At 41.0% G+C, this 230,686-nt stretch carries 191 protein-coding genes, 6 tRNA genes, 1 other RNA gene and 1 riboswitch; of the genes, 123 read left to right on the top strand and 75 right to left on the bottom strand.

Going from position 1 to position 230,686, the window contains the following annotated elements:
- Positions 1-6 precede the first annotated feature (6 nt).
- The 10 genes from LA313_RS12320 to LA313_RS12275 form a co-directional block, all read right to left on the bottom strand.
- Positions 7-1,995: a S9 family peptidase gene (locus tag LA313_RS12320; RefSeq protein WP_228915413.1), complete on the bottom strand. Its 1,989-nt coding sequence runs from the start codon at positions 1,993-1,995 to the stop codon at positions 7-9.
- Positions 1,996-2,146: 151 nt separating this feature from the next.
- Positions 2,147-3,331 carry a hypothetical protein gene (locus tag LA313_RS12315; protein WP_228915411.1) on the bottom strand — a complete coding sequence of 395 codons (1,185 nt, stop codon included), beginning with the start codon at positions 3,329-3,331 and terminating at the stop codon, positions 2,147-2,149.
- A gap of 195 nt (positions 3,332-3,526) precedes the next feature.
- Positions 3,527-4,357 carry a universal stress protein gene (locus LA313_RS12310; protein WP_228915409.1) on the bottom strand — a complete coding sequence of 277 codons (831 nt, stop codon included), beginning with the start codon at positions 4,355-4,357 and terminating at the stop codon, positions 3,527-3,529.
- A 177-nt stretch (positions 4,358-4,534) separates the two neighbouring features.
- Entirely contained in the window at positions 4,535-5,599 is a 1,065-nt protein-coding gene (locus LA313_RS12305) for a mechanosensitive ion channel family protein (protein WP_228915407.1), read from the bottom strand.
- Between the two features lie 156 nt (positions 5,600-5,755).
- Positions 5,756-6,442 (bottom strand): DUF2490 domain-containing protein, encoded by a 687-nt coding sequence (locus LA313_RS12300; RefSeq protein WP_228915405.1) that lies wholly within the window; start codon positions 6,440-6,442, stop codon positions 5,756-5,758.
- Between the two features lie 11 nt (positions 6,443-6,453).
- Positions 6,454-7,173, bottom strand: coding sequence for a TVP38/TMEM64 family protein (locus LA313_RS12295; RefSeq protein ID WP_228915403.1), 720 nt, complete (start codon positions 7,171-7,173; stop codon positions 6,454-6,456).
- Positions 7,174-7,252: 79 nt separating this feature from the next.
- Positions 7,253-8,104: an SdiA-regulated domain-containing protein gene (locus LA313_RS12290; protein WP_228915401.1), complete on the bottom strand. Its 852-nt coding sequence runs from the start codon at positions 8,102-8,104 to the stop codon at positions 7,253-7,255.
- 7 nt (positions 8,105-8,111) lie between these two features.
- The gene (locus tag LA313_RS12285; protein WP_228915399.1) at positions 8,112-8,513 is read right to left on the bottom strand and encodes a PepSY-like domain-containing protein; all 402 of its coding nucleotides are present in this window, start codon (positions 8,511-8,513) and stop codon (positions 8,112-8,114) included.
- A gap of 98 nt (positions 8,514-8,611) precedes the next feature.
- Positions 8,612-9,871, bottom strand: coding sequence for a sensor histidine kinase (locus LA313_RS12280; protein WP_228915397.1), 1,260 nt, complete (start codon positions 9,869-9,871; stop codon positions 8,612-8,614).
- Entirely contained in the window at positions 9,868-10,545 is a 678-nt protein-coding gene (locus LA313_RS12275; protein ID WP_228915394.1) for a response regulator transcription factor, read from the bottom strand. Before LA313_RS12275 ends, LA313_RS12280 begins: the two co-directional genes overlap by 4 nt.
- A 112-nt stretch (positions 10,546-10,657) precedes the next feature.
- On the opposite strand from LA313_RS12275, the gene LA313_RS12270 reads away from it, so the two are divergent.
- The 8 genes from LA313_RS12270 (at position 10,658) to LA313_RS12235 (ending at position 15,849) form a co-directional block, all read left to right on the top strand.
- Positions 10,658-11,089 (top strand): PepSY-like domain-containing protein, encoded by a 432-nt coding sequence (locus tag LA313_RS12270; RefSeq protein ID WP_228915392.1) that lies wholly within the window; start codon positions 10,658-10,660, stop codon positions 11,087-11,089.
- 298 nt (positions 11,090-11,387) lie between these two features.
- Entirely contained in the window at positions 11,388-11,657 is a 270-nt protein-coding gene (locus LA313_RS12265; protein WP_228915390.1) for a hypothetical protein, read from the top strand.
- Positions 11,647-12,267 carry a WYL domain-containing protein gene (locus LA313_RS12260; protein WP_228915388.1) on the top strand — a complete coding sequence of 207 codons (621 nt, stop codon included), beginning with the start codon at positions 11,647-11,649 and terminating at the stop codon, positions 12,265-12,267. The genes LA313_RS12265 and LA313_RS12260 overlap by 11 nt, the downstream gene beginning before the upstream one ends.
- 458 nt (positions 12,268-12,725) lie before the next feature.
- Complete coding sequence (locus LA313_RS12255; protein ID WP_228915386.1) at positions 12,726-13,790, top strand: AAA family ATPase; 1,065 nt, start codon at positions 12,726-12,728, stop codon at positions 13,788-13,790.
- A gap of 63 nt (positions 13,791-13,853) precedes the next feature.
- Positions 13,854-14,351, top strand: coding sequence for a 5' nucleotidase, NT5C type (locus LA313_RS12250; RefSeq protein WP_228915385.1), 498 nt, complete (start codon positions 13,854-13,856; stop codon positions 14,349-14,351).
- A 195-nt stretch (positions 14,352-14,546) separates the two neighbouring features.
- The gene (locus LA313_RS12245; RefSeq protein ID WP_333473558.1) at positions 14,547-14,882 is read left to right on the top strand and encodes a nucleotidyltransferase family protein; all 336 of its coding nucleotides are present in this window, start codon (positions 14,547-14,549) and stop codon (positions 14,880-14,882) included.
- Complete coding sequence (locus LA313_RS12240; protein WP_228915375.1) at positions 14,851-15,183, top strand: HepT-like ribonuclease domain-containing protein; 333 nt, start codon at positions 14,851-14,853, stop codon at positions 15,181-15,183. Before LA313_RS12245 ends, LA313_RS12240 begins: the two co-directional genes overlap by 32 nt.
- Before the next feature lie 174 nt (positions 15,184-15,357).
- Complete coding sequence (locus LA313_RS12235; protein WP_228915374.1) at positions 15,358-15,849, top strand: hypothetical protein; 492 nt, start codon at positions 15,358-15,360, stop codon at positions 15,847-15,849.
- 71 nt (positions 15,850-15,920) lie between these two features.
- Here the strand turns inward: LA313_RS12235 and LA313_RS12230 are convergent, their stop codons facing one another.
- Positions 15,921-16,199 (bottom strand): hypothetical protein, encoded by a 279-nt coding sequence (locus LA313_RS12230; RefSeq protein ID WP_228915372.1) that lies wholly within the window; start codon positions 16,197-16,199, stop codon positions 15,921-15,923.
- Between the two features lie 221 nt (positions 16,200-16,420).
- Between LA313_RS12230 and LA313_RS12225 the strand changes: the two genes are divergently transcribed.
- Positions 16,421-17,803, top strand: coding sequence for an NAD-dependent succinate-semialdehyde dehydrogenase (locus LA313_RS12225; RefSeq protein ID WP_228915370.1), 1,383 nt, complete (start codon positions 16,421-16,423; stop codon positions 17,801-17,803).
- Positions 17,804-18,042: 239 nt separating this feature from the next.
- Here the strand turns inward: LA313_RS12225 and LA313_RS12220 are convergent, their stop codons facing one another.
- The gene (locus LA313_RS12220) at positions 18,043-18,708 is read right to left on the bottom strand and encodes a class I SAM-dependent methyltransferase (protein ID WP_228915368.1); all 666 of its coding nucleotides are present in this window, start codon (positions 18,706-18,708) and stop codon (positions 18,043-18,045) included.
- Positions 18,709-19,075: 367 nt separating this feature from the next.
- Entirely contained in the window at positions 19,076-25,519 is a 6,444-nt protein-coding gene (locus LA313_RS12215) for an alpha-2-macroglobulin family protein (RefSeq protein ID WP_228915365.1), read from the bottom strand.
- A 212-nt stretch (positions 25,520-25,731) separates the two neighbouring features.
- Here LA313_RS12215 and LA313_RS12210 point away from each other — a divergent pair, with 212 nt between their 5' ends.
- Entirely contained in the window at positions 25,732-26,484 is a 753-nt protein-coding gene (locus tag LA313_RS12210; protein ID WP_228915363.1) for a LytR/AlgR family response regulator transcription factor, read from the top strand.
- Positions 26,462-29,446, top strand: a complete 2,985-nt coding sequence (locus LA313_RS12205) for a sensor histidine kinase (protein WP_228915361.1) — start codon at positions 26,462-26,464, stop codon at positions 29,444-29,446. The genes LA313_RS12210 and LA313_RS12205 overlap by 23 nt, the downstream gene beginning before the upstream one ends.
- Before the next feature lie 572 nt (positions 29,447-30,018).
- Here LA313_RS12205 and LA313_RS12200 read toward each other — a convergent pair.
- From LA313_RS12200 to LA313_RS12135, 14 genes are all read right to left on the bottom strand, one after another.
- Entirely contained in the window at positions 30,019-30,732 is a 714-nt protein-coding gene (locus LA313_RS12200; RefSeq protein WP_228915359.1) for a uracil-DNA glycosylase family protein, read from the bottom strand.
- A 66-nt stretch (positions 30,733-30,798) separates the two neighbouring features.
- Entirely contained in the window at positions 30,799-31,827 is a 1,029-nt protein-coding gene (locus LA313_RS12195) for a CBASS cGAMP-activated phospholipase (RefSeq protein WP_228915357.1), read from the bottom strand.
- A gap of 8 nt (positions 31,828-31,835) precedes the next feature.
- Entirely contained in the window at positions 31,836-32,273 is a 438-nt protein-coding gene (locus LA313_RS12190; protein WP_228915356.1) for a hypothetical protein, read from the bottom strand.
- Entirely contained in the window at positions 32,260-33,534 is a 1,275-nt protein-coding gene (locus LA313_RS12185; protein ID WP_228915353.1) for a nucleotidyltransferase domain-containing protein, read from the bottom strand. The genes LA313_RS12190 and LA313_RS12185 overlap by 14 nt, the downstream gene beginning before the upstream one ends.
- A gap of 101 nt (positions 33,535-33,635) precedes the next feature.
- A complete protein-coding gene (locus LA313_RS12180; protein ID WP_228915351.1) occupies positions 33,636-36,509 on the bottom strand; it encodes a type I restriction endonuclease subunit R in 2,874 nt (957 codons plus the stop codon).
- A gap of 2 nt (positions 36,510-36,511) precedes the next feature.
- Positions 36,512-37,789, bottom strand: coding sequence for a PDDEXK-like family protein (locus tag LA313_RS12175; protein ID WP_228915349.1), 1,278 nt, complete (start codon positions 37,787-37,789; stop codon positions 36,512-36,514).
- A complete protein-coding gene (locus LA313_RS12170) occupies positions 37,770-38,726 on the bottom strand; it encodes an Abi family protein (protein WP_228915347.1) in 957 nt (318 codons plus the stop codon). Before LA313_RS12170 ends, LA313_RS12175 begins: the two co-directional genes overlap by 20 nt.
- Positions 38,727-38,930: 204 nt before the next feature.
- Positions 38,931-40,115, bottom strand: coding sequence for a restriction endonuclease subunit S (locus LA313_RS12165; protein WP_228915345.1), 1,185 nt, complete (start codon positions 40,113-40,115; stop codon positions 38,931-38,933).
- Position 40,116: 1 nt separating this feature from the next.
- Positions 40,117-41,679 carry a type I restriction-modification system subunit M gene (locus LA313_RS12160; RefSeq protein ID WP_228915343.1) on the bottom strand — a complete coding sequence of 521 codons (1,563 nt, stop codon included), beginning with the start codon at positions 41,677-41,679 and terminating at the stop codon, positions 40,117-40,119.
- 166 nt (positions 41,680-41,845) lie between these two features.
- Positions 41,846-42,052: a hypothetical protein gene (locus LA313_RS12155; RefSeq protein WP_228915341.1), complete on the bottom strand. Its 207-nt coding sequence runs from the start codon at positions 42,050-42,052 to the stop codon at positions 41,846-41,848.
- A 5-nt stretch (positions 42,053-42,057) separates the two neighbouring features.
- A complete protein-coding gene (locus LA313_RS12150) occupies positions 42,058-42,903 on the bottom strand; it encodes a hypothetical protein (RefSeq protein WP_228915339.1) in 846 nt (281 codons plus the stop codon).
- A 98-nt stretch (positions 42,904-43,001) separates the two neighbouring features.
- The gene (locus LA313_RS12145) at positions 43,002-43,598 is read right to left on the bottom strand and encodes a DUF1643 domain-containing protein (protein WP_228915337.1); all 597 of its coding nucleotides are present in this window, start codon (positions 43,596-43,598) and stop codon (positions 43,002-43,004) included.
- Between the two features lie 446 nt (positions 43,599-44,044).
- Positions 44,045-46,021 carry a DUF2779 domain-containing protein gene (locus LA313_RS12140; protein ID WP_228915336.1) on the bottom strand — a complete coding sequence of 659 codons (1,977 nt, stop codon included), beginning with the start codon at positions 46,019-46,021 and terminating at the stop codon, positions 44,045-44,047.
- Between the two features lie 771 nt (positions 46,022-46,792).
- Positions 46,793-47,197 carry a hypothetical protein gene (locus LA313_RS12135; RefSeq protein ID WP_228915334.1) on the bottom strand — a complete coding sequence of 135 codons (405 nt, stop codon included), beginning with the start codon at positions 47,195-47,197 and terminating at the stop codon, positions 46,793-46,795.
- 345 nt (positions 47,198-47,542) lie between these two features.
- Here LA313_RS12135 and LA313_RS12130 point away from each other — a divergent pair, with 345 nt between their 5' ends.
- The 3 genes from LA313_RS12130 to LA313_RS12120 all read left to right on the top strand — a co-directional run bounded on the left by LA313_RS12130 (position 47,543) and on the right by LA313_RS12120 (position 51,863).
- A complete protein-coding gene (locus LA313_RS12130) occupies positions 47,543-48,172 on the top strand; it encodes a thioredoxin family protein (protein WP_228915328.1) in 630 nt (209 codons plus the stop codon).
- Positions 48,173-49,036: 864 nt separating this feature from the next.
- On the top strand, positions 49,037-49,522 hold the full coding sequence (locus tag LA313_RS12125; protein WP_228915326.1) for an SRPBCC family protein: 486 nt from the start codon (positions 49,037-49,039) through the stop codon (positions 49,520-49,522).
- Between the two features lie 634 nt (positions 49,523-50,156).
- A complete protein-coding gene (locus LA313_RS12120) occupies positions 50,157-51,863 on the top strand; it encodes a DUF4960 domain-containing protein (protein ID WP_228915324.1) in 1,707 nt (568 codons plus the stop codon).
- A gap of 162 nt (positions 51,864-52,025) precedes the next feature.
- Here the strand turns inward: LA313_RS12120 and LA313_RS12115 are convergent, their stop codons facing one another.
- Positions 52,026-54,686, bottom strand: coding sequence for a substrate-binding domain-containing protein (locus tag LA313_RS12115; RefSeq protein WP_228915322.1), 2,661 nt, complete (start codon positions 54,684-54,686; stop codon positions 52,026-52,028).
- A gap of 285 nt (positions 54,687-54,971) precedes the next feature.
- On the opposite strand from LA313_RS12115, the gene LA313_RS12110 reads away from it, so the two are divergent.
- From LA313_RS12110 to LA313_RS12085, 6 genes are read left to right on the top strand one after another with little or no spacing between them, the layout of a single operon-like run.
- Entirely contained in the window at positions 54,972-57,989 is a 3,018-nt protein-coding gene (locus LA313_RS12110; RefSeq protein WP_228915320.1) for a SusC/RagA family TonB-linked outer membrane protein, read from the top strand.
- Positions 57,990-58,003: 14 nt separating this feature from the next.
- A complete protein-coding gene (locus tag LA313_RS12105) occupies positions 58,004-59,689 on the top strand; it encodes a RagB/SusD family nutrient uptake outer membrane protein (RefSeq protein ID WP_228915318.1) in 1,686 nt (561 codons plus the stop codon).
- A gap of 2 nt (positions 59,690-59,691) precedes the next feature.
- Positions 59,692-61,230, top strand: coding sequence for a glycoside hydrolase family 32 protein (locus LA313_RS12100; protein WP_228915316.1), 1,539 nt, complete (start codon positions 59,692-59,694; stop codon positions 61,228-61,230).
- Positions 61,231-61,234: 4 nt separating this feature from the next.
- Positions 61,235-63,466 carry a GH32 C-terminal domain-containing protein gene (locus LA313_RS12095; RefSeq protein WP_228915313.1) on the top strand — a complete coding sequence of 744 codons (2,232 nt, stop codon included), beginning with the start codon at positions 61,235-61,237 and terminating at the stop codon, positions 63,464-63,466.
- Positions 63,467-63,473: 7 nt separating this feature from the next.
- On the top strand, positions 63,474-64,829 hold the full coding sequence (locus LA313_RS12090) for a sugar porter family MFS transporter (RefSeq protein ID WP_228915307.1): 1,356 nt from the start codon (positions 63,474-63,476) through the stop codon (positions 64,827-64,829).
- Between the two features lie 12 nt (positions 64,830-64,841).
- Positions 64,842-65,750: a carbohydrate kinase family protein gene (locus LA313_RS12085; protein WP_228915306.1), complete on the top strand. Its 909-nt coding sequence runs from the start codon at positions 64,842-64,844 to the stop codon at positions 65,748-65,750.
- Positions 65,751-65,815: 65 nt separating this feature from the next.
- On the opposite strand, the gene LA313_RS12080 is transcribed toward LA313_RS12085, so the two are convergent.
- The 3 genes from LA313_RS12080 to LA313_RS12070 all read right to left on the bottom strand — a co-directional run bounded on the left by LA313_RS12080 (position 65,816) and on the right by LA313_RS12070 (position 68,720).
- Complete coding sequence (locus LA313_RS12080; RefSeq protein ID WP_228915304.1) at positions 65,816-66,577, bottom strand: DUF481 domain-containing protein; 762 nt, start codon at positions 66,575-66,577, stop codon at positions 65,816-65,818.
- A gap of 67 nt (positions 66,578-66,644) precedes the next feature.
- The gene (locus LA313_RS12075; protein WP_228915302.1) at positions 66,645-68,210 is read right to left on the bottom strand and encodes a serine hydrolase; all 1,566 of its coding nucleotides are present in this window, start codon (positions 68,208-68,210) and stop codon (positions 66,645-66,647) included.
- Positions 68,211-68,315: 105 nt separating this feature from the next.
- The gene (locus LA313_RS12070; protein ID WP_228915300.1) at positions 68,316-68,720 is read right to left on the bottom strand and encodes a LytR/AlgR family response regulator transcription factor; all 405 of its coding nucleotides are present in this window, start codon (positions 68,718-68,720) and stop codon (positions 68,316-68,318) included.
- Positions 68,721-69,156: 436 nt separating this feature from the next.
- Here LA313_RS12070 and LA313_RS12065 point away from each other — a divergent pair, with 436 nt between their 5' ends.
- From LA313_RS12065 to LA313_RS12010, 12 genes are all read left to right on the top strand, one after another.
- Positions 69,157-69,576 carry a tyrosine-protein kinase family protein gene (locus LA313_RS12065; protein ID WP_228915298.1) on the top strand — a complete coding sequence of 140 codons (420 nt, stop codon included), beginning with the start codon at positions 69,157-69,159 and terminating at the stop codon, positions 69,574-69,576.
- Positions 69,577-69,756: 180 nt separating this feature from the next.
- Entirely contained in the window at positions 69,757-69,975 is a 219-nt protein-coding gene (locus tag LA313_RS12060) for a hypothetical protein (RefSeq protein WP_228915297.1), read from the top strand.
- Between the two features lie 420 nt (positions 69,976-70,395).
- Complete coding sequence (locus LA313_RS12055; RefSeq protein ID WP_228915295.1) at positions 70,396-71,328, top strand: CsgG/HfaB family protein; 933 nt, start codon at positions 70,396-70,398, stop codon at positions 71,326-71,328.
- The gene (locus tag LA313_RS12050) at positions 71,325-71,651 is read left to right on the top strand and encodes a hypothetical protein (protein WP_228915294.1); all 327 of its coding nucleotides are present in this window, start codon (positions 71,325-71,327) and stop codon (positions 71,649-71,651) included. Before LA313_RS12055 ends, LA313_RS12050 begins: the two co-directional genes overlap by 4 nt.
- The gene (locus LA313_RS12045) at positions 71,648-71,992 is read left to right on the top strand and encodes a DUF4810 domain-containing protein (RefSeq protein WP_228915293.1); all 345 of its coding nucleotides are present in this window, start codon (positions 71,648-71,650) and stop codon (positions 71,990-71,992) included. Before LA313_RS12050 ends, LA313_RS12045 begins: the two co-directional genes overlap by 4 nt.
- Positions 71,989-72,681, top strand: a complete 693-nt coding sequence (locus LA313_RS12040) for a GNA1162 family protein (RefSeq protein ID WP_228915292.1) — start codon at positions 71,989-71,991, stop codon at positions 72,679-72,681. The genes LA313_RS12045 and LA313_RS12040 overlap by 4 nt, the downstream gene beginning before the upstream one ends.
- Positions 72,682-73,086: 405 nt before the next feature.
- The gene (locus LA313_RS12035) at positions 73,087-73,500 is read left to right on the top strand and encodes a hypothetical protein (protein WP_228915291.1); all 414 of its coding nucleotides are present in this window, start codon (positions 73,087-73,089) and stop codon (positions 73,498-73,500) included.
- Positions 73,501-73,879: 379 nt separating this feature from the next.
- A riboswitch (cobalamin riboswitch) is annotated at positions 73,880-74,008 on the top strand.
- A 111-nt stretch (positions 74,009-74,119) separates the two neighbouring features.
- Complete coding sequence (locus LA313_RS12030) at positions 74,120-75,094, top strand: ribonucleotide-diphosphate reductase subunit beta (protein ID WP_228915290.1); 975 nt, start codon at positions 74,120-74,122, stop codon at positions 75,092-75,094.
- 52 nt (positions 75,095-75,146) lie between these two features.
- The gene (locus tag LA313_RS12025) at positions 75,147-76,838 is read left to right on the top strand and encodes a ribonucleoside-diphosphate reductase subunit alpha (protein WP_228915288.1); all 1,692 of its coding nucleotides are present in this window, start codon (positions 75,147-75,149) and stop codon (positions 76,836-76,838) included.
- 234 nt (positions 76,839-77,072) lie between these two features.
- Entirely contained in the window at positions 77,073-77,441 is a 369-nt protein-coding gene (locus tag LA313_RS12020; RefSeq protein WP_228915286.1) for a helix-turn-helix domain-containing protein, read from the top strand.
- On the top strand, positions 77,441-78,214 hold the full coding sequence (locus LA313_RS12015) for a hypothetical protein (protein ID WP_228915284.1): 774 nt from the start codon (positions 77,441-77,443) through the stop codon (positions 78,212-78,214). The genes LA313_RS12020 and LA313_RS12015 overlap by 1 nt, the downstream gene beginning before the upstream one ends.
- Positions 78,215-78,313: 99 nt before the next feature.
- Positions 78,314-78,505, top strand: a complete 192-nt coding sequence (locus LA313_RS12010; RefSeq protein ID WP_228915282.1) for a hypothetical protein — start codon at positions 78,314-78,316, stop codon at positions 78,503-78,505.
- A gap of 19 nt (positions 78,506-78,524) precedes the next feature.
- On the opposite strand, the gene LA313_RS12005 is transcribed toward LA313_RS12010, so the two are convergent.
- The 4 genes from LA313_RS12005 to LA313_RS11990 form a co-directional block, all read right to left on the bottom strand.
- Entirely contained in the window at positions 78,525-80,069 is a 1,545-nt protein-coding gene (locus tag LA313_RS12005) for a RagB/SusD family nutrient uptake outer membrane protein (protein WP_228915280.1), read from the bottom strand.
- A gap of 17 nt (positions 80,070-80,086) precedes the next feature.
- Complete coding sequence (locus LA313_RS12000; RefSeq protein WP_228915278.1) at positions 80,087-83,479, bottom strand: SusC/RagA family TonB-linked outer membrane protein; 3,393 nt, start codon at positions 83,477-83,479, stop codon at positions 80,087-80,089.
- An 82-nt stretch (positions 83,480-83,561) separates the two neighbouring features.
- Positions 83,562-84,704 carry a FecR family protein gene (locus LA313_RS11995; protein ID WP_228915276.1) on the bottom strand — a complete coding sequence of 381 codons (1,143 nt, stop codon included), beginning with the start codon at positions 84,702-84,704 and terminating at the stop codon, positions 83,562-83,564.
- A 142-nt stretch (positions 84,705-84,846) separates the two neighbouring features.
- The gene (locus LA313_RS11990; RefSeq protein ID WP_228915274.1) at positions 84,847-85,401 is read right to left on the bottom strand and encodes an RNA polymerase sigma factor; all 555 of its coding nucleotides are present in this window, start codon (positions 85,399-85,401) and stop codon (positions 84,847-84,849) included.
- Positions 85,402-85,686: 285 nt separating this feature from the next.
- On the opposite strand from LA313_RS11990, the gene LA313_RS16430 reads away from it, so the two are divergent.
- From LA313_RS16430 to LA313_RS11975, 3 genes are read left to right on the top strand one after another with little or no spacing between them, the layout of a single operon-like run.
- Positions 85,687-87,651: an MGH1-like glycoside hydrolase domain-containing protein gene (locus LA313_RS16430; protein WP_228915272.1), complete on the top strand. Its 1,965-nt coding sequence runs from the start codon at positions 85,687-85,689 to the stop codon at positions 87,649-87,651.
- A 3-nt stretch (positions 87,652-87,654) separates the two neighbouring features.
- Positions 87,655-90,762: an aminotransferase class III-fold pyridoxal phosphate-dependent enzyme gene (locus LA313_RS11980; protein WP_228915259.1), complete on the top strand. Its 3,108-nt coding sequence runs from the start codon at positions 87,655-87,657 to the stop codon at positions 90,760-90,762.
- 26 nt (positions 90,763-90,788) lie between these two features.
- A complete protein-coding gene (locus LA313_RS11975; protein ID WP_228915257.1) occupies positions 90,789-93,917 on the top strand; it encodes a glycoside hydrolase family 2 TIM barrel-domain containing protein in 3,129 nt (1,042 codons plus the stop codon).
- 288 nt (positions 93,918-94,205) lie between these two features.
- On the opposite strand, the gene LA313_RS11970 is transcribed toward LA313_RS11975, so the two are convergent.
- Entirely contained in the window at positions 94,206-94,700 is a 495-nt protein-coding gene (locus LA313_RS11970; RefSeq protein ID WP_228915256.1) for a hypothetical protein, read from the bottom strand.
- A gap of 1,008 nt (positions 94,701-95,708) precedes the next feature.
- Here LA313_RS11970 and LA313_RS11965 point away from each other — a divergent pair.
- The 3 genes from LA313_RS11965 to LA313_RS11955 all read left to right on the top strand — a co-directional run bounded on the left by LA313_RS11965 (position 95,709) and on the right by LA313_RS11955 (position 98,414).
- Positions 95,709-96,260: a hypothetical protein gene (locus tag LA313_RS11965; protein ID WP_228915254.1), complete on the top strand. Its 552-nt coding sequence runs from the start codon at positions 95,709-95,711 to the stop codon at positions 96,258-96,260.
- A 157-nt stretch (positions 96,261-96,417) separates the two neighbouring features.
- The gene (locus tag LA313_RS11960) at positions 96,418-97,722 is read left to right on the top strand and encodes a biosynthetic peptidoglycan transglycosylase (protein ID WP_228915252.1); all 1,305 of its coding nucleotides are present in this window, start codon (positions 96,418-96,420) and stop codon (positions 97,720-97,722) included.
- A gap of 116 nt (positions 97,723-97,838) precedes the next feature.
- Positions 97,839-98,414 (top strand): hypothetical protein, encoded by a 576-nt coding sequence (locus LA313_RS11955; RefSeq protein ID WP_228915250.1) that lies wholly within the window; start codon positions 97,839-97,841, stop codon positions 98,412-98,414.
- Positions 98,415-98,485: 71 nt separating this feature from the next.
- Here the strand turns inward: LA313_RS11955 and LA313_RS11950 are convergent, their stop codons facing one another.
- Positions 98,486-99,745 (bottom strand): site-specific integrase, encoded by a 1,260-nt coding sequence (locus LA313_RS11950; RefSeq protein ID WP_228915243.1) that lies wholly within the window; start codon positions 99,743-99,745, stop codon positions 98,486-98,488.
- 445 nt (positions 99,746-100,190) lie between these two features.
- Here LA313_RS11950 and LA313_RS11945 point away from each other — a divergent pair, with 445 nt between their 5' ends.
- The 6 genes from LA313_RS11945 to LA313_RS11920 all read left to right on the top strand — a co-directional run bounded on the left by LA313_RS11945 (position 100,191) and on the right by LA313_RS11920 (position 105,539).
- On the top strand, positions 100,191-101,450 hold the full coding sequence (locus tag LA313_RS11945; RefSeq protein ID WP_228915241.1) for a tyrosine-type recombinase/integrase: 1,260 nt from the start codon (positions 100,191-100,193) through the stop codon (positions 101,448-101,450).
- Positions 101,451-102,086 carry a hypothetical protein gene (locus LA313_RS11940; protein WP_228915239.1) on the top strand — a complete coding sequence of 212 codons (636 nt, stop codon included), beginning with the start codon at positions 101,451-101,453 and terminating at the stop codon, positions 102,084-102,086.
- A gap of 87 nt (positions 102,087-102,173) precedes the next feature.
- Entirely contained in the window at positions 102,174-102,455 is a 282-nt protein-coding gene (locus LA313_RS11935; RefSeq protein WP_228915237.1) for a helix-turn-helix domain-containing protein, read from the top strand.
- A gap of 95 nt (positions 102,456-102,550) precedes the next feature.
- Positions 102,551-102,988 (top strand): hypothetical protein, encoded by a 438-nt coding sequence (locus tag LA313_RS11930; protein WP_228915235.1) that lies wholly within the window; start codon positions 102,551-102,553, stop codon positions 102,986-102,988.
- On the top strand, positions 102,979-103,695 hold the full coding sequence (locus LA313_RS11925; RefSeq protein ID WP_228915233.1) for a DUF6291 domain-containing protein: 717 nt from the start codon (positions 102,979-102,981) through the stop codon (positions 103,693-103,695). The genes LA313_RS11930 and LA313_RS11925 overlap by 10 nt, the downstream gene beginning before the upstream one ends.
- Entirely contained in the window at positions 103,692-105,539 is a 1,848-nt protein-coding gene (locus LA313_RS11920; RefSeq protein WP_228915227.1) for a toprim domain-containing protein, read from the top strand. The genes LA313_RS11925 and LA313_RS11920 overlap by 4 nt, the downstream gene beginning before the upstream one ends.
- A 358-nt stretch (positions 105,540-105,897) precedes the next feature.
- Here LA313_RS11920 and LA313_RS11915 read toward each other — a convergent pair whose 3' ends face one another.
- From LA313_RS11915 to LA313_RS11865, 11 genes are all read right to left on the bottom strand, one after another.
- Entirely contained in the window at positions 105,898-106,914 is a 1,017-nt protein-coding gene (locus LA313_RS11915) for a sodium:calcium antiporter (protein WP_228915225.1), read from the bottom strand.
- A gap of 13 nt (positions 106,915-106,927) precedes the next feature.
- Positions 106,928-107,665 carry a ZIP family metal transporter gene (locus LA313_RS11910; protein ID WP_228915223.1) on the bottom strand — a complete coding sequence of 246 codons (738 nt, stop codon included), beginning with the start codon at positions 107,663-107,665 and terminating at the stop codon, positions 106,928-106,930.
- Between the two features lie 101 nt (positions 107,666-107,766).
- Positions 107,767-108,558 carry a cation transporter gene (locus LA313_RS11905; RefSeq protein WP_228915222.1) on the bottom strand — a complete coding sequence of 264 codons (792 nt, stop codon included), beginning with the start codon at positions 108,556-108,558 and terminating at the stop codon, positions 107,767-107,769.
- Between the two features lie 28 nt (positions 108,559-108,586).
- Positions 108,587-109,474 carry a cation diffusion facilitator family transporter gene (locus tag LA313_RS11900; RefSeq protein WP_228915221.1) on the bottom strand — a complete coding sequence of 296 codons (888 nt, stop codon included), beginning with the start codon at positions 109,472-109,474 and terminating at the stop codon, positions 108,587-108,589.
- A 29-nt stretch (positions 109,475-109,503) separates the two neighbouring features.
- Positions 109,504-110,679, bottom strand: a complete 1,176-nt coding sequence (locus LA313_RS11895) for an efflux RND transporter periplasmic adaptor subunit (protein ID WP_228915220.1) — start codon at positions 110,677-110,679, stop codon at positions 109,504-109,506.
- 3 nt (positions 110,680-110,682) lie between these two features.
- Positions 110,683-115,029 (bottom strand): CusA/CzcA family heavy metal efflux RND transporter, encoded by a 4,347-nt coding sequence (locus LA313_RS11890; protein ID WP_228915219.1) that lies wholly within the window; start codon positions 115,027-115,029, stop codon positions 110,683-110,685.
- 80 nt (positions 115,030-115,109) lie between these two features.
- Positions 115,110-115,430, bottom strand: coding sequence for a DUF6660 family protein (locus LA313_RS11885; protein ID WP_228915218.1), 321 nt, complete (start codon positions 115,428-115,430; stop codon positions 115,110-115,112).
- 63 nt (positions 115,431-115,493) lie between these two features.
- Positions 115,494-115,706 (bottom strand): GDCCVxC domain-containing (seleno)protein, encoded by a 213-nt coding sequence (locus LA313_RS11880; protein WP_228915217.1) that lies wholly within the window; start codon positions 115,704-115,706, stop codon positions 115,494-115,496.
- 10 nt (positions 115,707-115,716) lie between these two features.
- On the bottom strand, positions 115,717-117,063 hold the full coding sequence (locus LA313_RS11875) for a dihydrolipoyl dehydrogenase family protein (RefSeq protein ID WP_228915826.1): 1,347 nt from the start codon (positions 117,061-117,063) through the stop codon (positions 115,717-115,719).
- Complete coding sequence (gene merTP, locus LA313_RS11870) at positions 117,063-117,656, bottom strand: mercuric transport protein MerTP (RefSeq protein WP_228915215.1); 594 nt, start codon at positions 117,654-117,656, stop codon at positions 117,063-117,065. Before merTP ends, LA313_RS11875 begins: the two co-directional genes overlap by 1 nt.
- The gene (locus LA313_RS11865) at positions 117,653-118,021 is read right to left on the bottom strand and encodes an ArsR/SmtB family transcription factor (RefSeq protein ID WP_228915213.1); all 369 of its coding nucleotides are present in this window, start codon (positions 118,019-118,021) and stop codon (positions 117,653-117,655) included. Before LA313_RS11865 ends, merTP begins: the two co-directional genes overlap by 4 nt.
- A gap of 333 nt (positions 118,022-118,354) precedes the next feature.
- On the opposite strand from LA313_RS11865, the gene LA313_RS11860 reads away from it, so the two are divergent.
- From LA313_RS11860 to hsdR, 3 genes are read left to right on the top strand one after another with little or no spacing between them, the layout of a single operon-like run.
- Positions 118,355-119,812, top strand: a complete 1,458-nt coding sequence (locus LA313_RS11860) for a class I SAM-dependent DNA methyltransferase (RefSeq protein ID WP_228915211.1) — start codon at positions 118,355-118,357, stop codon at positions 119,810-119,812.
- A complete protein-coding gene (locus tag LA313_RS11855; protein ID WP_228915209.1) occupies positions 119,809-120,984 on the top strand; it encodes a restriction endonuclease subunit S in 1,176 nt (391 codons plus the stop codon). The genes LA313_RS11860 and LA313_RS11855 overlap by 4 nt, the downstream gene beginning before the upstream one ends.
- A gap of 14 nt (positions 120,985-120,998) precedes the next feature.
- Positions 120,999-123,386 (top strand): EcoAI/FtnUII family type I restriction enzme subunit R, encoded by a 2,388-nt coding sequence (hsdR, locus tag LA313_RS11850; RefSeq protein WP_228915207.1) that lies wholly within the window; start codon positions 120,999-121,001, stop codon positions 123,384-123,386.
- Between the two features lie 33 nt (positions 123,387-123,419).
- On the opposite strand, the gene LA313_RS11845 is transcribed toward hsdR, so the two are convergent.
- The 4 genes from LA313_RS11845 to ssrA form a co-directional block, all read right to left on the bottom strand.
- A complete protein-coding gene (locus tag LA313_RS11845) occupies positions 123,420-123,644 on the bottom strand; it encodes a hypothetical protein (RefSeq protein WP_228915205.1) in 225 nt (74 codons plus the stop codon).
- A gap of 3 nt (positions 123,645-123,647) precedes the next feature.
- A complete protein-coding gene (locus LA313_RS11840) occupies positions 123,648-124,148 on the bottom strand; it encodes a hypothetical protein (protein ID WP_228915203.1) in 501 nt (166 codons plus the stop codon).
- A complete protein-coding gene (locus LA313_RS11835; RefSeq protein WP_228915201.1) occupies positions 124,148-124,357 on the bottom strand; it encodes a hypothetical protein in 210 nt (69 codons plus the stop codon). Before LA313_RS11835 ends, LA313_RS11840 begins: the two co-directional genes overlap by 1 nt.
- 288 nt (positions 124,358-124,645) lie before the next feature.
- Positions 124,646-125,045: a transfer-messenger RNA gene (gene ssrA, locus LA313_RS11830) on the bottom strand.
- Positions 125,046-125,285: 240 nt separating this feature from the next.
- Here ssrA and LA313_RS11825 point away from each other — a divergent pair.
- On the top strand, positions 125,286-126,503 hold the full coding sequence (locus LA313_RS11825) for an NAD(P)-dependent oxidoreductase (RefSeq protein WP_228915199.1): 1,218 nt from the start codon (positions 125,286-125,288) through the stop codon (positions 126,501-126,503).
- Entirely contained in the window at positions 126,500-127,330 is an 831-nt protein-coding gene (locus tag LA313_RS11820) for an endonuclease/exonuclease/phosphatase family protein (protein WP_228915197.1), read from the top strand. The genes LA313_RS11825 and LA313_RS11820 overlap by 4 nt, the downstream gene beginning before the upstream one ends.
- A gap of 62 nt (positions 127,331-127,392) precedes the next feature.
- Here the strand turns inward: LA313_RS11820 and LA313_RS11815 are convergent, their stop codons facing one another.
- A complete protein-coding gene (locus LA313_RS11815; protein ID WP_228915194.1) occupies positions 127,393-128,820 on the bottom strand; it encodes a mechanosensitive ion channel in 1,428 nt (475 codons plus the stop codon).
- A 308-nt stretch (positions 128,821-129,128) separates the two neighbouring features.
- Here LA313_RS11815 and LA313_RS11810 point away from each other — a divergent pair, with 308 nt between their 5' ends.
- Complete coding sequence (locus tag LA313_RS11810; RefSeq protein ID WP_228915193.1) at positions 129,129-131,687, top strand: adenosylcobalamin-dependent ribonucleoside-diphosphate reductase; 2,559 nt, start codon at positions 129,129-129,131, stop codon at positions 131,685-131,687.
- A 192-nt stretch (positions 131,688-131,879) separates the two neighbouring features.
- On the opposite strand, the gene kdsA is transcribed toward LA313_RS11810, so the two are convergent.
- Together kdsA and LA313_RS11800 are read right to left on the bottom strand one after the other, a co-directional pair.
- Positions 131,880-132,698, bottom strand: coding sequence for a 3-deoxy-8-phosphooctulonate synthase (kdsA, locus tag LA313_RS11805; protein ID WP_228915190.1), 819 nt, complete (start codon positions 132,696-132,698; stop codon positions 131,880-131,882).
- Between the two features lie 60 nt (positions 132,699-132,758).
- Entirely contained in the window at positions 132,759-133,346 is a 588-nt protein-coding gene (locus tag LA313_RS11800; RefSeq protein ID WP_228915188.1) for a nuclear transport factor 2-like protein, read from the bottom strand.
- A 305-nt stretch (positions 133,347-133,651) separates the two neighbouring features.
- On the opposite strand from LA313_RS11800, the gene typA reads away from it, so the two are divergent.
- Positions 133,652-135,451: a translational GTPase TypA gene (gene typA, locus LA313_RS11795; protein WP_228915186.1), complete on the top strand. Its 1,800-nt coding sequence runs from the start codon at positions 133,652-133,654 to the stop codon at positions 135,449-135,451.
- Between the two features lie 136 nt (positions 135,452-135,587).
- Positions 135,588-135,824: a uroporphyrinogen decarboxylase gene (locus LA313_RS11790; protein WP_228915184.1), complete on the top strand. Its 237-nt coding sequence runs from the start codon at positions 135,588-135,590 to the stop codon at positions 135,822-135,824.
- A 137-nt stretch (positions 135,825-135,961) separates the two neighbouring features.
- Here LA313_RS11790 and LA313_RS11785 read toward each other — a convergent pair whose 3' ends face one another.
- Positions 135,962-136,645, bottom strand: coding sequence for a cell division ATP-binding protein FtsE (locus tag LA313_RS11785; protein WP_228915182.1), 684 nt, complete (start codon positions 136,643-136,645; stop codon positions 135,962-135,964).
- A gap of 199 nt (positions 136,646-136,844) precedes the next feature.
- Here LA313_RS11785 and LA313_RS11780 point away from each other — a divergent pair, with 199 nt between their 5' ends.
- From LA313_RS11780 to LA313_RS11765, 4 genes are all read left to right on the top strand, one after another.
- Positions 136,845-139,865: a tetratricopeptide repeat protein gene (locus LA313_RS11780; protein WP_228915180.1), complete on the top strand. Its 3,021-nt coding sequence runs from the start codon at positions 136,845-136,847 to the stop codon at positions 139,863-139,865.
- A 19-nt stretch (positions 139,866-139,884) separates the two neighbouring features.
- On the top strand, positions 139,885-141,615 hold the full coding sequence (locus LA313_RS11775; RefSeq protein ID WP_228915178.1) for a TonB-dependent receptor: 1,731 nt from the start codon (positions 139,885-139,887) through the stop codon (positions 141,613-141,615).
- A gap of 206 nt (positions 141,616-141,821) precedes the next feature.
- Positions 141,822-142,955 (top strand): hypothetical protein, encoded by a 1,134-nt coding sequence (locus LA313_RS11770; protein WP_228915176.1) that lies wholly within the window; start codon positions 141,822-141,824, stop codon positions 142,953-142,955.
- A 76-nt stretch (positions 142,956-143,031) separates the two neighbouring features.
- Positions 143,032-144,663, top strand: a complete 1,632-nt coding sequence (locus LA313_RS11765; RefSeq protein ID WP_228915174.1) for an amidohydrolase — start codon at positions 143,032-143,034, stop codon at positions 144,661-144,663.
- 355 nt (positions 144,664-145,018) lie between these two features.
- Here LA313_RS11765 and LA313_RS11760 read toward each other — a convergent pair whose 3' ends face one another.
- Both LA313_RS11760 and LA313_RS11755 read right to left on the bottom strand, forming a co-directional pair.
- Positions 145,019-145,783: a hypothetical protein gene (locus tag LA313_RS11760; RefSeq protein ID WP_228915172.1), complete on the bottom strand. Its 765-nt coding sequence runs from the start codon at positions 145,781-145,783 to the stop codon at positions 145,019-145,021.
- Position 145,784: 1 nt separating this feature from the next.
- On the bottom strand, positions 145,785-146,516 hold the full coding sequence (locus LA313_RS11755; protein ID WP_228915171.1) for a class I SAM-dependent methyltransferase: 732 nt from the start codon (positions 146,514-146,516) through the stop codon (positions 145,785-145,787).
- Positions 146,517-146,542: 26 nt separating this feature from the next.
- Between LA313_RS11755 and LA313_RS11750 the strand changes: the two genes are divergently transcribed.
- Positions 146,543-147,037 carry a YkgJ family cysteine cluster protein gene (locus tag LA313_RS11750; RefSeq protein WP_228915170.1) on the top strand — a complete coding sequence of 165 codons (495 nt, stop codon included), beginning with the start codon at positions 146,543-146,545 and terminating at the stop codon, positions 147,035-147,037.
- 143 nt (positions 147,038-147,180) lie between these two features.
- Positions 147,181-147,552: a four helix bundle protein gene (locus LA313_RS11745; RefSeq protein WP_228915169.1), complete on the top strand. Its 372-nt coding sequence runs from the start codon at positions 147,181-147,183 to the stop codon at positions 147,550-147,552.
- 52 nt (positions 147,553-147,604) lie between these two features.
- On the opposite strand, the gene LA313_RS11740 is transcribed toward LA313_RS11745, so the two are convergent.
- A complete protein-coding gene (locus tag LA313_RS11740) occupies positions 147,605-148,837 on the bottom strand; it encodes an exo-beta-N-acetylmuramidase NamZ family protein (protein ID WP_228915168.1) in 1,233 nt (410 codons plus the stop codon).
- Positions 148,838-148,845: 8 nt separating this feature from the next.
- Here LA313_RS11740 and LA313_RS11735 point away from each other — a divergent pair, with 8 nt between their 5' ends.
- Together LA313_RS11735 and LA313_RS11730 are read left to right on the top strand one after the other, a co-directional pair.
- A complete protein-coding gene (locus LA313_RS11735; protein ID WP_228915167.1) occupies positions 148,846-150,081 on the top strand; it encodes an ABC transporter permease in 1,236 nt (411 codons plus the stop codon).
- 92 nt (positions 150,082-150,173) lie between these two features.
- Positions 150,174-151,154 carry a PLP-dependent cysteine synthase family protein gene (locus LA313_RS11730; protein ID WP_228915160.1) on the top strand — a complete coding sequence of 327 codons (981 nt, stop codon included), beginning with the start codon at positions 150,174-150,176 and terminating at the stop codon, positions 151,152-151,154.
- A gap of 69 nt (positions 151,155-151,223) precedes the next feature.
- Here the strand turns inward: LA313_RS11730 and LA313_RS11725 are convergent, their stop codons facing one another.
- Both LA313_RS11725 and LA313_RS11720 read right to left on the bottom strand, forming a co-directional pair.
- Entirely contained in the window at positions 151,224-151,595 is a 372-nt protein-coding gene (locus tag LA313_RS11725; protein WP_228915157.1) for a hypothetical protein, read from the bottom strand.
- On the bottom strand, positions 151,592-151,768 hold the full coding sequence (locus LA313_RS11720) for a hypothetical protein (protein WP_228915153.1): 177 nt from the start codon (positions 151,766-151,768) through the stop codon (positions 151,592-151,594). Before LA313_RS11720 ends, LA313_RS11725 begins: the two co-directional genes overlap by 4 nt.
- 230 nt (positions 151,769-151,998) lie before the next feature.
- Here LA313_RS11720 and LA313_RS11715 point away from each other — a divergent pair, with 230 nt between their 5' ends.
- The 29 genes from LA313_RS11715 (at position 151,999) to LA313_RS11580 (ending at position 177,995) form a co-directional block, all read left to right on the top strand.
- Positions 151,999-152,700, top strand: a complete 702-nt coding sequence (locus tag LA313_RS11715; RefSeq protein WP_228915151.1) for an SGNH/GDSL hydrolase family protein — start codon at positions 151,999-152,001, stop codon at positions 152,698-152,700.
- Positions 152,701-152,778: 78 nt separating this feature from the next.
- Complete coding sequence (locus LA313_RS11710; protein WP_228915149.1) at positions 152,779-154,068, top strand: DUF2851 family protein; 1,290 nt, start codon at positions 152,779-152,781, stop codon at positions 154,066-154,068.
- A 12-nt stretch (positions 154,069-154,080) separates the two neighbouring features.
- Positions 154,081-154,311 (top strand): PspC domain-containing protein, encoded by a 231-nt coding sequence (locus LA313_RS11705; protein WP_228915147.1) that lies wholly within the window; start codon positions 154,081-154,083, stop codon positions 154,309-154,311.
- Between the two features lie 135 nt (positions 154,312-154,446).
- Complete coding sequence (locus LA313_RS11700) at positions 154,447-156,534, top strand: amino acid carrier protein (RefSeq protein ID WP_228915145.1); 2,088 nt, start codon at positions 154,447-154,449, stop codon at positions 156,532-156,534.
- A gap of 15 nt (positions 156,535-156,549) precedes the next feature.
- Positions 156,550-157,428: a ComEA family DNA-binding protein gene (locus LA313_RS11695; RefSeq protein ID WP_228915143.1), complete on the top strand. Its 879-nt coding sequence runs from the start codon at positions 156,550-156,552 to the stop codon at positions 157,426-157,428.
- Positions 157,429-157,485: 57 nt separating this feature from the next.
- Entirely contained in the window at positions 157,486-158,655 is a 1,170-nt protein-coding gene (locus LA313_RS11690) for an acyl-CoA dehydrogenase family protein (protein ID WP_228915141.1), read from the top strand.
- Between the two features lie 189 nt (positions 158,656-158,844).
- Positions 158,845-159,039 (top strand): 30S ribosomal protein S21, encoded by a 195-nt coding sequence (gene rpsU, locus LA313_RS11685; RefSeq protein WP_228915138.1) that lies wholly within the window; start codon positions 158,845-158,847, stop codon positions 159,037-159,039.
- An 88-nt stretch (positions 159,040-159,127) separates the two neighbouring features.
- Positions 159,128-160,033 (top strand): tyrosine-type recombinase/integrase, encoded by a 906-nt coding sequence (locus LA313_RS11680; protein ID WP_228915136.1) that lies wholly within the window; start codon positions 159,128-159,130, stop codon positions 160,031-160,033.
- A gap of 26 nt (positions 160,034-160,059) precedes the next feature.
- Positions 160,060-160,365 carry a ribosome hibernation-promoting factor, HPF/YfiA family gene (gene hpf, locus LA313_RS11675; RefSeq protein WP_228915134.1) on the top strand — a complete coding sequence of 102 codons (306 nt, stop codon included), beginning with the start codon at positions 160,060-160,062 and terminating at the stop codon, positions 160,363-160,365.
- A 97-nt stretch (positions 160,366-160,462) separates the two neighbouring features.
- Positions 160,463-160,536 (top strand) — tRNA-Thr (locus LA313_RS11670).
- Between the two features lie 266 nt (positions 160,537-160,802).
- Positions 160,803-160,884 (top strand) — tRNA-Tyr (locus tag LA313_RS11665).
- Positions 160,885-160,958: 74 nt separating this feature from the next.
- Positions 160,959-161,031: transfer RNA gene (locus LA313_RS11660), tRNA-Gly, on the top strand.
- Between the two features lie 341 nt (positions 161,032-161,372).
- Positions 161,373-161,444: transfer RNA gene (locus LA313_RS11655), tRNA-Thr, on the top strand.
- 58 nt (positions 161,445-161,502) lie between these two features.
- On the top strand, positions 161,503-162,690 hold the full coding sequence (tuf, locus tag LA313_RS11650) for an elongation factor Tu (RefSeq protein ID WP_228915132.1): 1,188 nt from the start codon (positions 161,503-161,505) through the stop codon (positions 162,688-162,690).
- 59 nt (positions 162,691-162,749) lie between these two features.
- Positions 162,750-162,822: transfer RNA gene (locus tag LA313_RS11645), tRNA-Trp, on the top strand.
- Between the two features lie 139 nt (positions 162,823-162,961).
- Positions 162,962-163,159: a preprotein translocase subunit SecE gene (secE, locus tag LA313_RS11640; protein WP_168025835.1), complete on the top strand. Its 198-nt coding sequence runs from the start codon at positions 162,962-162,964 to the stop codon at positions 163,157-163,159.
- Positions 163,160-163,170: 11 nt separating this feature from the next.
- Positions 163,171-163,722, top strand: a complete 552-nt coding sequence (nusG, locus tag LA313_RS11635; protein ID WP_029035716.1) for a transcription termination/antitermination protein NusG — start codon at positions 163,171-163,173, stop codon at positions 163,720-163,722.
- Positions 163,723-163,799: 77 nt separating this feature from the next.
- Positions 163,800-164,237 (top strand): 50S ribosomal protein L11, encoded by a 438-nt coding sequence (gene rplK / locus LA313_RS11630; RefSeq protein WP_228915130.1) that lies wholly within the window; start codon positions 163,800-163,802, stop codon positions 164,235-164,237.
- Positions 164,238-164,255: 18 nt separating this feature from the next.
- A complete protein-coding gene (gene rplA / locus LA313_RS11625) occupies positions 164,256-164,954 on the top strand; it encodes a 50S ribosomal protein L1 (protein WP_228915128.1) in 699 nt (232 codons plus the stop codon).
- Between the two features lie 12 nt (positions 164,955-164,966).
- Positions 164,967-165,488, top strand: a complete 522-nt coding sequence (gene rplJ, locus LA313_RS11620; RefSeq protein ID WP_228915126.1) for a 50S ribosomal protein L10 — start codon at positions 164,967-164,969, stop codon at positions 165,486-165,488.
- A gap of 57 nt (positions 165,489-165,545) precedes the next feature.
- Positions 165,546-165,923: a 50S ribosomal protein L7/L12 gene (gene rplL, locus LA313_RS11615; RefSeq protein ID WP_228915124.1), complete on the top strand. Its 378-nt coding sequence runs from the start codon at positions 165,546-165,548 to the stop codon at positions 165,921-165,923.
- A 131-nt stretch (positions 165,924-166,054) separates the two neighbouring features.
- Positions 166,055-169,867 (top strand): DNA-directed RNA polymerase subunit beta, encoded by a 3,813-nt coding sequence (gene rpoB / locus LA313_RS11610; protein ID WP_228915122.1) that lies wholly within the window; start codon positions 166,055-166,057, stop codon positions 169,865-169,867.
- A 64-nt stretch (positions 169,868-169,931) separates the two neighbouring features.
- Positions 169,932-174,233: a DNA-directed RNA polymerase subunit beta' gene (gene rpoC / locus LA313_RS11605; protein WP_228915120.1), complete on the top strand. Its 4,302-nt coding sequence runs from the start codon at positions 169,932-169,934 to the stop codon at positions 174,231-174,233.
- A gap of 102 nt (positions 174,234-174,335) precedes the next feature.
- Positions 174,336-174,662, top strand: coding sequence for a DUF3467 domain-containing protein (locus LA313_RS11600; RefSeq protein ID WP_228915117.1), 327 nt, complete (start codon positions 174,336-174,338; stop codon positions 174,660-174,662).
- Positions 174,663-174,750: 88 nt separating this feature from the next.
- Positions 174,751-174,894 (top strand): PLDc N-terminal domain-containing protein, encoded by a 144-nt coding sequence (locus LA313_RS16460; protein ID WP_408641375.1) that lies wholly within the window; start codon positions 174,751-174,753, stop codon positions 174,892-174,894.
- A gap of 371 nt (positions 174,895-175,265) precedes the next feature.
- A complete protein-coding gene (locus tag LA313_RS11595; protein WP_228915116.1) occupies positions 175,266-175,934 on the top strand; it encodes a hypothetical protein in 669 nt (222 codons plus the stop codon).
- A gap of 200 nt (positions 175,935-176,134) precedes the next feature.
- Positions 176,135-176,455 (top strand): Mpo1-like protein, encoded by a 321-nt coding sequence (locus LA313_RS11590; protein WP_228915114.1) that lies wholly within the window; start codon positions 176,135-176,137, stop codon positions 176,453-176,455.
- Between the two features lie 3 nt (positions 176,456-176,458).
- The gene (locus LA313_RS11585) at positions 176,459-177,199 is read left to right on the top strand and encodes a carboxypeptidase-like regulatory domain-containing protein (protein WP_228915112.1); all 741 of its coding nucleotides are present in this window, start codon (positions 176,459-176,461) and stop codon (positions 177,197-177,199) included.
- 13 nt (positions 177,200-177,212) lie between these two features.
- Complete coding sequence (locus tag LA313_RS11580; RefSeq protein WP_228915111.1) at positions 177,213-177,995, top strand: carboxypeptidase-like regulatory domain-containing protein; 783 nt, start codon at positions 177,213-177,215, stop codon at positions 177,993-177,995.
- A 105-nt stretch (positions 177,996-178,100) separates the two neighbouring features.
- Here LA313_RS11580 and LA313_RS11575 read toward each other — a convergent pair whose 3' ends face one another.
- Positions 178,101-179,687 (bottom strand): peptide chain release factor 3, encoded by a 1,587-nt coding sequence (locus tag LA313_RS11575; protein WP_228915825.1) that lies wholly within the window; start codon positions 179,685-179,687, stop codon positions 178,101-178,103.
- A 139-nt stretch (positions 179,688-179,826) separates the two neighbouring features.
- Between LA313_RS11575 and idi the strand changes: the two genes are divergently transcribed.
- From idi to LA313_RS11555, 4 genes are all read left to right on the top strand, one after another.
- Entirely contained in the window at positions 179,827-180,342 is a 516-nt protein-coding gene (gene idi / locus LA313_RS11570; protein ID WP_228915107.1) for an isopentenyl-diphosphate Delta-isomerase, read from the top strand.
- Complete coding sequence (locus LA313_RS11565; protein ID WP_228915105.1) at positions 180,342-180,752, top strand: 6-pyruvoyl trahydropterin synthase family protein; 411 nt, start codon at positions 180,342-180,344, stop codon at positions 180,750-180,752. Before idi ends, LA313_RS11565 begins: the two co-directional genes overlap by 1 nt.
- A 70-nt stretch (positions 180,753-180,822) precedes the next feature.
- Positions 180,823-181,089, top strand: a complete 267-nt coding sequence (locus tag LA313_RS11560) for a hypothetical protein (RefSeq protein WP_228915103.1) — start codon at positions 180,823-180,825, stop codon at positions 181,087-181,089.
- A 13-nt stretch (positions 181,090-181,102) separates the two neighbouring features.
- A tRNA-Thr gene (locus LA313_RS11555) sits at positions 181,103-181,176 on the top strand.
- Between the two features lie 195 nt (positions 181,177-181,371).
- Here LA313_RS11555 and mqo read toward each other — a convergent pair.
- The 4 genes from mqo to LA313_RS11535 all read right to left on the bottom strand — a co-directional run bounded on the left by mqo (position 181,372) and on the right by LA313_RS11535 (position 185,937).
- A complete protein-coding gene (gene mqo / locus LA313_RS11550) occupies positions 181,372-182,877 on the bottom strand; it encodes a malate dehydrogenase (quinone) (protein ID WP_228915101.1) in 1,506 nt (501 codons plus the stop codon).
- A gap of 133 nt (positions 182,878-183,010) precedes the next feature.
- Positions 183,011-183,745, bottom strand: a complete 735-nt coding sequence (locus LA313_RS11545) for a DUF4369 domain-containing protein (RefSeq protein ID WP_228915099.1) — start codon at positions 183,743-183,745, stop codon at positions 183,011-183,013.
- Positions 183,746-183,797: 52 nt separating this feature from the next.
- Positions 183,798-185,063: a DUF819 family protein gene (locus LA313_RS11540; protein ID WP_228915097.1), complete on the bottom strand. Its 1,266-nt coding sequence runs from the start codon at positions 185,061-185,063 to the stop codon at positions 183,798-183,800.
- A 55-nt stretch (positions 185,064-185,118) separates the two neighbouring features.
- A complete protein-coding gene (locus tag LA313_RS11535; protein WP_228915091.1) occupies positions 185,119-185,937 on the bottom strand; it encodes a Cof-type HAD-IIB family hydrolase in 819 nt (272 codons plus the stop codon).
- A gap of 336 nt (positions 185,938-186,273) precedes the next feature.
- Here LA313_RS11535 and LA313_RS11530 point away from each other — a divergent pair, with 336 nt between their 5' ends.
- Both LA313_RS11530 and LA313_RS11525 read left to right on the top strand, forming a co-directional pair.
- Positions 186,274-187,053, top strand: a complete 780-nt coding sequence (locus tag LA313_RS11530) for a S1/P1 nuclease (protein WP_228915089.1) — start codon at positions 186,274-186,276, stop codon at positions 187,051-187,053.
- A gap of 190 nt (positions 187,054-187,243) precedes the next feature.
- Entirely contained in the window at positions 187,244-189,451 is a 2,208-nt protein-coding gene (locus LA313_RS11525) for an ATP-binding response regulator (protein ID WP_228915088.1), read from the top strand.
- A gap of 143 nt (positions 189,452-189,594) precedes the next feature.
- Here the strand turns inward: LA313_RS11525 and htpG are convergent, their stop codons facing one another.
- Positions 189,595-191,481: a molecular chaperone HtpG gene (gene htpG / locus LA313_RS11520; protein WP_228915087.1), complete on the bottom strand. Its 1,887-nt coding sequence runs from the start codon at positions 191,479-191,481 to the stop codon at positions 189,595-189,597.
- 221 nt (positions 191,482-191,702) lie between these two features.
- Between htpG and LA313_RS11515 the strand changes: the two genes are divergently transcribed.
- From LA313_RS11515 to LA313_RS11505, 3 genes are all read left to right on the top strand, one after another.
- Complete coding sequence (locus LA313_RS11515; protein WP_228915086.1) at positions 191,703-192,374, top strand: TetR/AcrR family transcriptional regulator; 672 nt, start codon at positions 191,703-191,705, stop codon at positions 192,372-192,374.
- 82 nt (positions 192,375-192,456) lie between these two features.
- Positions 192,457-193,764, top strand: a complete 1,308-nt coding sequence (locus LA313_RS11510; RefSeq protein WP_228915085.1) for an ABC1 kinase family protein — start codon at positions 192,457-192,459, stop codon at positions 193,762-193,764.
- Positions 193,765-193,944: 180 nt separating this feature from the next.
- Positions 193,945-194,469, top strand: coding sequence for an EF-hand domain-containing protein (locus tag LA313_RS11505; protein WP_228915083.1), 525 nt, complete (start codon positions 193,945-193,947; stop codon positions 194,467-194,469).
- Positions 194,470-194,534: 65 nt separating this feature from the next.
- Here the strand turns inward: LA313_RS11505 and LA313_RS11500 are convergent, their stop codons facing one another.
- Positions 194,535-197,000: a S9 family peptidase gene (locus LA313_RS11500; RefSeq protein WP_228915081.1), complete on the bottom strand. Its 2,466-nt coding sequence runs from the start codon at positions 196,998-197,000 to the stop codon at positions 194,535-194,537.
- Between the two features lie 126 nt (positions 197,001-197,126).
- Between LA313_RS11500 and LA313_RS11495 the strand changes: the two genes are divergently transcribed.
- Positions 197,127-198,137 (top strand): 3-oxoacyl-ACP synthase III family protein, encoded by a 1,011-nt coding sequence (locus LA313_RS11495; protein WP_228915079.1) that lies wholly within the window; start codon positions 197,127-197,129, stop codon positions 198,135-198,137.
- Between the two features lie 124 nt (positions 198,138-198,261).
- Here LA313_RS11495 and LA313_RS11490 read toward each other — a convergent pair whose 3' ends face one another.
- Complete coding sequence (locus tag LA313_RS11490) at positions 198,262-200,628, bottom strand: TonB-dependent receptor domain-containing protein (RefSeq protein ID WP_228915078.1); 2,367 nt, start codon at positions 200,626-200,628, stop codon at positions 198,262-198,264.
- 348 nt (positions 200,629-200,976) lie between these two features.
- Here LA313_RS11490 and LA313_RS11485 point away from each other — a divergent pair, with 348 nt between their 5' ends.
- Positions 200,977-201,339, top strand: a complete 363-nt coding sequence (locus LA313_RS11485; protein ID WP_228915076.1) for a CoA-binding protein — start codon at positions 200,977-200,979, stop codon at positions 201,337-201,339.
- Here LA313_RS11485 and LA313_RS11480 read toward each other — a convergent pair.
- On the bottom strand, positions 201,316-202,755 hold the full coding sequence (locus LA313_RS11480; RefSeq protein ID WP_228915074.1) for a sodium:solute symporter: 1,440 nt from the start codon (positions 202,753-202,755) through the stop codon (positions 201,316-201,318). The genes LA313_RS11485 and LA313_RS11480 overlap by 24 nt on opposite strands.
- Before the next feature lie 106 nt (positions 202,756-202,861).
- Between LA313_RS11480 and recR the strand changes: the two genes are divergently transcribed.
- The 12 genes from recR to LA313_RS11420 all read left to right on the top strand — a co-directional run bounded on the left by recR (position 202,862) and on the right by LA313_RS11420 (position 212,054).
- Positions 202,862-203,479 carry a recombination mediator RecR gene (recR, locus tag LA313_RS11475; RefSeq protein ID WP_228915072.1) on the top strand — a complete coding sequence of 206 codons (618 nt, stop codon included), beginning with the start codon at positions 202,862-202,864 and terminating at the stop codon, positions 203,477-203,479.
- A gap of 211 nt (positions 203,480-203,690) precedes the next feature.
- The gene (locus LA313_RS11470; RefSeq protein WP_228915070.1) at positions 203,691-205,022 is read left to right on the top strand and encodes a dihydrolipoamide acetyltransferase family protein; all 1,332 of its coding nucleotides are present in this window, start codon (positions 203,691-203,693) and stop codon (positions 205,020-205,022) included.
- A gap of 113 nt (positions 205,023-205,135) precedes the next feature.
- Positions 205,136-205,915: a 3'-5' exonuclease gene (locus tag LA313_RS11465; RefSeq protein ID WP_228915068.1), complete on the top strand. Its 780-nt coding sequence runs from the start codon at positions 205,136-205,138 to the stop codon at positions 205,913-205,915.
- Positions 205,916-205,927: 12 nt separating this feature from the next.
- Positions 205,928-206,542: a fumarylacetoacetate hydrolase family protein gene (locus tag LA313_RS11460; RefSeq protein ID WP_228915066.1), complete on the top strand. Its 615-nt coding sequence runs from the start codon at positions 205,928-205,930 to the stop codon at positions 206,540-206,542.
- Positions 206,542-206,880, top strand: a complete 339-nt coding sequence (locus tag LA313_RS11455; protein ID WP_228915064.1) for an Hpt domain-containing protein — start codon at positions 206,542-206,544, stop codon at positions 206,878-206,880. Before LA313_RS11460 ends, LA313_RS11455 begins: the two co-directional genes overlap by 1 nt.
- Positions 206,880-208,130: a competence/damage-inducible protein A gene (locus LA313_RS11450; protein WP_228915062.1), complete on the top strand. Its 1,251-nt coding sequence runs from the start codon at positions 206,880-206,882 to the stop codon at positions 208,128-208,130. The genes LA313_RS11455 and LA313_RS11450 overlap by 1 nt, the downstream gene beginning before the upstream one ends.
- Positions 208,131-208,384: 254 nt before the next feature.
- Complete coding sequence (gene rpmB, locus LA313_RS11445; protein ID WP_029034961.1) at positions 208,385-208,624, top strand: 50S ribosomal protein L28; 240 nt, start codon at positions 208,385-208,387, stop codon at positions 208,622-208,624.
- 24 nt (positions 208,625-208,648) lie between these two features.
- Entirely contained in the window at positions 208,649-208,831 is a 183-nt protein-coding gene (rpmG, locus tag LA313_RS11440; protein WP_029034962.1) for a 50S ribosomal protein L33, read from the top strand.
- 9 nt (positions 208,832-208,840) lie between these two features.
- Entirely contained in the window at positions 208,841-208,993 is a 153-nt protein-coding gene (locus tag LA313_RS11435) for a DUF4295 domain-containing protein (RefSeq protein ID WP_228915060.1), read from the top strand.
- Between the two features lie 133 nt (positions 208,994-209,126).
- Entirely contained in the window at positions 209,127-210,080 is a 954-nt protein-coding gene (gene ftsY / locus LA313_RS11430; RefSeq protein ID WP_228915058.1) for a signal recognition particle-docking protein FtsY, read from the top strand.
- Positions 210,081-210,103: 23 nt separating this feature from the next.
- Entirely contained in the window at positions 210,104-211,774 is a 1,671-nt protein-coding gene (locus LA313_RS11425; RefSeq protein ID WP_228915056.1) for an amidase family protein, read from the top strand.
- Position 211,775: 1 nt separating this feature from the next.
- The gene (locus LA313_RS11420; protein WP_228915054.1) at positions 211,776-212,054 is read left to right on the top strand and encodes a hypothetical protein; all 279 of its coding nucleotides are present in this window, start codon (positions 211,776-211,778) and stop codon (positions 212,052-212,054) included.
- A gap of 124 nt (positions 212,055-212,178) precedes the next feature.
- On the opposite strand, the gene LA313_RS11415 is transcribed toward LA313_RS11420, so the two are convergent.
- Positions 212,179-213,657, bottom strand: coding sequence for a helix-turn-helix domain-containing protein (locus tag LA313_RS11415; protein WP_228915052.1), 1,479 nt, complete (start codon positions 213,655-213,657; stop codon positions 212,179-212,181).
- Positions 213,658-213,775: 118 nt separating this feature from the next.
- On the opposite strand from LA313_RS11415, the gene aceB reads away from it, so the two are divergent.
- The 5 genes from aceB to rimO all read left to right on the top strand — a co-directional run bounded on the left by aceB (position 213,776) and on the right by rimO (position 220,881).
- Positions 213,776-215,374, top strand: a complete 1,599-nt coding sequence (gene aceB / locus LA313_RS11410; RefSeq protein WP_228915051.1) for a malate synthase A — start codon at positions 213,776-213,778, stop codon at positions 215,372-215,374.
- A gap of 75 nt (positions 215,375-215,449) precedes the next feature.
- Positions 215,450-217,075 carry an isocitrate lyase gene (locus tag LA313_RS11405; protein WP_228915050.1) on the top strand — a complete coding sequence of 542 codons (1,626 nt, stop codon included), beginning with the start codon at positions 215,450-215,452 and terminating at the stop codon, positions 217,073-217,075.
- A 79-nt stretch (positions 217,076-217,154) separates the two neighbouring features.
- On the top strand, positions 217,155-218,327 hold the full coding sequence (locus LA313_RS11400; RefSeq protein WP_228915049.1) for a pyridoxal-phosphate-dependent aminotransferase family protein: 1,173 nt from the start codon (positions 217,155-217,157) through the stop codon (positions 218,325-218,327).
- 46 nt (positions 218,328-218,373) lie between these two features.
- Positions 218,374-219,234 (top strand): aminotransferase class IV, encoded by an 861-nt coding sequence (locus LA313_RS11395; RefSeq protein ID WP_228915048.1) that lies wholly within the window; start codon positions 218,374-218,376, stop codon positions 219,232-219,234.
- 300 nt (positions 219,235-219,534) lie between these two features.
- Positions 219,535-220,881, top strand: a complete 1,347-nt coding sequence (rimO, locus tag LA313_RS11390; protein WP_228915047.1) for a 30S ribosomal protein S12 methylthiotransferase RimO — start codon at positions 219,535-219,537, stop codon at positions 220,879-220,881.
- Between the two features lie 231 nt (positions 220,882-221,112).
- On the opposite strand, the gene LA313_RS11385 is transcribed toward rimO, so the two are convergent.
- The 4 genes from LA313_RS11385 to LA313_RS11370 all read right to left on the bottom strand — a co-directional run bounded on the left by LA313_RS11385 (position 221,113) and on the right by LA313_RS11370 (position 224,868).
- Entirely contained in the window at positions 221,113-222,171 is a 1,059-nt protein-coding gene (locus tag LA313_RS11385) for a class I fructose-bisphosphate aldolase (protein WP_228915045.1), read from the bottom strand.
- 98 nt (positions 222,172-222,269) lie between these two features.
- Positions 222,270-222,944 carry a TIGR02117 family protein gene (locus tag LA313_RS11380; RefSeq protein WP_228915044.1) on the bottom strand — a complete coding sequence of 225 codons (675 nt, stop codon included), beginning with the start codon at positions 222,942-222,944 and terminating at the stop codon, positions 222,270-222,272.
- Positions 222,945-222,947: 3 nt separating this feature from the next.
- On the bottom strand, positions 222,948-224,192 hold the full coding sequence (locus LA313_RS11375; protein ID WP_228915043.1) for a cysteine desulfurase-like protein: 1,245 nt from the start codon (positions 224,190-224,192) through the stop codon (positions 222,948-222,950).
- Entirely contained in the window at positions 224,179-224,868 is a 690-nt protein-coding gene (locus LA313_RS11370; protein ID WP_228915042.1) for a TVP38/TMEM64 family protein, read from the bottom strand. Before LA313_RS11370 ends, LA313_RS11375 begins: the two co-directional genes overlap by 14 nt.
- A gap of 274 nt (positions 224,869-225,142) precedes the next feature.
- On the opposite strand from LA313_RS11370, the gene LA313_RS11365 reads away from it, so the two are divergent.
- Genes LA313_RS11365 through phoU form a run of 6 tightly spaced genes read left to right on the top strand, consistent with a single transcriptional unit; the run spans position 225,143 to position 230,560 of the window.
- Positions 225,143-226,342, top strand: coding sequence for a porin (locus LA313_RS11365; RefSeq protein ID WP_228915041.1), 1,200 nt, complete (start codon positions 225,143-225,145; stop codon positions 226,340-226,342).
- Positions 226,343-226,354: 12 nt separating this feature from the next.
- Positions 226,355-227,296 (top strand): PstS family phosphate ABC transporter substrate-binding protein, encoded by a 942-nt coding sequence (locus LA313_RS11360; protein ID WP_228915039.1) that lies wholly within the window; start codon positions 226,355-226,357, stop codon positions 227,294-227,296.
- A gap of 20 nt (positions 227,297-227,316) precedes the next feature.
- Entirely contained in the window at positions 227,317-228,222 is a 906-nt protein-coding gene (pstC, locus tag LA313_RS11355; protein WP_228915037.1) for a phosphate ABC transporter permease subunit PstC, read from the top strand.
- Positions 228,215-229,069: a phosphate ABC transporter permease PstA gene (pstA, locus tag LA313_RS11350; protein WP_228915035.1), complete on the top strand. Its 855-nt coding sequence runs from the start codon at positions 228,215-228,217 to the stop codon at positions 229,067-229,069. The genes pstC and pstA overlap by 8 nt, the downstream gene beginning before the upstream one ends.
- A 1-nt stretch (position 229,070) precedes the next feature.
- On the top strand, positions 229,071-229,865 hold the full coding sequence (gene pstB, locus LA313_RS11345) for a phosphate ABC transporter ATP-binding protein PstB (RefSeq protein WP_228915033.1): 795 nt from the start codon (positions 229,071-229,073) through the stop codon (positions 229,863-229,865).
- Between the two features lie 11 nt (positions 229,866-229,876).
- Positions 229,877-230,560: a phosphate signaling complex protein PhoU gene (phoU, locus tag LA313_RS11340; protein WP_228915031.1), complete on the top strand. Its 684-nt coding sequence runs from the start codon at positions 229,877-229,879 to the stop codon at positions 230,558-230,560.
- Positions 230,561-230,686: the final 126 nt, after the last annotated feature.

Below are 230,686 nucleotides of genomic sequence, written 5' to 3'. Positions count from 1 at the left end.
TAACTTTTATTTTGTCCCTGGGCTAACTTCTACCTTTGGTATTTCCTGGTTTCCCTCTTTTAAATATGTGTTGAACCACCGCATCATTCGAAGGCTGTAATCATATCGTGCAGTTGATTTTCTGTTCCCATGGCCTTCACCGGGATATAAAACCAGTCTCACCGGAGTTTCTGTTCTGGTTTTAATATGACGGTAAAGTTCATATGACTGACCCGGATCAACTCGAGTGTCTTCCTTTCCGTGAAGGATCAAAAGAGGAGTTTTGGCTTGATCTGCATAGAAAATAGGACTTCGCTCCAGGAAAAACTGGTAATCATCCCAAATTCTTTTTCGGCTGTGCACAAGAAACATTTCTTCAGGAATATCACTTGTTCCCCATTTTGAAAGGTTGTTACTTATCCCCACAGACATTACTCCTGCAGCAAATCTTTCGGTATGGCGGGTAGCCATCCATGCGGTAGCATATCCCCCATAAGATCCACCGGTCACTCCCACGCGGTCTCTGTCCACATTTTTATTTTCTATAAGGTAATCTACCCCGTCAATGATATCATCAAATTCTTTTCCGCCTGGATCTCCCTGGCTGGACTTGGCAAACTCGGCTCCGCGACCGGTACTTCCACGGTAATTAGGGTAGAATACAGCGTAACCTTCCCCGGCACCCATTTGACCGGGCATGCTGTAATTGGTAAGCCAACCATTGTCGTAATGCGCTTCGGGTCCGCCGTGAACGACAGTGATCAAAGGAGTTTTTTCCTCACCGGAAACAGGGTGAATAAGAATCCCCTCGATTTCCATTCCGTCGGCAGCTTTGTAGGTGATCACTTCCTGCTTTCCTAATTTTTCCTGTTCCAGCCATGGATTGGAATTGGTAACGCGATTAGCGTTCGCACCTTTTGCGTCTAAAGTGAATAATTCTCCCGGATGCCGGGCAGTACTACCTACCAGGGCCATTGATCCATTCTTGGCCATTGATAAACCTGCAATACTCAGATTATCATCTCTGAACATTTGGTTCATTTTTCCGTTACGGCCTATAGTTCCAATGCTGCTGTAAACTCCTTCACTGGCTAAATAGGTGAGGGTATTATTGTCTTTCCACGCCAAGTCTTCAAATTTACCTTTAAAGGTAGGATTAAGATTAGAGGGTGTTCCTCCCGTTGCATCAACTATAAAAATTCTTCCATCTATTGGATCATGTTGGTCTTCTCCGGCAATGAAAGCAATCTTCTTACTGTCCGGGCTCCATTTAAGTATCCCAAGCTTGGCCTTATGATCCACCTGGGCAGAAACATTTTGAGAAGCAGCATCAAGGATATATATCTTTTGTCCCGTATAAAAGTCGTCAACCAAAGAGGATGGTGCTGCACTTACCGCCATCTTTTGCCCGTCTGGACTCCACCAGGCGCCGGTAACATGTCCATCTACAGTCAATGACGCAGGAGAAGGACTGGAAAGATCTATTGTATAAAGCGTAGATTCGCGTAGTCCTTCTTCATAAACTTCCGGTTGATATGGAAGCTGGGAGTCGCGGCTTTCCTTTGGCTCATGAGATACAAACAGTAATTTGCTTCCCTGTGGATGCCAGTCATAGTGAGTAATGGAATTATTGAACTCGTAAATTTTTTGAGCTTCACCACCATTTAAACCTATTTCATAGAGGGAAGAGAACTTATCCCCGTCTTTCTTTGCAGTAAAGCTGATGCTGTTGTGTCGGGGCCTGAATTTTACATTGGAAACGCTGTAGCCGGTGATAAAAGGCATGGTTCTATTACTCTTCTTATCGTACAGATAAAGATGAACATCGGCGGGTGCATTTTTTTCCTGGGGCGCCATGGGTTTAAGATGCTGGTAAACGATCTTTTCCCCATCGGGCGAAATGGAAGTGTTGATGACATATTCTATTCTTGCAACATCCTGAGGGGTAAGCACATTTTGCTGTGCAAACACGGCGTTGCAAATAAGAAACATGAGAAATGTTAGGGATCTTTTCATTGCTGTTATTGAATTATAGTTAAACCTGATTTTCGCACCTTAAGATACGGGAAAATGAGCATTTGCCCAAGTCTACTTTTTCAGCCTTACCACCTGGTACTACACTTAAGAAAAAGGCTGTTTTCCCATTCCTTCTGAAAGAATGAAAACATCAGGTTGTACTTCTTTTAATGAAGCGTTGCTTCCAGATAAAGTATCTTAAGATAATGTAAACGGGAGCGGCAATAAAACCAAGAGCTATCCCGAAGATAAAAAACAGAAAGGTGAGAATTTTTATAAAGATCTTTGTGAGGAAAGATTTACCCTTAGGGATATATCGCCGGTAAGGTGTGAAAAGATATACATTGGCGAGTACGGCACTTACTACAAATCCAACTATAGGAATAAACCCCAGGAGAAAAGATACTCCGGCGAGTTTATAGAATTTTATGTCCTGGTAATTAATATATTCCTTTGGGGTGGGAGAATCGAATAAAGTGGAACCGCAGAGATCGCACTGCTGAAATAAATCTGTGTTTTTCAACTTGTTCCCACAGTCAGGACATTTGCGGTGAGAGGCAAGGTGGAGCCGGTGTTTTTCAAGACTAGATACCAATTCCTTTTTACGCTGCCCAAAAACACCTATTTGGTGTACCTCCGGTTGCGGAGCTTTGCAGTTATAGCATTTTACAGCGAAGGGGAGGTTCATTTTTCCGCAGTTGGGACAGGCGAGTTTTTGCTGTTCCAGTTTCCGTTCTGTTCTTTTCTTCAGAAGAATAAAAAAGCCTATAGCCGCTGCATAAACTGCAACCATTATCAAGCCGAGCCAGATGAGTAGCAGAAATCCGAAGACGACCAGGCTGTCCTCCAGCCAACTGCTTATTTTACTAATGTAAAAATTGTCATCCTCATCTACGTCTTCTAAAAAGCTGATAAAATCCCGCCTTAGTCCTGCCAGCCAATGCACCACGAGAGTTCCAAAAAGCAAGAGGATCCAAAGGGGATCAAAGGCTGCCCATTGAACTTCTCCAAGCACTTCTACAGAGGCTTCGTCAAGTAAATTAAGATTGATGATAAAAAATATGAGCGGCTTGAGGTAGGTTTCTGCATCTTTTAAAAAATTTCTTATCTCGGTACTTTTATCGCCCACGATCTCTAATAAACTTAAGCCTCCCAAAGTGTATAAAACCCAATCCTTTGTAATAAAAGAATCTGTTGCAGGGGAAACGATTTCCCCCATTCCCGGAAAATATTGTGGATACCTTAAAAAAAGTGCTGCAAGAAAGGCGGGGAGGAAGGTTCTCATTGAGAACAGGGGAATCATACCTAAAATGCTGACAATTTGAACGAAAGTCATGTAAATGGGTTTAGGGAAGAAAAGATAAAAAAAATTGGGCAGGAAAAGGAGAAGCAGTTAAAAGCCTGCTAATAGCAATAGAACATTCATCCTGAAATCTTCCCGTAACTTAGGTGTCAAAAAGGGTATTTTTGAAGTTCTTTTTGGCGGGCGTTAAGGCACGCCGGGTACCGGAGGGGAAGACAGCATCTTACTTTAAAGATCGGCATTTATATTCATAAGAGGCAGGTCGAGGTGATTTAGGATCTTTTCGGTAATGTTCCTTCTAAAAACAGGGTTCAGGCCACTGCGGCCATGGGTGATGACGCTAACCAGGTCACACTCGTAAGAGTTCACATAAGCATCTATTCCCCGCTCTTCATTATAGGCGTTTATAATAACCGGCTTAATCTGCATTTTAGAATAAGGGGCAGTGAAAGGCTCTAATTTTTTATGGATCCCGGTGGTTTCTTCAAAGAAATATGGAGTATTTACATAAAGGATCTGTACAGCGGCCCCAAGTTTTTTTGCCAAATCCATGATCCTGTTGAAGCTTTCACGGGACTTCTCCAAAAAGTCGGAAACGATTACCCATTTTTGAGGCACATTGGGGTTAGCACCCAATTTCACGGCAATAACAGGAACCGGGGATTTGTGGAGCACCCTCAGGGTATTCGTGCCGGCTGTTTTATTCCTGCCTTTCTCGCCGTGGGTGCCAATCAACACCAGGCAATAATTTTTCTCGTTGATATACCCATAGATTTCTTCCATCCCTGCATCATAGACTAAAGAAGTATGGGCTTCAACCTCCATATCGTGAGCCTTTCTTTCCAGGCTGAACAGTTTATCTTTAGCGTCCCCAATGGCGGCTTTGGTTTCGGGATAAAGATTCTCCTTCTCGAGAGGAAGCTTTCTCCATTCGACCGGGGTTGAAACCAGGTGCAAAAAAGTTATCCCGGTTTTAAGTTTTCCGGCGATCGCTAAACCAATATCTGAAGCAAGATTTGCGGTTTCAGAAAAATCTGTGAGTACAAGAACATTTTTCATAGCCAGAAGTTTTACTTAAAAATATGTAATTATTGGCTATGCGGAAATGACTTTTGTCATTCTTGGTAGTTTATTGATAATAAGATATTTGAAAGTAGAATTCATCTGAATTACTACCTGGTTTCAGCGCTTTTAAAAGCTGAAGAAATTGAATTCGGATGGATCATAAATGAACCTTTACTGATTTGAATTAGGGAAAATTACCTTTTCAGGATGTTTTTTCAGTTCTTTCATGATGTGCGTAAACAACAAGGATTTGGTGGGACCTGAATTTTTTGGCTCAACCAGAAATCTGACAGTTACTTCGATCCAGGTATTGTTGTTAGCTGTGAATATTACTGAAGGTTTCTCTTTAATTTCCAGCTCCTGGATCATAGAATCGGCAAGAATGGTTTTAAGTCTTTTTACCCTTCTCATCATTGCTTCTCCCAGTTGCTTTTCGGCAATCTCTGTTACTAAAAGGGAGATGAAATCAAAATCACTGTCATAGGAAACATAAAATTTTACTTCGTTCCATATAAAAGGAAAAAGCGGCCAGGAATAATTAACTACATATTCACTGAAGATACGGGAATTGGCATATTTGATAATTCTTCCGCTGGGATGATCCCCCGATAAATAGTCCCCGCGAAACTCCCACAAAGTGGTGTCGAAATATCCCACATTCATCACATCGCCGTAAACAGTTCCTATTTTTATCCTGTCCCCAACTTCATAGGGCTTCCGAAGAAGAAGATAAACCCACCCGAAAAGGCTGGTGAGGGGGTTTTGAAGTGCCAAACCCAGAATTAACGAGATAACCCCAAAGGAGACCAGGGTCGCATACCAATTTGAAAACATCAGGGAAATGACAATAAGAACAATAAGAAAGAAACTGACAAAGTTGATGAGGCTTCTAAAATTATACGCGCTGGCCTTGTCATCTATTTTTCTTTTTAAGATCTTCCGCAGAAGACTGTTCAAAAAGAGTACAGTCGTGATCAATACCGAGCCTAATATGAGTTTTTTGGCTATTGGGAGATAAGCTTCAGAAACTGGCAGGTTGCCCGATTCCAGCAAGAAATATAGGAGACCAGCTACTACAATGATAAGGGCAGTGTAACCCACAAGAAGAAGGATTTCTCTTCTTGCACTGGGAAAGGTTTTCTTTGAGGTATCGGTCTCTAAAAGGGCTTTTTTTACATTCTCTTCTTCAAGGATCTTTTTTATTTCTTCCTCTTCCGTTCTTTTGTCGGCATTCATTTGTAATCTTCTTTTTAGACCGTTAATAATTGTGCTACGGTTAAATTAAAGAAAATATTGTTGCAAGTTCTTTAAGGAAGGTTAAACCACGGGAAGATTTGGCTCCAACCCGGCAGGTTGTTCCTTAACTGGAATGGCCGCTATGACTACAATGATCTATAACGAAAGAGACACTCCCGTCATAATAAAAAATTCATGGGCGAGGTCAACAGCATAATTTTCCATCCTGTATTCGAAGGAAAAACCAAGTTCAAGATCCTTAAAAGTACTGTTTTCAACACCCAGCGAAAATCTTTGCTCAGCTTCAGGTTTTTGATGGGCAGAAACGGCATATAAAGCTTCTGTGGATATACCCAGGGAAAAAGCTTCGCTCATGGCAAAGGAAGATGCCAATTCATATCTTAGTCGGTGAGTCAAATGTTCTCTAAACCTTTGTTCCAGCCGAAACCTGTGCGAAAGGGGCAGATAAGAATTGACGGGATCGATCTTTACCTGTTCCATAATTCGGAATTCATCTACTTCAGAAGAGTCAAAAAGTTCTTTAAAACGATACCTCAGTCCAAGACTTAATACGAGTGACTTGCGCTCCCGGTAATTGGTGAAGTGGTTAAATTCCAGATGTTCATTGCGGGAACCGGAAACTTTTCGTCCTTCCAGTCTCTCCTGTAGTAACCCCCTGTATCCTGCACTAATATCCATGGACCACCCGGTATTTACAGGCAGAGAAACTTCGAATTCGTGATCGTAAAAGTAAGATTGTGGATTTTGAGAAAAAGCCTGGTTTATACTCATCATGCTGAGGAGCATTAGAAATATAATTTTCTGCCTGAAAAAAGATGCCATAAGTCCCTGATTTAAGCTGTGCTGTTTGATGTTCTTTTTCTTTTGTCCCAATATACATAGAGCCCAAACAAGATGAGGCTTACAATTGATCCCCATAACAACCCGGTTTTAAGGCCATCTGTACTTTCTCCTATCACTGCAATAAAAAGTGTGAGGGGGGCAATACCTGCTAAGGTGGCGGCAACAAATTTCCAATAACCCATTTTAAGGATGCCGGCTACAAAGCTAATGGCGTCGTTTGAAAGAAATGGATTTAGCCGGGTGACAATAACTGCCCAAAATCCATAGTCATCAATAAAATCTCCAATTTTCTTTTCGTTTTTGTGACCTATGAGTTTTTCTACGATCAAAGGTCCAAAATACCTTCCGATAAAGTAACCTACAGAAGAGGCCGAAAATACAGCCACAAGAATTATAATACTTCCAAAGACTGGTCCGTATGCCAGTACCGAAACTACCATGAGTGCAATTGTGGGAATGACAAGAAGGAACATTTGCAGGATCATGGCCAGAACAAGTACCACGGGACCAAACCATCCAAAGTTTCCAACCCAGGCTTCAATTCTTTCGTTATCATCGCTAGTGAGGACATTCCAGGCTTCCGTGAGAAAATCCTGAACCCCCGGAATAAAAAAATAGGCGAGCACCAGGGAGACAACAATTAACGCTGAAATGTAAAGAGGGAGCTTACTTTGCTTTACCGAAGCTGTTTCAATAGAATTATTTTCCATTCTAATTTATGATTTTACTATCTGAATAAGAAAATGCTACAGTTTCTACCTGCAGGATTTTTTTCTGATTAATTTTTGTTTATTTCCTGTTGAGAGAGACTCTAAGAATATTGGCGGGACCTTCTTCCGCTTCATTGGAAATGAATAGATCTCCTTCAGAATTAAAGGTCAATCCCTCGGGGTTTGCAAAATCTTTGGAACTAAAAATGTACAATTCCTTTAGCGTTCCACCTTTTTCGACAATTAAAAGTTTAGGCCTGGTGCCGTCAAGAATGTATAGCTCACCACTATGTGGGTGGATATTTAATTCTCCCGGCGAAAATTTATTCTTTAGTTTTCCATCTACCCGGTCAAAAAGAGGATCGGAAAGACTGACTTTAAACTCGGGCTTTTCACCTGAATCTTTTTTGTTGAGGTCAAAAGCATAGATCTCTTTTTCGTGTTGAGAATTTTTACGCTCTTTTACAGCCAGCAGGAGCCGATTATTTACGGGGTCGGCACAAAGACCTTCGAAGTTGATCCCGGGCAGGGCATTAGCTTTAGTAACTTTCTTGGTGACCTGCGGGTTTGTGCTCTCAAAATCTATTACTTCGAAAATAACTCCGTCGCTCCGCAGAACATATGCATCATCTTCTATTACGGCTATTCCTTCATAATCTCCGCCATCGCCGAATTCTATTTCATTCTCTATTTTGGAAGTTTGGAGATTAAAAATGTAAATTATCCCATCCTCATCCTGGATACAGGCAATGCGATCTTTTCCAAGCCATGCAATCCCCGATACTTCATCAAGAACATCGGGTAAATCCCATTTTTGAAGGATCTCATAATTCAGGTTTTTGTCTAAATTTTCTGAAGGCTTTTCTTTAAAGGAGAAAAAGGTCAGCACCCCCACGATTAAAACTACTATTCCAAAAATGATCTTTTTCATAACTTTTTTATTTCCAGTAAATCAATGTGGTGTCGGTTTTTCCTGCTTCATTCAGAACCACCTTTTCATTTGAAAAAAACCGACTGACTTCTGCCTGGTAGTAAGTTTCTTTCCCTGTTCTCACTACCTCAGGATCTTTAATGTTTTTTTCGCCATATTTCTGCTGAAGCGTCTCCTGTACTGCAGGAGGCAGGGCAGACCAGGGTATTTCCCACTTTCTCTTCAGTATGCCTCCGGAAGAATCAAAAAGGGCTTTTTGGTCATTATCTCCAATTTCAAATTCTACTTCATAGGTTTCTCCAACCTGGTTGAATTCAGCATCGGTGGCTTTAGGATATTCGGCCCAGAATTCATTCAGCACAACAGAGGGTACTTCTGCATAGGGATAATCATCGTCGTCGCAGGACAACAACAAGCTGCTTAGTAGAATTAATAAGAGATGTCCACACTTCACTTTATTTTCTTTCCTGCTAAAATGGGAAAGGAAACTGGAAAGATTTGGGAACTTTAAAAGTCTATTGTGAAGATGTGGGTTTGATCGTGAAAAGTATAGGTGAGGTCCAGGTCCATTTTTATGGCAATGGCTTTAGAAATTGCGAGGCCAAGACCTGTAGAATCTGCTTTTTCGGCTCCTTTAAACCTGCTGAAGATCTTATTTTTTTCGAGGGCGGCCTTTCCGGGATTTTCAAATTTTATTGACTTTGAGGAAATGATCAGCTTGACAACAGTGCCCGAAGGGGTGTGAAAAATGGCATTTTTGAGCAGGTTTGAAATAAGCATGCCGGCGAGATCTTTACTTCCGTGATTTTCCATGTTGTGTTCTTCAGTAAGAACTATTTTCACCTCCCGATGGGCCGCAAAATCCTGAAATTCTGCAATGATCTGTTTGACAAGGCTATTCCAGTTGATCTTTTCTTCTTCTGCAAATTGCCTGTTCTCGATCCTTGAGAGCAATAACAGGGACCTGTTAAGCCGGGTAAGTCTTTCCAGGCTTTGAAGAACCGTTCCCAGTTCTTTCATTTGTTCCTGTGATAATTCGGCATTTTCGGCCATTAGCTCCAGCTTATTGATGCTTATGGCCAGGGGAGTTTGCAACTCATGCGACGCATTTTCTATGAATTCTTTCTGACTATTGTAGCTTTCAACAGATTTCTTCAGCAGGCTGTCTACCCGCTCATTCAGAAGCCGGAACTCATCTATTTTTGTTTCCTCATATTTGATCGCCCGGTCTCTTTCAATACTGAAGTTTTCCAGGCGTCGAAGGAGTTTATAGAAAGGTTGCCAGGTCTTTTTCTGAAAGTAACTGTTAAGCAAAACAATAGTCAGGATCAAGCCAATGTAGAGCCACAGGAGGGAAAAGAACAATTCCTTGCGAAGATCATCCTCTTCCACCATAGAGGTTATTACCTTTATTTTGTAAAAGGAGCCGTCCTGCTGGAAAACACTTTCTATAAGGCGTATCGGCTCGTATTCATCTTCGTTTTCCATGTACATGAGCGAGTCGCGATAAGCATCTGTAAAGTCACGGCCTATTTGAGGAGTTGTGGGGGAAATGATATAATTTCCATCCTCAAAAGCGCTTTTTTCAAGCACCGATGGATCCTGCCTGGCCTTTCTAATCACCAGCATCTTCTGGTTGTCCAGGCCGTCATCCATACTGTCATAGATCTCATCCAGGATCTCGAAATAAAAGATGAGCGCCCAGAGTGCCAGCAAAAAAAACAGGATCACAGCAAAATAGGTAGTAGTATAATTGAGGAGTTTCATGGAACGAGGAGCTTATAACCTATTCCATAGACAGCTTTTATTTCCGGTTCTGCCCCGGTATCGGAAAGTTTTTTTCTCAGGTTTTTGATCTGGGAATATATAAAGTCAAAATTATCTGTCTGGTCAATATAATCTCCCCACACATGTTCTGCCAGCGCAGATTTACTCACCAAACGGTTTTGATTGGTGCACAGGTAAAAAAGCACATCAAATTCTTTACGGTTTAGCTCAAGGTCCTTATCATTTACGGTGACTGTATGGCTATCGATGTTTATTTTCACGTTGGCTACCTCCAGTAAATTGTTCCCTTCAAATTTTCGTCTGCGAAGAACGGCTTTTACCCGGGCATTTAGCTCGGCCATGTGGAATGGCTTGGGGAGATAATCATCGGCGCCAAGTTCCAGGCCTTCGACCTTATCATCTATCGAATCTTTAGCCGAAACGATAATGACCGAATCGCTGTAGCCTTTCTCTTTTAGGGTTTTTAGAATTTCAAGTCCGTTACCGTCTGGAAGTGTTATGTCCAGCAGGATACAGTCATAATCATAAACTCCAATTTTGGAAATAGCTTCTTTATATGTAGCTACAGGTTCCACCAGGAAGTTTTCCTTTTCCAGGGTGGTCTGCATATTTTGCCTCATATCTTTCTCGTCTTCAATAATCAGGATCTTCATGATTCGAAAGTAGAATTGAATTTGGGAAACATTTAGGATTCCTGCTGAGATCTATTCCTAATTTCTTCCAGTTTTGGCGCCTTACTTCGCATAGAATTTAAAATAACAAGTTATGAAAAAAGAAATTGTATCAGCATTTATTGCATTGTTCTCTATGGGTATGTTTGCACAGACAAGTACCGGAAACTTACCGGGAACAGCCCAGAATTTTATTAAGCAACACTTCTCTTCAGTCTCTGTAGCAGGAGTAGAGGAGAACAGCAACTGGAAGATCTGGGAAGATGAGAAATACGAAGTAAAGTTAGCGAATGGAATTGAGCTGGATTTTGATGAGAATGGAAATATCATTGAGATCGACAGCCAAAATAGAGAGGCGCTGCCTATGACTGTTTTACCTGCAAAAGTAGCTTCTTATTTACAGGCCAACCATGCAGACGCACAGGTGATTGGATGGGAGAAACAAGATAAGGAACAGGAAGTGGAACTTGCAAGTGGTATTGAAGTAGAATTTGATGCACAGGGGAATTTTAGAAAATTAGACTAAAATCCACCGGAATATTTCAAATAAGAGGCTGCCAAAAGGCGGCCTCTTTTCGTTATACCATATTTCAATCTTATCTGAAGATCATTTTGAGCCCATTCAGAGCTAGTCGAGAATTTACTTTTCAGCTAAATTGGAAGCCAAACCCTGTATGAACTATTCTTAGGTCATGATTTCGAGGCATGTAGGTTTCTGAATCGCCGGTTTAAAATTTCAGGAAAAATAATAATTCTTTCAGCGGCGTCACGAACTGTCGCGCCTGCTCTGTATATTTGGATTACTAACCATTACCATCTCATTCATGTCTCTTCCACGACACCGCGCAATCATTACCAAACTACGCAGAAGCCCAATGGGTTTTGAGGAGTTGCAGGATTATCTTCAGTTTCAGAGTGAGATCTCGGGCGATGATCTTTACTGTTCCCGGAGAACCTTTCAAAGGGATATTAAGAAGATTGATACCATGTATGGGATCGAGATCGAATACAACAGCTCCACCGGGAAATATGAGATCACCTATGACGCCAATGAAGAGCACAATGAACGGCTTATGGAGGCTTATGAGATCTAACGCCCTTAATATTTCTCACAATTTTTCTCGGCATGTGATCGTGGAGAAGCGAAAGCCTTTGGGGGCCGAAAACCTCCATGGACTGCTGCATGCCATTAAGAACAGCTATAGTATTTCCTTTCTGTATGAGAAATATTCAGGTGGAGACCTTAGGAGGCGGGTAGTAAATCCTGTGGCTTTAAAGGAGTCTCAACATCGCTGGTATTTACTGGCAGAAGACCCAAAAGGCGGAATCGTGAAGTCTTTTGGACTCGATCGTCTCTCAGGTCTGGAGATCTCCAACAAAAAATTTGAACCTGTAGCATACGAGGCCGAAAAAGAATACAGGCATAGTTTCGGGATCATCAACGGAGTGGAGAGCCGGCCTGAAAAGATCGTTCTCTCCTTTACTCCCCGGGAAGGAAAATATATCCAGTCCCTTCCCCTGCATCACAGTCAGAAGGAAATTCTAAAAACCGATAAGGAATGGCAATTTGAATATTATCTCCTGCCCACTCACGATTTCATTATGGAAGTGCTTTCCTATGGTGCCGATGTAAAAGTGCTGGAACCTGAGAGCTTTCGGAATAAGGTTTTAAAACAGTTACAGGCCGCACTGGACAGGTATTAAAAAGAGGCTTTGCCATTCCCGATTCGTCGGAGTAGGGGCTGACGAAGCGGGAGGTGTAGCCTCTTAATTTAACCTGAGTATTTATAGACTTTCGACCAACCGGTTGGGAAAGTGAAACTTTTGGGTGGGAATGACTATGAAAATATTGTCACCTATTAACCCTGATCACTGAACGCCATTTTTTGGCGCATCCATTGGCTAAGTTTGTTCTTAAATTAGAAGATCATGGTACTTAATAAGCAAAATAACCCGTCAGATGTTTTTAGCTGAAGGTTTTCTAAGACAGAGACCATCAGGGAGCTATCAGAATTTTTCAGTATTTCCACGTAACTGAGTTTAACTGAAGATAAGGTGCTGTGGTTTTATATCTCTGCGGAAGATGAAGTGTCAAAAATGCCATTTTTGGAGCAGCTTGCTTCCGAAGAAACATTAGAAGCTAAAAAACAAAAAAGCAAAAAATGAATTTTAAGAATAACATAGAACCTTCATTTGTTCCCGGCTTCCACCTCAATTCTCTTTTTGACCGCTGGGGCTGCTTCAATGTTGATATTCTTTATATGGGATATTTTAATGCCGTGGCAAGTCAGCAGAAATTTGCAGACCTGGATCTGGAAAAATTTTATAGCGAATTTGCGAAGGTGTTTGAAGATAAGATCCTGGGCTACCATGTGAAGAAAGACTCTTCAGAAGAGGAGTGGAAGAGCGATTTCATTTATGTTTTAAAAAATGAGCTCATGGTATCTAAGGAAGGGGAGGAAGTCACTGTTTTCTTCAGCAAAGAGCATTGTAAATTGCTTCAGGAAGTCATAGACTTTACTACAGACAAAAGGAAAAAGGAGGAAGACAAAGCCCATATAAATCTCATCATCATGAAGCCTCATGGGCTTGATAACAGGAAAATTGATTTTGCAAAGCCCGAACTCCATCTTAAAAAGATCTACAATGATGGCTTTGAGGTTTTCCACGCGAAAATGCTCAACATCCTTCAGGAGCAAAACAGGAGCGGACTTCATTTACTGTACGGCAAACCGGGCACGGGGAAAAGTACCTATATAAGATATCTGTGTGGGCAAATAAAAAAAGATATTATATTCCTGCCGGGGCAGATGGCGCAGAATCTTGACAATATAGCCATGACACGCTATCTTATGGATAATGCGAACTGCATTTTAGTGATCGAAGATGCCGAGGAATTGATCGTTTCCCGTGACCAGCAGCGCAATTCCAACCTGGCCATGATCCTCAACATTACCGATGGGATCTTAGGAGAATCATTAGGCATCCAGATCATCGCTACTTTTAATACCGATGTGAAAAATATTGATCCTGCACTAAAGCGAAAAGGTCGTTTGCGATCGGCCTTTGAGTTCAAAGCCCTGTCCCCCGAAAAAGCGAATGTTTTGCTAAGGGAGCAGCATACAGGTTATGCTACAGAGGAAGAGATGACCCTGGCCGAGATCTACAACATTAGTGAAGAAGAGCAGTATAAGAATCCCGAACATAAGGCGGTGGGGTTCAGGTAATGTAAATTGGATATGCTTATAGAATATTTTATATTGAAATGAATCCTGAAGTCCGGTGAAAAAATGAAACATAAAAAAATACTTTACCTCGATATGGATGGCGTAGTGGCCGACTTTGAAAAAGCGATTGGAGCTCTCACTCCTGAAATTAAGAATTTTAAAGACTATCACGACCAGGAGGAACTTTCCAGGAGGATCGATGATACCTGTTATGCAAATCCCGATATCTACCACGATCTTCCTCCAATAGAGGGAGCTTTGGAAGCGGTGGAGGAGCTGGCCGGTCATTTTGATATTTTCTTTTTATCCACCGCCATGTGGAGCCTGCCCGAATCTTTTACCGGAAAAAGGATCTGGATAGAGGAACATTTTGGAGATCTGGGGAAAAAGCGACTGATTCTTAGTCACAGAAAAGACCTGCTGAAAGGGGATTTTCTTGTTGATGACCGCACGCACAATGGCGCAGGCGAATTCGAGGGGGAGCACATTCATTTTGGCACCGGCAGATTTCCGGATTGGGAAGTCACAAAGAAATATCTAATGGAACAGGCAGGGGAGTGATTACGTAACAATTATTATTTTCAGCGCGGACCCGGTATTGCCGGTAAAATTTGATTTGCACCTCTTGCTCAAATTTGAGTGCTCAACCTCTTCATGTGTAATTTAACTCTCTTGTTTATTAGTAAGTTGGCAAAAAGCCGACTTTAGCTAGACAAAGAGAAATTCCGGTCATGAAGAAATTGATTATATTAGCTTATGACAATAAAGGATAGCATACAAGCTAAAATGGTTGACTTTACCACATTATGTAAATTGTATAATGTGAAGAATCTTTATGCCTTTGGATCTGCTACCACAGAAAGATTCGACGAAACCTCCAGTGACATAGATCTACTTATCGAAATAGAAGAAAATGATCCTTTAGAAAGAGGAGAAAAACTTTTAGCAATTTGGGATAAATTAGAAGAATTTTTTCAAAGAAAAGTTGATCTATTGACCGACTCTTCTCTTAAAAATCCTGTGCTCAGGAAAAATATTGAGGCTACAAAAATTCTAATCTATGACGGAAAAAGGCAAGAAGTATCTCTCTGACATACTAATGGCTATTGACTTAATAGAAAATTTTATAGCTGACACACCAGATTTCATCTCCTACGAGGCAGACTTAAAAACACAAAGCGCCATAGAGAGGCAATTGGCCATAATTGGTGAAGCTTTAAACAAATTAAAACAATCAGAATCTGATCTGTCTATCCGGCACGATAAACAGATTATTGGGATTAGAAACCGACTTGTTCACGCATATGACAGTATTGATAATGCTATTGTGTGGGTAATTGTAAAAAGGCGTTTACAAGAGCTCAAACTCGAAATAAAGCAATTATCATTTTAACTGAACATGGCCAGGTGCCAACAATATATCCTAAAAAACGCCCAAACCTGTGCCAAATCGAAACTCTGTCCTCGCCAGCTCCTGTTTTTATATGAGACGTTAAGCTTACCCCAATTGAAATGATTTTACTCTGAATAGTAACTAAATTTCAGGTGGAATCTTAAGTTTATTAAAATGTACCGGTGCATTTTATACTTCTTTTTTTGCAGCATTAGCTGTTATAGCCAGTTCTATACGGGAGTTGCCATAGATCCTAATAAAGCTTTTGGGATCATTGATAATCCAAGGACCGAAGAAGATCACCGCGGGCTTCATTTCGATATCGAAGCGGGATTAATTGAAAATGAGTTTGCATTTTACGTCCTCTTCGGAAAATTTCAGCAGGCAAATTACCAAAAACTGGCATTCGGAACCGACTACTTTTTTCTAAAGGATGACAGGATCGAAATGGGAGTAGGAATCAGTGTTTCCAACATCTGGAAAAAACAGGGGGATAATTCAGAAACCAAAACCTATTTTGGCTGGCTTGGACGCCTTACCGGGATCTTCTGGATCAATCCAAAACTTGGACTGGTGGGACATTTTCAATATCAGAGTCGACCCGACCTGGAAGTAACAGGTATTGTGGAAGGAAAAATTGGCCTGAGGTATTTTTTTAGAAACTGATCTTTTCCTCTGTTCCTTTTCTCTTAAACTCCTTGCAGCTGCAGGCTAAAGCTTTAAAGAAGTTTTGAGTATCAATCCCGCATTTGGTTAATCATAAATTCGGGTTCCATCCATTCCGAATAAGAACCATCGGCATGAACTTTCCTGAATTTGCAGTAATGTCCGTCAAAACTGTACTCATAAAGCACTGTTCCTTTGCTCTTCAAAACTCCTTCCTGGGGCGTTTTTTTAATTTTCACCTTCCAGCTTTGGCGGGTGCCGGGCATGTTGAACAACAGGTATTCGGGGTAGGTCCCGGTCCTCTCGAATTCTCGCATGCCGCCCTGTACGTGTGTGACGTCTAATGTCATTAATCTATTTTAATTTAACCCGTCCTCCTTTAGTGTGGCCAGAAAAGATCGGGAAATTTTCAGGTTTTTCCAATGCCGGTACAGCCGGGAAAAAGCAGTTCGGTAGAAGAGGGTTTAAAAATGTCATTTTTGGAAGGGCTTATTGTCATTACCTTTAACAAGGCATTATTACACTTCCAGGCCTATTCTATTTATCTTTAATCGAGTAAAATAGAAGAATTATGTCTGAAGAAAAAATGCTGAAAACAGTCAATCCCGCGACGGGTAAGTCAATAAAGGAGTATAAAATGATGACAACAGATGAGATGAATTCTGCTGTCACTTCATGCCACGAAGCATTCCTGGAATGGAAGAATAAGCCGGCTGAGGAAAGGGCCAAAATCATTTCAAATATTGGTAAAAAACTGGATGATCATAAGCAGGAGCTTGCCGAACTCATGACTCAGGAAATGGGAAAACTTGTAAAACAGGGTATTCAGGAGGTGGAACTCTGTTCCGGTATTTGTGATTATACTGCAGAAAATGGTCCTCTAAGCCTCCAGGATGAAGAGCGGGATTTGCCTGAAGGTGGAAAAGGTTACATTACTTATTCTCCTCTTGGAGTGATCTACGGAATCCAGCCCTGGAATTTCCCTGCATATCAGGTAGTCCGTTATTCCATTGCAAGTTTAATGGCCGGTAACGGGATACTTTTAAAACATTCTGAAGGAGTGACCGGAAGCGCCCTTCTTCTTGAAAAGATCTACCTGGAAGCAGGTTTGCCGGAAAATCTATTTAAAGTTTTATTGATCTCCCATGACCAAAGTGATGCTGTTATTGAACATAAGCTGGTACGTGGTGTAACTCTCACAGGAAGTCCGGCTGCCGGAAGGATCATCGGGAAAAAGGCCGGAGAAAATCTTAAAAAATCAGTACTGGAACTTGGAAGTAATGATGCCTATCTTGTGCTGGAGGATGCCGATCTGGAATTAGCCGTAAAAACCTGTGTTATGGGGAGGATCTATAATAATGGGGAAACCTGCGTGGCCGCAAAAAGATTTATTGTAGTAGAAAAGGTGTATGACCAATTCAAAAAAGCCTTTGTAGAGCAAATGTCCCAGGTTAAAGCAGGGGACCCTTCAAAGGATGAAAGTGATATTGGTCCCATGGCCCGCAAAGATCTGCGGGAGGAATTACATGAACAGGTGGAAGAAAGTGTGAAGAAAGGGGCTAAAGTATTGTGTGGAGGAAAAATTCCCGATGGCGATGGTTTCTTTTATCCGGCAACTGTGCTGGATAACCTTGAGCCGGGAATGCCTGCCTATGACGATGAGTTATTTGGTCCCGTAGCCTCTTTAATAAAAGCTAAAGATGCCGATGATGCCATGCGTATAGCCAATAGCAGTAGATTTGGTCTTGGTGGCGGAATCTTTTCTAAAGATGAAGAGAAGGCAAGAGAACTTGCCAAATATCACTTTGATACGGGAATGGTGTTTATTAACTCCTTTGGGCTTGCTAAACCCAGTATGCCGTTTGGAGGTGTAAAAGATTCAGGATTCGGGCGGGAACATGGAGGTTTTGGGCTACATGAGTTCGTGAATGTGAAAGCGATTATGTTGGCATAATAATAATCAGTGTTGTCCGGGGAAAGAGCCAGGATCGCTTCGCTGCAAGAACCAGGAGCCAAGACTAATATATAAGTAACTGATCCTTAGTGGTGGCTGATGAAAATAACAATAAACCTAAGTACTTCTAAAAACCGGAATTTAAAAGTTCCGGTTTTTTATGGCTGTAAATTATAAAGTCAATAAAGTTTTGAAAAACCTGGTATGGTTTATCAGGGACCAAATAACCTACGCTGGTTTTATTTTACTTCATACAGAGTAGTAACTAAAACTCCTTCAAAACCGGGAGATCGAACTGATAATAACTGTTTCTCTTTCCTGGCTTTAAAATTAAATGGTGGTGCGGAAAGCCTTACGCCACTTTGTTTTTTCAGCCTGATTCCCTGTCCCGAGATAATATCTTTGTTGGGTTCAAAATCTTCTTCCGGGAGATGCTCGGTTAAAATAACATATTTAAAAGCATATAGTTTTTCTAACACACTTTTAATTTCCGCATTCGATAAATGCTGCAAAACCTGTCTTAGCACTGCGCAATCCCCCGAAGGCAATTCATCTTTTGCGATATCCAAAACCCGGAATTCCAGATGCTCTGCCCTGAATTCGGTTTGATTATGTGCGATAAGCTCCGGAACTATGTCCAGGGCGATATACTTCCCGGTGTACTTTACCAGTTCTTTACCAATATTAAAATCCCCGCAACCCAGATCGCAGACTACCGGCGGAGCTGCAAAACCTTTTAAAAAAGCGGATACTACAGCTATGTATGGATCCACAGTTTCAGGATGATGGGAGCCTAAACCGGAGTAGAATTCAGATTCACCAGCACCCCATAAATTGTTTTCATAGATCTGCACCATGGCGTCTTTGGTGGGCCAGGGCTTCTTTATTTTTTTATTTTTTGACATTAAAAAGATAAAATGGGTTTGTACTGCAGGAGAGAGTTACGAGGATTAGAAGGTAAAGCGGCAATGGCCTTCTTTTGGGTTTCAGATTTTTCATGAGATGTTAAACATTTTTACCGTGCTGAAAGTTGAGGGTTTTCTACCGGTTTCAGTCTCCTGCTTTTAATTTTTCTTACTACATAAACATTTTCAATATTATCAACCTTCTATTACCAAAGGGGTACGCACAGGAATCTTTACTGTTGCTGAAATTCGAATTTGTAATGCGACTAATATTCTTTAAAACCGGGCCCTTATAGGGAATTGCACTAAGGCTTTTTATGTCATAATTCTGATCAAAACATTTTTCGAGATCTTTAATTTCATCAACCTATTCTATTTTTACCCTGACCCCTTTTGTGTGGCCGGAAAATTCCGGGGCATACATGCTTTCAATCGTGGTGATACCATTTGAAAATTTCCCTGCATTGTTTGCCCTCACCGTATATTCCAGGACATAGGTTCCTTTGCGCAGAAGATCAAAAAAGAAATGGGTGGCAGCGTCACGGGTGCTTTCGTAGTAGGCGGTGCCATCCTGATATTTGTATTCACTCAGCACATTAGTGGGTTCAAAACCACTGGCGCGCATGTCTTTTAAATGAATGAATTCCATATCGGCAGTGCTGCGCACTACGAGCCTTACCGTCACCAGGTCTCCCAGCTGCAGCATGGTTTCGGGAGTGATCTGTTGTAAGGTGTTGCCGTTTTCCCCGGCAACATTAAGATAGAGTTCCTTTTCGATATTCAGCGGACTAGTACCGTGATCTTTTATTTTATCCAGGTCTTCAAAATATTGCCAGTAAGCGCCCCCGTATCCTGCGGTGGAATTATTGTTTTCTACAGTGATCGTGCTAAAATCCTTTGTGATCTCATTGGCCTTCCAAACCAGTTTTCGATATCCGGTGCCGGCTTCTTTTTCGGTTGCTGAAAGTTTTTCCTTTGTAACAGGTTCTCCTCCAATTTTAAGCAGGGTTTGGTCATCTGTCTGCAGCCAGTCATTCCCTTGCATCAGCAGGGCATAAGTGGCCTCCGTAGTGGCTTTAGTGGTGGGCCAGTGATTGGTTCGCTTGTTCTGCAAAAGCCAGATCTTTAACTCTTCCACTATTTCTTCCTCTCCAAGTTCGCTGAAGCCTTCAATAAGCAGCGCCTGAGTCTCTACCGGCGCACGATACCAGTACCAGCCAGAAACATTTTCTTTCCAGTACATTCCGTAATCTTCAGATTTTACTGCTCTTTCCTGCAGCGATTTTGCGATTTTTTCGGCAAATTCGGTCTCCCCGGTTCGTGAAAAGATGAGTATCAATAAACCTTTGTTGTATAGATCTTTGTCCAACCAGGTTTCCTTATTGGCTGCAATGGCTTTTGTCATCAACTCTTTGATCTCTTCGGAAGGCGGAAATTCTTTCAGGTAATAGCTGCGGGTGTATAGATAATGCAACAGGTAATGGCTGTGGTAAAATTGTTCCTGCTTATAACTGTCCTTAAGTTGAACCAGGATTTCCCTGTCAAGGTAATCGATCGCCTTTTCTGTCATTTCTGAATCTTGAAGTTCAATCCCTAGACGGTCCAGATGGCCAAGGCCTGCCACAATATGCCGTGTGATGAAAGGACTGGCCCTGCCACCGGAAAACCAGGGCCAGGCACCCGAAGATTGTTGCATCTGTTCCAGTCTTAATAACATTTCCTCCTGTTCCTTTTGCAATCTTTCGGGCTCAAAAAGTTGGGCGAGCAGTTGCTTTTGAGCGCTTTCTGAAGCTGCATCTCTAATCCACGGCGTTTCCGCAAGAATAAGGTCCTTCAATTCTTCCTTTTTTTCAAGGTCGCTCACCAGCGAAGAATCTTTTTGCCAGGCTTCAAAAACCTGCCTGATCTTTGGCTGGGAATTCATGATCTTTCCGGCAACCGAATTGGCATAGAGGCGGGCAAAGGTCTGTTCGGAGCACTCATGTTCGAACTCGATGAGGTATGGCAGACTCTGGAGGGCATACCAGGCGGGATTCGAACTGTATTCTAAAGTGTATTTGTGATGCTCCAAAGTTTCTGATTCATTCTCCTGAAAATTCTTAAAAATGTAAGTTTCTGTTTCCCCGGCTCTCACGAAGAATGGAAGGCTTTCTTTTACCAGCATTCTGTTGGAAAGCACCGGGAGGAAATTCTCTTCTCCATCTGAGAAATCCCCTGCTTTTGCAACAATGCGATAAGTTACTGCCTGTATTCCTTCCGGAATAGTGAGATCCCACGAAACATTGGTATTTCCTGATGCAGCAATATTAAAGTTCTTCAGCTTGTTAAGATTCGCCAGCAGGCTGTCGATAGGTTTCATGGTAAGGGCATCGTACAGTTCCAGCATTGCGGTTCCCGTCATTGCTTCCGGAGAAAGATTGGAAATTTTAGCTTTGAATACTATGGTATCGGTTTCCCGAAGAAAACGTGGAGGATTCGGAATCACACTGAGTTCCTTTTGGGTGCGGACCGTATTCTCGTAGCTGCCGGTGGTCCAGTTAGCAGTGTGAGCAAGCAAACGGAATTTCCACTGGGTAAGGGCTTCGGGCGAAGTAAAACTGAATTCCAGTTTGCCGTCTTTCCCCAACTGCAGGTGCGGATAGAAAAAAGCGGTCTCATCCAGATCTTTTCGGACAGTAATATTTTGCAGTTCCTGCATGCCTTTTTTGGTACTGATGATAACGGCTCCATTCGCGGCCCGGGCGCCGTAAATTGCCATGGCCTCTTCGGCCTTCAATACTTTTATGGAAAGTATCTCGTCTGTAGGCGCCTCGTAATCTGTCACGATTTTACCGTCCACGATGTACAGCATTTCGGGATCACCCGAAATGGAAGAAGCACCTCTTATCTTGATCGTATTACTGGAAGTTACATTGACTCCTGCTGCCTTTGCCTGCAGGGACATGGCAACTTCGGCCTCTTCAGCCACTTCTGCTTCCTCGTCGTTTGCATAAGCTACCACAACTTCTTCCAGCATAGCAGAATCGGCCGTCAGCGTCACATAGATCTCCCTATCTTTATTGATAAGTACTCTTTCCAGAAGAAACCCGACGTAAGAGAAAACCAGCTGGTCTCCCTTTTGGGTGTCTAAGGCAAACTGCCCGTCAAAATCTGTAGTGGTGCCGGTAGTGGTGCCGTCGATAACTACATTGACCCCCGGCAGGGGTAAACCTGCTTCGTCTGTGACTTTTCCCCGGGTGTTGCCAACCAGGTCCCCGGAGGCTTTGTCTTTATTTTTATTTCTTAAATAGTTCCTGTATTGGTAAGAGTCAGGATTGGACATCATAAACCCGAAAAGGTGGAGCCGGTCGAATTTTCTTGGCTGCGGACGGTACCTCCAGGGCGAAGGGAACCTGTTGTAGAGCATAGAGGTCTCCTCAATATTGGGTAATCTGTACGATGGGTAGGATTGGTAGGTATTGGAAAATTGAGTCGCGGTTTGCCATTTTTGAGTGGTGAACTGGTCCAGGGACATGTCGTACATGGAAGCCAGCACTTCAGCTTCCGGTGCCTCATGAGCGGCATTTTCGATCTTAAAACTCCAGGTTTCTTCTATGCCGGGTTGCAATTTGCTGCGGAAAGTTTGTGTGCTGATCTTTAAAAAATCCTCAGTTTTTGGCAACCGAACCCGCTGAGTTTCATTAAAAGCAGAATTGTTCTTTACGCCCGTGATCTGTACCTCCAGCTCTTCGGAAGTTATCTCCTTAAGCGGAATTTCCAGGAATTTATTTCCGTTGAGCCGAATGTATTCTGTATAAACCGGCCGGTCCTCGTTATAGACGCCTATGTGCAATTGCAGATCGTCATAACCGGTTTGCAGGAGCAGCTTTAATAGTTTCTCTTTTTCGAGATCTTTGGTGATCACAGCAGCAGTAAAGCGTTGGTTGTCGGGAAGAATTCTGTCTGCGGGATCGTTCACCTCAAAGGTCCTTTTACTCGTGGCTAGATTGCCGCTACTTTCGGCTTCTACCATGGCGAGGTATTTCCCTGTTTTCCAGGCGGCCGGTATTAAGATTTCAGGTTCATAGCTGCCGTCGGATTCAAAATTTGCTTCAAAGACCAATTTTGCCCTGGGCCAATCTATAGGTTCGGGAATATATTCATAGGGTTCTTCAGGAAAAAGTTCTTTAAACTCCTCTTCAGGAATCGTCTGAATTTCGGGCGCCGGCCACAACCTGTCGCGTAGCAACCTGTCCGGGCCGCGCAGCTTATAGATCTTCAGCGAGCCGGAAACCGGCACCGGATGATCATTAAGATTGGTTGCCAGGATCTTTGGTTGCAGGCTATCGCCTCTGCGGATACTTTCAGCAAGATCCAGCTTCAGCAATAAATTCTTTTTCCCGATCTTCAGGCTGGTCGTGCCTGTACGGGCTTCTCCGGAAACATCGGTGAATGTTGCCTCAATGCTGTACTCGTAGATGAGTTCCGGCTTTTGTTGATCGCCCAATGCTATTTCCGCAGGGAAAGCAAGGGTGAAATTACCTTTATTATCAGTGTTAATGGTGTCAGATTTAATGGTGACGACGTCGCCACGATCATAATACCACCAGCGGTAGACCACCTCCCGCCGGTTCACTGTATAGGCTACCCGCACATTGCTCACGGGAGCACCCATAAAAGCGCGGGCATTTCCTTTAATACTAACGCTGTCCCCAAAGCTGAAGCTACGGTTTATAGTATCAAAAGCCACTTCAAAAGTGGGGCGCTTATACTCCTCGACACTAAAATAATGCTCGTTATACATATAAGTGTCCCCGTCCAGGATCTCCTCCCAAAAAGGGGTTTCTGCTTCGGTGTCTTCTTCGGTATGAATGCTGAACTTACCGGTGATACCAGATTGGGGTAATAAAAACTCCCCATTAAAAGAACCGAATTTGTTGGTCTTTAACCTCAAGGTTGCGACCTCTTCAGAATTCGGGTCTTCTACATATACTTCTACAAATTCATTGGGGACAGTTTTGGTCTTTCCGTCTTTATGGCTCAGTAAGATTCCCTTAAAATGTACTTTTTGACCGGGGCGGTAAATGGCACGATCCAGGTACAGCAGGGTCTTGGCCATGAGAGGACGTTCTTCCTGGTTCCCCCCTCTGTAGTAACCTTCCCAAAAACGGGAAATTAAGGTGTCTCCCGCTTTGGATGCCTGCAGGTAGTCGAGGTCCATACGGTTAAAGCTATTTTTTATTAAAACCTCCCCGTTTTCACCGGTGATCTTTTCCCTCACAATTTTTTCTTTAGCCACCCAGTCAAGGTGCACTTCTTCTTCGGGAAGGCCGGTAGTACGATCCAGGGCCCGGTATATATTTATAGTTTTAAATGCGGTTTGGGAAAGGGTAAGATTCGTGACCCTCAAAAAGCCGAAACTAAAACCTTTTTTTCCGAAGCTGTTCTGCCCCGAAATGGTCAGCATATAAGTCCCTGCTTCCAGTGGGGGAATTAGCGCCTCGGTGGAGTGGGAGTTAAAATCTTCTGCCCGGGGCAGGAGGAGGGATTTACTCAAAACGGCAGTGCGTTTTTCCATCATCACCTGTATATCATCAACCATGTTATACCATCTGTCCTGTACGGGAAAATCGGCCGGTATTTTAAATAATTTCATTTGTACCGAATCAATGCTTTTATAGGAAAGTCGCATCCTGCCGGTATTCCCGGGCACCAGGTAATCGGGGATCTGAACATCGAGATCAACCGATTTAATAGCACTGATCAGCGAAAACGCCTTCTGTTCCATTTCTGTACCGGGAAATTCCTTAATGATCTTTTCGCCCAGTTCCACTGCTTTTTTATTGAAGTCGGGATGCAAAATATTACCCTCTTCCCCGGTTAATTTCGCACGTTCAAAATAGGCAAGGGCGCGTGTATACAGTAGCAGGGCTGTAGCCGGAGTGTTTTCATACTGTTGCGAAAGCCTGTCCAGGGCCTGCATGTATTTTTCCCATTTTTGGGTGTGTGAGTTTACATAATCCAGCCGTTGGAGCTGTGCATATACCAGCGCGGTGGGATCCTTGTCTTCGGAATGCAGGTCTTCAAGATCTTGCATGATCTTCAGCACATATACTTCGGAAGTTTGCTGTGCCTCCTTCGGAAATTTCAGCTGCAGGAACTGCGCGGTAGATCCCAATAATTCTGAAGCGTCAAAAAGGTATTCCGCAGCCGGATTTACATCCGGGAAATTTGAAGAATCGGTAAAAAAATCCAAAGCCCTGTGGGCCAGAAGATCGTAGAGGGAAGGCTTATATTTTCTGTTGAGCGGTTCCTGCTGCAGTAATTCGGCAATTTTTTCCACCGGGGTGTTGATGAGTTGCTGTCTGTTTTGCAGAGAGGCTTCATAACTGCTCCTAATGCTGTCCTGCAATGTTGCTTCGCTCCAGGTGGCGAGATCCAGGGCGTCAGGATTATCCACCTCCTTCCGTCTTTTGATCCTCCAGCGGTGCTGCCGGAAGTACTGCTGCAGGAATTCGGCCTTGTAGCTCATTAGCACATTCCGGTAGGGTCGGGGCAGCCGGGATAGGGTTTGATTGAGATCCTTCAGAATGAATTGATCTGAATTTTCGTGGTTGACCTGGTGAAATTTGTACTGAAAGATCTTTGCTTTGATAAGCTGTTCAAAATCCTTCTTTTTCATGGCAGTTTTGAGAATACCTGAAACCACTTCATTAGCCGACTCTATTCGACCCTGCAGCTCCAGGGAATCTACTGTTTTCCATTGTTGGGAATTCTGTGAAAAGGAGAGGGTAGTGCACAGAAAAGCAACCGCTAAAAATAATTTTTTCATACGGGGGATTTGATGCTGCGCCGGTAGGGAAGACGTAGTAGATGATGAAGATACTAATTTTTAAAAAACCAGGAAGATTTGCATATAGGTTCTAAAAAGTTGATTCTATGAAATAATTTTCAGAAACCAAAAACCAAAAACCAAAAACTAATCCCCAATTAACCAATCTCTATTTCACCAACTATATTCCTATTTAATTGTATAATTGTCTTATGATAAAAGCAGTAATTATTGATGATGAGATCAATGCCCAGGAGCTACTGGAGAAAACCCTTAACAGGTACTTTCCAAACAGGTTCAATATTGTAGGGAAATGCAATTCGGTGGATTCCGGGGTGCTTGCCATCAGGGAACATCAGCCCGAACTGGTTTTTTTAGATATTCAAATGCCAGAGAAAAATGGGTTTGAATTGTTCAAATATTTTGAGACCATAAATTTCGAAGTCATCTTTACCACTGCCTATAATCAATTTGCCATTAAAGCAATTAAGCGAAGTGCACTGGATTATTTATTGAAGCCCATAAACCATCTGGATCTATCTGAAGCTGTAAAAAAGTTTGAGCGCAGGAACCAGGGGAGCTTCGCCCAAAAGAAATTGTCTTTATTGCTTGAGAACCTGAATGTAAATGATCAAAATGTAAGCAAGATCGCTTTTCCCACGCTGGAAGGATTTGAACTCATTCATGCAAACCAGATCTTATATTGCAAAGCTGAAAGTAATTACTGCTGCATTAAAAAAATTGACGGCTGCAGTAAAACAGCCACCAAGACCTTAAAATATGTGGAAGAAATACTGCCGGACACATCTTTTATAAGGATACATAAGACCTACGTCATAAACCTGAATTATGTGGTGAGGTACCATAAGGCAAATAAGGAAGTGGAGTTGACCAATGGAGAAAAACTTCCTGTTTCACATAGAAAAGAAGAAGAATTTATCAATGCCATCCTGCAAAATCACTAAACCTTTACTTCTCCTGTTTTTGTGGGTCAACATTGCGTTTTCCCAAAACTTTCCCGGTAAAAATTATACTGCAGCCAACGAATTGCCTAACAATGCCGTGAGGTCTTTGTTGGTTGACAGCAATAATATTCTGTGGATTGGTACTGAGAACGGAGTGGTGAAAAAGGAGAATGATATTTTCACCTATTTTTTTGAAGAGGACGGCCTGGCATTAAACAGCTGTTGGGCCATTGCAGAAGACAGGAATAAAAAATTGTGGTTTGGAAGCTACGGGGAAGGGGTGAGCATCTATGACGGCTTCAAATTCAGGGTAGTTTCAGAAGAAGACGGCTTGGTTCACAATGAAATCACCACCCTCTTTCCCCATGGGAAACATATGTACGTGGGAACCAGTGACGGTGTTTCAATAATAGACATTAATACTTTTAATGTACTTCCCTTAGATACCCCTCCCGTTGACGAGCTGTTTAGGATCACTGGTTTCTTCGAGCATGAAAAGCAAATCTACGTTGCCACCTATAACTCCGGGTTATATAAAATTCAGACTAAGAATAATAGAACCAATCTGCTGAAGGTAAATGATCACACTTTCATTTATTCGGTATTTGTTGATAAAGACAGCATTTACAGCAGTAACAAAGAATTCTTTACCAAAAGCAGTGTGGCTGAATATGTGAGCGAAAAGGATCGTGAATTCAATGAAAAACTCGGGTTTTCAATTTTGTGGGATCATGTGAAGACCCGCGACGACAGGATCTTTGCCGCAGGCTGGGGAATATATGATGCCAATGGAGGGATCTATGAAATAGTCAATGATGAATTGATCTCAAAGGCTTCAGAATTTAATGTTTTAAGCAATAAAGTTATTTCCCTGGCTTATGATGCAAGGTTTGAAAAATTATACATAGGAACTAAAGATGCCGGACTTTATGAGATCAATTTGAATCCTCAAATAAAGATCAATTCGATCCACGGGAAAAACATTCTTGGATTTGCCGAAACCGAAAACACCTCTGCAGTATTACTGAACGACGCGCTCATTTTAAAAAATTCCGGGAATGAACTTAGCATTACTTTAAGCCGGCTTAAAAAATGGCAGGAGGAATATGTCTTAAATACCAAAATACCCTTACCAAAACATCGGGATCACTTTTATGAACTGGATTATACCACCAAGGCGGAGGACATCAGTTTTAATGACCTTAAGGTATTTCAGAATATTTACTGGTTAAACACTAATGTTGGAATATTTGCAATAAATGATTCCGGGGAATTGCGGCGCTATTTACCGGTGCATTCCGAAGAGATCAATTTTACGGAAGCCGGTAATCTTCTTGAAACAAATCCTTATGGCGGCGTAAGACTTTACAATGATCTGGACGCTTTTAAATACACCTATTTTACACCCGAAGATCCCAAAACGCCAACCATGGTGGTCAATAGTTTGCAACAGGGGAATAAAACCTATTTTCTTTCTGTTTTCTCAGGACTTTATGTGTGGGAAAACAATGGGTTTAAGTCTTATCTGGATACTGGGATCTGGAAAGAAAAAAAATTAAAACACATTACCCCTTTAGAAAATAATATTGCTGTTTCCAATGAGTTTGGGGATGTATTTATAGTCAATGATGAAGCTGAATTTAAAGTTCTTAAGAAGATCCCACGGGCAAAAATCCAGGGGAACTCCATTTCTTTTCTGAAGCAATACCGTGGGAATTTAATCATTGGGACAGAAAAGGGGTTGACGCTTTATAAGAACGACCGCTTTATATTCCTGGATGAAGAACAAGGACTAAAACAGCCGTTATTGAGTGCCGATGTAGACCACCACAAATTATCTATTGGCAGCGAAAATGGGTTTTATAGTATAGATCTCGAGGTGGTAAGTAATTCCGAAGCATTGGTAGATGAAGTAAAACTGAAAGAAGTTTTTATCAATAACGATAAAACTCCTTCGGAAGAATTTATCAATAAGGAGGAATTGGAGTTGCCGCACAATGAGAATACCCTCTTGCTTAAATTAAGCACCAACGCACATCCTTATCCGCATAAATTGACTTATCAATACAGGTTGAACAAAGATGACAGGTGGAGTCTTCCTTCCCCTAAACCTGAAATATTCCTGCCTTTTTTACCTGCAAAAAATTATGATGTCGCGGTAAAAGTGCTTGATAAAAGTACAGGTTTAAGTCATACCCAGTCGCTTTTACACCTGGCCATACTTCCGCCATTCTGGAAAACCTGGTGGTTTGGATTAGCGGTCACGAGCCTGATATTTATATTGGTTTACAGTGTTTATAGGCTACAAATAAGGCAAACCCGGAATTTTGAGGTACAAAAAGGATTGATCCAGAAGCGCTTTGAAGAAACCAAAATGGAAGCTTTACTGGCGCAAATGAATCCGCATTTTATTTTTAATGCCATGAATTCCATTCAAAACTATATCATGGACAGGGATATAGACAATGCCAGTAGTTTTTTAAACGACTTCGCAAAATTAATAAGGCTAAACCTGGATCACTGTACCAAACCGAGAATTCTGTTGATCGAAGAAATTGAGTATCTGCAATCCTACATTCGGGTGGAAAATACGAGGTTCAATAACCGGATCAAGGTGATATTTGATGTAGATCCTTTAGTTGATGTTTACGATGTAGAAATTCCCACGATGCTATTACAGACCTTTGTGGAAAACGTTTTTGTTCATGCTTTTCCGCCGGGGATCACAGATCCGACGTTAAAAATTTCCTTTAAGCGCCTTTCTGAAAACCTCTTACAGTGCAAAATTGAAGATAACGGAATTGGTTATGCTACTAACCGGGCTAATAAACTGCACAAATCAAAGGGGATCACCCTGGTGAAAGAGCGTTTATCCCTGCTTGGCTATGATGTCGAAAAAGCAGTGCAGGTGAATTGCCAAAGAGATAAAGGTACTACCGTCACGCTCAGACTGCAGGTTTGACGTTCCCTGTTTCCCGTTCCCCGTTTCCCGTTCCCTGTTTTCCGTTTTCCGTTTTCCGTTGCCCCAAATCCTGAATCCCGGATAAAGGAATCAAAATTGAACGATAACTTTTAAAATCCGCACGTTTACTAAATCGGTACCTCCTGCACCTAAATAACATCTAAATTTGCGGAAAATTAATGATGTTACAGTTGTAACTGTCTATTTAGAAATTGCTCCCGGTTAAAACATTTATGTAGGGTAACGTGTTTTTCTGGGGGCATTTTTTAATGTATAAGGTTTATTGTCTATGGATTAATGTTCAATTCCCGAACGGGGGATTTCCGAATCTACGGATCATTAATTAACCATTTCCCGATTAACCATTCGACTTTTTGACCATCAAGATTTTTATCAGTTAAAGCTAAAAGGTATATTCCGGGGTAATTTCCATCTTCTAAGAAGCGGTTTCCAGTTCTTATTTAAAATTTCGTGAATTTTCTCTTTCATAAATTATTCGTCCTCTCACTTGGAATTTTTGCATTGTCTAAACTTGCGAATAGGTGATTTTTAATTGCATTTTTAGAAACTGATTATTTAAATACAGCAACACGATCTTCTTCTAAGACTTCTTTTAACTTTTTCACAAAGTACTCCCGGTTTTCATTTGAAATATTTCTGTTATAGCCTAATATGTGGGAATGATTAGGTTGGTCAAAGAAATAACCAAAACCTTTGTCATTCCAGACTTTCTTCTCATAACATTCCTCAACAATAAAGTCAAACACAGTTTTACCTTCCAGTATAATTACTTTAGGTTTTAAAATATTAATTAGCTGGATTGAAAACTCAGCACTTTTGTTGAAATATTCTTTGTTAAGATTTACATTCTGAAGTACTCTTTCAAGGTCCTGAATATTATCTGTGGCCAAATGATAAAAATTCGTTTTCACTGCTTTCCTGGAAAAAACCTTCATTATTTTAGCATCCTTCCACCCCGCCAGTTCAAAGAATTTAATTGTTTTTTCTGCTAAATGGTATCGGTTAGGATAATCCTCCTGGTAAGCATCATCATATTTGTCAAGATAGGAAATACGATCCTTAGCAAAGACGTTTCTATCCCTTTGTCCATTTCCTCTTCCCGGATTTATACCAATAAACAGTATTTCCGGATTTTTAATTAACTTCCCATCAATGACTTCAAAGCCGTAGTACAAATCTTTTTGATTGGATTTCTCATCGAGAATTCTGCTTAGAGCGGCATTATATTTCTCTACCTCTTGTTTCCACTGGAGTATGTCTTTCATGATGTTTTTTATGATATGATTCAATTATTATTGAGGCCAAAAAGTTTTTTGCCTAAAAAGTGAATTTTAATTAAATTCCAGCTCTAGGAGATTATATATTTCTTTTTTATTCTCCTGGTATACCTGTTTAGCTCGACTCTCTAATATTTTGAGCTTTAGAGGATCGGTCTCATCCATTTTAATATTTTCTGAAATTTTTTCAAACATTGTATTAAGTCTTAAATAATCGAAATTGTCGGGTTCTTCTTTATCTATACCGTTCTTTAAAAGGCTTATCAAATTTTCTACTTGCTGTGCCTGCCCTTGCATAAAAAGCTCAATTATTCTTTTTTTTGTATTTATGGCCCAGTATAATATTCCAAATCCCCTCTTTCTCTTTTCTTCTAAAAAAGTACTGTGACCTGTACCAATTGATAATAAAGATATTTCCTCAAGGTTCTTTTTGAAAGCTTTTTGTGCTTCAATTAGTGCTATTAAAGATGGATTATTCGCCCATACTCCCCCATCAACCTTGTATTCAAAGGCAACTTCGATGCTCTTAGAATCAATATAAGTTCCGCCAGAATATGGATCAAAAAATGTAGGAGCAGCAGAAGTGGCAAGAGCAGCCTTAAAAACAGGTAAATTTGGATCTCTCGTAAATCTTTTGTGATATTGACTTTTTAGAACAGAGGGGCTTCCATTATTAAGGTTATAAGTGGTTATCCCGATAGGAACCATACAATCTTTTAACAATGGTGCTTCGCCATTATTTTTTTTAGAATATATTTCTTTGACTAGCTTTTCTAAATTTTCTCGTTTATGTGTAGAGCTAAAAAAAGACCAGAACAGATTTTTACCCAATCCGAATATTTGTTTAGCGTGATGGATATACAGGTTTTTTATTTCTTCAGCGGGAATTCCTAAGGATAAGGCCAACCCTAATATGCCTCCAGTTGAAGTTCCAAAAATCAGATTTACGTTCTGATAAATTTGCCAGTTACTGACGCCTTTAGCTTTTAAGTCTTTTTCGATTTCAGCTAGTATAGTAGCCGAAAAGAGCCCTCTTATCCCTCCTCCGTCTAAACTTAGGACTTTAAATTTCTTATTTTGCATGTTTAGATCTATTCTTTTTTGTTAGATCCTGGATGAATACCACCTCCTTTCCAGCTTCCAGTTATTAACCATATTTCGTAGTGATAAAGCCAGTCTATAGTCCATGGTAGGATAGTGCTTGCAATGGATTTTGTTTCGTTCCACTCTTTGGCTTTAGGATAATATAAACAAAGCCTCTGTTTATCATGATCGTAAACATGTTCTAAACGATCTTCTCCTTTGGGTAATGGAAGCTTAGGAGGGTCAAGTACAAATATTTTTGGATCTTCTCCTTTTTTATAAGATACCTTGACAAGGTATTCATCTCCAATAGGCGACGATTTAAGCTTCCCTTTCCAAATGATTTGATTTATGCCAATTCTCTGAATCTCTCCAAAATTATAGTCTCTTTTTAGCGAAATATACTGCTGCATTGGAGTAAGTTTTGGCGCTTTAATCTTTGCCATAAAACGTGTGCTTCGGAAGTTTTGACTCAGTCGATTTCCCAAGTGTAGCTGATCCTATAAGACCATTTTCCCTGTCTATGAAATTTTTTCCTGATTCAGTCAAATTTTTTCTGTTGCTTCCTATGTCAGAAAAAGTTTTCTGTACAGGTTGAGATCCGAAAGCTTTTTCTAATGACTCAGAGAGTGACCTTCTATTAAAAGAAGTTTTTAAAACATGAAAGTCAGCTTCTAGAGCATCTAACCAGTCGTAAAAGAATTTCTCTCTTTTGGAGCCCGGAAGAGCCCATCGATCAGCAAAATTTTCCCTACTATTTACAGGATTCGCCACCCACTTTTCTTTTTCTCCGGTATGAGGGTTATAATCTAAAATTTGGTTTCTGATCTCTGATATAACACTAACTAAAGCGTCATAGACATTATTCTCTCCTTTATAAGCTTTTCCAGCCAAAGTCGTAATAATACAGGAAATTGGCTTTTCTTTTTTATCAGCTTCATTATAGTCCTTGAACATAATGTCTCTGTGTCTTTTCAATAACTGTACTACCCTTTGTAAGGGCAATCTCTCTTTCTGAAATTTCGGAGTAGGATTCACTTGCTCATTCAAGGAATACATCCTTTTTCTCTCTCCGATAATATTGTTTGCCTTCTCAAAGAACCATTTAGCGTAGCCAAAAGGATTACTTTGTAGCCACTCTCTAGGTTCGGTAGACTGATGATATTCAGGCAATCTCTCATTATCTGTAATACTCAACATTAAATTCTCATCTTTCTGCTCCATTAGGTTAGAAAATACTTTTTCTAAAATTACAGAATGGCCTTGAGTATTTACCGCAGGTAGAATATCCATGTGATATCGTTCATTCTTAGAACCATTCTCACGGTATTTCAGTGTCCAACACCTACGACCTTCTTCATCCAAAAGAGACTCATACGTCTTATGTCTGGTTAACTGATCTCCAACAATGTCCTTAATATTTTTTTGGGTCCAACTGGATTTTTTTCCATTCAGTTCGCAAACAATGTCTAAATCAATATCTCCGTCTGGGTCAACTGTCTGGATTATGGTGCCTATAAGAAAGGATCCCTGTGGACTTACTACAGGCTTATAAGGCCTTAGTTCAGAGTCTTCAGAAGTTAACCAGTTCCCAACTGCTTTATAGCTGTCAACTGCAGCATTATGTTGGCTTTCAGTGATACTGAGATTTTCTCCCAGCTTGTCTAAAATCTCTTCTGTTTCGTTTTTTCGGTATAGATCAATCATAGTTAAAGTTTGACATGGCCACTAAAAATTAATTTAAAGTGTTTTTTGTTTTTACTATTTTTCAATTTTATTTTTGCTTTCAACCACATTATTTCTGTTTCCTATGCCCCAACCCCTCTCACAAACACCTCCACAAACTCCTTCATCTTGTTTATAATCCTGTCGCCGATTTCCCGGGCTTTCAAAATGCTGGGGCGGTTGTCCAGGCATTTGAAAACTTCGTCTCGAAGGGGTTCATGTTCGTTATAGATGTAGGCGTCAATTAAGGACTTGAATTGATCCTTATCCAGGTGTTCTTCTTCGCATAGATTTCCTAAAGCTAATACGCGCTGATCGCTCCAGTACTGGTCAAATTCATCTGGAATGGAGTCTATATCTTTTATTTTGGGGAGGTTTTCTTCTATGAATTTTTCGATGAGTTCCCGTTTGCTGCGGAGTTCCACGTCTCCGGCAAGCAGATCCAGAATTTGCTTTTTCTGCTGGGCGGCAGATTGTCCTTTGGCTTGTTTTAATCCGGCGAGCAATTTCAGGATGTAAGCCACATTCACTTCGTCGCGGTGGATCAGTTCCAGCTCAAAATCCACATCATCTAAAATAGAAGCTTTCTGTCTTTGATGATCGCCTTTTGCCTTCTCATAAAGATCGAGGTATTTGCTTTTGTAATCTTCAAAGGTCTGTTCATCCATCGGCACGTCCTCCCAGCTGAAATCAGCAAAGGAGGTCAACACATTCTTTGCACGGATCAACGCCCGGAAAGCCTGCACGAATTGCAGCTCCTCTTCTTCAGAAGGTAAATTGTCTACACTTTTTATCGTTGGTGCGATTTTCAGCAGTTCAATAAAGGCTTCCGAAAATTTCTCGCTCACCTTCTCGTAATCGGGGAGCAGGATCTCTTCCTTTGCATCTTTATTGGAGAAAAGCGCGATGGCTTCGTCGGTAGCTTTTTTAAGATTGCGGAAGGCCAGAATTTCTCCCTGGGATTTCTTCTCGTCCAGGATTCTGTTGGTTCTTGAAAATGCCTGAATTAGTCCGTGATGCCGCAGGTTCTTGTCAACGTATAAAGTGTTCAGCTTTTTTGCATCAAAACCGGTGAGGAACATATTTACCACCAGGATAATATCCAACCGGTCTTCATCTTTAAAACTTACCTTCTCCCGATTCTTGTACCGCTTGCTTAGATCCTTGAAGTAGTTCTCAAAATCTTTGCTGTCCCGGGTGGAGAAGGCGGTGTTGTACATCGCGTTGTAATCTTCTATAAATTCGTCCAGCTTCTCCCGGGTATGGCTGGTTCTGTACACCACCATGGGTTCCGCTGCCATTGCTTCGGTTTCGGGTAGCAGTCCCTCTGCTTCTTCATCTTCTTCATTGGCGCCGTAAGTGAAGATGGTCGCAATTCTAAGATCGTGTTCGCCGGCTTCTTTTTTCTTTTTAAATAGTTCGTAGTACTTGATCAGGTTTGGAATACTGCTAATGGCAAAAATGGAGGAGTAGTCCCGGTTCTTGGTTTTAGTATCGTGATATTTAATGATGTAATCCACGATCTTCTCCATTCGTTTTTCACTGTCAAGTACTTCACGAGTGTCAATATCTTCAACTTCTATATCCACAAAGGTGTTGCTCTTGCGCTTGTACCTGCCAATATATTCTATGCTGAATTTCAGGACATTTTGATCCCGAATGGCATCGGTAATAACATACTTGTGCAGACAAGTGCCAAAAAGGTCTTTTGTGGTCCTCTTTCCCAGATCATTCTTTGCTGCATTATCTGCAAAAATCGGCGTGCCGGTAAAGCCGAATAACTGCAGGTTATTGAAGAAGCTCGTGATCTTTTTATGTGTATCTCCAAACTGGCTGCGGTGACATTCGTCAAAAATGAACACCATTCGTTTATCCTGCAGGTGTTCCATGCGGGACTGATAGCGGCCGGGAGAAATCGCATTATTCAGTTTCTGAATAGTGGTGAGGATGAGTTTCGTATTATCAGCAAACTGCGTGACCAATGAATTTGTGTTATCTGTCACATCAACAGAATCTTTTTTGAAGCTGTTGAATTCCTTCATGGTCTGGTAATCCAAATCCTTCCTGTCTACCACAAAAACCACTTTATGCACCTGCGGCAGATCCATGAGGATCTGACTGGCTTTAAAAGAAGTAAGGGTTTTCCCTGAACCTGTGGTGTGCCAGATGTGTCCATTATCCCTGCTGGTTTTTACCTGCTCAATAATGGCTTCGGAAGCATAGAACTGATACGGCCGAAGCACCATGAGAACCTTATGCGTTTCATTATGCACAATGTATCTGGAGAGCATTTTTCCCAGGTGAGCGGTATCTAAGAAGGTCTTTGTAAAAGCTGATAATTCCTTGATGTTCCTGTTCTGCTCATCTGCCCAAAAGAAGGTTTGTTTGAAGGTGAGCGTTTGCAGCGGATTATTTGAAAAGTACTTGGTGTCCACTCCATTACTTATCACGAACAGCTGGACAAAATTAAAAAGCCCGTAGTTGTTCCAGTAAGAGTGACGTTTGTAGCGATTGATCTGCTTAAAAGCCTCTCTTAATTCGAGTCCGCGCCTCTTCAGCTCGATCTGAACGAGCGGCAATCCGTTGACCAGAAGGGTAACGTCATAGCGATTTTTATAGGTTCCCTGTTGGGTGATCTGGTTAGTTACCTGGAACAGATTCTTCGTCCAGTTTTCGGAGTCAAAGAACCGAACCCAGAAGGATTCATCACTGTCCCGGGTGAGCTGATATCTCCCGCGCATGATCTTTGCTTTTTCAAAGACATTGCCTTTCGCGAGGTGATTAAGGATGCTGCCAAATTCCTTTTCTGAAAAGCTGGTGTCATTAAAAGCCTCCAGCTGACATTTGAGATTCGCCAATACAGAAGCCTCAGAGTTTACATTAACTCTGTCATAACCCTGGCTTTGCAGTTGCTTTACCAGGTTGTTTTCTAATACGGCTTCAGATTGGTAGCTCATAGTTATTCAGCAGTTTGAAGTTTTTTATGATTCTCTTTTAACACAGAAGCAGACACTTTTTCAGCATAATCTATAATGAAGTTCCTGCTTTGGTTAGCCACCAAATCCACTAATTCTTTATATTCACTGCTTTCCGGTTTTGAAAGTTTTTGAAGAGAAAAAACATCTCGTAATTTGATTCTATTTTCATCATTTGTTAGTAACGGTTGGGTGTGTTTCCACCACCTACTCAGCCTTTTATTATCCGGAATGTGATCTATGATTTTAGAATCGTGTTTATTAAATAATCCTACAAAAAGATATCCATTCCCGTGTCCTTTCCCACTGAAGGGTTCTATTCCAAATCTTAATCCTGAATCTCTCCATTCCTTTCTAAATATCCAAAGCTTGGAATATTTGTTCCCTATTGCCTGTTTACCATACTCAATTTCAAAACCTGATAATTCTTGCCTAAGCCGTTCTTCTACATCTTTCCTGAATTTGGCCTGAAAATCTTCAATCATTGTCTCATATTTCCTGGCAATATATCGGGATTCCTCTAGGTAAGTAGCCATTAAGTTCTGTAATTCCTTTTCCTGTTCCATATGCAGTGTGTTGGTCAATTTTTTAATTAGTAGGATATATTGATTAATAGCTTCCCTAACGCTGGTAAGATTTGGAACCTCTCTAAGACACAACTCCAGCCACTCTACTATATGTTTCCGATAGCTGATATTGAAGAAATGTTCTCCGGATTCTAATTCCCCTTTACTGTCCTGGTGAGGATCTCCACCTTTTAAGGTCAAGTAGAAAACTTTGTTGCTTTCAGAATTGTAATTGCTGTAGCGCTCAATCTGCGCTTTTTGATCGAGTGCATATATTTTATTCTCAATACATATGCAGTCATTACCATTTCTAATCAGAATGTCCAGCCTGCCACCCTCTTTGTTTTTGTCATTACGTTTGCCGATGCTGTATTCTGTAATGACACAGGTATTTGTGGTATTGATATATTTCGCGGTTAAGTCTTCAACTGCATTTTCTCCCGGCAACTCTTTTCCCACCACCTGAAGAAATAAATTTAAAAATTTGTTCTCCTGTTTATGGCTGCCTTTCGGATCTAATAATTCAGCTAAAAAGGCAGAATGAGTTTTGTTTTCTCTTGATTCAATTCCCAATACCGAAAACAGGTTGAAATGCTCCCCCTTCGCAACTGTAATTTTCTCGTGGTGATCAACAATCCTTTTCGTATTCTGAAGTAGGTGCTTCAACTTCTGTTTTTTAATCGTGGGCTGGCTCATTACCTTCTTTTAAATTAATTTTATTATCGACAGATTTGGACCAAAGTGGCTCTTGCTGCCAGCTCGGCTTCATGCCAAGAGCGTTTGGATCAACATTCGGATATTTTACAAACAACTCTTCGAGCTTTTCAGAAAAGTGATTTCCCGGCTGCACCAAATTCAGCATATACTTCATTAGACATAGATGGATATATAGGAATTGAAACTGACCCTGAGACGGAACATTAACAATCCAACTATTAGGTGGATTAGGCAACAATTTTGGTTTTCCGGGTAAGTTCCTATTCCATAATCTTGAATGATGAGCACAGAAATTTCTGATCTGTGAAATACTTTGGAGCCAGCTTGGAAGGTAAGTATGATTTACAGCCCCGTATTCCTTTGCAATAACATCTTTGGATTTGACCGTGTTTTTTAAATTTCCGTAGAGCTTTGATAAAGCTCCAAAGCTCGTTTGCTCCAGAGATTTCCAGGCAGGAGGAAACCGCAGGTCATCCTTGTGCTTCTTAATATGGGACTTTATAGTTATGTCTTTTGTACGACTTATTTCTTCTTCCAGGTTTGCCAGAGTCTTCACCAACGCCCTGCTGTCCTGGAACAATTCAAAGTTCTGAAACCACCAGGCATTGAATTCGTGAGAAAGATGATAGATCATTTTGGTGCGGAGGCTGATTTCCAATTTTTCTATGACATCAAATAGAAGAATTCTGAGTTCCCGGTCAAAATTGTACAGAGCGATCACATCTGCAAATTTGCTGTTGGGTTTAAAGGTATGCTCCACTTTGTCCTCCTGCATCACGTACCAGTATTCCCCAAGCCTGTAATAGCTAATGTGGGAAAGGTAATGCTCAGCTTCATCTTCAGGAGTAATAATTAAGCCTCTGGATTTAAGCCGCGAAATTTGCTCCTGTATGGTAAATGCCTTTTTCTCGAACATAAAATTTTTATCAACTAAAAAACCCCACACGGCAGCACCATGTAGGGTTTAAATATTATTCCTTAAAAGCAAAAGACACACCCTGGGACGCTGTTCTAATGGGTAGCGTGGTGTGTACTGTTATGGCAAATATACAACACTTGTTGTTATTTTTGTTGTCAATATTCACTTTTTTGCTCATCATCTTATTAATTTCTCTCAGAATTACACAAACATCTGCTGTAAAAGCCCTTTTTTGAAGGTCTTTGTTTTCTCAATTTGCTGCGAAACAGCTTCTGTTTTTTTGTCAATGGCAGATAAAAAATCTGCTATTTTTTGTTGTTCTCTAAGTGAAGGAATTCGAAGTTTTACCTTCAACAAATCCTTAGTGTAAATTGCAGCAACGCTAGTTGTACCTGTTGCAAATCTCTTTAAAGCTTTAATTCCCTCATATGAATTCATTCTATAATTCATGAAGAAGTTATTTTCAAATTTGAGATACATTAAATTGGAATTATAATAAGCGATAGGTAATTCATTTTGCCAGATGGAAACCTTACCTACGAGTTCTAATGTATTCCTAGTATTGAAAAGTAAATCGCCATATTTTAGTTTGTCTTTTTCATCTAATTTTTCCTCTACCGGAATGTATTCAACCTTACTCAAGTTAATTTTCCCTCTGCCCAAATTTCCCATTTTAATCAAGGGATAAGCTGTGACATTATCTGTGTTAGTATAATTGCCTCCCAAGCGGTAATTGATTAAAAGAGTTTTTAAAGATTTCTCTTCCCACTCCGGAAAATCCTTACCATCCTCATCTTTAAACCTGATCTCCTGCGAAAACAACTTCTGCATCACCCCTTTTTTATAGGTCTCTAAAAGGGTTTTTTTGCGGGTGAGCTGCTGGATCTTTTTATCTACTGCAGAGAGGAAGGAGGCGATTTTTTGTTGTTCTGGGAGAGAGGGTATTTTCAGCTTCAACCGTTCCAATTTCGATACAGCTAAACCGGGTTGAGCTGAGGATTCGGACAGACGGTTGAGATCGAAATAATCTAATTTTTGTGCTAACCATTCGGTGTCGTTTTCTTTGTCAGCTTGTACTGCAATGGCATGTTCGGAAATGAAGTTTTTCCCATGCACTTTATTAATGTTTCCACATAAAGCTCCCTGTCTGCCAATTAACAAAAACAAACCCTCATGACTAAATGTATTAGTATATCCTCGGAGCCCATTCCCTCCATAGACAGGGTAAGGACCTTCTTCAAAAATGTTTTTAGACGTAATATTCGTACCACTCTTAAAGTTCGAACAGATTTTTCCAAGGCGGACTTCTCGCCATTTTTCTTGAAACTCCTGAAATCTCAGTTCTGGAATAAACCTTTTCTTCTTTTCTATGACTTCTTCACTCATCTTAAAAAGGTTGTTCAATACCTAACTGGTTACAGAAATTGGATATTTCATCATCTGTTGCTCTCATATCCTGTTCCAGAGCTTTTAACTCTGAAGCAACGGCTTTAATATCTACCGGTTCTTCCTCTTCAAAAGTGTCTACATAGCGTGGAATGTTGAGGTTATAATCATTTTCCTTAACCTCTGCCAGGGAAGCTACATAGCTGTATTTATCTTCGGTTTTGCGCTCCCTGTAGGTGTCAACGATCTTCTCCACATCCTCTTCCCGCAAATAATTCTGGGTTTTTATTTTCTCGTAATGTTCGCTGCTGTCAATGAACAAAACGTCTTTAAGGTGCTCCCGGTTCTTTTTCAGAACAAGGATACAGGTGGGAATACCTGTTCCGTAGAAAATATTTGCAGGTAACCCGATCACCGCATCCAGGTAATTTTTGTCCTTGATGAGGTATTTTCTAATATGACCTTCGGCCGCACCTCTAAATAGCACTCCGTGTGGCAGCACACAAGCCATGGTTCCGGTATCAGACAGCTGGTGCACCATATGCTGCACAAAAGCAAAATCGGCTTTAGTTTTTGGCGCAAGCTTTCCGTAGGCAGCAAATCGGTCGTCACTCATAAACAACGGACTCGCACTCCATTTTGCAGAGAAAGGAGGATTGGCTACAATAGCTTCAAAGCGTTCATCAAAATGATTGGGAGACGGGTTCTCAAGCGTATCTTCATTATAAATGTCGAAGCGCTTGTAATGCACGTCGTGCATGATCATATTCATCCTGCACAGGTTGTACGTGGTAGGATTGCTCTCCTGTCCGTAAAAAGCCCCGACTTCTGCCTCTTTTGAGACACGAAGCAGCAAAGAACCCGAGCCGCAGGTGGGATCATAAACATTTTTAACCTGGTCTTTCCCAAGCGTCACCAGTTTTGCCAGTACTTTACTTACCTGTTGAGGGGTATAAAATTCTCCGGCTTTCTTCCCGGCACCCGAGGCAAATTTTCCAATCAAGTATTCGTAAGCATCGCCTAAAACGTCATTCTCTGTATTCTCCAGGTCAAAATCCACCTGGTCCAGGTGCGTGAGCACCTTTACAATCAGTTCGTTTTTGGCTTCTTCAGTTTTCCCGAGTTTACTGCTGGTAAGATCCAGGTCCTCAAAAAGGTTCCCGAAATCTTCTTCACTTTCACTCCCCATAGTGCTTTGCTCGATATTCCGCAGCACCTTATCAAGGTCGGCAAGAATGAATTTGCTTTTCCCGTTGCCATTCCCACGTCGGGCTAGTTCGCTGAAGAGTTCAGAAGGTTTTAGGAAGTAACCGAGGTGCATTAAAGCATCCTCCTTGACAGCCTCTAAATAGAGATCCTCCTGAGGATGGCCATCGAGTTCCCTGAAGCTAAGATTGTCGGGCTTGAGGATCTTATCGGCATGCAGCTCCATTTTACGACTCAGGTACTTGTAAAAGATAAAGCCTAATATATAATCCCGGAATTCATCGGCTCCCATTTTTCCCCTCAGGGTGTTGGCAATGTTCCAGAGCTGATTTTCCAGTTGTTGTTTTGATTGGGTCATAAATAATATTGCTTACGCAGTTCTACCGGCAGTGAAATATTTGTAGCCGGAGAACGCATTTGTGTAGGGGTAGTAAATCTAAATATTTTCTTAAAGAAAAGGAAGCAGGAATCGGATATTCATGAAAAAAGAAGGAGAAAGTTTCGACTTTCTCCTTCAGTAGTTCTTAAGAGGTATGGCATACCCTGCTACAATGGTAACATCCGTTCGCTGTTGGATAGGTATCCTTCGCTTTTTGAACTGCACTGCGACATCCGAAATGATAACCAAGATCCTTTTGATTATGATAGACCGGCAATTTGAGGCAGGTGTTCTCGTGGACTTCATGATCCCCGTTAGAATCGGCGGTAGTATTAACGATGTATTTTTTCATCAAGGTTAGTGTTTGCGGGAATCATTTTTCCCTTTGGAATATTCGACAAAGAATTTATCTGGTGCGGTTTCTTTGAAAAATTTACTTTTTACCGCACTTTTCTCGCCGCAGAATTCTTCAAATTCATTTACAGTGAATTCTTTTTCAGGATAATTGGAAATTTCAGAAACATAAAATTTGTTTTCAAATTCCCTTAACTGAGAATTTTGTCCCACTGTATAGGCGATTCTGTTACTAAATTCCAGCGGAGAATTTGCTGCCGAATACCTTACGGTTTCAATTTGTCTCTTTTTAGGATATAAATACAGATCGCAATTTCTTAGAACAGCCTCATTTATGGTGTATTCCATAACAAATTTTGAAGTTCCCGGTGGAATTACAACAATTTCCGCATCCTGGTAAGACACAGATTTACCTGAGGAAGATTTAGTGCCGACTGTTCCGCTATTAGCTACCTGATTCGTTTGTAGAAGATTGAGGAAATTGAATCCTGTTACTGAAGCTCCTGAATATGAACCCTTAGATGCAGAAACTTCTGAGCTATTTGTATAGGTTACTACCCTGTCCAAATAATAATCATGAGCAACCTGGTTTAAAATAAAATAGCTTCTGTTAAGATGAAGAAAAATGGGCTCTTCTGTTTTGTTGTGGAATTGGAAACCGACATTTCCACCTTCACCCCAGAGGTTATAGAGAACCCGGGCATTTTCATCTTCGTAGACGAGAGAATTATCTTTTTTAGTTAAATCTCCTGAATGTTCTGCCTTATATACCTGGTAGAAATTGGTTGATGCGCATGAGGTTAAAAAACTTACTGATAGAATAGCAAAGATGGCCTTGGTAATTTTCATTGAGATATTGGTTAATTGTTAATTAAATGTGAAATTATGACTTTAAATACAAAGAGCCTTACGGTTTCCCGTAATGGAGGATTTAAGTCAGCCATTTTTCAATCGAATTTAAGCCCGTTGATCTTTATCTCCGGCTCCAGCTTGATATTCCTCACGTAGTGCCTAAAATCGAATTTTAGAAGCTCAATTTCTTCCAGCCGCCCTACATGACAATTCACAGACTGCGGCGAAGGATGCCGCGGATTGGCTTTTCCCGTGCGACCTATGCTAAAGTAGTTGAGGTCGTGAAGCAGCAGATTCCTATAGAGATAACCGGCAGCCTGTTTCAGGTACGGCCGGTTCAAATTGTCAACTCCGTCGCCCCATGCCAGCCATGCATCTTTTATTTTGAATTGATCTCTGTCCAGCAGGTGTTTTATAAGGTGGAGGTTATACCAGAAGATCTCGGTTTCTTCTTTCAGTTCAAGGTCTGCAGGATTTGGTTTGCGCTTTGGATACAAATTAACCAGCAGCCAGCCGTCGTAGCCATTGTTGCCGGCAATCCTGTCAATATTCCTCATGGTAGGATCGGAATTTTCAGCATCGGCCCTACTGGGATTCAGCCCCACCACAAGCAGGTTGTTTTTGCCCTTTTTGGCCAGGAGGTAGCGGAGGTCGGGGTGGTTCTCGGGGTGACAGATCATTTGTTTCTGCATGTTTAGGCTTTTATTTGCTTAAAGGTAAAACAAGGCTGCGACAAAAGCCGTCGCGGAGCTTAATCACCTCCTTTAAAATTAAAAGCGCTATTAGTTGATGGCATTGAATTTACTTATTTATCAACAGGAGATGCAACAGGTAATATTTGAAACTTCTGTTCTTTTTACTCATTGTTTTCTATTTTCTTTTGGAATTCGTGAATCTTCGATTTCCATTGATGAAAAAGAACCAAAAAATCCAGGCTTATGAAAATCGATCTAAATTTTTCATTCGAGATCTAAATTTTCTGAACTCGCGAGAATAGTTAGTTTTAGAAAGAATAATTCGTTTCGCTCAAACAGCAGAAAATTTTACGCCCTCTCATTTCAAATTTTACGATCAATTTTCGATAGGCCGGAGGGAATTCGGGAATTGGTCATTTTCGAGGATACAGTTTAATTAGTTTCTATTTTAGATTTTTGATCTGCTCCTTAAAAAACTCCACGATCATCACCATGGCCAAAGTGTCCAGTTCGCAGTACTTCAGCAGGGAATTCTTTAACTCCAGGCGCTCTTCAAGGGGCATATCGGTGTACTGCAATTTCCCATAGGCGGTAAGGGCCGCGCCACCATCGGCTATAGATTCCATTTCAGAAACCGTGGCGTCCAGCTCTTCCTCGCTCCAGTCCTCGAACAAAGCAGGTAACATCTTGTACGGACTCAGCGGTTGCCCGTCTTTGAACTGCAGCCAGTGATGTGAGGGATCGAAATTTTTAGAGCTGATCCCGTTATCACTTAGCGGACGGGAATATTTTTCCTGTAGAAAAGGGGAGGAGTTGAGCACCGCGGGCAGAACAGCTTTAATGGAATTTGAGCCTTTGGTGTGCGGATCGTAATAATACTGCTTAACCAGGTCCCACAGGTCTATCATATCACGATCGCCCTTCCATTTTTCGGCGCTGCCACCGGTGGAATGGGTGATGCTTTTGATGAAATCCTGCAGCTCTTTTTTGTCCGGTTCTGTTGATTCTTCCAGCTGCACGTAAATGGCATTCAGAATAGTATTCTCGTGCGGGGCATACCTGAAGATGCTGCCGTTGTTCTTTGACAGCGCTTTTTGCAGCTCCCTTACAAATTCAAAGTTTGGGAATTTTCCCGGTTCGAAATTGATGTATTCAGTTTCGTGTTCCACTTTTCCGGTTTCATCCATGGTGTGATGGGAGAACTGAAAGGTCACCTGTTCGTATGGATGCAGGCCTTTATTAAAAGGCAGGGCCGCTGCGCTGGTCTCAAAGTCGATGAAATTCAGCGGATATTTCCAGGTGGACATTTCGGCTGCCAATTCTTCCCGCAGGATCAAAGCCTGCTTATCTCCATTTACTGCTTTTTCTATCTGCACCCATTGTCGTTCTGAAGCGGAGATCTTTCCGGCTTCGGGTTTGATGTTGAGATCGGTCTCTTCCAGATCTTCCAGCAGGATCTTGCCCTCCTCAAAAAGTTTATTTCCGGCCCTGAAATTCCATACCTCGTAAATATTGGGTTTTGAAAAATGAGTTTCGGTCCAGTCGTAGGCGTTGGTCCAGCATTCTTTATAGCCCGATCTTTTACCATCGGCTTCCTGTTCTTCCGTAGCCCTGAATTCGCAGGCCTTGCAAGAAGAGAAGGAGGGAGGAAAGGCATAAAATTCATCTTTCTCATAAGAGGAAGCGAATTTGGAAATACATTCTGCAAATTTTAGATCTTCATAGATCCTGTACCTGCCGCTTTCGATACCGGCGATCTCGTCATCCACTTTTATTTTTCCCAGCACACTATTACCGATCTGTTCCAGGGAATCGATTTTTTTGACGATGCCGGTCCGGTTATTAGAATTTTTTGTCACCCTAAAAAGCTGATTGAGTCCGTCGATCTCCGCAGCTTTGGATTTGTCGGCCATCATCAGCCACGAACTGATCTTCCATTCCGGCCGACACTTCTGCATCACATATTTCTGAAAGGCCACATCGAAAAGATAAGGTTTCCACCCGCTGTTCATGCCGCCTCTCTTGCCTATAAAAAGATTTTCATCTTCAGGATCAAAGGACTTCGCCTTGACTTCAATGAGCTGCACCTTGTTTCCCTGCTTTACCAGGATATCGGTGCGAATGAAAAGGTTTTCAAATCTAAAAGCTGCTTCAAAGATCACCACATTCTCCCGTTTCAGCAGCTTGTTCGTTTCATTGACGAGCCAGGTGTAATCACCGTCATTGCCTTCTATTAAAATCCCCTCCGGATATTCCAGCCTTGCCAGTTCCTCTACCTGGAAGCCACCCTGCGCCAAAGCTTCCAAAAAAGCATCTTCTTTTTTAGCATTGGCATATTCCTCTTTGCGGGTATAGTAGAGTTTGTTTGGACATTCCAGTGCCAGTTTAAAGCGGGATTTGGTGAGGAGACGTGGTTGCATGGTGGTGTTTTTTTGCTTTGTATTGCAAGATAAGAGGAAGAGGCGACAAATAGTGTCGCTTTGGAATGTTTAAGGTTTAAGGAATAAGGTTTAATTGAGGAAACCGGGCATTTATGCAGTGTGCAGTGCGCAGAGATAAGTAGGCAGTAAGCGTTTAGTGCTTAATGTTTAGTAATCAGTTCAACCGGTAAAATGTCTTGGTTCCTGGCTCTTTTATGATTGGCGGCAGGAGGTGTACTTCTACCTTCGTACTTCTAATTTCGTACTTTATTACACTTCGACTATTCCTTCCTGCGGTCGGGCTCAGTGTGACAGTGGGGATCTAACTTCGTAATTCTAAAATCGTAATTCTTTTATAATTTCGTTATCTCCCTTCGGTCGTTAATAATTCGCCTTGTTTCATGATTGCTCATTTTTTTGCTTGTCCAAAAAAACGAACCAAAAAAAGGACACTTTTTTGATAGGTGTTTCCAATTTTGCTCAGGCAAAATTAGAACCGTGCTCCCACGGCTAAATTTTCTCCAAGGCTTCAAAAATTTTTAACGCCGTGGGAGCACTACACTTACAAAAAAGACACTAAACAATGAAGAAATGAAAAATTAAAGGTTCTTTGCCTAAGCTAGAGTATTTCTTCCAGGGTCTCGCAAAGTCATGTTTACAGAAAGGAAGCATTTCTTAGTGCTAGTTGGTTCCCAAGGCATAACTCTGAACTCATAACTCATCACTAAATTTCTAACTTCGTACATCCAAAATCGTATTTCTCTCACAACCTTACCTCGTGTTTTGCTTTCTCACCTTCAGGAAAACATAGCCAAAAAACAGTCCGAATAACAGGTCATTAAGTCCGTAAATGCTGAAAAATAATCCGGCAAAAGTATCCTGCTCATACAAGTTGCTGAGGGAGTTTGAAAAAAGCCATTTTAACCATACGATGACGTAGAGCAATTTTTCGATTACAAAAACAGCAAGTAACCAGGGTACAGAAGCATAGGAGTGACGCACGGAAATATAGGCCAGTCCCCACAGTATTATGGAAATGAGGCCAAAATATCCCATAACCTCGGGCTGTGCTGCCATTAATTCTTCATTGGTGAAGAACTTTGAGAAGATAAGCACCCCCAGAATATTACTGAGTCCCGCAAAGAGAAAGACGCGGGAAATGGTTTTCGATTTCATATGGAGGTTTTATTGGATTCTGTATGAAGGTAGTTATAATCTTAAAATGAAATTCAGATAGCGGTAGGTGCTTTTAAATTATGCAGTGCGCAGAGATAAGTAGGCAGTAATTGTTTAGTGCTCAGTGTTCAGTGTTCAGTAAGCAGTTTAACCCAAATAGTCTTGCTTCCTGGTTATTGGTTCTTGGCTGGATGTGATAAGAAATTTTGACAAATCACTCCACCCCAATTAACCAGTGATCCAATCCCTAATTAACCATTCCCTAATTAACCATTACCAAACCTGAGTAGGATCATATCTTCCCTTAAAAGAGAACAATATTTTTGCATTTTAAAATTTATCCTTATGATAGAAAAACTGGCTCAAGGTCTGGAAGGCTCGATGACCTACACAGAATATATGGACCTCATGAATAAGCTGGTGCTTACCGAAAGCACTACAGGAGAAATTGATCAGGACCGGGTTGAGTTTACTGCTCTGAACTATAAACGTTCCCTGCGGCTGAATAAAACCATTCAGCTTTCGGAAATCGAAACCTCTCTTTTTAAAGGTGTTGGAATTAAACAGATCTGGCTGCTCATTACGGAATCCTGGTGTGGAGACGCGGCCCAAACGCTGCCGGTGCTCAACAAACTTGCAGAGGCTTCAGAAAATATTGAACTCAGGGTTGTTTTGAGAGATGAGTACCCGGAACTAATGGACCATTTCCTTACCAATGGCACCCGCTCCATTCCAAAGCTCATTATAATGAATCCCCACCTGGAGGTGATGGCCACCTGGGGGCCACGAACGGCTGCAGCTACTAAATTGGTGACCGACTATAAAGAGAAATTCGGCAAGATCGACGCCCAGTTTAAAACCCTGCTGCAAATTTGGTACAATAAGGACAAAGGAAAGAATATCATCAACGAACTTGGAGTAGTAGTACAACAGCTGGAAAAGCAGGAAAGGATTTTGGCTGAGGACCGGGTTTAAGTTAAGCTCTTGACTCTTTTGTGATTGACAGAAGAAGGTGTACTTCTAGCCTCGTATTTCTAATTCCGTACTTCACACCACTTCGATCTTTCCTCCCTGCAGTCGGGCTCAGTGTGACACTGGGATCTAACTTCGTACTTCTAATCTCGTACTTCAAAAGAGATTCTTCTGTTCTTTTTCCTGTGCATTCCTCTCCCTGCGGTCGTCGGATGCAGGCAAAGAACCAATCCCTAAACGTCGGGACTAGGCTTACGAAACCTGGCCTAAATTTTTCGTTTGCTGCCTAAATATTAGGAACTCGCGAGAAATTAAATTTAAAAAAGAATAAGTCGTTTCGCTCAAACAGCCTAAAATTTTGCGGCAGTTTCACTTCAAATTATACGGCAAACTTTCGGTAGGCCGGAGGGAATCCGTTTTCATTTTTCGAATTTAAGGCAGGTGCTCTAACTTCGTACTTCTAATTTCGTACTTTATTACACTTCGACTTTTCCTCCCTGCAGTCGGGCTCGGTGTGACACAGGGATAGGCTGTCAGGCTCAGCCGCCGGGAGGCGAGTAGTCGAAGCCGTTTTTTAAAGAGAATTTTTGTTGACGAGCACTTCGACTTTTCCTCCCTGCGGTCGGGCTCAGTGTGACAATGGGATCTAACTTCGTGCTTCTAATCTCGTACTTCAAAAGAGATTCTTCGCTTCGCTGCACTACGCTCTTAATGACAGGGCTTTTTTTATAGGCAGTGCGCAGGGGTTAGTTGGCAGTAAGTGTTTAGTGTTCAGTAATCAGTTCAACCGGCAAAAAATCTTGATTCCTGGCTCTTGGCTCTTTTTTAAAAACCGTATTTTTAAGAGACGAAACAATATTTAATGTTATGCCGGTAATAAGGTTGAAAACATATATAAAAGCTGAGCAGAAAATTGTATTTGATCTCTCCAGGAGCATTGACTTTCAATCGGAGATCAATAGATCGTCAGATGAAAGAGCAGTTGCAGGCAGGACCAGCGGATTAATTGGCCTGAATGAAACTGTTACCTGGAAGGGGAAACACCTTGGGGTAGTGCAAAGTCTCACTACCAGAGTTACAGAATTCGACAGACCCAATTTTTTTGCAGATGAAATGGTGAAAGGTGCGTTTAAAAGTTTTAGGCATGAACATTATTTCTCTACTTCGAATGGAGGAACAATTATGAAAGATGTGTTTAAATTCCAGGCTCCGCTAGGCATTTTAGGTGAATTGGCAAATAAATTATTCCTCAGAAGCTATATGACCAGGTTTTTAAAGGGGCGGAATAAGGTTCTTAAAGATTATGCAGAAAGTGGCAAATGGCGGGAAGTTTTAAAGGAAAGTGACTGGTGATCAGAAAACAGTATGCAGTGCGCGGGGGGTGGGTAGGCAGTGCGGAATAATGTTAAAGGCTAGTGGTTGATGAATGAACATTAAATCAAAATTAATTTATTTTTCTATTAGCAGGTTCTGTTCTTTTCAGCTCCCTTTAGGGTTGGGGAAAAATGAAAAAGAACAGTGGAATAAATAAATAAAAAATGCAGTGCGCAGGGGGTGGGTAGGCAGTAAGTTTTTAGTGATTAGTGATCGGTAATTAGTTCAACCGGCAAAAAGTCTTGGTTCTTGATTCTTGGCTCTTGGCTCTTGACTCTTGACTCTTGACTCTTGATTCTTGATTCTTGGCTCTTCTAAAAGACAAACAGAACTTCACAAGTTTACTTCTACCTTCGTACTTCTAAAATCTTACTTCGTTTTAGAATTGCTCGGAATTGTTCAAAATATACTTCATAAAATGTTTTAATTATTTCATGATTAAACAGAATAGACAAAATCCGAAACTTAATTTTTGAGGGTAAATATCTGTAATTCAGAAGTTATTTCTGTAAAAGCGTGTAAAAACTATTTTCTCTACCGCTTTTGAACAATTTTACCCCCTTCAAAAGTGGCCAGAACAGGTAATTTTAAAGCAAATTCAAAACAATAAATCATGATCAAAAAATTAAACATGAAAGTCATTGCTGTGTTGGCAATGTTCAGTTTCATAATTGTCGGCATCGTTTCCTGTGAAACAGATGATTTTGCAGAGGTTCCTGCAACCCCTTATATCTCGCAATTTGCTATTACTTCACCTATTAATGCCACTGCTTCTATTGATGAGGAAGCGAAAACGATTGAAGTAACCGTGCCACAGGATACAGACCTTAGTAATGTTGTTGTGGATTTCACTACTTCTGAAGGTGCTACTGTGGATCCAGAGCCGGGTTCAACTGTAGATTTTTCTGCAGGACATGTCAACTTCCATGTATCTAAAGGATTTAAAACAGTGAATTATGAGGTAAACGTTTACAAAGCGGGTGTGCCGAAACTTTCGGCCTTCAGGATCATCGAACCTGTGCAGGAAGTCGGTACTGTGAACCAAACTCTTAAGAAAGCTTCAGCTAAAGTGCCTATAGGAACAGACCTTTCTGCTCTTACTGTCGAATTTGATACCAACGAAGGTGCGACTGTGAGCCCGGAATCTGGTTCAATTATCGACTTTTCCAATGGCCCGGTAGCAGTGACCGTGAGCTATTTTGGAGCCACAACTACCTATGAGGTAAGCGTACAGGAAAGAGCTGAGCCTACCATTAACAGCTTTAGCATTACTTCTCCTGTGGAAGCAAATGGTAGCATTGACCAGGAAAATAAAAGAGTCACTGTCTCTGTCCCTGGAGGAACCGATCTAAGCGCTGTTGAAGTAAATCTAGCTTTGCCTAACGGTGCCACTGTTACTCCAACTGCCAATGGGGTGGTAGATTTCAGCAATGGTCCTGTTACCTTCACTGTTACACTTAACAATAATTCTGTAGATTATGTGGTTACAGTCACAGAGCCTCAAATAATCGCATTTTTGGGAAGTGCAGCGAGTATATCAGCCCTTTCTGAAGCTGATACTAAAGCAGCTGCCGAATTTTTAAGATCTTATTACGGAGAAAATTTCATTTACCTTGAGAATGGAAACTTCACCGCCGAAGATCTTGAGCCGGTACAGGTAGTTGTTTATTACTATGACAATACCGGAAGTTTTGACAACCCCGATGGCAGCCTTACTGCAGCTTCTATTACCGCGCTTACCAATTATGTTAAGAACGGGGGAAATATGTTCCTTGGCGGTTTTGGAACCAGGATCATAGATGATCTTGGCCGTATTCCTTACGAACCGGGTATTGCAGGGAATGGTGCAGGGGGACCAAACCCAGACAACTGGGGTATGAACACAACCACCGGCTTACCTACAGATGTTATGAGTCATCCTGCCATGCAGGGGCTTAGTTTAACCGACGAGATAGTGCCGGGGGAATCCATTGGTCATAACTTCGTGCCTTTTATCAATCCCGGGTACAAGGAAGATCATAATTCTATGTGGGACCTTGGAGCTGTTCCCGAGCTTACCGAGCCTCATGCGAGCGTTGCCCGTGGAGCAGAATTTGAGGAGTTGACCACCTCAAGGATCCTGGGAACCTGGCAGCATGTAACCGATCTTTGCTGTATAGCCGCCATTGAATTCCTGCCAACTGCAACTTACGAAGGTAGAATTATAGCTATTGGTATCGCAGCTTATGAGTGGGAAATGAACGATGGAAGGACTAATGAATTCCAGGCCAACGTGGAGAATTTTACTACCAACAGCATTAATTATATGATGAACAACTAATTGGAATAGTCACCCGATAGTATTGGGCTGTCTAAAAAGCTTATAAACCGTCATTCTGAATTTATTTCAGAATTTTTGAACTAATTATCAGGTTTCATTAGAACCTGAAACAGGTTGAGGTAGACGTAAAAAAGCATTTTAGACAGCCTTTTTATTTTTGAACTACTGGAACTTTTTTCGGTATTCTGAAGGATAGATCTTGAATTCTTTTAAAAAACATTTGGTAAAGTATTTTACATCAGAAAATCCGGAGAGATAAGCGACTTCAGAAATGGTATTGTCCGATTTCAGGATGACCTGCGAAGCGTATTCCAGTTTAATTTTCCGCAGGTAATTAACAGGGGATAATCCCGTTACATCCTTTACCTTACGATAAAATTTTGAGCGGGACATTCCCACCTTTTTAACCACCTCATCGATCTTAAAATCCTGATTGGTAATATTTTCATACACAATTTCTTTAATTTCATTCAGGAAGGCAGAATCCTTGTCTCCCGTACTTTCCAAAGCATCAATAGGGACTTTTCCTTGTGAGGCCGATCGTTTTTCCAGTAGATTTCGCACTCTTGCCTTAAGGGTTTCAGGATTAAAAGGTTTGGTGATATAATCATCTGCCCCAATCTTATATCCACGAATGATCGATTCATCACTACTCACCGCCGAGAGAAGGATCAAAGGAATTCCCATAGTAACGGGATTAGAAAAGACCTTTTGAGAGAATTCTATCCCATCCATATTTGGCATTAGCAAATCACTAATGATGAGGTCGGGATTGTGATAACAGGCTTTCTCATAACCGTCAAGCCCATCCACTGCTTCTATGACTTTATACTCTCCGCGTAGGATGTCTTTTATCCTTTCCCTAATCTGCTGAGTATCTTCGACCACCAGGATCTTTTGCTTTAAGTTCCCGGCATTTTCTATTGTTTCTGAAACGTCGATCGTCTTAACGGATTTTTGCCTTAGGGGAATGGTGATAGTGAAGACAGAGCCTTCGCCTTCTACACTCTCTACTTCGATATTTCCCTCATGCATAAGAATAAGGTTCATACTGAAGTCGAGTCCTATGCCCGAAGAATCTTCGGAGAAATCTGAAATAGAAGAATGCTCAAAACGCTCAAAAATCTTACTTTTTTCATTTTCAGGAATTCCAATCCCGGTATCTGTAACTTTGATCTTCACCAGGTCTTCCTCTTTAAAAAGCTCAATTTTCACTTTTCCTTTTTCGGTATATTTTATGGCGTTGTGTACGATGTTGGTGAGGATCTTATCCATAATATCACGATCAAATTCGCAATGTATGTGGGGGGTATTTACCTCGAGGGATAATCCCTTACTTTCGGCTGTAGGTCGCAGGTTTTCGGCTATTTCATTAATCAGATGCGAAATATTTCCATACTCAAAACTCACGGGATAGTCGGGATTTTCAACTTTTTGGAAGTGAAGTAACTGGTTAAGGGTCTTCGTAAGTTTCGTTACGTTATTTCTTAGGTGGTGTACTGTGGAATCTGTGGAATTAAGTTTGTCGATATCCAGTTTGAGTACAGTAAGCAAAGTTTTAAACTCATGGGATATATTGGTGAAGAAATTCGTTTTCACCTCTGTTAACTCCTCCATCTTCCTTACTGCTGTCAACAAATGATCCCTCTGTTGTCTTATATACTGGTTCTGGTTATCAATAACCTGTTGTTTTTCAAGCAGAAGTTTGTTTGCCCTGTTTTTGTGGTAAAAGAAGTAAAATATCACCCCCGATATGAGCAACAGTAATAAGATAAGGACCAGGGAAAGAGATATTACATTGGTTTGTTTTTCAATATTCAGGTTTAGATCGTCATTCCTTTCAATAAGATTACGAAGTTTTTCCTTTTGTTCCTGGAGGCGTATGCCTTCGTAAAAAAGAGTTTCGGCGTTGCGGGAATCTATAGGCAAAGTATTAAGGTAATTGTATTTATCCACTTTGTTTCCTGCCAGGGCATTAAGTGCAGTTCTCACCGCCAGGTCACCTCCTGTAGGATAGGAAATTGTGCCGTCTATTTGCTTTTCGAGGATCATGGGAACTCCTCCATTGGTAGTAATAAGCCCATCCACTCCCAGGATGAGCGGATTTTTGGAATATTTTCTCGTGACCAGATAAGCCGCATGGGCCATTTCATCATTATGGGCAAAAATAAGATCGTAATCTATATTTGAAGATTTGAAGAGGCTGTCTAACTTGCGGTAGGCAGTTTGCTTATGCCAGTCGGCTTTAAGAATATCTACAACATGTGTAGAGTTGTTATTTATGTTTTGGTTAAACCCATTGAGCCTTTGTTCAGCAGGGGAGGACCCTGGCAATCCTGTTACCTGTAGGATTTTGGCGGTATCAATACCTCTTTGCTCCAGCTTGTTAAGTGCCATTGTTCCTGCCGAAATTCCCACCTCAAAATTATTACCCCCAATAAAAGCAGTAAAGTCATTGGAATTGATGTTCCTGTCAACTACTATAACCGGAATTCCTTTTTTATAGGTACGGGAGACAACATCTGTTAGGGGTGCAGCCTCGTTAGGGGAGACAATAAGTACATCGACATCCTGTGCGATGAGTTCCTCAATTTGTTCTACCTGTTTTTGATTGTTTCCGTTGGCAGAGCGATAGAGGACATTGATATTTTTGTCATCCAGTAAATTGGCTTCGGTAAAAACTTCCGAATTCATTACCTGCCGCCACGCATCATCAGATAGACATTGGGAAAAGCCTATGGTGATCTCCTCTTTTTCTGAAGTAGAACATCCTGAGAAAATGAAGCCAAAAAAGAGAAAAATTATGTATTTGATTATTTGCATGAAGGTATTTTTACAAATCTTAATAAAGATATAATATAACCGGTCGCTAAATGTCAAGTTTTAAAGGGAGTACCAATTGGTCACCCCAAAAATACCAAAACAACCCCCGCATAAACAAGCAGCTAGTCTTAAATTGCTCCTGCTTTTGAGACTATTTGCTCATCAAAACAAAACGTTAAACCGACTGCAAAGATCACTCTGATTTTTATGTTCAGAAAACGTTTGAGAAAAAACAAATGACGAATAAATATCAATAAGCCAAAGAGAATAACTTAAATATCTTTTATGAAATTCAAAGCATTTATACTGTGTTTCTTTTTACCTTTTATTTCCTGGGCACAGCAGATGGAGGTAAGTGGTACTGTGATCTCGGCCGAAGATAATATGCCTCTTCCCGGGGTGAATATTTTTGTCCAGGGCACAAGCAAGGGTACCGTAACAGATTTTGACGGGAATTATAGCCTGGAAAATGTAGAACCCGGTGCAACCCTGGTCTTTAGTTATATTGGATTTGAGACAAGGGAAGAGCCGGTTGGAGGACGTTCCCGGATCGATGTTTCCCTCACGGCCGACACCGAAATGTTGAGTGAGGTGGTCATCACCGGTTATCAGCAAATACAACGAGAGAATTATACCGGTGCGGTTAGCGTGGTGGAAATGGATGAGGTGGCAAAACAATCCAACACGAACATTCTTCAGGCGCTTGAAGGAAGGGTGTCTGGTCTTAGAGTCGCTACAGATGGTTCCCCCGGTGGTGGTGCCGGCATCAGGCTGAGAGGAATTACCAATAGTGATACAACTAATGATTCCCCTCTTTTTGTAATTGATGGGGTTCCTACGCAATCTGGGTTGAATACTTTAAATCCAAATGACATTGCCGAGATACAGGTGTTAAAAGACGGGGCTTCGGCTTCCATATACGGAGCCAGGGCTTCGGGGGGTGTAATAGTGATTAGGACCAAGAAAGGAAAGGGGGAACAATTGAATTTCACCTTTAATACCTTTAGCAGTCTCAGTTTTTTGCGAGACGATGTAGATGTACTCGACGCTTTTCAATGGTCCCAGGTGTATTGGCAGGCCCAAAGAAACGATGGGGCAACACCGAGCCATCCTCAATACGGAAACGGATTAGAGCCCGAATTTCCCGATTTCATTGATGAAGATGGACTGGTTCCTGCAGGAAACACAAACTGGCAGAATGAAATTTATCGTACAGGTATTAAACAATATTATGATATAGGTTTATCTAAAGGTTTTGAGGACGGGCAGATCTTTGCCAGTGCTTCCTATACAGATGTTGAGGGTACTATGAAGTACACCAATTACCAGAGGTTGACAGTGAGAATGAACTCAGATTTTACCCTTTTTGACAGGTTGAAAATTTCTGAAAACCTGAGCGTGGTAAACCAAAGAGAGATCAATTCTAATGTTGCGGGTACTGCTATAAGCCAGCATCCATTGATCCCGGTATATGATTCTCAGGGCGATTTTGCGGGTCCGTATGATGGGCTGGGAGATCAAACCAACCCTTTAGCTACTCTATATAGAAACAGAAATAATCAAAACAAAGGCTGGAGGATCTTTGGAAGCGCGATAGCAGAATTAGATCTTTTTGAGGGGCTAAAATTTACTTCCCGATACACTGTAGACTACGGGAATAACTACGGCAGGAACTATGCTCCTGTAATTACCGAAGGTTATTTTGGAGAGGTGGAACAGGAAAGTAGCCTTACCACATATTCAAATTATGGAATCGAGCAGACTTTCAATAATTTCCTTACCTATGAAAACGAGTTCGGGGACCATGGCTTCAATTTACTGGCAGGGATGGAAAGGGTGAAATATGAGAATGAATTTTTTGATGCCCGCCGGGAAGGGTATATTCTTGATGATCCAAACTACACCTATCTTTCTTCAGGCTCGGGAGAGCAATTCAACGCCGGGGGTGGCCTGGAGTGGAGGTTGCAGTCATACTTTGGTAAACTGGATTATGATTACGATGATAAATATCTTCTTTCAGGAACTTTGCGTTATGATGAGTCTTCAAGGTTCCCGGGTAACGAAGGGGATTTTTTTCCGGCAGTTTCTGCAGGATGGAACATTCATAATGAAGATTTCTTTCCCGAAGAAAATACGTTTAGCAGAGCCCGATTACGCGGTAGCTGGGGTGTAACCGGAAATCAGAATTCCGGTTACACTTATCCCTCTTATAACCTTTTTGGATATCGTGTAGATTACTCGCCTTATCCTCTAAGTGGCCAAAATTCCGGCACCCTTGAACAAGGTTTTAACCTGGTGCAACGCGGGATCACAGGGATCACCTGGGAAACCACGACCGACTATAATGCAGGATTTGATCTTGGATTCCTTAATAACCGAATTCTTATTTCTGCAGATTACTTTATCAAGGAAACTGAAAATATTCTACTGTTCCAGAAATTACCCGGAACAGCTAATGTGGAGGCAGGAGATCCTCTTTCCAACGCAGGAACATTTGAAACTAAAGGCTGGGATGCCAGTATTCATTACCAAAATGATGCTTCCACGAAATTTCAGTTTTCCCTCGATGCCCAGTTCTCCGGCTTCGTGAACGAAGTTACCGAAATTGACAATGGGGAATCCTACTTCTTTGACAGTCCTGTAAGGGGCATGCTAAACAATCCATATCGCAAATTCTATGGATATGTAGCCGATGGCCTCTTTAGAACAGAAGAAGAGATTGACAGGCACGCCATTCAACCCGGTGCAGGTTTGGGAAGAATAAGATATGCCGATATAAACGAAGACGGGGTGATCAATGCCCAGGACCGAACCTTTATAGGAGATTTTTATCCGGACTTCGCCTATGGTTTTAATTTTAATGCAGAGTATAAAAACTTTGATCTGGCGATGAACTTCTCGGGGGAATATGGAAAAGATCTTTACAATGGCATTAGAGGGAATGAATTCACCTATGGTACGGGCAACTGGTCTACCGCAGTACTTGACGCCTGGTCCCCGGATAATTTTGATTCTAATATTCCAGCGGTGAACCTCACCAATCCAAATGATGAGTTAAGGGCCTCAAGTTATTTCATTGAAGATGCTTCTTACCTAAAGCTGCAGAGCCTCACGTTTGGATATAATTTAGATGCTAATTACCTGGAAAGGATCAGGATGAAAAGCCTTAGGTTATACCTGCAGGGAGAGAATTTATTCACCATCACCGATTATTCTGGTCTGGACCCGGAACTGGAAGGAGTTAGCGGGGCGATCTATCCTATCCCACGTGTGTTCACTATAGGGTTAAACTTACAATTCTAAAAAAAATGTTCAGTATGAAGTCAATACATAAAATTACCGGCCTCTTTATCTTTTTTGCGGTAGCTACGGCATGTACGAAAGATTATATAGATGTGGAGCCAAAAGGTACTGTAGAGTATGAACAGTTGATCACTCCAGATGGGGTTGAAGGTCTTGTTACGGCAGCTTACTCCGGTCTTGACCTTAGTTTTGCCATCCTTAACAGCAACAATGCTACAGGGGGTACAAATCTTTATGGAAATACTACCTTTTTGCATTCTCCAACCAACTGGGGCTTTGGGGATATTCGCTCTGATGATACTTACAAAGGAGGTGGTGGAACTGCCGATATTATCGAGCTTCACCAAATAGAGACCGGGAATATCACTTCTGAAAATGGCCTTTTAGAAAGGAAATGGATTGCCATGTATGCTGCAATAGGCAGAACCAATGAAGCCCTTTATGCGTTGGATCTTATTTCTGAAGAGGAGTTCCCAGCAAAGCAAACCCGTATGGCAGAGATGCGCCTGTTGAGAGGACACTTCTATTTCGAGATGAAGAAGCTCTTCCGCACTTTCCCTTATATCGATACTTTTATAACAGTAGAGGAATCCTATGAGATCACCAATGACCTTTCTGAAGCCCAGCTTTGGGCAGAGATCGAAGAAGACTTCCTTTTTGCAAAGGAACACCTTCCTCAAAGTCAGCCGCAGGAAGGAAGGGTAGACAAAGATGTAGCTATAGCTTACCTGGCTAAAACATATATTTTCACAGAAGAATGGGAGAAAGTAATGGCCGAAACAGAACTACTAATGGATAGTTATTCTTTACTGGAAAGCTATGAGCAACAATATGCTGTAGAAAATGAACATGGTCCCGGGATGATCTGGGCCATAGAACATTCTATAGATGATAATTCGGCTTTTGGACAGATCAATTGGGGAAATCTTCTAAACGTACCCCGCGGACCTTATGGCGGAGACGGATTTCACCGTCCCAGCCAGAATGTTGTAAATGCCTTTAAGGTAGATGCCAATGGTTTGCCCCTGCTGGACAATTTTAACGATTCTAATGTAAATGAAACCTCCTTTGTAGATCCCCGTTTGGATCATTCTATAGGTCGTCCCGGGATTCCATGGCTGGATATGGGAGAGTATGAAGCCAATTGGGCAAGGGAAGCTAATATTTACGGCCCTTATGCCATTAAAAAGAACCTGCTTTCGGTAAACGATGAGCATGCTACCGACGGTTGGCCCTGGGGAGGCTCAGCGCTAAACTGGCCAATCATTAAATATTCCGATGTGTTATTGTGGAGAGCCGAAGCAGCCATTATGCTTGGAAATCTTGAAACAGGAAGAGAATTGATCAACCAAATTCGCCAAAGAGCTGCCAATTCTAATGTGGTGCTAACTGAGGAGGGAGAACCTGCTGCAAACTACAATATTGGCTTATATGATAATTTTCCAAACCGGGAATACGCGCTGAAAGCTTTACGTATGGAACGCCGCCTGGAGCTTGCCTTTGAAGGTCATAGATTCTTTGATCTTGTAAGATGGGGGATATCTGGTGAAGTTCTTAACGAGTACTTTCAGGAAGAGCAGGATGAAAGAGGTTATTTGTCGGGAGCACAATTTCTTGAACCGAGACATAATTATCTCCCAATTCCGCAGAGACAAATAGACCTTGCAGGAGGAATTTACACACAAGACCCAAATTATTAAGAATGAAGAAGATTAGTTTTATAGGTATTTTAATCAGCTTGTTTTTGGCAGGCTGCGGTGAAAAAAAAGAAGCGACTGAAATGGCGGCCGCAGAACCTGAGCTTATGGACGAACAGTTTAGGCCACAATACCATTTTACCCCAAAGGAAAAATGGATGAATGACCCAAATGGTCTGGTTTATCAAAATGGGAAATACCATTTGTTCTATCAATATTATCCAGATGATATTGTATGGGGGCCAATGCACTGGGGTCACGCCACGAGTGAAGACCTTATAGACTGGGATCACCGGCCCATAGCGCTATATCCTGATAGCCTTGGATATATTTTTTCCGGAAGTGCAGTTATTGATAAAGATAATACTGCCGGGTTTGGGGAGAATGCCATGGTGGCCATCTTTACCTATCACAATCCCAATATGGAAAAAGAAGGCCGTGAGGATTTCCAGTACCAGGGAATCGCCTATAGCCTGGATGAGGGAAAGACCTGGACCAAATATTCAGGAAACCCTGTCCTGCCAAACCTGGGTGTTCGGGATTTCAGAGACCCAAAGGTATTTCATGATCCTATCACAAATAATTGGAAAATGATCATCGCAGCCGGAGATCATCTACAGCTGTTTTCTTCAGATGATCTTAAGAGCTGGGATAAAGTAAGTGATTTTAAAGATCCTGTTGACGAGCCGGTGGGAGTCTGGGAATGCCCCGATCTGTTTCCACTGCAGGTAGATGGAACCGGGGAAGAGAAATGGGTAATGATCATAAGCCATAATCCCGGAGCGCCAAATGGAGGCTCGGGCACCAGATACTTCATTGGAGATTATGATGGAAAGAATTTCACTACAGACCAGACAGAGAACCAATGGTTAGATTACGGAACAGATAACTATGCCGGTGTAACCTTTAATAATACCCCCGATGGGAAAAGAATTTTTATAGGCTGGATGAGCAATTGGGATTATGCTACCCAAACACCCACAGAAACCTGGCGCAGTGCAATGACGCTTCCCAGAGAGCTTGAATTGAAAAAAAATGAAAATGGTTATTTCCTGGCTTCTTTTCCGGTAGAACAGCTTTCAAAAATTAGTGAGCAGGAATTTTCAGAAGCAAGAGTAAACCTTCAGGAAAATTTTACTAAAGAATTTGATTTTTCACAGGCAAAAGTCTCTTTTCAGTTTGAAGGAGCACCCAGCGACTTTGAAATCGAATTTAAGAATGACAGCGGAGAAAAATATTTGATTGGATATGACGCCACTGGAAGCACCATCTACACAGATAGAAGGGAAGCAGGGAAAAATGAGTTCAATGAGAAATTTGACGCCCGCGTGCAGCAAATGGATGTAACGGGGCTTGAAAATGCCATTTTTGACATCTACCTGGATCGTTCTTCGGTTGAACTTTTTATTGACCAGGGAAGGTACTCCATGACAAACCAGATCTTTCCTTCAAAACCACTTTCTCAAATGACCATAAGGTCAAAGGAGGGAAGCATCCTAAAGGATGTGAAAATAAGCAGCATAAAAAGTATTTGGAAAATTTAAGATTATGAAAAAACTAAGATTTATAATTCCGGTTTTTGTGATGGCCTTTATATCGGTGCATTGCAGCAATGATGACCTGGAAGTGCCACGGGATACTTTGAATGAAGGAGGTTTTGAAACTCTGTACAGTTTCGGCTTTAATGAGGAGAGCGGACTTTCCACTTCAGAAGGAGAGACCGGAACAGAATTTACTATTTCTGCTACCGGAAATGAAGTTAACAGGATGCAGGGTGTTGATGGTAATGCTCTGTTTTTTGATGGCTTATCAACTACCGTAAGCGGGGAATTACCTACTATGGAGCTTCCTCAAGGCCTGCTTACAATATCACTCTGGACTGCCGTGAAATCTTATCCTATAGGCACTGCGGGAATGGTCACCTTGATGAGCCAGGGAGGTAATACAGGTGCAGTTGTTGGATTAAATAAATTTGGAAGGGTAGTGGTCCAGCTTTATGTCAATGGAGCTTTGCAAACCACTGTAGCCAGTACTAAATCAATTCCAAGACACCAGTGGAGCCATATTACAGTATCTATAGACACCAAAAGAGGTGTAGTTACTACTTATCTCAATAAAGAAAGGATTGCAGAGAACAATACTGCAACAGGCTTAATAACCTGGCCCGAAGGAAATACCCAGGTTTTCATTGGAAAAAATGCCTTTGGTGAAAAAATGGGGCAGTTTGATATTGACTACTTCAGCGGAGCCCTGGATGAGATCAGGATCATTAAAGGTCGTCCCGGGGTAGCTGATGTATCTACACTATTCTCAGCAGTGAACCCACCTGCAACAGTAGATTTTAATACTGAATTTGAATTTTTAGCCGAAGATACCAACAGGCCCATATATCATCCAATTCCGGATTACGGATGGACCAATGAGCCAAATGGACTGATGTACTATAAAGGAGAGTATCACATGTTTTATCAGAAAAACGATGTATTCCTTGGAATTGCGCAGCAAAACTGGGGCCATATGAAGAGTCAGGATCTTGTGACCTGGGAAGACCTCAACAATGTTTTATGGCCAACTTCCAATCCTTATGACAACTTTGGAGCCTGGGCAGGAGATGCTACGGTAGATGATGATGGGAATCCTGTAATTGTCTATACGGGGGTGAACGGGGTAAAGGCCAGCATTGCCCTGGCAGTGAGTTTTGACGATATGCAAACTTTTGAAAAATTTGAGCAAAACCCTGTTATCGCAGGTCGTCCGTCAGATGTTAATCTGGACTTCAGAGACCCTTTTATTTGGAAAGAGGGTAATACGTGGTATATGATCGTGGGGGCAGGAATTGGAGGAGTTGGTGGAAATACCGTGCTCTACGCCTCAAATGATCTCTACAACTGGGATGACAGCTACCAGGGAGTTTTCTTTCAGGGTCAGATGGCCGAGGGGGAAGGAGAATTCTGGGAAGTTCCTATTGTTCACAAATTTCCAAATGGAAAATATTTGTTCCTGGTGCAAAAAACGCCAGATCACACCAGCCCCGCCCGAACTTTTTACTGGATTGGAGATTTCAATGGACAGGAATTTATTCCCGATCACCAGGAAGCTAAAGATTTTGAAGTGGTTAACGGCTTCCTTTCTCCCACTGTTACTGTAGATGCCCAGGGAAGAACAACAGCTATAGGGATCATTCCCGATGAGGTAAGTCCTGGTTTCCAGCAACAGGCCGGGTGGGCACATCTATTTAGTCTTCCACAGGTTTGGGAACTGAATGCTAATAACAAATTGAAAATAACACCCCATCCAAATGTTTCAGAATACCGTGGGGAAATGAGGGAATACAGCAGTATCTCCCTAACTCCCGAAGAAGGAAATTACCTGAACGAGAGCGGTAGACATTATGAATTAAACGCAACTCTTAACACAGGTTCAGCTGAAAAAGTTGGCTTTGTTTTAGGCCGGTCAGATGATGGTGCCGAGCAGTTGAAAGTCTACTATGACGTTGCAGCCCAGGAATGGGTGATTGATGCTTCTCAATCTTCTTTGGCTGAAGGTGCGAGAAAGGATATTCGACGGGGTTCCTATCCTGTTGCTGCCGGGGAGAACGTTGATGTAAGGATCTTTGTGGATGGATCTGTCCTGGAAGTATTCATCAATGGAGAAGACCACTTCACCGGAAGATTCTTTCCAACCTTGCCTTCGGCTGATGGTATTGAATTATTCGTGGAAGGTGGTAATGCCACTGCCGAAAATGTAAAAATATGGGAGATGCAATCTTCCACAAATTAGATCTTGAATGAATTCATCTAAATTATATTACTGGTCAATTGTTGTTGCGCTTGCCGGATTCCTTTTTGGGTTTGACACCGTAGTTATTTCGGGAGCAGATAAGCAACTACAGGCGCTGTGGGGAACCTCCGATCTTTTTCATGGACTTGTGGTAATGTCCATGGCCCTATGGGGGACAGTATTGGGAGCTATTTTTGGATCTTTCCCAACTAACAAATTCGGAAGAAAACACACACTTATAGGCATAGGGATCCTGTATTTCATCTCGGCTGTGGGTTCTGCATATGCGAATGATCCCTACTTATTCGCATTTTTCAGATTTCTGGGAGGGATAGGGGTTGGAGTCTCTACTATTGCGGCTCCATCCTACGTCTCAGAAATTGCACCGGCGGCTAAAAGAGGTCGTCTGGTTGCGCTCTACCAATTCAATATTGTATTCGGGATCCTAATTGCCTATCTATCAAACTTCCTTTTGAAAGACATGGGAGAACAAGCCTGGAGATGGATGATAGGAGTAGAGGCTTTTCCTGCCTTAATTTATACCATTCTTGTTTTCACAGTACCCGAAAGTCCGCGCTGGTTGATCATTTACCGTAATAAAGCCAAAAAGGCCAAAGAAATACTTGAGTTGATCTATCCTCTTAAAGATGCAGAAACCGAATTAGCCATAATTGTAAGGGATCATGAAAAGGAAAGCCGGCAGAAAAGCAGCATTTTTCAGCCAAAATATTCCTTCCCTCTTATGCTGGCTTTCTTTATCGCCTTTTTTAACCAATTTTCGGGGATCAACGCCTTCCTATACTATGCGCCCCGAATATTTGAAATGTCGGGTCTTGAAGAATCATCGGCTCTACTAAGCAGCGTTGGGATAGGTGTAATAAACCTCATTTTTACTCTTATTGGCGTAGCTCTCATTGATAAAATGGGAAGAAAGAAATTGATGTATATAGGATCCGTAGGTTATATAATTTCCCTGGGACTTGTAACCCTGGCCTTTCAACAAAGTTGGCCGGGAATGTATGTGCCTGTGTTTTTCTTTTTATTCATTGCCTCTCACGCTATTGGACAGGGAGCAGTGATATGGGTGTTTATTTCTGAAATTTTCCCCAACCACCTGCGCGCCAACGGGCAATCATTTGGTTCTTCGGTACACTGGGTGCTGGCTGCATTAATACCCTCATTTATTCCTTTTCTTTTTGATACCATTGGAGCTCCGGTGGTATTTGGAATATTCACTTTTATGATGGTATTGCAGTTATTATGGGTTAAATTTTACATGCCCGAAACTAAAGGACAGGAGCTGGAGTTTCTTTCAGAGAATATTTCAGGTAGTCGAAAAAAAGCAATGGTAGAACAGCATTAGATTTAAAGAAGAATGTCAAAAGTTATAAAAGCCGTTTGTTTTGGAGAGGTGCTCATGGATGTCTTTCCCGATGAGGAGAGAATAGGTGGCGCTCCGTTAAATGTTGCTGCCCGGTTGAGCAGCCTTGGAATAAATACCCAGATGGTAAGTAAAATAGGGACCGATAAAAAAGGGGAGCAAATAATCGCATTTTTGAAAGAGCAGGGAGTGGAGACTTCCAATGTTCTCAGGGATCCTAAATACCCAACCGGGGTGGTGAATGTAAGTCTTTCCAAAAGCGGATCGGCCACCTATGAGATCGCCTACCCGGCCGCCTGGGATAAAATAGAATTAACTCCCAAAAACCTGGAAGCTGCAAAAGAATCTGATCTTTTCATCTTCGGAAGTTTAGTGTGCCGGGATGAGGTAAGCAGAAACAGCCTTTTTGAACTGCTTGAAAAAGCAAAATATAAGGTCCTGGATTTTAATCTAAGGCCTCCGTATTATACCAGAGAACTTTTATGTGACCTCATCAATAAAGCCGATTTCATTAAGTTCAATGATGACGAGCTTTTTGAGATTGCGGAAATCCTTGGATCTTCTTTTCATTCTCTCGAACAAAATCTTATGTATATAGCAGAGAATTCTTCAGCAAAGACTATCTGTGTTACCAAAGGAAGACATGGTGCAGTTCTGTACCGGGATGGAAAATTGGTGTACAACAGCGGATTCAAAATTGAGGTTAAAGACACAGTAGGTGCCGGGGATTCTTTTATGGCCGGACTGCTGGCTAAAATCTTTCAGGGAGAAAATTCGCAGAATGCCCTCGATTTTGCCTGTGCCCTAGGGGCACTGGTAGCAGGGGAGAAAGGAGCCAATCCAAGGTTGGATCCGAAAAAGGTCAAAGAATTTATTTATGCCCCGGGTTTTACCTGGAGGTAATTTTTCTCTTCTTAATGAGAATTTTTAACGGCGCAAAAGCTTTAGAGGACATAGCACCTAAACTTTTATATACTGATCCCTACTCCCAAATTCAGGTTGGAGGTATATTCTTCGGTGTTCAACGGAGTTTTACTGTCAAAGTAGTAGTTGTAAAGAGTAAAGACTTTTAGCCAGGTGGAAAGGGGAATGTCAAGTCTGAATTGTTCCAGGATCCTGTAGTCGCTTATATCTCTATATAGCGGCTGATAGTAAACAGTATTGGCAATGGAAAATTTTTGTGATTTGGCAGTGTATGATAAAGTAAGATAGGTGCTGTTGCGGTGATTATAGTTAGTGGTTCCTGCCTGGTCACTGGATTCCATTTCATACATATAGCTGTTACCGGCATAACCGGTGAATCTTTCCTTATCAATCCATTTTACCCGGAGCCCGGCACCGATCAAATTTCGCTGCTCTACCACCAGAAGTTGGTTGTACTGCCCCTGGAGAAAGGTCTCAAATCTAAATAGCTGACTAAACTTGTAATTGAACCTCCCGTGAAGGAACCACGCATTCTGCAGGTTTTCTTCTCCCGAATCAATAAGCTTATAATTCCCCAGGAAAAAATAGATCTTCCGGAGGTCCTTTGACTTTAGCTGCGTGGTAAGGGCTGCATCTATCTGGTTGACCTGGCTCCCGTCATTGTTGGTGTGATTGAAGGAGAAATCGGCGTTAAGGGTAAACCTTATAGAGTCGGTCTGCATGCGTTTGGATTCAATATTCACCAACTGTGCAGAGAGTACCCCCGGAATCAATAAAGCTGTAGCTAAAAGGAGAATTCTTATCATAGCTGGCAAAAATAAAATTTTTAAATTGACCTGTTCCCGGGCTTTTCGGAGCCTCTTTTTTTGCCGGCTATTTTATCCTGCTAAAATCCAGGTCCTGAAAATCAAAACTAAAGTCGGTCAAAGGAGAGACGGGTTCCATAGTGAAACCGATGGGCCGTCCTTCGCGATCAAGGGAGAAGATTACAAAAGCATCTCCATTCAGGCTGCGATCATCCCATCTCACCACAAATGAATTTCCTTTGTAAAAACTCATTTCCCCATGCAGATCGGGAGAATTTTCGGCTTCAAAACGCAACTTTCCATCCTGCATTTTGATGTGCACCTTTCCAAACCATGGATCCTCGTAAGTTCCGGAATAATTTGAGAGCGCTTCTGCACTCATTTTACTTTTCTTCTGAACTTCAGCAACATTCTTCCAGACTTCGGCCACTACAGAATCTGCTTGCTTTTCATAACGCAACCTGCTTTCATTGTACTGGCTTATCCTGTCTTCTCCTTTAATTCCGAAGTAAGCATCCTTAATGCTGTTGGTGATCGACCTGAAGGCGGCACCAGACTGCTGATTGGTAAGAACAATAATCCCCAGGTCAAGTTCAGGGATCATGGTCACCTGGCTCACGATCCCCAGGAGACCACCGGTGTGGGTGACTTCCAGGTAGCCGTTCACGTCACTTAAAAACCAGCCCAGCCCGTAAGCTTTGAAGTGGGTATTATAATCACCTTTTCCGGTACCCGTGAGGGTTTGTGGTTTCCACATTTCGCGATGTTGCCGCTCGCTGAAGAGTTCCTTTTCCAGGTTTTCGCCATACTTTCCGCCGTTAAGCTGGGCCTGTACCCATTTGCTCATATCTTCTACGGAAGAATACACTCCCGCTGCCGGATTGGCGGCATCGGTAAAGCTGAGGCCTACCGGTACCAGTTTACCGTCTGTAGGCGCATGGCCGTCGATCACATTGGATTTGTCCTCGATCAGGTTATAGTTCACAGCCGAACGATCCATGCCCAGGGGTTCAAAAATGTGTTCTTCAATATAAGTTTCATAATCCTGTCCCGAAACCCTTTCCACAATAACCCCGGCCACGATGTACAGCAGGTTATCGTAATCGTACTGAGAACGAAAAGAGGAAACAGGCTTGAGATAGCGCAGGTTGTAGATAAGTTTATCTTTTTGAGTGGTATTTTGTGATGGCCACACCATAAGGTCCCCGGCACCCAGGCCGAGTCCGCTGCGGTGGGTGAGCAGATCCCGCACTGTAAATTCGCTGGTGACATAAGGATCATATAATTTAAATTCCGGAAGTACTTCAATGACTTTGGTATCCCATTCCAGTTTACCTTCATCAACAAGCATTGCCAGGGCCGCACTGGTCATAGCCTTGGTGTTGGAAGCTACTCCAAAAAGGGTATTTTCGTCCACCTTTCCCCCGTCTTTTAGAGACCGGGTGCCGTAGCCTTCCATATGAATTACCTCCCCATCCTTTAGAACTGCAACAGCAATGCCGGGTACGTCAAAGGTTTTCATGGTCTTTTGAACAAGGCTGTCTATTTGCTTCTGATTAAGACCCTGGGAGAATCCTGAAAATCCGAAGAACAAGAAAGTAATGAGGGAAATTTTGATAAGATACGTTTTCATGAGGTAAAATATTTTGCCTCTAAAGATAACACTTCCAAAGAATTCTCTTACATGAGGGATGAGGCAATAGTCCTCACCTTTGAGCTCTTCGTACCAATATTAGAATTAAAATGTTTTTTTTGATTTATTTAAAGATACCGGTTTAAGGATGCAATAAAAAGCAGGAATGGAATCATAAAAATTCCCTCGAGGAGTTAGGAGTTTTTTAAAGGCTGATGCTTTGTTGCTGCTTATAACCTGATCTCCCGGGGCAGCAGGTTCGGTCTGTAGAAGAAGACGACCTTTAAAATAAGGTTCTGCCCTGGCAACTGCATGAATATTCACGATCAATTGACGGTTCGCCCTGAAGAACTTTTTAAAATCAAGCTTTTCTTCCAGTTGATCGAGGGTATAATCAATGACAAATCTTTGTTTATCAAAGTTCACCAGAAGCACAATTCCTTCTTCGGCCAGAAAAAAGGCAATTTCTTCCTGCTGAATGACCTTTATGCTTTGTCCACTTTTAACCATAAAACGGGACTTTTTTGCGACTGATGGCTTTAATTGGCTGTTTTGTAATAAGTTCCTTAGACTTGGGTATTTAAAAATCTATCATCTGGGTTTTCCTCACAAAGGAACCAGAGTCTAAATCCTTCCAAAGATAAAGGGTCTAAAAAGACATTTTTTAACTTCATTTTTTTGGATCCATTTCTTACCTCAAAAGTATTTTCCAAACATTCCCGGTGAGGGAGTAGTACAGGGATAACAACCTTTATTTTACCTGAAAGAAATATGGTGTCTTGGCAAATTCTATAAATAAAGAGTTTTTTGCGAATTCAGGTAAAAAGGTGCTGTTGTTAGGGGGGATTTACGAAATCCAAAACTTCAGGCTTACAAAGCGAATAGTGACAATCTACTGGGTTTAAGCGACTATTTGCTCAATGATAACCTTTGCTTAAAATTCCTTGTGGGTCCTTCTAATCTTCATAAGGATATAGATGTCCTGACTTCGGGAAGTATTCCTCCAAACCCTTATGAACTTTTAAAGCAGGAAAAAATGGCCACGGTCTTCACTGATTTGGAAGTGAGGTATGATTTTATAGTAGTTGACACAGCACCGGCTATGCCTGTAGCAGATACTTCATTACTAACCAGGTTTGCCGATGCTGTTCTATTTGTTGTAAGATCAGGATTTACGGAGAAAGAACTATTGGAATTTCCTTTGGATTGTTTAAAAGAGGGGAAATTTGATAATATTAGCTTTGTTCTTAACGATCTCAAACCAACACATTTGGGATATGGGTCTAAATATGGTTATGGTTATGCACAAGACAAAAAAAGTTCATGGTTAAAAAGGAGTAGAGATCCCGAACCTGTTTACAATTAAATAAACCCTGAAGATCCTGAAGATTATTTTAAAAGTAAGAATTTAACAAGGACAAAAGATCTAACAAATTGTTATTTAAACATTATAAATTTTCTACTACTTTGATTGAACACATCCTTTTCTAAATATCCTCTCTAAATTTTGGTACAATGATTGATTATTATTCTGAAAATAAATATTATGGGTAGACCTTCTACAAAACCAAAAGACCTTAGGGATGGTTATTATATTGAGGTTAAAAGTAAAACTCAAAAATCTGGTATTAAAATTCGAAGAGATACCAGAAGCCAATTATTGATGGCAATAGATGAATATAAAGAAAATAAAGAGGTCATTGTTTTGGGTAAACAAGAAAATGGCAAAATGAAAGAAATACCAGAACTTAAGGTTAAACCTTAGATTTTTCAATATTAAATTGTTAGAATTTTTTGGTGAATGATGATCTAGTAGTTTTTTATCATTAAAAAAGGTAGTTTTCGCCTTCTTCGTGAAAACCTATTCTGCTCATTTATACTTTTACCGTCCCTAAGGGTCGGGCTCTCTTTAATCAGAAAATCCCGCTAAACAAATGTTTGGTGGGATTTTCTGTTTTAAAACCTAGCGTTTGCACCTAAATAGTTGAATCTTTAGATTTTGTGCTTCGAAGATAAGTTCTAATCGTATAGTATAGTAAATTAAAATATTATCATTTATTTAATACACTTTAACATATTTTTCTTATTCTTGTGTAGCCATTTTGAGATTCTGCCCTACCAGATATATCTCGAATGAGATGATCCGGAATTCCGGTATGAAAATTCTATTCAAAATTATTGTACAATGAGAAAAACTCTAATGAGCTTCGCACTTGGTTGCACCCTCATCGGCTGCACTGTGCAGCAAAAAGTGGTTCAAGTGGAGCCTCAGGTCATGGAATTGCAACAACCTGAGGCGCAGGGATTGAAGCGAAAAGTAGCTATTGCAAGATTTTCTAATGAGACCCAGTACGCCAAAGGGATCTTTTATGACAAGGAAAATGATCCAATTACCAATCAGGCACTGGACATTTTAACTACCAAACTGGCTTCCTCAAATAAATTTATTCTTTTGGAACGGCAGGAGATGGACAAAATAATGGAGGAATACAGGCTCTCTGAAAACCAGGGGCAAAAGGTGGGGGCAGATTACCTCATTATTGGTTCGGTTACAGAGTTCGGGCGTAAAAATGTTGGTGATGTAAATGCTTTTTCCCGAAGCAAAACCCAAACCGTACAGGCAGGGGTAAGCCTACGATTGGTAGATGTCTCTACCGGGCAGATCATCTATTCTGAAGAAGCAAAAGGTGAGGCCGAAACTACCAGCAAAACAGTGATGGGCCTTGGGGAACGTACGGATTTCGATGCGACTCTTAGTGACAAGGCAATTTCAGTGGCAATTTCCAAGCTTGTTGAAAATATTATCAACAACTGTATGGACAGGCCATGGAAATCTTACTTCCTCAATTATGACCAGGATGGGATCTTGATATCTGGAGGTGCCAGTCAGGGGATAAAGGTTAATGATGTTTTTGAAGTCGTTGAAAAAGGTAAAAGAGTAAAGAATCCGCAAACTGGTATGATGGTCGAATTGCCGGGTAAAACTGTCGGGAAGATTAAAATAACCTACATGGGGGGTGAAAATCCGCAGTCCGAATTCTCAATGGTTTCTTTTGTGGAAGGAGCGATTGACAGCAGTAACCTAGATAGCTACTACATTAAAGAAACTGAAATATGAAAAAACTGATCCTTTTATTTGCTGTGCTTACGGCAGTAGGATGTACCGGTGTAAAAACCACTACTGCAGGTTTGGAAAATGAGGCCTTCCTGGTTTTTCTGGGAAATCCAAAAGATTACGAAACGGGTGTAGAGGTAAACATCGATGACAAAACTTCTTTTTCAGCAGAAGTACAAAAAAATCATAGTGACAGACCCAAGGGTAAAGTCTACGCTATTTCAACAGGACCTCATATGGTTTCTGTTATTCACAACGGTGAAATGATCTTTCAAAAAAGAATTTTTATATCCACCCAAGAGACTAAAAAAATAATCCTTCCATGAAAAAATCAATCTTAATATTTATCGTAGTAATCCTGGCTACGTCCTGTAGTGCACCCAAACAATTATATTCCTGGGAAAAGTACGAAGCTGCCAGCTACAATTATATCAAAAACAGTGACGAAGCATCCTTAGCGACTCTGCTTGAGAATTATGAAAAAGTAATCTCAAAACAAAAGGGTACAAGAAATGTTGTTCCCCCCGGTATTCATGCTGATTACGGGTTTATTCTAATGAAAACGGGAAGAGTAGCCGAAGGGAAAGATATGTTGGCTAAGGAAATGGAGCTTTATCCCGAATCTAAAATTTTTATTGACAGAATCTTAAAAATCACCGAGTTATGAAAAAAGCACTGTTTATCTCCTGTTTAATTGTTTTGAGCCTTGCCAGTTGCAGTGCACCAAAAGTGGCCAAATCTGTAGCCTATCCACAAATGTATGAGCAAGAATCACTCACTGTTTTATTGATGCCACCCATCAACAGAACTACTAATGTAGAAGCAAAAGAATATTTCCATACCACATTAAATGTTCCCCTGGCCAATGCAGGATATTATGTTATTCCTCCTTTTCTTTCAATGGAAATTCTGAAGAAGGAAAGTGCCTATGACGCAGAATTGTTTTTAGATTCATCCCTAAAACCTTTTGGGGAAATCTTTGGTGCCGACCTGGCTGTTTTTACTGTTATCAACAAGTGGGATAAGTCTTCAATTGGCGCCACTGTCAAGGTTGAAGTGGAATATATTATTAAATCAACAATGACTAATGAGGTCCTTTATAACAGAAAAGGTGAAGTGATCTATGACGCTTCCGTAAGTACCGGTGCCGGAGGCGTGCTGGGTCTTGTCGCCGATCTGGCAATATCTGCACTCAATACGGCTGCGACCAAGTACGTGGATGTTGCCAAAGCCTGTAATGCATATACTTTTCAAGATCTACCTACCGGGAAGTATAATCCAAAATTCAAGCTTGACGGTGAGGAACTTGCTGGTCCTAAAGAATTTCAGGTTCGTTTAAAGAATCAGGCCTACTAGTTTAACTGAATATATATTTAAAGACAAATCCCGCTCAAACTAACGTTTGTCGGGATTTCCGCTTTTAAGCCGCAGCATGGCTGCGCTTGATTGTGGAGCCGGAGGGAACGACCTAAATTTAATTTTTTCAGAGTTTACGGGGCTTCCTGAAGGCATCATAATATTGGTCACCGTATTGGTCTCTCTTTAACAAAGTTTAACTTTTAGGCATAAAATTAAATGGATTTTACTCAATTTATCGATACTAGAACCAAGTAAAGAAAACCTTTAACTCAGATTTTTTGAGACCGGGTGAACTGATTTACTTTACTATTCAATACCTACGGAAAACTTATTTTGGGTATTATATTTTTCCGGTTTCCCAATAGATATCATCCACCTGTCATAGGCGGCTTTCCTTAACCATTGGACCTGATAGTTTTCCTGGAGACCGGGGGATTCCGCCGCAGAAGTAGCCAGTTTGGAAGCGGTTTCATAATCTTTGCTGTTGTCGTTGTGATGGTAAACAAAAGCAGCATGAAACTTATCAATGGTATGTTACTAATTCCCATTATGGTAAAGTATTATGTGGGAAACTCTACTTTCAACCTTCAGGCTGGACCTCAGGCAAGTATTATACCTGAAGATACGGGAAAGGAAGTTAATTCTTTTGGTCTTGATGCCAGCATTGGTGCTGAATTTGATATTACTGAAAATTTCCAACATCAGGCCCGTTATTCACTAGAAATAACTAATCGAATTGGTGAGGTGGAGGGTATGCCCGAGGACGTAAAATCTAGAGTTAATTCGTTGATTTTTGGTATAGGTTATCAGTTCTAAGTAACTTTAATTTTTCATCTAAAAAAGCGGGCATAACGTCCGCTTTTTAGGATAAGCAATGTTGTAGAATCTGTCAAATTGGATCTTCAATTCCAGAATTTAATTTTGCTTGCAGATGCGATGTTCGCCTAAGCTTTTTGTATGCTTTAAGGCTCTTTTTCCTCCTGACAATTCAGATTCTGTCTATGGATTAAAATGTTAGGAAACATTTATCACCTAATTAAAGCAGCAGGTTAATAACATCTGTGTCTACCCATTTCTTCAAAAGATCTTATGCCGCCAGTGTTCTTTCATCTGTATTTCATTTGTGGAAAAACATGTGGAAAACTATTTAGGGGTTCCGGGAAATTGGCTATTGGAATACCTAATTTTATTCCCGTAAACTTGTAACCGAAAAGTATTACCATTTGGGTAATAAGAGGGGAATCATGTGAGAATCATGAGCTGTTGCGCAACTGTAAGTAATTTTATTACGAGCCAGACCACCTTTCTTTTCTGTTAGACTTTACTTTCGCATAAAAAGTAATTGTCCGCCGAATTTTGTGATCCTTTCTATCACTCGATCCCGTTGGAACTTTCTCCTTTTATGCTTTTGAATTCAACTAAAAACAAAAGTATTATGAGCATTTTTGACAAAAGGATTAATTACAAACCCTTCGAATACCCCGAAATTTTAAGTTTTACTGAGGCTATTAATAAATCCTTCTGGGTTCATTCGGAAGTTGATTTTACTGCCGATGTTCAGGATTTTCATTCGCACCTTTCCCCTAATGAGAAGCAGGTAGTAAAACGTAGTCTACTCGCTATTGCACAAATTGAAGTCGCTGTAAAGTCCTTTTGGGGGGATCTTTATTCCCACCTTCCTAAACCCGAGTTTAACGGACTTGGAAGCACATTTGCCGAGTGTGAATTCCGGCATTCTGAAGCTTATTCCCGATTGCTTGAAGTACTTGGCTATAACAACGAATTCCAGACCTTAATCGAAACCCCGGTTATAAAAAAACGTATTAAATATCTTTCTGAAGCTCTTGCCCATACAAAATCTGATGATAAAAAGAAATATGTGACTTCTCTAATCTTGTTTTCAATTCTTATTGAAAATGTCTCTCTTTTCAGTCAATTTGCAATCATTCTTTCTTTTTCTAGGTTCAATGGGGTGATGAAGAATGTAAGCAACATTATTGCATGGACATCTGTGGATGAGCAGGTACATGCCAACGCAGGAATTTATATTGTTAATAAGATCAAAGAAGAATTTCCAGATTTCTTCGACGAGAGCAGCAGAGAAGAGATTAGGAAGATTGTAAACAATTCAATGAAAGTAGAAGCAGAGATCCTGGACTGGATCTTTCAGGATGGAGAGATCGAAAACCTAAGCAAAAAAGACCTGCTCACCTTCATGAAATTCAGGATAGATGACAGCCTTGAAAAAATTGGAATGGAAAAACTCTACCTGGATGTCACCCGTGGAGTCCAGCCACTGTTGTGGTTTGAAGAGGAAATCTTTGCCAACAGCCTGGATGACTTCTTTGCTAAAAGGCCAGTGGACTACACAAAGCACGATAAAAGTATTACCGCCAACGATTTGTTCTAATAACCCCATTTCTTCAGCTGAATCTAAAAGCTGAAAATAAATTCAACAAACTATGTCCGTACAGCTTCAGAATGAAAAATTGAATTCAGGAACACAAAATGAGAGATTATGGTGGCTAAATGAAGAAAGCCAGCAGATCCTTAATCGGGGTTATCTTCTAAAAGGTGAAACAACAAAATCTGCCATTGAAAGAATAGCCAATGCCGCTGCAAAAAGGTTGTATAAACCCGAAATGGCAGGAGCCTTCATTGAAATGATTGAACGTGGGTGGATGAGCCTTAGTTCTCCAATCTGGGCAAATATGGGGACTGAAAGAGGATTGCCTATTTCCTGCTTTAATATTTATGTCCCCGATAATATAGAGGGGATTACGCACAAATTAGGGGAGGTGATCATGCAAACCAAGATTGGTGGGGGAACTTCGGGATACTTCGGGGAACTCCGCGGGCGCGGCACAGCGGTAACCGATAATGGGAAAAGTAGCGGTGCCACCAGTTTCATGAAACTGTTTGACGCAGCTATGGATACTATTTCCCAGGGTGGGGTGCGAAGGGGAGCCTTTGCTGCTTACCTGGACATTGATCATGCAGATATTAAGGAATTCCTTGAGATCAAAAATATTGGCAGCCCTATACAGAATTTATTTACCGGGGTATGTGTGCCCGACTACTGGATGCAGGAAATGATAGATGGAGATCAGGATAAAAGGGAAATTTGGGCTAAGGTTTTGGAGAGCCGGCAGCAAAAAGGATTACCTTATATTTTCTTTACAGATAACATCAACCGGCACAAGCCGCAGGTCTATAAAGACAAGAATCTTCCCATTCACTCCAGCAATCTATGTTCGGAAATTGCATTACCTTCTTCTAAAGAAGAATCCTTTATTTGCTGTCTTTCCTCTATGAATTTAGAGCTGTATGACGAGTGGAAAGATACCGAAGCCGTAAAACTTGCTATTTATTTTCTGGATGCGGTACTACAGGAATTTATTGTCAAGACTGAAGAGAATTATTACCTGACGCCCGCAAACCGATTTGCAAAACGCCACCGGGCATTGGGACTGGGGGTTATGGGGTGGCATTCTTATCTTCAAAAAATTATGGTTCCATTTGAAGGGCTTCAGGCCAAAGGACTTACGAACAACATCTTCCAAGATATTAGCAATAAAGCACTAAAAGCTTCCAAAGAACTGGCTCAGATTTACGGGGAACCAGAAATGCTTAAAGGTTACGGGCAGCGTAATACTACTTTGATGGCGATAGCCCCAACGACTTCCTCTTCAGCCATTCTGGGACAAACTTCCCCTGGTATTGAACCCTTCAGCAGTAATTACTATAAAGCCGGACTAGCTAAAGGTAATTTTATGCGGAAGAATAAATATTTAAAGAAGCTATTGATCGAAAAAGGCATGGATACCGAGGATACTTGGCGAAATATTATGCTCAATCATGGAAGTGTACAGCAGCTAAATCAACTATCGGCATTAGAAAAAGCTGTTTTTAAAACATTTAAAGAGATTAGTCAGTTGGAAATCATTCAGCAGGCATCGGTCCGGCAAAGATTTATTGATCAGGCGCAAAGTTTAAACCTGAATATTCCATCAAATCTACCGGTAAAAGAGGTGAATCGATTAATAATTGAAGCCTGGAAATTGGAAGTGAAAACCCTATACTACCAGAGAAGTCAAAGCGTTTCCAAGGAGTTTATAACAGAAATGGTAACCTGTTCCAGTTGCGAAGCTTAGAGGCAGTTTAGACACTGTTACTTCCAGCAGTTGCTAATAGTTTTGTGCGTTATTAATTATTAGGTGATAGCTTAAATCAGTTGAATTTTTCCGATTTAATGATTTTTCATAATTCTTGATTTTTTGCTGCTGATTTCTGAAAATGTACTACCTTTTATAGTTAAACTCATGAAAAGAGAACTTTGTTCTTTTTTCTCTCTTATAATTTGGTGAAGTAACCAAAACTTCATCAAAATGTCAGACGAAAAACAATGGAAACCCTCTCAAGGTATCGCACAGCACCTAAAGCAAATTAAACTGGAAATTTCCAACCCTTCTTCTAAAAATGTTCGATCTCCAGAGCCTCATCATCCCTTTGTAGATCGTATGGAATCCGTCGAAGATAAATTAGATGCTCTTCTTAGAGTTTTTCGGGAAAAGGGAATCTATACCACTAAAATGCTCATTTTGGATAATGCAGATTTCATTCAATTGTTCAAGATATCTGCAAGAACAGCTCAAAACTGGAGAGATGAAGGTCTCATTAAATATTCCCAGGTAAAGGGGAAGATATTCTATCGATTGGAGGATGTAGAAAAGCTTCTTAACCGCAGTAGAAAGTAATGACTCTTTCCACCATTCTTCTTGAGCAAAGGCAAGTAAATGTGCCTGTGGAACTCCTAATTGATGCTCAGAAAAAAGGATATCAAAAGAAGCTCCGGCTCTTTCTTCTCCTTAAACTGATGTTTCCTTCCGGAAAAACCAGATTGTCCAGGAATGAGATGGAATTTATTCTCATGGTTGAAAAGATCAAGTCCAGAAAAACCTTCATTTCCTATTTCGACTTTTTGCTGGATAAAAGCTGGATTTACTATAATTCAAGAACCGGATATTTTATCCTAAAATCTCTTGATCGAATAAGAGAAGAAAATGAATGGAAAGGACGTTGGGCAATTCCGGTAAATTTTACGAGCTACCGGAAATTAAAAGCAGTTATAGGGGCAGTCATTTTTGGATTTCTCCATAAGGACTTTCATAGAAAATTGAGGAGGAAGAAAAGCGTACTGGTAAAAGGCGGTACCTATAATTTTCAACCTGGCTCATTGTTGCGAATGTCTCAAACTGCCCCGGTATCTGTCTATGGAGCTGCAATTCTTTTTAATATTTCAGTATCAACAGCCAGTAGATTAAAACAAGCTGCAGAAAAGGAAAAATTACTGGAGGTGAAAAAGAACTTCGGAGACAAAACTTTAAACAAAGAAATGGCTGTAAAATGTCTCAAGTACAATGATATGAACAATGAGGTGGTTTATCACAATGGAGGATACCGACTTCAGTTAATTGACGCTATTTTACCTCTTTTTCTTTTTGTAAGACGGAAAAAATTGAAACCATAAAGAAAAGGTAGGGTGGGAAAAATAAAAATAATTTTTTGCTCTATCGTTTTAACTGTTTTTATAAATTATTCAACTGGTCCCTTATCGTGCCCCACTACTATGTCCAGTACCGAGCCCATTACTATGCCCACTACCTGGCCCACTACCTTTCCAAATTTGGGTACAGCTATTTCTTTTCAGACCTGGAAGAATGATCTCACCTTCCCAGAAGAAAAAATTAGCCTCTTTACGCTTAATAAATTCGTTGTGGAAAAAAATAAAAGCCTGCAACTTCAGGATGCAGGCTTTTAGGACAAAACTTCGGTTATTATCAAATTGCAGTATTAGTCTGTTTTTCTGAAAGGGGAACAGGAAAATAAGCATGCTCATCTGCATTAAAATTAGTTCTGCCTTTTTCGTGCATCTCTGTTTCTAATAAATCCCATCGACGCAGATCGTAAAACCTGGTAGATTCAAGTGTTAGTTCCATAGTGCGTTCATGGATTATTTGCTGAAATATTTCTTCCTGGCCGCTAAGGTTAAGGGCGGGCATATTGCCGTGAACCGAACGAACTTCATTAATTAGTGTCATTGCTTCAGAAGATTTTCCAAGTTCATTTAAAGCTTCTGCCTGCATAAGCAGTACATCTGCATAACGCATTAATACTACGTTTACACCCACATAACCATTATTATACACATAAACCGGCAACCATTTTCTAAAATAAGCACTATTGTCTTTGGCATCGGCGGAACCATATGTTTCTGCTATTAATTGATCCCAGGTACTTCCTTCCATTCTATTAGTTGCGGCATCATTAAAATAAGGATCATCAAAATATAACGTAGCATACAGGCGATTATCGTAAAGGTCATTTTCTGCAATCTTTCCTTCCTGTTTCATCTCCTCTACAAGGGCATAATTGGCTTCAATTCCTCCCCAGCCTCCTATTGCCCAGTCTGCAACAAAGGCATGTAGGCGGGTATAATTATTGGAACTGGCATCGGCGCTTTTAAACTGAAGTTCAAAGATGCTTTCCTGGTTGTTTTCGTTTTCCCCATTAAAGAGGCTTCCAAAGTCTGGTTCCAGGTCGTAAATCCCACTGTCTATCACCTGTTGAAAAGCGGCAGCTGCATTTTCATAATCTCCGGCTTCAGAAGAGCTCTCATCACCAGCCTTGAATAAATAGGCTTTTCCAAGATAACTCAAGGCTGCACCTTTATTCGCATGTCCAAGATTTTCAGCAGAAACTTCGAACGCCAACATTTCCGAAGCAGTTTCAAAATCGCTAAGGATAAGCTCCCAGGTTTCACTACGTGTACTTAAAGGTTTGTTTATATTTTCATTGGTTATGGTTTCTGTACGGGTAATGATTTGCTCATATAAGGTAAGCAGTCTAAAATGATAGTAGGCCCGCAAAAAGGTGGCTTCTCCAATTATCCTCTCTTTTTCAGCTTCAGAAATTTGCTCTGCCGTCATCTTACCAACGTTAGCAATTACCTGGTTAGCAAAATTTATTCCTTTATAATTAGTTTCCCATAGCACGTCCAAAAAGATATGACCATCGGTATAATTAAAATTAAATATTGACATCCAATGGGAGTAGTTAGAGGCATCGGGACCCGGTAAGGCATAATCTGAGCGAAAATAGTCGACTATTGGACGACCTTCCTGCCAGCCGTTCCAAAAATCGCTTCGTGCCTCCAGTTCTGAATATGCGGCTACCAGACCAGACCGGGCATCATCGGCGTTCCTCCAGAAATTCTGCGAGGTTAACTGATCCGGAGATTTTTCATCTAAAAATTCTTCTTCCGAACAGGAGAGTACTGTTAGCACCAATAATGGAAGTATTGTAAATTTTATTAGTTTCTTCATTTTCTAAAATTTTTAAATTAAAATTTAAGCTGAATTCCGCCAATCAAAGATTTGTATTTTGGATAAAGATTGCTGTCTATTCCTCTTGAAAGTATAGCTCCCCCCACCTCAGGATCAAGGCCTGAATAACTGGTAAACGTGAAATAATTTTGTGCAGTCACAAACAATCTTAAGTTATCGATAAATAGGTTTTCAAGTCGGGCTTCGGGTAAGCTATATCCTAATTGAATTGTCTTTACCCGCAAATAATCTCCATCTTCCAAAAATCTTGTTGAAGCACGGTTATTTCGATTTGGATCATTCAATACAGCCCGTGGAATATCGGTATTGGTATTTGTTGGCGTCCAGGCATTAAGACTTTCTGAACGAAAGTTTCTTCCTGTGTCCAGACTTAATAATCTAAAATCATTTCCATTATAGATTTTGTTCCCACCTGCACCCTGGAAGAATACTGTAAAATCAAATCCTGCATAATCTGCAGACAGGTTTAAACTGTACTCATATTTGGGAATTGCAGTTCCCGCATAAATTTCGTCTTGCTCATTGATTACCCCATCGTTGTTTTGATCTACAAAGCGAATATCTCCTGGTGCTGCATTGGGTTGAATTAGATTCCCATTAACACTATGAGCAGCCACATCGGCTTCATTCTGAAAGATACCGTCGGCTACCGGAAGAAAGAAAGCTCCGGGTTCAAAACCTATTTTGGTTTGATTTACAAAATGATCTGAACCAAACAGTAAGCCAACGCCGTAAAGTACCTGGTCTTCATTGCTTAACCTGGTCACCTCGCTATTAATAGTAGTAAAAGTCGCAGCAGCCGAATAATTTACCGCATGATCATTGTTGCGGTACTGCATTTCAAATTCAAAACCTTTATTTTCAAATTCGCCCACATTCACGACAGGATTATTTACCCCGGCCGAAGGTGGTACTTCCCTGATAATTAATAGATCCTCGGTGGTGCTCTTGTAATAATTCACTGAACCGGTTAATCTATTTTGGAGGGAGCGAAAATCCAAACCGAAATTAGAGGAAGTATTAGTTTCCCACTTAAGATCGGGATTCTCCAGATCTCTTGCAATACTTCCAATATAGGAGGTTTGTGGCATTCCAAATACATAACCGCCGTCATAGTAGCTTTTCCCTTGTGAAATAAGAGGGATGTAGTCATAATACCCTAAAGCACTATCATTCCCTGCCTGACCCCAGCTGTATCTCAGTTTTAGGAAATCAAAAATTTCCTGCTCCTGCATAAAAGCTTCATCTGTAATCTTCCAGCCAAGGGCAAAAGATGGAAAATAGCCATACTTATTGTTTTCCCCAAATTTAGAGCTGCCGTCCCGACGAAGGGTTGCCTGTAAGAGATATCTATCCATAAATGAATAATTAAGACGACCAAATTGCGACGCCAACGTATAGGTAGCATTTGTGCCGCTTGCGGAATAGGTCCCGTCGCTAAATGCATCTAAAGTATTAAAGCTTGGGTCAAGGATGATAGCAGGAATTTTATTACCATTCTCATCAGATTTGTAACCTTCTGCCTGTGCATAAGTCCATTTTAGAGGCTCCGCTATTCGCTGATATCCAGCTAGAAGATCAAAATTGTGTTGGGCAAGTTCAAAATTATAATGCAACGTATATTCCTGATTCAACCTTCTGGAGGTGGAGTTGTATTCAGAAATAAAAGCGAATTCCCGCTGCGCAATATCCTGTACATCCCTTACCCTAAACGGCTGGTGGAATTCGTAAGTGTAATCCTGTAAATTTGAGAGCGAATAACCGGCTCTGGCTGTTAATCCGTCAATTACTTCATAAGAAATATTGGCGCTCCCCAGGAAATATTTAAGACGGGTATGGCCATCAATAAAGTTATCTTCTCCAATAGGATTTCTATGATCGGGGATGTCGCCGTTTCTGTACCCAAAACCTGATTCTTTACTCTCATCAAAAACCGGTATAAGCGGAGAAATAAAATAGGTTTCCCTAATAGAGAACTTATTATCTTCTTTATAAGTCTCGTTATAATTAAGACTGGTGCTAAGCTTTAATTTGCCTTTGGTAAGGTTTAGATTTGAAGAAATTCCTTTTTTAGTAAACTGAGATCCTAATAGTACCCCTTCTTCTTCGGCCATGTTGCCGGCGATGCTATAAGTTACATTTTCAGCTCCGCCACTTACCCGCACATTATTATTGAGCAGATAGCCGTCTCTATGAGTCTGATCAATCCAGTCTGTATCGACATTTGGGGGATTCTGCACGTATCCCGGTAGTTCCATTCCTGCATTTTCATACATTTGTCTATGTACCTCTACATATTCTGAAGCATTGAGAAGATTCATCTCTTCCCGGGGAGAATTAAGGCTGTAGGAGGATTCTATATCTACCTGCGGCAGACCCTTTGTTCCTTTTTTGGTGGTGATTATTACCACCCCGTTAGCTGCCCGGGTACCATAAATTGCTCCCGAAGCTGCATCCTTTAAAATTTCTATAGACTCAATATTATTACTGTCAATGAAATAAGGATCGGCCTGCACGCCATCTACAATGTACAATGGCTCATTATTACCAAATGTACCAAAGCCTCTAATTGAAACTTCAGGTGCTGCGCCGGGGCTACCTGAGGAATTAGTCACATTAACTCCCGACACACGCCCCTGCATTCCGTCCAGTGGATTTGTAGAAACCACCTTGTTTAGCTCCTCGCTTTTAACGGTGCTAATGGCTCCGGTCACATCGCTTTTCTTTTGCGTACCATATCCTACTACCACGACCTCATCAAGACCTTCCAGTTCTTCTTTTAAAACTACATTAAGCACTTCTTGATCACCTACTGTGACTTTTTGCGTTGTAAACCCTAAAAACTGGAACACCAGTATATCTTTGGGCCTTACTTCTAAAGAATAGTTCCCATCAAAATCTGTTTGGGTTCCGGTTGTTGTACCTTCCAGGTAAACATTTACTCCCGGCAAGGGCATACCTTTTTCATCTGTCACCGTACCAGACACATTTTGCTGAACTTCCTTCTTGAAAACAGGAGTCCCGTTGGTTTTTTCTTTGAGCAGAATAGCCCGTTTTTCGGTAATTTCATAAGTGTAACCCGTATTGGCCAGACTTTTTTGAAGAAGATCTTTCAGAAAAATTTCACCTTTTTGCACAGTCACTTTGGGAGCTTTTGCAAAAGCATTAGCCGGAAATACAAAGCTGTAATCGGTTTGTTGCTGAATAAGGTCAAAGGTTTCTTCTACAGTCATACTTTGATCCTTTTCAATTGTTATTGTGGCTGCCTGAAAAGAAACATTATTTTCAAGAGCATAACTATTAATACAGAACAGGAGTAAAAATAATTTTAAATAGAACGGAGCTATCCGTTTTTTGCGATCATTCGCATCAAGTAATTTAGTTTTCATAAATTTACATCTTGTTAATTATTCAGATTAATTAATAAAGGGGAATGGAGGTTTAAATTGTCCAGGTCTAAATCCCGTTCCCTTAATTTTTGCCCATAACTTTTATGGAGCTTCCATTTAATTCAAAATTTGCTTTATTAGTGTTTTTAAAGATTTCTAAAAGTTCTTCCAGCTGTTGATTTTTATTTAGCACTCCATTGAATCGCAAGTCCCGCATGGCTGGCTGCTCAAAATTCACCTCCACGTCATACCATCGGCCCACTACCTGCATAATTTCATCTAATGACTCATTATTAAAAACATACTTTCCTTGAGTCCATGATATATACTTCCAAACATTTACATGTTGAACCTCAAAATTTTCGTTAGAAACCAGAGATTGTTGGCCGGGCTTCAATTTTAGCGACCTCCTACCTGAGGAAATTTTTACTGAACCTTCCACAAGAGTAGTAGCCAGGCTTTCTTTATCGGGATAGGCATTGACATTGAATTTAGTGCCCAATACTTCAATTTCCTGCTCCCTGTTTTGCACTATAAACTTTTGCCCATTATTTTGTTTGCTGGAGGTGATTTCGAAATAAGCCTCTCCATATTCAATTCTAACGAACCGACTTTTTAGTCCCTTGAAGCTGGAGGGGAAGGATATTTTAGTATCAGAGTTTAACCAGACTTTAGATCCATCGGCCATTACTACAGAAAATTGGATACCCCTGGGCACTACCACCGTGTTCATTTTTATTTCTTCTGATACATTTTTTTCCTTATCTGAAGCATCAGGCTCTTTAATTATCAAGGATTGGCTGTTGGCGTTGTAATACCCACTTGTTATTGCGGCTCCTTCACTCATTAACTGTTGCCGGCCGGATTCATCTATAAGCAATACTCCTTTTCCCTGCTCTTCAGCAGAAGGAGTACTGGTAACTTCCACTTCTGTAGAAATAAAATCCGCGGTAAAAAAAGGAATGCTGAGCAACACCACCAATATGGCAGCGGCTGCCATGGCCCAGCGATAATTTCTGCGTTTGGTAGCAAATAGTCGTCTGTCCATTTTTTTCCAGGCCTTATTTGTAGAAGGGGTCTGATAATGCTCTTTTTGGAATTCGATCTTAACACGCTGATAATAATCTTGATGTTTTTGAGAAGCCTCAAACCACTCCTGAAATTCTCTTTCTTCGGCAGCGTTAAGCTTATTATCAAGTTTTTTAAGGAGGGTCTGGAATTCCATGAAAAAATTTAGGTATTTAATTATATGACAATAGGAAATCGTTTTCGGGTGACAAAAAACTTATTTATTTGTAAAATAAATTTTGATTTAGAACAAAAAGTCATGAATTCGGCCTATAATAGCCGGTGACAGGTAAAATAATTTAGATCAGGCTAAAGAAGAGAATGAGCAATTCATTCAGTTGGGTAATTTTAAGTCTGGCACGTTTAAGCTGGGTCTTCACGGTATTTACTGAAACATCCATCTCTTCAGCGATCTCGGCATAAGAATAACCTTCTATCACCTTTAAACTGAAGATTTTTCGCATTTTTGGCGGTAAATTTTCCAAAATAATTTCTGCCTTCCGCGTCATTGCTTCCTTCTCCTGTTGCTCTATCAGCTCAATAGAATCTGGAGAACAAAGGGAGGCGCTAATATCTAAAATTGCGTCCCGATCGGTTATTTTAAGGGATTTTAGTTGGTTAAGGCAGCGGTTGCGTACCGTGCTGTAGAGGTATCCCTTAATTGTGGTATGAATATCATAAGAAGCCGCATTTTCCCAAAGGTCGACGAACACCTCCTGGACTAGATCCTCACTTGCCGCTCTATCGTAGAGAAACCTGTAGGCGTACTCCACCAGACCGGAATATAGCAATTCAAAAAGCCGCTGAAAAGCTTTTTGATCCCTATTAATAATGTGACGGATTTCCAGATTCAAAGTTTATTCAGTATAAGAGGCAAAGGTCACAAATATAAAAATTTTGAGTACCTAAAAGTTTTTATCCTACAGTTTGCTAACCTCTTGTTTTGTATATTTTTTTCTCGTAATTTGGCTGCGTCCAAAATCCTTCTGCACAGGAGGAGCTTCTTTTACTTCCATTTTTTTCATTTTGCATAACCTCCCCATAAAGGGGTCTTATCTTTATGCGCTATGAATAATAAATCTTTTACACCCCTTTTCTTATTGGTTATTGGGTTAAGTTTAAATTATGGCTGTAGTTCCGTGAAAAAGGAAAATACTGCAACAGGAGTAACCTACCCGATACTGCCAAAAAACCTCCTCGATTATACCGGTACCCCGGCCTCGGATTTTGATAAGGACCTCCTGATGTTTTCAGATCAAGGAGCGTGGTTTGGTTATTCCATTCCAGAAAATGCAGAGCAACAAGGTTTTTCTGGACCCTTTTTGATGACCCAGGACAATGGCATTTGGAGCAGCCCAGCGATGGTACAGCTGGAATTGCTTCAGGAGGAAGTGCCTGTGAAATTTACCTCCCATAACAGTCTCTCCAGCCTCGGATTTTTAGAATTTAACCAGGCTACGAATGAACTGGAGGTGACTCAGCAACTCTTTTACTCAGATTCCAATACGGCAGCCATAAAAATAGAAATTACCAATACTTCCGGCAGCCCGCAGAAATTCGTACCTGTTTTAAAAGGCCAGCTTTCTCCCGAAAGTCTCAGTTTTGAGCAAAAGGAAAATAATATTCGCATGAATACCAGCGTGAATGATTCCTTTGGAATATTAAATTTTCCTGAAAACAAAAGTGCAAATTCAGAAGTTGCAGAAAACAGTTTCCGACTTTTATACCCACCTGTAGATCTTGCTTCCGGCAGCTCCTTTGAATTTGTTTATACCCAGAGTTTTTTCTTTCCCGCGGAAGAATCCGAAGTCAGTTTGCAGCAAAAACTAAAAGCCGCCGGGGAACTGCAACGTTCCTATTCCGAAGAATTTGAAGGCCGAAATCTTGAAAAACAACAAATCCTGAATAGCCTTTCTTTAAAATTGGAGGAAAACTGGCGGGGCGAGGAGTATCGGGATTTACTTGCGAAATTGATATTGACCCTTCAGAATAACTGGCGTAGTCCCGCCGGAAATCTTAAACATGCAGGACTTTTCCCCAGCTATCACTACAAGTGGTTCCATGGATTTTGGGCCTGGGATAGTTGGAAACATGCTGCCGCACTGGCTGCCTATGATCCGCAATTAGCGAAAGACCAGGTAAAGGCGATGTATGATCATCTCGATGAAAATGGATTTATGCCAGATGTTGTGTATCGGGATAACCTTATTGAGGAAAATAATTACCGGGATACCAAACCTCCGCTTTCGGCATGGGCAGTGTGGAAAATTTACGAGACAGATGCCGATAAGGAGTTCTTAATAGAGCTTTTTCCAAAGCTTGAAAAACAACACCAATGGTGGTATACAGATCGTGACCATGATAAGGACGGCCTGGCAGAATATGGCTCTACCGACGGAACGTTGATTGCTGCCAAATGGGAAAGCGGCATGGATAACGGGGTGCGTTTCGACCGGAGCAAATTGCTAAAAAATGGAGAAAAGGCTTATTCCCTCGATCAGGAAAGTGTGGATCTAAATGCATATCTCTATGCGGAAAAACTATATCTGGCAAAAATAGCTGCTGTATTGGAGCTGGATAATAAAATAGGAGAATATGAAAACTTGGCTGCAGCTTTAAAAACAAAGATCCAAAATCAGTTTTTTGATACAAAAACCGGCTGGTTTTACGACACTAGTCTTGATGGAAACGAGTTTATAAAGGTGAGGGGAAGTGAAGGTTGGATTGCTCTTTTTACTGAAGTTGCTAGCCAAGAACAGGCAGCACATATGAAAGAGACTATGATGGATCCACAACATTTTAACCTAAAAGTACCTTTGCAAACTTTGGATGCCACGCACCCGGCTTTTGAGCCTGATGGGGGCTACTGGAGAGGTCCCAACTGGCTTGACCAGGCCTACTTTGGATTGATGGGTTTAAGGAACTATGGATATGAGACCGAAGCCAACGAATTGGCTTATAAGTTGCTTCACCAGGCCGAAGGGGTGTTGAAATCGGGAAAATCCATTAGAGAGAATTATAATCCGGTCACGGGAGAAGGCCTGGAAGCACAGAATTTTAGCTGGTCGGCAGCACATCTTTTAATGTTACTCACTAACGAATAGACCATGCAGGAACCTTATCATTTCTTACCCCTTGAAGAAGCCCGACAACTGCTCAGGGAGCATTTTGGAATTGAGGGCCAAATGAAAACCTTAGCCGGAGAAGTCGATGCTAACTTCAAAGTAAAAACAAACGAAAATAATTTTCTACTCAAGATCTCCCGCTCCGGCACAGATGAAGAATTTTTGCTTTTTCAGCAAAACATATTAAAGTATTTGGAGCAAAGGGAGATATGTTCTTGCATATATGAAGATGGCCAAAAAGAACAAATTTGGGAGTTCCCTTTAGAAACTCCGGAGCTTTTTCAAGATCTAAAACAACAGGATTTTGTTAGGACCCAAAGAAGCAATGGAGAAAAAATTTACCTGCGTCTCTTAAGTTGGGTAGAGGGAAAGCTATGGAGTGATCTTAGGTATTATGACGAAAAATTGTTATACAGTCTTGGGAGTGCGGCCGGAGCGTTAACAGCTTCTTTAGCAGAATTTCGTGATGTATACGCCCAAAGAACTTATGCCTGGGATATCAATAATGCGGGTTGGACACAGGAATATCAGCACTACTTCAAGGGCAGGAAAAAAGAGCAGATAAAAAAATTCCATCGGGGGTTTAAAAATATAGCTTCCCAATTAAAAAGCTGCAGGCATTCTGTGGTACATAACGACTCAAACGATAATAACATTATTGTTACCCCCTTTGACCAAGGATACCGGGTCAAATCTATTATTGATTTTGGAGATGCTGTATATACCGCGACTATTAACGATCTGGCGGTTTGTATTACCTATGCGGTAATGGATCAAACAAATCCTTTGGAAGCTGCAATCCCCATAGTAAAAGGTTATCACCGGCAATTTCCACTGGAGGAAAAAGAGTTGGAGCTGCTGTACTGGCTGGTGGGTGCAAGACTGATTATTAGCCTTACCCAATCGGCACTTAATCGTGAAAAAGAGCCGGAAAATGATTATCTCATTATTAGTGAGAAGCCAGCTTTACTTTTGCTGGAACAGTGGGATCAGATCTCACCGGAAACGGCAACTGCTTTTTTTAGAAAAGCTTGTGGCTATGAGGCTCACCGGAATTATTCGGCATTTAAGGCTTTTGCACAAAATAACCGGGTGAAATTTTCAAGCCTGTTCAAAACACAATTACCTGTTGAAGAAATAAGGTTGGACCTTTCTTCGGCGACTATTCCAAACCTTGCCGACTATCGCGATCCAAAAAAACTGAAACATCAGATCAGGGAAATAAATAGTGACCAAAAAATGTCACTTTTGACCGGAGGCTATGGCGAAGTGCGGCCCGATTTTATGATGGATGAACAGCGGGTGGAAACAAACAGCGGCAGCTATTGGAAAGCAAAATTATTGGGAACACAGGCGTGGCAGTTCGAGGTCCTGTCTCTTTCTTCTCCTTTTGACGGAAAAGTTGTGTATAAAGACTCTTGGCGGCTCTTTGTGGCGCACGCCATGGAGATAAGTCAAACTGCTTCAACAAAACCGGAAGAAAACGAACTTTATTCGGAAGGAAAAACCGGGGGAGATCAGCCCGGAAGACCTGAAGCCTTAAAAAATGGAAAATTTCATCTTCTTTATTCAAATGTAGAACCCGCTGCAACGGTGAAAGTAGGGGAAATGGTTAAAAGAGGGGATTTCCTGGGAATAGTAAAATCGGACGATTCACCTTTTTTCCTACAATTAATGCTTCAGGATCCATTAGACACATCTGTGGAAGTGTCCTGCCTCTATCAGAATTTCGGGACCTTCCAAGAACTTTATCCCGATCCTGCCCTTTTATTTGAGGATTTGAGGGTGCTGGATAATCCTGTAGATATAACATCAAAAATAATGTTTAGAAAAAAGCATTTGGGCAAAAGCCTGAGTCTTAGTTATAAACAGCCTCTGGAAATGTTGCGTGGCGAGGGGGTCTTTTTAATTGACCATACCGGAAGAAGATACATGGACCTGGTCAACAACGTGGCACATGTAGGGCATGAACATCCAAACGTGGTAAAGGCAGGACAGGCGCAAATGGCAATGTTAAACACCAATTCTCGCTATTTACACGATAATATTCTTGAATTAAGTGAGAATTTACTCTCTACTTTTCCTGTCGAACTCTCTGTAGTGCATTTCGTGAATTCCGGCAGCGAGGCTAATGAACTGGCCATTCGAATGGCCAAAGCGTACACAGGGGAGAAGGATTTTATAAGTATGCAACTGGGCTATCATGGCAACAGCAATGCCTGCATAGACATTAGTTCATATAAATTTGACGGCAAGGGCGGCAAAGGTGCGCCCGCGCATACTCACGTTGTACCCTTGCCCGATACTTTACGGGGAAAATATTGCGGTGCAAATGCAGGGGAAAAATACGCCTCGCACGTTCGCGAATTGGTGCAGCAACTCAGGGATAAAGGTCTTAAGCCTGCAGCTTTTATTGCGGAAAGCATTATTAGTTGTGCAGGACAAATTGAACTACCCGATAATTTCTTAAAGGAGGCTTATGAAGTGGTACGGGATGCCGGTGGACTTTGTATTGCCGATGAGGTGCAGGTAGGTTGTGGCCGGGTGGGAACACATTTTTGGGGCTTTGAGCATCATGGGGTGGTGCCCGATATTGTAACCATAGGAAAACCTTTAGGCAATGGCCATCCTTTGGCAGCTGTAGTTTGTACGCAGGAGGTAGCAGAGGCCTTTGCTAACGGTATGGAATATTTCAACACTTTTGGAGGAAATCCTGTTTCCTGCGCCATTGGTAACGCTGTGCTACAAGTTCTTAAGGAAGAAAAATTACAGGAAAACGCTTTACATACCGGGAATTTTCTAAAGGAGGAGCTTAAAAAAATGGCTGCAAAGCATCCTGTTATTGCCGATGTACGCGGGCAGGGACTTTTCCTTGGCTTTGAATTGCTGGACCGGGAAAAAAATCCCCTTTCAAAGCAGGCGAATGCATTGGTACAGCGCATGAAGGAACGCGGCTATTTGATGAGTACCGAAGGACCAGATGATAATGTGCTAAAAATCAAACCTCCCATGAGCTTTGATCAGGAACATGCAAATCAATTCTTAAAAGATCTGAACCTAGTGCTGACAGCTGATTTTTTTCAATTATAAAAAAAACATTCAATAAATTCAAGATTATGAAAATATATTACGGATTTTTTATTCTCTTCTTTATCAGCTTTACCGGTGAGGCGCAGGAGAGGCAACCACATGAAGATCATCAGGTTTTTCAAATAAATCGTCTGGAACCAAGGGCAGATTTTTTTGCGTATGAATCTTCAGAAAAAGCTTCCGAAGCAGATAAAACACTTTCCGGGAGATATCTTAGCCTGAATGGAAAATGGGATTTTAAATGGGTTCGTTCTCCAAAAGACCGACCCACCGACTTTTTTGAACCAGGGCTTAACAGCTCAGACTGGAAAACAATAGAAGTTCCCGGGAATTGGGAGACCCAGGGTTTTGGGTTTCCCATTTATTTGGACGAGCGTTATCCATTTGATAATACCTGGCCCGATGTGCCACAGGATTATAATCCTGTAGGTAGTTACCGCAAAACCTTTTCAGTTCCAAAAGAATGGGAGGATCAACGGGTAGTGCTGCATTTCGCAGCTGCCAAGGCTTTGTATGTCTATCTTAACGGCGAATTTTTAGGTTATGCCGAGGGTTCCAAAACTCCTTCGGAATTTGACCTTACCGGCAAGTTAAAAGATGGGGAGAATCTGCTTGCCATTCAAATGTACAGATGGACCGATGCCAGCTACCTCGAAAGTCAGGATTTTCTGCGAATGAGCGGAATTGAAAGAGAGGTATATCTTTATGCCGAGCCTAAAATTCATATCTCTGATCTGGATATAAAAGCAGGATTAGATAACCAGTATTCCTCCGGAATTTTTAAGACCGATCTTAGTTTAAAAAATAGCACTCCGCGTCGCGCAAACCTTGATTTAAAACTTAGTCTTAAGGATGCAGATGGTCAGGAGGTTTTTGAAGAACAACGCAGCCTGCGACTTAAAGCAGAGGAGGAGTCGGAAATCAGTTTTGCCGCCAAGTTACCTGAAGTCGCCCAATGGTCGGCCGAAATTCCTAATCTTTACACCCTGGAAGTTTCTTTAACATCCAAAAAAGGAAATAGCAGTCATCTTTCTAAAAATATTGGTTTCCGAAGCGTGGAGATAAAAGGAAATCAACTGTTGGTCAATGGCAAGGCTATTTATGTACGAGGTGTGGACAGGCATGAAACAGATCCACATACTGGTCATGTAGTAAGTCGCGAGTCTATGGAAAAAGATATCCGTTTGATGAAGCAAAACAACATCAATGCAGTGCGTAGCAGCCATTATCCAAACCATCCACATTGGTATGATCTTACAGATAAGTATGGATTATATGTCATTGATGAAGCTAATATTGAGAGTCATCCATTAGCCATTAATGAAGCGACACAAATTGGGAATGAGGGAAGTTGGATCCCAGCTCACCTGGACCGGGTAAAAAAAATGTACTATCGCGACAGGAATCATCCATCTATTATTATTTGGTCGCTTGGAAACGAAGCCGGACATGGTAAAGTATTTGAAGCCACTTATGACTGGTTAAAGGCACATGACAACAGGCCTGTACAATATGAACCTGCCGGTACGGCAGATTATACCGATATTTTTTGCCCCATGTATCCTTCCCCGCAGCGACTGATCGATTATGCAACAAGCAATCCTCAAAAACCTGCGATTATGATCGAATATGCCCATGCCATGGGAAATTCAGTAGGTAATTTACAAGATTACTGGGACATTATTGAAAATTATGAAGTGTTACAAGGTGGATTCATCTGGGATTGGGTGGACCAGGCGCTGGAATACAAATATCCCGATGGCACTCCTTACTTGGCCTATGGTTATGATTATCACCCGGACCTGCCCAACGACGGGAATTTTTTAAACAATGGCCTCGTGGATCCCTACCGTAACCCGCACCCGCACCTTATGGAAGTAAAGAAGGTTTATCAACCGGTGAACTTCGAATTTGATTCCGAATCAGGGAAGCTGAAGATGACAAATAAAAACTTTTTTCGAAGTCTGAATGATTATCAGTTGGAATGGGAACTATTGAAGAATGGGGTTGTAGCCGCTTCAGGGGAAGAAATTCTAGTGAATATAGCACCACAGAACAATACTATTTTTGAACCCGCCCTGCCGGAAGTGGATTATGCGGAAGCCGAATATATCCTGAGATTTAGCCTTAAGACTGCAAAGGAAGAGCCGTTACTTCCAAGGGGGCATGAAGTGGCCTTTGAAGAATTTGCACTTAATGATCCTCTTTTTATGTCTAAAGAAATGACTGTTGATACTTCCGGTGAAAAGACACTGAAGCTGGAATCTACACCTGACAGCTTTATTATTACAGGGGAGGATATTGAATTCAGGATCGATTCGGAAACGGGAGAATTACAGTTATGGAAATTTAAAAGAGAAGTAATGACCGAGGCTCCTATTAGGCCGCAGTTTTGGCGCGCTCCTACAGATAATGACCTTGGGAATAAAATGCATGAATGGGCTGCGATTTGGAAAGAGGCAACAGCAAAAGCTACGGCAACCTTAACAGAAAAACCAAAAAAATCTGATAATGTGGTGACTTTTAAAGTGGGTTATGATCTCCCTAAAAAGGTGGCAAAGGTGGAAGTGCAATATACTGTTTCCCCTGACGGAGTCCTGAAGCTCGATTATAAATTTGAGCCTTTGCAGGAGGATTTGCCAAATATTCCAAGGTTGGGAATGTACCTGCTGCTTCCAAATAAATTTTCCGAAATGTCCTGGTACGGGAAGGGACCGGAAGAAAGTTACTGGGATAGAAAAACAGGTCAAAAAACCGGGATTTTTGGAGGCAAAATTGTTGACCAGTTTCATCGCTACTCCCGTCCTCAGGAAACCGGAAATAAAACCGAAGTACGTTGGATGCAGGTGCAGGCAAAAAATCACATTTTACAGGCCACAGCACTGGACAACTTTCTTCACGCTAGTGTATGGCCTTTCGCAATGGTAGAAATTGATCTTCAGGAAGATGAAATAGAGACTTCTGCTTCGGGGCTTGTTCCTGTAACGCGAAAGCACGGAGCCGACATAAAGACTGGAGAGGTAGTGCAATGGAACATAGATCACCTTCAAATGGGAGTCGGGGGAGATACATCCTGGGGGCGTCATGTGCATCCTGAATATACAATTCCCGCTAACCAAAAGTATGAGTATTCTTTTGAACTAAAACCTTTTTGAAAAGCGTGAAAGAAAAATAAATTATTATAGGTGGGAAGCCGGTTTCGAAATGAATTTGTTGAATAATAGGAAGAGACCGGCTATAATTTCCTAAGAGATTGGGGTAAAATGTTTAGGTACATTTTTACCCCTTTAATTTTAAAGAAACAGACGGTTGATTTGGATTCTATTAGTAGAATCTTTTACTAAGTATTATGGGTATATAAGAATTAAATTTTTTTGTTGAGAATGTGGTGGCACTCTCTGTTTACAAATTATACTAACCCGCTGGTCAAAACAGTCCAGGTTTTACCACATGTCCTTTTTCTTAAAATATTCTATGCCTTCAAATGCAGCTAACTTTGCAAGTTTTATAGTTTCAAACTGCTTCTTCCCATAAAATTCTCCAATCTTGCACCGGAATTTTTTTGTCCTTTTATCCCTGAAGATTACTACAAGGTGATCTTTCACTTTTACGAATAAATTACCATTTTTACTTGCCTTCCATTCTTTTCTTAACCAGTTAATCCTTCTTTGAGCTTTGTGCCTTAACCTCTGTTCCTGTTTTTTTGGATTAACATAATCACTGGTCATTTTTTCCGCGCATACACAACCTACTTTTAACTCTTGAGAAAATGCTTTATGGCTGACAACATGAACAAATCTTATTCTTTCATTATTACACATCATACATGTCTCATAATCTGTTTCATCGACAGATTCCCCTTCTTCTCTGATGTCATAGACATATTCTAAATTCCAACCTTTATGCGGAATTTCTGGTATGTTCCAATAGGTATTCAAAAGATAGATAATTGAAACATTGATTGTTAAAAATTACTAACAATATAAGAAAGATCTCCTGCAAATGCTACCTCGATTTTTCAAAATTAATCGGTTAATTATTCTCTAATTGGTTACTATAAGAATTCTGTTGAGTTAAAAAAAGAACGGCTAAGTAGCATGTGGAGCTATTTTTTCCACCCTAGTTATTCCTTAGAAGGATTAGGGGAGAAAGCAAGAGGATGACACGCAGAGCGATGTCAAGTGATCTCCCCCCTTTGTACATAAGTCTTCTCATATTCTACCTGGAAGGTTTATTACTAAACTTGCGGAAAAGGCAATGAGAAGCCCTATAAAAAGAGATATAATTTTGGAAACCATTACTAAAATGAAGATTCCAGGCCTCACAACATAGTATTAGTTCGATAGATATGGGGGCTTGCAGCACTTCGCTGCGCTTCGTTCGCTTCTCTTATAATCATAGATGAGGAAAATAAGCTATATTGACTTACATTAAATTTCTTAGGTACTTTTAAGATGACAATCCCTAATTATAAGCAAATTGAAATTTCGAAAATTCACCGTGCCTCGGATCGGAAAAAAAGAAGTGTATTTTAAAGGGCTGCAACAATTATGCTATAAATTCTCATCTTCTTCAGAGGAATGGGATACTAAGCAATATATCAGAAAACGGACACCTCATAGAAAGAAGAATTATAGATGCAAACCGATTTACTCGCCATGAATCACCCTTTGAATTTAAAAAAGTCGGTTTAAAGAATGCTCTGTCCAAACCTTTACTTTGCAACCATCATGATTCGTCAATCTTTAAGGAAATCGAAAATGGACAACCAGATTTGGAATAGTATAACTACATTGAATAACACAAATTGCGGATACCTTTTAAAAAGGGCATTGTTGGCTACCTTTCAAAAACAAGGATTAACGGATAAATTTGTGTATCCTAAGCCGCAACATGCGTTTTTCGAGACGGTGGGCGTAATTAAAAAAATCTTCATCAGATAATTAATGGAATTTTCACAATTAGATTTTATTGAAATAAGAAACTGGATTTTGCTTGTAGTAGGACTAATTGGTATTGTAATAACACTAAGAACTTTTAGAAATTCGACAAAACGGAGGAAAATTGATAATACCTATAAAACTCTTGAATTTTTACGTGATCATATTGGAATAGGAGAAATAAATAAATTTATAGAACTATTTCAAGCCAATAATGAAATATCAGGAGTGAAATATAATGAATTCCGATTTGAAGATGGACAAACCGACACTATTGAAAACATGTTTTCAGAGGGCGGATGTGGTAACGGTGAAATTCATAATATGATAGAACTTTTCAATTTAATTTCACCAACACTTCAAAAGTTGGAGACTAAAATCATATGGTACGAATACGGACAAATAATGATAAAGATCCATAGCTGGACAAAGTATTTGCAAGGTCTTGAACCAAAAGATAAGAGAAAATCTTTTTATTCTGACTTTAATTCTTATATGGACAAAAATTGGAAAAAAATGCTAAATGAACCGACTAAAACTTATATCTATGCTGAATAATACTACGCCCAACGATTATAAAACAATGCTTAGATCAGTCTCGAATCGAAAATCCGTGCTAGCTTGCATAGCGGATTGTCCTGCGGACAATAATGCTCGCCCGCTCGCACGGTTTTCATACAGGATGTTGGGGGTAATTAAAGAATAACAGGACAAATTGGACAACGAAGCAGAACAGTATTATCCGACCTACAATTTTAAACCTGAAAATCGGGATGTTGTTCTATTAGAGTTTGAGGAAGCTCAAAAAATTGCAAACGGACAAACCAAAGTTTATGGACAAGTAACTAACATTCTTTTAGCTGTTGTTACTGTTTTAATCCCGTTATTTTTTAATCTCGATAAAAAAAATAACCATGCCTTTAATCTTATTAAGGAAAACGCTCTGTTCTTTTCGACTATTATTTTTCTATTCGGTGCATTATTACTTCGCTATTTTGTGGACTTGCAAAAACAAATAACAATTAACGGAAGAAAAGTAGTAACGTTAAGGGCGATGCTTGGGCTTGACTATGGACGCATTCATTTAACGCTCCCCAATTGGCGAGTAGAAGGAGCTACAAATCCTTTCGCTATTAAATATTTCAACGGTTGGTTGATGTTTCAAAGCATGCCGTTTTGGGTTTTAGCAATCGGCGTAAATGCTATTTGGTGGTTAACAACTAATGACAGAACGGCATTTCCAGTTACAATAAACGATACAATAATTTTTAGAGTTCCTTGGCTGACAGGAAATTTTATCATTTCTATTGCTTACTTGTTAGTTTTTCGACGCAACCTAAATGACACCCACGAGACGAGTTTTCTCAACATTGGGAGGTTCTTAGCCAATCTTATTCGCTATCATTTAATCGACAACTTCGAATATGTTATCTACAGGGCAAAACTTGAAGTTGTTGAAATGTCACGACTAAATGTAAATTTTGAGAACCTTAAATCCATACTAATTGATATTGAAGACAAAAGTTTTTATTCAAATAAAGGTGTATCAATCAAGGCAATTATTAGGGGAAGCCTAAGCCAAATTAAACCTTTTCGGAAAGCATTTAGATTAATAGAAAGTGGCGGCTCCACAATAACAATGCAGCTTGCTAGAACTTTATTTATTCCTTCAAACCAAAACAAATATTTGAGAAAGTTTTTTGAGATTTGGATTGCTTTGTGGTTGCAAAGAAAATTTACTAAAAAAGAGATCTTGGACTTATACGTCGTGTCAGTGAGATATGACTATGGAGTTATGGGACTTTCCAAGGCCATTAAACATTTTTATGGGGACATTAAAAGGAAAAAATTAACTCCAGAAGAGAGCTTTGTTTTAGTGGAAAGATTATCAAATGTTACCGGAACTCATAGACAAGATAGGATTGACTTTTTAATATCCAAATCAACTGTCAAATTAGACAGTGGTAAAATTAATATCATCTATAAAACATTAAAAGAACAAGGAAAAATAAAGAAATAACTATCGCCAAGAACGTGTAAAAACATGCTAGAGCCAGTCTCAAATCGAAACTTCCTGCAAGCAAGCGAGCGAGCACAGTTTTTACACGGGAAATTAGCTCATAACGATCCAGGACTATGGAAATAATATTTATACCGAAACATACTTCAGATGATCTAATGAATTTTCCTATTGAGGAAATCGAATCATCATTTTTGGAAGAGATTAAAAAGGATCTAGAATTCCTAGATGCCGATTTCGAATTAAAAGAGGTCAATTTAGGTACAGGAGCGGATTGGGCTTTAATATTGGCGGTTTTAAATGGAGTAACGACCGTATTTCTATTAGGGGATAAAATTGAAAAAGGTATAGAAGGTTGGTTGAAGATTGGGAAAAGGTTAAAATCACTTTTTCAAAAAACAGACGCTATTTATATAGATTTGGAAGCTGCCAAACTTATTGCTCTACAATATTTAGCAGAGAGGTATGATTTAAAGTCATTTTCCATAGTAAAAGAATCGACAGAAGAAGTTCTAAATTTAAGCGGAATGTTGGGAGACAGAAAACCATGGGATTTTATCGCTAAACCTTTCAGTATTTATTTTTTAACCTTTAGAATTAATGATAATGTCAAGACAATGCTTGCTGTTCGATCGGATGGCAAGATAAAAGAGTTATACAGCTACGATGAAAACTTTTGGCATCCATTTTAAAGGCTTTAAGGTTACTTTTTTACTGTCCGTCCTGTCATTCGAAAAGATCGGTCTACTTCAAGGGAATTATTCTATTCTTCTTTCTGTTTTTCAGAAATAGATTTTATTTCCTCCTTTTCTAAAAGTTTAATCTTTAGTGCCTTCATGTCATCACTAATTTTCCTATCAACAATTTTAGCATAATGCTGTGTGGTTCTAAGATCCTTATGACCCAACATCTTGCTAACAGATTCAATGGGGACACCATTGGTTAGAGTAATGGTAGTTGCAAATGTATGCCGCGCCAGGTGAGTGGTGAGAGGCTTAACAATTCCGCACATCATGGCGATTTCTTTTAAAAATGCGTTTGATTTTTGGTTACTGAGAACGGGAAGGATGCAGTTTCCTTTCCTCACTTCCGGGTGGTCTTGATAGCGCTCTATTATTTCTTCGGCAATAGGTAATAGAGGAATACTGCTAAGAGACTTTGTTTTGGTTCTTTTGATGCGAATCCATTTCCCTCCGTCTATACCTTTGGTAATATCGGCGCTGCTGAGTTTTTTCACATCAGAATATGCCAGGCCGGTATAGCAGCTAAAGACAAACATGTCTCGCACAAGTTTTAAGCGATCGAGGTGCAGGTCTTTATCTACCAGTTTTTGAACTTCTTCTTCATTAAGATATTCACGTTCCACCGTTTCAAACTGAACCTTATAATTATAGAATGGATCCCGGTCCATCCATTGATTGGCTAAAGCGATTCTAATTATCTTTTTGAAGTTGTTGACATACTTCAACGCCGAATTATGATTGCACTCCCGTTTGGTCTTGAGGAAATATTCAAATTTTGAGATGAATTGATGATCAATATTTTTCATTCGGTAATCATCAGTTTTATATTCTTCATGAATAAATTGTTCAACATGATTATAACAAGTCCAATAGCGTTTAGCAGTACTGTTTGAAATACTTTTATTGGAGAGTCTATCCATCTGCTCATTGTGTTCCTTAAAAACTTCTAGGGTCATCCTGGACTTGTGCTTTGTTTCTCCTTTCAATTCTTGGATCATCCGTGAAGCAGTAATGATTTCATCATTATCAGATAATATTTGATGAATTTTGTTAAGCTTGTGGCGGATATTATTAATATGAGTATTGATTTCTTTTTCAGTTGGATTATTACCCATCACTTTTTCCATTTTTATATTCCAGAATTCAGGTTGGATTCTACGGGTAATACTATATTCTTTTCTCTTTCTGTTGACGGTTAGTCTGAGAAAAATTGGTGCTAAGCCACGTTTATCTAGCTTATTTTTTACAATGTGGAAGTGGGTGTGGAAATCTGTTTTCATACGTTTGATCAATTTTAGGTCTCGTTTGGTCTCTCAAAGTACCTAAAAAGAGCATACGATTTAAAACTTTAACTTTGTGTAAATAACTGGAAAATAAGCCTTTGTGGGCTTAGCGAGACCTGTTTTTTAGTTTCGAAACAGGTCACCGTATTGGTCTCGCTTCAGGTGGAATTAATTGATATTAAATGATGTTATTAAAAATGAAAAACCCCGTAAATACTGGGTTTACGGGGTTTTTGTTATTGGAACTCGTCCAAAAAGTGGAGTCGGAGGCTATCGAACTAATTTTATATTAATTTCATTCATCCCTTATCTTTGCTGTGTTATCCCTTGATTTTGTTGATAAACTTAATCTTATTATCATTTGAATTTATAGTAAGTTTATGTAATATTGTCACCGATCCTGTCACCTAATATTGTCACCTGATCTATAAAACATAATCAAATGACCAGCACATTTTACCTCAAAGAACCCAACTCGAAAAAGGAATCATTGATATATTTCTCCTGCTATTTTAAGGAGGAGGGGAAAAAATTCGTGTATTCCACAGGAGAAAGAATTTTACCTGCTCATTGGGATCAGGAAGGGCGTATTCCGACTACTAAAGGAAAAAGTAAGGCAGCTAATCGGGGAGTGATAAAAGGGCAATTAGATCGCTATTCAGCCGTCTTTAATGAAATTCGTAACCGCTGCCTCTCCATGCAGGTAGATTTCACCTCCAGACTTCTTAAAAAAGAGTTTGATGAAAAATTCAAAAAGGCACCAGGAGGAAAGAACATTTTTTTTGATGCCTATGATGAATTTACGGACCAAAAGACCAAGAATCAAGAATGGAAACCTTCTACAGCGAAGCGGTATAAGAACATAAAGAATATCCTAAAGGAGTTTGAAAAGGATCGGAAGTACAAGATGACCTTTAATGCAATTACGGGCAAGTTTCACGCTGAATTCACGGACTATTGTATGGGTGAAAAGAAGCATGTGAATAATACTTACTCCAGAAACTTCGGACTTTTTAAGACCTTCATGTTATGGGCTCTCAAAAATGGCTATACCTATAATGAAGAATTTAAGGAGATGCAGAAGGTTCCCAAGGTGATCATTCCCCAGGTAGCATTACAGAAATCTGACCTGGAAAAGCTGATGCAACATGACTTCAAAAATGAGCGACTTGAAAGAGTAAGAGATGTGTTCGTTTTCGCATGTGTGACCGGATTAAGGTTTGGTGAATTAGGATTAGTTTCCAAAACCAATGTTTCAGGTGATACGCTGCACTTGAAAGAGGAGAAAGGAGCGGAGAAAGAGGTAAGGACTATACCTCTTAATGATTTGGCTCTTTACCTGCTTAAAAAATATAAATACAAATTACCTCTAATTGCTAACCAGAAGCAGAATGAATACATCAAAGAGGTTTTTGAAAAAGCGGGGTATGATCATGAAATAGAAAGAGTGGTAATCAGGGGAAAACAGGTGCAAAGGATCCCGGTTTTATTTAAGGATAGGGTAAGTACCCACACCGCCAGAAGAACCTTTATTACAATGCTTAAGAGGGACGGTAAAAGTGATAAACTTATATCGAAGATCACCGGACATAGGGATTTAAAGACATTGAATCAATATTACCAGGTGGATGATGATGCCAAAAAAGAAGCCGTTGCAGAGACTTTTAAGATTAATTTCCAAACCGTAAAGAAAGCTGAGTAGATGAGCCAGGAAACATTTTTTACTCTGTCCGAGTATAAGGAGAATTATGAGCGACTCAAAGACCTATTTGTTGAGGCCTATGTGGATAATGATGAAGAAGAATTCATTTCCCTACAAATTGATTGGTATCAAAGATGCTTAGAAAATACCAAGCTTAAACATGGCTTTGCTGGTGATACCATTGGGTGGTTTCCGAAAAGCGTATTGGATGGTAATGGCGTCATATGGGAGATTAATGAAAGAATTAGAAATGAAAACGGAGGAATAGACCAGATCGCTGCACAAAATCTTAGTGTTAGTTTTGGTAAAATTTTAAATTTTCTAAAACAAGAGTTGAATAAGCCTAAAGCAAAATTAACGGCAGCCGGTGCTATGCTTTATCATTTTGTTCTTCAAAAATCAAAATTAGAACCTTATTTCCCAGATGGAGGTAAGAAGAAAGCTATTGAATCCTTGACCATACGCTACGGACTTTCATATGACAATTTAAAAAATAAATATAATGTGATAATGCCGAGTGATGGAAAAAGAGGATATTCCAAAAAAGATGCCGAAGCGGTTCGTTACCTTATAATTACTCATAACCCTACCGCCTTACCTGTCTTTGAAGATATAACTAAACATATCTTATTTTAAATTGAGGTACCCTACCTAAGTATACCTGCTCCCCTTTACGTTTGCTGTTATTCGGAATTTTGTTTCATCAATTTTAAATAACAGCAGATGAAATTAGTATTCGACGTTGAACCACTTCAACAAATCTACAGCCAACTCGAAAGGCTGGAACAGAAATTAGACCGATTAGAAGGTCAGAATCAAAAGGTAAAAAAACGGTCCATAAAAGAATTGGCAGATCATTGCGGAGTAGCAGAGCTTACGGTACGCAATTGGATCACCGATGGTAAGGTTAAGGCAAAACGTCTTGGCCGAAGGATCTTCATAGAAGAAGCAGAATTTCAGAAAGCCCTTTCTGAAGTTAAATCAATCAAGTACAAGAGAAATTAATAACCGGAGGCCATTCGCTTCGGGTTATTGATCGATTTAATTAAAACTCGGTCTTACCTGATTAGCGTTAGCCTAACGTAAAACTTACGCTATTTATGGAAAATCATGAGTATAGCTGCCACTATTGTGGAAAATACTATGTCCCCAGAAGAAGGTTTGTGCAAAAATATTGTTGTACGAGCTGTCGGGTAAATGCATTTAAACGACGAATCAAACCGGCCTCAACTGAACCTTCCAAAGGTCTTTCACTGCCTCAAAAAGAAATGGTGAAGAATGAGCCGAAAATTAGTTTGGCAGGAGTTGGCAATGCTGCAATCGCAAATGTCGTCACCGATTTTGCCAAAAGCGCCCTTACCCGTGAAGAAGACAAACCGCTTACAAAAGGTGAGTTTAGGGCCTATACGAGGCAGCAACCCCAGGAGAGGTATCATCCGGTTTACAACGTCCCGCACAGAAATGACGGAACGTCCCCGTTTTATGACACAACTACTAAACATATTGTTTACCTAAAACAGTTAAAAAAATGGCAGTAAAAAATCCAAAAGCGATCGGAAAGAAATCCTTTATTCTTTATACAGATAGCAGGGAACTGTGGGAGAGTTTGCCTAATGAACAGGCAGGAAAGCTTATAAAACACATTGTGAAGTACATGGACGGGGAGGAGTGTGATCCACCAGATGAACTGACGAAATACCTCTTTATTCAAATTAAAAGCACATTAGATAGAGACCAAGTGAAGTGGGAGGCAACGAAAGCAGTGAAATCAGAGAATGGAAAGAAAGGTGGGCGGCCGCCAAAGTTCAAAAAGCCTGATGACCTTGAGGAAAAGCAAAATGAAACTAATAAAGCTAATGGTTTGGAGGAAAACCTAACTAAAGCTAAAAAAGCTAAAGGTTTTGATGATAACCTGACAAAAGCTAATAAAGCTGTAAGTGTAAATGCCAATGCAACTGTAAATGAAAATGCAATTGTAGAAGAAGAGTTCTACGACATCGACATCCTCTATCAAAAATATCTTACCAATAATACTTTGATCCAAGCAGCAAAACAGAAAATGGAGTTTATTGGAGAACTAACTTTAGAGAAGCGACTTTTAGATTTCAACCTGTATCTCAAAGCAATAGGCCAAAATAAAAAAACATGGAAAGACTATCTATCCCATTTTATGAATTGGCACGAAAAAACCCGTAAGCCTTGTAAATTATCCGCTGTACCTACTTTCCAAAACCCTGTGATATGATGGCCTGGAGTGAAATAGATACAAAAGGGAGAACAACTGGGCAAATAAAAGTAAAATGCCCTGCCTGCATTGACAGAAGAACCAACAAGAGGGATACTTCTCTGAGTGTTAATCTTGATACAGGAATGGCAAAATGCCACTACTGCAATGAAAAATCTTTTCGTGAATCTGGAATATCAAACAAATTGAACAAAAGTTACTTATTGCCAGAGCAAAAATGGAAAAACTATACTTCCATTTCAGAAGAATTTGTCCGCTATTTTGAAAAAAGAGGTATTAATCAGTCTACAGTTATTGACAATCGAATTACTGAAGAAATCATATTTCAGCCCGCCTTAGGTCGGAAGGTTCCCAGCATTGTTTTCAACTACTTCGAAGGAGATACCATAGTAAATAAAAAATATAGATCAATAGACAAAAAGTTTACCCAGTCACCAGGCACTAAAAACATCTTCTATGGTTTAAATGACATACTCGAGTCCGATGAAATATACATTGTAGAAGGGGAAATGGATAAGCTCGCACTTTGGGAAATTGGGATCAAGAATGTTATTAGCGTTCCTAACGGGGCTAACGACAATGACGATGTTTGGGAAAATGCGCAGACCGTTATTTCTGGGGTGAAGAAGTTTTACATAGCGACAGATTGTGATGAAAAGGGTCAGAATCTTAGCGAAAAAATAGCCCAACGATTGGGCCGTTGGAAGTGCGCCAGAGTCGTCTTCAACAATAAGGACGCGAACGGAGATTTAATGGAAGGGCGTGAGGTCCTGGAAGAGGCAATTGCCTCAGCAAAGCCTTATCCTTTAAGCGGCACCTATACTGTGGAGGATCTTTTTGATCCTCTGATGGCTCTATATAATAATGGCACTCCAGATACCCTTTATCCCAAGAAGTCTTTTTTCGGACCTATGAAGGAAGTATTCTCAACTATGAAAGGACACTTGGTGACGGTTACTGGGATTCCTTCCCATGGCAAATCAAATTTTCTTGATTGGTACGTCCTTAATTTGATTAATGACTATGATCTAAAAGCCAGCTGGTTTTCTCCAGAGCACCACCCAATGGCTCTTCATCAATCCACATTAATTGAAAAGGTGACAGGGAAAGCATTTGATATGGAAAAGGCAGAGAAATTGGGATGTGAGAGAGTCAGTGCAGAGGAAATATTGAAATACAAAGAATGGGCTAATGAAAAAATCTATTTGACCGGGCCAGAAGGAAGTGAATCTCCGACCTGGGATTGGCTACTGGACAGGTTTAAGGAACAGATGTACTCTTACGGCATAGATATCTTTATAATTGATGCATTCAATAAGGTTCTTTTTAAGGACAAGGGAAATAAATATGATCTCATCAACACCTGTTTGACGGAACTTACCAGCTTTGCTCAGCGTAACAATGTCATCATATTCTTAGTTGCTCATCCTACTAAAATGCAGAAAAACGAACAAACGGGTGCGTATAACATTCCTTCCTTGTATGATGTTTCAGGAAGTGCCGATTTTCGGAATCAGACTCACGACGGCTTTACGATCTATAGGAATTTTGGAGATCAACAACTGGGGACTCAAGACAGCACTGATTTTTACAACATGAAAACTAAATTCAGTTTTCAGGGTAATATTAACGGTCGGGTTAACTTCAAATACCATTTACCCAGTGGTAGGTATTATGCCGCCGATTATAACTTTCAAAACGAAAGCTTCTTAGATCAATCCAAGGTTGATAATAGCAATCCCTCTAATCTACCGTCTAACTTGATCCCAAACCCTCGTCCAGATAGGTCGTGCAGTTCTATAGAAGCACCCTGGGATTCACCAGAGGATGAAATTCCGTTTTAATGAGAGTAGATAACCAGATCATAATTCTGAACCCATATCTTGTTCAGAAGAGTCCTAATGGTCGAGAATTTAGAATAGTAGGAGTCGAAAAGGATTTATCTTGTGATCCACAATGGATAAATGGGTCCAAAAAATATTGCTGGATTGTCACGATTAAGTTTATCGACAATAGTCAGCGAGTCATGTTATACTTTAATCATAGGGATGAATGTATAAAAAAGCTTCGAAATACTGCCACTGAGAAAAACTTTCGTCTCCCAGATATGACATGGCGTGCAACCGCCCTATGTCTTGCGGAACTCGAACTCAAGAACAGGAATTTAATTTACGGTTCATGATCCAAATATTGCATATATGGTCAATTATTCATGATATTTAGCATCCCAAAGAGCACAACCGCAATATAAACCAGCAGAACACTTCCAAGGGTAACGACCTGCCACCGTTTAAAACCATGTCCGCTTTTCCTGCTGCCCATATGAATGAAAGCAGCATAAAGAATGCCTACTAATCCCACAAAACTTAAAACTGTTACGAATAGGGAAAAGTTGCTTACCGGCAAGCCAACTAAAGCCAGAGGGAAAAATGCTACTGTCAGGGTAACGGCATGATCTCCTATGACGCTGGTGACACCGGAAGTGATTTGACCACTTTTAGCTACACTCCAGGTAGCAAAAACTTCGGGCAATGCAGCCATTGGAGCTGTAATAAATAAACCACCCACTATTTGTGATAATCCAAAGGAGGAAACCAGGTTTTCTGTAGCACGAACTGTGAAAAAGGCGCCTAAACCTAAAGCAACCAGACCTGCTACCGCCAACCAGATCTCCTTTTTCTTCCATTCCACTTTTTCGCTTTCTTTTTTTCCTCTAAGGAGGGCCTGAGCAAGAAAAGCGATATACATTCCCAACATTATCCAGCCATCCACGGGCTGTAACCCTCTCCAGGCAGAAGGAACAGTTAGTATAGCTACTACTGCTACAATTACCAAGTACGGTAAAGCCTGGACTGTTACGGCCGTGGGATCTACTTTTAGCAGGTGCTCCTTCTTGTGCTCCTGGTGTCCTTCATCTTCGTTCTTATTTTTTAGATGTCTGGTCGCAATGTAAGCTGTTATGACCATTAAAGGAATAGCAATAACATTAGAGCCAAACATGGTCCCCAGACCAATATCTCCCACGCCGGTTACTGCACTGGTGATATTTATTCCTATTTCAGGACTGGCAGCTGCCAAACCAATTAAGGCGCCACCGGCAGCTACCGAAAAGCCCCACTGTTTTCTTAGTATTTTTAAGGGCTTTGCCAGGTGCTCCGCACCCCAGTGAGCTGCCCATACAGCTGCAATCAGAACCAAAGCCCATAACCAGGTATTCATAATCTATTTTTTTTTAGCCTTCTAAATAAACCGTGAGCAATGCGAACAGGGAAAAACCTGAAGTCAAAAGAACAGAAGCATAGGCAGGATCGGGTTTACCATGAGCTTCTGTCAAAATTTCTTCGATGGCGACGCTGAGCAGGATACCGGCGGTAAATGCCAGCAGACTGAATTTGATCAAATCACCACTGTTGCGCATTGTCCAAAAACCAATTGTAGCGCCGAGAAGAATAGGAATTGTAAAACCGGCTGCAAGTAAGTAGCGCATTTTTTTAGGCACTCCCTTGCTCTTGAAGGTGGCAATTGTGGCAAAACCTTCCGGGATATCTGCAGGAACTTGGCCCAGGGCGAGAAGGAGCCCTAAAGACACTGATACAGTAGAGCCTGTGCCTATCATGATGCCGTCGCTAAAAAGATCAATTGCAACTCCTAAATAGATCCCCCAGGCTGATCCCGTTGCCTTGCCTTCACCTCCGAACCGGTCTTTTATGAAATGAACCGCTTTTTCCAGAAGAAGAAAAGTGAAGCCTCCTCCCATAAAAGCTGCAATGGGAATCCATGGTTGCTCTACTTCAAGTGCAGTAGGCATTAATTCTAAACCTACAACAGCGAGTATTATACCTGCAGCGAAGTGAAGCGCCAAATTCAAGGTTTTTTCGGAAACATTGATCCACTCTGCCAGCAAACCGCCTGAAAAATTCCCCACGGCAGGCATAGCGGCAAGTAATAAAACCATTAAGAATTCGCTCATTTCCGGTAAAAAAGAGGGTTTTGTACTCTAAATTAACCATTTACATCCTGCTCCTTCTTAAACTTCTGTTATAAAGTCGCGGCTTTCCAAATCAACCCGCTCTACTTTGATAATTTCAAAATTCGAAGAGCGCCTCGCATGACAAATGAAAAAACAATGCCTCCAATAATTAAATCTGGCCACTTACTGTCGAGGAAATACACGAGAACTCCGGCCAGTATTACTCCACCGTTTACAATGATATCGTTGGAAGTGAAAATAGCACTGGCTTGCATGTGAGCCTCATCGGTTTTAGCTTTGTTAATGAGCCAAAGGGAGATCAGATTTCCGGCGAGGGCAAAAATGGAAACAAATATCATCCACTCGAACAGAGGCATATCGGTACTTGAAAAAAATCTTCTCAAGACCTCTGCAAATCCCACCAAAGCCAGTCCCATTTGTAGATAACCACTTATTCCTGCTATTCTCTTTTTTCTTCCTATAGATGTTCCCACAGCGAACAGACTTAGCGCATAAACAAAGGCGTCTGCAAGCATGTCCAGAGAATCGGCAATAAGACCCATCGAGTTTGAAATTAATCCGGTGGTCATTTCCAGAAGAAAGAACCCGAAGTTGATTCCGAGTACCCACCATAAAATTTTCTTTTGATGCGAATCATCTGAGGGCAAAGGCAAGACAGCTTCAGTTGTTTCCTCAAGTCTGTCATTTAAACCCAACTGGCTAATGGCGCGGTGGATTTCATCCCCATTCCCTGTATGATATACTTCGAGTTTTCTCCGATTAATATCGAATTCCAGATGCTTTACCTGGTCAACCGGTTCAAGTTTCATTCTTATCATCTGTTCCTCCGAAGGACAGTCCATCTTCTGGATAATGAAAATGCTTTTGTTCATACTTACGTCAAGCTTTAGTAAATTAATTTTAGTGACTCTTCAGCATCGGGCATTTTTCCTTATCGAGTTCTAACTGAAACGTATGATGGCTAAAATCCCACTCTTCCACAGACTCTATAGCCTTCTGCCGCACGTCATCTATTTGATCGAAGTGGCTGATCTTTTCCAGGACCAGGTGAGCCGTCAGCACATGGTGTTCTCCGTCCAGGGACCAAACGTGCATATGATGAATAGAACTAACGTGATCAACCTGCTGTAGCTGCTTTTTGACTTCCTGCATATTTAATCCTTCCGGAACTCCCTGGAGAAGCAAATGAAGAGTGTCTTTGAGTCTTCCGCCGACACCCCATAGGATGTAAAGCGTAATGCCCAGTGAAAGAATTGGGTCCAGAATGTACCAGTCTTTAAACTGCAGAATGATAGCCACAATAAAAACAGCGACCCATCCCAATACATCTTCCAGTAGATGCCAACTTACAACCTTATCATTTAAAGATTTTCCTCCACTTACTCGCCAGGCAGCATAACCGTTAGCCAGGACTCCAAGGATAGCGAAGCCAATCATGTACTTTGAATCAACAGCCTCCGGATTTTGAAGTCGGGAGATTGCTTCGTAAATAATATAAACAGAACCTGCTACAAGAACTACAGAATTAATTAAAGCACCCAAAAGTCTGAAGCGGGCATACCCGAAGCTAAATTCGTTTGTAGCCCCCTTTTTATTAGCCTTACCTTCTATATACCACGCAAGCCCGAGGGACAAACTATCGCCCAGGTCATGCAAGGCATCAGAAATGATCGCGACGCTATTGGTAAGAAATCCTCCAATGATCTCGATAATGGTAAAGCCGAAATTGATGAAAAATGCCAGCTTAAGATTCTTTTCAGAGTTTCCGTGAGAATGATCGTGACCCATGTCTATTGTTTATTCCAAGTTACTTATAATTAATGGCTGTGTCCGCCTTCGCCCTTCTGCATCTCCGCCATTAGATAGTAGGCATTATTATAGGCAAATCTTGTCTCTTCCGGCAGGTCTTTTAATAGCTTTACTTCAACCCATTCACCTCCATTGGTACCGGTAATCACCTCTACAGGTCTAAAGCTCCATGCATCTCCTTCCTCTTCTGCCGTAAAAGCATAAAATTTACCCCCTTCTCTAACTATGGCAGATTCGGGAAGAGCTGTTGTTTGTTGGTTGTCAACCGCAATTCGCCCTCTCACGTACATTCCCGGTACCAGGTTTTCAGGCCTGTCGATGATTTCCGCATGAACATGAACTGCTTTGGGATCCTGTTCAAAGTTCTTGCTTACAGAAATTATTTCCGCAGTCAATTCAGTTCCGGGTAATGATTCGATCGTGAAATATACTTTCTGTCCTTTCTCTACTTTGGCAACATCTTTTTCAAAGACCATGAGGTCTACATGCACATCTTTCGTATTGATGATATGAAACATCTCCGACTGCGCCTGTACAAATTGGCCTGTTTTGATGTTGACCGATTGGACAGCTCCATCTATAGGGCTCCTAACCGGAATCCTCTGTTGGATGTTGCCATTTTGAATAGTTTCAGGATTAATATTTAGTTGTTGCAGTTGAGCCTTAAGCCCGGCAACCTGTCCTTGGAGGCTTTCCAATTCTGCCTCGGCACGTTGAAAAATTTGCCCTGAACCGACTCCAGCTTCGTACAATTTTTCTTGTCTTTGGAACTCTTTTTCCTGATAATTCAGACTGTTTAAGGCATTCATATATTGCGTTTGTACCTCAATGATCTCCGGGTGTTCAATGTAGGCCAATACATCTCCACGCTGAACTTCATCTCCTTCGATCACTACTATTGACGATACATTGCCTCCAATCACAGGAGTAACTGTGGCTTCACTTTGAGGAGGGACTTCCAGCTCTCCATTTGCCTGTACATAGCCGCTCATTAATCTGGTTGTAAGGCTGTCAATTTTTATATCAAGGACATCGAACTGCTGCTGTGAAAGCATAGCTTCCTTGACGGCTTCTGCTTTAGCAGGTTCACCGGCTTCTTCTTTCTGATTCTCCTCTTTTTCTGCATTTTCCCCGCAAGACAATAGGAGGAGAAACGGGAGTATATAAATTGTTTGAAATTTCATTTTTTAGTTTTTTCCAGTTAGGTAAAATTGTAATTCTGCAAGGGCTATCTGGTAATTTTCAAAAGCCTCGAGCGCTTTGATTTCTGACTCCATTGCATTGTCTAAGTTCTGAATAAAGGCCACATATTCAATGGCACCTTCATTAAAGGCAAATAATGAGCCCTCCCGTTGTTCCTTCAGTAAGGGCAGGACTTCATCCTTATAAAACAGCCAGGAAGATTTCCATCGTTTATAATTGCTCAAGGCAATTTCAAAATTTGTTCTTATCTGGTCTTTCTGAAAGTCGGCAGCTCTTTGTGCAATTTCCTTTTCTATTTTTGCCGCTTTAGCCTGGCCGTATGCAGCTCCGGAAAGAATTGGAATAGAAATACCCGTCTGATAATTATAAAAACCGGTTGCCCCATTTACTTTTTGAAGTCCGTACTGAACACTGAAATCGGGTAGAAAATTAGCCTTTTCTGCAGCATAAGCAGCTTCTGCCACCGCAGCCCTCTTTTCAGAAACTTCCAAAAGAGGATGATCCGTAGGTAATTCTCCGGTAAGGAAAATTTCATCCTCCTGAATACCTTGAAAATCATCCGGGACGTCATAGCTTTCTTCATTTCCCAACCAAAGATTCAGTTTTTGGACGGCTGTTAAATAATTCGTTTCCGCCTGTTGCAAATCAATCGATATTTGGCTGATCTTATTTTTGGCTGTCAGCATTTCCAATCTCGAAATGGCTTCGACCTCGTACCGCAGACTAACTGCCTGCTCTAATTTTTGGTACAGGGAATCCAGTTCCTGAAATAACAGATACTGTTGTTTTGCTGAAAAGGCACGACTCCAGGCTATTTTGACCTCCTGTGCCACCTGAAGTTGAGACAGATCATAAGCTTCTTCGGCAAGTGCGATCCTTCTATTGTAAAGTTTGTTCTTAGAAGGTATTCCTAACAAATCAATCCCTTTCTGTTGAACACCAACAGTCGTGTATATTCCACCTGCTTCTCCAAGCTCTTCTCCACCCGTAAATACTTCGGTTTCCCCAAGATCCCAGGCAGATCTTTTCATTGCCTGCTCCTGGTCAATTCTTAACTTTTCATTTTTCAGAAGTGGGTAATTCTGAAGAGCCAGGGCAACGGCTTCCTCCTGACTTACCTGCGGAGATAATTGAGTTGTCTGTGCCTTTAGACCGGCAGGTAAAAGGAACAGGACAAGAATTACTGCAAAAGAACCACCTGTTGCGGGTTTAAATTTCATACTGCCCGACTTTGACTCAACCCATTTATAGAGAATAGGCAAAATGAACAATGTGAGCAGGGTAGAGGTGATCAGCCCTCCAATAACTACGGTTGCCAGCGGCCGTTGCACTTCTGCTCCCGCCGAGCTTGAAATCGCCATAGGCAAAAATCCAAGCACATCGGTAAGAGCCGTTAATAAAATAGGACGGATTCTACTTCTTGTTCCAAGACTGATCCTTTCATTTAGATTTTTCACACCTTCTTCTTTTAATTCATTGAAACTGCTAATAAGTACAAGACCATTTAAAACAGCCACTCCAAATAAAACAATGAAACCAACCCCGGCTGAAATGCTAAAGGGCATGTCTCGCAGCCATAAAGAAAATATTCCACCAATAGCGGCAAGTGGAATGGCTATGTAGATCATGGTGGTTTGCTTGAAGGATTTAAGAGCAAAATAGATCAGGATGAAAATGAGGAGCAGGGCAATAGGGACTACAATTTGCAGTCTTTTGCTTGCCCGTTCGAAATTTTCAAAAGCTCCACCGTAGCGAATGTAATAACCCGGTGGTAAATCAAATTCAGCGTCCAGTTTGTTCTGAATATCTTCCACCACAGACTTTACGTCACGATTCCGGATATTTACTCCCACGTAGGTGCGACGGTTGGTGTTATCCCTACTGATCTGCATCGGGCCGGGCTGATAACTTATATCAGCCACTTCTTTCAGCGGGATCTGGCTACCTGAAGGCAGGGTTACGTATAGATTCCTGATATTCTCAATACTCGTTCTTTCTTCTTCCTGTAATCGGACTACCAGGTCAAATCGCCTTTCTCCTTCAAAAATAACTCCCGCATCCCCGCCTGCAAAAGCCGACTGGATTAGGGAATTCAGCTCCTTGATCTGTAAGCCGTATTGCGCAGTTTTATTCCTGTTATAGTTGACCGTGATCTGCGGTAATCCTGCCGTGGCCTCTACTTTCATATCGGCAACTCCTTCAACAGTAGAAATAATGTTACCCATCTCCTGCGCCTTACTTGCCAAAACCTCCAGATCTTCACCATAAAGTTTGACTGCAACATCTTCCCTCACCCCGGTAAGAAGTTCGTTGAACCTCATTTCGACAGGTTGCGTGAATTCATAACTAACCCCGGGAATAATGCCGATGGTTTCTTTGATCCTGGCAATAAGCTCATCTTTTGATTCGGCAGATGTCCACTCATCTTTATCCTTTAGAATAATGAAGCTATCTCCAATGTCCATAGGCATAGGATCTGTTGGTACATCAGAAACTCCAAAACGGGTGACTACCTGTTCTATTTCCGGAAATTCGTCTAGGAGAAGCTGTTCTATTCTTGTAGAGGTTGCAATTCCTTCGTCAAGAGAACTTCCCGGTTTTAAAATGATATGAAAAGCTATGTCCCCTTCGTCCAGCTGTGGAATAAATTCCCCTCCCATTTTGGTGAACATGAACGCGGCCAAGGCAAATAAGGCTATAGCGGAGCCGAGGACAATTTTTCCTCTTTTTAAAGATTTCTTTAATAGAGGCTCATATTTATTCTGAACCCAACCAACAAATTTGTCACCATAGGATCTCTTTCGTTTTTTACTTTCCTTAAGAAAGAGAGCAGAGATCATTGGAACGTATGTCAAGCATAAGATCATAGCACCCAGCATGGCAAAAATAAAGGTGAGTGCCATTGGCTTGAACATCTTTCCTTCAACCCCTTCCAGGGCGAGGATTGGCAGAAAAACGATGAGAATAATGAGCTGTCCGAAAAAGGCAGAATTCATCATCTTTTTTGCAGAAGAGGAGGCTATCGAATTTCTCTCAGTCTTGTTCAACTCTCCTCTTTTCTTCATGCGTTGATGAATAGTAAAAACAGTACTTTCTACAATGATCACGGCTCCGTCGACTATGATCCCAAAATCTATTGCCCCAAGGCTCATCAGGTTTGCCCAGACGTCAAAAAGGTTCATCAGAATGAAAGCAAACAGGAGGGAGAGCGGAATTGTTGAAGCCACTATTAATCCTCCCCGCCAGTTTCCCAGGAGCAGCACCAGAACAAAGATCACAATGAGTCCTCCTTCGAGCAGGTTTTTTGTAACTGTGGAAGTGGTGTCACTAATGAGTTCACTTCTATCCAAAAATGGCTTTATGGAAACACCTTCAGGAAGGGATTTCTGAATCTGCGTGATCCTATCTTTTACATTGTCAATTACCTCATTGGAGTTGGCTCCTTTCAGCATCATGACCATTCCGCCAACGGCTTCTCCCTGTCCATTTTTTGTTAGTGCTCCATAACGCACGGCACTTCCTATTCGAACATCAGCAACGTCTGAAACTGTTATAGGTACTCCGCCGGAAGTGGTGACAACGATCTTTTCCAGGTCCTCCACACTTCGGGCAAGGCCCTCGCCCCGAATGAAGTTGGCCTGGTGGTTCTTCTCGATATAAGCCCCGCCGGTATTCTGATTATTGTTTTCGAGGGCGGTAAAAACATCAGAAATGGAAAGTCCAATGGCTTTTAGTTCGTCCGGATCCACAGCAACTTCATATTGCTTGATCATTCCGCCAACACCGTTGACTTCTACAACTCCCGGCACCATAGCCATTTGTCGTCGTACAATCCAATCCTGAATTGTTCTCAGCTCAGTAGGGGAATAGTCGTCCTTGAATTCCTCTTCTACCTCGAGAGTGTATTGATAAATTTCCCCGAGACCGGTAGAAATAGGTCCCATGGCAGGTTGTCCAAATCCTTCGGGGATTTCATCTTTTACAGCATTAAGTTTTTCACCGACTAACTGCCTGGGGAGATAAGTACCCATGTCGTCTTCAAAGACAATGGTTACAACGGAAAGTCCGAACCTGGAAACTGAGCGAATCTCCGTGACGCCCGGCAAATTACTCATGGCAATTTCCACGGGGTAGGTGACGAACTGCTCGATGTCTTCAGTTCCTAAATTAGGTGCCTGGGTGATCACCTGCACCTGATTATTCGTGATGTCTGGTTGGGCATCTACGGGAACCTGAAAAACGCTCCAGATCCCTGCGCCAATGAGCACCACTGTTAAGAGACCAATAATAAATTTATTATTGATCGAAAAATCAATGATCTTATTAATCATACATGATAATTTAATTCAGTTTGTAACAAATTCTCTGGCAGCAGCCAGTGACAACAGGATATAGCTATCCTAAAACTAAATTAAATACGGGGAGGCTGGAAGTGAGAAAAGGAAACTTCCTTGCCCGCGCTTTCCCCAAATAAGGGAGTCAAAAAAGGTGTTTTTGGCTCAAATACTTCGAAGCTACTTGTTTCGAATCTCACCACATGCACATGGCAGCAGTGACACTGGCAAAAAGGAGGACAGTCATCAGAAGTTCCATGCTGGTCTCCTTGCTGATCCTGATCTACTTCCAAATTAACGGGCACAGTATCCTGATTTTCGGATACAGCTGTGTCATCACAGGGAATAAAGTTTAGCCCCAGGAAATAAAGAGATAGTATGACTGCGAAAAATTTCACTTTGCAAAGGTAAAAAAAGAACTTAGAAGGAAAGCTTATAGAATTTCTAATTGGTTATAATTTTCATTTGCCACAACATGACTGCGCCTGTTGAATTGGTGGACACGGTACAGAGCCGTAACTGCAAAAAACACAGCAATCACCTTCCAATGGCTTTACTACGGTTCCACAGCTGGCGCATTCGTGAAAGAATTGGCATGCATTTGTAGGCATGGTTTCTTTCTTGGATACATTGCAGTTCGGGCAAGTGAGAATAGACTTTAAAATTGTCTCCATTATCGATTTTTTATAACATTGATGTGATATCCGAACCCATTGTGGGATACGCATATATCATTTTCTTTAAATCTTGAACTGGTATCGATTTGTAAATAGCAAGAGAGAAAAAATTAATTGTTTCCTCAACTCCCGGACCAATTAAATGTGCACCTACTAAAGTTCCACTATCGGTGTTTATGATGGTCTTGAATGCATACTCTTCGGTGTTTAGTCGCTTCGCATTAAACCATTCCGGGACCGCTTTGCTATTTACTTTTACATTCATTCCGGTCTTTTTGGCTTCCTCTTCTGTTAAACCTACTGAAGCCATAGGCGGTAAGGTGAAGACCACTGAGGGCATGGGTGGATACTCTGCCTTTCTGCTATTTCCTTTTATAATATTGGAAGCAATAATATGACCTTCATAAACGGCTACCGGAGTTAACGGAAGTCCATTGCTGTCGGCAGCGTCTCCGGCAGCATACACCTTGGGGTTTGCAGTGCTCTGTAAAAACTCATTGATCTCAATACCCCTTTTGTTTGAAGCAACAGATCCAGCCTTAAGATCCAGATCATTAATATGAGGCACTCTTCCTGCACTGTTAAAAACTGCTTCAGCCATAAATTCTACTTCAGAACCATTTTTTTCACCAACAACAGTAAAACCTTTTGTTTCTTTTTTGATTCCGGTTACGTTTGTTTCAAGCACTAATTTTATGCCCATCTTCTGTGTTGCTTCGGACAAATGCTGAACTATATCTTTGTCAAAATTTTCTAAAGGTCTGGTTCCCCGGTGTACTATGGTAACTTCGGCCCCACATCGCCTGGCGATATGTGCAAATTCAAAGGCAATATAACCGCCGCCTATAAAGATCATGGAATTTGGCAGCTCCTTCAGGTTGAGAAAATCTGTACTGGTCAAAGCGTAATTACCGCCTTCAAAATTTAATGTACGTGGTCTGGCTCCTGTGGCGATAACAATTTTATCGCCTTTTAAAATTTGCGATTCAATTTCAACTGAATCATTTCTTATAAAGCGGGCTGCACCGTGATAGGTGTCTATATCATTGTGTTTGTATCCTTTTTCGATTTTCCCGGGCATGGCATCTACGAATTCCTGCTTAAAAGCGATGACGTCTTTCCAGTTAACTTCAGGAACAGTATCAATGCCTTTTCCCGCCAATCTTTGAGCGAAGTCTCTCACTTCGGTAGCACCAATGATTATTTTTTTTGGGTCACATCCCCGAAGCGCACAAGTTCCTCCATAGGGTAATTCATCTGTCACAGCAACTTTTAATCCTTTAGACGCACATTTGTTGGCAACTGTCATACCAGACATGCCCGAACCTATTACTATCACATCATATTGCTTCATCATCTTTCTATTTTTGTGACTTTATATCCTGTTCGTTCAATAGCCGTTTTTACTTCTTCAACGTTTGTGCGTGTACTATCGAATTCAACAACCGTATTACCTTCTTCGTAAGAAACTTTGCAGGTGACAATCCCATTTAGCTTGTTAACTTCAGATTTTACATGACCCTCACAGCCTGTGCAGGTCATACCACTCACAGAGAATTCTACCGTTTGAATATTTTTTTCCTGAACAAAAACCACTTCTTTTTCATCAGAAGGATAAAATGCCTCAGCATAATAAGGAAAAGCCAGGCTCAGAATAACAAAAACAGTCACTCCAGTCAAGAATTTACGGGACTGGAAAAAGGAAGATCGGGAATTGCTTTCACAGCCGCAGTCATCATCTGTAGACTTCAGGTTCAAATACCAGGCGATTCCCAAAGCAACTATTGAAACTGCTACAAGTGGCCATCTAAAAGGCTCCAGCCATGCAAAAGCACCTGCAATGCTTCCTGTTCCTGCTGCTATAGCAAGTATGGGAGCAATACAACAAAGGGAACTGGCAATACCAGTAAAAATACCTACTCCAAGAAAGCTGTTTCTTGTCTTCATATAGCTTCAGGTTGATGAATTATTAAATTGAAAAAGGGAGCAAGGAGTTCCCGATGGTCATTCCGAAGAGAATAAAATATGGTCTGACCTTCTTTTTCCGCTTTTACAAAATCTCTATCCTTCAATTTTCGCAAGTGTTGCGAAACTGCCGGAATGGTCATGTTCAGGATGTCACTTAGATCACACACACATAATCTTTCTTCTGTTTGCAGGACATAAAGAATCTTTAGCCTTACACTGTTACTCACCAGGGAGAGCTTATCTGTTAAGGCACTCACAGCCTCTTCAGCTTCGGAAATTTGCTCCTGACACCGTTTGATCTGATCTAAATCGGCTTCTTTACGTATGCAGTTCATATCCTTCATATGCCAAAAGTAATAAATTATTTAAGCAATTGCTTAAATAAGCTTCAGAATAGAAACTCTTAAATTAGCCAGGAATTAACTCGAAGCTTAGTTCTCGGCTTATAATTTCTTTGAAAAGCGGCTGAATAACAATGTCTGCAACTGTGTGCAACGGTTCGCAACGGCTTTTCTGCAACCCTTTAAGGTTTTTCAATCTGCTATATCTTCAATGTTTGCTTTTCTTTAACAAAAGTGTATTTTTACCAATACCCTACCTGAAGAAGAAACAGCCTTTGTTCCTGAGCACGTGATGTGCTGAAGTGACCAGAGGCTAAATAATATTTACCGAAATACATGTTCGAACAGACGTTTAAAAACATTGATGATATCCTGTACAAAGATTCAGGAGCCGATAGTGAATTAGATTATATAGGCCAGACTTCCTGGGTGCTCTTCCTTAGATATCTGGATGATCTGGAAAAAGACAAGGCCGATGAAGCAGCCCTGGAAGGAAAGGAGTATGAATTCATCATTGATGAGAAATACCGCTGGGGCACCTGGGCCATGCCAAAAGATAGTGAAGGCAATCTGAACAGAAATGCCGCCTTAAGAGGGCCGGAGCTGGTGCAGTTTGTGGATTATGATCTATTCCCGTACCTGGCTGGTTTTAAAGAAAAGGCTAAAGAGAACCCGAAGACAATTGAATACAAAATTGGAGAGATCTTCAGCGAACTGAAGAACAAGGTTCAGAGTGGTTATAACCTGGGAGAGATCATCGACTTGGCAGATGGGCTGCCATTTCATTCTTCAGAGGACAAGCACGAGCTAAGTCACCTGTACGAGACCAAGATCAAAAACATGGGAAATGCTGGTCGCAACGGAGGCCAGTATTATACGCCGAGACCGCTTATTAGAGCCATGATTAATGTGGTGGACCCGCAGATAGGAGAAACGGTTTATGATGGTGCTGTAGGTTCTGCAGGCTTCTTATGTGAAGCTTATGAATATATGTACAACCGCATGGAGCGGAATGTTAAAAACTTCCGCACGCTCCAGGAGAACACCTTCTACGGAAAAGAAAAGAAGAACCTTGCCTACGTCATAGGAGTGATGAATATGATCCTTCACGGAATTGAGGCACCGAATATTGTCCACATCAATACCCTGTCGCAAAATCTTAACGACATCCAGGAGAAGGGTCGTTACAACGTGATCCTTGCCAATCCTCCGTTTGGGGGGAAGGAGCGCAAGGAGGTACAGCAAAACTTCCCGATTAAAACTGGAGAAACAGCTTTCCTGTTCCTGCAGCATTTCATCAAGAGCCTGAAAGCAGGTGGGCGTGCAGCTGTAGTTATAAAGAACACCGTCTTAAGCAACACAGATAATGCCGCAATAGCCTTAAGAAAACACCTTTTAGAGACTTGTAACCTACATACAATTCTCGATATGCCGGGAGGTACCTTTCTCGGTGCCGGAGTGAAAACGGTGGTACTTTTCTTCGAAAAAGGGGAACCTACAAGGAACATCTGGTATTACCAGCTGGACCCGGGCAGGAATATGGGGAAAACAAATCCGCTGAATGATAAAGATCTTGAGGAGTTTGTTAAATTGGAGAAGGAAAAGCCGGAGACAGAGCAGTCCTGGAATGTTTCGGTAAATGAAATTAACTCCCAAACTGTCGACCTTTCCGTAAAAAATGCGAACACTCCTGAGGAAGCTCCTTTGAGGAATCCGGAGGAGATCCTGGCGGAGATGGAGCGTTTAAATGCTGAGACCAGTTCTATCTTGAAAACTGTGAAGGAGCTGATATGAGAGAAGGATTTCCAGTTAAAAAACTCGGTGAGGTATGTAAAGTCATAGCAGGGCAATCGCCCGAGAGTAAATTTTACAATAGTGAGGGGCGTGGCCTATCATTCTACCAGGGTAAAAAAGAATTTGGACCTAAATTTCTGAGGACACCTACTACTTGGACAACAAAAGTCACCAAAGAGGCTGAGGAAGGTGATATCCTTATGTCAGTAAGAGCGCCAGTAGGCCCAGTAAATTTTGCTACTCAGAAAATTTGTATAGGTAGGGGATTAGCAGCCATTAGAGCCTCAGAAAAGATATATAAGGAGTATCTATTTTATTTTCTAAAAAAGCACGAAACTGAAATTGAAAGTAATACAGGAGCTGTTTTTAATTCTATAAATAAAACTCAAATTGGCAATATTGAAATTCCTACACCTTCTATTTCAACACAACATCAAATAGTAGCAATTCTGGACAAAGCCTTTGCCGCCATAGATCAAGCCAAAGCAAACATTGAGAAAAACATTCAAAATACAAAGGAGCTATTCCAGTCTAAGCTAAATGCAATTTTTTCCCAAAAAGATGAAGGTTGGGAGGAAAAAACGATAGGCAGCATATTAGTAATAAAAAGTGGAGGGACACCATCGAGAGCAAAAAAAGAGTATTGGGAAAATGGTGAGATAGCATGGTATTCTTCAGGAGAATTAAACGATCTCTACACACAAGAACCTGAAAGATACATAACCGAAAATGCTTTAGAGAATTCAAATGCAAAACGATTTCCGGCAGGTTCCCTTCTTATAGGTATGTATGACACTGCAGCCTTAAAAATGTCGATTTTAGACAGAGAAGCTACGTTTAATCAGGCAATTTGTGGGGTAGAGCCAAACAGAGAGTACAACCTTGCATTTATTATGCACGCAGTTAATGCAAAAAAGACCGAGATATTAAGCCAAAGAAGAGGAGTGCGTCAAAAAAATCTCAATCAGTCAAAGATCAAGAATATCTCTATTCATTTTCCTGATATAACTCAGCAGAATTCTGTTGTTGAAAAAGTAGCTTCAATAGATGAAGCTATGCAAGGGCTCATAAATTTGTATAAAATAAAATTAGATAGGTTACAAGAACTTAAAAAATCCATTCTTCAAAAAGCCTTTACAGGTGAGCTTACGCAAAAAGCAGTTGAAGTCTAATTGAATCTACTAATATGAACGAAGCACAAACTGAATTCGAATACATTGAGCCGGCTTTAAAAGCTGCAGGATGGGGGGTGGTAGAAGGCAGTAAGATCCGGAAGCAATTTCCCATTTCTCAAGGTAGAATATTAGGGCAGGGGCGACGTGCTAAGCCTTTAAAGGCAGATTATGTGCTTCAGTACAAAAACAGGTATCTGGCAGTGGTGGAAGCCAAAGCCATGGATGAATATTATACCGCCGGAGTAGGGCAGGCAAAGGATTATGCAGAGCGGCTGCAGATTAGATATACATATTCTACCAACGGTCTCAAGCATTACGGGATCGACATGGCACTTGGCCACGAAGGAGACGTAACAGGTTTTCCAACACCGGATGAGCTGTGGGAAAGAACCTTTCCAAAAGAAAATGAATGGCGGGAGCGGCTTTTCAGTGTTCCTTTTGAAGATCGCGGAGGCACGTGGCAACCGCGCTACTACCAGGACAACGCCATTACAAAAACCTTAGAAGCAATTTCAGAAGGAAAAGACAGGATCTTACTAACCCTCGCCACTGGTACAGGAAAAACAGCAATTTCATTCCAGATTGCATGGAAATTGTTTCAGGCAAGGTGGAACCTTCAGAGAGACGGAAAAAGAAGCCCCAGGATCCTCTTTTTGGCAGACAGAAATATTCTGGCCGATCAGGCTTTTAATTCCTTTGGAGCTTTTGAGGAGGAAGCACTGGTAAGGATCACTCCGGCAGATATCAAGAAGAAGGGAAAAGTGCCCACCAACGGCAGCATCTTTTTTACCATTTTCCAAAGCTTTATGAGCGGCCCTGATCATTCTCCCTACTTCGGAGAATATGAACCGGATTTCTTTGACTTCATCATCATCGACGAGTGCCACCGGGGAGGAGCAAAAGACGAAAGCACCTGGAGGGCAATTCTGGAATATTTCAAACCGGCAGTGCAGCTGGGACTTACAGCTACTCCAAAGCGGGATGTGAATGGAGACACCTATAAGTATTTTGGAGAGCCTGTGTACAGCTATTCCCTGAAACAGGGAATTAATGACGGTTTTCTAACTCCTTTTAAGGTAAAGGAGATCAGCACCACCATTGATGAATACGTGTACACCGAGGACGACGATGTAGAAACTGGAGAAGTGGAGCAGGGGAGAAAATATACCGAAGCAGAATTCAACCGAATCATAGAAATCCGGGAGCGGGAAGAGTTTAGGGTGAAGCTGTTGATGCAGATGATCAACCAGAATCAGAAGACCCTTGTTTTCTGCGCTACCCAAATACATGCTGCGGCTATTCGTGATCTAATTAATCAGCTTTCCAGCAGCACCAATCCAAATTATTGTCATCGAGTAACTGCCGATGATAGTGGAAGGGGAGAACAACATTTAAGGGATTTCCAGGACAACGAAAAATTAATTCCGACGGTGCTCACGACTTCAAAAAAGCTGAGTACCGGAGTGGATGCACCGGAAGTAAAGAACATCGTCCTGCTTAGGCCGGTGAAGTCCATGGTAGAATTTAAGCAGATAGTAGGGAGAGGAACTCGGCTATACCAGGACAAAGACCATTTCACCATTTTTGATTTTGTCAAGGCACACGAGCATTTTCAGGATCCGGAATGGGATGGGGAACCTTTGGAACCGGAACCGGCGAAACCACGAAAAAAAGCCCAGGTATGTCAGGAATGTGGACAGAAGCCGTGTAAATGTGAAGGAGCTGAGGATTATGCCTGTAATGATTGCAGTAATGATCCCTGCGTGTGTGAAACTCCGCCAAAATACCTGATCAAAGTGAAACTTGCCGATCATAAGGTGCGGGAATTTGATAGTATGGTGAAAACCTCTTTCTGGAGTCCGGATGGGAAACCTATTTCTGTAGAGAAATTTGTGATGAACCTTTTTGGGGAGCTACCATCTCTTTTTAAAAACGAGGAGGAGTTAAGGCAGCTATGGAGTGTTCCGGGCACCAGACGAAAGCTCCTGGAAGAGCTTTCAGATAAAGGTTACTCAGCAGCCCAGCTGGAGGACCTGAAAAAAGTGGTACATGGAGAGGACAGTGATCTTTTTGATGTTCTGGCTTACATTGCTTACCACAGAGATCTTGTGCCGCGTATAAAACGTGCAGAAAGAGCTAAGGTTCATTTGGATGATTACAACCCGGCTCAGCAGGAGTTCCTGAATTTTGTTCTGGATCAATACATCGCTTCAGGCTTTGAGCAATTGGATGATGCCCAGCTTGGGGACCTGTTGGTACTAAAATATCACGCCCTGGCAGATGCTAAAGCCAAACTGGGAGATATCCCGAGCATTCGGGACACTTTTATTGGGTTTCAGCAGCATTTGTATGGACGTGGTGTAGAAAGTCGTTCAAGTATTGGAAATAATATTGCCTAAACTCTTTTCTGTATCGTTAAACCAATCAACCTTCTAACTTAATTTAGAAGAAGTTTTTCCATTTTTTATTGTCGTTGTTACGGTATCAAAAATTTCATTTTTGCCATCAACAATGTTCTGCAGAGTTTCCCGGGTTTGTTTATAAAGTTCTTTCTCTTCTTCTGTTCTTTCCCTTACTTGAACCCATTGTTCATAAGGCATATATTTATCTAACATTTTTTGAGCTTTAGCTTGCATTCTTTCTTTTTTAGATGCCATAATTTAGTTTTTATTTTCTTTTCTCCATTTTGCATATGCTCGCATGATTCCCTCAAATCTTGGGTTGTCAGAATCGAAATATTTTTTATATGCATTACCCTCTACGCAATTTATCAATTCCCTTTCGTATTGAGATTTGAACCTTTTTCTGTCTATTTTATTATCAAAATATAACATACAAGCCGTGTCGTACTGATTAAGAAGATCCTCTATATAGGAGTAAAGAATTTTGTCAAATCCAGTATTGTCAAATTCTCTATTTGCGACCTTTAGAGCTTTATATTCAAATTGAAAATTATTTAGCTTAAATCTGGCCTCACTTATCATAGATCGAATTGCTAATTCTGTTGATCCTTCGGAAAGCCTTAACGCCTTTTCTGCTTTTTTGTTCGATTTCCTGGTATCTCTAATATTTCCGTATCGATCCCAAACGCTTACAATTATAGCAAGCCCCGAGAATAGTAAAGCTAAAACCTCAGTAGTAAAAAATGAGAAATCTATCACTACTTGTCTGGACTGAATTCATTGATAATGTCATCAACTGCATCATTAAAATCCGAATTATCACTTTTTCGCTTTTCCTCCCTGAGTCGATTTAGGATTATTGTCCTTTCTTGAGGTGGGAGCTGGCGAATTTCCCTTTTTAGGGAAATAGCTTCAATCTTTTTATGATTGGCTCCTTTTAGCCTGGAAATAAGATTTTCTGTATTCATAAAAAATATAGGTATTGTTATTAGTAAGAATAAAATTACAAGGTGCTAACGGAATTAATACCGATATTCAGGAAAAGTGTTAACAAAGTTTTCAACACAACTGGTTAATTATCAGGAAAAAGGTTTTTTCGCCACAATAAGATTGGCCTGTTGTACTACCTTCAGTATTAAGAGTAAGAATTAAATTTGGGCGACCCCCTTCTGTAGGAAAAAACGCTTCTAAAGTTGTCACCTATATTGTCACCTTAAAACAAAAAACCCAGTAAACACAAGGCTTACCGGGTTATAAAGTGGAGTCGGAGGGGTTCGAACCCTCGTCCAAACAAGCAATTCAGAAGCTTTCTACACGTTTAGTCTTCGTTTAGTTTTCGATGCAAAGCCGGCCGAAAACCACCAACTTTACACTTATCCTCAATTAGATTTCGAAACTACATCAAGGTCCTGCAGTTTCTATATTTACTTTATCGGTGCCTCTTATGTGAATGCCGTAAATCAAGGCCTCCACGAGACATCTTGGCTCCCTACCTTGTAGGGACTAGAGCAATCCTACTATAATTCAGATTATGCTGCCAAGGCGTAGTTATTCTCGCCGTTTAAAAAGTGTGAAAAATGAGATTTACGAGCTATTTCCCAGCGCTCGACGTGCTTACAACTCAATTAGACTCGCTGTCAAAACCAAGTCGACCCCAATATGTAAAGAACTTCTGCAATAAATAATGCACTTTTCATGCCAAACAATAGATATACCGCTTTAACATGAGAGAAACAAAAGTAGGAATTATTACTGAATAAAAGGCAAGTCCTGTCTCTTGTTTCTTGCAACCAGCCTGACCAACCGGGGAGGCGAAGCCGTTTTAAGTCTTTTTTTCGCCCTTTATAATTCCTATCTTTGAGAAATTCCAAACAATTTTTAAAGCTATACAAGAATATGATAAAATTTGCCCTCATTAAAGAGCGAAAAACTCCTCCAGATCGTCGTGTAGTATTTTCCCCAGATGAACTTTTAGAAGCTGTAAAGCAATTCCCTGAAGCCGAGTTCAAAGTGGAAAGTTCCGATGTCAGGGTTTTTCCGGATGAGGAGTATAGACGTGCCGGTTTTGAGGTCCTCGAAGATGTTTCAAATTGTGATGTTCTGCTAGGTGTTAAAGAAGTGCCAATACCCAACCTTATCCCTAACAAAAAATATTTCTTTTTCTCTCATACTATTAAAAAGCAGCCTTATAACCGGGACCTATTGAGGGAGATACTAAAAAATAATATTGAGCTTTATGATCATGAGGTGATCGTCAATAAAAAGGGCGGCCGACTTATTGGTTTCGGAAGATATGCAGGACTTGTTGGTGCATATAACGGTTTACGCGGAATAGGTCTCAAAAATGGCTTTTTTGAACTCCCTAAAGCCGAAAGTCTGCCCGACCTTAATGCCATGTTGGCAGAACTTGACAAAATTGAGATTCCGCCTTTAAAAATTGTACTCACCGGAAATGGAAAAGTCGCTCATGGTGCCCGGGAAATTCTGGATCACCTGAAGGTGAAAAAAGTGGGAGTAAACACCTTTTTAAATGACACTTTTGACACCCCGGTTTATTGCCAGATTGATGTCCTGGATTACAACAAACGCAGGGACGGAGAAAAAGGCAGTAATCAGGATTTTTATAAACATCCCGAAAAATATGAGTCTAACTTTCTTCGCTTCACCCATGCAGCCGACTTTTTTATAGCGGGACATTTTTATGGGGAAGGAGCCCCGGTTTTCTTTACCGCGGAAGATGCGAAATCTACAAATTTCAGCATTAAATATATAGCCGATATTTCCTGTGATATTGCAGGACCAATAGCGAGTACTTTAAGACCGTCCACGATTGCCGAACCTTTTTATGGATACGATCCACAGGAAGAACGGGAGGTGGATTTTCGGGAGAAAAATTCCATCCTTGTTATGGCTGTCGATAATCTTCCATGCGAATTGCCCAAAGATGCCAGTGAAGGTTTTGGTGAAATGTTTTTGAAAAATGTGCTTCCAGCTTTTTTTAACGGCGACAAAAATGGAATTCTGGAGAGGGCAAGAATGACCCAAAATGGCAGACTTACTTCCAGGTTCGAATACCTTAAGGATTATGTAAAAGGTAAGGAAATAGGAATATGAAAAGAGAGATTATAAGTTTTATGGTTTTAATGTTTACAATGCTCCCGGCTAAAGCTCAGCTCACCGTGATGAGTTATAATATTAAATATGCTAACGAGGATGACGGCAGGAACAGCTGGTCTCTTAGGAAGGATCATCTCGCCGGACAACTAAAATTTTACGAGCCGAATATCTTTGGAGTTCAGGAAGCATTGCACAGTCAGCTGGAATTTCTGAAGGATGAACTTTCAGGCTACGAATATTTTGGAAAAGGTCGCGACGATGGGGATCAAAAAGGGGAATTTAGCGCCATATTTTTTAAAACCAACAAATTCGAACTCCTGAAAGACGGTACCTTCTGGCTTTCTACAACACCAGAAAAGCCGGGTAAAGGTTGGGATGCAGACTATCCTAGGGTGTGCACCTATGGATTACTCAAAGAAAAGGAAACGGGGAAGGAGTTTTGGGTTTTTAATACTCATTTTGATCACAAGGGTGAAGCCGCAAGGGCAGAAAGTGTGAAATTGATTCATCGTAGGATAAAAGAAATTAACCAGGAGGAAAGGCCAATGATCTTAATGGGAGATTTGAATCTTGAACCCGAAACTGGAGAAATAGAATTTCTCACAACCCATTATAAGGACTCAAAAAATGAAGCTGAAGTTGTTTTTGGTCCCGAAGGTACTTTTAACGGCTATGATTTTTTTTCGCCGGTAACCCGGCGCATTGATTATATTTTCACTTCAGGAGAAATTGATGTAAAGAAGTATGGAGTTCTAAGTGATTCAAAAGATTTGAAATATCCTTCAGATCATCTTCCGGTGCTTGTACAGCTTGAGTTGCCATAAAGCTTCAACTAATAACAAAAAAAAAGCCACGCATTTGCGTGGCTTTACATTTTCAACCAATCCTAGGTGGGATTGATCGGTTTATTCGGGCCCGCTCCCGCAGGACCATTTTTATCTGAATCCCTCGACGGATTATCTTTGTTTAGATTCGGTCCTCCTGTGTTCCCCGATCGTGGAGGATTTGGATCTGCCGGTTTATTTCCTGTACCTCCAGGTGTGTTAGGAGTACTCGCATTTCCGGCTCCGGTACCTTTAGGCGGAAAATTTCTTCCGGTATTGCGAACATCGGGGTTTTCTTTGTTTGGATCTTTGGCATCAGCAGCTTCTGTTCTAAACTTCTGAATGATATCCTTAAAATGTTCTCCTGCTGCCTCACGGCCTCCAAGACCATAACTTAAAGCTACTGCTACTGCAATGGCACCAAGTACCAATCCGAAGGCAAGCTCTACGATTTCATTGGCGATTCCCATGGTGCGTAAAGCTATCGCAATGAATAAGGCAAGCGAAGCCCATCTTACCACACCCGCGATAAAATGGTTTTTGCTAGACCGCGTCATAGTGTTGTAGATCAACAGGGAAATATAGTTACCTATGGCAAGAATTACCAGCCCGAATAAAATTTGACCTGTGACCTCCAGGATTTGATGGAGAATTTCTGTGAGTCTGGAAAGTCCAAGGATCTCGACAGCTGTAATAATTCCGAAGAAAACCAGGAAGAAATATATAAGGTTTGCCACAAGTTTTGATAAAGACTGTCCCGCTCCAATCATATTGTGGATCTGGATCTTTTCAGCAGTTTGGTCGAGTCCCATACTTTTGAACAGATCTTCAAGGAAGTTGGCCAGATATTTCCCTCCCCAAATAAAAACAACAAGGATAAGCGCTGCAATTACGATCTCTCCAATAAGCTCGGTAAAGCCATAAAGGATATCGTTCGCAGGTTCTGAGATGGCATCCAGTTGAAGTGTGTTAAAGGCTTGAATAAGGAATGGAATGAAAATCACTATGAAAACGATCTTACGTATAATGTTCACGAGCTTATCTGTATCCTTAAATCCTGTTTTATCTACCCACCGGTCCAGCAATCCTCCACCAATGTTTATAAGATTGGAGACGAATTTTGCAAGCACATAACCAATAAAACCTATGAGCAGTGCTCCAATAAGGTTTGGAATGAACATGAGGAACTCATTGAGCATATTTTCAAGAGGTGTGAGCACTTCACTAATTCCAAGAACCTCCAGGGCGATCAACAGGACGATGATCATAATAAGGTAATAAAAGATATTACCTACAAAGACATTGGTGTCCTCAATATTATCCCTCCCAAAAAGGCGTTCATCCCAGGTGGTCTTCCGAAGGAGTTTTACTACTAATGTTTTGATCCCTTTAGCAATGAGCCAGCCTATTAAGATGACAAGTAAGGCTCCCAGCAAATCGGGTAAGAAATTGGCAATTCTATCACCAATGTTTTCCAGTTGCGTTTCCATAATTTATTGGTTTTTTAAGAAAGTTAGTATTGGAAGTTAGAATAAAAAGGACTTATGCCACAGTCACTTAACAAGAGTTTAGAAAAATATTTGGGATGTTGTTAATATTTATTTGGTCCGAAAAGTGTAGAAGAAAATTCTGGAAATTAAGGAGTAGCAAGGGCTGAAAGCAAATGCCGTTTTTCAGAAAAAAAGTTGAATTTTTTTTCAACAGTGTTTAGTTAATAAGAAAGCTAAACCTCCTAATTGAAAACTCAAGAATTAAAATAACTTTATCCCTCTTTCAAGTTAAAACAAAAACAAATGCCATGGTTGAAGAATTATTTAGCACCCAGACTTATACGTACGATGAAGTACTGCAAGCATGTTTAAAATATTTTAAAAATGACGAGCTCGCAGCCACTACCTGGATAAATAAGTATGCAGTAAAAGACAGAAACGGAAAGTTTCTTGAACTAACTCCCGAAGATATGCACCGGCGAATGGCAAAAGAATTTGCCAGGATGGAGGCGAAATATTCCGATCGTGCAGCGGGAAAAGAAAACCTGTCTGAATACGGTAAGTCAAGAGAATTTTTAAGTGAAGAGAGAATATTTCAACTCTTTAAAGATTTTAAATACAGCATTCCCCAGGGTAGTGTCATGGCAGCCCTTGGTAATGATCAAATGATAGCATCCCTTTCTAATTGTGTGGTTGTGCCGCCGGTTTATGATTCTTACGGTGGAATCCTTCATACAGATCAACAACTGGTACAATTGTTTAAAAGGAGATGTGGGGTAGGAGTTGATCTTTCGGGTCTTCGTCCTAAAAATGCACTGGTATCAAATTCTGCGGGAACAACAACAGGAGCTGTTTCTTTCATGGAAAGGTTTTCAAACACCACCAGGGAAGTTGCCCAAAACGGCCGAAGGGGAGCATTAATGCTGACAATAGATATTTCTCATCCCGATGTTGAGGATTTTATTACCATAAAACAGGACCTTAAAAAGGTAACTGGTGCGAACATCTCTTTGCGTCTAACAGATGAGTTCATGCAAGCCGTTACCGAGGATGCCGATTTTACCTTACGCTGGCCAATCGACAGTCCAAATCCTAAGTACACGAAAGTTGTTCGTGCCAAAGAATTATGGGATACCATTATTCAATGTGCACACAATACAGCAGAGCCCGGTCTAATTTTCTGGGATAAACAACATACTTATTCAACATCATCTTTTTACCCCGGCTTTAAGAACAGTTCCACCAACCCTTGTTCTGAAATTGCAATGCAGGGAGGGGATTCATGCCGTTTAATTGCAGTAAATCTTTATAATTTCGTTGATAATCCATTTACAGAAAATGCCTCTTTCAACCACGACAAATTCTATAAAGTAATTTATGAAACTCAGCGGTTGATGGATGACCTTGTAGATCTTGAACTTGAAGCTGTAGAAAAGATCCTTGCGAAGATAGATAAGGATGAGGAGCCCGATTTCATTAAGAAAAATGAGATCGACACCTGGAAATTACTTGCAGAAAATGGTAAAACAGGAAGACGTACCGGCCTTGGCTTTACTGCCCTTGCCGATGCTGTTGCTGCCCTTGGCGTGAAATTCGATACAGACGAGGCTCTTGAAGTGGTTGATAAGATCATGCAGACCAAACTTAAAGGAGAATTCGACAGTAGTATTGATATGGCCATCACCAGGGAACCATTTAAGGTTTTCGATCCTGCTATCGAAGAGCAGTCAGACTTTGTTCAAATGATGAAGAGAGAGTTCCCCGATCTTTACAGTCGCATGATGCAGCATGGAAGAAGGAATATCTCTATTAGTACTGTTGCTCCAACAGGAAGTTTAAGTATGCTTGCCCAAACCTCTTCGGGAATTGAGCCGGTATTTATGTTGTCTTATAAAAGAAGAAGAAAAGTAAACGCTTCCGGAGCAAATGCCAAAGTGGCCTTTGTTGATGATACAGGAGATGCTTTTGAAGAATTTACTGTGTATCATCCTAAGGTGAAGACATGGATGGCAGCTTCTGGGAAAGATGCTATTGAGCAAAGTCCTTATGCAGGAGCAACTGCTTCAGAAATTAATTGGCAAAAGCGTGTAGAGATGCAGGCGCTTGTACAAAAATATACCACGCACTCTATTAGTTCTACTATTAACCTGGCGACAGATGTGAGCCAGGAGAAGGTAAGCGATATATACATTGAATCGTGGAAACAAGGTCTAAAAGGTATTACTGTTTATCGCGATGGTTCGCGTAGCGGAATTCTTGTCTCTTCAGATGATAAGAAGGACAAGAGTGCAGAAGCAGCTCAAAATGTATTTGCAGAAACTTATGCGCCAAAACGTCCGAAGAAACTGGAGTCAAAAATTATCCGATTCAACAACGAAAAGGAGAAATGGCTTGCGGTAGTAGGTATTCTCAATGACCGTCCTTACGAGATCTTCACCGGAAAAATGGAAGATGTATTTAACCTTCCAACCTGGGTAGAGAAAGGATATGTGATCAAAAATCGTGATGAGGATGGTAAGTCCAGATATGATTTCCAGTTCTGTGATAAGCATGGATATAAAGTGACTATTGAAGGTTTGTCAAGATCCTTTAACGAAGAATACTGGAACTACGCCAAATTGATCTCAGGAGTACTCCGCCACGGAATGCCAATTCCATACGTAGTTGATCTTATCAATAACCTGAACTTGCTTGACGAAAGTATCAATACCTGGAAAGCGGGTGTTGTACGTGCCCTTAAGCAGTTCGTGCCCGATGGTACGCCTGCCGCCGACAAAACCTGTGGCGAATGTGGTGATCCCGAAGGAATTATATTTTCTGAAGGATGCCTGGTTTGTAAGAGCTGTGGTTACTCCAAGTGTGGATAGAATTTTTTGCCCCCAATAAACAGAAAACCCCGCTTCCATAAAGAAGCGGGGTTTTTGCATTTTCTGGCCACGCCTGCGTTGGCTGTTGGAGGATTTTTAGGACCTAAAATAAATAGACCTCACAGATTTTTGAAATCTCTTAGGTCTAATATCTTATCTGTTGGCGCGGATTTGCAACCGAGTCACAAATTTTTAAAATGAATTTATTGTTTTCCTTATTGCAGTTAGGTTGCTCAGCAATTTTTCCAAATACTGAATATCGAGCATATTGGCACCGTCGCTTTTCGCATTTGCGGGATCGAAGTGGGTTTCAATAAACAATCCATCGGCTCCTGTTGCTATCCCGGCACGGGCGATGGTTTCTATCATATCTGGTCTTCCACCGGTGACTCCGCTGCTTTGGTTGGGCTGTTGCAGGGAATGGGTGACATCCAGAACTGTAGGTGCAAATTCGCGCATGGTTGGAATTCCGCGGAAGTCGACTATCATATCGTGATAACCAAACATAGTCCCACGGTCGGTCACCATTACCTGCTCATTATTGCTGTCGGTAACTTTGGTCACGGCATGTTTCATGCTTTCGGGACTCATGAATTGTCCTTTTTTGAGATTGACTACTTTTCCGGTTTCGGCGGCTGCGACCACAAGGTCTGTTTGCCGCACTAAAAATGCAGGAATTTGTAGTACATCCACATATTCTGCTGCCAGGGTGGCATCTTCTCTCTCGTGAATGTCGGTTACCGTTGGGATGTGGAAAGTTTCAGAAACCTTTCGAAGAATTTTTAAAGCCTTTTCATCTCCAATTCCCGTGAAGCTGTCAACCCTGCTTCGGTTTGCTTTTTTATACGATCCTTTAAAGATAAAAGGGATCTGTAGCTTATCGGTAATCTTTAAAATTGTTTCAGCGATTCTTAATGCCATCTCTTCGCCTTCAATGGCACAGGGGCCGGCCAGCAAAAAGAAATTGTTGGAATCTGTGTGCTTTATCTGTGGTATCTTGTTGAGTTGCATAAAATAAATTTACTGCAAAGATACCTTTTTTGAAGTTTTTAATATTGAAATCAATCATTCCTACTGTTTACCATCATAACCTTCGAGGAAATTATTCTTTTCCTCCTTAAAAGGAGGATGGATTTCATAGCCTAAAGCTCTTATGATCCTGTTATTGTCATAGTAAAAATGTATCTGGCTCACATTTTCATCACGAAATTTGATGGCGACGTGATAGGGAAAGGTTATAGTTTCACCTGTAGGATAGCTCAAGGTATTTGTTCCCCAGTGTAGGATCCAATTTCCTTCCCGAGGGCCTTGAGGAACGGCTACTGCAAGCCATACCCCGTCTTCAGAAAGAACCGGACTGGCGATCTTTCGACCCTCGGTCCAATACTCTATGGTTTGGTCCAGATTTAAGCTGTCATAACTGCCGAGATTATAAAATCGTGCATCTTTAGTTGCATTTCTTCTAAGTGCTTCCCAGTTTCCCATTTCGTAAGCCTTAACTGTTTCATGGGCCACTTCCATTAATTTATCTTCAGCGGGAAAATCCAGGCTTACCTGCCCGTCTACCTGTGCCATGGCCGGTTGTATTCCCAATGCACCTGTAAGGCAACATAGAAGTATAAATAATACATTACTGGTGAATATGTTTCTCCTTTTCATAGCCGATGTATTCAAATAATTACCGTTTAATATACTGAAATTGAATGACTTAAAGTTACGAAATTTTAAGGTCAAAAGGAATTTAAGACTTATAAAATATGATAATGCTCAGCCTCTCCAGAAGTTACCAAATAAATTTTTCAGTTCTATATCTTTCCGAAGAACCTGTAAATAGTACTTGGTTTACAAGCTGCTGTTAATCAAATTATTACCATAAATACAAATAAATATTTTATTCTCTTACGCAGTGTTTTTTATGGAAAAAATAAACGTACCTTTGCAGCCTTTAAAAATCAGGCGTTTATATGACAGCTATTAAGAATATCGCGATTATCGCACACGTTGACCACGGAAAAACTACTCTGGTAGATAAAATAATGTACCATTGTCAGCTATTCAGGGAAAACGAAAACACCGGGGATCTTATCCTTGACAACAATGATCTTGAAAGGGAGCGTGGAATTACCATTACCTCTAAGAATGTTTCCGTAGTTTATAAAGGAACAAAGATCAACATCATCGATACCCCAGGTCACGCCGACTTTGGGGGAGAAGTTGAAAGGGTGTTGAACATGGCCGATGGTGTTCTGCTTTTGGTAGATGCCTTTGAAGGTCCAATGCCGCAAACGCGTTTTGTACTTCAAAAAGCTATTGACCTTGGATTGAAACCTTGTGTGGTAATCAATAAAGTTGATAAAGAGAACTGTACTCCCGAGGAAGTGCATGAGAAAGTTTTCGACTTGATGTTTGAATTAGGTGCAGAAGAATGGCAGCTTGATTTTCCTTCAGTCTATGGTTCAGCCAAGAATAACTGGATGAGTGACGACTGGAGAAATGAGACTAAAAACATTGAGCCTTTGCTTGACATGGTTATTGAGCATATTCCTTCACCAAAAACTGAAGAAGGATCTCCACAAATGTTGATCACCTCTCTTGACTTTTCTTCTTTTACAGGAAGGATCGCAATTGGTCGTCTGCAACGCGGTACCTTGAAAGAAGGGATGCAGGTTGCGCTTGTGAAGAGAGATGGCAGCATCAAGAAAACTAAAATTAAAGAATTACATACTTTTGAAGGCCTTGGCCGTAGAAAGATAGAAGAAGTAACTGCAGGAGATATTTGTGCTATTGTGGGGCTTGAAGGTTTTGAAATTGGAGACACAGTTGCCGATATTGAAAATCCTGAAGGACTTAAAACAATCGCTATTGATGAGCCAACAATGAGCATGTTGTTCACCATCAACGATTCGCCTTTCTTTGGAAAAGACGGAAAATTCGTTACCTCGAGACACATCAAGGAACGCCTGATGAAGGAGCTTGAGAAAAACCTTGCCCTTAGAGTTGAGGAGACCGACAGTGCCGATAAATTTATGGTGTTTGGTCGTGGTGTACTTCATTTATCTGTATTAATTGAAACCATGCGTCGTGAAGGCTATGAGCTTCAAATTGGTCAGCCACAGGTGATCATCAAGGAGATCGACGGAGTGAAATGTGAGCCTATTGAGGAATTAACCATTGACCTTCCTGAAGATGTTTCAGGAAAAGCAGTGGAGATGGTGACTATGAGAAAAGGTGAAATGTTGAGCATGGAAGGAAAAGGAGACAGGATGACCATCCAGTTCCAGATCCCTTCACGCGGTATCATTGGATTGCGTAATCAACTGCTTACTGCTACTGCGGGAGAAGCTATTATGGCACACCGTTACAAGGAATATCAGCCGCTTAAAGGAGGAATTCCAGAGCGTCAAAATGGTTCTTTGGTATCCATGGAAAAAGGAAAAGCTATTCCTTATTCTATAGATAAACTTCAGGATCGTGGAAAGTTCTTTGTTGATCCGGGAGAGGATATTTATGAAGGTCAGGTAATTGGAGAGAACTCCCGCCAGGATGATATGGTGGTGAATATCACAAAAACCAAAAAGCTTTCCAACGTACGTTCTTCGGGGGCAGATGATAAGGCGAAGATAGTTCCGGCTATAAAGTTCTCTCTTGAAGAGGCACTGGAATATATTCAAAAGGATGAATATGTTGAGGTTACCCCAAAGCATATTCGTCTTAGAAAGATCTATCTCACAGAAAACGACAGAAAGAGAAATAAGACGCTATAATATAAGATTGATTTTTAATAAAAAAGGGCTGCTAAAAATTCCATTTTAGTAGCCCTTTTTTATTGGTGCTACTCATTTCCCAGGATTTAAAAATGATTTCTTACTTTTAATTCCTGTTCATAAATTCAGAAAAAATATGGAAATACTTGGGATTTCTTACGTGGAATGGATTGGGTACCTGGCATCTTTCTTTTTACTGTTGTCTTTTCTAATGAGAAACATCACCACCTTAAGATACATTAACAGTCTTGGTTGTTTATTCTTCGTCGCCTACGGAATTCTGCTGGAATCATATCCAATTATTGTCACCAATGCAGCTATCGTTATCATTAACATCTATTACCTCTTTATCAACAGGAAGAATGAAAATTAGAGATTAGAATTACGAATACAGATTGAAAAGAAAAACCACTCCAAAAATGTCATTTTTGAGTGGTTTTTTTATTCTTCAAACCAACCATTTTCAAAGTTTCAAACTTTGGAAATGGTTATCTCTCCTCTATTTTCAATTTAAACCGTTTTTTGTACCACCTCAAATACCTTTTGTCCGTCACATTTCAGGGTTTTGGAGGGATACTTCAAGAGTAAGGCGTAATCATGGGTAGCCATAAGAATGGTTTTTCCGTTTTTGCTGATTTGCTGCAGGACTTCCATTACTTCAACCGAAGTTTGTGGGTCAAGGTTTCCGGTAGGTTCATCGGCTAAAATGAGTTCGGGATCATTAAGAAGGGCCCGGGCGATAGCTATACGTTGTTGTTCTCCTCCCGAAAGTTGGTAGGGATTTTTAAAACCCTTGGTGCCCATTCCTACTTTTTTAAGAACTTCCTCGATTTTTGCATCCATAGATGCTCTGTCTTTCCAGCCCGTAGCTTTTAGTACAAACAGCAGGTTCTCATTGACATTACGATCGTTGAGCAGCTTAAAATCCTGAAACACGACTCCCAGTTTGCGGCGCAGGAAGGGGATATCTTTTTCCTTTAGGGTGCGCAAATCGTAATCCACTATCTGTCCTTCCCCTTCGGTTAGAGGAAGATCTCCATAAAGGGTTTTCATGAAACTACTTTTTCCTGTTCCGGTTTTCCCGATGAGGTAAACGAATTCCCCTTTTTCGATCTCTATATTGACTTCAGAAAGGATAAGCGTCTCCCGTTGATAAATGGCAGCGTCTTTTAGGTACAGAACATTATTGGACATGAAAAATCACATTTTTGAGAGGTAAAAGTAAGAAAGAGAACGTAAATATATGAGCTTGTGTTGCTTTTCTTCTGCTGAAATTTTTCGAAGGAAATTTTAGGTTTCATTTAACGGAAAGACATAATTTATCTTACAACATAGGCGTTATTACCTTAGAGTTTCTTATATCTTTGAATCATCAACAAAATAAAATTTACGAATGAAACATTGCAAAATCTGCCTTTTTGTTGTTCTTGTTTTTTCTTCGGTTTTAGGTTTTTCACAACAATCTGCTATTCAGACTAATGAACTGGCCGATTATAACCGCGCCCTGGAGTTATACAACAATCAGCAATATCTTGCCGCACAAACCTTATTTGATGAAGTACAGGATGAAGTGGATGATGAAAGGATCAAGGCCAATGCCGCCTATTATATAGCCAATGCTGCTATTCGCTTAAATCAACCGGGAGCCGATGCGCTCATGGAGGATTTTGTAGAGCGTTACCCTACCAGCACCAAAACCAATGCAGCCTATCTCGATGTGGCCGACTATTATTTTGAAACAGGAAAGTATTCTCTTGCCCGCAAGTGGTATGACACGGTTGATCAAAGGAACTTAAGCAAAGCTGAAAAGGAACGTTTTAACTTCAATAATGGTTACGCTTACTTTAAGGCAAATCAACCTGAAGAAGCTAAAGAATATTTGAGCAAAGTAAAAGACTCCAAGAAATATGGTTCCCAGGCAAAATACTACCTGGGCTTTATGGCTTATGAAGGGGATGATTATGAGCAGGCAAATGCCCTTTTTGAAGAGGTAGAGGGCACAGAGCGTTACGAGGAAGATCTTTCTTACTTCCAGGCCGATATGAATTTTAAGCAGGGGAATTTTGAAAAAGCTATTCAACTTGGACTGGAGCAATTACCCCGGGCCGATCGCCGCGACAGGTCCGAGCTAAATAAAATTATTGGGGAGAGCTATTTTAACCTTGGACAGTATGAAAAAGCTATTCCTTATTTAAAAGAATACCAGGGGGAAAGAGGGAAGTGGAACAACACAGATTATTATCAGTTAGGTTACGCCTATTTTCAGCAGGGAAATTATGAGGCCGCCATTTCCGAATTCAACAAGATCATTGATGGGAAAAATGCTGTTGCCCAAAATGCATATTATCACCTGGCTCAGTCTTACTTAAAAGATGATAAAAAGCAACAGGCACTCAATGCATTTAAGAATGCCAGTGAGATGGATTTCAATCCCGAGATCAAGGCAGATGCTGCACTTAATTACGCCAAATTGAGCTATGAGATTGGGAACAGTTATGCCAGTACGCCACAGGTTTTGATGAACTACCTGGAAGCTTACCCAAATTCTCCTGCCAAAGAGGAAATTAATGAGTTGCTCATCAACTCCTTTATTACTTCGAAGAACTATGAGGAAGCAATGCGTCTTCTCAAAGGAAACCGAAATTTTCAAAATAATGTAGTTTACCAGCAAGTGGCATTTTACCGCGGACTGGAACTTTTTGAAGAAGGAAAATATCGTGAAGCAAAGGAATATTTTGATCTGGCCCTTACGGAAAGACGCGATCCACGATTTACGGCCCTGGCAACCTTCTGGAAAGCTGAGACAGATTTTAACCTGCGCAATTTTGATGAGGCCCTGGTTGGCTACCGGGAATTTGCCGGTATGAGTGGTGCAAAGGGAGCTTCAGAAAAGGAAAACCTTGATTATAATATTGGTTACGCGTATTTTAAACAGCGCGATTACGCAAGATCGATAGAGTTCTTTAAGCGCTTCGCTAATGATGCTGCTAAAGATCGGGGCAGGAGAAACGATGCCTTTGTGCGTTTGGGGGACAGCCATTTTGTGAACAGTAGCTATTGGCCTGCCATGGATGCTTACAATGCAGCAATTGCTCTTAATGGATCCGAAAATGATTATGCAGCTTTTCAGAAAGCAATAAGCTATGGTTTTGTGCAGCGCAATGAGACAAAAATTCAGGAGTTAACCGAGTTTCTTAGAAAATATCCCCGCTCTTCCTATCGGGATGATGCAGCGTATGAACTTGGGAATACTTATGTAGCGATGAACAATACGAGCCAGGGGATGGAAGCCTACAACAGGCTTATTAGAGATGTTCCCGGAAGTGCTTTTGTGCCGCAGGCTTTACTGAAGCAGGGATTGATCTATTATAATAATGACCAGTCGAACCAGGCGCTTGACAAGCTTAAAAAGGTAGTAGCCGATTTTCCTAATTCGGCTGAAGCTATCCAGGCTGTAAGTACCGCAAGGCTTATCTATGTCGATCTGGGCAGGACAGATGAGTATGCAAACTGGGTGAAAGACCTGGATTTTGTAGAAGTGACCGATGTGGATCTTGATAACACCACGTTTGAATCTGCCGAAAAACAGTATCAGAACAACAATACTTCAGCGGCCATTACTGCGCTGGACAAATATCTTGTAAAATTCCCTAACGGAATACATTCGGTACAGGCTCATTTTTACCTGGGGCAATTATATTTCCGTGAAGGAAACAGGGAGAAAAGCATTCCGCATTACAAATATGTGATTGGAAGATCGGCATCAGAATATCTCGAGCAATCTCTTGCGAGACTTTCCGAAGTTTACCTGGAAAACAGCAATTATTCCGAAGCTATTCCGCTGTTAAAGCGTCTTGAATCTCAAGCATCTTTTGCTCAAAATACCATTTTTGCACAGTCTAACCTCATGAAGTCTTACCTGGAAACTGGAAAATATGATGAGGCTGTAAGTTATGCCGAAAAGGTGCTGGCAAATCCAAATGCCGAAACCAGTGCTAAAAACGATGCGCAGGTGATCATTGCCCGTGCCGCTATGAGAACGGGAAATGAAGAGCGCGCAAAAAGAGCTTATGCCGAAGTGCAGAAATCGGCCACCGGAGAACTGGCAGCCGAGGCATTGTACTATGATGCTTATTTCAAGAATAAAGCCGGAAACTTCCAGGCTTCAAATGATGCTGTACAGCGTTTAGCCAAAGATTATTCTGGTTACAAATTATTTGGTGCAAAAGGGCTTGTGTTGATGGCGAAGAATTTCTATGCCTTAGGTGATGCTTACCAGGCCACTTATATTCTGGATAACGTGATCAAGAATTTCACCCAGTTCCCCGAAGTTGTAAATGAAGCCAAACAGGAACTAGCCAGGATAAAAGCACAGGAAGCCAGGACCAATGCTTCTGTAGAAACCAACAATTAAAATACATAAAAGCCTTCCCATGAAAATCAACTCGTTAAGTGTAGTTATCATGTTCTTATTTTTTACCGGCTTCACATATGCTCAGGACCTTGGGAGCGAAACGGTAGAAGTGGTGAAACCATATACTCCTACTGTTAGTGATGCCTCCAAAATAAGGGAGACTCCAAAAATATCAGATTCAGTGAACCTTGAAAAAAGACCTGTACAATACAGCATATTTTCTGTTCCGGTTGCCTCCACTTTTGCCCCTGCCAAAGGAAGGGCTACAACCGTGGAGCGCCAGCGTCCGCCAAAGCTGTATGATAATTACATCACCCTTGGTTTTGGTACCTACACCAGTGCTTTAGCCGAGTTCTACAGCAATATTGAAGTCACCAGGACCGATAACTTCGGAATTTTCCTCACTCATAATTCCGCTCAAGGTGGGATTGACGGTGTGGAACTGGAGGATAATTATTACGATACAGAACTCAATCTTAATTACTCTTCAAGGAACCGAAATCTCATCTGGAACACCGATTTTGGGGTAGAGCACCGACTATTTAACTGGTATGGAGTACGCGGGGATGAAGTAAGTAATAACATTATCGATGATATCGATCCCCAGCACAATTACTACAGTATATATGCTGGTGGGGAAATTAACTGGGAAAAGGCCTTTTTTGACAGGGCAGAAGTCAAATACCGATATTTTGGTGATGATTTTGAATCTAACGAACACCGCCTTACATTTAAACCAACGCTTGAAATTCCTATTGGGGGCGAATTGTTTCATACCAATGTGATTTTAGACTATTTAAATGGTAGTTCTTCTCTAGCCATAGGCGATTCTGAGGAAATTAATTACAGTTATATGAATATTGGACTGGCCTCGAGTCTAGTGGTGCTTAGAGACGATCTTACTCTTAATTTGGGTGCAGCGATCTATTACAGCTATGATTCAGAGAACAGTGACAGCGGGATATATGTTTACCCGCAGGTCACTGCAAGCTATCGCGCTGCCGGAGATTATTTTATAGCTTACGCCGGTCTTGAAGGAGAACTGCGACAGAATTCTTATTATGAATTTACGAAGGAGAACCCTTTTCTTACTCCGGGAGTAGGAATAGCACCTACAGATCAACAATATAAAGCTTACGTAGGTGCAAAAGGAAAATTAACCAGCAGTATAGGTTATAATACCCGTTTAAAATATATGGCCGAAGATTTTAAGCCACTCTTTGTGTCCACGCCTTCCGATCCTTCTGAAGCCCTAAGCAGGCCGCCTTATGCTTTCGGGAATTCATTTGCAGTTGTTTATGACAAGGTGAGTACCATTTCAGCATTTGGAGAATTAAACTTCGATGTAAATCGCAAACTTAACCTGCGTATCAATGCTGAATATTTTGTGTATGACACCGATGAGCAGGATGAAGCCTGGAACCTGCCAGACTTCAAAGCGAATTTATTAGCCGATTACCAAATCACTGAAAAATGGTTTGCAGGAGCCAATATTTTTATAGTTGGTGAGCGGGAAGACTACGGGACGTTTGATTTTACTTCGGGAATACCTGTTGTAGAAGAAAATGTCACCCTGGATTCTTATGTTGATCTCAACGCAAATCTTGGATACAGATTTAACGACAGGCTTTCTATATTTGCCCGTGGTCATAACCTTTTGGGAGATAATTACGAAAAGTGGGCAGATTATCCCGTCTTAGGGCTGCAGGTGATGGCAGGAGCTACCTACAAGTTTGACTTCGGAAGATAAAATTAATGAAGTTCGAAAAAGCCGGTTTTTACCGGCTTTTTTTATGCTTGACAACCAAGGATATTGGCTTTAAAGAATTCTTAACAATTAGATAACATTGGAATTAAACAGTGGAAGTATGCAAGTATATATTTTTGCAGCCCCAAAAGAGGGAAAAGAAGTTATATTCGCAATTCTAGAAATTTTTGAAAACCTATAATTAGGAAATGGCAAAAGCTAAATTTAACAGGATTAAAAGGAACCGGCCGTATTTGAACGTGCTCGATTTCATGGTTCAGGAAAAAACATTCCTGGCCATAGTGATTGTGGGACTCGTTCTGGCAGGAATTCTTACAGGTTATGGACAGGCCGGGATGTGGCTTGGATTCTTTTTCGCCGCTTATGCAACTGTGGCTAATGACAGTATACAATCCCTGGGAACATTCATTGAAAGTAATAAGAACCGGAAGTGGTGGACAATGTGGTTGTTCATTGGTATTATATTTCTGGCCGTAGTGACCTATAGCTGGATAGTTTTTGATGGGGATGTCACCTACCAACGACTGTTGAACCCAGATGGCACAACAAAATACCCTCATCCCGAGAACTTTAGCTTTTTCCAGATCATTGCACCCCTTGTGCTTTTAATACTTACAAGGTTAAGGATGCCGGTATCTACGACCTTTCTTATTTTAAGTGTTTTTAGTGCCGATACATCAGGTATTACCTCTGTAGTATGGAAATCCTGGACCGGGTATATTATGGCTTTTGTGCTTTCATTCTTAGTGTGGTACTTATCTTATAACACCATTAAGAAATACTTTAAGAGCCGTAAATTCAGCAAAAGCTGGAATATTGTTCAGTGGCTTGTGAGTGGTACGCTATGGGGTGTATGGGTGATGCAGGATGGTGCGAACATAGCAGTATTCCTTCCACGGCAGCTTGACTTCATGCAGTTCATAATTTTTGCCGTCACTATTTTTGTAGGTCTGGGTCTCCTGTTCTATCTAAGAGGAGATAAAATACAACAAGTGGTGAGTGAAAAGGCGAGGATTTCCGATATCAGGGCAGCAACTTTAATTGATGCCACCTACGTGATCCTGTTGATCTATAAACTTTTTATTAGTACCGTACCAATGAGTACCACCTGGGTATTCCTGGGAGTTATTGGAGGTAGGGAAATCGCAGTGAGTCTTTCACGTACCAAAAAAGGTAAAAAGCACCGTAAAAAAGCAGGAAGGATGATATTTAAAGATTTCTCCTATGCAATGATCGGGTTATTTATTTCCATTGCTCTTGCAGCCGGGGCCAACCCCGATATTCGTGAAGCCATTTGGGAAGCAATTGTAACCTGGTTTTAATGACTATTGCTCAAAATAAAATAAATGCGCTCCGGTTTGGAGCGCATTTTCTATTTTTACCCTAAATCTCTAAACGATGATCAAAAAAATATTTTTTTACATTCTTAGCTTCGGAATTTTCTTTGGCTGCAATGACACCAATAAAGAAGAAGCCGATCTTCTTGTAATTAATGCCAATGTATATACCGTGGATGATGAATTTTCTACTGCGGAAGCCTTTGTAGTGAAAGACGGAAAGTTTCTCGCTGTTGGTACTTCAAAAGAGCTGCAGGAGAAATACAATTCCGCCGAAGTCGTCGATGCGCAGGGGAAAACTATTCTCCCCGGTTTAATTGATGCGCATGCTCATTTCTACGGCCTTGGGTCTACCATGCAAACGGTCAACCTTACCGGCACCAACAGTTTTGAAGAAGTGGTCGCTCGTATCACTGAATTTCAAAAGGAAAAGAATACCGATTTTATTGTTGGTCGGGGATGGGATCAAAATGATTGGGAAGTAAAGGAGTTTCCGGTAAAGGACACTCTTGATGTATTGTTTCCCGATACTCCGGTGGCCATAACCCGAATTGACGGGCATGCCCTGTTGGCAAATCAGGCGGCGCTGGATGCTGCGGGTATTACCACAAATACACCTGCTGAAGGTGGAGAAATTGAAAAGAAGAATGGAGAGTTAACCGGGATCCTTATTGACAATCCCATGGCACTGGTGGAGAATGCTGTACCTCAAACAAGTTTAGAGGATCAAGCCGCTGCTTTACTGGATGCTCAAAAAGAGGTTTTTCAGTATGGTTTAACAACAGTTAATGATGCAGGTTTAGATCGTTTTACAATAGAACTAATTGACAGTTTACAGCAAGCAGGAGAGCTGGATGTAAGGATCTATGCAATGATTAGTAATACAAAGGAGAATCTGGATTATTTCCTCGACAGAGAACCTTTAAAAACAGAAAAATTGAATGTACGTGCTGTAAAATTCTATGCAGATGGGGCTTTGGGATCTAGAGGAGCTGCTCTAAAACAGCCTTATTCAGATAAGCACAATCATTTTGGAGCCTTACTATCTTCGGTAGCCGACTTTAAAGCAACGGCGGCGCGTATTGCCGGTTCAGAATATCAAATGAATACGCACGCAATCGGGGATTCGGCTAATGTTGTTGTGTTGAAAACTTATGATTCCCTTCTTGCAGATGCGGGAGATAGACGCTGGAAGGTCGAGCATTCACAGGTCATAGCTCCCGAAGATTTTAAATACTTCAGTAAAAATATCATTCCTTCAGTGCAGCCAACGCACGCTACGAGCGACATGTATTGGGCGCAGGAAAGACTGGGGCCGGAAAGGGAGAAAGGAGCCTATGCTTACAAAAAGTTATTGGATGAAGCGGGGATCATCGCCCTTGGAACAGATTTTCCTGTGGAGCAGGTGAGTCCCTTCCTTACATTTTATGCCGCGGTAGCACGTAAAGACACCAAAAATTATCCTGAAGGCGGATATATGTCCGAACAGGCTCTCACCAGAGAAGAAGCTCTTCGCGGAATGACAATTTGGGCCGCTTACAGCAATTTTGAAGAAGATGAAAAAGGATCAATAGAGCCAGGAAAGTTTGCCGATTTTGTCATTTTAGACAGGGATATCATGAAAGTTTCCGAAGAACAAATTCCGGACATGAAAGCAAGCGCTACCTATTTGGGTGGTAAAAAGGTTTATTAGGAGTACGATTTTAGAAGTACGAAATTAGAATTAGAAGAGCCCTTTGGAGAAAATTCAAAGGGTTTTTTGTTGTGTGTCATGTATAGCGTATAAAAACGCCACGAATACACGGATGGTTTATTTTTAGTTTTACTGAATTTCTTCGTGCACTTTTTTAGATTTTGTGATCTTCATGTGAAACTTTTTGGGGGAATTTGAAACTTGATGGCGATAAAAAATAGCCACGAATACACGGATGTTTCTATTCGATTTTATAGAATCTTTTCTTTCTAACCTTTATGCTTGATGTGAAACTGCGCTCTATTTAGGGCTCCACACTCCACAGACCTTGAACTTTAAACTATAAGCCGCAGGCCTATTTCCCTCCATTGGCCTTGAGGTCCAGCTTACATTTCTCGTCAAAATCAATGACCTTTTGCCCGTTTTCGAAAAAACTTAGGGGAGAGGAGCTAATATCTATAGCAGCAGCCATTAGACATCCATCCACATTACAGTGGGCCCTGTATTCTTTATTTGTGTCTTCGTGTTCACTTTGAGCCGGGGATCCATTATTGACCAGGCCGAAAAGATGTCCAAATTCATGATGCAGCGTAACAGTCTGGACTTCACTTCGGGAAATATTGCCAGCCATTTCATCAATTTCATTTTCAAAAACAACCATCGAAGTATTCATATATGCTTTTCCGAGGATTCTGTGGCGCTCTCCGCTATCTTCACTTTTGTTGTCGGCAAAAAATATAAAAGTTGCCAGTTTCTTATCTTTTGAAAAAGCTGTTCGGTTTTTTTTCTCTACACTTTTGATCTCTTCAATAGAGTAGGTATCAGTCTGGGGACTGGCAATAGCCCTCTTCTTAATCGAGATCCCGTCGGGTTTATTTGTATACTTGTTGAGAAATGTAGAGAGGCTTTGTAAGGCTTCTTCGGCAGGTTCGTGTCCTGTCACATAGACTACTTCCAGCTCCATGGAAGTAAATACTTCATCGCTTAAATAATCTCTTGCCGAAGCTCCTAGAACCAGGTCATTTCTATGCGCAGATGGTTCCTTTGCAGGATCATCAGGGCTACAGCCGGTTAAAAAAAGCAGAAAAAAGATCCAGCTAAAATAATATTTCCCCCTCATTTTAATTTTTTATTGTTAGCCTTGCCAGGTAGTCGTAATGTTCTCCCTCATAGATTTTTGCACAATCAAATCCATTCTTTGATGCTGCTAAAGATAATGAATCAAAATCAAGGTACAACCAGTCGAATCTTGCTGAAGTTTCACTTTTATAACTCAGACTGTAAGTGAGTTCCCCATAATAACCTTTAGAAGAGTCAACCCAAACCCCTCCATCTTCATCGGCATCAAAAAGATAAATAAGGTCTGATGAGTCAATGATCACCTGTCCATCTTCGGCCAGTAAATTTCTGAGCTGCTTAAAAAAGTTGTCCAGGAATTTCATTTTTCCTACGATTCCCGTGCCATTCATGAGCAGCAGAATCGTGTCAAATTTCTCTTCGGAAAGTTTGTCAAAAGCAATGTTTCTTGCATCTTTAATGCCCCGTTTCAGGCAAATGTCTATAGCTCCGGCCGAAGTATCAATGGCAGTAACCTGAAGCTTTCGTTCCTCCTGCAGGTAAAGTGAGTGGCTTCCGGCACCGCAGCCAACATCAAGTACTTTTCCGCGGCACAATTGTAAAGCTTTTTGCTCCAGCTTTGGCATTTCTTTATACCTTCTAAAGAGGTAAGGCACCGGGATCACATCATCATCAAAGTCGGGAGAGTGGACTATTATATCCTCTTCGTCACCGGTTTCAAAGAATGCAGTTAGTGCTTTTCCAAAAATATCGGGATCGTTTTTTAGCTTGTTCACGTGTTGGTTCTGTTTATCTTTGCATCATGCAGGATGAGTTAAATGGGCTCCCGCAAAGGGCCAAAGATAAACATAAGGAGAATAAGAAGTTTTTCTCCCAGCTTAAAAAGAAGCCGCCTAAGCACCTGGATCTTCAAATGCAGGAGTTACATGAGGAGGAATTTGAACGTACCGACTGCCTTAATTGTGCTAATTGTTGCAAAACTACAGGCCCTCTATTTACCAACAAAGACATAGAACGTATTTCGAAGCACCTGCGTTTAAAGCCCCAGCAGTTTATTGATCAATACCTGCGCATAGATGAAGATAATGATTATGTGCTACAGGAAGTGCCCTGCGCCTTTCTCGCTCCCGATAATTACTGTCTCATTTACGACGTGCGCCCAAAAGCCTGCAGTGAATTTCCTCATACCAACAGAAAAGACTTCCACAAGATCTCTAACCTCACCATTAAAAATGTTGGCATTTGTCCGGCAGCGTATAATATTGTGGAGGAGATGAAACGCAGAGTGTTGAAATAACCAATTTTAGATTTGGCTATTGCCAGGAGCAAATTTCATTCAAACGGCAATGTTACGGGTTACGTGTTGCGGGTGAAATTTATCATCTAATTTGCTTAACTTTTCTCCTGAAGTCTATTACGCTAATCTTATTCACTCTTTTAATGGCAAATTCTTATAAGGAACTGGAGATTTATTCATTATCATTAAAGCTCTTTTATAAAGTTCACTCTTTGAGCCTTCAATTACCGAAATATGAACTTTATGAATTGGGAAGTCAAATTCGCAGGTCTGCAGACTCAGTAAATACTAACATAGTAGAAGGTTATGGACGTAGGAGATATAAAGCCGATTTTCTTAAGTTCCTAATTTACTCTCACTCAAGCAATGATGAAACTTTAAATCATTTAGAGAAGATTTTTCATCTTTATCCGGGAATTATGGAAGATCACCTTTATCTGAAAAAGGAGTACAATAATTTGGGAGGCAAAATTAATTCGTTTATTAAGTATGTCGAAACATCCTGGAAAAGTTAAATTTTATACCGCAACCCGCAACTCGCAACCCGCAACAAGCAACAGGCGACAATTAGTACACTAAATAATTCTTCCTAACCTTCGCAAATTCTTCCAATCCCGCTTCCCATGTAGCACGAATCTCTTCTGCACTCATTCCGTTTTTTATTTGCTGCTGAAGTTTTGTCGTGCCCGCCAGATTTGTAAAAAAAGAATTGAAAAACTCCCCTTTTTGAGAGGTGTGGTTGTAGGCTTCAATTAACCATTCCAGGTTAATAAAGTCCAGCCGTTCGGTTTTAGAAAGATCTTTGCCATAGCAGGTTTTTCCGAGATGTTTTGGAGATTTTGCCCCTTCGTTAGACTCCGGAAAATAGGAAAAGGGAAACTTTTCCTTCGGAAGAAATGGGGATCCAAACACCTGAAATTGTTTTGATGTGCCACGGCCGGCATTCACATTGGTGCCTTCAAAAAAGCACAGGCTGGGATAAAGGTTTATTGCTTTAGCATTTGGCAGGTTGGGAGAGGGTTTTACCGGTAGCTCGTATGGCTCGTTCCGGCCATAGTTTTCCATTTCAACGATCTTCATAGGCGCCTGAATTCTATCCTTTAGCCAGCCTTCCCCATTGATCATTTTTGCATATTCTCCTATGGTCATTCCGTGTACCACCGGGATGGGATGCATTCCTACAAAGCTTTTATGTTCAGGTTCGAGAACCGGCCCGTCGATGTAATGTCCGTTTGGATTAGGACGGTCAAAAACAATAACCTGAATATTATTTTCGGCAGCTGCTTCCATTACGTAATGTAGTGTCGAGATGTATGTGTAGAATCGGGCACCGACATCCTGAAGATCAAAAACCAAAACATCAATTCCTGCCAGCTGTTGTGCAGTAGGTTTTTTGTTGTTCCCGTAGAGGGAAATTACCGGAAGCCCCGTGCGTGGATCTTTACCATCTTCAACTGCCTCGCCGGCATCGGCTGTGCCGCGAAATCCATGTTCGGGAGCGAAGACTTTCCGAAGATCAACTCCAAGAGACAGCAGCGTATCTACGAGATGCACATTTCCGGCTTCAGTGGGAATAATACTAGTTTGGTTCCCGACGAGCGCAACTTTTTTACCTTCCAAAAAAGGTAGAAAATAGTCGGTTCTTTCGGCGCCGAGTTTTAGTTCCTGCACAGCTTCAGCAGTTGTCGAATCCTTCTTGGCTTCAGCAGGAACGGCAGAAGGATTTCCGGAGTTGTTTCCGCAGGCAGTAGCGGCAATAAATAGGAATAAAAATGTACTTTTGAAAAATCTTAAACTCATAGCTACTCTTGAATCTGGAATTCTTTATCGCCAAACGCCTCATAAGTTCGAAGCAGCACAAAAGTAGCATATCGGCACCTATAATAAAAATAGCCATCGTGGCCATTGCCATAGGGGTGATCATGATGCTGGTTGCTTTTGCGACCGGAATTGGCCTACAACAAAAGATAAGGGAAAAAATGTCGGCCTTTACGGGACATATTACCATTTCCAGCTACGACAACAACAATTCACAGGTGTCATTGATGCCAATCTCAACAGATCAGGATTTTTATCCCGAATTTACAAGTGTCGACGGAGTTGAGCATATACAGGCAACAGCATATCTGGGCGGAGTGATTCGCACCGAAACCGATTTTGAAGGGATTATTGTAAAAGGGGTGGGAACCGATTTTAACTGGGATTATTTTGAAGATTTTCTTGTTGAAGGAGAAATGCCTAATGTGACCGGAAGCCTTAACGATGAGGTTCTTATTTCCAGCTACACAGCAAACAGGCTGGGGCTAGAGGTTGGGGATAAAGCGATCACTTACTTTTTGAGGGACGAAAGCAGCAGAACCCCTTTGACAAGGGCTTTTGAGGTAAAAGGTATATACAATTCGGGGTTTCAGGAATTTGATGAGCTGTATATGTTAGGCGACATACGGCATGTGCAACGCATTAACCGCTGGGAAAAAGATCAGGTAGGGAATTTTGAGGTTTTTCTGGAAGATTTCAGTCAATTGGAAGAGAAAGGGCAGGAGATTTATGAAAACACCGGCTCCTTCCTTGATACGCGTACAATAAAGCAGCAGTATTACTCCATTTTTGAGTGGTTGTCGTTGTTTGACTTTAATATTGCACTTATCATCGGGATTATGATCCTGGTGGCAGGAATTAACATGATCACAGCTTTGCTGGTGCTTATTCTTGAACGCACGCAAATGATTGGGATCATGAAAGCGCTGGGAAGCAGCGACTGGATCATAAGAAAGATCTTCCTGTACAACGCCGGATACCTTATTCTGCTCGGTCTCTTCTGGGGGAACTTAATCGGCCTGGGCTTATTATTTGCGCAAAAGTACCTTAAGCTCATTCCCCTTAATCCCGAAACTTATTACGTGACCGAAGCGCCTGTTTATCTGGGTTGGGAGTATATTTTGGGAGTGAACCTGGGAACTCTGCTTCTTTGTATGCTCATGTTGCTTATCCCTTCGTTCATTATTACCAGGATCTCTCCCGTCAAAGCAATGAAATTCGATTAGAAGCGACTGTCAAAAATGACATTTTTGGCACCTCTTTTGAACCCTTTTAAAAGCTGCTTTTTTTCTTACCTTTGCAGCCGAAAAATTAAGACATGGAATACGCTGAAAATATATTAGGTACTATTGGAAATACGCCTCTCGTCAAGATGAATAAATTGACAGAAGTTATAGATGCACTGGTACTGGCAAAATATGAGACTTTTAATCCGGGGAACTCGGTAAAGGACCGGATGGCGGTGAAAATGATCGAAGATGCCGAAGCTGCCGGACTTTTAAAGCCGGGAGGAACTATTATTGAAGGGACTTCAGGAAATACAGGGATGGGCCTTGCCCTTGCTGCTATTGTGAAAGGTTACCGAATGATCTGTGTCATGGCCGATAAGCAATCCAAGGAGAAAATTGACATTTTACGTGCCGTAGGCAGTGAGGTAGTCGTTTGTCCGACAGATGTGGCGCCAGATGATCCTCAGTCTTACTACTCTACCTCCAAACGCCTTTCTGAAGAGACGCCGAATTCCTGGTATGTCAATCAATACGACAATCTTTCGAATACCAAGGCTCATTATGAGAGTACAGGGCCGGAAATTTGGAGGCAAACTGATGGTAAAGTGACTCATTTCGTGGTTGGAGTGGGAACCGGCGGAACCATTTCGGGGGTTGGAAAATACCTGAAGGAGCAGAATCCAAATGTAAAAATCTGGGGTGTGGATACTTATGGATCCGTTTTTAAGAAGTACCACGAAACAGGAGAGTTTGATGAAAAAGAGATATATCCATATGTGACGGAAGGCATTGGAGAAGATATTTTGCCCAAGAATGTTGACTTCGATATTATTGACGGCTTTACAAAAGTGACCGATAAAGATGCTGCTATCTACACCCAAAGACTTGCCAAAGAGGAAGGAATGTTCCTTGGGAATAGTGCAGGAGCTGCGATCAAGGGTTTACTTCAGCTAAAAGAGCATTTTAAAAAGGATGATGTGGTAGTGATCTTATTCCACGATCACGGAAGTCGGTATGTAGGCAAAATGTTTAATGATGACTGGATGCGAAAAATGGGATACATTGAATAAGATTCAAGAACCAGGACTTATAAAAGTAAAATAGTAAAGAGCTGTCTTTTTAGGCAGCTTTTTTTATTTCTAATACTGAAGCTTTCGTGATGATGCTTCAGATCTTTGGACCAGCCAGAAAATTAAGGCTCCGCCGAAGTACAGCAGCACATCTAGTATATCCTGAGTGTATCTTGTTGTAACTTCAGGAAGATACCATTCAAAGTAAATGGAATAAAGTGTGGCGAGAGAGAAAGCAGAAAAAAGAGAAATTTTGAGGTCTTTCCTTTTGCTGATCTTTCGGATAATGAAAAGACAAAGACTCAAAACTATTGGCATGCACAGCAGGTCGTTAAGATAGGAGGAGAAGAAGGTGGGCAGTGGTAAAGAAAGATGAAGCAGGAATAAATTTCCAAGGAAAATTCCGAAGCAAATAAAGAACAGCAGATAAATATTTCTCATACCAGAAAAAGAGCTGTAATAAAGGCCAGGGCACCGCCTATGATCATTACCGCTAACCAGACGTTAAATCCCACTTTTTTAAGTCCGCTCATGAATTTACTCTCCTTTTTGGAGGGATTCTTTTTGTTCTTTTCCGGTTTCTGCTCGCCCGGCGCAGGCTGCTCTGGCATCATAGTTACGATTTTTGAATAAGATAAAATTTTTATTGAAAACTTCTTGATGCAGCAGCCGGTTTAACCGGGAATTAAGAATCTTTAGCTGCACAAAAGAAATGGAACCAGATAGTTTTACACAATTTTATTTCCCTGAGATTCAAAATTTGGCTTGGTTGGCAAATTTCAGGAAAGAAGTTCTGCTGCTGCGGGAGAAAAATATATTTTAGTAGATTCAAAAAAATGATCCTATGAAATTTACTTATCTGTTACCATTGTGCTTCATATTCCTGCTTACAGGCTGTAAAGAAAATGAATCTGAAAATGTTACTGTCGTCCAGGAAGATGCACTAAGATATCTTGCTTTGGGCGATTCGTATACCATTGGCGAAAGTGTCAGGGCAGAGATGAGATGGCCGGTGCAACTCGTGGAGAGACTGAGAAAAGAAGGTCTTGACATTGAAGATCCCAGGATAATTGCCACAACAGGCTGGACCACGCAGGATCTGCTCAGCGCCATGGAGGCTCAACTCAACAATGAAAAATTTGATCTTGTCTCTGTATCCATAGGAGTTAACAATCAATACCAGGGAAAATCCATAGATGCGTATCGTGAGGATCTTTACGAAATCTTCGAAAGAGCGATTTCCCATTCCGAAAGTGGAGCAGAGGGAGTTTTTGCTGTAAGTATCCCCGATTATGGAGTTACTCCTTTTGGCGCGGAAAGAGCTGAGGAAATTGGAAAGGAACTTGATGAATTCAACCAGGTTTTTGAAGAAGTAGCTTCAGAATTTAATGTTGATTTCTATGATATCACACCAATTTCCCGAAAGGCCGTCAATGAGCCTGAGCTTATTGCAGAGGATGACCTGCATCCAAGTGGGGAAATGTATCGCCAGTGGGTAGATCTTTTTTATGAAGAAGTAATGCAAAAAGTCGCTTTAAAAAATTAACAGTATTTGTAAGGCTTCTCCTGCATTTTATTTAGCTGATCCTTAGATGTGTATGGAAATATTCCATACTTTTATTAAATGCGGGAGGATTATTTACATTACCTATGGCAGTTTCAAAAATTCGATCTTCAGGAGATGAAAACTGTGGATGGGAATGTTGTTAGAGTTATTTCTCCTGGTCGACATAATGAGCTCTCCGGTCCAGATTTCTTTAATTCCCGGCTGCTCATTGGGAAGCAGGAATGGGCAGGTAATGTGGAGATTCACCTTCGTTCCTCCGATTGGTACATGCATGGGCATGAGACTGACCCGGCCTATGATAATGTAATTCTTCACGTAGTGTGGGTGCATGATGTGGAAATTTTCCGAAAAGATAATTCCCCGCTTCCGGTTATGGAGCTACAGCAACTCGTTTCCCAGGAAAGTCTTCTCTGTTATCAAAACCTTTGTGCCGAAGGCTCTTCCAGATGGATCAACTGTGAACAGGATTTTCCTGTTATAGATGAGTTTTTAATCAACAACTGGCTGGAAAGGCTTTATGTGGAAAGGCTTGAGAAACGATCCTCCCTTATAGAAGGGCTTTTAATAAAAACGGCCGGGGATTGGGAAGCAGTGCTTTTCCAAATGCTGGCAAAAAGTTTCGGGCTAAATATTAATGGAGAAGCATTTTTAAGTATCGCGGGCTCCATTCCTTTTTCGGTAGTAAGGAAAGTTCGATCAAGTAAGGTCCAAATGGAGGCACTACTACTGGGGCAGGCGGGAATCTTGAATGGGGATTGCGAGGATCCACATTTTTTACGGTTAAGGGAAGTATACGTTTACTTAAAACATAAATTTAAGTTATCCAGTACTGGAGTATTGCCTGTAAAATATTTTCGATTAAGACCCGATAATTTTCCAGAACTTCGGTTAGTACAATTGGCAGCAGTTTATAGTGAACATTCTGCATTGTTTTCGAAACTTCTTAAATGTGAGGATCCACAGCAGGTGTTTAATCTGTTTGAGGTTAAGTTGGATGAATTCTGGAGTACACACTACACCTTCTCCAGCAGTCATCCTCCAAGGAAGAAGAAAATGAGCAGGAAATTCCTTGATCTCCTTATCATTAATACTGTAGTCCCTGTGAAATTTGCTTACTTAAGAAGTAAGGGAAAAGATGCATTTGAAAAGATAGCACCATTAATTGAGGCAGTAGATGCAGAGCAGAATGAGGTCATAAAAAAATTCCATTCCATAAGACCTTCCATTCCCACCGGCGCCTTACAGTCTCAGGCTTTATTGCAGTTAAAAAAAGAATACTGTGATAAAAAAGCCTGTTTGAATTGTGCAGTAGGTTTAAAGATCCTTCAACCGCAACTCCAAATTTAATATCTTTGCCGTATGCAGCAGTGGGTAAACCAGATAAGAAACTTTTTTGAGAGACATGGGTTCTATGTTTCCTCACGCTTTGCCGATAAGCTGGGAATGAGAGCCAAAAATGTCCGGCTTTTCTTTATCTACCTCTCTTTTGCAACCTTTGGGATTGGTTTTGCCATTTATCTCACACTTGCCTTTCTTTTGAAGTTCAAAGACATGATCTATTCCAAGCGAACTTCTGTTTTTGATCTTTAAAAAAGATCCTGTCACATTATCTCCCGTGGATTAACGTTTCGTTTGCAATTTAACTTCAGAAAATTTGAAAACGTTAATATTTTTAGCATCTTGCTTCGCCGAAAATTCCATTTAATATTATTCTAAAATTCTTATATGAGAAAGTCCATACTTTCATTATTGTTTTCTGTTTTCTTTTTGTCCTCCTATGCACAGGAATTAGAGGTTGATGTCCAGATTGAAAACCCGTCAAAGGTGATCAATGATGGTTTTGCAGAGCTGGATGTGCGAGGAGGGACGCCTCCTTACCAATATAAATGGTCCAACCAGCAAACACCTTTGGATGCTGCCAGGGCAGGAGCACTTGTGGAAGGGGTAGAATATACAGTGACGGTTACCGATGCTGCAAACAACTCTGTCACTAAAGCAGTCAAAGTACCTGCGGAGGCTATTACCGAACACTTCAACGGAACCTTTGCACCAATTGTTGCGAGCATGGGGAGCGTTTTGTTTTGGGATCCGTTTTCGGCAATAGGAATTTATGACCCGGTAGTATATGCCGATATTAAGAGAGTGGCAGCACCAAATTGGGAAGCCCGTACCGAGGGTCGATTTGTTCTTAAAGAATGGCTTAAAGCCGAAGGGGAGCGTGTTGAAGAAGGGGAGCCAATTGCTATTGTGCTTCAGGATGGAGAGGAAGAAACCACGGCTTATGCGAATGCAACCGGAACCCTGGAATATCTTGTAAAAGAGGGTGGGGTTATTTATAATTCTGAAAATGTAGAACATGTCATAGAACAGGGAGCTCATTATCTCGCAGCAATAAGATATGACCAGCCGGTGCCATTGTTGCATCCTAACGGAGACCTGCAACAAAAAGATATTCCTTTTATCGTAATATGGTTGGTTCTCGGAGCACTATTCTTTACAATAAGAATGGGCTTTATCAATATTAGAGGATTTAAACACGCTCTTGACCTTGCAAAAGGTAAATATGATGATCCAAATGCGCCGGGGCAGGTAACGCACTTTCAGGCGTTGGCTACGGCAGTGTCCGGTACAGTTGGGCTTGGTAACATTGCAGGGGTGGCGGTTGCTATTTCTTTAGGTGGAGCCGGGGCAACAATGTGGATGATCCTTGCAGGTCTACTGGGGATGTCCTCAAAATTTGTGGAATGTACCCTGGGAGTAAAATACCGTTTTATTAACTCCGAAGGTCGTGTTTTTGGAGGTCCAATGAACTATCTCCGTTATGGTCTCGAAAAGAGAAACATGGCTGGTTTTGGTAAATTCCTGGCGGTTTTCTTCGCTATACTTGCTATTGGAGCCTCATTTGGAGGTGGAAACATGTTCCAGGCGAACCAGTCTTTCGTAATTCTTGCGGGGGAGTTTCCTGCCCTTGTAGGAAATGGATTCCTTTTTGGGGTAGTTGTTGCTATCCTGGTAGGGATTGTAATTATTGGAGGGATTAGTAGTATTGCCAAAGTAACAGGAAAAGTGGTTCCTATTATGGCTGCAATTTATATTCTTGGAGCTTTGGTGGTAATTGGAGTGAATATTGAAAATATAGGGCCTGCTTTTGCGGCAATATGGGATGGTGCATTTAATCCCAGTGCTTTAAAAGGTGGAGTAATTGGAGTTTTAATAGTAGGTTTCCAAAGAGCGGCATTCTCGAATGAGGCCGGAGTTGGATCGGCGGCCATAGCACACTCGGCAGCCAAGACTCATCATCCGCCGTCTGAAGGTTTTGTAGCACTTCTTGAACCATTCATTGATACCGTGGTGGTTTGTACGCTTACCGCTCTTGTGCTAATTTTTACCGGAATGCACGAAGTTGAAGGAGTAGGAGGAGTAGAACTTACCTCTTCGGCTTTTGGTAGTGTAATTTCCTGGTTCCCATACGTGCTTGCTGCTGCAGTATTTCTTTTTGCTTTCTCTACCATGATTTCCTGGTCTTACTATGGAATGAGAGCCTGGACTTACCTATTTGGAAAAAGCAAAAATATGGAGCTACTGTACAAAGCACTTTTCCTTGTGTTTGTTGTAGTTGGAGCTTCTGTGAGTCTTGGAGCAGTTCTGGACTTTTCAGATATGATGATCCTTGCGATGTCCTTCCCTAACATTATAGGTCTTTACATAATGTCGGGTGAAGTGAGAAGAGATCTAAAGGAATATTCCAGAAAATTAAAAGCAGGTGAGCTTTTTCACAATCCTTCAAAGGAGCGGGTGAAAAAAGCTTCTTAGGCCGAACTAACATACATGAATAACTGGAGATCCCATTTTGTTTTCAATAGAAGTCAACAAAATGGGATTTTTGTTTTAGTTGTCCTCATAGTTATCCTGCAGGCAGTTTATTTCTTCTATCCTTTTTCTTCGGAAAGTCACCTCAATCCTGAAGAAGAAAAAATTGCCAATAAGCTTCAGGAAAGTATAGATTCCTTAAAACTGGCTGCGGCAGAGCGGGATTTACTTCCAATAAAGCCTTATAATCCGAATTTTATTTCAGATTACAAGGGGTATATGCTGGGGATGTCTTTAACCGAAATTGACCGGCTTCACGAGCATAGGGCGCAGGATCGTTGGGTGAATTCTGCTGAAGAATTTCAGAAAGTGACAGGTGTTTCAGATTCCTTGCTGAAGATCCTCGAGCCATCCTTTAATTTTCCCAATTTCCGCGGAAGAACTTCCGAAGAGAACAAAGTGTCAAATAAGGCATTTTCGGCACCTCTTTTCAGGGGCGATCTTAATACAGCTACAGCCGAAGATTTACAGCAGGTCAATGGCATTGGAGAAAAACTTTCGGCCAGGATAGTGAATTACCGTAATAGCCTGGGAGGTTTTCGGGCCGGAATTCAGCTAAAGGATGTGTATGGTCTTTCTCCCGAAGTGGTGGAAAGGGTCTTGCAGCGGTTTGAAGTTCCAAAAATGGCTGTAGAAAAGTGGAACCTTAATGAGGTGAGCCTTATTCAACTTACAGAGCTGCCATTTTTTAATTATGAGCAGGCACGGGCAGTAGTGAAATATCGGGAAGAGGTGGGGGAGATAAAAAGTATGGAGGAACTTCAGCAGATTAGGAATTTTCCCTTCGAAAAATTAGACAGAATTGCACTATATTTGACGATCGACCAGAAAAACTGAGTTTTTCTCATCCCCAAAACTAATTTCGGGTTATTAATCATTTCAGAAAATAATTTTATGAACAGTAGATATTTTACAGAAGAACACGAATTATTCCGCAAGAGCTTTCAGGAATTTTTACAGAAAGAGGTAGTGCCCCATATTGAGAAGTGGGAAAAAACAGGAACCATTGAGCGTTTCATTTGGGAGAAATTTGGAGAGATGGGATATTTCGGTCTAAATTATTCCGAGAAATATGGTGGACTGGACCTGGATATTTTCTATACAGTAATTTTCCTCGAGGAGTTACAAAAGATCAACAGTGGTGGATTTGCTGCTGCTATGTGGGCTCATTCTTACCTCGCAATGACACACGTGGCAAAAGAAGGTGATGAAGCAATCAAGGAAAAATACCTTACTGCAAGTATTAGCGGAGAAAAAATTGGTTGTCTTTGTATCAGCGAACCTGCGGGAGGGAGTGATGTTGCCGGCATGAGAACAACGGCTGTGAAAAAAGGAGATAAATACGTGATCAATGGATCGAAGACATTTATAACTAACGGTGTCTATTCAGATTATTTGGTGGTTGCGGCCAAGACTAATCCCGAGCTAAAGTCTAAAGGGATGAGCATTTTTATTATGGACCGCGACACGCCGGGTATCTCGGCTACCAAGCTTGATAAAATGGGCTGGAGAGCATCAGACACTGCAGAGATCGCCTTTGATAATGTAGAAATTCCCGCCTCAAATTTAATGGGAGAAGAAGGTAAAGGCTTTCCATACATTATGCAGCATTTTGCTTTTGAAAGGTTGATCATGGGTATCAATGCTCATGCCCGTGCAGAATTTGCGCTTGATTACACCCTGCAGTACATGAAAGAAAGAGAGGCTTTTGGTCAAACTATAGATAAATTCCAGGCTTTGCGTCATACCTATGCCGAGATGGCTAGTGAAGTGGAAATGGCAAAAGAATTTAATTATTCCATTGCCGAAAGAATGCACCGTGGGGTTTACGTGGTAAAAGAAGCCAGTATGTCGAAATTGCTTTCTACAAAAATTGCCGATGAGGTGATCTACAAATGCCTGCAGTTCCTGGGAGGTTATGGGTATATGGAGGATTATCCCCTTGCGAGATTATCACGTGACAGCCGCCTGGGACCTATTGGAGGCGGTACTTCGGAAATCCTTCGTGAGATCATTGCAAAAATGATTATCGACGGTAAGGAGTACAAGCCGGCAGCCAAGTAGTTTAAGGTTTCAGGTTTAAGGTTGTGGGTTAATTAAATTTTGAGAAGTCAAAAATAAATGAGGTTCACAACCCGCAACGGCCAACCCGTAACAGAATTTCAGAAAATAAAATGAATTAAAATTGTGAGTTTGCAATTAACGATTATCTTTGCAGCTCGAAAATAATTTCTAAAGAAAGGAGGTGACACTATGTTAATAATACCAGTTAAAGACGGAGAGAATATTGATAGAGCGCTGAAGCGTTTTAAGCGTAAGTTTGATCGTACAGGAACAATGCGTCAGTTAAGAGCTCGTCAAGCATTTACAAAACCGTCAGTAGAACGTAGGGCTCAAATCCAAAAAGCTGCTTACATTCAGCATCTAAGAGATCAGGAAGAGATCTAGTATCAATTCCTAAGCCTGAGTTCTTAGGTATACAATTATAACTGTTGATAGATAAAGTTTAATAACTTTGTTTGTCAACAGTTTTTTTATGCCTCAAAATCAATATGCCCACTTTTTTGAATACCTGGAGCTTGAAAAGAATAATTCGGCTCACACGATAACCGCCTACCGGGCCGACCTCCTGTCGTTTTACGATTTTATTTCTGCTACATACGGCCAGGATGATATTAGAGAGGTTAACTATTCCCAGGTGCGCAGCTGGATCGTGCAATTGGTGGAGCAGGGGCTATCCAACAATAGTATTAACCGAAAAGTTTCTTCTCTAAAGGCCTATTATCGTTTTCTTCAAAAAACGAAGCAGATGGAGGTATCTCCTTTAGCCACCCACCGTGCTTTAAAAACTTCCCGAAACCTGCAAGTGCCTTTTTCTGAAACTGAGGTGGAGAATGCTCTGCAGCAGATCCCGGCTGAAGGTTTTGAGGAGGTAAGAAATAAATTGATGGTAGAACTGTTCTATTCCACGGGGATAAGACGCAGTGAGCTAATTGGAATAAAGTTGCAGGACCTTGATCTAACAACGGGAATTTTGAAAGTGAGGGGTAAGGGTAACAAAGAAAGATTTATTCCGCTTATAGCTTCGGTTGTAGCAACAGTACAGAATTATCTTGAGGAAAGAAAAGGTGTTGAAAATGGCATTTCTGAAGGGTATTTATTTTTAACAGCAGCAGGCGTTAAAATGTATGATTCCCTTGTTTACCGAACAATTAATAATTACTTTAGAGGTATCTCGAGTAAGTTAAAGAAGAGCCCGCACATCCTGCGACACTCCTTTGCTACTCACTTATTGAACCAGGGTGCTCATTTAAATGCTGTTAAAGAACTTCTGGGACATTCCAGTCTCGCTGCCACTCAGGTTTATACCCATAACAGTATGGCCGAGCTTAATAAGGTCTACCAGAATGCGCATCCACGGAACAAGAAGAAGGGATCTTAGAATTGTCTAACTAAAACTTCTATTTTATGAAAGTCAATGTACAGTCCGTGAATTTCCACGCCGATCAAAAACTAGTCAATTTTATTCAGAGAAAGCTGGACAAGCTGGAAAATCATTTTGACAATGTGATTTACGCCGATGTATATCTCAAAGTTGAAAAAGCCAGTGATAAGGAGAACAAGCTTACTGAAATTTTATTGAGCCTTCCGGGAGATGAGATAATTTGTAAGAAGAGGGGTAGGAAGTTTGAAGTAGGTGTGGATGAATGTGTTAGTTCATTAGAGAGACAACTTCAAAAACGAAAGCCAAAATTTAATGCGCAGGTAGCGTAAAATATTTTTCTCAAATGTTTTGAGAACAGAATTAAATTTATACATTTGCAGTCCGTTAGAAATAGCGGACTTTTTTTGTGAAAAAGTTAAGAGTTTCGCCGATGTAGCTCAGCTGGCTAGAGCAGCTGATTTGTAATCAGCAGGTCGTGGGTTCGAGTCCCTCCATCGGCTCTGAAATTTTGTAGTGAAAACGCACGGGTGTAGCTTGGAAAAACATGGTTTTGAAAAGCTGCAGGGGGACGAGAAGTTTATCCCGAGCGCAGTCGAGGGGAGTCCCTCCATCGGCTCTGAAAAACCGAATAAAGAACGGTTTTTAAAGTTCTTGAAATTTTGAATTAAAAAGCTTTGGTTGGTAAATTAATTTTCTTTTAATTTGCGGCTTCAAAAAATAAGCCATTCCAAAACGATGGTTCTCTGAAATACTGAAAAAATTAATTGGGGAGATACTCAAGCGGCCAACGAGGGCAGACTGTAAATCTGCTGTTTTTAACTTCGCAGGTTCGAATCCTGCTCTCCCCACAAAAATTAAATTCCAATAACAAATTCCATATACCAAACTGGGATTTGGTGCTTGAGGCTGGAATTTAAGAATTGCGGGAGTAGCTCAGTTGGTAGAGCGTCAGCCTTCCAAGCTGAATGTCGCCGGTTCGAACCCGGTCTCCCGCTCTAAGTTTTTCTTTTAATTGTAAAGTTCGGATAATTCTGAGTTTTATTGAAAAGGAAAGCAGAGTGAGAATCCCAAAACTGGTTTTCTTCTCTAAATCTTTTTGTGGTGGATCTTAAATTGGCTGTTAAAGCAAATTGAAAAAGATTACCTGCATAAAGTCTTTTGCTGGTTTAAATGTTGAGTTTAAATCTGTGGAAGTAAGGAGGAATCTGGTCTTCTTTTGTAATTGAGATTATCACGCTACAAGGCGTGTTTTCCTGTTAGCAAAAGTTGCACCTTGAGTCTCGAAAACCTATAGTTGTCTCCCCAAGAAATAGCTTTGTCGGAGGGGACTTTTTTTGCCGACGTAGCTCAGGGGTAGAGCGTTTCCTTGGTAAGGAAGAGGTCACGGGTTCAATTCCCGTCGTTGGCTCTGAGATTTGTATAAAATTGAACACTAATATATAACTAAGATTAAATAAGTATTAATTATGGCAAAGGAAACTTACGATCGGTCCAAGCCGCACCTAAACATAGGTACAATTGGACACGTAGATCACGGAAAAACAACTTTAACAGCAGCGATTACTAAGGTAATGGCTGATGCCGGTTATTCAGAAGCTAGATCTTTTGATCAGATTGATAACGCACCGGAAGAAAAAGAAAGAGGTATTACTATTAACTCTTCACACGTTGAATATTCAACTGAGAAGCGTCACTACGCTCACGTTGACTGTCCTGGTCACGCCGATTACGTAAAGAACATGGTAACTGGTGCTGCTCAAATGGACGGTGCTATTCTTGTGGTTGCGGCTACAGATGGTCCTATGCCACAAACTCGTGAGCACATCCTTCTAGGACGCCAGGTTGGTATCCCAAGAATCGTTGTGTTCCTTAACAAAGTTGACCTTGTTGATGATGAGGAGCTTCTTGAACTAGTTGAAATGGAAGTAAGAGATCTTCTTTCTTTCTACGAATATGATGGAGATAATGGACCTGTAATTTCTGGATCTGCTCTTGGAGCACTTCAGGGAGAGCAGCAGTGGGTTGATACAGTTCTTAAGTTAATGGAAGCTGTTGATACTTGGATCGAATTGCCAGAGCGTGATGTTGATAAGCCATTCCTTATGCCTATCGAAGATGTGTTCTCTATTACTGGTCGTGGTACTGTTGCTACAGGACGTATCGAAACTGGTGTTGCTAACACTGGAGATCCAGTAGAGATCATTGGTATGGGTGCTGGAAAACTTACTTCTACTATTACAGGAGTTGAGATGTTCCGTAAGATCCTTGATAGAGGTGAAGCCGGTGATAACGTTGGTATCCTTCTAAGAGGTATTGAAAAGAGCCAGATCTCTCGTGGTATGGTAATTACCAAGCCAGGATCTGTAACTCCACACGCAAAATTTAAAGCTGAGGTTTATATCCTTAAGAAAGAAGAAGGTGGACGTCACACTCCATTCCACAACAACTACCGTCCACAGTTCTACGTTCGTACAACTGATGTTACAGGAACAATTAACCTTCCTGAAGGAGTTGAAATGGTAATGCCAGGTGATAACCTTACTATTACTGTTGATCTTATCCAGCCAATCGCAATGAACGTTGGTCTACGTTTCGCTATCCGTGAAGGTGGTAGAACTGTAGGTGCTGGTCAGGTAACTGAAATTCTGGACTAATACAGTCTTATATTATAAAGTTGAGGTATTCACTCTGGTGAATACCTTGACTTATATTTACGGGTTTAGCTCAGTTGGTAGAGCACTGGTCTCCAAAACCAGGTGTCGGGAGTTCGAGTCTCTCAACCCGTGCATAAAAAGAGGGGTGATTAAAACCTCTTTTTAATAACAATATTGATCAACTACATGGCCACCGAATTCTTTCCGAAGAAAGGGGTAGTAAAACGGGAGCCGGCGCTTAATCTCAAATTAAGCGAAAAAAATTTATACCATGGCAGGAATAGCAAATTACATTTCGGAGTCCTATAATGAATTGAAGAACCACGTTACCTGGCCAACCTGGGCAGAAGCTCAAAGGTTAACAGTAGTTGTGGCTGTCTTTTCTATAATTTTCGCATTATTGATCTGGGGTGTAGATACTGTCTTTAGTGGCGTGATAGAGCAATATTTTGAGTGGATTAAATCATAAATAATATTGCAATGGCAGAGGTGAAAGACAAAAAATGGTATGTAGTTCGTGCCGTAAGCGGACAGGAGAATAAAGTTAAGGAATATATTGAGCGTGAGATCGCTCATGAAGGCCTTGAAGATTTTATTGAAGAAGTCCTTGTTCCTACTGAAAAAGTCATTCAAATAAGAAATGGCAAAAAGGTAAATAAGGAGCGTGTTTACTTCCCTGGATATGTTATGATCTTGGCCAATATAGGCGGAGAGATCCCTCACATTATTAAATCTATCAACGGTGTTATTGGGTTCTTGGGCGAGACAAAAGGAGGGGATCCTGTGCCTTTGAGAAAATCTGAAGTTAACCGTATGCTGGGAAAAGTGGATGAACTTTCTGTTAAGGCAGATAATGTTGCAATTCCATTCACCATTGGTGAAACTATTAAAGTGATTGACGGTCCTTTCAACGGCTTTAACGGTACGGTTGAAAAGATCAATGAAGAGAAGCGTAAGCTTGAAGTGATGGTGAAGATATTTGGTAGAAAGACACCACTGGAATTAAGCTACATGCAGGTAGAAAAAGTCTAATAAACTGTTACACTATATATTTTTGGATAGTTTTAGTATGCTTCCACTAACAAAACTATCATCTTAAAATTAATAAAATGGCAAAAGAAGTAAGTAAGGTTGTAAAGTTACAAGTTCGCGGAGGTGCTGCTAACCCATCACCACCAGTTGGACCAGCTTTAGGTGCTGCCGGAGTTAACATCATGGAGTTCTGTAAGCAATTTAACGGCAGAACCCAGGATAAACAGGGAAAAGTATTGCCTGTTGCAATTACAGTTTATAAAGACAAGTCTTTTGACTTCGTTATTAAAACTCCACCGGCTGCAGTTCAAATTTTGGAAGCTGCGAAAGCTAAAAAGGGTTCTGGTGAGCCAAACCGTAAGAAAATAGCTAGTGTTTCTTGGGATCAGGTAAGAGCCATTGCTGAAGATAAAATGCAGGATCTAAATGCATTCACAGTTGAGTCTGCAATGAAGATGGTAGCTGGAACAGCAAGATCTATGGGAATTACTGTAAAAGGACAAGCACCTTTTTAATCCAAAAAGAAATTAAAAATGGCAAGATTGACTAAAAAGCAAAAGGAAGCACAGTCTAAGGTTGAAAAAGGTAAAACTTATTCGGTTGCAGAAGCTTCAGCTTTAATAAAAGACATTACCAATGTAAACTTTGATCCTTCTGTGGATATCGCCGTTCGTTTGAACGTAGATCCCCGTAAGGCGAATCAAATGGTGCGTGGCGTAGTTACTTTACCACACGGTACAGGTAAAGACGTAAAGGTTTTAGCTCTTGTAACTCCAGATAAGGAAGCAGAAGCAAAAGAAGCCGGTGCAGATTACGTTGGTTTAGATGAGTACCTTGATAAGATCAAAGGTGGCTGGACAGATGTGGATGTAATTATCACTATGCCTAGCGTTATGGGTAAATTAGGACCCCTTGGACGTATTTTAGGACCAAGAGGTTTAATGCCTAACCCAAAGACCGGGACTGTAACTATGGACGTGGCTAAGGCTGTTTCTGATGTTAAAGCCGGTAAGATCGATTTCAAAGTAGATAAGACAGGTATTGTACACGCTGGTATTGGAAAAGCATCTTTTGAGGCTGATAAAATAGCTGGAAACGCAAGAGAATTATTAACTACCCTGGTAAAATTGAAACCTACGGCTGCTAAAGGTATATACATTAAAAGTATACACATGTCTAGCACTATGAGTCCTAGTGTTGAAATTGATACTAAAAGGTTCACTGAGCAATAATATTATTGGATTATGACAAGAGAAGAAAAATCAAGAGTAATTGAAGATTTAACTGCCCAGTTAGCTGATAATACCACTATTTACCTAGCAGATATTTCAGGCTTGAACGCCTTAAATACATCAAACTTACGTAGAGCTTGTTTTAAAGCGAACGTAAAGCTTGCGGTAGTTAAGAACACCCTTTTGGCTAAAGCCATGGAAAGTTCAGATAAAGATTTTGGAGAACTTCCTTCAGTATTGAAAGGAAATACTTCCATCATGTTTTCTGAAACAGGAAATGGACCGGCCAAAGTAATTAAAGAATTTAGAAAAAAATCTGACAAACCTTTACTAAAAGGCGCGTTTATTGAAGAGGCTATCTTCATTGGAGATGATAAACTAGATACCCTGGTTAGCATCAAATCTAAAGAAGAAGTTATTGGAGATATTGTTGGATTACTTCAATCACCTGCCAAAAATGTTATTTCGGCACTTAAATCTGGTGGTGGTAAGATCGCAGGAATTCTTAAGACTCTTTCTGAAAAAGAAGGATAAACACGTACGCACTTTTTAACAAACATAAATTACATTACATTTTAAAAACGATAGAAAATGGCAGATTTAAAAGATTTCGCAGAACAATTGGTTAACTTAACAGTAAAAGAAGTTAATGAGTTAGCTGATATTTTGAAAGAAGAATACGGGATTGAGCCTGCTGCTGCAGCTGTAGCTGTTGCTGGTGGTGCTGCCGGTGGTGGTGAAGAAGCCGCAGAAGAGCAGTCTGAATTTGACGTAATCCTTAAAGCTCCGGGTGGATCAAAACTAGCCGTAGTGAAATTAGTAAAAGAACTTACCGGTCTTGGCTTGAAAGATGCTAAAGAATTGGTAGATAACGCTCCAAAACCTGTAAAAGAAGGAGTTTCTAAAGATGAAGCTGAAGCACTTAAAGCACAGTTAGAAGAAGCAGGAGCCGAGGTTGAGCTTAAGTAAGCTAATCCCACACACTAATATAGGTTTAGACCCGGAGATTAGGTTCTCTGAGGTCTAAACCATTTTGCGTATATAAACATTTCCTGTTTATTTCGCACACATTTTTTTATTTAACATAATTCCGTCCATTGATGTTAGCAACGCAAACTGAAAGATTGAGTTTCTCTTCTGTAAAGAACAGGCCTGCTTACCCAGACTTTTTGGATATCCAAATTAAGTCATTCCAGGACTTCTTTCAATTAGAAACGAAATCAGAAGAAAGAGGAAATGAAGGTTTATATAATACCTTCATGGAGAACTTTCCCATTACGGACACCCGTAACCAATTCGTACTAGAATTTTTAGACTATTTTGTGGACCCACCGCGATACTCCCTTCAGGAATGTATCGAGCGTGGATTGACCTATAGTGTGCCGCTTAAAGCACGGTTAAAGCTTTATTGTACAGACCCGGAACATGAAGATTTTGAAACTATTGTTCAGGATGTGTACCTTGGGACTATTCCTTACATGACCCCAAGCGGGACCTTTTGTATCAATGGAGCTGAGCGCGTAGTCGTTTCTCAGTTGCACCGGTCTCCCGGAGTATTCTTTGGACAAAGCTTCCATGCAAACGGGACTAAACTTTATTCGGCCCGTGTAATTCCTTTTAAAGGATCCTGGATTGAATTCGCTACCGATATCAACAGCGTTATGTACGCGTATATCGATAGAAAGAAAAAATTACCTGTAACAACCCTTTTCCGCGCCATTGGTTTTGAGCGTGATAAAGACATTCTGGAGATCTTTGACCTTGCAGAAGAGGTTAAAGTTTCCAAAACCGGACTTAAGAAAGTCCTTGGACGCAGACTCGCTGCACGTGTATTGAATACCTGGTATGAAGATTTTGTAGATGAAGATACAGGGGAGGTAGTTTCAATTGAACGTAACGAAATTGTATTAGATCGTGATACTGTTCTTGAAAAAGATCATATAGAAGAGATCGTAGAAACCGGATCTAAAACCATCCTTCTTCACAAAGAAGATAACCAGACCGGGGATTACGCTATCATCCATAACACATTACAAAAAGATCCAACCAACTCCGAAAAGGAAGCGGTTGAACATATATACCGTCAACTTCGTAACGCAGAACCACCCGATGAGGAGACTGCCCGCGGAATTATTGACAAATTGTTCTTTAGTGACCAGCGTTACAACCTTGGGGAAGTAGGGCGTTACAGAATGAACAAAAAGCTTGGTCTTGATATCGCTATGGATAAGCAGGTGCTTACCCGTGAAGATATCATTACTATTGTAAAATACCTTATTGAACTTATTAACTCAAAGGCAGAGGTTGATGATATTGACCACTTGTCTAACCGTCGTGTAAGAACAGTAGGAGAGCAGCTGTCTCAACAATTTGGTGTAGGTCTTGCCCGTATGGCACGTACTATTCGTGAGCGAATGAACGTACGTGATAACGAGGTTTTTACCCCAATAGATTTGATCAATGCGAAGACTCTGTCTTCTGTGATCAACTCTTTCTTTGGAACCAACCAGTTGTCTCAGTTCATGGATCAAACAAATCCACTGGCAGAGATCACTCACAAAAGAAGACTTTCGGCTTTAGGGCCAGGTGGTCTTTCCCGTGAGCGTGCAGGTTTTGAGGTACGTGACGTTCACTATACACACTATGGAAGACTTTGTCCTATTGAAACTCCTGAAGGTCCAAACATTGGACTTATCTCGTCACTTTCGGCTTATGCTAAGGTGAATTCAATGGGATTCCTTGAGACTCCTTACCGCGAGGTAGTTAACGGTAAAGTTAATGTTACCGAGGAGCCAAGATATTTAAGTGCCGAAGAGGAAGAAGACAAGATGATCGCCCAGGCGAACATTGCAATGAGTGATGATGGTACTATTGAGGCTGAAAGAGTAATTGCGCGTGAAGAAGGTGATTTCCCTGTTGTTGATCCTACCCAGGTTCACTATATGGATGTTGCTCCAAACCAGATCGCTTCTATTTCTGCTTCTCTTATCCCATTTCTTGAACACGATGATGCTAACCGTGCCTTGATGGGATCTAACATGATGCGCCAGGCAGTACCATTATTGAGAGTTGATTCTCCAATCGTAGGTACAGGACTGGAAAGACAGGTAGCTACAGATTCCCGTGTATTGATCAATGCTGAAGGAGATGGAACTGTAGAGTATGTTGATGCAAACCAGATCACTATTAAGTATGATAGAACTGAAGAGGAGCGAATGGTAAGCTTTGATTCAGATTCCAAGACTTATGAGCTGGTAAAATTCAGAAAGACGAACCAGGGAACTTCTATCAACCTGAAGCCAATCGTAAGAGTAGGTGACAGGGTTGCTAAAGGACAGGTGCTTTGCCAGGGTTATGCTACCGAGGCCGGGGAACTTGCTCTTGGACGTAACATGAAGGTTGCCTTCATGCCATGGAAAGGTTACAACTTTGAGGATGCAATTGTGATCTCAGAAAATGTTGTGAGAAATGACATTTTTACTTCGATTCACATTGATGAATATTCTCTTGAAGTTAGAGATACTAAACTTGGTAACGAAGAATTAACCAATGATATTCCAAACGTTTCAGAAGAGGCTACAAAAGACCTTGATGAGCATGGTATGATTAGAATTGGTGCAGAAGTTAAGCCTGGAGATATTCTTATTGGAAAGATCACTCCAAAAGGAGAGAGCGATCCAACTCCGGAAGAAAAACTTCTTAGAGCGATCTTTGGTGATAAAGCCGGAGATGTAAAAGATGCTTCTCTTAAAGCTTCGCCATCATTAAGAGGTGTGGTAATAGACAAGAAATTGTTTGCCCGTGCCATTAAGGATAAGCGTAAGAGAGCTCAGGATAAAGAAGATGTTGCGGCACTTGAGAAAAAATATGAAGCGAAATTTGCCATTTTAAAGTCTGAACTGGTAGATAAATTATTCGCGATTATTGGTGGAAAAACTGCCCAGGGAGTGATGAACGACCTTGGTGAGGAGATCCTTCCAAAAGGTAAGAAGTATACTCAAAAAATGCTTAACGCAGTTGATGATTATGCTCACCTTACACAAGGTACGTGGACTACAGATGATCACCTGAACGCTTTGGTGGCCGATCTTCTTCACAACTACCGTATTAAGGAAAATGATATTCAGGGTAACTTAAGAAGAGAGAAATTCACTATTTCTGTAGGGGATGAACTTCCTTCTGGTATCATCAAACTTGCTAAAGTTTACATCGCTAAGAAACGTAAGCTTAAAGTAGGGGATAAAATGGCAGGACGTCACGGGAACAAAGGTATTGTTGCACGTATCGTTCGCCAGGAAGATATGCCATTCCTTGAAGATGGAACGCCTGTTGATATCGTGTTGAACCCACTTGGGGTACCATCACGGATGAACATTGGGCAGATCTATGAGACTGTGCTTGGATGGGCCGGACAAAAACTGGGTAGAAAATTTGCTACTCCAATTTTTGATGGTGCAACTATAGACCAGATCAATGAATTGACAGATGAAGCTGGAATCCCGAGATTTGGTCACACCTACCTTTATGATGGTGGAACCGGAGATCGTTTTGATCAGCCTGCGACTGTTGGGGTGATTTATATGCTTAAGTTAGGGCATATGATCGATGATAAGATGCACGCACGTTCAATCGGGCCATACTCATTGATCACACAGCAGCCGCTTGGAGGTAAAGCTCAATTTGGTGGACAACGTTTTGGAGAGATGGAAGTTTGGGCGCTTGAGGCATATGGTGCTTCTGCAACCTTACGTGAGATCCTTACTGTGAAGTCTGATGATGTAATAGGAAGAGCCAAGACTTATGAAGCCATTGTAAAAGGTGAGCCAATGCCAGAACCTGGACTACCTGAATCTTTTAACGTGTTAATGCACGAATTGAAAGGTCTGGGATTAGATATTAGATTAGAAGAATAAAGCTTTGTTGTGCAGGGCCGCAACCCTGCACAGCATTTACAATAATTAGATAGCACCATTTATTATGGCTAGAAATAATGATAAGAATACAGTACAGAGGTTTAACAAGATCTCTATAGGTTTAGCTTCTCCTGAGTCGATTCTTGCCGAGTCACGCGGAGAGGTTTTAAAGCCTGAAACTATCAATTATCGTACGCACAAACCCGAAAGGGACGGGCTTTTCTGTGAACGCATCTTTGGTCCTGTGAAGGATTACGAATGTGCCTGCGGAAAGTACAAGAGAATCCGCTACAAAGGGATCGTGTGTGATAGATGTGGTGTAGAGGTGACCGAAAAGAAAGTGCGTAGAGACCGCGTAGGACATATCAACCTTGTGGTTCCTGTAGCACACATCTGGTACTTCCGTTCTTTACCTAACAAAATTGGTTACCTGCTTGGTCTTCCGTCTAAGAAATTAGACATGATCATTTACTACGAGAGATACGTAGTAATTCAGCCGGGTATTGCCAAGAATGAAGATGGATCGCCGTTGAAGAAGATGGATTTCCTTACCGAAGAAGAGTACCTGAATATTCTGGATACCCTTCCGCAGGAAAACCTTTACCTTGATGAAAAGGATCCGAACAAATTTATCGCTAAAATGGGTGCAGAATGTCTTATAGATATCCTGCAGCGTATTGATCTTGATGAACTTTCATATGAATTAAGACATAAGGCGAATAACGAAACTTCAAAGCAACGTAAGACTGAGGCTCTTAAGAGACTTCAGGTTGTTGAGTCGCTTCGTGATGCAAATAAAAACCGCGAGAACCGTCCAGAGTGGATGATCATGAAGGTAATTCCAATCATTCCGCCGGAATTGCGTCCATTGGTGCCGCTTGATGGAGGACGTTTCGCAACTTCAGATTTGAACGATCTTTACCGTCGTGTAATTATTCGTAACAACCGTTTGAAGCGTTTAATGGAGATCAAAGCTCCTGAGGTGATCTTACGTAACGAGAAGCGTATGCTTCAGGAATCTGTGGATTCGTTGTTCGACAACACCAGAAAATCTTCAGCAGTAAAAACCGATTCCAACAGGCCGTTGAAATCTCTTTCCGATTCCTTAAAAGGTAAGCAAGGACGTTTCCGTCAAAACCTGCTTGGTAAGCGTGTGGATTATTCAGCACGTTCGGTAATTGTTGTGGGACCTGAGTTGAAGTTCTACGAATGTGGTCTTCCAAAAGACATGGCAGCCGAGCTTTACAAGCCTTTTGTGATAAGAAAGCTTATTGAAAGAGGTATTGTTAAGACAGTAAAATCTGCCAAGAAAATTATAGATAAGAAAGAACCTGTTGTTTGGGATATTCTTGAGAACGTGTTGAAAGGGCACCCTGTGTTGCTTAACCGGGCCCCAACCCTTCACAGACTTGGTATCCAGGCATTCCAGCCAAAACTTATTGAAGGTAAGGCGATCCAGTTACACCCACTTGCGTGTACTGCATTCAACGCCGACTTTGATGGGGATCAAATGGCTGTTCACCTTCCGCTGGGACCTGAGGCTATCCTTGAGGCGCAGCTGTTGATGCTTGGTTCTCACAATATTTTGAACCCTGCAAACGGTTCTCCTGTTACTGTTCCTTCTCAGGATATGGTGCTTGGTCTTTACTACATGACAAAGGCCAGAAAATCTACTGAAGAGAGAAAAGTTCAGGGTGAAGGCCTTACTTTCTATTCTGCGGAAGAGGTAGTTATTGCCTACAACCAGAAGAGGGTTGAACTGAACGCTATCATTAAGATACGTACGAAAGATTATAATGAAGAAGGTAAACTGGTAAGCCAAATCATCGAATCAACTGTTGGTAGGGTATTATTTAACCAGGCTGTGCCAGAAGTTGCAGGTTATGTGAATGAAGTACTTACCAAAAAGTCTCTTAGAGACATTATTGGAAATATTCTTAAAGTAACCAGTGTACCTGAAACTGCAGAATTCCTTGATGCCATTAAAGAAATGGGTTATGGATATGCATACCGCGGTGGTCTCTCCTTTAGCCTTGGGGATATTATTATACCGGAGGAAAAGCAGAGCATGATCGATGATGCAAATCAGCAGGTAGAAGGCATCATTGGTAACTATAACATGGGTCTTATCACCAACAACGAACGTTACAACCAGGTTATTGATATCTGGACTTCTACGAACGCCGGCTTAACGGAATTAGCCATGAAGCGTATTCGTGAAGACCAGCAAGGATTCAACTCGGTGTTTATGATGCTTGACTCGGGTGCGAGGGGATCTAAAGAACAGATCCGTCAGTTAACCGGGATGCGTGGTTTGATGGCTAAGCCTAAGAAATCTACATCTGGAGGTGGAGAAATTATTGAAAACCCTATTCTTTCTAACTTTAAGGAAGGTCTTTCGATTCTTGAATACTTTATCTCTACTCACGGTGCACGTAAAGGTCTTGCCGATACGGCTCTTAAAACGGCCGATGCAGGTTACCTAACCCGTCGTCTTGTTGACGTTTCACAGGATGTGATCATCAACGAAGAAGATTGTGGTACGTTAAGAGGTGTTGATGTAGCTCCGTTGAAGAAGAATGAAGAGATCGTGGAATCACTGGGAGAGCGTATTCTTGGTAGAACTGCCCTTCATGATGTATACGATCCTTTAACAAATGAGCTATTGGTAGCTTCGGGTGTTGAAATTGATGAAGATATCGTCAAGAAGATCACCAGTGCACCAATTGAAAGTGTAGAAGTACGATCTGCCCTTACATGTGAGGCCAAAAAAGGTATTTGTGTGAGATGTTACGGCCGTAACCTTGCTACCAATAAAACGGTACAGAAAGGTGAAGCGGTTGGAGTTGTAGCTGCCCAGTCCATTGGAGAACCGGGAACACAGCTTACACTACGTACCTTCCACGTGGGGGGTATTGCAGGAAACATTTCTGAAGAAAATAAATTGATCGCGAAGTTCCCGGGAATTGCAGAGATCGAAGATCTTAAGACTGTAAAAGGAGAAGCTCCTGATGGTAGTGAGGCCGAGATCGTAATTTCCAGAACTTCAGAATTGAAACTGAAAGATGAGAAATCTGGAATAGTTCTTAGTACAAGTAACATTCCTTATGGATCACAGTTATTTATCAAAAACGGAGACAAAGTTTCCAAAGACGAGGTTGTTTGCCAGTGGGATCCTTATAACGGGGTGATCATTTCAGAGTTTGCAGGTAAGATCAGGTATGAGAATATCGAGCAAGGGGTAACATACCAGGTAGAGATCGATGAGCAGACAGGATTCCAGGAAAAAGTAATTTCCGAGAGTCGTAACAAGAAGCTTATCCCAACTCTTCAGATCCTTGGTAAGAAAGATGAAGTAATTCGTTCTTACAACCTTCCTGTTGGAGCTCACCTTATGGTGGACAACGATGAGAAGATCAAGGTAGGTAAGATTTTGGTTAAGATCCCGCGTAAATCTTCGAAGTCCGGGGATATTACAGGAGGTCTTCCAAGGGTAACAGAGCTTTTCGAAGCACGTAACCCATCTAACCCTGCTGTGGTAAGTGAGATCGACGGAGTTGTTTCCTTCGGAAAGATCAAACGTGGTAACCGTGAGATCATTATCGAATCTAAACTTGGTGAGGTTAAGAAGTATCTTGTGAAACTTTCCAACCAGATCCTTGTTCAGGAGAATGATTATGTGCGTGCCGGAATGCCATTATCCGATGGTTCTGTAACGCCTGAAGATATACTTTCTATCAAAGGTCCAAGTGCTGTACAACAGTATCTTGTGAATGAAGTTCAGGAAGTATACCGACTACAGGGGGTGAAGATCAATGATAAGCACTTTGAAGTAGTTGTGAGACAAATGATGCGTAAGGTAAGAATCGTTGATCCGGGAGATACTATTTTCCTTGAGAACCAGTTGATCCACAAGGATGATTTCACTCTGGAAAACGATGAGATCTTTGGAATGAAAGTGGTAGAAGATGCAGGAGATTCAGAGAACCTTAAACCGGGACAGCTAATTTCTCCAAGAGACCTTAGAGATGAGAACTCTATTCTTAGAAGAGAGGATAAGAATCTGGTTACTGCAAGAGACGTAGTTGCTGCCACAGCGACTCCGGTACTACAGGGTATTACCCGTGCATCACTGCAAACCAAATCATTTATTTCTGCAGCGTCCTTCCAGGAAACTACGAAGGTACTTAACGAAGCGGCCGTAAGTGGTAAGGTTGATATGCTTGAAGGACTTAAAGAAAATGTTATTGTTGGACACAGAATCCCAGCCGGTACAGGTCTTAGGGAGTATGACAATATCATTGTTGGTTCTAAAGAAGAATTTGACGAAATGCTTGAAAAAAAGCAGGAAGTGAATTATAACTAGCAGAAGAAAGGCTGCAATAGCGGCCTTTTCTCTTTAAGAAAGAAAATCCCGACCCTTACGGTCGGGATTTTTTTGTACTTTTAATCCTATAAAAATTTAATAATGAGCGACGAAAACAACAATCCTAAAAAGTCCAAAAAAGGGCAAATCAATATAGAACTTGATGAAAAAGTTGCCGAAGGCACCTATTCCAATCTGGCGATCATTAATCATTCTGTCTCCGAATTTGTAGTGGATTTTGTAAGTATTATGCCGGGTACTCCAAAGAGTAAAGTAAAATCCCGTATAATTTTGACTCCGCAGCATGCGAAACGCCTGTTAAAAGCTTTAGGGGACAACGTACAGCGTTTTGAAAAAGCTCATGGGGAGATCAAGGATTACGACCAGCCGCCAATCCCTTTAAACTTTGGACCAACAGGACAGGCTTAAATTAAATATTACGGAATTCTTTTTAGAAGATTTTTCATTTGCAGTTTTTTTGTGGCAGGCATTTATGTTTGAGTTTTTGGTGTCCTAAATGTATTTCCTGTATGAAATTGTTAACTCAGAGTTCCATGGGGGAGAAGGGATGTTATGGGGAATGCTGGTCTTTTTTGTACCCTTCGTTGGACTACTGGCTTATTTTAATCTATGGAAGAAATACCAGGACCGTAAAAAATAAATACCTGAAATGACTTGCTTAAATGCTTTTTTATTAATCTTACTGGATTTCCATTCCAGAACTTAGAAGCAGAGCTCACTGGGTTCAGTTCCTAAAAATTAATAAACTAGAAAAGACCATTTTTAAAGAAGAATGACATCTATGAAGAAGGTGTTGTAAAAGAAAGAATAGTAACACATACACGTCAGCATGAAAGAATTCACACCCTTTTAAAAAGGATTTTTTGCGAATTAATAAACCCGAAACTTATGCTTCGGGTTTTTTGTTTTTACGAAAAGATAAAACTTTTTAAGATTTTTGTAACATTTTGAAATGAGTGGCTACTAATTTCTTAAATCAAAGGAAGTACCCTTAATTAATTTTAAAAAAGAATGAAGTCCCTCAAGATTATCCTGTTACTCACCGTTATTGTTTCTTTAGCAAGTTGTGCCTCTTCGTATAAGGCCATTAAACCTAATGATGTAGCTTATGTCTCTGCAGAGAGCGTCGGTGGTGTTAAACTGGAGTACAAATATGACCTGCTTCATAAGAAGTATGAGAAAAAAGAAATGAAGAAAGGAGTGAAACTGGTGGCTGTAAAGATCACCAACAACACCGGTCACGATCTCACCTTTGGCAGAGACCTCACCTTGGAATATGCCAATGGAAACGAGATCTACATTATGGAAAATGAAAAAGTATTCAAAAACCTTAAGCAGCGTCCTGCCACTCATTTGTTCTATCTTTTGCTTACTCCTATCAACCTTTACACTTCCAAGTCCAACGAATATGGGATGCAGGAGGAAACCAGCTCATTTCCTATAGGGCTTATTGTTGGACCTGCTTTGGCAGGAGGTAATCTGTTAGTCGCCAGTTCGGCAAATAAAAAATTCAAGAACGAGCTGGAGGAGTATAACATTCACGGGACCTTGATTAAAAGCGGGGAAACAAGAGCCGGCCTGATAGGGATTAAAAGTGAATCTTTTGAGGCTTTAAAGCTTAATCTGAAGCCTGAGCTCCAAGTGGAGCCTCAGGAAAAGGAAGTCGTCACCAGATCTTAATTCTACACCAAAAGGCTAAAAAACCGAAGCAACAGCTTCGGTTTTTTTTCACTCTTATAGGTAACGTACAGGATAAATTGAGACTAAATTAATTCACAGATTTGTAAATCTGAGCAGAAAAGGCAATAAAGAGATAACTTTCATGTTAAATTAAGTGAAGGTGCAGCAGCAATGCTACAAATAACTTTAAATCGTTAGGAATGGCAGAAAGAATTACTAATTATAAAGAATTTTACCGGTTCTACCTTACAGAACATCAAAACAGAACCAGCCGAATTATTCATTTTACAGGCACATTTCTCGTATTCGTGCTTTTGTTTCTCGCAATATTCAATGGCTGGGGCTGGGAATGGATCTTTTTGCCGCTTGTGGGTTATGGTTTTGCCTGGGTAGGTCATGCCTTTTTTGAAAAGAACAGGCCGGCCACTTTCCAGTATCCTTTTTGGAGCCTGATCTCCGACTTTAAATTATTTTTCCAAATTCTCTTCGGGAGCAAGAGCTTTGATTCCCGAAAGGATTAGAAAATGATCAAAAATTTTCCGCTTCTTATATTCTTTCTTTTAAGCTTGTCTACAGTAGGGCAGGAGAGATCTCTGTTACAGGGAAAGATACTAACACCAGACGGTGAAATTTTCTCTATCAACATTGTCAACCTAACAAGTAAAACAGGGACAACTAACAATAGTAAGGGAGAATTTGAAATAGAAGTAGTGGTTAACGATACTCTTTTGTTTTCTTCGGTTCAATTCGATCAGCGGGAAATAATAATTACAAAGGAGGTGCTAAAAAAGGCATTTTTGACGGTACTTCTTGTGGAGAAAATAGATGAGCTTAAGGAGGTAAGTATTAGTAATATTAGCCTTAGTGGAAATCTTGCTAAAGATATTGAAGATATTCCAACGCTTACACAGGCAGATATCGGCTTTCCAATGTCTGATGTTCCCCCGCCAACTTCCATAGAGAGAAAGCTCACTACGGCGTCCTCAGGTATGGACTTACTCTTCAATACCCTTAACGGAAAAATTAAAATGCTGAAGAAAGCTGCTGCGAATGAGGATCTTTCCCAGCTGGTTGATGCCGGTGAAAATGCGCTACCGGAGTCCTTTTTTGAGGAGCTTTTGATTCCGAAAGATAAAATAAGGGACTTTGTGTACTTCTGTGCAGAAGATCCCGACTTTCATACATATTTGCCTGATGCGAGGCGCCTTGAACTCGTAGCGTATTATCGGGAAAAAGCTCCGACGTACGTAAAAGAAGGAATGTAGTTTGACTTATTCAATGAAGAAATCTCTAACCTTTATTCTACTGCTAATTTGTAGTCTTTCCTCAATGGCGCAGGAAAAAACTTTGTTGCAGGGTAAGATTTTGACGCCAGAGGAAGAAATTTCGGCTATTAATATTATCAACCTTACCAGCAAAACCGGAACAACAAACAACGCGAGTGGCGAATTTGAAATAGAAGTAGAAGTCAACGATACACTTCTTTTTTCTTCGGTTCAATATGAGCTTCGGGAAATAGTAATAACCAATGAGGTGCTAAAAAAGGCATTTTTGACTGTGCTTCTTGTAGAAAAAATAGACGAACTTAATGAGGTAAGCATCAGCGATATCGATCTTAGCGGAAATCTCGCTACAGATATTGAAAACATCCCCACCCTTACCCAGGCTGATCTTGGTTTCCCAATGTCAGATAGGCCCAGACCTACTTCCATTGAAAGAAAGCTCAAGACTGCTTCTAATCTGAGCACTTCATCTCCGCAGACACCTGCAGGGGCGAAAGTCAGCCTGGACGGAATCTTGAACAGCATCAACGGCAAAACTGCAATGCTTCAAAAAGCTGCTGCCAACGAAGATCTTTCCCAAGCCGTGGATGCGGGAGTAGCGGCATTGCCACTTTCTTTTTTCACAGATTTGGGTATTCCCGAAGATCGTATTAGAGACTTCGTTTATTTCTGTGCCGAAAACAGAAGATTTTACACCCTTTTACCTGAAGCTAAACGGTTCGAGCTTGTAGAGTTTTACCAGGCAAAGGCACCAGAGTTTATAAAAGAGCGACTGTAATTCAATTTTAAGGGAGTCGCATGATTGCAAAAAAACTTTCCAAAAATATCTTTTTTGGAAAGTTTTTTTAGTCTCAATTCTCAGTACTCAATTCTCAATACTACTTTAAAATTCCGAAGTGAAGTGGAACTTCACGTCGGGATATTTTTGTTGTGCCATTTGTAGTGAAAAAGCAGAATCTGCCAGGAACACCAATTGACCTCGTTTATCAATGGCAAGAAACTTCGACTTTACTCTTTTAAAATCTTTGAATTCCTCGCTTTTTGGATCCTTGGGTTCCACCCAACATGCCTTGTGCACGTTCAGGTTTTCATAGGTACATTTAGCGCCATATTCGTGTTCAAGACGGTATTGTATTACTTCAAACTGTAGTGCCCCAACCGTTCCGATAACTTTTCGGCCGTTCAATTCCAAAGTAAATAACTGGGCCACCCCTTCATCCATAAGCTGGTCAATACCTTTTTCCAGCTGTTTGGACTTCATTGGATCGGCATTATTGATGTAACGGAAATGTTCGGGAGAGAAGCTTGGAATACCTTTGTATCGCAATTCTTCTCCTTCAGTTAAGGTATCACCAATTTTAAAATTTCCGGTGTCGTGAAGTCCCACAATATCTCCGGGATAGGAAACATCAACGATCTCCTTTCTTTCAGCAAAAAAAGCATTTGGGCTGGAGAATTTTAGCTTCTTATTGTGCCTTACGTGCAGGTAAGGTTTGTTCCTTTCAAATTTTCCTGATACGATCTTAATAAAAGCAAGACGGTCCCTGTGCTTGGGATCCATGTTGGCATGTATCTTAAAGACAAAGCCTGTGAAATTATCTTCGGAAGGATTAACCTTTCGAATATCACTGTCTTTCGGGCGGGGAGGAGGTGCGATAGTAATAAAACAATCCAGCAGTTCCCGGACTCCAAAATTATTTAACGCAGAACCAAAAAATACCGGTTGCAGGTTTCCGGCCAGGTAAGCCTCCTTGTCAAAATCCGGGTATACACCGTGTACCAGTTCGAGCTCATCTCTTAAAGTATCGGCAGCCTTTTCACCTATAAGGTCGTCCAGCTCTTTAGATTCAAGATTAGAGATCTCCACAGTCTCCTCAATATCTTTTCTTGGGTCTCCCGTAAAAAGATTTACGTTTTGTTCCCAGATATTATAGATCCCTTTGAAGTCGTAACCCATCCCGATAGGAAAGCTTAAGGGAGTAACGGTGAGGTTAAGCTTTTGTTCGATCTCGTCAAGAAGTTCAAAAGCATCTTTTCCCTCCCTGTCAAGTTTGTTTATAAAAACGATCATTGGGATATTGCGCATGCGACAAACCTCTACAAGTTTTTCGGTTTGTTCCTCAACCCCTTTTGCAACATCAATCACTACGATCACACTGTCAACGGCAGTAAGGGTTCGAAAAGTATCTTCGGCGAAATCCTTGTGGCCCGGGGTGTCCAGGATATTGATCTTATTCTTTTTGTATTCAAAAGCAAGTACAGAAGTAGCAACCGAAATTCCCCGCTGGCGCTCTATCTCCATAAAGTCACTGGTCGCGCCCTTTTTGATCTTGTTGGACTTTACAGCCCCGGCTTCCTGGATTGCGCCTCCAAAAAGCAGCAGTTTTTCGGTTAGGGTAGTTTTCCCGGCATCGGGGTGGGAAATGATCCCAAAAGTCCTTCTTCTCTTGATCTCTTCTGAAAACTTCATACTTGTATTTAAGGCTGCAAAGATAATTATTTGATCGTGAATTTCGTACTCAGAAGAGGTTCTCCTTTTCCGGCTTTTCTGAAGCCTTAAAAAGAGGTTTTCCCGATCGATTTTGTACATTTGAAGCTCAATTTTTACAATGAAAGAAGAACAAGTCATCCTGGTTAATGAAAATGATGAGCAAATTGGCCTTATGGCAAAAATGGAAGCTCATGAAAAAGCATTGCTGCATAGGGCCTTTTCAGTCTTTGTATTTAATGATAAGAACGAGCTCATGATCCAGCAGCGCGCACTGGGCAAGTATCATTCGCCCGGGCTGTGGACCAACACCTGTTGCAGTCACCAGCGGGAAGGAGAAACCAATATTGAGGCAGGTAAGCGTCGCCTGCAGGAAGAAATGGGATTCTCTACTGAGTTAAAAGACACTATTTCCTTCATTTATAAAGCTCCTTTTGACAACGGCTTAACGGAACATGAATTCGATCATATTCTTGTAGGACATTTTAACGGAGAACCAAATTTAAATCCCGAAGAGGCCCATGCCTATAAATGGATGAATTTGGAAGACCTGAAGCAGGATATGAAAAAGAATCCAGATATTTACACTGCGTGGTTTAAGATCATTTTTGATAAATATTACAAGCACATCCAGTAATGAAAGTAACGGTAAATCGACGGGCACATTTCAACGCAGCGCATAGATTGCATAGAAAAGACTGGGATGATGAGAAGAACCGTCAGGTTTTTGGAAAGTGCAGTAATCCTCATTATCACGGCCATAACTATGAATTAATTGTTGCGGTCACAGGAGAAATTGACGAGCAAACAGGATTTGTGATGGACCTTAAGGATCTTAAGGAATTGATCTATAATAAAATTGAAGTTCCTTTTGATCACAAAAACCTCAATGTAGAAGTCCCTGAATTCAAGGATCTGAACCCTACTGCCGAGAATATCTCTGTGGTGATATGGCGTAAATTACGGGCAGAACTTGAGCCACATCTTGATTTGGAAGTAACCTTGTATGAAACCCCCCGAAACTTTGTTACCTATAAAGGGGAATAATTTTTTTTTACAAAACTGTTTTTTGAATTGAGAAATAGTGTAAATTCGCACCTGAAAAATTACGCGAAAGATGGCGAATAGAAGAACATTAAAAAGGGATATGAATTATGTTTTTGGAGACATTATCGAGGCTGCTTACCTGCACCAGATAACCCATCCCGATGAAGATCCTGCTAAATCTGAAAAAGTTGTTGATGAGGCGATTTCAGATTTTGATGAATTGATTGGAAAGATGAACCAGAAAAATGTTGAGAACAAAAAGCAACATTTTAAAGGAATAGAGGAAGAATTTGAGGCGAAAGCAACAAATCTTGTAGAAAAGATAAACGCTTTATAGTAATAAAGCAATTGCCGATGTAGCTCAGCTGGCTAGAGCAGCTGATTTGTAATCAGCAGGTCGTGGGTTCGAGTCCCTCCATCGGCTCTAAGCTCCTTCAGAAATGAAGGAGCTTTTTTTATGGAGGACGAGAATCCCGATAGCCATCGGGACCGAGCGCAGTCGAGGGAAGTCCCTCCATCGGCTTGAAAGGTTTCGAAAAAGAGATTTTTTAATTATCTAAACACTAAGTTTTTGACTCAAGACATTCAATTCTCAAGTATCAAATCTCTGATCTCAAATCTAATGAAGTACATCCAGTTTTAGAGCTTTAGAAGCTTCAGCCTGTACTTTCTGAAATTCCTCTTTGTGATCCTTTATATCCCGATTCCAAAATGGGATCATTTCAGTTAATTTCTTTTGCCATTCTTCAGTTTTCATCTTTTCAGGAAATACCAGGTCGAGCACTTCCAGCATAATCTTAACTGAGACCGATGCTCCGGGGGAAGCTCCCAATAACGCCGTAATAGCACCATCTTTACTGTGCAGTACATCTGTTCCAAATTCTAAAGTTCCACCTTCCTCTTCATCTCTTTTAATGATCTGTACTCGTTGCCCTGCTACCTGCAGTTCCCAGTCTTCGGGTTTGGTGTCCTTTAAAAAGATGCGCAGTTCTTCGATCCTGTCTTCATGCCCCATACTTACCTGCTCAATAAGATATTTCGTAAGGTCCAGATTGTGCCAGAAAACTCCCCACATCGATGGAAGGTTACTCAGGTTTAGAGATTTGACAAGATCGGCCTTGGATCCCTGTTTAAGGAATTTGGTGCTAAAGCCTGCGAAAGGCCCAAACATCAACTCTTTTTTTCCGTTGATATAGCGTGTATCCAGGTGGGGAACAGACATTGGGGGCGAACCTACTTCTGCTTTGCTGTAGACCTTACCGGTGTGTTGCTTTATTAATTCTTCGTTTTTACAAAACAGCCATTGCCCGCTGATTGGAAATCCGCCATAGCCATTTTTCGCATCAATTTCAACTTTTTGAAGGAGGGGAAGAGCGCCACCACCGGCACCTATAAAGACGTTTTGTGCATCAAAATAGATTTTATCACCGGTTTTTAGATTCTTAACCTCTGCCAGCCATTTATCTTTTCTACCGGGGTCTATGTCCAGTACTTCGTGTTCTGTAAGGACAGGAACATTGAATTTTTCCTTAAGTACACCAAAGAGTTTTCGGGTAAGGGCTCCAAAATTAACACCGGTTCCCAATTCCATTCTTGTTGCTGCCAGTTTCTCATTCTTTGACCGTTCTTTCATGATAAGAGGGAACCATGATCTCATGGTGTCGTGATCTTCTGTATATTCCATGGTCTCAAACATGAAATGCGACCGCATGGCTTCAAACCTGTCTCTAAGAAATTTTACATTTTTTTCTCCGGGAACCCAGGCGTGGTGTGGAATACTATTTATGAAAGCTTCAGGTTCATCAAGTATTCCTGCCTGTACAAGAAAAGACCAGAATTGTTTAGAGGTCTCGAACTCTTCAAAAATCCTGATGGCTTTACTAATATCTATGCTCCCGTCCCCGTTTCTTGGGGTGTAATTCAATTCACAAAAAGCAGAATGACCGGTACCTGCATTGTTTTTGGCAGCCGAACTTTCCAGCGCCACCTCATCCAGTTTTTCAAAAATAATAACGTTGAGGTCGGGATCAAGGATCTTCAGCATTATAGCTAAAGTTGCACTCATGACACCGCCACCCACGCATATAAAATCATATTTTCGATTAATCTCTTCAGGTCTGTTCATTTTTATTGCTTTTTTTCAAAATAAAGATTTCAGGAAATAAGCTTTACTAAGGAAGTATTAAACCTTTCCAAAAACAGAGACAAAAAAAATCCCGCCGGTTAGCGGGATGAGTATTTAAAAAATTCTTTCAGATTTATGACTGTGAATTAGCTTCTTCCTGAACTTTTTCATTTTCCCGACGTTCCTTCAGGAATTCTTTAAGATTCTTTCCGTACTGGGACTCCTTTACTTTGGGAGTAAGGGAAGAGTAAATGGTGTCAAGATATTTAATGTTTGCGTCAAACACTTCGGACATGGCCAGATAAGGGGCTATTTCAAGATTCTTATTGTTGATGGCGAAGTTCACGGTGAATAAGTACCTCCTTCTCAAGAGCCTGTCATATTCAGCATTTGCTGAATCTAAAGAAGCCAGGTTTTCCTCCTGCCGGGCCTTTACACTCTGTTGAATAAGTTCAAGATTTCGGGTATTAAAGCGATTTACCATTTTTCGGTACTCTAAAAGCTTTTTTTGATTTTCGGACCCTTCCACGACAACATCATCTTCAAAATTTTTGAGGGTGGTGTTGATGGTCATTTCCCCGGGTTCGGCAAAAAACAGGATACGATCGTCGTAAATATTATTGTCCTTTTTGTTTAGGTAGAGATATAACACCTGCGGACTTTCTATGAAGGTTTCAAAAGCAAAGGTCTCGTTTCCCTTCATTACTACAGAATCAATTGTAACAAGGCTGGTGTCCTCCACCTTTTGGAGGTAAAGAGTTCCTTTTTTTAATCCCTGAACTTTCCCCTGGATCTTGAGGTTTTTTTCTTCAGAAGAGCAGGCCGCCAACATAGTAAGGGCGAGTAAAAGTAATCCTATTTTTTTCATGTTTTCTTTTGGTAAAATGCGCGCAAATATGCTAAAAAAATCCTTTTTAACCTTATCCCCCGGCAGCCAGTTGCATTAAAATTGTACTAAGGATAGCACCATACGTCCCTACTACATATCCAAAAACTGCTAAAAGAACACCCACAGTAGCAAGAGAAGGGTGAAAGGCGGCTGCAACCACAGGAGCAGAGGCTGCACCTCCTACGTTAGCCTGGCTTCCAACTGCGAGAAAGAAATAAGGAGCCTTAATTAATTTTGCAACAAGAACCAGGAGCCCTGCATGAATAGACATCCAAACCAGTCCAATTGCGATTAGACCGGGATTATCAAAAACCATGGTAAGGTCCATTTTCATACCAATAGTGGCTACAAGGAAATAAATGAAAACACTTCCCAGTTTACTCGCTCCTGCTCCTTCATACTCCTTAGCCCGGGTAAATGATAAAATTATACCAACTGCAGTTGCAATAGATATCATCCAGAAAAAGGAGGAAGCAAAAGAAGATAATGCTGATTTATTGTCGCGAAAGGCTGCAAAATTAGAAGACAAATATTCAGAAATTCCATCGGCACTCCAGTGAGCAAAACCAACTGCTCCAAATGCTAATGCAAGCATGATCATTAGATCTGGAAGAGAAGGATTTCTTGTTACACTTTCAGAATATGCGATAACTTTCTTTTTTAGGGTTTCTATTGCAGAATTATCTGCCTGTAACCATGCGTCAATTCGGTCACTCTTACCAATGCCCATGAGGAGCAAAGCCATAAGAATATTTGCTACCACAATATCCACGAGAACCATTCCGCCGTAAAGATCGGGATTATATTCGAAGATTTCCAGCATTGCGGCCTGGTTGGCACCACCACCAATCCAGCTTCCTGCAAGTGTTGACAAGCCGCGCCAAACCGCATCTGGTCCTACACCGCCCACGGTCTCGGGGGAAAAGGTGGAAATAAGTAAAATAGCCAGGGGTCCTCCAATAATAATTCCTATAGTTCCTGTAAAGAACATGATAAGGGCCTTGGGACCGAGGTTAAATATTGCCTTGAGATCGATACTCAGTGTCATCAACACCAGGGAAGCCGGAAGCAGATAACGGCTTGCAACAAAGTACAAATTTGAAGTCTCGTCAGATATGATGTTGAGGGAGTTAAGAATCGCCGGGATGAGATAACACATCAACAGCGCCGGTACCACTTTATAAAATTTATACCAAAAACCTTCTTCTTTAGAAGAGGTAAAGAATACGAATCCTAACGCCAGCATTAATAGTCCAAGGACTATGGCATCATTAGTAAAAATAGGGGGATTGTCCATAATTTTCCTTTAAAGGCCGGCAAAATACGATTTTTAGAAGTGTCATAAAAATTTATTAAAACTGAGAGAGGTTAAATAATTCCTGTAAGCTTTTTGCCACTCCGTCTTCGGTATTATGATGGGTTACCTGTTTGGCGATTTCAAGGACTTCCGGCCGCGCGTTCCCAACTGCAATCCCCATTCCTGCTGCTTTTAGCATTTCAAAGTCGTTGTAATTGTCGCCGAAAGCAATGGTTTCTTTTAAAGAAAGATTAAAGTGGTTATCCAGTAAATATTTTACTGCCGTTAGCTTTGATACATCTTTATTGGTTATTTCCAGGTAAGTATCCTTCGATCGATATAAATGCAGTTGATCTTTAAACCTCCCAAAAAGGTGATCTTCAAGAGCATTTATTTTGTCTGCTTCCCCCATACACATGATCTTATGAGCCCCTTTTTCTGAATTTTTCCAGTCCTCTAAAACAGCATTAGTGGATTTTATCTGTGGAGTAACTTTAGTATTATTCTCTTCCCTTTTCGCCCATTGATCCATTTTGGGAACATACCAGTCGGTGTTATTATAAAGGCTTATATGACAATCCAGTTCAAAATTAAAATGGTGCAGATCTTGAATTATTTCCCACGGAATTTCCTTTGATCCCACTGTCTTCCCATCAATATTTATTAAAGCTCCATTATAGCAGATAAGTGGGTGATGAACAATATCCAATTCTTCCTGAAGGTGCTTCATAGCCTGAGGCATTCGGGAGGAAATAAGGACTACGGGAATTTCTTCCCTGAGCTGCTGAAAAACCTTCAGCGTAAGCGGGGAGAGTTGTCGGTCCTTGTTGAGGAGGGTGCCGTCAATATCGGTAAAGATAATCTTATAGGTCATTTTAAATTTTTTACAAATCCAGATATTAACTGGATCAATTCGGGGTATAGGGGCCGGTGGGCTTCATTATTGGATTTTGAATTTTCAAGGCTGTTACCTTCAATTTTCCGAAGATATGGTTCATGTCTTCGAGAACAACCAGGTTTTCTGGGGGTCTTGCGGCTTTTAATACGTCATTTAAAAAAGTATTTACCGGCTGGAATTTGTTTTTATAAAAGTAATATTTCCTGTTTGTCTTTACAACCTTCCAAAAAAGGGAAAATTAGGCAGGATTTTTGAAATCCACTTAAAAATGTCCACCTTTTTCTATCTTTACGGACCTAAAAATACTAACACATGAAAATTTATTTACTTGCTGCGGCTATGTTTATTTCCACCTTCACATTTGCTTCTGAAAATGATTGGGGTAGGACGGGCCACAGAGCTACAGGAGAAGTGGCAGAACAGCATTTATCCAAAAAAGCAAAAGCAAAGGTTAGAGAACTTCTTGACGGGATGAACCTGGCTTTTGTATCTACTTACGGGGATGATATTAAAAGTGATCCAGCCTATAGAAAATATAACCCCTGGCATTATGTGAATCTTGAACCGGGAGAGACTGAATATTCTAAGGAAAAAGCCAATCCCGATGGTGACCTGGTACATGCCATTAATTCTTCTGTTGAGGTACTAAAGGATAAAAATGCCTCTAAAGAGGACAAAGAATTTGCCTTGAAAATGCTGGTGCATTTTGTGGGAGACCTACACCAGCCACTACACGCCGGGAGAGGAGAAGATAAAGGAGGAAATGATATACAGGTAAGATGGTTTGGAGACGGTTCAAACCTTCACAGGGTATGGGATAGTGAAATGATCAATGATTTTGACATGAGCTATACAGAACTTGCTTATAACACCGATGAGCTTTCTAAAGAACAAATTCGTAATATTCAAAAGGGATCTATCCTGGACTGGATGTATGAGTCAAAAGAACTTGCCAACAAAGTTTATAACTCGGCTGAAACAGGCGAAAAATTAGGTTATAAATATATGTATGAATGGTTTCCTGTTGTTCATGATCAAATCCAGAAGGGTGGTCTAAGGTTAGCCAGTATCCTTAATGATATTTATAAGTAAGATTTTTTTTTCTATAATATTGAAGAACCCGGATTTAATAAATTCGGGTTCTTTTTTTGTGAGATGTTTTCCTGGAGAATGCTTTAACAAAAAATTAAGTATTTTAATATAATTTTAAAATTTTGTTGGATAAGATGCTAAAAATAAATAATTTGCATTGCCCTATTATCGAACTTAACATGTTGCAGAATTGAACGCAAATTACGCTTCTCTTTTTCTGGCTTTATTGATTTCAGGCATTTCTTTTTCCCAATCTGAAGAAGATAATTCTTGTGATAGTATTCGTGAACTTCTGGAATTGTCTACAGAGGCTATGAATGGTTATGAGTACAGCAAAGCCATCGACTACTCACTGCGTTTAATACAGTTGGCAGAAAAGGAAAAAGATTATTATAATCTTTACCACGGTTATAACAATCTGGGAATTACTTACGATGAATTGTACGATACCATTAGAGCTAAAAATAATTACGAAAAAGCTTTAAGGTATGCCAAGATTGTAGAAAATGATACGCTTCTCTGGTGGGCTTACAACAATCTTGGAAATATGTTTACTTCCAACAAGGCGACTGTAGAGGAGGGTTTTAGGTATTATGATAAAGCCATAGAAGCCGCATCTCACCTGGATGACCCCGATAGCAAGGCAACACCGCTCATGAATAAAGGATGGACCCATCTTTACATGAAAGAATATGATGAAGCCTATCCATATTTGGTGGAAGTTGAAAGACTTATTGGGAATGTAAAGGATCCTTACATCCAAAGTCAAATCGCTTCCCTCTTTGGTAACTATTATTCCGGGAAAGACAATTTTGAAAGATCCAAGGACTATTATGAAGAGGCCATAGCAATTGCCGAAAAAGATTCTCTTTACTACGAAGCTGTGACTGCCTATGACGGGTATGCCGAAGTTTTGTTCAAGAACAAGGAATTTGAAGAAGCTTACAAGGCTCTTGATAAGTATATCGAATACGACGCCGAATTATACGAAAAGGAAAAACTGGAGCAAATGGAAGCTGCACAGGCCCAATTCGAAACCAATCAATATAGGGACAACCTTGAAAGAGCAAGAAGAGAGCAACAATATAAAGATGAGGCGATAGCCAAATCAGAACAGGTTTTTTATATCATGCTCATTTCCTCAATTGTAATGCTCCTGTTTATTTTACTTCTTGTTAGAAATAATCGCGCAAGAAGAAAACTAATTCTCGAATTAAAGGATAAGAACAGCGAATTATTAGCGGCAAAAGAAGAGGCCGAGCGATTATCCAGTTTGAAAAGCCGCTTTTTTTCTACGGTTAGTCACGAATTAAGAACTCCGCTTTATGGGGTGGTTGGATTGACTTCTTTGTTGCTTGAAGATAATCACAATAAAAAAATGGCAGAGGACCTCAAATCTCTGAAGTTCTCTGCCGATTACCTACTGGCTCTTATAAATGATGTTCTGCAAATGAACAAAATGGAATCCAGGTTGGTTTCACTGGAGAATACACCCTTCAACCTCAAGGGTCTTATGAAGGGTATTGTAAAATCCTTTGAATTTACACGGCATCAAAATAATAACACGGTTGAACTTAACATTGATGATAATATCCCACGGATCCTTATTGGAGACTCAGTACGCCTTTCTCAGATCATCATGAACCTTGTGGGGAATGCAGTGAAATTCACCGAACGTGGTAAGGTCTGGATCCAAGCTACATTTAAACATTGTGAGAACGGGAAATGTCTTATTTATTTTGAAGTCGGGGATACCGGAGCGGGAATTCCTAAAAATAAACAACAAGAGATATTTGAAGAGTTTTCCCAGTTAAAGGCGAACAATTATAATTACCAGGGTACAGGTTTAGGTTTACCTATAGTAAGGAACCTGCTAAAATTGTTTGGGTCAGAAATTCACCTGGAAAGTAAGGAAGGTGAAGGATCTGTGTTCAGTTTTGAAATTTTGTTCGAAGAGGGTGAGACTGAAGAAACTGTCGCTCGATCTGGAGATGAGAATGCTTCCGAAGACAATGGGTTGAAAAAGGCACTTATTGTGGATGATAACAGGATCAATCAGGTTGTAACCAGGAGAGTTCTCGAAAAACGCCATTTTAGATGCGAGGTAGCCGGGGATGGATATGAGGCAATTGAAATGCTCAAGAAGGAAGATTTTGGGGTGGTATTGATGGACGTAAATATGCCGGGATTAAGCGGAATGGAAACTACTCAAAAGATCCGGGAATTTAATCCCGATGTTCCTGTAATTGCCTTGACAGCAGTGGAGGTACAGGAAATGCGGGATGAGATCCTTGCTTCCGGGATGAATGATATTATCATAAAACCCTATGACATCCCTACTTTTTTTAATACGATCTTCAGGAATCTTAGAACGCCCGTTAGTCCGGATGCGGAGTAGTGGGCAGGGAAGCGAACCACAATATCTCCATTATATCTGGAAATATTTTTTAGTTCATAAGAACAGAACCTCAATAATTCAAAATAAAAAACCGCCTCCCTTATATGCAGAGAGGCGGTTTTTCTTTTAAAGATTGTAAGACCTTATTTAATCATCTCAAAGCTTCGCTTAATAAATGATGTCAATTCTTCCCCTTTTAGGAGGTTCTGTGAAAGTCTAGCCAGGTCAAGGGATTGTTTGATCAATCGTTCCTGTTTCTTTTCTGTTTTTGTGTTAAGGATTTCGGTAACCAGTGGGTGGTTGGTATTTACCACCAGGTTATACATCTCGGGCATGTTACCCATTCCAAACATTCCGCCGCCACCGGTTTGCTGCATTTCCTTCATGCGGCGCATGAATTCCGGCTGAGTGATAATAAGAGGAGCCGCATTGCTGTCCATAGCCTCAAGTTGTACAGTGTACTTCTCTTTTGGTACTACCTTCTCAAAATCACCTTTTAGCTTTTCTTTTTCCTCTTCACTTAATTTAGAGATCTTCTCTTCGTCTTTCTTAATTAGGTTGTCAACATGATCTGCATCTACACGGGCGAAAGAAACTTTTTCCTCTCCCGACTCCAGCTTTTGAAGAAGGTGAGATACAATTGGAGAATCTAATAACAGTACTTCATAACCTTTTTCTTTGGCTGCTTCGATGTAACTGTGTTGCTCATCCTGGTTGGAAGCGTAAAGGATCACCCTGTTGCCATCTTTATCGGTCTGGTTGTCCTTGATCTTTTCAATAAACTCTTCAAAAGTGAAATATTTGTCGTCTACTGTTGGATAAAGAGCAAAGTCTTTTGCTTTTTCGAAGAACTTATCTTCAGAAAGCATCCCGTATTCGATAACGATCTTGATGTCATTCCACTTTTTCTCGAAATCTTCACGGTTATTATTGAAAAGAGACTTCAGCTTATCTGCTACCTTACGGGTAATATAGCTGGAGATCTTCTTCACGGCTCCGTCTGCCTGCAGGTATGAGCGGGAAACGTTTAGCGGGATATCTGGTGAATCTATCACTCCACGCAGCATGGTAAGGAATTCAGGTACTATACCTTCCACATTATCGGTCACGAAAACCTGGTTTTGGTACAGCTGAATCTTATCTTTCTGAATGTTCATATCCTGAGACATCTTTGGGAAATATAGAATTCCTGTAAGATTAAAAGGATAATCAACGTTTAGGTGGATATGGAACAAAGGTTCTTCGAACTGCATAGGATAAAGTTCCCTGTAGAAATCTTTATAATCCTTGTCCTCAAGATCTGTAGGTTGCTTGGTCCAGGCCGGGTTGGTATTGTTAACAATATTGTCAACCGTTTTTGTCTCTGGTTTTGCGTCTTCGGGAGCATCTTCAGGAAGCTCCAAAGTTTCTTCACGAGTTCCAAATTTAATTGGGATAGGCATGAACTTGTTGTATTTCACAAGTAGCTCTTCGATCCTGTTCTCTTCAAGGAACTCTTTGTCGTCTTCATTGATATGAAGAATTATATCTGTCCCGTGTCCTTTTTTATCGGCTTCTTCAAGGGTAAATTCTGTAGTACCTTCACAGATCCAGTGAGCTGCAGGCTCATCTTTAATGGATTTGGTGAGGATCTCCACCTTGTTGGCTACCATAAAAGCTGAATAGAATCCCAGACCGAAGTGTCCTATGATTCCGCTGTCTTTGGCTGAATCTTTATACTTTTCAAGAAATTCTTCAGCACCCGAAAATGCTACCTGGTTGATATATTTTTCAACCTCTTCCTTCGTCATTCCAATTCCCTGGTCGCTTATAATAAGCTGTTTCTTTTCCTTGTCGATCTTCACTTCGATGACAGGATTGCCATATTCTGCCGTAGTCTCTCCAATAGTGGCGAGGTGCTTCAGCTTTAAAGTAGCATCTGTGGCGTTAGAGATCAATTCGCGTAAAAAGATCTCGTGATCACTGTATAAAAACTTTTTAATTAAGGGAAAAATGTTTTCAACAGATACATTAATGTTTCCGGTTGCCATATATTTTAGTTTATAAAATTTTACGTTCCCACAGAGAAGTCAAAAAAAGTACCAACTAATCTTCGCTGACAAACTGACAGCGAAAGTAATTTTTCAGCTTCTTTTACGACTACGCTAAAAGTCTTTCCCTGATAGCGAATTTAATTAACACGATATTGTTTAAATTTTAACCTTTAAATTTAAACATAAGTTGTAAATTTGACTTAATTAATTAATAAACAATGGCAAAAGCAAAGAAAATACAAGAGCAGGATGAGGTTTTAACTCAGGATCGTCTTATAGAAATGTATATGAATGATGTGCTGGAAAATGGAGAAGAGCCGGGAACGGTATACAAGTTTTGCAAGCAGCATGATATTACTGAAACAGAATTCTATAATTTCTTCGGAAGTTTTGAGGGGCTTAAAATGGGAATCTGGAAACGATTTTTTGAACATACCCTGGAGGTAATGCAGAGCAGCAAGGAATATGCTTCTTTCGACAACCGGGAGAAAATGCTCACCCTTTACTATACCTTTTTTGAAATGTTAACTGCAAACCGAAGCTATGTGCTGTTCACTCTTCGAAAAGAGGAACCAATGCTGAAGAATGCAGGGCAGCTGAAGGGGCTTAGACGTGAGGTGAAACACTATACTGCCGAACTTATTCGTGAGGGCAACCAGGAAAAACAAGGAAAACTACTTAAAAGATCGGAAACCATATTTTCTGAAGCTGCCTGGGTACAGTTGATGTTCCTTCTTAAGTTTTGGATGGATGACAATTCGCCACAATTTGAAAGTACAGACGTGGCTATAGAAAAATCTGTCAATACTGTTTTTGATTTATTTGAAAATAGCCCTTTAGAGAGGGTGCTTGATCTTGGAAAATTCCTTTGGAAGGAAAAAATGGCCTAATCAGGTTTTCAAAAGTACCCTTTTATGCCTGCGGTCGTTTTACCCCTACTATTTCGGCCCCGGGCTTTTATTTTAAATTAATATGAAAACAATAGATAAAATTCCCACGGGAAAGATAAGTCGTACCGGTAAAATGGTACAAACCGGGATCAGGGTAGGAGGTAATTACCTTAAATACTACTCAAAAAAGGCAATAAACAGCGATCTTTCCCGGGATCAACTTGACGAAAGTAATGCAGAAGATATTTACAATGGGCTAAAAAGTCTAAAGGGAAGCGCGCTCAAGGTGGCGCAGATGCTCTCTATGGAAAAAAGCCTGCTTCCCAACGCGTATGTTGAAAAGTTTAGTCTTGCGCAATTCAGCGTGCCACCGCTCTCTGCTCCTTTGGTGAGGAAGACCTTTAAAAAGTATCACGGGCAATATCCCGATGAACTTTTTGATACTTTTTCGCTGGATTCTGTAAATGCTGCCAGTATAGGTCAGGTGCACCGAGCGACTAAAGATGGGAAAGAACTTGCGGTTAAGATCCAGTATCCGGGAGTGGCCGATAGTATTAGCTCAGATCTTGCCATGGTAAAACCCATTGCCATTAAGATGTTCAATTTGCAGGGAAAAGATTCCGAGAGATATTTTAAGGAGGTGGAAGGAAAGTTGCTTGAAGAGACAGATTATGTGCTCGAAGTGCAGCAAAGCATTGAGATCTCAGAAAAATGTAAACATATCCCTAATCTAAGATTTCCTGTATATTATCCCGAGTTGTCAAGTGAAAAGATCATTACCATGGACTGGATGACAGGTCTTCACTTAAGCGACTTTGCAAAGCAGAATAAGGATAAAGAAAAGGCAAATAAGTTGGGCCAGGCGCTTTGGGATTTTTATATGTACCAAATGCATGTCTTGAAAGCGGTACATGCCGATCCACATCCCGGAAACTTTCTGATAGATGAGGATGACAACCTAATAGCCATAGATTTTGGTTGCATTAAGCAGGTGCCGCAAGATTTTTACGATCCTTACTTTGAGCTTGCCGATAAGGACAAGATCAATGATCCAGAAGTTTTTAATGCTAAACTGTTTGAACTGGAAATCCTGAGGAAAGAGGATAGTCCGAAGGAAATTGCCTTCTTCTCAGAATTGTTCTACCAGATGCTTAGTTTATTTACTGCTCCTTTCCAGGGGGAGGAATTTGACTTTTCAGATGAGGGTTTCTGGACTTCGGTTACAACCCTTAGTGAGAAGTACAGCAAGGATCAGGAGTTGAGGAAGATGAACGGAAACCGCGGAAGCAAGCATTTTCTTTATATCAACCGGACTTTCTTCGGGCTATACAATTTACTGCATGATCTGGGAGCAACAGTTAAGATCAATAACTTTAAGCAGTATTCCTGATTCTCAGGATCTTATTAATTTCCAACCGGAACAAATTTGTTCCGGTTTTTTTATTCCTGTTATTATAACTCTAAATTCCTTCTAAAGCCTGTTAAAAATATTAAAGTGCTTTATATCAGTGTGATTACATGTTACATTGAAAATTGTAGAATTAAATGAAGTTGAACTTAAAATATGATTATGAAAACTTTTAAAGGAACATTTATGGCAGTCTGCATGATCTTTGGAACTGCAGTTTATGCTCAGGATTTTGACACTTATGATATCGATACTGATGGCAGGCTCGACCAGACCGAATTTAACGAAAGAAATAATGCAGGTTATGATAACTGGGATGCTAACAGAGATGGAAATATAGATGACAATGAATTTTCAGACAGAGCCTATAATAACCTGGACCGTAATCGTGACAATTTTATAGATGAAAATGAATGGAATGAAGGAATGGACACCGGAATGGGTGAATCCTTTAGAGACGAAGATTACGACTTGTTTGATACCAACAGGGACGGCATGTTAGATACCGATGAGTGGGATGAAGGCATGAACAATAATACCTGGTTTAACAGATATGACACCAATGAAGATGGGCTTATCGATAATGATGAGTGGAACATTAGTACCTTCGATGACTGGGATGTAAATGATGACAATTTTGTTGATGAAGAGGAATTCAACGATTATGATGCATTTGAAAATTGGTAGGATGTAAAGCAGCCTAAAATGATAAAAGCCCGCAATTTGCGGGCTTTTTCAATTTTCAGACTTTCCTAATTCTGAAGCTCAGGCGTGGTCTTCTCAATATTAGCTTCTGTTTGTTCCTTGTTTTTCACATACTTCTCAAGCCATTGATCCTGCTCCCAAAGTACGTGCAGTACAGATTCTTTTGCACTGTACCCATGACTTTCTTTTGGCAACATAACCAATCTGGCAGTTGCACCAAGACCTTTTAAGGCATTGAAATAGCGTTCACTCTGCATGGGGTAAGTTCCCGAGTTATTATCGGCTTCTCCATGGATAAGTAGCAGCGGAGTCTTCATTTTATCGGCATGCATAAAAGGTGACATATTGTAATAAACTTCCGGTGCTTCCCAGTAATTTCTCTCTTCGCTCTGGAACCCAAATGGGGTAAGCGTACGGTTGTAAGCACCGCTTCGTGCAATTCCGGCGGCAAAGAGATTGGAGTGGGAGAGAAGGTTGGCTGTCATAAAGGCGCCATAGCTATGCCCACCTACAGCAACTCTGTCCCTGTCGATATAACCCATATCGTCAACGGCATCAATAGCTGCTTTTCCATTGGCAACAAGTTGATTTCTAAAGCTGTCATTTGGCTCATCCTCTCCTTCTCCTACTATAGGAAAAGAAGCGTCATCCAGAACCACATATCCGCGGTTTACCCAATAAACAGGAGAACCGTAATATGGATAGGTAAAGTCATTTGCATTAGAAGTGTTTTGTCCGGCAGAAGCCTTGTCTTTAAATTCCCTTGGGTATGCCCAGACGATCATTGGAAGCTCTTCAGGATTTTCTTTATCATATCCGGCAGGTAAATATAAAGTTGCGTTGAGGTCAAGCCCGTCTTCTCTTTTGTAGGTAATCACTTCTTTGCTTACTTCTTCAAGACTTTTAAAAGGATTTTCAAAAGAAGTAACCCTGGTTAAATCCTCTTCATTATCTATATCACGTATAAAGTAGTTAGGATATTCGGTAGAAGCTTCAATTCTTACTAAGATCTCTCCTTCTTCCATATCTATGGCTTCGACCAAAGTCTCTTTCCGGTCATTATAGCTGGACTGGTAAAGCCTTTTTGTTTCCCCAGTCTCAAGGTCAAGACGATCCACGAATGGATATTGTCCTTCGGGAGTAAACCCATCTCCTAGAAGGAAAGTGTCGTCATTTACTATTTTTAGCACCTGTTGCCCGAACTTATTTTTTACTCTCACAAAGCTTCCGGGATCACTGTAGCGATCCTGGTAGTTACGATTAAAGAGTACCTTAGGATCCTGCCCCGGGTTTGATGGATCAAAAACATAGGTGCGGGTGTTACGGTTGTTCCACCAGTAGTCATTGGCTATTGCGGTGTTTTTATCACCCCAGATAATTCCTGCGTATCGGTCTTTTGTTTTTAGAATTGATCTTCCTTCCCCCTTGAACGGAGCTTCCAGAAGAAGTACTTCATCTCTAAACTCAGCTTCTCTTTCGGGGTCACCACCATCAAGTGCTTCTACATATACAAGAGTGGATGGTGAATCATTTCTCCAGCTAAGGTTTCTTCGGCCCTCTCTTTCTGCCATAAAGCCCTTCGGAAGATCTTCTGTAAGAGGCACCTGGTTCACCCGGTTTACAAGTTGTCCATCTTTGGTGTAGATATTAGTTTCTGAAGGGAAACGGTAATAAGGTACGAGGTAAGAAAATGGTTTTTTGATGTGGCTTACCATCACATAATCTCCATCGGGAGAAAAAGAAATGTCATCGTACATTTTAGGATCCAGCCATTTTGAAGTCTTTCCTTCGAGATCCACCTTCACCAGTTCGGCACGGGCTAGTTGCTCAAAGTTGAACTCATCTGTCGGATTTTTTAACAGGTCCTGATAGGTCCTGTTTTGAGCTTCTTTTCCATCACTTACTGAAACTGTTGGGCCGGTAGGTACAGAAGTTTCAGGATTAATTAATTTTTTACGGTCTTCGGGAAGCATCTTTACCAAAATAGCCGAATTGTCCCTGTACCAGTTGAGCACATCTCTCATGTTGGCATTGAGGGTAGGGCCGGTAAGTCTTTTGGCAGTTGCAGCATCAAGATCGGCTACCCAAAGTTCCACCCCTTCTGAAGTGGTATGTGTAAATGCCATTTTTGACTCATCTGGCGACCAGCTGAAGTTAGTAAGACGTGGGTTTTCGGGAAGGCCCTTCACCTGCGTAGGTTGATCTGCCTCCATTTTCTTTACTTCAATATTATTAAAGTAGGTTGCACGGCTGCTAATGTTTGTAACAGGATTGATCCTTAGACCCCCAAGGCGCATTTCTTCCTCACTCAATTCGGCTATAGATTTGAACTGGTCCCGGTAAAGGAAGACGATTTTTTCGGCATCGCTGTCGATCAGGGTGGAAGGAGCAAGTGGAACGTCAACGAGTTCCAGGATCTCCTGCGGTGGTTTTTGATAAGTAAGATTTTCCTGACCAAAAGTGGCTCCTGTGAGGCAAAGAAAGGAGAGGAAGCTTAAAAAGGCTTTTTTCATGGTTATAAAATTAGATTGATAAGCACTGCACTGAGAAAATGTTAATCTTTCTTATATTGCGGCGCAACTTTTTATTAATTGCTTAAATTTAAAAGAAATAATTTATCAGAGCCTAAAAATTACTAAATGTATCAATCAAAGATAGCGGGTCTGGGATTTTACGTGCCCGAAAATGTGGTGACTAATGATGATCTTTCCATGATTATGGATACCAATGATGAATGGATCCAGGAGAGAACAGGAATTAAAGAAAGGCGCCACATCAAGAAAGGAGATGGAAATTCTACTGCCGTGATGGGAGCCAAAGCCGCCAAAATAGCCATTGAACGCGCAAATATTTCAAAAGATGACATTGATCTTATTGTTTTTGCCACCCTAAGCCCCGACTATTATTTTCCAGGAGGAGGTGTACAAATTCAGGAAATGCTGGACATTAATACCTGCCCTGCATTAGATGTGAGAAACCAGTGTAGCGGATTCATCTACGGACTTTCTGTAGCCGATCAATATATCAAGACCGGCATGTACAAAAATGTGCTGCTTATAGGTAGTGAAAACCATAGTGGAGGACTCGACTTTACCTCCCGCGGTCGCGGTGTTTCAGTGATCTTTGGAGATGGGGCAGGAGCAGCGGTTCTTACCCGTAGCGATCACCACGGGCAAGGAATTCTTTCCACTCACTTACATTCTGAAGGGAAACATGCACTCGAATTATCTCTGAAAGGTCCTAGTACCATGCATTGGGTTCCCGAGATCATCGAGGAGAATCCGCAGGGAGATGATATCATCTACTATCCATATATGAACGGGCAGTTTGTTTTTAAAAACGCTGTAGTTCGTTTTTCTGAAGTTATTAAAGAAGGACTGGACGCGAACGGTCTTGAGGTTAAGGATATTGATATGCTTATTCCGCATCAGGCGAATTTGAGGATTTCACAATTTATTCAGCAGAAGTTCAGCCTTGGTGATGATCAGGTTTACAACAACATTCAGCGGTATGGGAATACAACTGCTGCCTCTATTCCTATTGCTTTGACCGAAGCATGGGAAGAAGGAAAGATAAAAGAAGGAGATACTGTTGTGTTAGCGGCTTTTGGTAGTGGTTTTACCTGGGCCAGTGCAGTTATCAAGTGGTAATTAAGAGGAGTCAAGAATCAAGAGTCAAGAACCAGAACTTTAAGATATCTCTTTAAAAGTCTAAAATAACAAAAATCCGCAGCTTTTCAGCTGCGGATTTTTTTTGGCTAATTAAACGTCATCATTAAAATATACCTCCTCCGGAGTTGGTATTATCGTCTCTTTGTTTTCTGTCAAGGGCTTTGTTCTTTCCGCCGCCAAATCTGTAGGAAAACCCTAGGTACACTGTTTGTGAATCACCTTTAAAATTACCCTTCTGCGAATAAGGCACATCTGTAGTGAAGGTGAATTCCTGGGTGTCAAAAATGTCATTAATATTTAGGCTTAAAGTAGCTTTGTCATTCAAGAAGCTATAACGGGCTCCGGCATTCATAAAATAGAATTCTTCCGGTTGTATCTGTAACATCTCTGTGCTGCTGCGGTACATCCCGAAGAGCTGGAGCGTAAGTTTCTTTGTCACGTTAAAGCTTTGGCTTAGTCTAAAGTTGTAAACGGTGCTCTCCACTTCCAGGTAATCTTCTCCTACAATTCCCTTTTCGGTACTGCTGTACAGCTCAAAACTTGGGTTCAGGCTCCACCAGGAAAAGGGTTTATATCTTCCGCTTAGTTCAACACCATAGGAGGTGTTATCTTCCCAGTTCATAAAAGTGAGCAACAAACGGGAAGGATCTTCGGGATCTATTAATAATATCTGGTTAATTTCATCTTCAATGATCCTGTAAAATACTCCGCCAGTAAAACTTCCTTTTTTGAAGTTATGGGTATAGTTGAGCTCTATAGAGTTCGTAAACTGTGGATCCAGCTCGGGGTTACCCACTGCAGTGATCCTGGGAGTAGAAAATTCCCTTACAGGATTCACCTGATTGAGACCTGGGCGGTCAACTCTTCTTCCGTAGCTTATCTGCAGGGATTTCATTTCATTGATTTTGTAAGAAAGAAAGGCTGAAGGATAAAGCGTAAAATAATCTGTTTCATAAACAAGGTCTCCATCCAGGACGGCCTCTACATCATAGCTTTCTACCCTGGCTCCCAATTGGTATGACCATTTGTCCCAATTCTGTCCAAAAGTGGAGTAGAAGGAATAGATGTTGTTGTCATAATCGTACAACGCATTATCCAACATCTCATTGGTGGTTCGATAATCGTTGGTACTTCTTCTCAATCTTGCTTCGGCTCCCAGCTCCAGTTTTGCAGTTTCAGAAAAAGGGTTTTCATAATCCAGGTTAAACGTGGTGTTGGAAATATCTTCCTGCACGTCATCGCGATAAGAATCCAGGTTCTCTGCGCCACCTCCGGTATATTCAAAACGTGCTATCTCTTCTGCATCGGTCGTACTATGATCTGCTTCCAGGATTAGCTTATGACCTTCAGAATTGAACTCATGGTTATAAGCGAAGTTATAAGTGCGGGTTACATTATCATTTTCTATGAAGAAATCCTGGTAAATATTTTCGGTAGCAGGATCGTAAAAAATGATATCTGCTTCTCCAAATGGTTCTCCAAAATAATAGTTTTGATTTGTGTAAAATGAGAAAGTGTTCCTGTCATCCAGGTAATAGTCCACACCAACCTTAAAAAGGTAGGACTCATTATCATTAAGGAAATGGATGTTTTCGGTATAGTTGTTCGTGAAATTTTGAATGACCCCTGTTTGTCCTCTCTTGCCGCCATTGGTTCCAAAGTTTCCGAAGAAATTGAGTTTTCCGGTGCGGTAGTTCATGTCCAGGGAGCCGGTGTAGCGGGTATCTTCCCCCACGGTCACTCCGGTGTTAAGGTTCCCGTTAAAGCCCATATTCGAATTTTTGTGCAGGATGATATTAATGATCCCGCTCATACCTTCGGGGTTATACTTGGCCGAAGGATTGGTGATAAGTTCAATGCTCTTTATCGAAGTGCTGGGAATTTGTTTAAGCAGTTGGGCTGCGGGAATATTGGTCGGCTTCCCGTCTATAAGGATCCTTACATTATCATTTCCACGCATGGAGATATTTCCATCCTGATCCACAGCGAGGCTGGGAATGTTGTTCATGATTTCACTGGCCGATGCGCCTGTAGTAGTAAGATCTTTCCCCACATTTACTACTTTTCGGTCTATTCGTTGTTCAATGGTAGATCTTTCGGCAACTACATCAACGCTCTCAAGTTGTGCAACTTCAGGTTCAAGAAAAATAGCACCTATTTTGATCTGTCGATTTCCGCCGGATACTTTCACTTCCTGAGAAAAAGTTTTGTAGCCCATGAACTGGGCTTTAAAAATGTATATTCCGTCTTTCAGTTTTTCTACGGAAAAAGTTCCGTCGGTTGAGGTGACGGCTCCGGTGATCATTTCTCCTTCCGGAGTTGTTACTGTAATGGTGGCATAGGGAATAGGTTCCTGAAGTTCTTTATCCATAACTTGTCCAGTTATGGTGCCAAGTTCAGCGGGATCGGTGTTCGCGTATCCTGAAATGTTTCCAAGGAGTAGAATAAAAATTAAAATAAACTGTTTCATTTTTTGATTGTTTGATGATGATGATTGATTTAGCCTAATACCTTGTAATGCATAATAAAAGAAGCCATGTTTTCTCAATTTTGCTCTCCAGGTATATATAAAAGACTGCTCAAAAAACGTTTTGTTACAAAAAAGATGAGATTTTAAGCTTTTCGTAGGTTATTTCCTTCCAAAAAAGGCTTTATCAAGAAAAGAAAAACCCATGCACAGAGTGCATGGGTTTAGCATGGGGCTCCTTTAACACTAACCATCAATGTTTCTCAAATCACCCCAATGCGGGAAATATTTCTTACCTTAATGACTGCCTAACTACGGGCATTGTTACACTAACTGAAAAAGAAATTTAAAATGGATAAAAAAACCCTCGTTTTGGGTGCGTCTACTAACCCTGCAAGATATGCCAACATCGCAATAAACAGACTTGTAAGAAATAACGTTCCTACAGTGGCTATAGGCTTAAGAAAGGGAGAAGTAGCGGGAGTAAAAATCGAGAATGAAAAATTGCCTTTTGAAGATGTGCATACGGTTACATTGTATCTTGGTCCCTCGCGACAGCCCGAATATTATGACTACATCCTTTCCTTACACCCCGAAAGAGTAATTTTTAACCCCGGCACAGAAAACCCTGAGTTTTACAAACTTCTTCAGGAAAATGGTATTGAGGTAGAAGTGGCGTGTACGCTTATATTACTTTCTACGAAGCAGTACTAGTCCCAGAAAAGTGAGGAGTCCATTGAGGATAAGGACAAAAAATCCGAATTCAAAACCAAACCAAACAAGGCTGTTGATGCTTATTACATAAGTGAGGATAGGAGAAAGAATGGCTATTACCGGCACAAGTTTGTCTTTCACCTTCATTTTTGTGAACAGACCGAAGCTGTATAAACCAAGTAATGGTCCGTAGGTGTATCCCGCAAATACAAAGAGTTTAGCGATCACACTTTCATCTCTAATGATGTATTTGAAGGCGATAATGACCAGGATCAATACGACAGAAACACCTATGTGAATTAGTTTCCTCACCTTTTCCTGCTTCTCGGGGCTGTACCTGGTCTCAATATCCAGAATGTCAATACTAAATGAAGTGGTGAGGGCAGTGAGCGCACTGTCGGCACTACTGTACGCGGCTGCGATCAATCCAAGGATAAAGAATACTGCTATTCCCATTCCCAGTTCTCCCGAAGTTGCTATTACCGGGAAGAGATCATCCTTTGAAGCATCAATTCCATTAGCACGTGCATATTCGGTAAGCAAAACTCCCAGGGACAGGAATAAAAGGTTTACAAATACCAGTACAATAGTAAACCAGAACATATTTTTTTGTGCATCCCCCAGGTTGCGGCAGGTAAGGTTTTTTTGCATCATGTCCTGGTCGAGTCCTGTCATTACAATAGTTATAAACGCACCCGAAATGAATTGCTTCCAAAAGAAGTCGGCACTTTTAAAGTCATCAAAAAAGAACATTTTTGACAGTTCACTGTTTGAGATGTGAGAGATCAATTCTCCACCCTGGATTCCCAGGTCTTCTGAAACGTAATATATGCTTACTCCCACTGCTACCAACATGCAAAGGGTTTGAAGGGTATCAGTATATACAATGGTTTTTATCCCCGACCTGAAGGTGTACAGCCAGATCAACAATATGGTCATAATCACTGTCGCCCAAAAGGGAATCCCAAGGCTGTCAAAAAGGATGATCTGCAGTACGTTCGCCACCAGGAACAGCCTGAAACTTGCTCCCACTATTCGGGAAAGTAAAAAGAAAGAGGCGCCGGTTTTATAAGAATACGTGCCAAATCTACCTTCCAAATAGGTGTAAATAGAAGTAAGGTTCATCCTGTAATAGAGGGGCAGTAGTACCAGCCCAATCACGATATATCCCACCACATAACCCAGTACGACCTGCATATAGCTAAACTGGCTCGCTTCCACCCAGCCGGGAACAGAGATAAAGGTCACCCCGCTCAGGGATGCTCCAATCATCCCAAAGGCCACTATATACCAGGGGGATTGCCGGTTGGCTTTAAAAAATGTGTTATTATCAGATTTTCTTCCGGTTATCCAGGAAATGAAAATAAGGGTAAGGAAATAACCGGCTATTAAAAGGAGTATGGAATAGGGCTGCATTTGTCAGAATTTCGGCGGCAAATTACGAAACTTCAGAATATCTGCAGCATGGGGAATGCGGCTTCTTTTTCTGGGAATTGTATTAAATAAGGAGTAATTTTGGGTTATGGAATTTTCTTCAAAATTATTGGAGGAAGCTGTGAATGAGATGTCCCAGCTTCCCGGGATTGGCAGGCGCACGGCCCTGCGATTGGTTTTACATTTGTTAAAGCAGCCCGAGTCCCAGACGGTCGCATTAAGCAAAGCTTTAGTGGACCTCAAGACCGAAGTGAAATTTTGCAGGAACTGTCACAATATTAGTGATAGCGAGCTATGTGAGATCTGTGCGAACAAAAACCGCCAGCAGGAAGTAGTTTGTGTGGTAGAAGACATTCGGGATGTAATGGCGATTGAGAACACAAGCCAGTACCGCGGGCTTTATCACGTCCTGGGTGGGAAGATCAATCCTATGGAAGGAGTTGGGCCTTCGCAACTCACTATAAAATCTTTGGTGGAAAAGGCCCAAAAAGGGGAAATCGAAGAAATAATTTTTGCTCTCAGCAGCACGTTGGAAGGCGATACCACCAATTTTTACATTTTTAAACAGCTGGAAGGATTTGATGTCAAAACAAGTACTATTGCCCGCGGAATTTCTGTAGGGGATGAGCTTGAGTATGCAGATGAAGTTACCCTTGGGCGCAGTATAACCAATAGGATACCTTTTGAAAATTCCCTGAAGAATTAACTTCAGCTGAAATTTTTCTGCGGAAATCTTCAAATATTTTTACTTCGCAGGATTCCTGAAGAAAAATTGTAATTTTACTCGGTAAATTGGCTCTGTTTCAGAAGCCAAAAGACATTGAAAAATGTCGGCTGCTGAATAATTATTATTAATTGTGGTAAATTTTTAATAATTTTGCAGTCCAATTTATGTATAACACCTTCGAAATAAGAATATGGCAAGATTTGAACTAAAATTACCCAAGATGGGGGAAAGTGTTGCGGAAGCAACCATTACAAATTGGTTAAAAGAGGTTGGAGATACCATTGAAGCCGATGAGGCAGTTCTGGAAATTGCCACAGATAAGGTTGACAGCGAGGTGCCGAGTGAAGTTGACGGAGTATTGGTAGAAAAGCTGTTCAATGAAGATGATGTAGTGCAGGTGGGACAAACCATTGCTATTATTGAAGCTGAAGGGGAAGAGGCAGCAAACGCCACTCCTGTAGCCGACCAGGAAGTGCCTTCACCCGAGATTGAAGAGGCAGTTGCCGCAGCAGATAAAAGGGTAGAAGAAGCAAAAAATATAAGTTCTTCAGATTATGCCGACAGTAACCGATTCTATTCTCCCCTGGTAAAGAACATTGCCAAGGAAGAAGGAGTTTCATTCGATGAGCTCGAGCAGATAGAAGGTAGCGGAAAAGATGGAAGGGTAACTAAAAATGATATTTTAGGATATCTAGAGACCAGGTCCTCACAGCCTGCTTCTCAGCCAAAACAACAACAGCAACAACAGCAACAAACTTCTGCTCCAAAGCAGGCAGCGCCACAACCGGCTAAAACTCCTGTGAGCGTGAGTGGGGAAGATGAGATCATTGAGATGTCCCGTATGGGCAAGATGATCGCGCATCATATGGTGGAAAGTACCCAGACTTCGGCTCACGTGCAGTCTTTTATAGAAGTAGATGTAACCAACATCTGGAACTGGAGAAAGAAGAACAAAGACGCTTTCGAAAAAAGAGAGGGAGAGAAACTTACTTTCACCCCTATCTTCATGGAAGCTGTAGCCAAGGCTATAAAAGATTTTCCATTGATCAACATTTCTGTTGACGGGGATAAGATCATTAAACGTAAGAATATCAACCTGGGGATGGCAGCAGCTTTACCCGATGGGAATTTAATTGTGCCTGTGATCAAAAATGCCGATCAACTTAACCTTGTTGGAATGGCAAAGGCAGTGAACGATCTGGCCGGCCGTGCCCGTCTTAACAAGCTTAAGCCCGATGATATCCAGGGCGGGACTTACACAGTTACCAACGTGGGAACTTTTGGAAGCATCATGGGAACACCTATTATAAATCAGCCGCAGGTTGGGATCCTTGCCCTTGGTGCTATTAGAAAAGTACCCGCCGTGATCGAAACTCCCGAGGGAGATTTCATTGGGATTAGATACAAAATGTTCCTTTCTCACAGCTATGATCACCGTGTTGTGAATGGCGCTTTAGGAGGACAGTTTGTGCAGAGAGTAGCCCAGTACCTTGAAAAATTTGATAAAAACAGAGACATTTAAATAAAGTCTCAAAAATGATAAAAAGCCATGACCCTTCCGGTTGTGGCTTTCTTTTTTAGCTGTTTCCTGCTAAAGTTTCGGGAAATAGTATCTTTACCAAAACCTGAATTAATATGGAGTTGAAGCTGAATAAACCCTTATGTTTTTTTGATCTTGAAGCGACTGGAACAAATGTGGCGAAAGACAGGATTGTGGAGATCTCGATCCTTAAGATCTTCCCTAATGGAAATCGTGAAAGTAAAACCTGGCTTGTAAACCCTACGGTGCCAATCTCTAAGGAGGTAGTGGCTGTGCATGGCATTACCAACGAAAAGGTGGCCAACGAACCCACTTTTAAAGAGCTCGCTCCTACGGTTTATGAAATGATCAAGGGCTGCGATCTTGCGGGGTACAACTCAAACCGTTATGATATCCCTCTTTTAGCTGAAGAAATGCTGCGGGCAGGAGTTGACTTTGATATGAAGAACTCTCTCGCTGTTGATGTGCAGACCATTTTCCATAAGATGGAACAACGAACTCTTTCTGCTGCCTACAAATTCTACTGCGGAAAGGACCTCGAAGGAGCGCATGGTGCCGAAGTTGATACTATGGCGACTTTTGAAGTTTTAAAGTCTCAGCTGGATAGATATGAAGATCAGCTTCAAAATGATGTGAAGTGGCTTTCCTCTTTTACCTCGAGAAAAGAATGTGCAGATATCGCAGGGCTTATTGTTTTTGACAAAAAAGGAAGAGAAGTCTTTAGCTTTGGGAAACATAAAGGGAAATCTGTGGAAGATATTCTCGACCAGGAACCGGGATATTTCGGATGGTTTCAAAATGCCGATTTCCCGCTGTACACCAAAAAGGTACTTACCGCTATAAAGTTGAGAAAACTCAATACCAAGCTTAAATAAAATTTACCGTCGATGAAGATCCTCTGTATAGGCCGTAATTATACCGATCATATTGCCGAACTCCAAAATGAAAGACCCGATGAGCCGGTGATCTTTTTAAAACCCGATTCGGCGGTGCTTCTTAAGAAACAGCCATTTTTTATTCCGGAGTTTTCTAGTGATGTGCACTACGAGGTGGAGCTACTGGTGAGGATCAACAAGATTGGAAAACATATTCAGAAAAAATTCGCCCATAAATATTATGATGAGGTTGGATTGGGAATAGATTTCACTGCCCGGGATCTACAAGCCAAGCTCAAGGAAAAAGGTTTGCCATGGGAGAAGGCGAAAGGTTTTGACGGCTCTGCCGTTATTGGGGAAAAATGGATTCGAAAATCTCATTTTAGCGACCTTAATGATATAAGTTTTAGCCTTGAAAAGAACGGAAATTTAGTGCAGCAGGGAAGAACTTCACATATGTTATGGAAAATTGACGAAATAATTGAATATATTTCAAGCTATTTTACGCTCAAGATAGGAGATGTAATCTTCACAGGAACTCCCGCAGGAGTGGGGCCGGTTGAAAAAAATGATAACCTGAGCGGATTTATAGAAGATCAACAAATATTTTCAATACAGGTAAAATAATGAGGAACTACAACTTAGAAAGCGTTGAAGAAATGGCCGGCGGGGACCAGGACTTTGTAAAGGTCGTGGTGCAGACATTTCTGGAAGAAATTCCGCCAGATCTTGAAGCAATGAATCAGGCGATTATAGAAGATAATCCGCAGCAGGCTTACCAGTATGCTCACAAGATGAAACCCAATTTCCAGATGTTCGGGCTGGGTGTGATGCCTCAAATCAAGGTCCTGGAGGGTTGGGCTAAAGCCGGTGATAGCAAAGAAGGTGTAAACGAAGCTGCCCGCATCATCACAGATAAGTACAAAAAAGCCGAAAAAGAACTCAAGGAAGACTTTGACCTGTAATGACCGCAGAGATCATAACTATTGGAGATGAGATCCTCATTGGACAAATTGTGGATTCCAACTCGGCTTTTATTGCCAAGGAGCTAAATCTTATTGGGATCTCTGTCTATCAAATCACATCTGTTCAGGATGAAAAGCAGCATATCCTTAACGCTTTGCAGGAGGCTTCAAAAAGAGCAGATATTGTTATCCTTACCGGCGGGCTGGGCCCAACTAAAGATGATGTCACAAAATATACTTTTGCCGAATTTTTTCAAGACGAGCTAAAGCTCAACCAGGAAGTTCTGCAGCATGTTGAGGCGCTTTTCGCAAAGTATAAAAAAACATCAATATCCGATCTTAACCGTGAGCAGGCCATGCTGCCCTCAAAAGCAACTGTGCTTCATAATAAATATGGTACTGCCCCGGGAATGTGGATGGAGAAGGAGGGCAAAGTTTATATTTCCCTTCCCGGAGTGCCCTATGAGATGAAAAACCTCGTGGAGGTGGAGGTAATTCCACGCCTGCGGGAAAGATTCCACCGGCCTTTTATCTACCATAAGACCATTCTTACAAAAGGAGAAGGTGAAAGTGCAATTGCCAATAAACTTGCCTCTTTTGAAGATAAACTCCCTACTCATATCAAGCTTGCTTACCTCCCCGGGCTTGGTCGTGTGCGCTTAAGACTCTCCGGAAAAGGGGAGAATGAGGAGGAGTTGATCAATTCGGTTGAAACGCAGGTTTCTGGTCTTTATGAACTGTTGGAGGATATTATTTCTGATGAACAGGAGGAGGATGAAAAAATTGCGGTACAGATAAGTAAGTTACTCACTTCCCAAAAGAAATTTTTATCGGCAGCAGAAAGTTGTACAGGTGGCGCACTGGCTGCCGAATTTACCACCCATCCCGGCGCTTCGGCTTGTTTTAAAGGCGGCATTGTCTCATATTCGACCCAGATCAAGGTGGAAACTTTGGGAGTGAGACAGGAGCTCATAGATAAACATAGTGTGGTAAGTCACGAGGTGGTCGAGGCTATGGCCAAAAATGCCAAAAAGATGTTTAAAACCGACTACGCTTTGTCTACGACCGGTAATGCCGGACCTACAAAAGGAGACAGTGATGCTGAAGTCGGGACGGTTTACATTGGTCTTGCCACTCCGGAAAAAGTTTACTCCAAAAAGTTTATTTTTGGCAATACCAGGGACCAGGTGGTTAAAAAATCTGTTCAAAAAGCCTTTGAAATGATATTGAAGGAAATTTCTGAAGCTTAAGAGATTTTTTCTGCCTTTTAAGTCTTACAGGAACTTTCGGGAGGCTGGGAATGAAAATTAATGTCAGTAAAACTTCCGAAGCGACAAAAGAAAGAAGAGCATTTAGGTGTCAAAAGTGGCATTTTCAGAAGCTTTTTCAGGAAAAGTAAATAAAGAGCAGCTTCAGAAAAATATTTTTATTCTCTATTGGCTATTAGGTAAAAAAATCGTTAATTTGCAGCCTGTTTTGAAATAACGAGTTAAAGTATAGAGCAATGTCAAGAGTTTGTGAACTTACAGGTAAGAAAGCAATGGTTGGAAACAACGTTTCCCACGCGATGAACAAGACAAAACGTAAATTTGACGCCAATTTGGTTAAAAAACGTTTTTATATCCCTGAGGAAGATAAATGGATCACTTTAAAAGTATCTACTTCTGCAATTAAGACAATTAATAAAAAAGGAATTGCTGCAGTAATTAAAGATGCCCGTGCAAAAGGCTTTTTAACCAAGTAATCCCAACATTTAAGACGCAGTAAAATGGCAAAGAAAGGTAACAGAGTTCAGGTTATATTAGAGTGTACAGAGCACAAAGCAACGGGAAAACCCGGTACTTCAAGATATATTACTACAAAAAACAAAAAGAACACGCCAGATAGAATGGAGCTGAAGAAATTCAACCCAATTCTAAAGAAAATGACGGTTCATAAAGAAATTAAATAAGCATAAGTCATGGCAAAGAAATCAGTAGCAACATTACAGACAGGATCAAAGAGGCTAACTAAAGCCATTAGAATGGTTAAATCTCCAAAGACCGGTGCCTATACTTTTGTTGAAGGAATTATGGCTCCTGAAATGGTAAATGACTTCCTTAATAAGAAATAAGTTATTTTCAAAATATTTTGAAGGCCGTCCCGATACGCATCGGGACGGCTTTTTGTTTTTGTGTATATTTACCCTCGGCATGTTGCCCGTGGGTATATTGCCATTTTTATAAATACTAAGACCATACCACATAATGAGTTTATTTAAAAAGATCTTCTCCCGTGAGAAAAAGGAGACCCTGGACAAAGGCCTCGAAAAATCAAAAACCGATTTCTTTTCCAAATTGGGGAAAGCAGTCGCCGGTAAATCCAAAGTTGATGATGAGGTGCTGGATGACCTGGAAGACGTGCTGGTGAGCAGCGACGTGGGAGTGGGAACTACAGTGAAGATCATTAACCGAATAGAAGCTCGTGTGGCCCGGGACAGGTTTCTTGGAACAGATGAACTTAACAAGATCCTTAGGGAAGAGATCGCGGCTTTAATGGCCGAAACAAATTCGGGCGAAGCAACCGATTTCTATGTGCCCACAAATAAAAAGCCTTACGTTATCATGGTCGTAGGTGTGAATGGGGTGGGTAAAACTACTACCATTGGAAAACTTGCCTACCAGTTCAAAAAAGAAGGTAAAAAAGTAGTGCTTGGTGCAGCCGATACTTTTAGGGCAGCTGCTATTGATCAACTTCAGGTTTGGGCAGACAGGGTGGATGTTCCAATTGTAAAACAAAGTATGGGAAGTGATCCTGCATCTGTAGCTTTTGACTCTGTTCAAAGTGCCGTAAAACAAGATGCCGATGTGGTTATCATTGATACTGCCGGGCGTCTTCACAATAAAGTAAACCTAATGAATGAGCTTACCAAGGTGAAAAGAGTGATGCAAAAGGTGGTGGACGATGCGCCGCATGAAGTTCTCCTGGTTCTTGATGGTTCTACGGGACAAAATGCCTTTGAGCAGGCAAAACAGTTTACTGCAGCTACCGAGGTGACTTCCCTGGCCGTGACTAAACTTGATGGCACAGCAAAAGGTGGCGTTGTGATAGGAATTAGTGACCAGTTCCAGATCCCCGTAAAATACATAGGGGTGGGAGAGGGAATTGAAGACCTGCAGGTTTTCAACAAATATGAATTTGTGGATTCCTTTTTTAAATAATCTTTCCGTCTAAACCATAACTCATGAAGCAAATTTTCATTCCTTTTTTGGTATTTCTTATGGCCACTTCCTGCAAAGTTCAGAAAGAAGAGGAGGCAGCTGTAAAAGAACCTGCCGTTTTGTGGGAGCGACAGGATGAAACTGCCCAGCTTAAAGAACAGGCGCAGCATGAGAATGAAAGGATGAGGTTTAAACTTATCAATTCAAAGACTTTAGATAAGAATGAAATATGGCGCCCTTTTGAGAAGGAGCTTTCTGCTTTTTCTGCGGAAAAATATGAATCCCTGAAGCCGGTTATTTTTGAAAGAAGCATTCCTGAAATACAACGTGCTATCCAGAGCGGAAAGCTGAGCTACACAGATCTCACGCTTTTCTACATTTATCGCATTAGGGAATTTGAGAGCAATAATGAAATGTCGCTCAACGCAGTTATCGCTCTTAACCCCGATGTAGTTGCCGAGGCAAGAAAGCTTGATGAAAAAGGAGTTCCTGAAGGCAGGGAAAATACAATATATGGTATGCCCATATTGTTGAAAGACAATATCAATACCGACAATATGAGAACTACCGCCGGAGCTTTGATTCTGGCTGAAAATAAACCTTCCAAAAATGCCTTTATTGTCGACCGGTTAAAAGAGAATAATGCACTCATCCTGGGAAAAGCAAATTTGAGCGAATGGGCGTATTACTTTTGTGATGGCTGTCCCTTGGGATACAGTGCAGTAGGCGGGCAAACTTTAAATCCTTACGGAAGAAAGAAGTTTGAAACAGGAGGTTCCAGTTCAGGTAGTGGAGTGGCGGTGGCCGCAAATTATGCTGTAGCTGCAGTTGGAACTGAAACCGCGGGCTCCATACTTTCTCCGGCTTCGAAGAATGCTGTGGTAGGATTAAAACCAACGATAGGACTACTAAGCCGAACAGGGATAATCCCAATCTCGGGCACCCTGGACACCCCCGGACCTATGACAAAATACGTCATTGATAATGCTATTTTACTCAACGCCCTTACCGGAAAAGACTCAGAAGATCCTGCCTCTGTAGGCGGAGGGAAAAATTATGTAAAAGCTCTGACTCCCGATGGTCTTCGTGGAAAGCGGATTGGCGTCATGAAATCCCTTTTGACAGATTCTCTATACAACAATGCTGTGGAGGCGATGAAAGAAAGCGGCGCCGCCATTATAGAATTTGAAGAGGAGCAGGTTTCTCTCGACAACTTCCTAACCTTGCTCAGCGCTGATATGAAAAAAGATTTGCCTGTTTATCTTTCTAATTATGCCGGAAAGGAAGTGACTTATAATAATGTGGAAGCGATTGTGAAGTACAACCTTGAAGACAGCCTTATTAGAGCTCCTTATGGGCAGCAGCTTTTTGACGCCATAGTGGCCGATACTACCAGTGCCGAAGAGCTGGAAAGGATCTCTGCACAGCTTCAGGAGAGCGGCAGGAAGTTTTTTGATGAGCCTATGGAAAGATACGACCTCGATGCAGTTGCTTCAATTAATAATTACCATGCGGCTTACGCTGCGGTGGCAAAATATCCGGCATTGGCAGTTCCTGCAGGTTTTGAATCTTCGGGGGAACCTAAGAGTATTACCTTCATTGCAAAACCCTTTGAAGAAGATAAACTTTTAAATATCGGGAACAGTTTTGAACAGTTGAATTACTTAAGAAAACCACCGGGGAATTACAGATAATATGTCGTACAGAAACCTGGTGATCCTTACCAAGATCATCCTTATTTACAGTATTTTTTATATCGTCATGAAGACGGTCATCATATTTGGCGGCGCCTGGCTATGGCCAAACCTGCTCCTTATGCTTCCTTACCTTATTCTGGGGATGATTGCAGCAATCCAGGTGAAACGGGAAACCTATTCCTGGTGGCTGGTGGGCATTGGCGCAGCAGTGATCATTCTCACCCGGGTTTATGAAACCTCTTTTAGTATCTGGGTGCAGCAGCAGGTTATTTCGTAGGTTGCTGCGGAAGATATTTCCTTTAAATAAACCGAAGCCATTCAGATAATTACCTCACGGTTTTTTGTGCAGTGTTTTTAAAAATTTTCTTCAACGAAAGTTTAAAGGGTTTATTTGAACGCTATTAGGCCTGAAATCTGGCATTTAATTCATCTACGATCCTTTCTATCTTCTTATTCTTAGCTTCTTTATCCAGAATAACTGAGGGAGCCTGTCTTACCTCACAATCAATAATACCACAGCGTTCACAGGTAACTCCAACCTCGCGCCGGGTAATAGTTGGATCTTCCAAAAACTTAAGCTTCCGCTCCAGTTGCTTATTCATCAATAAACCAATACTTATACTTCTATACTGGTTGTTTCGGAAAGGATCTTTAGTTGCCGACGAGATCACTAAATAAGTTGTCCCATGACTGGGATAATGAGAAATTTGAAGTCCAAACTCATGAGGTTTCTTACTTTTACTTATTTCTTTTAAACCTCTCAAAGAAACCCATCGCCTGCAATAATGCTCATTGGTTTCATTGGCCCGCGGGGAATGCTGATGTGATAAATGAAGTTCCTTGTTCAGGTAAAATTGTTCTGTGCCTGCCTTATGAGTAAACCTTAAAAAGAATAAATTTTTAATATTAAACGCTTTGGGCAGGATATTGGTCAATCGCTGGTAAAATGTTTCCGGGGAAGCGTTGAAGCCTTCCAGCATTTGAAGAAAAAGAGCTTCATCAAAGGTCTCTTTTTCAAAAATAGTTTCTAGTTGTGAAGTCAAATCATCTTTAGGAATGACAAGTGCACCGGCAAAATATGAGGCATAGAAATTATTGAGCACCTGATCAAACCTCTGGAATTTGATCCAGGGAAAAGTATGAAGCCTGTCTTTTATTTCCAGATAATTATATGCGATTTCTTTAGCGAAAATAAAGGTGCGTTGGGATTCATCGATCCCGTTAGCGAGCAACAGCGTATTGGTTTGAGGTACAAGTACTGACCGCAGGTTTCCTAGGGCCTCATTTTTACTTAATTCGCTATCGTTAATGGTATAACCGTATTCTTCAGTAAGGATCTCCTCCAGATCTTTGGATGTAAGAGACCTTGTTAGTTCTACCTGATAAGCTTTTGAGAACTTTAAAACCTGTTGTTCTAACTCATCAAAGTAATTATTATTCGCTTCCTGAAAAGAACGTACAGCAGCCAGAAAGAAGCTTTCCTTGCTAAAGCTGTAATGGTGTGCAATTTCAATAATAGTACTTATAAATGCAGTTACTTTTGTAGGTGCATTGGCGACTATATCTATTAGATTACTTTCCTTAATGCCAAAGAGATCCAATGGGATCTCTTTTAGAATTTTAGACTGTAATAGTTCCCCAATTGGAGCTAAATTTTTATCCAGCCTTAAAGAGACCATTTGATCATAGGGAACTTCCAGTTTATCTGAAAGCAAAGCTATTTTATCTGGTTTAGGGTATTTTTTTCCGTTTTCAATTTCATTTAAATAAGACTTTGATAAACCGGAAAGTTTCGACAACCCGAATAAAGACAAATTCTTCTCAGTCCTTATCTGCTTTAGCTTCAGGCCAAATATTAATTTGATGTAATCTTCTTCCATATTTCAAATATAGGCATTTTTGCGAATCTTAGTAATTTGCGAATATTTAGTTTTAGCGAACGTTCGCTTGTTTTTTAAAAAACTTTCCTGTAATATTGTCATGTAAAACATTAAAGCCATGGAAGCCAAAACCTTAAAAACATCTATTTTAAAATTCTCAGAAGAGGTAAAGAATTATTATCCAGAAATCCTGACAGATAATGCCCTAAATTTTATAGCGGCACTTCATGAAAGATTTAATGGAGAAAGACTTTCTCTCTTAGAAAAAAGAATAAACCAGCAAAAGGTTTTTGATGAAGGAAAGTTGCCTGAATTCCCGCCAGAGACAAAATCCATTAGGGAAGGTGATTGGAGTGCGGGCAAAACCCCTGAAGATTTACAGGACAGACGGGTAGAAATTACAGGCCCTGTAGACAGAAAGATGGTGATCAACGCACTTAATTCCGGAGCCAGGACATTTATGGCAGACCTGGAGGACAGTACTGCACCCACTTGGCAAAATGTTATTGAAGGCCAACAAAATCTTATAGATGCCAATAATAAAACAATTTCACTGGTAGACTCAGATCGTGGTAAATCTTACAGCCTAAATAATGAGACAGCAGTTTTAATGGTCAGGCCCAGAGGGCTACATTTAAATGAAAGACATATTCTGATCAATGGGGAAGAAACTTCAGGTAGTCTTGTGGATTTCGGTTTGTATGTTTTCCACAACAGGCAAACCTTGTTGAAGAATAATACTGCCCCCTACTTCTATCTTCCAAAGTTGGAGCACTATACTGAAGCACGCTGGTGGAATGAAGTGTTCACTTTTGCCCAGGAATTCCTGGAAGTGCCTAAAGGCACTTTTAAAGCAACCGTTCTTATTGAGACCATTACTGCAAGTTTTCAGTTAGACGAGATCATATATGAACTTAAAGATCATATCGTAGGGCTCAATTGCGGTCGCTGGGATTATATTTTTTCGTACATCAAGAAATTCAGGAACCACCCGAATTTTGTGGTGCCAAACCGTGACCAGGTTACAATGACCACTCCTTTCATGGAGGCGTATTCCAAGCTAGTTATTCAACGCTGCCATAAACGTGGCATCCATGCTATTGGCGGAATGGCTGCTCAAATTCCTATTAAAAATGATGAAAAGGCCAACGCAGCTGCTATAGAAAAAGTAAGAAAAGATAAAGAGCGGGAAGTTAAAAATGGCCATGACGGTACATGGGTGGCGCATCCGGCATTAGTGGAAGTAGCACTGACAGAGTTTAACAAACACATGCCAATGCCAAATCAATTACACGTCACTCGTGAAGACATGAATATTTCCGAAGAAGACCTTGTGGAAATACCGAAAGGTACTGTTACGGAAGCCGGGATAAGAAAAAATATCAATGTCGGGATTTTATATACAGAAGCCTGGTTGAGAGGTCATGGTGCTGTAGCGCTGTATAATTTAATGGAAGATGCAGCTACTGCCGAAATTTCAAGAACACAGGTATGGCAATGGTTAAAGCACGAAGTCGTACTGGAAGACGGACGCAAATTCAATACGGAATTATACATCGACCTTTTGAATGATGAGGTAGAAAAAATCTTAAAAGAATACCGAGGAAACTCTAATGAGAACAACCGCTATAAGCTCGCTATAGAGCTCTTTGACAAACTGGTTCTTGCAGAAAAGTTTGAAGAGTTCTTAACCCTCCCCGCATATCAATACATCTAAAAAAAAGCAATCCTGCGATTGCGGCAACAATCAACAGGATCTAATTATTAATAATAAATAACATCTAACAAAATTATGAAAAATCAACCACAAACAAATTATAGCTCTGCATTAGAGGCTGTAAAAAATCTTAAAGAAAAATATGGAGAAACATGGAATTCAATAAATCCTGAAAGCGCTGCCAGGATGGTTACCCAAAACAGGTTTAGAACAGGTTTGGATATTGCGAGATATACAGCGGCCATTATGAGAAAAGATATGGCAGAGTATGACGCAGATCCATCCCAATACACCCAGTCCTTGGGTAGCTGGCATGGTTTTGTGGCGCAGCAAAATATGATAGCTGTCAAAAAGCATCACAAAACTACCAGTAAAAAATACCTTTATCTTTCCGGGTGGATGGTTGCTGCGTTACGTTCAGAATTTGGACCGCTGCCAGATCAATCCATGCACGAAAAAACTGCTGTTCCTTCATTAATAAATGAAATTTATGATTTCTTACGCCAGGCAGATGCTATTGAGTTAAACGATCTCTTCAAAAGACTCGAGAAAGGAGAAGATGTGCAGGATCAAATTGATAATTTTGAAACACACGTAGTTCCTATTATTGCCGATATTGACGCCGGTTTCGGGAATGAAGAAGCGACCTATTTATTAGCTAAAAAAATGATCCAGGCCGGAGCTTGTGCCATTCAGATCGAAAATCAGGTTTCTGATGCCAAACAATGTGGACATCAGGATGGAAAGGTTACTGTACCTCATGAAGATTTTATTGCCAAATTAAATGCTATCAGATATGCATTTATAGAATTAGGTGTGGAAGACGGGATTATAGTAGCGAGAACAGATTCCGAAGGTGCCGGTTTAACTCAAAAGCTTCCGGTAAGTCAGGAGCCGGGGGATCTGGCATCTCAGTATTTAGCTTTTATAGAAGCTGAAGAAATTGAAATCAACGATGCCAAAGAAGACGATGTTCTTCTTAAAAGAGACGGGAAATTAATGCGTCCCGTACGATTGGCTAATGGTTTATATAAATTTAAAGATGGTTCAAACATAGACAGGGTTGTATTAGATTGTATCACAAGTCTTAAAAATGGAGCAGATCTTCTATGGATCGAGACTCCGACCCCTAATGTTAAACAGATTGCCCACATGGTGAACAGGGTAAAAAAAGTTGTACCCAATGCCAAGCTGGTTTACAATAACTCACCATCTTTTAACTGGACCTTAAACTTCCGTCACCAGGCTTATGATGATATGCTTGCAGAAGGGGAAAATATGACCGGTTATGACAGAAATAATTTAATGTGTTCGGAATATGATGATACCGAATTATGCTTTAGAGCAGATAGGAAGATTAAAACATTCCAAATCGATGCTGCAAGAGAAGCAGGGGTTTTCCATCACTTGATCACGTTGCCAACCTATCACACAACTGCCCTTCACATGAATGACCTAACAGCAGGTTATTTTTCTGAAGAGGGAATGTTAGCATATGTAAAAGGGGTTCAAAGACAGGAAATCCGAAAGGGCGTTTCCTGTGTCAAACATCAGCGTATGGCAGGTTCCGATCTTGGAGATGATCACAAGAGCTTCTTTGCCGGAGAAAAAGCTTTAAAAGCGGGAGGCGAAAAAAATACAAGTAATCAGTTTAAAGAACATGAAACTGTTACTGAACGGGAGCCTGTTCTCGATAAATAAATTAATAAAATTGATTAATAAATTCGATATCCAGGTATATCGCATTTATTATTTTAGAGCATCCGATAAATAGAAAATAATGAAAGGCAGAAAGCTACTTATGATTCCCGGTCCTATAGAATTTGAACCGGAAGTTTTACAGGCCATGGGAATGCCGACTCAAAGTCATGTTGCACCAGATTTTATAGAGACTTTTGGGAACAGCCTTGAGCTTATGCGAGAAGTATGGAAGTCTCCAAAAGGCCAACCTTTTATCGTCGCCGGAACCGGCACTTTGGCTATGGATATGGCAGCCGCCAATCTAGTGGAACAAGGGGATCGTGTATTGGTGATCTCCACAGGATACTTCGGCCAAAGGTTCAAAGACATACTGGATCGCTATGGTGCTGACACTACCATCCTGGAAGCTCCCACAGGTGAAGTAGTGAGTTTGGAAGCAGTTGAAAAAGAGCTTCAAACCAACAATTATAAAGCTTTGACCATTACTCATGTTGATACCTCTACCGGAGTATTGGTAGATCCAAAACCTATAGCGAAATTAGCCAAAAAATATAACACCCTTAGTATTTTAGATGGTGTATGCTCGGTTGCGGGTGAAGAGATAGATCAGGATGAATGGGGGCTCGATGTTGTTTTAACAGGATCTCAAAAAGCCATTGGTGTACCTCCCGGACTCGCCCTTCTAGTAGCATCGCAGAAAGCTATGGAAGCCTGGGGAAAAAGAAAAACGCCTGTATCTAACTATTATGCCGATTGGAACAACTGGTTGCCAATAATGAAAGCTTATGAAGAAAGAAGACCTTCGTATTTCGGAACACCTGCAGTTAATTTAATTGTTGCCTTAGAAACAAGCCTTAAGATCATAGCTGCAGAAGGCGTAGAGGAAAGAGTAAAAAGGCATCAAATTTTGGCAAAAGCTTTTCGGGCGGGAATCTCCTCCTTGAACCTTCAGATAATACCTGAAAGAAATGAAATAGCAGCTAATACACTTACTGCTGCTTATTATCCAGGTGGAATAGATGGTGCGGCGCTACTTTCAAAAATAGCCAAAAGTGATGTGATTCTCGCCGGTGGACTACTATCAGATATTAAATCTAAGTACTTTCGGATCGGCCATATGGGCTCGGTATCTGCCAATGATCTCATTGCGGTTCTGGGTGCCTTGGAACGTGCCTTATCAGAACTGGGTCACGATATAAATTCAGGGAAAAGCTTGCAGGCTTTTCAAAATGTGCTTTTAGGATCTAAATAATTGAGACGCTGAGTTTTTTATACAAATATTGGTAAGAAGCCTTTAAATGAAAAACAAAAAAACCTATCCTGCCGAAGTTTTCCTGAATGATAAATGGAAAAAACCTGAAGACGCTTTTGTTTCGGTTTTTGACCGTTCTTTCATGTTCGGGGATGGGATCTATGAGGTGACCCCTTTTTACAGCGGAAAACCTTTTCGGCTGCAGGATCATTTGGCAAGGGTAAGGTATTGTCTGCAGGAAATGAGTATTGATTTTAATGCTTCGATCCTGGAGGGGCTGATGCTGGAGGCGGTAAAACGTTCCTCTTTTTCTTCGGAAGATGCTGCAGTTTACCTGCAGATCTCCCGCGGAAAGGCACCTCGTTCTCACTTCATTCCCGAAGATGCAGAGCCAACTTTATTGCTTTATGCTTTCCGGGTGGATTTGTCTAATTTTAAAAATAGGTTCTGGAAAGTAATGGCTTCCGAAGATCTTCGCTGGCACAGGTGCGATATCAAATCGACAGCATTACTTGCAAATACCATGGCGAATGATGCCGCCATTTCCGCCGGATATGATGAAAACCTTTTATTCCGCAACGGCGTTTTCACTGAAGGCTCCCATACCACGATCTTCTTCGTTAAAGATGATGTTGTATATACCCATCCCGAAGACCGGCAGATCCTCTCCGGCATTACGAGAAAGGTGGTGATAGAACTTTGTAATAGTCTGGAAATTCCTTTAAAGGAGGAAGCTTTCCCTGTCGCCAAACTTTCAGAAGTAGATGAGATCTTTCTCACCGGCACCACTACTCAGATCGCTCCTGTATCTTCTGTGACCATAGAAGGTAAAGAAGTATTTACTTCTCAAAAAGGGGAAATTACACGACTCCTGCAGGAGGAATTTATCAAAAGAACAAGGAGATAGGAACTCAAAAAGCGTCACCCTGAATTTATTTCAGGGTCTTCAACATGAGATGCTGAAACAAGTTCAGCATGACGAATCAAAGAAATGGCGTCACCCTGAATTTATTTCAGGGTCTTTGATCTGGGATAATAGTTCGCATGAGGAAAGATTTCGCTATACGGGAATTTCAAAAGCTTAAACCCTTGAATGTTAGATTTGTCATTTTAGGTTGTATCTTTGCACCCGCTTTGAAAGACCTTATTTTCTGAAACTTCTTAAGTTTTAGATCCTTGTGAGGTTTGACGGGTGAAAATCTATAGTATGAGAACAAAGTCATTAAAAAAGAACAGGATCAATGTGGTCACCCTTGGCTGCAGCAAGAACGTCTATGACAGTGAGATCCTTATGGGGCAGCTTAAGGCGAACAACAAAGATGTAGTGCATGAGCAGGAAGGAAATATAGTGGTGATCAACACCTGTGGTTTTATTGACAACGCAAAAGAACAGTCTGTAAATACCATTTTAGAATACGTAGAATTAAAGGAACAGGGAGAAGTGGACAAGGTTTTTGTGACCGGTTGTTTAAGTGAACGCTATAAGCCAGATCTTGTAAAAGAGATCCCTAACGTTGACCAATACTTTGGAACTACCGAGCTGCCCGAACTTCTTGCCGCCCTGGAAGCCGATTATAAGCATGAACTAATAGGGGAACGTCTTACCACAACTCCGAAGAATTATGCTTACCTCAAGATCGCTGAAGGTTGTGACCGCCCATGTTCTTTTTGTGCGATTCCGCTTATGCGCGGAAAGCATAAATCCACTCCAATTGAAAGCCTGGTAGAGGAAGCAAGGAAACTTGCTGCCCAGGGAGTGAAGGAGCTTATTCTTATTGCGCAGGATCTTACTTATTACGGGCTTGACTTGTATAAAAAGCGAAATCTGGCCGAGCTTCTTGAAAACCTGGTGAAGGTGGAGGGAATTGAATGGATAAGGTTGCATTATGCTTTCCCAACCGGTTTCCCGATGGATGTTCTGGACCTGATGAAGCGGGAGCCTAAGGTTTGTAACTATCTGGATATTCCGTTACAGCATATTTCTGATGATCTTCTGAAATCAATGCGCCGCGGAACCACTCATGAGAAAACAACAAACTTACTGAAGGAATTCCGTAACAGGGTGCCCGATATGGCAATTAGAACCACTCTTATTGTTGGGTATCCCGGAGAAACTGAAGCTCATTTTGAAGAGCTGAAGCAGTGGGTAAAAGACATGCGTTTTGAACGTCTTGGTTGTTTTACTTATTCTCATGAAGAGAATACACATGCTTATAATCTTGAAGATGATGTGCCACAGGAGGTGAAGCAGGAGAGAGCCAATGAGATCATGGAAATTCAGTCGCAGATCTCCTGGGAACTGAATCAGCAGAAAATTGGAAAGACCTTTAGGGTGGTTATCGACCGCAAAGAAGGCGAAAACTATGTGGGAAGAACCGAACACGATTCCCCCGATGTGGATAATGAAGTTTTGATCGACGCGACGAAGATCTACCTGAAGACGGGAGATTTCTACGAAGTAAAGATCACAGATGCTGCCGATTTTGACCTTTTTGGAGAACCGGTAAACGCGAACGTGGAAAAGCCTAAGCGGAAGGTACTTTTTAATCAGTAGGCAGTGCGCAGTCTTTAGTAAGCAGTAAAAAAAAATTTTTATTCAAACCTCACAGATTCTCAAAATCTGTGAGGTTTTTTTCTGAGTTAGGTCAACCCTTTCAGGGTTCCAAACCCAGAAAGGGTTCTTCCGCAACCCTGTCAGCGGCTTATGGCCCTGACAGCGGTTTCATTCAAATACCCTGCAGGTTTGTAAATATCTCAATACTCAAAACTAACTTCTCAATACTCTCTAAGCCACGGTGATCTCATCTGTCAGGTATACTTCCTGTACACTTTGCAGGATCTCAACTCCGTCTTTTAGTGGCCTTTGAAATGCTTTTCTTCCCATAATGAGTCCGCAGCCGCCGGCACGTTTATTAATGACCGCCGTTTTTACTGCCGCCTTAAAATCTGAATCTCCCTCGGAGCCACCACCGGAGTTGATTAACCCAATTTTCCCCATGTAGCAATTAGCAACCTGCAACCGGCAAAGGTCGATAGGATGATCTGTGGAAAGACTCTCGTACATTTCTTTTGAGTGCTTTCCAAAGTTGATGTCCTGGAATCCAAAGTTGGTTTCGGGAAGTTTCTGCTTGATCACATCGGCTTTGATGGTGACTCCAATGTGGTTCGCCTGTCCGGTAAGATCGGCGGCCGAATGGTAATCTTTTCCGTCCTTTTTAAAAGCTGAATTCCGGGTGTAGCACCAAAGAATAGTTGCCATTCCCAGCTGGTGGGCTTCTTCAAACGCTGCAGTTATTTCCTGGATCTGTCGGGTACTTTCTTCACTTCCAAAGTAAATGGTAGCGCCAATTGCAGTCGCACCCATGTCCCACGCCTCGCGAACACTTCCAAAGGGGATCTGGTCGTATTTGGTGGGATAAGTAAGCAGCTCATTGTGATTGATTTTCACAACAAAAGGAATTTTGTGTGCATACTTTCGCGCGTGTAATGCAAGACCGCCAAAGGTTGATGCTACACCGTTGCAGCCTGCTTCCAGGGCAAGTTTGATGATATTTTCGGGATCAAAATAATCCTTGTTCTTATAAAAAGAGGCAGCCGCGCTGTGTTCTATTCCCTGGTCAACAGGTAAAATGTTGAGGTAACCTGTTCCTCCAAGTGTACCATGGTTGTAAAGTTGGGAAATACTTTTGAGGACCTGTGGATTGCGGTCACTTTCAGCAAAATTGTCAACCGTATGAGGGCCGGGAATGGTTAATCTTTCTTTAGAAATCTTTTCACTGCGGTGTTCTAGCAGGTAGGAAGCTTCATCTCCAAGAAGCTCGGTGATCTTTTTTAGATTACTCATAAAAATGTGGTTTGACGGGTTGGTTTAAAACGTATAAGGCTGAAGTTAAGATTTTTACATTTAATCTTAAGCCGCTACATCTTAAAATATGTATAAAATCAATGGTACTTGTAGAAGATGCCTTCGTCAAAAGGGGTCCATAAACAAGCGGGTAGACCAGCTTCTTTTAAACCATTATTCACCCAGGTATTACAGGTGTAAAAAGAGTTGAGGGACCTTTTTGCATAAAAGAAGGCGTCGTTTTGATTGTAATGCAAATCGGGAACCGGTCTCACATTTCCAGAAAAATCCTTCTGGAAGCTCCAACTTACATAATCCACAAGTGTTCGGTATTCCTCTTCTGTTACTTTGATAGGCACAGTAGGCTGATCGAAACGGGGAGGGGATTCAAATTCTACATGCATAGCCGAGGGGGTTGGCAGGAAAACGGCCTGCATGGCTGTGGGAAAGGTAAGGTCACTCCATTCCGGTGTGTTCCGGTAAAACTCCAGATCTCCCCAGCCAAAGGAAATGTAATCGTAATTTCCCTTTTTAGAGAGGATATACGTGGAATCGATCATTTGCTCCCAATCCATGACGTCATTTTCTACCGGAAAGATAAAATCTGTATGAGCCCCGTTCGTTCGGAGGTAGATAGTAATATCTCCACCAGCCTGCCTGTCTGAATTCACAGGAATGGCCGAACCTATTAATGCCGCCACGAAGTACAGCAGCAAAAGCATTAAAAAAGCCAGCAGGCCTTTGGCGAAGAATTTTATTACCCGAACGATCATTTTTTAGGATTTCATGAGGAGGAGATCTTTAAGTGCAGTTTTGAATATTGCGATCTCTCCGAGGGTGTTGTACGGGGCCAGCCCAATCCTTATCCAACCCCCGGTTTCCATCACCGGGAAAACTTCGGCCATGGTAGAGGCGTAGAAGTGACCATCGGCAATACACAGATTAAATTTTTCAGCAAAAAATTTTGTGGCCTCCCGGGAGTGAATGCCTTTAATTTTGAAAGCAAAAGTGGGAGTTTTGTTCACCTCATTTCCGGCACGATAAAGAGTTACTTCAGGGATTGAATTCAGGAAACTTTGCAGTTCTGTCATTAGCTCTTCTTCATGGCTTTTTATGGCTTGCATTCCCGAACTAAGTCTTTGTCGACGGGAATTTCCGCTGCCAAGGTATTCGATAAAGCTTATGGCGCCGCAAAGTCCGGCGATCCCTTCATGATTTTGGGTGCCGGTTTCAAGCTTATAGGGAATCTGGTTTGGAGCGGGTTTAAGTTTCGCGATTTCCAGTTGTTCAAAAAGTTCTTCTTTAATTGCAGCGATTCCCAGGTGTGGTCCAAAGAACTTATAGGCAGAGCAAAAGAGAAGGTCGCTTCCCAGCTCTTGTTTATCTACGAGAAAATGAGGTACTGCGTGTACTGCATCTGCTATAGTGATCGCATTTACCTTTTTAGCCGTTTCAAAGATCTTTTTTGCATCACTTATGGTTCCTGTAAGATTGGAGGATAAGCCAATGGCCACCACCCGGGTATTCTTGTTGATGAGGCTGTCAAGATCGCTAAGATCGAGCACCAGTTTTTCTTTGTCAACAGGAATCCATTTCACAGTTGCACCGGTCTCTTTTGCCAGGTAGATCCATGGGTCCACATTGGCACGGTGGTCCAGTTGGGTTACTAAAATTTCATCCCCTTCCTGCAACAGAGTTCGCAAACTGTTTGCAACCTGAAATGCCAGGCTGGTCATGTTTTGACCAAACGCCACTTCTTTTGCAGAACAATTAAGGAGATCTCCCACTGCTTCTTTTGCCTCTTCGAGTAAAGCATCTGTCTTTTGGCTGGTGGAAAAAGTTCCGTGGAGATTAGCCATTCCGGTTTCTATATATTCCAGCATTCGATCTATGCAGGATTGCACCATTTGGGTGCCGCCGGGGCCGTCAAAATAAATTGGAAAAACCTGCTCCTTATTTTTAAAATTTAAAGCAGGAAACTGCGCCCTTACTTCTTCAACCGGGAATTTATTTTTTTGCATCTTTCTTTTTTCTTTTATGGTCAATATAAATATAAATGGCATATAGAGCGGCTCCTATCCCACCTATCCAGTAGAGGCCATTTTCCAGCTTATCAATATCGGTGGAAAAATAACCTACCGCAAGTGACAGCGGGATCATTCCTGCGTAAGTGGCGAGGATGAACTTTTTATAGCTCATTCTGAAGATTCCTGCAATAAAGCTTATCGCATCATTTGAAAAGAACGGTGAAACCCTAAAAAGTATTACAGTTCCAAAACTGTAGTTTTTAATCCAAAACTTCATCTTTTCATATTTCTTTTCGCTGATAAATACATTCTGAAATCTTTTTCCGATAAAATAACCAAGGGTAGAGGCAATTCCCACTCCCACCAGGTTGATCAAAATTCCCCACCAGAATCCAAAGGCCAGCACCCCAACAATTATGGGCAGCCAGGAGGGAAATATGATGAGGAACATTTGCAGGATTATAAAGACAATAATGGCCAGGGGACCCAGGGCCCCAAACTGCTGCACGTATTCCTGAATACGTTGTTCATCCTCGCTAAGCAGGACACTCCATGCTTCCTGTAATGATTTTTGAAAAGGTGGATAAGTAAAATACAGGATCACCAAAATAGCCAAAATGCCAAAACTTATAATAAAGGAACCGTACTTTTTAAGAAATGATTTGCTCAAATTTGAGGTTGGTTTGAGTACAAGTTAGAAAAAAAAATTCACCGCCCCGAAGCAGTTTGGTTATAAAAATCTTAATCTAAAATTTAAATTAAGGTAACATTAAAGAAGGTTGAAAATGGCATTTTTGAAAACTCATATATTCTTAGTTTTTGTCGATTTAGATGTATGTAGTAAGGTTGTCCTTTTGGGCAACCTTTTTACTTATTGATAATTTCGGGGTAACATTAAATTAACATTCGTTCTTGTTCTTTGCAGTGACAAAAATTAAGAAATCATGAGAATTAGAACCGGCTGGTTAACAGTCATAAGCCTATTTCTTTCCATTCAGTTTTATGGTCAGGATATTACAGAGAATAAATTTGGAAAAGGCCTTGTTAACGTGGTAGCCCAGGATAGCTCCTACAGTATGAAGATGGGCTTGAGAATGCAGACTCTCTTTACTTCTGACTGGGGGATTACCGAAGATGATGGATTTGGAACAGGAGAATCTGCTTTCCTTATACGACGCGCGCGTCTTAAATTTGACGGTTTTGCTTATTCACCCCGTCTAAAATATAAATTACAACTTGGTTTGTCCAACAGGGACATCTCGGGAGCTTCAGATTTCACCAGTGATGCACCAAGGTATATTCTTGATGCAGTAGTAATGTGGAATTTTTACGAGAATTTTGAACTATGGGCCGGCCAGACAAAATTGCCGGGAAACAGAGAGCAGTTGATCTCTTCAGGAAGCCTTGAAACTGTAGATCGTTCCCTGGTTAACAGCCGTTTCAACCTGGGGCGTGATCTTGGAATACAGCTACATCATGAAACATCACTAGGCGGAGATTTCATTATGAGAGAAGCATTATCTATTGCCCAGGGTGAAGGTCGCAATGTGACCACCGGTAACCTTGGTGGCTATCAATATACTGCGAGACTGGAATTCCTGCCTTTGGGAAATTTTGAAGATTACGCGGGAGCCGACTTTGTCCGGGAAGACAGTCCTAAACTGGCTGTGGGATTTTCCTATGACTATAATGACAATGCTGTTAGAACCAGATCTAATGCAGGAAACTACATGTTCATAGAAAATGGCTTTTTCGAGACCGATATCTCTACCATTTTTGTGGATGCGATGTTTAAGTATGAGGGATTTTCTGCGATGGGGGAATATGCCTACCGCGATGCCGAAGACATTTTTGCAAGGGATACAGATGGGAGCTTAACGGGTGATGCTGTAAATGCGGGTAGTGGGATCAACCTGCAGGCCGGTTATTTATTTGGGAACAACCTGCAGCTCGTGGGGAGATATACGAATATTGACCTTAAAGATGAAGTGGCACAGGCATTAGAGAACCAATATACTCTTGCTCTCTCTAAATATTTTGTGGGCCATAAACTAAAAGTGCAGACCGATCTTAGCTATACCGATATGAATTTGGGGCTGGACGATGGCCTTATGTATAGATTACAACTTGAATTACAATTATAACAAAGACAAATTATGAAAAAACTTATTTTATTAACAGCAATAACAATTTCCCTGGCTTCCTGCGGAAATACCAAAAAAGAAGGCGGTGGAAATGGAACTACCATAGCTATTGACGGGTCAAGCACAGTTTATCCTGTTACTGAAGCTATAGCCGAAGAATATCGCACCGAAGCACCAGATACCGATGTTACCATTGGAGTATCGGGTACCGGTGGAGGATTTCAAAAGTTTGGTAGGGGAGAAGTGGCAATTACCAATGCTTCCAGACCAATTAAAGAAGATGAACGAGCCATAGCAGAAGAAAATGGAATTTCCTTTGTTGAACTGGAAGTGGCTTATGATGGTCTTGCTGTGATTGTACACCCAGAAAATGACTGGGTATCTTGTTTTACCGTTGACCAGTTAAAAAGAATCTGGGAACCTTCAGCACAAGGGAATATTAAGCGATGGAATCAAATCGAACCGACGTGGCCAGATGAAGAGATCCGTCTTTATGGACCAGGAGTGGCCTCTGGAACTTTCGATTATTTTACTGAAGCCATTGTAGGTACCAGCGGAAGCAGCAGGGGAGATTATACCGCCAGTGAAGATGATAACGTACTTGTACAGGGAGTTTCTGGTGATAAATATGGTCTTGGGTTCTTTGGATTGGCTTATTACGAAGAAAATTCAGATAAACTTAAAATGGTAGCAGTTGATGGAGGTGAAGGTTGTGTTGAACCTTCTACACAAACCGTAAGTGACGGAAGCTACGCACCACTTTCCCGCCCGCTGTACATTTATGTAAATAGCTCTTCTCTTGATAATCCCGAGGTGATCGATTTCGTGAATTTCTATTTGACAGAAGCTCCAGAGCTTTTAGCTGATGTAGGTTACGTGCCTTTAACTGATGAAGAGTACAAAAGGGAGCAGGAGAAATTTGCTGCCTTTGTAGAAAAACACACAGCTCAATAATAAAATCTTCCGGGGCACTAATGCCCCGGATTATTCCCCTAGATCACATGCGAAAACTTAAAGAAACGGTAATAGAAAGAGGACTGCAGGCCAGTGCCTTAGTCACTATTGCTGTTACTGTAGGGATAATCCTGGTGCTCTCTTTTGAAGCTATACTTTTCTTTAGAGAGGTGTCCATAATTGATTTCTTTACAGATACACAATGGACACCGCTGTACACCGATAAGAACTTTGGGATCATTACATTATTGTCGGGTACTTTATTGACTTCCTTTATTGCAATCATATTTGCAGTGCCGATAGGTTTATCAATAAGTATCTACATTAGTGAATATGCACCTCGTAGCTTCAGGAAGACTATTAAGCCTGCCTTAGAGCTGCTTGCAGCAGTTCCAACCGTAGTTTACGGTTTCTTTGCTCTTACTGTGGTGACACCATTTCTGCAAACTTTTATTCCAGGGCTTGCGGGATTTAACTCACTATCGGCCGGTTTGGTTATGGGGATCATGATCATTCCTTTTGTTTCTTCTTTAAGTGAAGATGCATTGCATGCCGTGCCAAACTCATTACGTGAAGCGGCTTACGGAATGGGATCCACCAAATTACAGAATGCCTTCAGAGTTTTGGTGCCGGCAGCCTCCTCGGGTATTGTAGTTTCCATAATCCTGGCGATCTCAAGGGCAATTGGTGAAACCATGATCGTGGCCATTGCTGCAGGGCAGCAACCACGTCTCACCTTTGATCCAACTGTTCCTGTGGAAACCATTACTGCATTTATTGTACAGGTGAGTTTGGGTGACGTGCAGCATGGAACATTGGAATACCGAACAATTTTTGCTGCGGGTATTACACTCTTCATTTTCACTTTCCTTCTTAATACTATTAGTTATAAGATTAGGAAAAAATTCAGAGAGAAGTATGAATAATATTAGAAAGAACAGGGTCAAAGACCAGGCTTTTAAATATTGGGGTATTGCCTGTACCTTCCTGGGACTTGTCCTCCTGAGCGTTTTTATAGGTTCAATAATAGTTGATGGGGTGCAAAGGATTGACTGGGATTTTATTACCAGTTTACCTTCCAGAAAAGCAGAAAGAGCAGGAATTTTTACCGCATTAATGGGAAGCATCTGGATTTTGATCTTTACCACTATTATTGCACTTCCAATAGGAATAGCTGCAGCCATCTATCTTGAGGAATACGCTAAAAAAAGTAAGCTTGCTTCCCTGCTGGAAGTCAATATTTCTAATCTTGCCGGAGTACCTTCAATTATTTACGGACTTCTTGGGTTGGAAGTTTTTGTGCGGATTCTGCAAATGGGAGCCAGTGTGATTGCGGGAAGTTTTACCCTGGCACTTTTAATTCTTCCTATAGTCATAGTATCCACACGGGAATCAATAAAGGCTGTTCCGAAATCCATACGGGACGCCTCCTTTGCACTTGGAGCTTCAAAATGGCAAACGGTTTCTCAACAATTGCTGCCTGCATCTTTTGGAGGGATACTAACAGGAATTATCCTTGCTCTTTCCAGGGCAGTTGGAGAGACAGCTCCTTTAATTGTTATTGGAGCCCTGGCATATGTGCCCTTTGCGCCCGCATCTCCAATGGATGAATTTTCAGTACTGCCCATACAGATCTTTAACTGGATCTCACGGCCCCAGCATGGTTTTGAAACAAATGCCGCTGCAGCCATCATTATATTATTGTTAATTACATTTGTAATGAATGGAATTGCAGTGTACTTCAGGAACAGGTGGCAGAGTAAATTAAAATAGAATGAAAGAAAAAAAAGATACAATAGATAAATCCCTGAAAAGGAAACATAAAATCCAGACTAAAGGGGTTAAGGTTTTTTATGATGATTTTATGGCGATAAAAGGAATCGACATGAACATCAGAGCAAATAAGATTACAGCATTTATTGGACCTTCAGGTTGTGGAAAGTCAACTTTTCTCCGCCTTTTTAACCGCATGAATGATTATATTGAGGGGTTTAGAATGGAGGGGGAAATTCTCATTGACGGGGAAAATATCAACAAGAAAAAAATCAATGTTGAACAGCTTAGGAAACAGGTTGGAATGGTTTTTCAAAAGCCTAATCCTTTTCCTAAATCCATTTATGAAAATGTGGCTTATGGCCTTAAGATTCAGGGCATAAAGGATAAAAGTTTCCTAAAAGATAAAGTTGAAGATTCCCTTAAGCAGGTTGGCTTGTGGAATGAGGTCAAGGATGATATTAATAAATCTGCTTTAGCCCTGTCTGGTGGTCAGCAACAACGGTTGTGTATTGCCCGTACCCTGGCTGTAGAGCCATCCATTATTCTTATGGATGAGCCTACCTCTGCCCTGGATCCAATTTCAACTGCCAAAATTGAGGAACTTATTTATGAGCTTAAAGAAAAATATACAATAGTTATTGTAACCCATAACATGCAGCAGGCTGGGAGAATTAGTGACTATACCGCTTTCTTCTACATGGGCGATCTAATTGAATACGATAAGTCAAAAAAGCTATTTACCAATCCCGAAAAACAGCAAACCGAGAATTATATTACCGGTAGGTTCGGATAAAATAATACATCATGATAAGTTTAGATCAAAATAGAGAGGCATTAAATTCGGCCGGGCTAGAAATGCTGGAGCTTTGTAAAAAGCAGCTGGAAAATGCACAGGAAGCATTCTTTAACCACGATAGTGATCTTGCCGAAGAAGTGATGCATACAGAAAACAGGGTCAACGCGCTTGATCTTAAAATCGACCGCGACTGTGAACGCTTCATCGCACTTCACAATCCTGTTGCCGGCGATTTACGCTTTGTTCTGGCTTTAAGAAAAATCAATTTTGACCTGGAGCGTGTAGGAGATCATGCTTATGGGATCTCAAATTATATTGTGAAGATAGATACGCAAATTGAACCAAGATTGCTGGAAAGGATGCGAGTTGAGGAGATGTTCACCACGGGTTTATCCATGCTTGATGACATTACCCTGGCGTATACTAATTCAGATACTAAAATGGCCCGGAAGGTATTCAAGAAAGATAAAATCCTCAATGAAATAAACATGAAATCTTTCGCAATTATTTCTGAAGAAGTAAAGGCAAACCCTCAAGTGATCGATCAGGTAATGTTGTTATTTTCAGTTATTAAAAAGGTGGAGAGGATAGGAGACCTTATAACCAACATTGCTGAAGAGATCATTTTCTTCAGGGAAGCTGAAGTTCTTAAACATCGCAAGAAAAAAGGTGCTAAAAAGAAAGATTCTTAAAATGGATCGGCCCGGAGGTATTTGGCCCGAAAGCTTTTCTCAATAAATAAAAAGAGGTCGTCTAAAAAGTAATTTTTAGGCGGCTTTTTTTATTGTCAATATGTGAAGCAATACTTTTTCCTCTTT

The sequence above is a fragment of the Salinimicrobium sediminilitoris genome, from assembly GCF_020866905.1.
In the GTDB taxonomy this organism is placed as follows: Bacteria; Bacteroidota; Bacteroidia; order Flavobacteriales; family Flavobacteriaceae; genus Salinimicrobium; species Salinimicrobium sediminilitoris.
This window is presented reverse-complemented; position numbering and strand designations above follow the sequence as displayed.

Excerpts from the sequence above, each read along its gene's own strand:
- LA313_RS11360 (WP_228915039.1), top strand. The coding sequence starts at position 226,355 with ATGAAAAAACTTATTTTATTAACAGCAATAACAATTTCCCTGGCTTCC.
- LA313_RS12145 (WP_228915337.1), bottom strand. The coding sequence starts at position 43,598 with ATGCAGAAACAAATGATCTGTCACCCCGAGAACCACCCCGACCTCCGC.
- LA313_RS11915 (WP_228915225.1), bottom strand. The coding sequence starts at position 106,914 with ATGAATACCTGGTTATGGGCTTTGGTTCTGATTGCAGCTGTATGGGCA.
- LA313_RS11720 (WP_228915153.1), bottom strand. The coding sequence starts at position 151,768 with ATGATGCCAGAGCAGCCTGCGCCGGGCGAGCAGAAACCGGAAAAGAAC.
- LA313_RS11500 (WP_228915081.1), bottom strand. The coding sequence starts at position 197,000 with ATGAAAAAAGCCTTTTTAAGCTTCCTCTCCTTTCTTTGCCTCACAGGA.
- LA313_RS11740 (WP_228915168.1), bottom strand. The coding sequence starts at position 148,837 with ATGAGTTTAAGATTTTTCAAAAGTACATTTTTATTCCTATTTATTGCC.
- LA313_RS12190 (WP_228915356.1), bottom strand. The coding sequence starts at position 32,273 with ATGGCAAAGATTAAAGCGCCAAAACTTACTCCAATGCAGCAGTATATT.
- LA313_RS12220 (WP_228915368.1), bottom strand. The coding sequence starts at position 18,708 with ATGTCAAAAAATAAAAAAATAAAGAAGCCCTGGCCCACCAAAGACGCC.
- LA313_RS11695 (WP_228915143.1), top strand. The coding sequence starts at position 156,550 with ATGAATAACTGGAGATCCCATTTTGTTTTCAATAGAAGTCAACAAAAT.
- LA313_RS12015 (WP_228915284.1), top strand. The coding sequence starts at position 77,441 with ATGACTCTTTCCACCATTCTTCTTGAGCAAAGGCAAGTAAATGTGCCT.
- LA313_RS11955 (WP_228915250.1), top strand. The coding sequence starts at position 97,839 with ATGGAAATAATATTTATACCGAAACATACTTCAGATGATCTAATGAAT.
- LA313_RS11880 (WP_228915217.1), bottom strand. The coding sequence starts at position 115,706 with ATGGAGACAATTTTAAAGTCTATTCTCACTTGCCCGAACTGCAATGTA.
- LA313_RS12265 (WP_228915390.1), top strand. The coding sequence starts at position 11,388 with ATGTCTCTTCCACGACACCGCGCAATCATTACCAAACTACGCAGAAGC.
- pstB (WP_228915033.1), top strand. The coding sequence starts at position 229,071 with ATGAAAGAAAAAAAAGATACAATAGATAAATCCCTGAAAAGGAAACAT.
- rpmB (WP_029034961.1), top strand. The coding sequence starts at position 208,385 with ATGTCAAGAGTTTGTGAACTTACAGGTAAGAAAGCAATGGTTGGAAAC.
- LA313_RS11705 (WP_228915147.1), top strand. The coding sequence starts at position 154,081 with ATGCAGCAGTGGGTAAACCAGATAAGAAACTTTTTTGAGAGACATGGG.
- LA313_RS11505 (WP_228915083.1), top strand. The coding sequence starts at position 193,945 with ATGAAAACTTTTAAAGGAACATTTATGGCAGTCTGCATGATCTTTGGA.
- LA313_RS11980 (WP_228915259.1), top strand. The coding sequence starts at position 87,655 with ATGCAGGAACCTTATCATTTCTTACCCCTTGAAGAAGCCCGACAACTG.
- LA313_RS11995 (WP_228915276.1), bottom strand. The coding sequence starts at position 84,704 with ATGGAATTCCAGACCCTCCTTAAAAAACTTGATAATAAGCTTAACGCT.
- LA313_RS11710 (WP_228915149.1), top strand. The coding sequence starts at position 152,779 with ATGCGGGAGGATTATTTACATTACCTATGGCAGTTTCAAAAATTCGAT.
- LA313_RS11905 (WP_228915222.1), bottom strand. The coding sequence starts at position 108,558 with ATGAACAAAAGCATTTTCATTATCCAGAAGATGGACTGTCCTTCGGAG.
- LA313_RS11585 (WP_228915112.1), top strand. The coding sequence starts at position 176,459 with ATGATCAAAAATTTTCCGCTTCTTATATTCTTTCTTTTAAGCTTGTCT.
- LA313_RS12080 (WP_228915304.1), bottom strand. The coding sequence starts at position 66,577 with ATGATAAGAATTCTCCTTTTAGCTACAGCTTTATTGATTCCGGGGGTA.
- idi (WP_228915107.1), top strand. The coding sequence starts at position 179,827 with ATGAAAGAAGAACAAGTCATCCTGGTTAATGAAAATGATGAGCAAATT.
- rpoC (WP_228915120.1), top strand. The coding sequence starts at position 169,932 with ATGGCTAGAAATAATGATAAGAATACAGTACAGAGGTTTAACAAGATC.
- recR (WP_228915072.1), top strand. The coding sequence starts at position 202,862 with ATGGAATTTTCTTCAAAATTATTGGAGGAAGCTGTGAATGAGATGTCC.
- hpf (WP_228915134.1), top strand. The coding sequence starts at position 160,060 with ATGAAAGTCAATGTACAGTCCGTGAATTTCCACGCCGATCAAAAACTA.
- LA313_RS12200 (WP_228915359.1), bottom strand. The coding sequence starts at position 30,732 with ATGAAAGACATACTCCAGTGGAAACAAGAGGTAGAGAAATATAATGCC.
- LA313_RS11510 (WP_228915085.1), top strand. The coding sequence starts at position 192,457 with ATGAAAACAATAGATAAAATTCCCACGGGAAAGATAAGTCGTACCGGT.
- aceB (WP_228915051.1), top strand. The coding sequence starts at position 213,776 with ATGGAAGCCAAAACCTTAAAAACATCTATTTTAAAATTCTCAGAAGAG.
- LA313_RS12310 (WP_228915409.1), bottom strand. The coding sequence starts at position 4,357 with ATGAAAAATGTTCTTGTACTCACAGATTTTTCTGAAACCGCAAATCTT.
- LA313_RS12040 (WP_228915292.1), top strand. The coding sequence starts at position 71,989 with ATGAAAAAAGCACTGTTTATCTCCTGTTTAATTGTTTTGAGCCTTGCC.
- LA313_RS11940 (WP_228915239.1), top strand. The coding sequence starts at position 101,451 with ATGAGCCAGGAAACATTTTTTACTCTGTCCGAGTATAAGGAGAATTAT.
- LA313_RS12090 (WP_228915307.1), top strand. The coding sequence starts at position 63,474 with ATGAATTCATCTAAATTATATTACTGGTCAATTGTTGTTGCGCTTGCC.
- LA313_RS12245 (WP_333473558.1), top strand. The coding sequence starts at position 14,547 with ATGACAATAAAGGATAGCATACAAGCTAAAATGGTTGACTTTACCACA.
- LA313_RS11450 (WP_228915062.1), top strand. The coding sequence starts at position 206,880 with ATGACCGCAGAGATCATAACTATTGGAGATGAGATCCTCATTGGACAA.
- LA313_RS12085 (WP_228915306.1), top strand. The coding sequence starts at position 64,842 with ATGTCAAAAGTTATAAAAGCCGTTTGTTTTGGAGAGGTGCTCATGGAT.
- LA313_RS12280 (WP_228915397.1), bottom strand. The coding sequence starts at position 9,871 with ATGAAACTCCTCAATTATACTACTACCTATTTTGCTGTGATCCTGTTT.
- LA313_RS12150 (WP_228915339.1), bottom strand. The coding sequence starts at position 42,903 with ATGAAAATTACCAAGGCCATCTTTGCTATTCTATCAGTAAGTTTTTTA.
- tuf (WP_228915132.1), top strand. The coding sequence starts at position 161,503 with ATGGCAAAGGAAACTTACGATCGGTCCAAGCCGCACCTAAACATAGGT.
- LA313_RS11395 (WP_228915048.1), top strand. The coding sequence starts at position 218,374 with ATGAAAAACAAAAAAACCTATCCTGCCGAAGTTTTCCTGAATGATAAA.
- LA313_RS11900 (WP_228915221.1), bottom strand. The coding sequence starts at position 109,474 with ATGGGTCACGATCATTCTCACGGAAACTCTGAAAAGAATCTTAAGCTG.
- LA313_RS12120 (WP_228915324.1), top strand. The coding sequence starts at position 50,157 with ATGATCAAAAAATTAAACATGAAAGTCATTGCTGTGTTGGCAATGTTC.
- LA313_RS11495 (WP_228915079.1), top strand. The coding sequence starts at position 197,127 with ATGTATCAATCAAAGATAGCGGGTCTGGGATTTTACGTGCCCGAAAAT.
- LA313_RS11965 (WP_228915254.1), top strand. The coding sequence starts at position 95,709 with ATGGAATTTTCACAATTAGATTTTATTGAAATAAGAAACTGGATTTTG.
- LA313_RS12030 (WP_228915290.1), top strand. The coding sequence starts at position 74,120 with ATGAGCATTTTTGACAAAAGGATTAATTACAAACCCTTCGAATACCCC.
- LA313_RS11590 (WP_228915114.1), top strand. The coding sequence starts at position 176,135 with ATGGCAGAAAGAATTACTAATTATAAAGAATTTTACCGGTTCTACCTT.
- LA313_RS11460 (WP_228915066.1), top strand. The coding sequence starts at position 205,928 with ATGAAGATCCTCTGTATAGGCCGTAATTATACCGATCATATTGCCGAA.
- LA313_RS12270 (WP_228915392.1), top strand. The coding sequence starts at position 10,658 with ATGAAAAAAGAAATTGTATCAGCATTTATTGCATTGTTCTCTATGGGT.
- LA313_RS11600 (WP_228915117.1), top strand. The coding sequence starts at position 174,336 with ATGAGCGACGAAAACAACAATCCTAAAAAGTCCAAAAAAGGGCAAATC.
- LA313_RS12255 (WP_228915386.1), top strand. The coding sequence starts at position 12,726 with ATGAATTTTAAGAATAACATAGAACCTTCATTTGTTCCCGGCTTCCAC.
- LA313_RS11865 (WP_228915213.1), bottom strand. The coding sequence starts at position 118,021 with ATGAAGGATATGAACTGCATACGTAAAGAAGCCGATTTAGATCAGATC.
- LA313_RS11535 (WP_228915091.1), bottom strand. The coding sequence starts at position 185,937 with ATGACCTATAAGATTATCTTTACCGATATTGACGGCACCCTCCTCAAC.
- LA313_RS12105 (WP_228915318.1), top strand. The coding sequence starts at position 58,004 with ATGAAGTCAATACATAAAATTACCGGCCTCTTTATCTTTTTTGCGGTA.
- pstA (WP_228915035.1), top strand. The coding sequence starts at position 228,215 with ATGAATAATATTAGAAAGAACAGGGTCAAAGACCAGGCTTTTAAATAT.
- LA313_RS11580 (WP_228915111.1), top strand. The coding sequence starts at position 177,213 with ATGAAGAAATCTCTAACCTTTATTCTACTGCTAATTTGTAGTCTTTCC.
- secE (WP_168025835.1), top strand. The coding sequence starts at position 162,962 with ATGGCAGGAATAGCAAATTACATTTCGGAGTCCTATAATGAATTGAAG.
- LA313_RS12125 (WP_228915326.1), top strand. The coding sequence starts at position 49,037 with ATGCCGGTAATAAGGTTGAAAACATATATAAAAGCTGAGCAGAAAATT.
- rpsU (WP_228915138.1), top strand. The coding sequence starts at position 158,845 with ATGTTAATAATACCAGTTAAAGACGGAGAGAATATTGATAGAGCGCTG.
- LA313_RS11790 (WP_228915184.1), top strand. The coding sequence starts at position 135,588 with ATGGAAATACTTGGGATTTCTTACGTGGAATGGATTGGGTACCTGGCA.
- LA313_RS11680 (WP_228915136.1), top strand. The coding sequence starts at position 159,128 with ATGCCTCAAAATCAATATGCCCACTTTTTTGAATACCTGGAGCTTGAA.
- LA313_RS12315 (WP_228915411.1), bottom strand. The coding sequence starts at position 3,331 with ATGACTTTCGTTCAAATTGTCAGCATTTTAGGTATGATTCCCCTGTTC.
- LA313_RS11935 (WP_228915237.1), top strand. The coding sequence starts at position 102,174 with ATGAAATTAGTATTCGACGTTGAACCACTTCAACAAATCTACAGCCAA.
- LA313_RS11925 (WP_228915233.1), top strand. The coding sequence starts at position 102,979 with ATGGCAGTAAAAAATCCAAAAGCGATCGGAAAGAAATCCTTTATTCTT.
- LA313_RS11950 (WP_228915243.1), bottom strand. The coding sequence starts at position 99,745 with ATGAAAACAGATTTCCACACCCACTTCCACATTGTAAAAAATAAGCTA.
- LA313_RS11815 (WP_228915194.1), bottom strand. The coding sequence starts at position 128,820 with ATGGAAACGCAACTGGAAAACATTGGTGATAGAATTGCCAATTTCTTA.
- LA313_RS11820 (WP_228915197.1), top strand. The coding sequence starts at position 126,500 with ATGAAAAGAGAGATTATAAGTTTTATGGTTTTAATGTTTACAATGCTC.
- LA313_RS11485 (WP_228915076.1), top strand. The coding sequence starts at position 200,977 with ATGGATAAAAAAACCCTCGTTTTGGGTGCGTCTACTAACCCTGCAAGA.
- LA313_RS11490 (WP_228915078.1), bottom strand. The coding sequence starts at position 200,628 with ATGAAACAGTTTATTTTAATTTTTATTCTACTCCTTGGAAACATTTCA.
- hsdR (WP_228915207.1), top strand. The coding sequence starts at position 120,999 with ATGAACGAAGCACAAACTGAATTCGAATACATTGAGCCGGCTTTAAAA.
- LA313_RS12010 (WP_228915282.1), top strand. The coding sequence starts at position 78,314 with ATGTCCAGTACCGAGCCCATTACTATGCCCACTACCTGGCCCACTACC.
- LA313_RS12160 (WP_228915343.1), bottom strand. The coding sequence starts at position 41,679 with ATGACCCAATCAAAACAACAACTGGAAAATCAGCTCTGGAACATTGCC.
- LA313_RS12250 (WP_228915385.1), top strand. The coding sequence starts at position 13,854 with ATGAAACATAAAAAAATACTTTACCTCGATATGGATGGCGTAGTGGCC.
- rpoB (WP_228915122.1), top strand. The coding sequence starts at position 166,055 with ATGTTAGCAACGCAAACTGAAAGATTGAGTTTCTCTTCTGTAAAGAAC.
- nusG (WP_029035716.1), top strand. The coding sequence starts at position 163,171 with ATGGCAGAGGTGAAAGACAAAAAATGGTATGTAGTTCGTGCCGTAAGC.
- merTP (WP_228915215.1), bottom strand. The coding sequence starts at position 117,656 with ATGAAGACAAGAAACAGCTTTCTTGGAGTAGGTATTTTTACTGGTATT.
- LA313_RS12055 (WP_228915295.1), top strand. The coding sequence starts at position 70,396 with ATGAGAAAAACTCTAATGAGCTTCGCACTTGGTTGCACCCTCATCGGC.
- LA313_RS12000 (WP_228915278.1), bottom strand. The coding sequence starts at position 83,479 with ATGAAAACTAAATTACTTGATGCGAATGATCGCAAAAAACGGATAGCT.
- LA313_RS12210 (WP_228915363.1), top strand. The coding sequence starts at position 25,732 with ATGATAAAAGCAGTAATTATTGATGATGAGATCAATGCCCAGGAGCTA.
- LA313_RS11860 (WP_228915211.1), top strand. The coding sequence starts at position 118,355 with ATGTTCGAACAGACGTTTAAAAACATTGATGATATCCTGTACAAAGAT.
- LA313_RS11365 (WP_228915041.1), top strand. The coding sequence starts at position 225,143 with ATGAGAATTAGAACCGGCTGGTTAACAGTCATAAGCCTATTTCTTTCC.
- LA313_RS11945 (WP_228915241.1), top strand. The coding sequence starts at position 100,191 with ATGACCAGCACATTTTACCTCAAAGAACCCAACTCGAAAAAGGAATCA.
- rplK (WP_228915130.1), top strand. The coding sequence starts at position 163,800 with ATGGCAAAAGAAGTAAGTAAGGTTGTAAAGTTACAAGTTCGCGGAGGT.
- LA313_RS12185 (WP_228915353.1), bottom strand. The coding sequence starts at position 33,534 with ATGATTGATCTATACCGAAAAAACGAAACAGAAGAGATTTTAGACAAG.
- mqo (WP_228915101.1), bottom strand. The coding sequence starts at position 182,877 with ATGAACAGACCTGAAGAGATTAATCGAAAATATGATTTTATATGCGTG.
- LA313_RS11690 (WP_228915141.1), top strand. The coding sequence starts at position 157,486 with ATGAACAGTAGATATTTTACAGAAGAACACGAATTATTCCGCAAGAGC.
- rplA (WP_228915128.1), top strand. The coding sequence starts at position 164,256 with ATGGCAAGATTGACTAAAAAGCAAAAGGAAGCACAGTCTAAGGTTGAA.
- LA313_RS11825 (WP_228915199.1), top strand. The coding sequence starts at position 125,286 with ATGATAAAATTTGCCCTCATTAAAGAGCGAAAAACTCCTCCAGATCGT.
- LA313_RS12115 (WP_228915322.1), bottom strand. The coding sequence starts at position 54,686 with ATGCAAATAATCAAATACATAATTTTTCTCTTTTTTGGCTTCATTTTC.
- LA313_RS12290 (WP_228915401.1), bottom strand. The coding sequence starts at position 8,104 with ATGAAAAAGATCATTTTTGGAATAGTAGTTTTAATCGTGGGGGTGCTG.
- LA313_RS12135 (WP_228915334.1), bottom strand. The coding sequence starts at position 47,197 with ATGAAATCGAAAACCATTTCCCGCGTCTTTCTCTTTGCGGGACTCAGT.
- LA313_RS11565 (WP_228915105.1), top strand. The coding sequence starts at position 180,342 with ATGAAAGTAACGGTAAATCGACGGGCACATTTCAACGCAGCGCATAGA.
- ftsY (WP_228915058.1), top strand. The coding sequence starts at position 209,127 with ATGAGTTTATTTAAAAAGATCTTCTCCCGTGAGAAAAAGGAGACCCTG.
- LA313_RS11425 (WP_228915056.1), top strand. The coding sequence starts at position 210,104 with ATGAAGCAAATTTTCATTCCTTTTTTGGTATTTCTTATGGCCACTTCC.
- LA313_RS11405 (WP_228915050.1), top strand. The coding sequence starts at position 215,450 with ATGAAAAATCAACCACAAACAAATTATAGCTCTGCATTAGAGGCTGTA.
- LA313_RS11730 (WP_228915160.1), top strand. The coding sequence starts at position 150,174 with ATGGAATACGCTGAAAATATATTAGGTACTATTGGAAATACGCCTCTC.
- LA313_RS12050 (WP_228915294.1), top strand. The coding sequence starts at position 71,325 with ATGAAAAAACTGATCCTTTTATTTGCTGTGCTTACGGCAGTAGGATGT.
- LA313_RS11770 (WP_228915176.1), top strand. The coding sequence starts at position 141,822 with ATGGCAAAAGCTAAATTTAACAGGATTAAAAGGAACCGGCCGTATTTG.
- LA313_RS11375 (WP_228915043.1), bottom strand. The coding sequence starts at position 224,192 with ATGCAAAAAAATAAATTCCCGGTTGAAGAAGTAAGGGCGCAGTTTCCT.
- LA313_RS12175 (WP_228915349.1), bottom strand. The coding sequence starts at position 37,789 with ATGAGCCAGCCCACGATTAAAAAACAGAAGTTGAAGCACCTACTTCAG.
- kdsA (WP_228915190.1), bottom strand. The coding sequence starts at position 132,698 with ATGCAACTCAACAAGATACCACAGATAAAGCACACAGATTCCAACAAT.
- LA313_RS11575 (WP_228915825.1), bottom strand. The coding sequence starts at position 179,687 with ATGAAGTTTTCAGAAGAGATCAAGAGAAGAAGGACTTTTGGGATCATT.
- LA313_RS11810 (WP_228915193.1), top strand. The coding sequence starts at position 129,129 with ATGGTTGAAGAATTATTTAGCACCCAGACTTATACGTACGATGAAGTA.
- LA313_RS12240 (WP_228915375.1), top strand. The coding sequence starts at position 14,851 with ATGACGGAAAAAGGCAAGAAGTATCTCTCTGACATACTAATGGCTATT.
- LA313_RS12215 (WP_228915365.1), bottom strand. The coding sequence starts at position 25,519 with ATGAAAAAATTATTTTTAGCGGTTGCTTTTCTGTGCACTACCCTCTCC.
- LA313_RS12070 (WP_228915300.1), bottom strand. The coding sequence starts at position 68,720 with ATGGTTAAAAGTGGACAAAGCATAAAGGTCATTCAGCAGGAAGAAATT.
- LA313_RS11530 (WP_228915089.1), top strand. The coding sequence starts at position 186,274 with ATGAAAATTTATTTACTTGCTGCGGCTATGTTTATTTCCACCTTCACA.
- LA313_RS11515 (WP_228915086.1), top strand. The coding sequence starts at position 191,703 with ATGGCAAAAGCAAAGAAAATACAAGAGCAGGATGAGGTTTTAACTCAG.
- htpG (WP_228915087.1), bottom strand. The coding sequence starts at position 191,481 with ATGGCAACCGGAAACATTAATGTATCTGTTGAAAACATTTTTCCCTTA.
- LA313_RS12205 (WP_228915361.1), top strand. The coding sequence starts at position 26,462 with ATGCCATCCTGCAAAATCACTAAACCTTTACTTCTCCTGTTTTTGTGG.
- LA313_RS11545 (WP_228915099.1), bottom strand. The coding sequence starts at position 183,745 with ATGAAAAAAATAGGATTACTTTTACTCGCCCTTACTATGTTGGCGGCC.
- LA313_RS12005 (WP_228915280.1), bottom strand. The coding sequence starts at position 80,069 with ATGAAGAAACTAATAAAATTTACAATACTTCCATTATTGGTGCTAACA.
- LA313_RS11415 (WP_228915052.1), bottom strand. The coding sequence starts at position 213,657 with ATGGAAGAAGATTACATCAAATTAATATTTGGCCTGAAGCTAAAGCAG.
- rplJ (WP_228915126.1), top strand. The coding sequence starts at position 164,967 with ATGACAAGAGAAGAAAAATCAAGAGTAATTGAAGATTTAACTGCCCAG.
- LA313_RS12110 (WP_228915320.1), top strand. The coding sequence starts at position 54,972 with ATGAAATTCAAAGCATTTATACTGTGTTTCTTTTTACCTTTTATTTCC.
- LA313_RS11835 (WP_228915201.1), bottom strand. The coding sequence starts at position 124,357 with ATGAATACAGAAAATCTTATTTCCAGGCTAAAAGGAGCCAATCATAAA.
- LA313_RS12235 (WP_228915374.1), top strand. The coding sequence starts at position 15,358 with ATGTACCGGTGCATTTTATACTTCTTTTTTTGCAGCATTAGCTGTTAT.
- LA313_RS11855 (WP_228915209.1), top strand. The coding sequence starts at position 119,809 with ATGAGAGAAGGATTTCCAGTTAAAAAACTCGGTGAGGTATGTAAAGTC.
- LA313_RS11595 (WP_228915116.1), top strand. The coding sequence starts at position 175,266 with ATGAAGTCCCTCAAGATTATCCTGTTACTCACCGTTATTGTTTCTTTA.
- LA313_RS12025 (WP_228915288.1), top strand. The coding sequence starts at position 75,147 with ATGTCCGTACAGCTTCAGAATGAAAAATTGAATTCAGGAACACAAAAT.
- LA313_RS12320 (WP_228915413.1), bottom strand. The coding sequence starts at position 1,995 with ATGAAAAGATCCCTAACATTTCTCATGTTTCTTATTTGCAACGCCGTG.
- LA313_RS12045 (WP_228915293.1), top strand. The coding sequence starts at position 71,648 with ATGAAAAAATCAATCTTAATATTTATCGTAGTAATCCTGGCTACGTCC.
- rplL (WP_228915124.1), top strand. The coding sequence starts at position 165,546 with ATGGCAGATTTAAAAGATTTCGCAGAACAATTGGTTAACTTAACAGTA.
- LA313_RS11380 (WP_228915044.1), bottom strand. The coding sequence starts at position 222,944 with ATGATCGTTCGGGTAATAAAATTCTTCGCCAAAGGCCTGCTGGCTTTT.
- LA313_RS12095 (WP_228915313.1), top strand. The coding sequence starts at position 61,235 with ATGAAAAAACTAAGATTTATAATTCCGGTTTTTGTGATGGCCTTTATA.
- LA313_RS12195 (WP_228915357.1), bottom strand. The coding sequence starts at position 31,827 with ATGCAAAATAAGAAATTTAAAGTCCTAAGTTTAGACGGAGGAGGGATA.
- LA313_RS11715 (WP_228915151.1), top strand. The coding sequence starts at position 151,999 with ATGAAATTTACTTATCTGTTACCATTGTGCTTCATATTCCTGCTTACA.
- LA313_RS11400 (WP_228915049.1), top strand. The coding sequence starts at position 217,155 with ATGAAAGGCAGAAAGCTACTTATGATTCCCGGTCCTATAGAATTTGAA.
- LA313_RS12075 (WP_228915302.1), bottom strand. The coding sequence starts at position 68,210 with ATGAAAACGTATCTTATCAAAATTTCCCTCATTACTTTCTTGTTCTTC.
- LA313_RS12305 (WP_228915407.1), bottom strand. The coding sequence starts at position 5,599 with ATGAATGCCGACAAAAGAACGGAAGAGGAAGAAATAAAAAAGATCCTT.
- LA313_RS12170 (WP_228915347.1), bottom strand. The coding sequence starts at position 38,726 with ATGTTCGAGAAAAAGGCATTTACCATACAGGAGCAAATTTCGCGGCTT.
- LA313_RS12260 (WP_228915388.1), top strand. The coding sequence starts at position 11,647 with ATGAGATCTAACGCCCTTAATATTTCTCACAATTTTTCTCGGCATGTG.
- LA313_RS12275 (WP_228915394.1), bottom strand. The coding sequence starts at position 10,545 with ATGAAGATCCTGATTATTGAAGACGAGAAAGATATGAGGCAAAATATG.
- typA (WP_228915186.1), top strand. The coding sequence starts at position 133,652 with ATGACAGCTATTAAGAATATCGCGATTATCGCACACGTTGACCACGGA.
- LA313_RS12060 (WP_228915297.1), top strand. The coding sequence starts at position 69,757 with ATGGGTAGACCTTCTACAAAACCAAAAGACCTTAGGGATGGTTATTAT.
- LA313_RS12295 (WP_228915403.1), bottom strand. The coding sequence starts at position 7,173 with ATGGAAAATAATTCTATTGAAACAGCTTCGGTAAAGCAAAGTAAGCTC.
- LA313_RS12225 (WP_228915370.1), top strand. The coding sequence starts at position 16,421 with ATGTCTGAAGAAAAAATGCTGAAAACAGTCAATCCCGCGACGGGTAAG.
- LA313_RS11920 (WP_228915227.1), top strand. The coding sequence starts at position 103,692 with ATGATGGCCTGGAGTGAAATAGATACAAAAGGGAGAACAACTGGGCAA.
- LA313_RS12230 (WP_228915372.1), bottom strand. The coding sequence starts at position 16,199 with ATGACATTAGACGTCACACACGTACAGGGCGGCATGCGAGAATTCGAG.
- rpmG (WP_029034962.1), top strand. The coding sequence starts at position 208,649 with ATGGCAAAGAAAGGTAACAGAGTTCAGGTTATATTAGAGTGTACAGAG.
- LA313_RS12020 (WP_228915286.1), top strand. The coding sequence starts at position 77,073 with ATGTCAGACGAAAAACAATGGAAACCCTCTCAAGGTATCGCACAGCAC.
- LA313_RS12155 (WP_228915341.1), bottom strand. The coding sequence starts at position 42,052 with ATGAAAAAATACATCGTTAATACTACCGCCGATTCTAACGGGGATCAT.
- LA313_RS11480 (WP_228915074.1), bottom strand. The coding sequence starts at position 202,755 with ATGCAGCCCTATTCCATACTCCTTTTAATAGCCGGTTATTTCCTTACC.
- LA313_RS11930 (WP_228915235.1), top strand. The coding sequence starts at position 102,551 with ATGGAAAATCATGAGTATAGCTGCCACTATTGTGGAAAATACTATGTC.
- LA313_RS11775 (WP_228915178.1), top strand. The coding sequence starts at position 139,885 with ATGAAAATCAACTCGTTAAGTGTAGTTATCATGTTCTTATTTTTTACC.
- LA313_RS11800 (WP_228915188.1), bottom strand. The coding sequence starts at position 133,346 with ATGAAAAGGAGAAACATATTCACCAGTAATGTATTATTTATACTTCTA.
- LA313_RS11780 (WP_228915180.1), top strand. The coding sequence starts at position 136,845 with ATGAAACATTGCAAAATCTGCCTTTTTGTTGTTCTTGTTTTTTCTTCG.
- LA313_RS11420 (WP_228915054.1), top strand. The coding sequence starts at position 211,776 with ATGTCGTACAGAAACCTGGTGATCCTTACCAAGATCATCCTTATTTAC.
- LA313_RS12300 (WP_228915405.1), bottom strand. The coding sequence starts at position 6,442 with ATGGCATCTTTTTTCAGGCAGAAAATTATATTTCTAATGCTCCTCAGC.
- LA313_RS11760 (WP_228915172.1), bottom strand. The coding sequence starts at position 145,783 with ATGAGGGGGAAATATTATTTTAGCTGGATCTTTTTTCTGCTTTTTTTA.
- LA313_RS12100 (WP_228915316.1), top strand. The coding sequence starts at position 59,692 with ATGAAGAAGATTAGTTTTATAGGTATTTTAATCAGCTTGTTTTTGGCA.
- LA313_RS11895 (WP_228915220.1), bottom strand. The coding sequence starts at position 110,679 with ATGAAATTTCAAACAATTTATATACTCCCGTTTCTCCTCCTATTGTCT.
- LA313_RS11785 (WP_228915182.1), bottom strand. The coding sequence starts at position 136,645 with ATGTCCAATAATGTTCTGTACCTAAAAGACGCTGCCATTTATCAACGG.
- LA313_RS11750 (WP_228915170.1), top strand. The coding sequence starts at position 146,543 with ATGCAGGATGAGTTAAATGGGCTCCCGCAAAGGGCCAAAGATAAACAT.
- LA313_RS11465 (WP_228915068.1), top strand. The coding sequence starts at position 205,136 with ATGGAGTTGAAGCTGAATAAACCCTTATGTTTTTTTGATCTTGAAGCG.
- phoU (WP_228915031.1), top strand. The coding sequence starts at position 229,877 with ATGATAAGTTTAGATCAAAATAGAGAGGCATTAAATTCGGCCGGGCTA.
- LA313_RS11765 (WP_228915174.1), top strand. The coding sequence starts at position 143,032 with ATGATCAAAAAAATATTTTTTTACATTCTTAGCTTCGGAATTTTCTTT.
- LA313_RS11470 (WP_228915070.1), top strand. The coding sequence starts at position 203,691 with ATGGCAAGATTTGAACTAAAATTACCCAAGATGGGGGAAAGTGTTGCG.
- LA313_RS11910 (WP_228915223.1), bottom strand. The coding sequence starts at position 107,665 with ATGAGCGAATTCTTAATGGTTTTATTACTTGCCGCTATGCCTGCCGTG.
- LA313_RS11890 (WP_228915219.1), bottom strand. The coding sequence starts at position 115,029 with ATGATTAATAAGATCATTGATTTTTCGATCAATAATAAATTTATTATT.
- LA313_RS11875 (WP_228915826.1), bottom strand. The coding sequence starts at position 117,063 with ATGAAGCAATATGATGTGATAGTAATAGGTTCGGGCATGTCTGGTATG.
- LA313_RS11560 (WP_228915103.1), top strand. The coding sequence starts at position 180,823 with ATGGCGAATAGAAGAACATTAAAAAGGGATATGAATTATGTTTTTGGA.
- LA313_RS12140 (WP_228915336.1), bottom strand. The coding sequence starts at position 46,021 with ATGCAACCACGTCTCCTCACCAAATCCCGCTTTAAACTGGCACTGGAA.
- LA313_RS11845 (WP_228915205.1), bottom strand. The coding sequence starts at position 123,644 with ATGGCATCTAAAAAAGAAAGAATGCAAGCTAAAGCTCAAAAAATGTTA.
- LA313_RS11725 (WP_228915157.1), bottom strand. The coding sequence starts at position 151,595 with ATGAGAAATATTTATCTGCTGTTCTTTATTTGCTTCGGAATTTTCCTT.
- LA313_RS11435 (WP_228915060.1), top strand. The coding sequence starts at position 208,841 with ATGGCAAAGAAATCAGTAGCAACATTACAGACAGGATCAAAGAGGCTA.
- LA313_RS16460 (WP_408641375.1), top strand. The coding sequence starts at position 174,751 with ATGTATTTCCTGTATGAAATTGTTAACTCAGAGTTCCATGGGGGAGAA.
- LA313_RS11385 (WP_228915045.1), bottom strand. The coding sequence starts at position 222,171 with ATGAGTAATCTAAAAAAGATCACCGAGCTTCTTGGAGATGAAGCTTCC.
- LA313_RS11700 (WP_228915145.1), top strand. The coding sequence starts at position 154,447 with ATGAGAAAGTCCATACTTTCATTATTGTTTTCTGTTTTCTTTTTGTCC.
- LA313_RS12180 (WP_228915351.1), bottom strand. The coding sequence starts at position 36,509 with ATGAGCTACCAATCTGAAGCCGTATTAGAAAACAACCTGGTAAAGCAA.
- LA313_RS11745 (WP_228915169.1), top strand. The coding sequence starts at position 147,181 with ATGGCAAATTCTTATAAGGAACTGGAGATTTATTCATTATCATTAAAG.
- LA313_RS11540 (WP_228915097.1), bottom strand. The coding sequence starts at position 185,063 with ATGGACAATCCCCCTATTTTTACTAATGATGCCATAGTCCTTGGACTA.
- pstC (WP_228915037.1), top strand. The coding sequence starts at position 227,317 with ATGCCCCGGATTATTCCCCTAGATCACATGCGAAAACTTAAAGAAACG.
- LA313_RS12165 (WP_228915345.1), bottom strand. The coding sequence starts at position 40,115 with ATGAGTGAAGAAGTCATAGAAAAGAAGAAAAGGTTTATTCCAGAACTG.
- LA313_RS12130 (WP_228915328.1), top strand. The coding sequence starts at position 47,543 with ATGATAGAAAAACTGGCTCAAGGTCTGGAAGGCTCGATGACCTACACA.
- rimO (WP_228915047.1), top strand. The coding sequence starts at position 219,535 with ATGAGAACAAAGTCATTAAAAAAGAACAGGATCAATGTGGTCACCCTT.
- LA313_RS11975 (WP_228915257.1), top strand. The coding sequence starts at position 90,789 with ATGAAAATATATTACGGATTTTTTATTCTCTTCTTTATCAGCTTTACC.
- LA313_RS11455 (WP_228915064.1), top strand. The coding sequence starts at position 206,542 with ATGAGGAACTACAACTTAGAAAGCGTTGAAGAAATGGCCGGCGGGGAC.